Annotated in this window: 186 protein-coding genes, 6 tRNA genes and 1 pseudogene (2 of these 193 cut by a window edge); 58 read left to right on the forward strand and 135 right to left on the reverse strand. The window is 31.8% G+C overall.

Annotated features, from left to right (window positions below; translation table 11 throughout):
* The 3 genes in view from wecB to ACH5TX_RS10950 are tightly spaced (at most 3 nt apart) and all read right to left on the reverse strand, a layout consistent with a single transcriptional unit that may run on beyond the window.
* Positions 1-1,072, reverse strand: the 5' portion of a protein-coding gene (gene wecB / locus ACH5TX_RS10940) for a non-hydrolyzing UDP-N-acetylglucosamine 2-epimerase (RefSeq protein ID WP_439339544.1). 41 nt of this gene lie to the left of the window's left edge; 1,072 of the gene's 1,113 nt are visible here — the first part of the coding sequence; it begins with the start codon at positions 1,070-1,072; the stop codon falls past the left edge of the window.
* Positions 1,073-1,075: 3 nt separating this feature from the next.
* Positions 1,076-2,008, reverse strand: a complete 933-nt coding sequence (locus ACH5TX_RS10945; protein WP_439339545.1) for a glycosyltransferase family 2 protein — start codon at positions 2,006-2,008, stop codon at positions 1,076-1,078.
* The gene (locus tag ACH5TX_RS10950) at positions 2,005-2,847 is read right to left on the reverse strand and encodes a glycosyltransferase family 2 protein (protein ID WP_439339546.1); all 843 of its coding nucleotides are present in this window, start codon (positions 2,845-2,847) and stop codon (positions 2,005-2,007) included. The genes ACH5TX_RS10945 and ACH5TX_RS10950 overlap by 4 nt, the downstream gene beginning before the upstream one ends.
* A gap of 134 nt (positions 2,848-2,981) precedes the next feature.
* On the opposite strand from ACH5TX_RS10950, the gene ACH5TX_RS10955 reads away from it, so the two are divergent.
* Positions 2,982-3,929 (forward strand): beta-1,6-N-acetylglucosaminyltransferase, encoded by a 948-nt coding sequence (locus ACH5TX_RS10955; protein WP_439339547.1) that lies wholly within the window; start codon positions 2,982-2,984, stop codon positions 3,927-3,929.
* 1 nt (position 3,930) lies between these two features.
* Here ACH5TX_RS10955 and ACH5TX_RS10960 read toward each other — a convergent pair whose 3' ends face one another.
* The 8 genes from ACH5TX_RS10960 to ACH5TX_RS10995 are packed head-to-tail and all read right to left on the reverse strand — an operon-like array spanning position 3,931 to position 14,014.
* Positions 3,931-4,878: a glycosyltransferase family 2 protein gene (locus ACH5TX_RS10960; protein WP_439339548.1), complete on the reverse strand. Its 948-nt coding sequence runs from the start codon at positions 4,876-4,878 to the stop codon at positions 3,931-3,933.
* Positions 4,879-4,898: 20 nt separating this feature from the next.
* Positions 4,899-6,047, reverse strand: coding sequence for a glycosyltransferase (locus tag ACH5TX_RS10965; protein WP_439339549.1), 1,149 nt, complete (start codon positions 6,045-6,047; stop codon positions 4,899-4,901).
* Positions 6,044-7,012 carry a glycosyltransferase family 2 protein gene (locus ACH5TX_RS10970; RefSeq protein ID WP_439339550.1) on the reverse strand — a complete coding sequence of 323 codons (969 nt, stop codon included), beginning with the start codon at positions 7,010-7,012 and terminating at the stop codon, positions 6,044-6,046. Before ACH5TX_RS10970 ends, ACH5TX_RS10965 begins: the two co-directional genes overlap by 4 nt.
* Positions 7,013-7,016: 4 nt before the next feature.
* On the reverse strand, positions 7,017-8,543 hold the full coding sequence (locus ACH5TX_RS10975; RefSeq protein ID WP_439339551.1) for a glycosyltransferase: 1,527 nt from the start codon (positions 8,541-8,543) through the stop codon (positions 7,017-7,019).
* 10 nt (positions 8,544-8,553) lie between these two features.
* The gene (locus ACH5TX_RS10980; RefSeq protein ID WP_439339552.1) at positions 8,554-9,819 is read right to left on the reverse strand and encodes an ABC transporter ATP-binding protein; all 1,266 of its coding nucleotides are present in this window, start codon (positions 9,817-9,819) and stop codon (positions 8,554-8,556) included.
* Entirely contained in the window at positions 9,819-10,715 is an 897-nt protein-coding gene (locus ACH5TX_RS10985; protein ID WP_439339553.1) for an ABC transporter permease, read from the reverse strand. Before ACH5TX_RS10985 ends, ACH5TX_RS10980 begins: the two co-directional genes overlap by 1 nt.
* A 23-nt stretch (positions 10,716-10,738) precedes the next feature.
* Positions 10,739-13,204: an exopolysaccharide transport family protein gene (locus ACH5TX_RS10990; protein WP_439339554.1), complete on the reverse strand. Its 2,466-nt coding sequence runs from the start codon at positions 13,202-13,204 to the stop codon at positions 10,739-10,741.
* Between the two features lie 9 nt (positions 13,205-13,213).
* Positions 13,214-14,014: a polysaccharide biosynthesis/export family protein gene (locus ACH5TX_RS10995; protein ID WP_439339555.1), complete on the reverse strand. Its 801-nt coding sequence runs from the start codon at positions 14,012-14,014 to the stop codon at positions 13,214-13,216.
* Between the two features lie 102 nt (positions 14,015-14,116).
* Between ACH5TX_RS10995 and ACH5TX_RS11000 the strand changes: the two genes are divergently transcribed.
* From ACH5TX_RS11000 to secA, 5 genes are all read left to right on the forward strand, one after another.
* Positions 14,117-15,982, forward strand: coding sequence for an ABC-F family ATP-binding cassette domain-containing protein (locus ACH5TX_RS11000; RefSeq protein ID WP_439339556.1), 1,866 nt, complete (start codon positions 14,117-14,119; stop codon positions 15,980-15,982).
* Between the two features lie 80 nt (positions 15,983-16,062).
* Positions 16,063-16,836: an O-methyltransferase gene (locus ACH5TX_RS11005; protein ID WP_439339557.1), complete on the forward strand. Its 774-nt coding sequence runs from the start codon at positions 16,063-16,065 to the stop codon at positions 16,834-16,836.
* A gap of 135 nt (positions 16,837-16,971) precedes the next feature.
* The gene (locus ACH5TX_RS11010; RefSeq protein ID WP_439339558.1) at positions 16,972-17,544 is read left to right on the forward strand and encodes a cob(I)yrinic acid a,c-diamide adenosyltransferase; all 573 of its coding nucleotides are present in this window, start codon (positions 16,972-16,974) and stop codon (positions 17,542-17,544) included.
* 346 nt (positions 17,545-17,890) lie between these two features.
* Positions 17,891-18,112 carry a DUF2795 domain-containing protein gene (locus tag ACH5TX_RS11015; protein ID WP_019387375.1) on the forward strand — a complete coding sequence of 74 codons (222 nt, stop codon included), beginning with the start codon at positions 17,891-17,893 and terminating at the stop codon, positions 18,110-18,112.
* Positions 18,113-18,264: 152 nt separating this feature from the next.
* Positions 18,265-21,618: a preprotein translocase subunit SecA gene (secA, locus tag ACH5TX_RS11020; RefSeq protein ID WP_439339559.1), complete on the forward strand. Its 3,354-nt coding sequence runs from the start codon at positions 18,265-18,267 to the stop codon at positions 21,616-21,618.
* 257 nt (positions 21,619-21,875) lie between these two features.
* On the opposite strand, the gene ACH5TX_RS11025 is transcribed toward secA, so the two are convergent.
* Entirely contained in the window at positions 21,876-22,565 is a 690-nt protein-coding gene (locus ACH5TX_RS11025) for a hypothetical protein (RefSeq protein WP_439339560.1), read from the reverse strand.
* 138 nt (positions 22,566-22,703) lie between these two features.
* Between ACH5TX_RS11025 and ACH5TX_RS11030 the strand changes: the two genes are divergently transcribed.
* From ACH5TX_RS11030 to ACH5TX_RS11040, 3 genes are read left to right on the forward strand one after another with little or no spacing between them, the layout of a single operon-like run.
* The gene (locus ACH5TX_RS11030; RefSeq protein WP_439339561.1) at positions 22,704-23,924 is read left to right on the forward strand and encodes a sulfite oxidase; all 1,221 of its coding nucleotides are present in this window, start codon (positions 22,704-22,706) and stop codon (positions 23,922-23,924) included.
* Entirely contained in the window at positions 23,924-24,397 is a 474-nt protein-coding gene (locus tag ACH5TX_RS11035) for a monoheme cytochrome C (protein ID WP_439339562.1), read from the forward strand. The genes ACH5TX_RS11030 and ACH5TX_RS11035 overlap by 1 nt, the downstream gene beginning before the upstream one ends.
* Before the next feature lie 30 nt (positions 24,398-24,427).
* Positions 24,428-25,303 carry a sterol desaturase family protein gene (locus ACH5TX_RS11040; protein WP_439339563.1) on the forward strand — a complete coding sequence of 292 codons (876 nt, stop codon included), beginning with the start codon at positions 24,428-24,430 and terminating at the stop codon, positions 25,301-25,303.
* A gap of 57 nt (positions 25,304-25,360) precedes the next feature.
* Here ACH5TX_RS11040 and rimO read toward each other — a convergent pair whose 3' ends face one another.
* The gene (rimO, locus tag ACH5TX_RS11045) at positions 25,361-26,665 is read right to left on the reverse strand and encodes a 30S ribosomal protein S12 methylthiotransferase RimO (RefSeq protein ID WP_439339564.1); all 1,305 of its coding nucleotides are present in this window, start codon (positions 26,663-26,665) and stop codon (positions 25,361-25,363) included.
* A 228-nt stretch (positions 26,666-26,893) separates the two neighbouring features.
* On the opposite strand from rimO, the gene ACH5TX_RS11050 reads away from it, so the two are divergent.
* Positions 26,894-27,964: a serine hydrolase domain-containing protein gene (locus ACH5TX_RS11050; RefSeq protein ID WP_439339565.1), complete on the forward strand. Its 1,071-nt coding sequence runs from the start codon at positions 26,894-26,896 to the stop codon at positions 27,962-27,964.
* Between the two features lie 199 nt (positions 27,965-28,163).
* Here ACH5TX_RS11050 and ACH5TX_RS11055 read toward each other — a convergent pair whose 3' ends face one another.
* The 4 genes from ACH5TX_RS11055 to ACH5TX_RS11070 all read right to left on the reverse strand — a co-directional run bounded on the left by ACH5TX_RS11055 (position 28,164) and on the right by ACH5TX_RS11070 (position 34,552).
* Positions 28,164-29,615 carry a TolC family protein gene (locus tag ACH5TX_RS11055; protein ID WP_439339566.1) on the reverse strand — a complete coding sequence of 484 codons (1,452 nt, stop codon included), beginning with the start codon at positions 29,613-29,615 and terminating at the stop codon, positions 28,164-28,166.
* The gene (locus ACH5TX_RS11060; protein ID WP_439339567.1) at positions 29,608-32,862 is read right to left on the reverse strand and encodes an efflux RND transporter permease subunit; all 3,255 of its coding nucleotides are present in this window, start codon (positions 32,860-32,862) and stop codon (positions 29,608-29,610) included. The genes ACH5TX_RS11055 and ACH5TX_RS11060 overlap by 8 nt, the downstream gene beginning before the upstream one ends.
* A gap of 22 nt (positions 32,863-32,884) precedes the next feature.
* Positions 32,885-33,967 (reverse strand): efflux RND transporter periplasmic adaptor subunit, encoded by a 1,083-nt coding sequence (locus tag ACH5TX_RS11065; RefSeq protein WP_439339568.1) that lies wholly within the window; start codon positions 33,965-33,967, stop codon positions 32,885-32,887.
* 147 nt (positions 33,968-34,114) lie between these two features.
* The gene (locus ACH5TX_RS11070; RefSeq protein WP_439339569.1) at positions 34,115-34,552 is read right to left on the reverse strand and encodes a hypothetical protein; all 438 of its coding nucleotides are present in this window, start codon (positions 34,550-34,552) and stop codon (positions 34,115-34,117) included.
* 212 nt (positions 34,553-34,764) lie between these two features.
* Here ACH5TX_RS11070 and ACH5TX_RS11075 point away from each other — a divergent pair, with 212 nt between their 5' ends.
* Positions 34,765-36,090, forward strand: coding sequence for a M48 family metalloprotease (locus ACH5TX_RS11075; RefSeq protein WP_439339570.1), 1,326 nt, complete (start codon positions 34,765-34,767; stop codon positions 36,088-36,090).
* Here the strand turns inward: ACH5TX_RS11075 and ACH5TX_RS11080 are convergent.
* The 9 genes from ACH5TX_RS11080 to ACH5TX_RS11120 form a co-directional block, all read right to left on the reverse strand.
* On the reverse strand, positions 36,077-37,552 hold the full coding sequence (locus ACH5TX_RS11080) for a DUF6770 family protein (RefSeq protein ID WP_439339571.1): 1,476 nt from the start codon (positions 37,550-37,552) through the stop codon (positions 36,077-36,079). The genes ACH5TX_RS11075 and ACH5TX_RS11080 overlap by 14 nt on opposite strands.
* A gap of 28 nt (positions 37,553-37,580) precedes the next feature.
* Entirely contained in the window at positions 37,581-38,555 is a 975-nt protein-coding gene (ftsY, locus tag ACH5TX_RS11085) for a signal recognition particle-docking protein FtsY (protein WP_439339572.1), read from the reverse strand.
* Between the two features lie 254 nt (positions 38,556-38,809).
* Positions 38,810-38,962: a DUF4295 domain-containing protein gene (locus tag ACH5TX_RS11090; RefSeq protein WP_439339573.1), complete on the reverse strand. Its 153-nt coding sequence runs from the start codon at positions 38,960-38,962 to the stop codon at positions 38,810-38,812.
* 9 nt (positions 38,963-38,971) lie between these two features.
* Positions 38,972-39,154, reverse strand: a complete 183-nt coding sequence (rpmG, locus tag ACH5TX_RS11095) for a 50S ribosomal protein L33 (protein ID WP_033959164.1) — start codon at positions 39,152-39,154, stop codon at positions 38,972-38,974.
* Positions 39,155-39,179: 25 nt separating this feature from the next.
* Positions 39,180-39,416, reverse strand: a complete 237-nt coding sequence (gene rpmB, locus ACH5TX_RS11100) for a 50S ribosomal protein L28 (RefSeq protein ID WP_069829467.1) — start codon at positions 39,414-39,416, stop codon at positions 39,180-39,182.
* An 81-nt stretch (positions 39,417-39,497) separates the two neighbouring features.
* Positions 39,498-40,748 carry a competence/damage-inducible protein A gene (locus tag ACH5TX_RS11105; RefSeq protein ID WP_439339574.1) on the reverse strand — a complete coding sequence of 417 codons (1,251 nt, stop codon included), beginning with the start codon at positions 40,746-40,748 and terminating at the stop codon, positions 39,498-39,500.
* A complete protein-coding gene (locus ACH5TX_RS11110; RefSeq protein WP_439339575.1) occupies positions 40,749-41,090 on the reverse strand; it encodes an Hpt domain-containing protein in 342 nt (113 codons plus the stop codon). It abuts the gene before it with no gap.
* Positions 41,091-41,702: a fumarylacetoacetate hydrolase family protein gene (locus ACH5TX_RS11115; RefSeq protein ID WP_439339576.1), complete on the reverse strand. Its 612-nt coding sequence runs from the start codon at positions 41,700-41,702 to the stop codon at positions 41,091-41,093. It lies immediately after the preceding gene.
* Between the two features lie 175 nt (positions 41,703-41,877).
* A complete protein-coding gene (locus ACH5TX_RS11120; RefSeq protein ID WP_439339577.1) occupies positions 41,878-42,654 on the reverse strand; it encodes a 3'-5' exonuclease in 777 nt (258 codons plus the stop codon).
* Positions 42,655-42,731: 77 nt separating this feature from the next.
* Between ACH5TX_RS11120 and ACH5TX_RS11125 the strand changes: the two genes are divergently transcribed.
* The gene (locus tag ACH5TX_RS11125; RefSeq protein ID WP_439339578.1) at positions 42,732-43,361 is read left to right on the forward strand and encodes a glutaredoxin family protein; all 630 of its coding nucleotides are present in this window, start codon (positions 42,732-42,734) and stop codon (positions 43,359-43,361) included.
* Between the two features lie 10 nt (positions 43,362-43,371).
* On the opposite strand, the gene ACH5TX_RS11130 is transcribed toward ACH5TX_RS11125, so the two are convergent.
* The 3 genes from ACH5TX_RS11130 to recR all read right to left on the reverse strand — a co-directional run bounded on the left by ACH5TX_RS11130 (position 43,372) and on the right by recR (position 46,567).
* Positions 43,372-44,694: a dihydrolipoamide acetyltransferase family protein gene (locus ACH5TX_RS11130; RefSeq protein ID WP_439339579.1), complete on the reverse strand. Its 1,323-nt coding sequence runs from the start codon at positions 44,692-44,694 to the stop codon at positions 43,372-43,374.
* Between the two features lie 89 nt (positions 44,695-44,783).
* A complete protein-coding gene (locus tag ACH5TX_RS11135; protein WP_439339580.1) occupies positions 44,784-45,878 on the reverse strand; it encodes a glycosyltransferase family 2 protein in 1,095 nt (364 codons plus the stop codon).
* 71 nt (positions 45,879-45,949) lie between these two features.
* Positions 45,950-46,567, reverse strand: coding sequence for a recombination mediator RecR (recR, locus tag ACH5TX_RS11140; protein ID WP_439339581.1), 618 nt, complete (start codon positions 46,565-46,567; stop codon positions 45,950-45,952).
* A 124-nt stretch (positions 46,568-46,691) separates the two neighbouring features.
* On the opposite strand from recR, the gene ACH5TX_RS11145 reads away from it, so the two are divergent.
* Positions 46,692-48,146 (forward strand): sodium:solute symporter, encoded by a 1,455-nt coding sequence (locus ACH5TX_RS11145; RefSeq protein WP_439339582.1) that lies wholly within the window; start codon positions 46,692-46,694, stop codon positions 48,144-48,146.
* On the opposite strand, the gene ACH5TX_RS11150 is transcribed toward ACH5TX_RS11145, so the two are convergent.
* Positions 48,123-48,485: a CoA-binding protein gene (locus tag ACH5TX_RS11150; RefSeq protein ID WP_439339583.1), complete on the reverse strand. Its 363-nt coding sequence runs from the start codon at positions 48,483-48,485 to the stop codon at positions 48,123-48,125. The genes ACH5TX_RS11145 and ACH5TX_RS11150 overlap by 24 nt on opposite strands.
* A 101-nt stretch (positions 48,486-48,586) precedes the next feature.
* Between ACH5TX_RS11150 and ACH5TX_RS11155 the strand changes: the two genes are divergently transcribed.
* On the forward strand, positions 48,587-51,052 hold the full coding sequence (locus tag ACH5TX_RS11155; RefSeq protein WP_439339584.1) for a TonB-dependent receptor: 2,466 nt from the start codon (positions 48,587-48,589) through the stop codon (positions 51,050-51,052).
* Positions 51,053-51,690: 638 nt separating this feature from the next.
* Here ACH5TX_RS11155 and ACH5TX_RS11160 read toward each other — a convergent pair.
* Positions 51,691-52,704, reverse strand: coding sequence for a 3-oxoacyl-ACP synthase III family protein (locus ACH5TX_RS11160; RefSeq protein ID WP_439339585.1), 1,014 nt, complete (start codon positions 52,702-52,704; stop codon positions 51,691-51,693).
* 200 nt (positions 52,705-52,904) lie between these two features.
* Here ACH5TX_RS11160 and htpG point away from each other — a divergent pair, with 200 nt between their 5' ends.
* The 5 genes from htpG to ACH5TX_RS11185 all read left to right on the forward strand — a co-directional run bounded on the left by htpG (position 52,905) and on the right by ACH5TX_RS11185 (position 59,381).
* The gene (gene htpG, locus ACH5TX_RS11165; RefSeq protein WP_439339586.1) at positions 52,905-54,815 is read left to right on the forward strand and encodes a molecular chaperone HtpG; all 1,911 of its coding nucleotides are present in this window, start codon (positions 52,905-52,907) and stop codon (positions 54,813-54,815) included.
* Positions 54,816-54,898: 83 nt separating this feature from the next.
* Entirely contained in the window at positions 54,899-55,531 is a 633-nt protein-coding gene (locus tag ACH5TX_RS11170) for a nitroreductase family protein (protein ID WP_439339587.1), read from the forward strand.
* A 210-nt stretch (positions 55,532-55,741) separates the two neighbouring features.
* A complete protein-coding gene (locus ACH5TX_RS11175; RefSeq protein WP_439339588.1) occupies positions 55,742-56,896 on the forward strand; it encodes an iron-containing alcohol dehydrogenase in 1,155 nt (384 codons plus the stop codon).
* A gap of 45 nt (positions 56,897-56,941) precedes the next feature.
* Positions 56,942-57,097, forward strand: a complete 156-nt coding sequence (locus ACH5TX_RS11180; protein ID WP_439339589.1) for a helix-turn-helix domain-containing protein — start codon at positions 56,942-56,944, stop codon at positions 57,095-57,097.
* A gap of 88 nt (positions 57,098-57,185) precedes the next feature.
* Entirely contained in the window at positions 57,186-59,381 is a 2,196-nt protein-coding gene (locus ACH5TX_RS11185; protein WP_439339590.1) for a B12-binding domain-containing radical SAM protein, read from the forward strand.
* Between the two features lie 168 nt (positions 59,382-59,549).
* On the opposite strand, the gene ACH5TX_RS11190 is transcribed toward ACH5TX_RS11185, so the two are convergent.
* The 8 genes from ACH5TX_RS11190 to ACH5TX_RS11225 all read right to left on the reverse strand — a co-directional run bounded on the left by ACH5TX_RS11190 (position 59,550) and on the right by ACH5TX_RS11225 (position 74,700).
* Entirely contained in the window at positions 59,550-62,369 is a 2,820-nt protein-coding gene (locus ACH5TX_RS11190; protein ID WP_439339591.1) for a M16 family metallopeptidase, read from the reverse strand.
* Between the two features lie 5 nt (positions 62,370-62,374).
* On the reverse strand, positions 62,375-63,544 hold the full coding sequence (locus ACH5TX_RS11195) for a retropepsin-like aspartic protease (protein WP_439339592.1): 1,170 nt from the start codon (positions 63,542-63,544) through the stop codon (positions 62,375-62,377).
* Between the two features lie 246 nt (positions 63,545-63,790).
* Positions 63,791-65,017, reverse strand: a complete 1,227-nt coding sequence (locus tag ACH5TX_RS11200; RefSeq protein WP_439339593.1) for a thioredoxin family protein — start codon at positions 65,015-65,017, stop codon at positions 63,791-63,793.
* A 74-nt stretch (positions 65,018-65,091) separates the two neighbouring features.
* Positions 65,092-66,651: a DUF4998 domain-containing protein gene (locus ACH5TX_RS11205; protein ID WP_439339594.1), complete on the reverse strand. Its 1,560-nt coding sequence runs from the start codon at positions 66,649-66,651 to the stop codon at positions 65,092-65,094.
* Positions 66,652-66,653: 2 nt separating this feature from the next.
* Complete coding sequence (locus ACH5TX_RS11210) at positions 66,654-68,024, reverse strand: DUF4959 domain-containing protein (protein ID WP_439339595.1); 1,371 nt, start codon at positions 68,022-68,024, stop codon at positions 66,654-66,656.
* An 18-nt stretch (positions 68,025-68,042) separates the two neighbouring features.
* Positions 68,043-69,998: a RagB/SusD family nutrient uptake outer membrane protein gene (locus tag ACH5TX_RS11215; RefSeq protein ID WP_439339596.1), complete on the reverse strand. Its 1,956-nt coding sequence runs from the start codon at positions 69,996-69,998 to the stop codon at positions 68,043-68,045.
* Positions 69,999-70,011: 13 nt separating this feature from the next.
* Positions 70,012-73,233 (reverse strand): SusC/RagA family TonB-linked outer membrane protein, encoded by a 3,222-nt coding sequence (locus ACH5TX_RS11220; RefSeq protein WP_439339597.1) that lies wholly within the window; start codon positions 73,231-73,233, stop codon positions 70,012-70,014.
* Positions 73,234-73,533: 300 nt separating this feature from the next.
* Positions 73,534-74,700, reverse strand: coding sequence for a FecR family protein (locus ACH5TX_RS11225; RefSeq protein ID WP_439339598.1), 1,167 nt, complete (start codon positions 74,698-74,700; stop codon positions 73,534-73,536).
* Positions 74,701-75,142: 442 nt separating this feature from the next.
* Between ACH5TX_RS11225 and ACH5TX_RS11230 the strand changes: the two genes are divergently transcribed.
* The 8 genes from ACH5TX_RS11230 to ACH5TX_RS11265 all read left to right on the forward strand — a co-directional run bounded on the left by ACH5TX_RS11230 (position 75,143) and on the right by ACH5TX_RS11265 (position 81,706).
* Complete coding sequence (locus ACH5TX_RS11230) at positions 75,143-75,703, forward strand: RNA polymerase sigma-70 factor (RefSeq protein ID WP_439339599.1); 561 nt, start codon at positions 75,143-75,145, stop codon at positions 75,701-75,703.
* Between the two features lie 239 nt (positions 75,704-75,942).
* The gene (locus ACH5TX_RS11235) at positions 75,943-76,482 is read left to right on the forward strand and encodes a hypothetical protein (RefSeq protein WP_439339600.1); all 540 of its coding nucleotides are present in this window, start codon (positions 75,943-75,945) and stop codon (positions 76,480-76,482) included.
* Between the two features lie 34 nt (positions 76,483-76,516).
* On the forward strand, positions 76,517-77,488 hold the full coding sequence (locus ACH5TX_RS11240) for a tRNA dihydrouridine synthase (protein WP_439339601.1): 972 nt from the start codon (positions 76,517-76,519) through the stop codon (positions 77,486-77,488).
* Between the two features lie 168 nt (positions 77,489-77,656).
* Positions 77,657-78,034, forward strand: coding sequence for a VOC family protein (locus ACH5TX_RS11245; RefSeq protein ID WP_439339602.1), 378 nt, complete (start codon positions 77,657-77,659; stop codon positions 78,032-78,034).
* 69 nt (positions 78,035-78,103) lie between these two features.
* Positions 78,104-78,796 carry a helix-turn-helix transcriptional regulator gene (locus ACH5TX_RS11250; protein ID WP_439339603.1) on the forward strand — a complete coding sequence of 231 codons (693 nt, stop codon included), beginning with the start codon at positions 78,104-78,106 and terminating at the stop codon, positions 78,794-78,796.
* A gap of 40 nt (positions 78,797-78,836) precedes the next feature.
* Positions 78,837-79,670, forward strand: a complete 834-nt coding sequence (locus tag ACH5TX_RS11255) for an FKBP-type peptidyl-prolyl cis-trans isomerase (RefSeq protein ID WP_439339604.1) — start codon at positions 78,837-78,839, stop codon at positions 79,668-79,670.
* Between the two features lie 123 nt (positions 79,671-79,793).
* Positions 79,794-80,429, forward strand: a complete 636-nt coding sequence (locus ACH5TX_RS11260) for an MOSC domain-containing protein (protein WP_439339605.1) — start codon at positions 79,794-79,796, stop codon at positions 80,427-80,429.
* Positions 80,430-80,467: 38 nt separating this feature from the next.
* Entirely contained in the window at positions 80,468-81,706 is a 1,239-nt protein-coding gene (locus ACH5TX_RS11265; RefSeq protein WP_439339606.1) for a DEAD/DEAH box helicase, read from the forward strand.
* A gap of 42 nt (positions 81,707-81,748) precedes the next feature.
* Here the strand turns inward: ACH5TX_RS11265 and ACH5TX_RS11270 are convergent, their stop codons facing one another.
* Together ACH5TX_RS11270 and ACH5TX_RS11275 are read right to left on the reverse strand one after the other, a co-directional pair.
* Entirely contained in the window at positions 81,749-82,156 is a 408-nt protein-coding gene (locus ACH5TX_RS11270) for a hypothetical protein (protein ID WP_439339607.1), read from the reverse strand.
* Positions 82,140-82,724 carry an RNA polymerase sigma factor gene (locus ACH5TX_RS11275; RefSeq protein WP_439339608.1) on the reverse strand — a complete coding sequence of 195 codons (585 nt, stop codon included), beginning with the start codon at positions 82,722-82,724 and terminating at the stop codon, positions 82,140-82,142. Before ACH5TX_RS11275 ends, ACH5TX_RS11270 begins: the two co-directional genes overlap by 17 nt.
* A gap of 141 nt (positions 82,725-82,865) precedes the next feature.
* Between ACH5TX_RS11275 and ACH5TX_RS11280 the strand changes: the two genes are divergently transcribed.
* A complete protein-coding gene (locus tag ACH5TX_RS11280) occupies positions 82,866-83,210 on the forward strand; it encodes a DUF6249 domain-containing protein (RefSeq protein ID WP_439339609.1) in 345 nt (114 codons plus the stop codon).
* A gap of 52 nt (positions 83,211-83,262) precedes the next feature.
* On the opposite strand, the gene ACH5TX_RS11285 is transcribed toward ACH5TX_RS11280, so the two are convergent.
* Complete coding sequence (locus tag ACH5TX_RS11285) at positions 83,263-83,928, reverse strand: M15 family metallopeptidase (RefSeq protein ID WP_439339610.1); 666 nt, start codon at positions 83,926-83,928, stop codon at positions 83,263-83,265.
* Between the two features lie 588 nt (positions 83,929-84,516).
* Between ACH5TX_RS11285 and ACH5TX_RS11290 the strand changes: the two genes are divergently transcribed.
* Entirely contained in the window at positions 84,517-85,215 is a 699-nt protein-coding gene (locus ACH5TX_RS11290; RefSeq protein WP_439339611.1) for a DUF4369 domain-containing protein, read from the forward strand.
* Between the two features lie 154 nt (positions 85,216-85,369).
* Here ACH5TX_RS11290 and ACH5TX_RS11295 read toward each other — a convergent pair.
* The 10 genes from ACH5TX_RS11295 to ACH5TX_RS11340 form a co-directional block, all read right to left on the reverse strand.
* Positions 85,370-85,443: transfer RNA gene (locus ACH5TX_RS11295), tRNA-Thr, on the reverse strand.
* A 64-nt stretch (positions 85,444-85,507) separates the two neighbouring features.
* On the reverse strand, positions 85,508-85,774 hold the full coding sequence (locus tag ACH5TX_RS11300; RefSeq protein ID WP_439339612.1) for a hypothetical protein: 267 nt from the start codon (positions 85,772-85,774) through the stop codon (positions 85,508-85,510).
* 82 nt (positions 85,775-85,856) lie between these two features.
* Positions 85,857-86,828: a type I phosphomannose isomerase catalytic subunit gene (locus ACH5TX_RS11305; RefSeq protein WP_439339613.1), complete on the reverse strand. Its 972-nt coding sequence runs from the start codon at positions 86,826-86,828 to the stop codon at positions 85,857-85,859.
* 1 nt (position 86,829) lies between these two features.
* Positions 86,830-87,240, reverse strand: a complete 411-nt coding sequence (locus tag ACH5TX_RS11310) for a 6-pyruvoyl trahydropterin synthase family protein (protein ID WP_439339614.1) — start codon at positions 87,238-87,240, stop codon at positions 86,830-86,832.
* Positions 87,237-87,761: an isopentenyl-diphosphate Delta-isomerase gene (idi, locus tag ACH5TX_RS11315; protein WP_439339615.1), complete on the reverse strand. Its 525-nt coding sequence runs from the start codon at positions 87,759-87,761 to the stop codon at positions 87,237-87,239. The genes ACH5TX_RS11310 and idi overlap by 4 nt, the downstream gene beginning before the upstream one ends.
* Before the next feature lie 111 nt (positions 87,762-87,872).
* The gene (locus ACH5TX_RS11320) at positions 87,873-89,780 is read right to left on the reverse strand and encodes an OmpA family protein (protein ID WP_439339616.1); all 1,908 of its coding nucleotides are present in this window, start codon (positions 89,778-89,780) and stop codon (positions 87,873-87,875) included.
* 11 nt (positions 89,781-89,791) lie between these two features.
* The gene (locus tag ACH5TX_RS11325) at positions 89,792-90,730 is read right to left on the reverse strand and encodes a PorP/SprF family type IX secretion system membrane protein (protein ID WP_439339617.1); all 939 of its coding nucleotides are present in this window, start codon (positions 90,728-90,730) and stop codon (positions 89,792-89,794) included.
* Between the two features lie 32 nt (positions 90,731-90,762).
* Positions 90,763-94,461: a T9SS type B sorting domain-containing protein gene (locus ACH5TX_RS11330; protein ID WP_439339618.1), complete on the reverse strand. Its 3,699-nt coding sequence runs from the start codon at positions 94,459-94,461 to the stop codon at positions 90,763-90,765.
* A gap of 486 nt (positions 94,462-94,947) precedes the next feature.
* Positions 94,948-95,682: a LytR/AlgR family response regulator transcription factor gene (locus ACH5TX_RS11335; RefSeq protein WP_439339619.1), complete on the reverse strand. Its 735-nt coding sequence runs from the start codon at positions 95,680-95,682 to the stop codon at positions 94,948-94,950.
* Positions 95,683-95,694: 12 nt separating this feature from the next.
* Complete coding sequence (locus ACH5TX_RS11340) at positions 95,695-97,629, reverse strand: sensor histidine kinase (RefSeq protein WP_439339620.1); 1,935 nt, start codon at positions 97,627-97,629, stop codon at positions 95,695-95,697.
* 126 nt (positions 97,630-97,755) lie between these two features.
* Between ACH5TX_RS11340 and ACH5TX_RS11345 the strand changes: the two genes are divergently transcribed.
* Positions 97,756-99,345 (forward strand): peptide chain release factor 3, encoded by a 1,590-nt coding sequence (locus tag ACH5TX_RS11345; protein ID WP_439339621.1) that lies wholly within the window; start codon positions 97,756-97,758, stop codon positions 99,343-99,345.
* Between the two features lie 51 nt (positions 99,346-99,396).
* Here the strand turns inward: ACH5TX_RS11345 and ACH5TX_RS11350 are convergent, their stop codons facing one another.
* From ACH5TX_RS11350 to ACH5TX_RS11465, 24 genes are all read right to left on the reverse strand, one after another.
* Entirely contained in the window at positions 99,397-99,714 is a 318-nt protein-coding gene (locus ACH5TX_RS11350) for a DUF3467 domain-containing protein (protein ID WP_439339622.1), read from the reverse strand.
* A gap of 174 nt (positions 99,715-99,888) precedes the next feature.
* Entirely contained in the window at positions 99,889-104,190 is a 4,302-nt protein-coding gene (rpoC, locus tag ACH5TX_RS11355) for a DNA-directed RNA polymerase subunit beta' (protein WP_439339623.1), read from the reverse strand.
* 31 nt (positions 104,191-104,221) lie between these two features.
* Positions 104,222-108,034, reverse strand: coding sequence for a DNA-directed RNA polymerase subunit beta (gene rpoB / locus ACH5TX_RS11360; protein WP_439339624.1), 3,813 nt, complete (start codon positions 108,032-108,034; stop codon positions 104,222-104,224).
* A 124-nt stretch (positions 108,035-108,158) separates the two neighbouring features.
* Entirely contained in the window at positions 108,159-108,533 is a 375-nt protein-coding gene (gene rplL / locus ACH5TX_RS11365) for a 50S ribosomal protein L7/L12 (protein ID WP_300248778.1), read from the reverse strand.
* A gap of 62 nt (positions 108,534-108,595) precedes the next feature.
* Positions 108,596-109,117, reverse strand: a complete 522-nt coding sequence (gene rplJ, locus ACH5TX_RS11370; protein ID WP_439339625.1) for a 50S ribosomal protein L10 — start codon at positions 109,115-109,117, stop codon at positions 108,596-108,598.
* Between the two features lie 19 nt (positions 109,118-109,136).
* The gene (gene rplA, locus ACH5TX_RS11375) at positions 109,137-109,826 is read right to left on the reverse strand and encodes a 50S ribosomal protein L1 (protein ID WP_439339626.1); all 690 of its coding nucleotides are present in this window, start codon (positions 109,824-109,826) and stop codon (positions 109,137-109,139) included.
* Between the two features lie 19 nt (positions 109,827-109,845).
* Positions 109,846-110,283 carry a 50S ribosomal protein L11 gene (gene rplK, locus ACH5TX_RS11380; protein ID WP_439339627.1) on the reverse strand — a complete coding sequence of 146 codons (438 nt, stop codon included), beginning with the start codon at positions 110,281-110,283 and terminating at the stop codon, positions 109,846-109,848.
* A gap of 72 nt (positions 110,284-110,355) precedes the next feature.
* Positions 110,356-110,913 carry a transcription termination/antitermination protein NusG gene (nusG, locus tag ACH5TX_RS11385; protein WP_439339628.1) on the reverse strand — a complete coding sequence of 186 codons (558 nt, stop codon included), beginning with the start codon at positions 110,911-110,913 and terminating at the stop codon, positions 110,356-110,358.
* Positions 110,914-110,932: 19 nt separating this feature from the next.
* Positions 110,933-111,127 (reverse strand): preprotein translocase subunit SecE, encoded by a 195-nt coding sequence (secE, locus tag ACH5TX_RS11390; RefSeq protein WP_439339629.1) that lies wholly within the window; start codon positions 111,125-111,127, stop codon positions 110,933-110,935.
* A 108-nt stretch (positions 111,128-111,235) separates the two neighbouring features.
* Positions 111,236-111,308: transfer RNA gene (locus tag ACH5TX_RS11395), tRNA-Trp, on the reverse strand.
* Positions 111,309-111,371: 63 nt separating this feature from the next.
* Positions 111,372-112,559 carry an elongation factor Tu gene (tuf, locus tag ACH5TX_RS11400; protein WP_439337283.1) on the reverse strand — a complete coding sequence of 396 codons (1,188 nt, stop codon included), beginning with the start codon at positions 112,557-112,559 and terminating at the stop codon, positions 111,372-111,374.
* Between the two features lie 71 nt (positions 112,560-112,630).
* Positions 112,631-112,702 (reverse strand) — tRNA-Thr (locus ACH5TX_RS11405).
* An 89-nt stretch (positions 112,703-112,791) separates the two neighbouring features.
* Positions 112,792-112,864: transfer RNA gene (locus ACH5TX_RS11410), tRNA-Gly, on the reverse strand.
* A 62-nt stretch (positions 112,865-112,926) separates the two neighbouring features.
* Positions 112,927-113,008: transfer RNA gene (locus ACH5TX_RS11415), tRNA-Tyr, on the reverse strand.
* A gap of 32 nt (positions 113,009-113,040) precedes the next feature.
* Positions 113,041-113,114 (reverse strand) — tRNA-Thr (locus ACH5TX_RS11420).
* A 103-nt stretch (positions 113,115-113,217) separates the two neighbouring features.
* Complete coding sequence (hpf, locus tag ACH5TX_RS11425; RefSeq protein ID WP_439339630.1) at positions 113,218-113,520, reverse strand: ribosome hibernation-promoting factor, HPF/YfiA family; 303 nt, start codon at positions 113,518-113,520, stop codon at positions 113,218-113,220.
* A 38-nt stretch (positions 113,521-113,558) separates the two neighbouring features.
* The gene (locus tag ACH5TX_RS11430) at positions 113,559-114,449 is read right to left on the reverse strand and encodes a tyrosine-type recombinase/integrase (protein WP_439339631.1); all 891 of its coding nucleotides are present in this window, start codon (positions 114,447-114,449) and stop codon (positions 113,559-113,561) included.
* Between the two features lie 124 nt (positions 114,450-114,573).
* Positions 114,574-114,768 carry a 30S ribosomal protein S21 gene (gene rpsU, locus ACH5TX_RS11435; protein WP_439339632.1) on the reverse strand — a complete coding sequence of 65 codons (195 nt, stop codon included), beginning with the start codon at positions 114,766-114,768 and terminating at the stop codon, positions 114,574-114,576.
* Positions 114,769-114,852: 84 nt separating this feature from the next.
* Positions 114,853-116,019 carry an acyl-CoA dehydrogenase family protein gene (locus tag ACH5TX_RS11440; protein ID WP_439339633.1) on the reverse strand — a complete coding sequence of 389 codons (1,167 nt, stop codon included), beginning with the start codon at positions 116,017-116,019 and terminating at the stop codon, positions 114,853-114,855.
* Positions 116,020-116,032: 13 nt separating this feature from the next.
* A complete protein-coding gene (locus tag ACH5TX_RS11445) occupies positions 116,033-116,902 on the reverse strand; it encodes a ComEA family DNA-binding protein (RefSeq protein WP_439339634.1) in 870 nt (289 codons plus the stop codon).
* 19 nt (positions 116,903-116,921) lie between these two features.
* Complete coding sequence (locus ACH5TX_RS11450) at positions 116,922-118,544, reverse strand: alanine/glycine:cation symporter family protein (protein ID WP_439339635.1); 1,623 nt, start codon at positions 118,542-118,544, stop codon at positions 116,922-116,924.
* 115 nt (positions 118,545-118,659) lie between these two features.
* Positions 118,660-119,682 (reverse strand): potassium channel family protein, encoded by a 1,023-nt coding sequence (locus tag ACH5TX_RS11455; protein WP_439339636.1) that lies wholly within the window; start codon positions 119,680-119,682, stop codon positions 118,660-118,662.
* Between the two features lie 3 nt (positions 119,683-119,685).
* Positions 119,686-119,913 carry a PspC domain-containing protein gene (locus ACH5TX_RS11460; protein WP_439339637.1) on the reverse strand — a complete coding sequence of 76 codons (228 nt, stop codon included), beginning with the start codon at positions 119,911-119,913 and terminating at the stop codon, positions 119,686-119,688.
* 79 nt (positions 119,914-119,992) lie between these two features.
* Positions 119,993-121,270, reverse strand: a complete 1,278-nt coding sequence (locus ACH5TX_RS11465) for a DUF2851 family protein (protein ID WP_439339638.1) — start codon at positions 121,268-121,270, stop codon at positions 119,993-119,995.
* Between the two features lie 91 nt (positions 121,271-121,361).
* On the opposite strand from ACH5TX_RS11465, the gene ACH5TX_RS11470 reads away from it, so the two are divergent.
* From ACH5TX_RS11470 to ACH5TX_RS11480, 3 genes are all read left to right on the forward strand, one after another.
* Positions 121,362-121,757, forward strand: a complete 396-nt coding sequence (locus ACH5TX_RS11470) for a DUF2721 domain-containing protein (RefSeq protein WP_439339639.1) — start codon at positions 121,362-121,364, stop codon at positions 121,755-121,757.
* Positions 121,758-121,796: 39 nt separating this feature from the next.
* The gene (locus tag ACH5TX_RS11475; RefSeq protein WP_439339640.1) at positions 121,797-123,131 is read left to right on the forward strand and encodes a 3-keto-disaccharide hydrolase; all 1,335 of its coding nucleotides are present in this window, start codon (positions 121,797-121,799) and stop codon (positions 123,129-123,131) included.
* A 155-nt stretch (positions 123,132-123,286) separates the two neighbouring features.
* Positions 123,287-123,844 (forward strand): hypothetical protein, encoded by a 558-nt coding sequence (locus tag ACH5TX_RS11480; RefSeq protein ID WP_439339641.1) that lies wholly within the window; start codon positions 123,287-123,289, stop codon positions 123,842-123,844.
* Between the two features lie 207 nt (positions 123,845-124,051).
* Here the strand turns inward: ACH5TX_RS11480 and ACH5TX_RS11485 are convergent, their stop codons facing one another.
* From ACH5TX_RS11485 to ACH5TX_RS11515, 7 genes are all read right to left on the reverse strand, one after another.
* Positions 124,052-124,807 (reverse strand): LytR/AlgR family response regulator transcription factor, encoded by a 756-nt coding sequence (locus tag ACH5TX_RS11485; RefSeq protein WP_439339642.1) that lies wholly within the window; start codon positions 124,805-124,807, stop codon positions 124,052-124,054.
* A 225-nt stretch (positions 124,808-125,032) separates the two neighbouring features.
* On the reverse strand, positions 125,033-125,341 hold the full coding sequence (locus tag ACH5TX_RS11490; protein ID WP_439339643.1) for a 2TM domain-containing protein: 309 nt from the start codon (positions 125,339-125,341) through the stop codon (positions 125,033-125,035).
* Between the two features lie 4 nt (positions 125,342-125,345).
* Positions 125,346-125,687: a 2TM domain-containing protein gene (locus ACH5TX_RS11495; protein WP_439339644.1), complete on the reverse strand. Its 342-nt coding sequence runs from the start codon at positions 125,685-125,687 to the stop codon at positions 125,346-125,348.
* Positions 125,688-125,698: 11 nt separating this feature from the next.
* On the reverse strand, positions 125,699-126,004 hold the full coding sequence (locus tag ACH5TX_RS11500; RefSeq protein ID WP_439339645.1) for a 2TM domain-containing protein: 306 nt from the start codon (positions 126,002-126,004) through the stop codon (positions 125,699-125,701).
* Positions 126,005-126,017: 13 nt separating this feature from the next.
* A complete protein-coding gene (locus ACH5TX_RS11505; protein ID WP_439339646.1) occupies positions 126,018-127,358 on the reverse strand; it encodes a 2TM domain-containing protein in 1,341 nt (446 codons plus the stop codon).
* Between the two features lie 24 nt (positions 127,359-127,382).
* Positions 127,383-128,003 carry a tetratricopeptide repeat protein gene (locus tag ACH5TX_RS11510; protein ID WP_439339647.1) on the reverse strand — a complete coding sequence of 207 codons (621 nt, stop codon included), beginning with the start codon at positions 128,001-128,003 and terminating at the stop codon, positions 127,383-127,385.
* 197 nt (positions 128,004-128,200) lie between these two features.
* Positions 128,201-128,938: an energy transducer TonB gene (locus tag ACH5TX_RS11515; protein ID WP_439339648.1), complete on the reverse strand. Its 738-nt coding sequence runs from the start codon at positions 128,936-128,938 to the stop codon at positions 128,201-128,203.
* A 383-nt stretch (positions 128,939-129,321) separates the two neighbouring features.
* Between ACH5TX_RS11515 and ACH5TX_RS11520 the strand changes: the two genes are divergently transcribed.
* Together ACH5TX_RS11520 and ACH5TX_RS11525 are read left to right on the forward strand one after the other, a co-directional pair.
* Positions 129,322-130,935 (forward strand): MFS transporter, encoded by a 1,614-nt coding sequence (locus ACH5TX_RS11520; RefSeq protein ID WP_439339649.1) that lies wholly within the window; start codon positions 129,322-129,324, stop codon positions 130,933-130,935.
* Between the two features lie 32 nt (positions 130,936-130,967).
* A complete protein-coding gene (locus tag ACH5TX_RS11525; protein WP_439339650.1) occupies positions 130,968-132,350 on the forward strand; it encodes a GH1 family beta-glucosidase in 1,383 nt (460 codons plus the stop codon).
* Between the two features lie 69 nt (positions 132,351-132,419).
* Here ACH5TX_RS11525 and ACH5TX_RS11530 read toward each other — a convergent pair whose 3' ends face one another.
* Positions 132,420-133,424: a sugar kinase gene (locus ACH5TX_RS11530; protein ID WP_439339651.1), complete on the reverse strand. Its 1,005-nt coding sequence runs from the start codon at positions 133,422-133,424 to the stop codon at positions 132,420-132,422.
* A gap of 285 nt (positions 133,425-133,709) precedes the next feature.
* On the opposite strand from ACH5TX_RS11530, the gene ACH5TX_RS11535 reads away from it, so the two are divergent.
* The 3 genes from ACH5TX_RS11535 (at position 133,710) to ACH5TX_RS11545 (ending at position 136,571) form a co-directional block, all read left to right on the forward strand.
* A complete protein-coding gene (locus ACH5TX_RS11535; protein ID WP_439339652.1) occupies positions 133,710-134,372 on the forward strand; it encodes a M61 family metallopeptidase in 663 nt (220 codons plus the stop codon).
* A gap of 80 nt (positions 134,373-134,452) precedes the next feature.
* Positions 134,453-135,637, forward strand: a complete 1,185-nt coding sequence (locus ACH5TX_RS11540; RefSeq protein WP_439339653.1) for a M61 family metallopeptidase — start codon at positions 134,453-134,455, stop codon at positions 135,635-135,637.
* Positions 135,638-135,959: 322 nt separating this feature from the next.
* A complete protein-coding gene (locus tag ACH5TX_RS11545) occupies positions 135,960-136,571 on the forward strand; it encodes an amidohydrolase family protein (RefSeq protein ID WP_439339833.1) in 612 nt (203 codons plus the stop codon).
* A 99-nt stretch (positions 136,572-136,670) separates the two neighbouring features.
* Here the strand turns inward: ACH5TX_RS11545 and ACH5TX_RS11550 are convergent, their stop codons facing one another.
* Positions 136,671-138,821 (reverse strand): TonB-dependent receptor, encoded by a 2,151-nt coding sequence (locus ACH5TX_RS11550; RefSeq protein WP_439339654.1) that lies wholly within the window; start codon positions 138,819-138,821, stop codon positions 136,671-136,673.
* Between the two features lie 558 nt (positions 138,822-139,379).
* Here ACH5TX_RS11550 and ACH5TX_RS11555 point away from each other — a divergent pair.
* Entirely contained in the window at positions 139,380-139,874 is a 495-nt protein-coding gene (locus ACH5TX_RS11555) for an RNA polymerase sigma factor (RefSeq protein ID WP_439339655.1), read from the forward strand.
* 4 nt (positions 139,875-139,878) lie between these two features.
* Positions 139,879-140,514, forward strand: a complete 636-nt coding sequence (locus ACH5TX_RS11560) for a DUF8845 family protein (protein WP_439339656.1) — start codon at positions 139,879-139,881, stop codon at positions 140,512-140,514.
* An 81-nt stretch (positions 140,515-140,595) separates the two neighbouring features.
* Here ACH5TX_RS11560 and ACH5TX_RS11565 read toward each other — a convergent pair whose 3' ends face one another.
* Entirely contained in the window at positions 140,596-141,168 is a 573-nt protein-coding gene (locus ACH5TX_RS11565; RefSeq protein ID WP_439339834.1) for a pseudouridine synthase, read from the reverse strand.
* A 66-nt stretch (positions 141,169-141,234) separates the two neighbouring features.
* The gene (locus tag ACH5TX_RS11570) at positions 141,235-143,526 is read right to left on the reverse strand and encodes a type IA DNA topoisomerase (RefSeq protein WP_439339657.1); all 2,292 of its coding nucleotides are present in this window, start codon (positions 143,524-143,526) and stop codon (positions 141,235-141,237) included.
* Positions 143,527-143,704: 178 nt separating this feature from the next.
* On the opposite strand from ACH5TX_RS11570, the gene ACH5TX_RS11575 reads away from it, so the two are divergent.
* The gene (locus tag ACH5TX_RS11575) at positions 143,705-144,886 is read left to right on the forward strand and encodes a trans-sulfuration enzyme family protein (protein WP_439339658.1); all 1,182 of its coding nucleotides are present in this window, start codon (positions 143,705-143,707) and stop codon (positions 144,884-144,886) included.
* Positions 144,887-144,894: 8 nt separating this feature from the next.
* Here the strand turns inward: ACH5TX_RS11575 and ACH5TX_RS11580 are convergent, their stop codons facing one another.
* From ACH5TX_RS11580 to ACH5TX_RS11595, 4 genes and pseudogenes are all read right to left on the reverse strand, one after another.
* The gene (locus ACH5TX_RS11580) at positions 144,895-145,467 is read right to left on the reverse strand and encodes a pentapeptide repeat-containing protein (protein ID WP_439339659.1); all 573 of its coding nucleotides are present in this window, start codon (positions 145,465-145,467) and stop codon (positions 144,895-144,897) included.
* Between the two features lie 24 nt (positions 145,468-145,491).
* Positions 145,492-147,631: pseudogene (gene recQ / locus ACH5TX_RS11585) on the reverse strand (DNA helicase RecQ).
* Positions 147,632-147,672: 41 nt separating this feature from the next.
* Positions 147,673-148,470, reverse strand: coding sequence for a lysophospholipid acyltransferase family protein (locus ACH5TX_RS11590; protein ID WP_439339660.1), 798 nt, complete (start codon positions 148,468-148,470; stop codon positions 147,673-147,675).
* 51 nt (positions 148,471-148,521) lie between these two features.
* Positions 148,522-149,163, reverse strand: coding sequence for an NUDIX hydrolase (locus ACH5TX_RS11595; RefSeq protein ID WP_439339661.1), 642 nt, complete (start codon positions 149,161-149,163; stop codon positions 148,522-148,524).
* Between the two features lie 4 nt (positions 149,164-149,167).
* Between ACH5TX_RS11595 and ACH5TX_RS11600 the strand changes: the two genes are divergently transcribed.
* The gene (locus ACH5TX_RS11600) at positions 149,168-149,872 is read left to right on the forward strand and encodes a peptidylprolyl isomerase (RefSeq protein WP_439339662.1); all 705 of its coding nucleotides are present in this window, start codon (positions 149,168-149,170) and stop codon (positions 149,870-149,872) included.
* 38 nt (positions 149,873-149,910) lie between these two features.
* Here ACH5TX_RS11600 and ACH5TX_RS11605 read toward each other — a convergent pair whose 3' ends face one another.
* Positions 149,911-150,525 carry a trimeric intracellular cation channel family protein gene (locus tag ACH5TX_RS11605; protein WP_439339663.1) on the reverse strand — a complete coding sequence of 205 codons (615 nt, stop codon included), beginning with the start codon at positions 150,523-150,525 and terminating at the stop codon, positions 149,911-149,913.
* A 396-nt stretch (positions 150,526-150,921) separates the two neighbouring features.
* Positions 150,922-151,641: an RDD family protein gene (locus ACH5TX_RS11610; protein WP_439339664.1), complete on the reverse strand. Its 720-nt coding sequence runs from the start codon at positions 151,639-151,641 to the stop codon at positions 150,922-150,924.
* A gap of 24 nt (positions 151,642-151,665) precedes the next feature.
* Between ACH5TX_RS11610 and ACH5TX_RS11615 the strand changes: the two genes are divergently transcribed.
* The 7 genes from ACH5TX_RS11615 (at position 151,666) to ACH5TX_RS11645 (ending at position 157,996) form a co-directional block, all read left to right on the forward strand.
* Positions 151,666-152,655: a stage II sporulation protein M gene (locus ACH5TX_RS11615; RefSeq protein WP_439339665.1), complete on the forward strand. Its 990-nt coding sequence runs from the start codon at positions 151,666-151,668 to the stop codon at positions 152,653-152,655.
* Positions 152,652-153,377: a hypothetical protein gene (locus tag ACH5TX_RS11620; protein ID WP_439339666.1), complete on the forward strand. Its 726-nt coding sequence runs from the start codon at positions 152,652-152,654 to the stop codon at positions 153,375-153,377. The genes ACH5TX_RS11615 and ACH5TX_RS11620 overlap by 4 nt, the downstream gene beginning before the upstream one ends.
* On the forward strand, positions 153,377-154,582 hold the full coding sequence (locus ACH5TX_RS11625) for a DUF4350 domain-containing protein (RefSeq protein WP_439339667.1): 1,206 nt from the start codon (positions 153,377-153,379) through the stop codon (positions 154,580-154,582). The genes ACH5TX_RS11620 and ACH5TX_RS11625 overlap by 1 nt, the downstream gene beginning before the upstream one ends.
* A gap of 2 nt (positions 154,583-154,584) precedes the next feature.
* A complete protein-coding gene (locus ACH5TX_RS11630; RefSeq protein ID WP_439339668.1) occupies positions 154,585-155,652 on the forward strand; it encodes an AAA family ATPase in 1,068 nt (355 codons plus the stop codon).
* 71 nt (positions 155,653-155,723) lie between these two features.
* Complete coding sequence (locus ACH5TX_RS11635; protein WP_439339669.1) at positions 155,724-156,086, forward strand: DUF805 domain-containing protein; 363 nt, start codon at positions 155,724-155,726, stop codon at positions 156,084-156,086.
* 1 nt (position 156,087) lies between these two features.
* Entirely contained in the window at positions 156,088-156,624 is a 537-nt protein-coding gene (locus ACH5TX_RS11640) for a YcxB family protein (RefSeq protein ID WP_439339670.1), read from the forward strand.
* Positions 156,625-156,664: 40 nt separating this feature from the next.
* The gene (locus ACH5TX_RS11645) at positions 156,665-157,996 is read left to right on the forward strand and encodes a DUF58 domain-containing protein (RefSeq protein WP_439339671.1); all 1,332 of its coding nucleotides are present in this window, start codon (positions 156,665-156,667) and stop codon (positions 157,994-157,996) included.
* Positions 157,997-158,020: 24 nt separating this feature from the next.
* On the opposite strand, the gene ACH5TX_RS11650 is transcribed toward ACH5TX_RS11645, so the two are convergent.
* The 3 genes from ACH5TX_RS11650 to ACH5TX_RS11660 all read right to left on the reverse strand — a co-directional run bounded on the left by ACH5TX_RS11650 (position 158,021) and on the right by ACH5TX_RS11660 (position 162,708).
* A complete protein-coding gene (locus tag ACH5TX_RS11650) occupies positions 158,021-159,184 on the reverse strand; it encodes a PepSY-associated TM helix domain-containing protein (protein ID WP_439339672.1) in 1,164 nt (387 codons plus the stop codon).
* A gap of 15 nt (positions 159,185-159,199) precedes the next feature.
* Positions 159,200-160,246, reverse strand: a complete 1,047-nt coding sequence (locus tag ACH5TX_RS11655) for an alpha/beta hydrolase (protein WP_439339673.1) — start codon at positions 160,244-160,246, stop codon at positions 159,200-159,202.
* A gap of 80 nt (positions 160,247-160,326) precedes the next feature.
* The gene (locus ACH5TX_RS11660) at positions 160,327-162,708 is read right to left on the reverse strand and encodes a TonB-dependent receptor domain-containing protein (RefSeq protein WP_439339674.1); all 2,382 of its coding nucleotides are present in this window, start codon (positions 162,706-162,708) and stop codon (positions 160,327-160,329) included.
* A 113-nt stretch (positions 162,709-162,821) separates the two neighbouring features.
* Between ACH5TX_RS11660 and ACH5TX_RS11665 the strand changes: the two genes are divergently transcribed.
* Positions 162,822-163,802 (forward strand): helix-turn-helix domain-containing protein, encoded by a 981-nt coding sequence (locus ACH5TX_RS11665; protein ID WP_439339675.1) that lies wholly within the window; start codon positions 162,822-162,824, stop codon positions 163,800-163,802.
* Between the two features lie 85 nt (positions 163,803-163,887).
* Here ACH5TX_RS11665 and ACH5TX_RS11670 read toward each other — a convergent pair whose 3' ends face one another.
* Complete coding sequence (locus ACH5TX_RS11670; RefSeq protein WP_439339676.1) at positions 163,888-164,367, reverse strand: Dps family protein; 480 nt, start codon at positions 164,365-164,367, stop codon at positions 163,888-163,890.
* A 104-nt stretch (positions 164,368-164,471) separates the two neighbouring features.
* On the opposite strand from ACH5TX_RS11670, the gene ACH5TX_RS11675 reads away from it, so the two are divergent.
* Positions 164,472-165,413, forward strand: coding sequence for a LysR substrate-binding domain-containing protein (locus ACH5TX_RS11675; RefSeq protein WP_439339677.1), 942 nt, complete (start codon positions 164,472-164,474; stop codon positions 165,411-165,413).
* Positions 165,414-165,448: 35 nt separating this feature from the next.
* Here the strand turns inward: ACH5TX_RS11675 and ACH5TX_RS11680 are convergent, their stop codons facing one another.
* The 3 genes from ACH5TX_RS11680 to ACH5TX_RS11690 form a co-directional block, all read right to left on the reverse strand.
* Positions 165,449-165,646: a hypothetical protein gene (locus ACH5TX_RS11680; RefSeq protein ID WP_439339678.1), complete on the reverse strand. Its 198-nt coding sequence runs from the start codon at positions 165,644-165,646 to the stop codon at positions 165,449-165,451.
* 121 nt (positions 165,647-165,767) lie between these two features.
* Positions 165,768-166,568 carry a TIGR00266 family protein gene (locus tag ACH5TX_RS11685; RefSeq protein ID WP_439339679.1) on the reverse strand — a complete coding sequence of 267 codons (801 nt, stop codon included), beginning with the start codon at positions 166,566-166,568 and terminating at the stop codon, positions 165,768-165,770.
* Positions 166,569-166,940: 372 nt separating this feature from the next.
* The gene (locus tag ACH5TX_RS11690; RefSeq protein WP_439339680.1) at positions 166,941-167,402 is read right to left on the reverse strand and encodes a DUF4442 domain-containing protein; all 462 of its coding nucleotides are present in this window, start codon (positions 167,400-167,402) and stop codon (positions 166,941-166,943) included.
* Between the two features lie 143 nt (positions 167,403-167,545).
* Between ACH5TX_RS11690 and ACH5TX_RS11695 the strand changes: the two genes are divergently transcribed.
* From ACH5TX_RS11695 to ACH5TX_RS11720, 6 genes are all read left to right on the forward strand, one after another.
* Positions 167,546-167,935 (forward strand): hypothetical protein, encoded by a 390-nt coding sequence (locus tag ACH5TX_RS11695; protein WP_439339681.1) that lies wholly within the window; start codon positions 167,546-167,548, stop codon positions 167,933-167,935.
* Positions 167,936-167,940: 5 nt separating this feature from the next.
* A complete protein-coding gene (locus ACH5TX_RS11700; protein WP_439339682.1) occupies positions 167,941-168,387 on the forward strand; it encodes a DUF4870 domain-containing protein in 447 nt (148 codons plus the stop codon).
* Positions 168,388-168,594: 207 nt separating this feature from the next.
* Complete coding sequence (locus ACH5TX_RS11705; RefSeq protein WP_439337234.1) at positions 168,595-168,936, forward strand: PadR family transcriptional regulator; 342 nt, start codon at positions 168,595-168,597, stop codon at positions 168,934-168,936.
* Positions 168,933-170,768: a PspC domain-containing protein gene (locus ACH5TX_RS11710; RefSeq protein ID WP_439339683.1), complete on the forward strand. Its 1,836-nt coding sequence runs from the start codon at positions 168,933-168,935 to the stop codon at positions 170,766-170,768. Before ACH5TX_RS11705 ends, ACH5TX_RS11710 begins: the two co-directional genes overlap by 4 nt.
* 92 nt (positions 170,769-170,860) lie before the next feature.
* Complete coding sequence (locus ACH5TX_RS11715; protein ID WP_439339684.1) at positions 170,861-171,589, forward strand: head GIN domain-containing protein; 729 nt, start codon at positions 170,861-170,863, stop codon at positions 171,587-171,589.
* A 165-nt stretch (positions 171,590-171,754) separates the two neighbouring features.
* Complete coding sequence (locus tag ACH5TX_RS11720; protein WP_439339685.1) at positions 171,755-172,594, forward strand: GIN domain-containing protein; 840 nt, start codon at positions 171,755-171,757, stop codon at positions 172,592-172,594.
* Positions 172,595-172,646: 52 nt separating this feature from the next.
* Here the strand turns inward: ACH5TX_RS11720 and uxuA are convergent, their stop codons facing one another.
* Positions 172,647-173,825, reverse strand: a complete 1,179-nt coding sequence (gene uxuA / locus ACH5TX_RS11725) for a mannonate dehydratase (RefSeq protein WP_439339686.1) — start codon at positions 173,823-173,825, stop codon at positions 172,647-172,649.
* A 29-nt stretch (positions 173,826-173,854) separates the two neighbouring features.
* Entirely contained in the window at positions 173,855-174,682 is an 828-nt protein-coding gene (locus ACH5TX_RS11730; protein WP_439339687.1) for an SDR family oxidoreductase, read from the reverse strand.
* Positions 174,683-174,838: 156 nt separating this feature from the next.
* Between ACH5TX_RS11730 and ACH5TX_RS11735 the strand changes: the two genes are divergently transcribed.
* The gene (locus ACH5TX_RS11735; RefSeq protein WP_439339688.1) at positions 174,839-175,927 is read left to right on the forward strand and encodes a substrate-binding domain-containing protein; all 1,089 of its coding nucleotides are present in this window, start codon (positions 174,839-174,841) and stop codon (positions 175,925-175,927) included.
* Here ACH5TX_RS11735 and ACH5TX_RS11740 read toward each other — a convergent pair.
* From ACH5TX_RS11740 to ACH5TX_RS11900, 33 genes are all read right to left on the reverse strand, one after another.
* Positions 175,924-177,876 carry a sialate O-acetylesterase gene (locus ACH5TX_RS11740; RefSeq protein WP_439339689.1) on the reverse strand — a complete coding sequence of 651 codons (1,953 nt, stop codon included), beginning with the start codon at positions 177,874-177,876 and terminating at the stop codon, positions 175,924-175,926. The genes ACH5TX_RS11735 and ACH5TX_RS11740 overlap by 4 nt on opposite strands.
* Positions 177,877-177,888: 12 nt before the next feature.
* The gene (locus tag ACH5TX_RS11745; RefSeq protein WP_439339690.1) at positions 177,889-179,394 is read right to left on the reverse strand and encodes an alpha-L-fucosidase; all 1,506 of its coding nucleotides are present in this window, start codon (positions 179,392-179,394) and stop codon (positions 177,889-177,891) included.
* A gap of 8 nt (positions 179,395-179,402) precedes the next feature.
* A complete protein-coding gene (locus ACH5TX_RS11750) occupies positions 179,403-181,487 on the reverse strand; it encodes a beta-galactosidase (RefSeq protein ID WP_439339691.1) in 2,085 nt (694 codons plus the stop codon).
* Between the two features lie 130 nt (positions 181,488-181,617).
* Positions 181,618-183,132, reverse strand: coding sequence for a cellulase family glycosylhydrolase (locus tag ACH5TX_RS11755; protein WP_439339692.1), 1,515 nt, complete (start codon positions 183,130-183,132; stop codon positions 181,618-181,620).
* 63 nt (positions 183,133-183,195) lie between these two features.
* A complete protein-coding gene (locus tag ACH5TX_RS11760) occupies positions 183,196-184,029 on the reverse strand; it encodes a sialate O-acetylesterase (protein WP_439339693.1) in 834 nt (277 codons plus the stop codon).
* A 1-nt stretch (position 184,030) separates the two neighbouring features.
* Entirely contained in the window at positions 184,031-186,283 is a 2,253-nt protein-coding gene (locus tag ACH5TX_RS11765; protein ID WP_439339694.1) for a glycoside hydrolase family 3 C-terminal domain-containing protein, read from the reverse strand.
* A 9-nt stretch (positions 186,284-186,292) separates the two neighbouring features.
* Positions 186,293-188,290 (reverse strand): glycoside hydrolase family 97 protein, encoded by a 1,998-nt coding sequence (locus ACH5TX_RS11770; RefSeq protein ID WP_439339695.1) that lies wholly within the window; start codon positions 188,288-188,290, stop codon positions 186,293-186,295.
* A 32-nt stretch (positions 188,291-188,322) separates the two neighbouring features.
* Positions 188,323-191,187: a TIM-barrel domain-containing protein gene (locus ACH5TX_RS11775; protein ID WP_439339696.1), complete on the reverse strand. Its 2,865-nt coding sequence runs from the start codon at positions 191,185-191,187 to the stop codon at positions 188,323-188,325.
* Positions 191,188-191,869: 682 nt separating this feature from the next.
* On the reverse strand, positions 191,870-193,267 hold the full coding sequence (locus ACH5TX_RS11780) for a Gfo/Idh/MocA family oxidoreductase (protein WP_439339697.1): 1,398 nt from the start codon (positions 193,265-193,267) through the stop codon (positions 191,870-191,872).
* Between the two features lie 53 nt (positions 193,268-193,320).
* Positions 193,321-194,673 (reverse strand): glycoside hydrolase family 28 protein, encoded by a 1,353-nt coding sequence (locus ACH5TX_RS11785; protein WP_439339698.1) that lies wholly within the window; start codon positions 194,671-194,673, stop codon positions 193,321-193,323.
* A 323-nt stretch (positions 194,674-194,996) separates the two neighbouring features.
* On the reverse strand, positions 194,997-196,496 hold the full coding sequence (locus tag ACH5TX_RS11790; RefSeq protein ID WP_439339699.1) for an FGGY family carbohydrate kinase: 1,500 nt from the start codon (positions 196,494-196,496) through the stop codon (positions 194,997-194,999).
* Positions 196,497-196,523: 27 nt separating this feature from the next.
* Positions 196,524-197,495 carry an ABC transporter permease gene (locus tag ACH5TX_RS11795; RefSeq protein ID WP_439339700.1) on the reverse strand — a complete coding sequence of 324 codons (972 nt, stop codon included), beginning with the start codon at positions 197,493-197,495 and terminating at the stop codon, positions 196,524-196,526.
* Positions 197,496-197,547: 52 nt separating this feature from the next.
* Positions 197,548-199,068 carry a sugar ABC transporter ATP-binding protein gene (locus ACH5TX_RS11800; RefSeq protein ID WP_439339701.1) on the reverse strand — a complete coding sequence of 507 codons (1,521 nt, stop codon included), beginning with the start codon at positions 199,066-199,068 and terminating at the stop codon, positions 197,548-197,550.
* A 4-nt stretch (positions 199,069-199,072) separates the two neighbouring features.
* Positions 199,073-199,696: a DUF2291 family protein gene (locus tag ACH5TX_RS11805; RefSeq protein ID WP_439339702.1), complete on the reverse strand. Its 624-nt coding sequence runs from the start codon at positions 199,694-199,696 to the stop codon at positions 199,073-199,075.
* Between the two features lie 72 nt (positions 199,697-199,768).
* Complete coding sequence (locus ACH5TX_RS11810; protein ID WP_439339703.1) at positions 199,769-200,734, reverse strand: D-ribose ABC transporter substrate-binding protein; 966 nt, start codon at positions 200,732-200,734, stop codon at positions 199,769-199,771.
* Positions 200,735-200,747: 13 nt separating this feature from the next.
* Entirely contained in the window at positions 200,748-201,719 is a 972-nt protein-coding gene (locus ACH5TX_RS11815) for a transketolase family protein (protein WP_439339704.1), read from the reverse strand.
* 4 nt (positions 201,720-201,723) lie between these two features.
* Positions 201,724-202,548, reverse strand: a complete 825-nt coding sequence (locus tag ACH5TX_RS11820; protein ID WP_439339705.1) for a transketolase — start codon at positions 202,546-202,548, stop codon at positions 201,724-201,726.
* A gap of 29 nt (positions 202,549-202,577) precedes the next feature.
* The gene (locus ACH5TX_RS11825; protein ID WP_439339706.1) at positions 202,578-203,993 is read right to left on the reverse strand and encodes an L-fucose/L-arabinose isomerase family protein; all 1,416 of its coding nucleotides are present in this window, start codon (positions 203,991-203,993) and stop codon (positions 202,578-202,580) included.
* A gap of 31 nt (positions 203,994-204,024) precedes the next feature.
* Positions 204,025-204,792, reverse strand: a complete 768-nt coding sequence (locus ACH5TX_RS11830; protein WP_439339707.1) for a DeoR/GlpR family DNA-binding transcription regulator — start codon at positions 204,790-204,792, stop codon at positions 204,025-204,027.
* Positions 204,793-204,983: 191 nt separating this feature from the next.
* The gene (locus ACH5TX_RS11835) at positions 204,984-206,240 is read right to left on the reverse strand and encodes a bile acid:sodium symporter family protein (protein ID WP_439339708.1); all 1,257 of its coding nucleotides are present in this window, start codon (positions 206,238-206,240) and stop codon (positions 204,984-204,986) included.
* Between the two features lie 43 nt (positions 206,241-206,283).
* Complete coding sequence (locus tag ACH5TX_RS11840) at positions 206,284-206,946, reverse strand: aspartate/glutamate racemase family protein (RefSeq protein ID WP_439339709.1); 663 nt, start codon at positions 206,944-206,946, stop codon at positions 206,284-206,286.
* A complete protein-coding gene (locus ACH5TX_RS11845; RefSeq protein WP_439339710.1) occupies positions 206,943-208,325 on the reverse strand; it encodes a four-carbon acid sugar kinase family protein in 1,383 nt (460 codons plus the stop codon). Before ACH5TX_RS11845 ends, ACH5TX_RS11840 begins: the two co-directional genes overlap by 4 nt.
* Complete coding sequence (locus ACH5TX_RS11850) at positions 208,325-209,569, reverse strand: ribulose-bisphosphate carboxylase large subunit family protein (RefSeq protein WP_439339711.1); 1,245 nt, start codon at positions 209,567-209,569, stop codon at positions 208,325-208,327. Before ACH5TX_RS11850 ends, ACH5TX_RS11845 begins: the two co-directional genes overlap by 1 nt.
* Positions 209,570-210,031: 462 nt before the next feature.
* Positions 210,032-211,588, reverse strand: coding sequence for a RagB/SusD family nutrient uptake outer membrane protein (locus tag ACH5TX_RS11855; protein ID WP_439339712.1), 1,557 nt, complete (start codon positions 211,586-211,588; stop codon positions 210,032-210,034).
* Positions 211,589-211,603: 15 nt separating this feature from the next.
* The gene (locus tag ACH5TX_RS11860) at positions 211,604-215,041 is read right to left on the reverse strand and encodes a SusC/RagA family TonB-linked outer membrane protein (RefSeq protein WP_439339713.1); all 3,438 of its coding nucleotides are present in this window, start codon (positions 215,039-215,041) and stop codon (positions 211,604-211,606) included.
* Between the two features lie 234 nt (positions 215,042-215,275).
* A complete protein-coding gene (locus ACH5TX_RS11865) occupies positions 215,276-216,415 on the reverse strand; it encodes a FecR family protein (protein ID WP_439339714.1) in 1,140 nt (379 codons plus the stop codon).
* Positions 216,416-216,538: 123 nt separating this feature from the next.
* Positions 216,539-217,096, reverse strand: a complete 558-nt coding sequence (locus ACH5TX_RS11870) for an RNA polymerase sigma factor (protein WP_439339715.1) — start codon at positions 217,094-217,096, stop codon at positions 216,539-216,541.
* 92 nt (positions 217,097-217,188) lie between these two features.
* A complete protein-coding gene (locus ACH5TX_RS11875; protein ID WP_439339716.1) occupies positions 217,189-220,707 on the reverse strand; it encodes a malectin domain-containing carbohydrate-binding protein in 3,519 nt (1,172 codons plus the stop codon).
* A 37-nt stretch (positions 220,708-220,744) separates the two neighbouring features.
* A complete protein-coding gene (locus tag ACH5TX_RS11880; RefSeq protein WP_439339717.1) occupies positions 220,745-222,676 on the reverse strand; it encodes an exo-alpha-sialidase in 1,932 nt (643 codons plus the stop codon).
* 25 nt (positions 222,677-222,701) lie between these two features.
* Positions 222,702-225,449, reverse strand: coding sequence for a glycoside hydrolase family 78 protein (locus ACH5TX_RS11885; protein ID WP_439339718.1), 2,748 nt, complete (start codon positions 225,447-225,449; stop codon positions 222,702-222,704).
* A 58-nt stretch (positions 225,450-225,507) separates the two neighbouring features.
* Positions 225,508-227,052 (reverse strand): MGH1-like glycoside hydrolase domain-containing protein, encoded by a 1,545-nt coding sequence (locus ACH5TX_RS11890; protein WP_439339719.1) that lies wholly within the window; start codon positions 227,050-227,052, stop codon positions 225,508-225,510.
* Positions 227,053-227,071: 19 nt separating this feature from the next.
* A complete protein-coding gene (locus tag ACH5TX_RS11895; protein ID WP_439339720.1) occupies positions 227,072-229,534 on the reverse strand; it encodes a glycoside hydrolase family 95 protein in 2,463 nt (820 codons plus the stop codon).
* On the reverse strand, positions 229,521-230,686 hold the 3' portion of the coding sequence (locus tag ACH5TX_RS11900) for an alpha/beta hydrolase family protein (RefSeq protein ID WP_439339721.1). 250 nt of this gene lie beyond the right edge of the window; 1,166 of the gene's 1,416 nt are visible here — the last part of the coding sequence; its start codon lies off the right edge, out of view; the stop codon is at positions 229,521-229,523. Before ACH5TX_RS11900 ends, ACH5TX_RS11895 begins: the two co-directional genes overlap by 14 nt.

Genomic DNA, 230,686 nt, shown 5'->3' on the forward strand with positions numbered 1-230,686 from the left:
GACTTGCCTTACCATCTCCATAAGGATTTGAATTCACATTTTTAATCCTTTTTAAATATAATAAATCGTTTGCTTTATTTATGATTTTAGCTTTATTCGTCCCTACTAAACACAGAAAACCAGCTTTAACACCTTCTGTTCTTTCTGTTTTTTCTCGTGTTACCAGCACTGGAATATTAAATGATGGCGCTTCTTCTTGAATACCTCCCGAATCTGTTATTATAAGATTAGATTTCCCCATTAACCACACAAAATTCACATAATCTAATGGATCTATTAAATGGATATTTGTAATGTTAGAAAGCATTTCGTATACTATTTTCTTTACGTTAGGGTTAAAATGTACTGGATATATTATTTCGACTGCTTTGTTTTTTGATATTTCTAAAAGCGCTTCACACAAATTTTTAAACCCCTCTCCAAAACTCTCTCTTCTGTGTCCAGTAACTAAAATGATATCTTTTTTAAAATCTACTTTCTTACTTAATTCCTCTGAAAAAGATGGTTTATATCCATTTTCAATTTTATCTATTGTAAACAATAACGCATCTATTACCGTGTTTCCTGATAACACAACCTTCTCTTTATTTATACCTTCATCAACCAAATTATTAAAAGCCTTTTGAGTGGGTGCAAAATGAAAATCGGCAATTCTTGCTATAAGTTGTCTATTTAATTCTTCTGGGAAAGGTGATTTTTTATTATAAGTTCTCAATCCTGCTTCTACATGCCCCACTTTTATAGCACAATGAAATGCCGCTAATGCTGCCATTGATGATGTTGTTGTATCTCCATGAACTAAAACCAAATTTGGTTGAAATTCAAGTAATACCCTTTCTACTTTAGATAAAATTGAAGCACTTAAACTATTTAAAGTCTGATCATGTTTCATTATATCTAAATCAAAATCTGCTTGAATCTCAAAAAAACGAAGTACTTGATCTAACATCTCTCGATGTTGGGCTGTTATACACAACTTAACCTCTAAACCTATTTGTTTTTTTAGTTCATAATAAAGTGGCGCCATTTTTATGGCTTCTGGTCGTGTTCCTAAACAAATAAGTATTTTCAAACTTTATTTTTTTAAATTTTTCTTATAAAAAACCCACAGTGGATATAAACAGAATTTTATCCCATAAAACAACTTTACCTCCTTTTTGGGATTAGAAATTGTAAAAATACTTTGTAGCAATTTAAAATCTCTAAAAGAAATGGCTAAATTTAAGAGATAGCTATAGCTATTAGGGTATAGTAGGTTCTTTTTTTTTAAATTAAAAACCACCAATTCTATAGCTTTCTTTTTTGACGCTACCCGTTTTCCCGATTTACTCCAAAACTCTCCTGTATTAGATGCATCATGTTTTCTATTATAATACAGTATTTTATCGATGACTACCCCTTTAATTTCTTCACTTAAAATTCGAGAATAACATTCCCATTCTTCGGCATACATCAAACTTTCATTAAATCTATGTTTAACAAAACACTCTTTTTTCCACAAAACGGTACAAGAAGCAAAAGGTATTTCATTTGTAATTACTTTGTGTAAAAACGTTTTGTCTATTGTTTCTAATTTAAAGCTTAATTTATGATCGATTATATTGTAATTAAACTGTTTAGAGAACGATTTTTTCTGATAATTACAGAACGCTATTCTTTTTGTTTTTTTTAAAATGGACAAACAAATTTCTAAATTAAGAGGATGTACTACATCATCGTCATCAAAAAAAATAATATACGCTCCTTTGGCAGTATCTATACCATAATTTCTTGCTCCTGAAAGTCCTTTTTTATAGGTTTTGGGTCTTTTTAAAAAACAAAATCTATTATCCTTTTCTAAAATTGGAGTGATTACATTTTGAGTGTTATCCGTTCCACCATCATCAATTATTAAACACTCCCAGTTTGTAAAACTTTGATTTTGTATGGATTGCAGGGCTTCTAAAATATACTTATCCCTATTATATGTCGCCATTACAATACTAACTAAATTCATGGCAGTATTCATAAAAACAAGCGTTTAACAAATTTTAAAGGTTTTAGCACGAACGCCCCTATTCTATACTCTAAATGATTTTCTTTTTTTATTTTCTCTTGCTCCTCTCGCTCTATCTTACTTAATAAAAATGTAATGAACGACTCATAATTATCGACATATACATCTTTATGTTTTAAGTAAATATATTCTAATAAATTATATTTATTCTTATTAGCTCTAGATGTTGTAGACCCAAATCGTTGTCTATAATTAAAAAGTGGTTCTTTAATAACAAAAGCTTCACCTCCATTTTTTAAAAGTCTAATAAAATATTCCCAGTCTTCAAACCCGCTACGCATGGATTCGTCATAACCATTAACAGACTCCCAATCTTGTTTTTTAAACATTGAAGTTCCTAATACCTCATTTGATACCAAAAAATTCTTTAACTCACCTCCTTTGGGTTCAAATATTCGATTTTTAAGGTTGTTACCTATTAATTTCGCATAACAACTGACTACTTTTATATTTTCTTCGTTCTCAAAAATTTGTATTGCCTTTTCACTAAAAGTAGGTTCAAAAAAATCATCACTATCCAAAACTAAAATGTACTCGCCTTTTGCATGTGCTATTCCTAGATTTCTAGCTGAACTTTGACCTTTATTTTCTTGAGTTATCAATTTGGTTAGTTTTGGCTTTAATGTTTCCAAAACTAGTTTAGTTGCTTTGTTAGATCCATCATCTACAACAATTACTTCTTTATTCTGGTATTTTTGATTAAGAGCCGAGTGCACAGATTGTTCAATATATTCCGCATCATTATAACACGGTATTATAATCGATACCAATACCTTTTCTACTGCCTTCATTCTTTTTCTTTTAATCTAATAACCAACCTCTTAAAAACCAATAAAATAATTACTAAATCTATTGTACTTTTGTCTTGACTAATGCCTAACGGCTAAACTATAAAATTACGCCTCAAATTCAAAAGATTACATCAATGGAAATTAATTATATCATTCTTGCTCACAAAACACCATTACAAGTTCTAAGGCTTATTGATAGACTTGATTCTCCTAAATCAAATTTTTACATTCATATTGACAAAGGCTCCGATATAACACCTTTTTTAAATATTTTAATTAAGAATAATATTCATTTTTGCGAAGACAATAATAGAGAATATGGTACATGGGGAGATATTGGTATTGTTAAAGCTACTATCTATACTCTAAAAAAAATCATAAATGATGGAAGACATGGTTATTGTGTGTTACTAAGTGGGCAAGATTATCCATTACAATCAAATTCACGTATTAGTTCCTTTTTCGAATCAAATTATGGCACCTGCTTTATGGAAACATTCTCCATACCGTTTAAGGATTGGGCTAATAATGGTGGTCTAGATCGCTTAAATCAATACAAAATTAATCTTTCAAATAAAAAACAAGATTTTATTCAACTTCATTCTGTTTTTAATAGAGGATTTTATAAAAGACAATCTTTCGGAAAAATAAACAAACTACTGAAAACAAAGCGATATTCTGATTTAACAAAAATTTTACTTACTAGACAACCTCCTATTCCTATAAAACCATTTGGTGGAAGTCAATGGTGGGCACTTCCTATCGAAGTTATTTCATTAATCTTGAACTTTATTGACGCCAATCCCGAATATATAAGCTACCATGAAAACACACTCCTACCTGATGAAATATTTTTTCAAAGTATTCTAGGACATTTAAAGCAAACCAATAATCTTGTTATTAGACCTAATGCAACTTATATTAATTGGAAAAGAAAAAACACACCATTGCCAGTCACTTTTACCGAAAATGACTTTTTTGAGCTTAAAAACGTTTCTAAGAAAAAACTATTTGCTAGAAAATTTGACATCGATATTGACCATAAAATATTAGATAAAATTGATTTAGAACTATTACAGTAAATCACTTCTTTCCTTTAGATTTATTTAAAAAAAACTCTCCTTTTTTCATAAAAAACGCCGATAATAATGATACTAAAAACCAAAACACATTTTTAAAAGCCATTACCTTTTTTACTTCTTTGCCAATAAAAAAGGTATGAGATGAAATTCTTTTTTCTTTAGCTAAGTAAAAAGAAATATTCATTAATCCATTTAAATAATCTTTCCTTACATTTTCACTTATCTTATCAACAATATCTAAATAGGTATACACCTTATTTTCAAGTAACTCCAAATTAAAAGCCACTTTTGTTTTGTTCATACTCATTTGGATTGAATTTGAATGTAATCTTCTATGAGTTAATACCGTATCAATATATTTCCCATTAGTTGATATTAATAACATTTTACAGAAATAATTGTAATCTTGCCATGATTTAAGCCTCTCGTTGTAAATCACTTTTTCCGCAAGGGTTTTACTTAACATAACATCATAGGTATACCAATGTATTTTCCTTAAAATAAAATCTTCAGCTCTAATACCATATTCTGGTATCACATAGTTGTATGGTTTATGCAATTTGCTTCCTTTAAAATTAGCTGTTTTTGCAATAACAAAATCGACATTACTGATAATTATATTTTCAAGTTTTAACTCTATATGGTTAGCAACCATTAAATCATCACTATCAAACCATATTACGAAAGCTCCATTACTTTTTTCAAATCCAAAATTACGACTGGCATTCCCTCCTTTTAATCTATTACTAGGGCGTGCATAAGATTTAAAGCGCTGGTCTTTTTTACAATACACTTTTAATACCTCTGGGGTACTATCTGTACTACCATCATCAACTATAATACATTCCCAATTTGTATAGGTTTGTTTTAAAATAGAATTTAAAGTTTCCTTTATTAATTTATTTCGGTTATAAATCGGAATAATAATAGATACTAAAGGTAACGTCATTTTAGGGTTTGATTTAAAATTTAATTATCCTTGAACAATTCCATTAGGGTATTCAACTTCATTTCATTATTTAATCGAAGGACATAATCTTCCCTCATTTTTTTCAAGAACATTTCCTTATCATTAAAAGTCATATTTATAATAGCAAGTGCTGAAACACATAATTCTGTAAAATCTTTATTTATTAAATATTGAAAAGCTCCAAAACGTTCTCGCATTGCTCCAATATCATATCCTAAAACAAATCGTCCAGCTGCAACAGCTTCCAACGCTGTAATGGGTCCTCCTTCCCATAAAGATGTCACTAAAAAAACATCTATCTTTTCATAAAACTCATAAGTTTCCGATGGATCAATAAAATAATTATTAAAGGTCACAAAACTTGAAAGTTCAAGTTCTTCTACTTTTTTATATACTTGTTCTTTATAAACATGATCTGTTGCTTCTCCTTGAATAATTAGTTTACAAGCAAAGCCTTTTTTATTATTTAAGAAATCCAAAAGTAAAATCATATCTAATATATTCTTTTCACTTGCAACTCTTCCTAAAAACCCGAATACTAAATTCATGTCGTTCACACATGCTTTTGAAGGAATTTTAAGTAAATCGGATTCATTTGTCACCATAATATCCAAACTAACCATTTGCTTAAAGCCATAAGTCTTAATCCAAAAGTCTTTCTGTTTATTATTAAACACAATAAGGTGACTAAATTTTTTATAAAAATTCCGATAACTATTTGGCAAAATGGTAAATACCCCCATAGTTACCTTACCTATTACTTTTTTGGAAGAAAAAACAGATTTTAATATTGGAAAAAAATAGGAGCTTTTTGTATAAGTTAAAATTAAAAAATTTGAAATAGTAATACTTTTGTATTTCCAATACAAATAGTCAATAATATTATAACTAAACCCCATTTTAGAAAAAAAACGGTTTATAATTTTTACTAGTGAACTTGAAAAAAAAACTGGATATGTAAAAACTTTAATATCCCTATCTCCTAGCAATTTTTCAAAAGGTTGGATATTAATTTTTGAATCTGAAAATATTATTATTCTTTTAAAAAGCTTTTTATCGTAAAGGTAAATAGCATAAGATATTGCTTCAATTTCAGTGCCTCCCACACTTTTTAAATAAGGCGAACAAATTACCAACTTTTTTTTCAAATCACAAATATCTTATATGTTCTAAATCTTTTTTCTATTTGATAACTACCTCTTTTTAAAACTAAAAACATACATCCAAAAAAACACAATTCTGAACTGAGCTTTTTATTATGTGCATATAAAGTTAAAATTAATTTTCTTAAAATATACTTTGAATTTTTTAGGTGATTATTTTCAATCCCTCTAAAGAATAAGTTTATCAAAAGTTTATAATAAAAAGAGACCAATTCTAAATCACTTAGTGCTATACTTCTTTTTAAGTTCTCGACAGCAATAAAACTTTGAGATTCTTTATAATCATGATTATATTTTTTATTTTTAGCAGATTTTGTTTGGTCATGTTGTCGATATAAAAACAATGGTTTATCAACAATTTGATATGATTCTTCAGGTAATTTAAAAAAAATTCTAGAAAAAAATTCCGTCTCCTGCCCTCTTTTTATCTCATTAATAAAAAGTCTTTTCCCTTCTAAAAAGGACTTTTTTATTAATACGGAAGGCGTTAAAATTTGTAAATGCCACAACGCATAATCTTTAAATAAATAACCTTTATTATTTAGTACTATTTCTTTTCTATTCTCTAACCTGTTATTAACATAATACCCAGAACCAATTACCATATTTAAATTAGTGTTTAAAACAGACGTCTTTTCCTTTAAAAATCCCGGAAGCATAACATCGTCGTCATCAAACCAATTCACGTAAGCCCCATTACTCATTTCAAACCCATAGTTCCTGCAATTGTTAGCTCCTTTAAGCATATCCTTAGGACGTCTATAATATTGAAAACGAGAATCTTTTTTTATGTATTTTTCTAATACGTTAGGGGTATTATCTGTACTTCCATCATCTACCACAATACATTCCCAATTAGTATAACTCTGGGAAAGTAGACTATTTAAAGTATCCACAATTAAACCTGCTCTATTGTAGGTAGGAATAATTATTGATACTAAATCTTGCATTTTATTAAAATTTATTTCCAAAAGGGGCTGTATCAAAATCAAGATTATCACTCAAATAACAATACCTATTATAACCTTTTATATGCCCCCCTAAAATTAAATGCCAATCATTAGATATTTCTTTTTCTTCTGATCGATTAGCATCATCCAAAAATACAGCAAATGTTTTGGATATATTATTTTTAAGAAAAGGTATTGCTGAATATCTCGAATAAGGTGTCAAAAACCCTGGAGGTCCATCTACAACTACCAAATCATATTTAAAAGTATCGACCTTAGCTATAGATAAAGACTCTGTACTATACCACTGGTCTTGGCATTCCTTAGATATACCGGAATCTACATTTTTTAAAGGTGCTATTACAATTTTTACGTAATTATCTAAATTCATATTACCTAAAATATTATTTAGTTCTTCTGCCCATTCAGGATTACTCTCTACAGAAAAAAAAGTGGCATCCAAATTATTATTTTTTAATAATTGCGCTATGCAAACTGTTGAATATCCCGAACCAAATTCTATAATATTCTTTCTTTTATTAATAACAATATCATTACAAATATGCAACACTTCTTTTGGAGAAATAGACCAACCTGTAAGTGGGACGAAAACATTATTATCGAACATTTTAAGAAGTTGATTTAAAGCCATTTCATCTTCAATCAATTGATAATTTAAATCTGCTTTTTTATCTAAATTTTTAAATCTATCTTGAAACTCTCGTATTTTCCTTTTAATTCTACCTGTCATAAACCCATATATTTTTTGTTTATAAAATCTAAACTGTGATTTAAACTTTAAACTTTTATAATTAAACTTAAACTGCTTCCTTATAAGCCAAGGATTAATTTCTTTCCCTGCAGCACTATTCGATATATTCTTATCATGAATTACCTGAATCCATTGTGGTAAATTAGAAACTATTTCGTTTTTAACTCCTTTCCATTTATTATGTTCTTGATAATATACACTTTTAACTTGGCTCTTACTAGATACAGTTTCTACTAAACTTATAAAAGGATTTAAATAAGTCGTTACTTGTCTTAAAACAGACTTCTCCCCAATCTCCATAGTATAACCAACTGGTATTTCCAACAAACATGCTCCTTTGAAACTTATATGTTTCTGAATAACTTCTACCGTATTTTTTGCTAAAATATCATCATTGTCTAAACGTGTTGTAATAAGCCATTCTACATTACTTTTCAAAAGTTTTTTATGAAGTTCTTTTGGCATGTTAGTTTCAAAATAATTATACGATTTCTCATACTTTGGAATAAAATTAGCAAAGCTTGAATGCAGCGCTTCGTTCTTCTTTTTGTACTCTGGAGATAATTGCTCATCAAAGTAAACCCACCACTCAAAATTTAAACACGTTTGACTTTTTATAGATGGTAAACAATAATTTTCAAATAAATAAAATCTATCTTTTAACCAATTTTCATCAAGAACAGTATTACCAAGTTTATCACTTTGCCACCTTTTAGAAAGGTTGAATCTTGTAATAATAATATGCTTAAAATTTTCCAATATGATTTTTTTAAGAAAGACTACAATTAACGTTATAATCTGTTAATACCGTTGTATGATTAGAAGTTATCGTGATTGGTGAATTATAAAAAGCACCAGATTCTACTTCAAACCTTAAATATTCCTGAGCATTCTCTTGAACAATATTATTTACCAATAATACATAGGATATAATATACTCACCTGCGACTAATGGGAATTTATCAAAATGAAATGAAATTTTCCCAGAATTTTTAAAGGTCTCAAATCTTAATGAGGAATCTGCTGCAGAACTGCACCACGAAACTCTCTTTCCAAAAATATCATCTATTTTAAAATCCAATCTTAAGGTCTTAAATTCTAAATCATTAATTCTCTTCAATAAAAAATCAATTTGTAAAAATTTACCTGTCATGATATTGGGAGCATTAAATAAAACTTTATCGACAAGAACATTACCTTCACCTGTTTTTATACAAGATTCATTAAGTCCTATCCATTCATTATTTCTAAGATAAAAATCTATTGAAACATTCGTTTCTCCTTGAAAAACCATTTCTCCATTTTCCAATACCAATGATCTCGTACACAAACTCCTAACAGCAGCCATATTATGACTCACAAACAACACCGTCCTCCCTTCACTACGACTAATATCCTGCATTTTACCAATAGCCTTTTTTTGAAATTCGGCATCGCCAACAGCTAATACCTCATCAATTACCAATATTTCTGGTTCTAAAAAAGCGGCTACAGCAAAAGCTAAACGTACGGTCATTCCTGAAGAGTAACGTTTAACAGGTGTATCAATATAACGTTCACAACCAGAAAACTCAATAATTTCATCAATTTTTAAAACGATTTCTTTTTTGGTCATTCCTAAAATAGCACCGTTTAAAAAAATATTTTCACGCCCTGTCATTTCTCCATGAAATCCCGTACCAACTTCTAACAATGAAGCTATACGTCCTTTTGTTTTAATCTCACCGGTAGTAGGACTTGTTACTTTAGAAAGTATTTTCAATAAGGTAGATTTTCCAGCTCCATTCTTTCCAATAATACCAAGGACTTCACCACGTTCTACTTCAAAATTTATATCCTGTAAAGCCCAAACATAATCTGAGTTTCCTTTAGTACTTCTATCATTAGCCTCTCCTATTTTTAAATACGGATCTTCTTTTCCTCTTATTCTATACCACCAACGGTTTAAATCATGACTAATCGTCCCAGTACCAACCAAACCTAGACGGTATTGTTTACTAATATTTTCTGCCTTTAAAATAATGTCTTTCTTCATTAAACAGTATCAATAAATTGTTTTTCGGTTTTATTAAATACAATTAACCCTAATAAAAATACAACGATACTAATAATTGTAGCATAACTTAATTTACTTAAAGAAAAATAACCGACTCCTAATGTCATACTTCTAAATAATTCAACAATCGTCGTCATAGGGTTGTATTCTATAATTAGACCAACCCATTGAGGTAATTTACCATCTGTTACTTTTTCATGAATTAGTGACAAAGGATACATGACTGCAGATCCGTACATCAATAATTGCACACCAAATGCGACTAAAAAACTTAAATCTCTATATTTAGTAGTCATTGATGAAATTATCATACCAAAACCCAAGCCCAATAAAGCCATTACTAAAATAATTAAAGGAAGCCATAATATATTTATCGTTAGTGATGTATTAAAAGCTGTTTCTGTAAAAAAAATAAAGTAAATATAAAAACAAACAAATACCAGTAATTGAATTCCAAATTTAATTAGATTAGACAAAACTGTTGACATAGGCATAATCGCACGAGGAAAATAAACTTTTCCAAAAATACCCTGATTTTTCTTAAACGTATCACTAGTTCCATTTAAACAAGCACTAAAATAGTTCCAAGACGTAATACCTGCTAAATTGAACAAAAACGATGGAATGCCATTCCCTGTTTCAATATTAGCTATATTATTGAATACCAAAGTGAAAATTACAGACGTAAATAAAGGTTGAATAAAATACCATAGTGGCCCTAAAACAGTCTGTTTGTATAATGTAATTACATCACGTTTAACAAACAATAATAGTAAATCGCGATATCTCCAAATCTCCGAAAAGTTTAAATCAATGACACTCTTTTTTGAAGTAATGGTATACAACCAAACATCATTTGTTTCTTTCTTATCCAATAATTAATTATTTAAAACTACTTCTAACTATTCTTTTTAAAAAGAGACTTTACGCTTTTTAATAAACCTGTCTTTTGTTTTGTATCATCATGATACCCATTAGCATAATTACCATAACCATAGCCATAGCCATAACCGTAGCCATAACCATAGCCATATTTAGCCTTTTGATCATAGCCATTATAAATTAAACTAATATTTTTTATTTGTTTAGATTTATATTTTTCATTGATAAAGTTAAGCATTCCTTTCTTTGTATAATCTTGCCTTACAACATACAAAGAGGCATCAACATATTCTAATAATTCTAAAGCATCAGCCACTAAACCAACTGGTGGCGTATCTAGAATAATATAATCATACTTAGTTTTTAAAGTACTTATAAGCTCCCTAAGTTTATCATTTATAAGTAATTCTGAAGGATTAGGCGGAATAGGTCCTGATGTAATGACATCTAAATGTTCAATATCTGTTTTTTGAATCACAGATTCTAACGATTCTTGTCCTATTAAATAATTAACAACTCCTATATTGTTTTTAATTTTGAAATCACCAAAAATCTTTGGTTTTCTAAGGTCTAAACCTAACAAAATTGTTTTCTTACCACTCAAGGCGAAAACTGTTGCTACATTAATAGAACAAAATGTTTTTCCTTCACCACTTACAGAAGATGTTACTAATAATGTTTTTGCGCCTTTTAAATCTTGAGATTTATAAAAATATTGCAAATTAGATCGAATAGCACGAAATGCTTCAGCTACTGCCGACTTTGGTTTTCTATGAACTACTAGATTATTATCTAAAATATTTTTACCTACAACCCCTAAAATTGGAATAGAAGACAATTGCTCAACATCCATTGGGCTATGAATATTATTATCTAAAAAGGTTAAAACAAAAGCTATTAATAAAGGAATTATCAAAGCCACAAAAAAAGCAAAAACATAACGAACATTTAAATTCCTTCCCAAAACCTGAGCTCCTGTATTTTTTGCTGAATCAATTATAAGTATATCTGAAACATTAGACGCCTTTATTATTTCTGCTTCACCGCGTTTAGCCAAAAACACATTGTATGTTTGTTCACTTAGTGTATACTGACGCTCAATAGTTATAAGTTGTTGCTGGTCTTCTGGCAGTTTACTAAATTGATTTTCAACTTTACTTAAATTTCCATTTACAGTTTTAAGCTCTCTTTTTAAACCATTTGCAGCGGCACTTATATTTTCTAAAAGAACATTTTTAAGCCCCTCAATTTGTCTGTTTAAATCATTAAATACAGACGCATCACTTCTAACAGAATATTGCAGTTTTGATTTTTGTACAGACAACTCATTTATTTTAGAAACATTATTTAAAATATTAGCATCTGCTATTCCTGCAATTGAAGGCGCAGGTATATCTGTAAACGAACTACTAGACAACAAATAGTTTTTAAGATTAGAATAGTAATTTAATTGTCTGTTTATTTCATCTTTTTCAGCATCTAACTTAGTTAGTTTTTCATTTAACAAAACACTCTCTTCATCAAGACTGAATATTTTATTTTTCTTTCTATAATTATTTAATGCTTCTGCATTATCAGACAACTCCCCTTTAACCCTTGATATCTGTTCATCTATAAAATCAATAGCATTGGTAGCATATTGGTTTTTTCTATTTAGTTGATCTTCACTTAAAACAGTAACAAGCATGTTTAAATAATCGACAATTTTCTCCGTATTTTTATCTATAAGAGTAATATCTAAAATTGGAGAGCTTTTAGAATTAACTATTGAAGTTCTACCTTGGTAACTAGCCACGACACTATCAAAACTACCAAGTTGAACAAAATACGTTTCTCCCGAAATAACGTTTCTATTTTCTTGAAGTTTTATAACACCTTTTAAAAAGGGAAGGTTTATTGGTTCATCAAATTTAAATTGCTTTTTAAAAACCCCAACAGGGACATCAACTCTAGACAATACTTTGCTAATATAATTCTGTGTTGTAGCAACTGTACTTTGAAAATCTATTTCTAACTCAAAAGAATGCGCATCTAAAAAAGTAACTTTTATAGGAACATTTATTAATTGCGGAAAATTATAATCATGATTAAACCTAAAAGGCGCTGCTTTATAAATATCCTGTTTCCTAAAACGCCCCTGTTTTAAATAACTTTTATAAAACTCTGTTCTCTCAACAACTTTTTCATGATGCGAACGCGATTTAAGTGTCACAATCATGGTTTGTATTTTAGAGGTAACACCTCCCCAATTAAATGTTAAACTTGCATTTGATGTAAACAAAGGATTACTATCATCTTCAATAGAAATTTTAGTTCCCAAACGATATGAAAACTCTTCTCTAATATTTTTTTGATATACATAAAAAACGCCTAAAGCTAATAGTAACAAAAAAAACTTCCAATAGCTTAAAGCTCTAAATAAAAACTTCTTTATATCAAAACTACTAGCACTAGATTCAGAAACTTCAAATTCTTCAATCATAATTTAAATTTAAAGATTTCTAGTTAAAAAATAAGTAGACACTAACACCGAAAAAATAGAAGCAATTGTTGTTAATGTTTGCGTAGCAGTTTCTCCTGCACCAATAGCTTTACGTTTTAATGGTTTTACTAAAATCATATCATTAGGCTGAATATAATAAAACGGTGACTGCATAGCGACAATATCTGTTAAATCTATGTGGTGTATTTTTTGTCCTTGTGGGTATTGTCTAATTACCAACACATCGGTTCTATCTCCTGTTGTTTTTATATCACCTGCATTAGCCAAAGCTTCAATAATATTAACACGATCTTGAAACAATGTATAGACACCGGTTCCTCCTACTTCTCCTGTTACAGTGTAACGAAGACCTGCTAATTTTACTGTAACAAAAAGTTCTGCTGTATCTTTAAAGTATTGAGATAACAATTCACTTTTCACTTTATTTTCAATCTCTTCAATTGTAAATCCAAGTACATTAATACTTCCTAAAACGGGGAATTTTATATTACCATGCAAATCTACTGTAAACCCATTAAAATAAAGCTGTGCCTGACCTTGAGTTGTATTTGATCCAGTTGTTTCAATGGGATTAAATATAGCCGTTAATTCATTATCTAAAGCCTTAACATTAATACTTAAAATATCATTTACTTGAATTCTATATGGTTTTGATAATTCTTTTACAACTAATAAACTATCAGAAACAGTTCCTTTATCTTGTAAATAAACAACATCTTTATTAGTTATACATGATGAAAACAGAATACTAATTACCAAACAAATAACTAAGAAAAACTTTTTTAACATAGAGAGATTTGATTTATCACAAATATAAGTTTTCATCGTGAACAATAAAACTTATAGTCTGTTTTTTGGTTTTTTATCCGTTATTTGCAAAAAACATATCCATTGAATTACTTAACAGTAGAAAATATATCAAAATCTTACGGCGAGCTAACCCTTTTCGAAAACATTTCATTTAGTGTTCATAAAGATCAAAAAATTGCTTTTGTAGCCAAAAATGGCACAGGAAAAACATCCATTTTAAATATTCTTTCTGGTGACGATGAATCGGATTCTGGCAATGTAACCTACAGAAAAGGCATTGTTGTATCAGTCTTATCTCAAGACCCTAAATTTGATAGTAATCTAACTATTGAAGAAACCATTTTTGCTAGCGACAACCCTATTTTAAAAGTTATTTCGAACTACGAAAAAGCGCTTTTAAACCCTGATGATTCCGATGCCTACCAAGAAGCATTTGAAGCCATGGAACAACATCATGCCTGGGATTTTGAAACGCTTTACAAACAAATACTTTTTAAACTAAAACTCGAAGATTTAAGTCTAAAAGTAGGCGTGCTTTCGGGCGGACAAAAAAAACGTCTAGCGTTAGCAAACGCATTAATAAACAAACCCGATTTACTAATTCTTGATGAGCCAACAAACCATTTAGATTTAGAAATGATTGAATGGCTTGAAGCGTTTTTTGCGAAAGAAAACATGACACTTTTTATGGTAACGCATGATCGCTACTTTTTAGAACGTGTTTGTAACGAAATTATAGAATTAGACGCAGGACAACTATACAACTACAAAGGAAACTACTCCTACTACCTTGAAAAGCGAGAAGCCAGAATAGAATTAGAAGCAACTGAAGTAGGCAAAGCAAAACAACTTTTTAAGAAAGAACTAACCTGGATGCGTCGTCAACCAAAGGCTAGAACTACAAAATCTAAATCTAGAATTAATGATTTTGCCGATATAAAACACCGCGCACACCAACGTAGAAACGACCATGAAGTTCAGTTAGAATTAAACATGGAACGCTTAGGTAGCAAAATTTTAGAATTCCATAAAGTATCAAAAGCTTTTAAAGACAAAACGATTCTCGACAATTTTAACTACATGTTTCAAAGAGGAGAACGTGTTGGTATTATTGGAAAAAATGGCACAGGAAAAACCACCTTTTTAAATATATTAACCGAAACCTCTAAACCAGATTCAGGAAAAGTAATTAAGGGAGATACTGTAAAATATGGGTATTACACTCAAAACGGTATTACTATAAAGCCAGAGCAAAAAGTTATTGATGTTATAAAAGAATTTGGCGATTATATTCCACTAAAAAAAGGCAAGCAAATTAGTGCGCAACAACTTTTAGAACGCTTTTTATTCAGTAGAAAAAAGCAATACGATTTTGTTGAAAAACTAAGTGGTGGCGAACGCAAACGATTATACTTATGTACCGTTTTAATTCAGAATCCTAATTTTTTAATTTTAGATGAACCTACAAACGATTTAGATATTGTAACTCTAAATGTACTTGAAAGTTTCCTTTTAGATTTCCCTGGTTGTATTATAGTGGTATCTCACGACAGGTATTTTATGGATAAAGTAGTCGATCATCTATTGGTTTTTAAAGGCGATGGTGTTGTTGAAGATTTCCCTGGAAATTATACAGATTATAGAGTTTATGAAGATAGCCAGCCTGTAATTTCTAATACATCTACTGAAAACAAAAAAGATAAGAATGCTTGGAAAAAGAACAATGAAAACAAATTATCTTACAATGAAGAAAAGGAACTTAAAAATATTGAAAGTAAACTAAAGTCTTTAACTTTTGATAAAAAAGAATTAGAAAATAAATTCAATAATCCAGATTTATCTCAAGACGAGATAAACGAGTTATCTCAAGCATTACAAAAAATTATTGATACTATGGATGCTAAAGAAGAACGCTGGTTTGAGTTATCATCTAAACTTGAGGAATGAAACAGTATGCAGTCTCAGTTTTTAGTAAAAACATTATAAGTTCTAGTGAAATATTTTGTATCGAAAAATAATTTTGTAAAATGTTTTATCAAGCTACCCAATACATAAAGTTTCTTTTAAAATCTACCAATCAACATGGTGTACACTCTCCTTTTGTTTATGATTTGGTAACTAAATGTTTTTATAACAAGTTAAAATACACTGCTTACAAAAACATTTTAAACTACAAAAAAGAGCTCCTACAAAATAGTAGCAAAATAAAAGTAACCGATTTAGGAGCAGGATCACAAGTCATGAAACAACAAGAGCGTACTGTTTCAGCAATTGCAAAAAACGCTGGCACCACTAATAAACGAGCTAAGCTTTTATACAGGATTATTAATTACTTTAAACCAGAAAACACATTAGAACTAGGAACTTCTTTAGGTATTGCAACACATGCCATAAGTTTAGGTAACACAAAAAACAACATTACAACTATTGAAGGTTGCCCAAATACTTCTAAATTTTTAAAAGAAAATTTAAAAAAGTTTGAAGTAAAAAATGTTAATCAAATTACTGGAGATTTCACTTCTGAAATAGAAAAATTAACTTCTAATAAATACGACCTTATTTTCTTTGATGGCAATCATCAAAAAGAAGCAACTTTAAATTATTTTGAAGTCCTTTTAGAAACAGCTCACAACGATTCTGTTTTTATTTTTGATGATATTTATTGGAGTAAAGAGATGACTGAAGCTTGGGAAAGCATCAAAAAACACCCAAAAGTTACCGTTACTATTGATACTTTTTTCTGGGGATTTGTCTTTTTTAGAAAAGAACAGGTTAAGGAGGATTTTATTATTAGAGTTTAATTGTCATTCATGCGAAAACAGGACTCTATTCTTGGTTTCTATTATGAATTTCTGTTTCTATAAGAATAACAAAAGCAATCTGAAATTGAGTGCAAAAACTTTTAATTTTCAACTTATAACTTTTAACTTCGTAACATGAAAATCTATACCAAAACAGGAGATAAAGGTACCACTGCATTATTTGGTGGCACACGTGTACCAAAGCATCATATTCGTATTGATAGTTATGGAACCGTTGATGAGTTAAACTCGCATTTAGGCTTAATTCGCGATCAAGATATCAACCCACATTACAAAGACTTATTAATTCATATTCAAGACAGACTGTTTACTGTTGGCGCTATTCTGGCAACAGACCCTGAAAAAGCGGTCTTAAAAAACGGAAAAGAACGCTTAAACATTCCTACTATTTCTAATGAAAACATAGAACGCTTAGAGGAGGAAATGGATACTATGAACGAAGCTTTACCGCCTATGACTCATTTTGTGCTACCTGGAGGTCATCAAACGGTGTCATTCTGTCATATAGCACGTTGTGTATGCCGTAGAGCTGAACGTTTAACCTCTGCGCTTAGCGAGATTGAAACAATAGACCCGAATACTTTAAAGTATTTAAACCGTCTTTCTGACTACCTTTTTGTATTGGCACGAAAGTTGTCTTATGATTTACAAGCAAATGAAATTAAGTGGATTCCGGAGAAAGGATAAACTATTAAACTTTGACTTATAAATTGAACTTGTTTTGCGTTAGGGATTGCAACGGCATCCTTTTTAAAACTTGAATGAAACAAAAAATTGTAACTACTACTGATTTTGGCAGATTGCCATATCCTTCGTCATAACAATAACGTTTTAAAAAGATATAGTGGAAAGCCCGACCCGATAGGGAAACGCCCAAATAAATTAAGTTCTAAATTATTAACAAAGCAACTATAAATTTCAACTGTTTAGATAACAAAAGAGTACGTTCTTAAAATTAATGATTAAATAATTCATTTTTTTCTTGTGTGTTTAAACTAAAAATTTATTTTTGCAAAAAATTAAACACAAAGAAATGTATTGGACATTAGAATTAGCATCTTATTTAAGTGATGCACCTTGGCCGGCAACTAAAGACGAATTGATAGATTACGCAATTAGAACTGGCGCACCGTTAGAAGTGGTTGAAAACTTACAATCAATTGAAGATGAAGGTGATTCTTATGACTCTATTGAAGAAATCTGGTCTGATTACCCGACCGATGAAGATTATCTATGGAATGAAGATGAATATTAGTAAAGCATAAAGAATAGTTAAAAAGTCTCGAATTGAGGCTTTTTTTTTGTCCTAATCTTTAAACAAATGTATCTTTGGATGCATTGAAAAACAAAAAATTAAAAACGAACACAACTAGGTTAACCCCTAGCTTAATATAAATATAAACACACATGAGTTTTTTAAATTCTGTACTTAAAGTATTTGTTGGCGATAAATCGAAGCAAGATGTTAAAGCCATTACCCCAATTGTTGAAAAAATAAAGGCTTTAGAGTCTTCGGTTAGCAGTTTATCTCACGACGAACTTAGAGCAAAAACAACCGAATTTAAAGCAACTATTACAGAAGCTATTAAGCCTATAAACGACGAGATAGAAAAACTTCTTAATGAAGCTGAAAACACAGAAGACATTGATAAACGTGAGGATATCTATGAAGCTGTTGATAAGCTTAAAGACGATGCCTATAATAAAACAGAAGAGGTTTTAAATACTATTTTACCTGAAGCTTTTGCTGTTATTAAAGAAACGGCTAAACGTTTTGCAAATAACACCTCTATTACGGTTACAGCAAATAATTACGACAGAGAATTATCTGGTGATAAAGATTATGTAACACTTGATGGCGATAATGCTACTTGGGCAAACTCTTGGGATGCTGCTGGAAAGCCTATTACTTGGGATATGGTACATTACGATGTACAGCTTATTGGTGGTATTGCCATGCATCAAGGTAAAATTGCCGAAATGCAAACGGGTGAGGGTAAAACATTAGTAGCTACCTTACCTATGTATTTAAATGCATTATCTGGAAAAGGTGTGCATTTAGTAACTGTGAATGATTACTTAGCAAAACGTGATAGCGCGTGGATGGCACCTCTTTTTCAGTTTCATGGTTTAACTATAGATTGTATAGATTATCATAAACCTAATTCGCCTGAGCGTATTGCGGCTTACAATGCCGATATTACTTACGGAACCAATAACGAGTTTGGTTTTGATTACTTACGTGATAACATGTCGCATACTCCTGAAGAATTAGTACAACGTCCACACCATTTTGCCATTGTAGATGAGGTCGATTCTGTATTAGTTGATGATGCGCGTACGCCATTGATTATTTCGGGTCCAATTCCTCGTGGCGAACACCATGAGTTTACAGAATTAAAACCTAAGGTTGATGATATTGTATCGGTACAACGAAAATATTTAACAGGTGTTTTAGCCGAAGCTAAAAAGCTTATTGCTGCTGGAGATACTAAAGAAGGTGGTTTTCAACTACTACGTGCGTATCGTGGTATTCCTAAAAACAAAGCTTTAATTAAGTTTTTATCTGAAGAAGGTATCAAACAACTACTTCAAAAAACTGAAAACTTTTACATGCAAGACAACAACCGCGAAATGCCAAAGGTTGATGCTGAATTGTACTATGTAATTGAAGAAAAAAACAATCAAGTTGAATTAACCGATAAAGGTGTTGAATACATCTCTGGAAAGGACAACCCTGATTTTTTCATCTTACCAGAAATAGGTGTTGAAGTTGCTAAAATTGAAGAACAAGGACTTTCTTCTGAAGATGAAGCGAACCTTAAAGAAGAATTATTTAAAGAGTTTGGTGTAAAATCTGAACGTATACATACGCTTAACCAACTTTTAAAAGCATACGCTTTATTTGAAAAAGACACCCAATATGTGGTGATGGAAAATAAAGTAATGATTGTTGATGAGCAAACCGGTCGTATTATGGATGGTCGTCGTTATTCTGACGGATTACACCAAGCGATTGAAGCTAAAGAAAATGTAAAAATTGAAGATGCTACGCAAACTTTTGCAACGGTAACACTTCAAAATTACTTTAGAATGTACCGTAAACTATCTGGTATGACAGGTACTGCGGTTACAGAAGCTGGTGAGTTCTGGGAAATCTACAAATTAGATGTTGTTGAAATTCCAACCAACCGCCCAATTGCTAGAGACGATAAAGAAGATTTAGTTTATAAAACAAAACGTGAAAAGTACAACGCCGTTATTGATGATGTTACCAAACTATCGCAAGCGGGTCGCCCGGTTTTAATTGGAACAACATCGGTAGAAATAAGTGAGTTACTTGGTAAAATGCTTAGCATTCGTAAAATACCACACAATGTATTAAATGCGAAGCAACATAAAAAAGAAGCCGAAATTGTAGATCAAGCAGGTAAATCTGGACAAGTTACCATTGCAACCAATATGGCAGGTCGTGGTACCGATATTAAATTAAGCGACGAAGTTAAGGCTGCTGGTGGTTTAGCCATTGTAGGTACAGAGCGTCATGATTCGCGTCGTGTAGACAGACAGTTACGTGGTCGTGCTGGTCGTCAAGGAGATCCAGGAAGTTCTCAATTTTACGTATCGTTAGAAGATAACCTGATGCGTTTATTTGGTAGCGAGCGTATTGCTAAAATGATGGATAAAATGGGCTTACAAGAAGGCGAAGTTATCCAACACTCTATGATTTCAAAATCTATTGAGCGTGCACAGAAAAAAGTAGAAGAGAATAACTTTGGTGTTCGTAAGCGTTTATTAGAATATGATGATGTTATGAATGCCCAACGTGAGGTAGTTTACAAACGTCGTCGTCATGCATTACACGGAGAACGTTTACGTGTAGATTTAGCAAATATGATTTTTGATACTTCGGAAGGTATTTCTGAAACAAACAAAGGCGCTAGCGATTATAAAAACTTTGAGTTTGAGTTAATTCGTTATTTCTCTATGAGTTCACCAGTATCTGAAGCAGAATTTGGAAAACTTTCAGCACAAGATATTACATCAAAAATATACAACAATGCTTTCGATCATTATAAAGCAAAAATGGAGCGCAATGCCGAAATTGCTTTCCCTGTTATTAAAAATGTATACGAAACACAACGCGACAAGTTTAAACGCATTGTAGTGCCTTTTACAGACGGCATTAAATCATTAAATGTGGTTACCGATCTTGAAAAAGCATACGAAACAAACGGTAAACAATTAATTACCGATTTCGAAAAAAATATTACACTTGCTATTATTGATGATGCATGGAAAACCCATTTACGTAAAATGGACGAGTTGAAACAATCGGTACAATTGGCTGTACACGAACAAAAAGATCCTTTACTTATTTATAAGTTTGAAGCTTTCGAATTGTTTAAAGCCATGATAGACCAAGTAAATAAAGATGTTATTTCATTCTTATTTAAAGGTGAGTTACCACAAGAAACACAAAGCACCATACAAGAAGCTAAAGTACGTAAGCAAGAAAAACTGAATGTACAAAAAGACGAAATCCCTAATTTAGACGAACGCTCTGCTCAAAATAGAGCTGCTGGAAACACACAACGTCAACAAGAAGTGGTTGAAACTATTGTACGCGATAAACCAAAAATTGGTCGTAACGATCGTGTTACCATCAAACATGTTATGAATGGTGAAAACAAAACGGTTAAGTACAAACAAGCAGAACCTTTAATTGCCAAAGGCGAATGGGTTTTGGTTGAAGACTAACCTGTATTCCTGCGAAGGCAAGAATCTTATAATACATATTAAAAATCCTGATAGTTTCTATCGGGATTTTTTTGTGCTCAATATTTAAGAGTCAAACTTGAGTTTGTCAGAAATTTTAGCTAAATTCGTTTAGCGGTAAGAAATAAAATATTTATGCTGAACTTATTTCAGTATTGAAACAATTTCATTTCATGTCGTTAAACAAATCTTCTTAACTGAACTTTAAAAACTAATTAAACTAAATTCTTAAATTAGATTTAGACTTTAGTTTCTGGTAAACAAACACCTTTTTTAAGAATAACAATTCCCATTGCAAGTAACCAAATAACTTTTACATGAAATATAGGTTTGTAAATTTCGTAATTATCTGGAATGGCAAGAATAATCATCATAGCAGTGAGTCCTAATAGTGCCGTAAACCAACCTAACCATTTACTAACTATATGCCATTTAATAAAAGCAAACCCTAACAATACTAAACCTACACCCGAAAAAATACGTCCGAAACGAATAAAACAGGTTACATACTGATTAGTGAATAATATATTATCAACAAATTCTTTAATTTCTGCAGCCGATTTACCTGCCGTTTGCCCAACACCCCAAGCGCCATAATTATAAAAATAAGCCGATGCTATTGCCAAAGTAAAAGTCCCTACAACAAGCATACCTGCTCCTGGTAATATAACCACACGGTACGGTTTTCTAGCAGTTATAGAAACTAATGCAAATGTTGCAATAGCCATAGTAACCCAACCAAAAATATGAATTCTATACATCCAAATCCAATACCAAACATCTTCACCAATAGCTGCAAAATCTGAAGCTACAATATATTCCCCAATATGATGAGGAGATAATGCCCACCCTAACCACAATAAGGCAGCTGCAAAAACAAAAGCCCAACCAGTAAACTTAGTTTCAAAATCTTTTTTCAATAAACCCATAATTAACTACATTTTAATTAGTTACATCTAACAAGATATAAGTAATCTTGTTTTTTTAAAGTAACAAATGTTACATAAAAAGAGATTAGAGTTTGTAAATTGTTGTACTTGTTATATTAATTTCTAATTTTAAACACCTTGAAAAGAAGAGACTTTGTAAAAAGAGCGACACTAAGTTCATTTGCAACCCTTATAGGTGCAGAACTTGTTTTTGGTTCTAATATTCTTGATGGTTACATGCCTTTAGCATTACAAGATCCTGATCCTTTTAAAATGTTTAATAAAAACAAGGAAATGGTTGTGCTAAACGATAAACCATGGAATATTGAAGCACAAGCACATTTATTAGATGATAAAATTACACCTAATTCATGCATGTTTATTAGAAATAATGGACTCATTCCTGAGGATATTGATGCTAAAACATGGAAACTTACTATAGACGGAGAATCAGTTATAAATAAAACAACATACACACTTTCTGAATTAAAATCGAAATTTAAACATTACACCTATCAGTTAACTTTAGAATGTGGTGGTAATGGACGTAGTGAATTTAATCCACCAGCAAAAGGAAACCAATGGACCGTTGGTGCCATTCATTGCGCATCATGGACAGGTGTTCGATTACGAGATGTATTAGAAGATGCAGGTATTAAAAGTGATGCTGTTTATATTGGCTATCATGCTACAGATAAACATTTGAGTATGGATCCTAAAAAAGAACCTATTTCTAGAGGCTGCCCTATGCAGAAAGCATTACAAGATGAAACTATTTTAGCTTTTAAAATGAATGGTGAAGATATTCCTTTAGTACATGGGTATCCGTTGCGTTTGGTTGCAGGTGGTTGGCCAGCTTCTGTTTCTGGAAAATGGATTAATCGAATTAGTATTCGAAATAAAGTTCATGATGGTACAAAAATGACAGGAACAGCTTATAGAGTACCTTGCGAACCTGTAGCTCCTGGTGAAAAAGTAAAAGATGAACACATGTGCATTATTGAGTCGATGCCTGTAAAATCATTAATTACTTATCCTAAATCGGGTGCCATCATTAATAAAGGAAAATCATTAAATATAAGAGGACATGCTTGGGCAGGTGAACTTGAAGTTTCTAAAATGGAATATTCTATAGATTATGGATCTACTTGGACAGTATGCCCAGTTGAAAAACCAGCTAATCGTTTAGCATGGCAACATTTTTCGGCTAAAGTAAGTTTCCCTAAAGTAGGATATTATGAAGTTTGGGCACGAGCGACAGATAGTAATAACGTTGCTCAACCTATGTTATTACCAGGATGGAACCCGAAAGGCTATTTAAATAATGCATGCCATAGAATTGCTATAAAAGTTAAGTAATGACTAACGAAGAAGTATTCAGAGCTCAAATTAAAAAAGTGTCTCGCCTATTGACACTTCTTTTTACGTTATTTGTAATAACAGGTGGTGGTATACTTTATTATATGTCTAACCCATCGGGTTTTGATTTTAAATCGGAACCTGAAACTGTTGTAGCTGTTCCAATAGAAATTGACGAAGATCGCATTGAAAATGGTATTCATGTTAGAACAGGATTAGTTGATGCTGAAGGCTTAATGCTAGTTGTAAATAATTGTACTAATTGTCATTCGGCAAAATTAGTGACACAAAATAGAATGACAGCAGAACGATGGAATGCCACCATAAAATGGATGCAGGAAACACAAAATTTATGGGACTTAGGAAGAAACCAAGACATTATAGTTAATTATTTAGTAACTAATTATCCGCCAAAATCAATAGGTAGACGTGCGGTTTTAACAGATATAGATTGGTATCAACTTAACAACTAAAACAATATAGACTATTTAAATTCAATTAAAATGGAAAAATATTTAGATGCATTTATTAATACGTTTCAAGGTACAGTAAATTGGACATGGAAATCTATAATTTTTGAAGTGCCATGGTACACAAACTATTTTTGGGGACTTATAGCTATTTCCCTTTTTGTTTGGGTTTTAGAAATTGCTTTTCCGTGGCGAAAAAATCAATCTATTTTTAGACGCGACTTTTGGTTAGACGCGTTTTACATGTTCTTTAATTTCTTCATATTTTCTATAGTAATTAGTGGAGTTTATAAGATTTTAGGACTCGCTTTTGGAGAGATAAACATCACAGCTAAAAGCCTTGCTTTATTTGACATTTCTGAATGGGCGCCTTGGTTACAATTATTTGTATTCTTTATTATACTCGACTTTGTACAATGGTTTACACATGTATTATTACACAAATACCCTTTCTTATGGAAGTTTCACAAAGTGCATCATAGTGTGAAAGAAATGGGGTTCGCAGCGCATTTAAGATACCATTGGATGGAAAATATTTTTTACAAGCCTCTAAAAACGTTTGGAGTAATGATTATTGGTGGTTTTGAACCTAATCAAGCTTTTATTGTTCATTTTATTACCATAGCTATTGGCCACCTTAACCATTCAAATATTAAAATTACTTGGGGACCATTAAAGTACATTTTCAACAATCCTGTGATGCATTTATATCATCATGCATATGTATTACCTAAAGGAAAATATGGGGTGAATTATGGCATCAGTTTAAGCCTTTGGGATTATATTTTTAAAACAAATTATATCCCTGAAGATAGTGGTACTATAGAAATAGGTTTTAAAGGTGATGATACATTCCCAACAGATTTTATTGGTCAGAATACCTATGGTTTTAAAAAAGGGCAACGATAATATTTATGAAAAAGATTCTATCGAATAGATTCCTGCCTGCGCAGGAAGGACAAATAGTTAGCTTACAACTTCACCATAAAGGTCAAAGTCTTCTGCTTCAATAACTTTTATAGTCGCAAATTCGCCTGTTTTTAAATAAGTTTTAGAAGCATCAATAAGGACTTCGTTATCTACATCTGGAGAATCAAATTCGGTACGACCTACAAAATAGTTACCTTCTTTTCTGTCGATAACCACTTTAAAGATTTGTCCAATTTTTTGTTGATTCAATTCCCAAGAAATTTGCGATTGAATTTCCATGATCTGATTGGCTCTGTCCATTTTCACTTCTTCAGGTACATCATCTTCTAAACTATACGCATGCGTGTTTTCTTCATGAGAATAGGTAAAACATCCTAAACGCTCAAAACGCATGTCTGTAACCCATTGCTTTAATTCTTGAAAATTCTCTTCGGTTTCTCCTGGATAACCAACAATAAGTGTGGTTCTAATAGTCATATTAGGAACCGCTTCTCTAAACTGATGAAGTAATTTTGTGGTTTTCTCTTTATTAGTACCACGACGCATACTCTTTAAAACAGAGTCTGAAATATGCTGTAATGGAATATCTAAATAGTTACAAATTTTAGGTTCGCGGTTCATTACATCTAATACATCTAATGGAAACCCTGTTGGGAACGCATAATGCAAACGAATCCACTCGATACCTTCTACTTTTACTAAAGCTTCGAGTAATTCGGCTAGATTACGTTTTTTATATAAATCGAGACCGTAATAGGTTAAATCTTGCGCTATTAAAATAAGCTCTTTAACACCATTGGCGGCTAATTTCTCAGCTTCAGTTACCAAATTTTCAATAGGTGCACTTTTGTGTTTTCCTCGCATAATAGGAATAGCACAAAACGAACAAGGTCTATCACAACCTTCAGCAATTTTTAAATAGGCATAATTTTTTGGAGTAGTTGTTAAACGCTCACCTATTAACTCATGCTTATAATCGGCACCTAAAGCCTTTAATAAACCTGGTAATTCTGTGGTACCAAAATACTCATCTACATTTGGTATTTCTTTTACTAAATCTGGTTTATAACGTTCACTTAAACATCCGGTAACAAAAACTTTGTCAACATCACCATCTTGTTTTTTCTGAACATATTCTAGAATGGTATTAACGCTCTCTTCTTTGGCATTATTAATAAAACCACAGGTATTAATAACAACAATATTGCCTTCGTCTTCATGAACCACATCTTTTCCGCTGGCTTTTAACTGCCCCATTAACACTTCGCTATCGTAAACATTTTTACTACAACCCAGCGTTACTACATTAATCTTGTTTTTCTTAAGAGTTTTTGTGCGCATACTTTCTATAAATCAGGGCGCAAAGATACACAATGATTGTGAACTAATGAATGTGATTAACGATTAACAAATAGCTTCTTAAATTATTAACTAAACCTTTTCTATATTTGAGAGTCCAAGATTGTAAAAACCTACATTATGAAACATTCATAACTAAATTTTCGATACCCAAGAAAATGATTAAATGAATGCTACATGTGTCCGGTAAAAAACAATAATTATAAACACATGAAACCACTTTATTTTTCAATATTAGCCATCCTTTTTGTTTTAAGTTGCTCTTCTGATAATAATGATGAACTAGAAATTCCTGTTACAGATGCATTATATTTCCCTCCTATTAATTCTGATACTTGGGAAACAAAATCTATAACAGATTTGGGTTGGAATGAAAATGCAAAACAACCTCTTTTAGATTATTTAGAAGAAAAAAACACCAAGAGCTTTATAATTTTACATGAAGGCAAAATTGTTTTAGAAAGCTATTTAAATGGTCATGATAAATCAAAATCTTGGTATTGGGCTAGCGCAGGAAAAACACTAACATCAACCGTTTCTGGAATAGCACAAGATGCAGGCATCATAAATATAAACAATAAAGTGTCTGATTATTTAGGCACAGGTTGGACTAGTGCTCCAATAGCTAAAGAAAACCTAATTACTTGTAAAAATCTATTATCTATGAATTCAGGACTAGATGATAGTTTAGACGATGATGTATCTCCCAACGGATTACAATATGTAGCAGATGCAGGGACTAGATGGGCTTATCATAATGTATATGTAAAAATGCAAGATGTAATTGCTGCCGCTAGTAACCAAACATGGAATACCTATTTCAATACTAATTTAAAAGATAAAATTGGCATGTCTGGACTATGGACTCAATTAAACAACTTAAATGTTTATTGGAGTAATACACGTAGTATGGCACGTTTTGGCTTATTAATTTCTGCTAATGGAAAATGGGAAGACACTCAAATTATTTCTGAATTTTTTTTAAATGAAGCGACTAACACTTCTCAAAACATTAATAAATCGTATGGCTATTTATGGTGGTTAAATGGAAAGTCGAGTTATCATTTACCACAAAGTCAATTAGAATTCAATAGCGAACTCATACCAAATGCTCCTGATGACATGTATGCCGCTTTGGGTAAGAATGATCAAAAAATTTATATAGTGCCTAGTAAAAAATTAGTTGTTATTAGAATGGGAGAACCTGCCGATGCTGGCAATTTTGCTTTATCTAATTTTGATAATGATTTATGGGCTAAGATTAATGCCTTGGTTAATTAAGATTAAGCTGCATTTTACATTAATTAACTTTATATAGAATCCTAAAAATATCGTCTCGAAATAATTATCAAGATTCACAGGATTGACAAAGTATTTACTAAAAAACAAAAAACCATCCTGTAACATACAGAATGGTTTTCACACTTCAACTTCAAGTAATCTTATCTTTAATTTGAGAGAAATTAAATAAGACTACTCTTTAATTCCAACCACCACCTAAAGCTTGATAAATTTTAATATTAGCTAGCATTTGTTCTTTTTTTGTTTCAATAATTTCAATTTTAGAATCCAATGCTTCTCTTTGAGTTAATAATACCTCGGTATATTCTGCTCTGGCAGATTTAAAGAGACGAATAGAAAGATCGATTGACTCATCAAGTGCTTTTACTTGAGCTTCTCTTAACTCATAACTAGCTTTAAGGTTTTTAATATTAGAAAGCTCATTTTGTACTTCAACATAACCATTTAAAATGGCTCTTTCATATTCGTAAACCGCTTGTAATTGTTTGTCGTTCGCATTTTTATATTCAGCTTTTATAGCATTTCTATTAATTAACGGACCAACAACATCACCTACCAAAGAATATATTAATGATTCTGGGGTACTAGTAAGATACTTGGTTTTAAAAGCCTGTAAACCAATACCTGCTTTAATACCTATTGAAGGATAAAAATTTGCACGTGCTACTTTCGTATCTAATTTAGATGCTGCTAACTCATACTCTGCTTGTTTAATATCTGGGCGATTTTGTAATAACTGAGATGGTATTCCTGCATAAATTGTATCAATTTTTTTATTGATAAAGTTTTCAGAATCTCTTTTTACATGTTGCGGATATCTCCCTACTAAGAAATTAATTCTATTTTCAGTTTCTACGATTTTTTGCTGAATTTCAAATTTATTACTTTGATTTTTATAAACCTCAGCATCAAACCTACGAACAGCCAACTGTGTAGCTCTTCCTGCTTGTTTTTGAAGCTTAACCATGCGTTGTGCTTCTGTTTGAATCTTTAAGTTTTGCTCTATAATAGCCAATTGATTATCTAAAGTCATCAACTCATAATATGAGCTTGCAATTTCTGAAACCAATTGAGTTACCATAAAGTTCTTGCCTTCTACTGAAGACAAATATTCAAAAACAGCTGCTTTTTTGCTATTACGAAGTTTTTTCCAAACATCAAGTTCCCAGGACGCTGAAAGTCCAGCAGAAAAATTAGTTAGAGGTTCAGGAAACGCTTCCTCTTCTCTAACTTTAAGTTGCTTTTCTACAGCTCCATTTCTTGTAAATTCACCTACTTTTTCAACATCTGCTCCTGCATATGCATTTATAAATGGTAAATACTCTCCTTTTCGTGCTTTAATTTCATTTTTAGACATATCTACTTGCTGTAACATGATGTTAAGCTCCTGGTTATTAGCCAAACCTGTATCTATTAATGCAATTAAATTAGGATCTGAGAAAAAACCTTTCCATTTAACCGCCGCCGTATTTGTGGTGTCTGTTGACATACTTTGGTATTTATCTGGAACAGTTTTATTTTCTTCTCGTACTGTTTTTGAAGACACACAAGAACTTAAGGTTAATACGGTAACAACTCCTACCACATAAAACCTCCTCATTTTAAATATACTTGCTTTTATATTATTCATCTTTTTTTCTTTTAGTCAATTTTTTCAAAAGATTTCTTAACTCACTAATTTTACTAGCATTTACTTTGCTTAGACTTTCTCCTTCACTTTTTCTCATAAATTCTTCAGAAATTGGCTCATTAGATTCGTCTTTTATAAGTCCTTTACCATCTGCCATTTTCGCAAAAACGTAGTATAATCCTGGAATTAGTAAAACACCAAAAATAGTCCCTATAAGCATACCGCCCATTGCAGAACCTCCAATGGTTCTATTACCAATAGCACCAGCTCCTGTTGCTACTACTAATGGCACTAATCCTGCTACAAAGGCAAAGGATGTCATTAAAATAGGTCTAAACCTTGCTTTAGAACCTTCAATAGCAGCCTCTAAAATAGTAGCGCCTTGTCGACGCTTTTGGACAGCGAATTCGACAATTAATACGGCATTTTTACCAAGTAACCCAACAAGCATTATGACACCAATTTGCGCATAAACATCGTTGGCTAATCCCATCGCTTTTAATAGTAAAAACGAGCCAAAAACACCTACTGGAAGTGATAGTATTACAGCTAAAGGCAGTAAAAAACTTTCGTATTGAGCTGCAAGTACAAAATACACAAATATCAGTACGACGATAAAAATATATAAAGATTCGCTTCCTCTACTCGCTTCATCATAACTTAAACCTTCCCATCCAATATCATAACCTCTTGGAAGCTCTTGTTTAGCAACTTCTTTAATAGCATTAATAGCATCGCCACTGGTATAACCTGGTGCTGGAAGTCCGCGTATTGCTGCAGAATTATACAAGTTATATCTTGTAATTTCATTAGGACCTAAACTTTTTTCAATCGTCATAAATGCAGAATACGGTACCATTTCGCCTGCTTCATTCTTAACAAAAAGCTTTTCAAGATCTGACGGTAATCGTCTGTATTCTGGAGCTGCTTGCGTATAAACTTTAAAGAAACGTCCGAAACGGATAAACCCTTGCTCGTAAGTACTACCAATTAAAATATTTAAATTCTCCATAGCTTTTGCTATAGTAACCCCTTTTTGCATGGCTATTTTGTTGTTTATTTTTAATTTATACTGCGGATAATTTGCCGAATAAAAAGTAAATAAACCCGTGATTTCCTTACGCTTAGATAAGGCTTCCATAAAAGCGTTATTAATTTTCTCGAATTTATGGTAATCGGTAGAATTGGTTTTATCTAATAAACGCATAGAAAACCCTCCAGAAGACCCAAATCCAGGTACAGCAGGTGGCTCGAAATATTCTATCACAGCACCTAAATCTTTGGTTTCTTCTTCTAGTTCTTCCATGATTTGGTGTACAGAATGCTCGCGTTCTGACCAAGGTTTTAAGTTAATTAAACAGGTTCCTGCATTAGACCCACGACCTTCTGTCATAATCTCAAAACCTGCTAAAGATGATACAGATGCTACACCTTCTGTCTCTTCACAAATTTTTTGTAACTTTTTAGCAACTTCATTGGTACGTTCTAAAGTGGCTCCTGGAGGTGTTTGAATGATAGCATAAATCATTCCTTGATCTTCGTTAGGAATAAAACCTGCTGGTAGCACTTTATTAGTAAAAAAGATACCTGCACAGAATGCTAGTAAAACCCCGAAAGTAACAACACGTCTTGCTACAATTTTATTTAAGATCTTAACATACTTACCTGTTAGCCGTTCAAAACCTCTATTAAACCAGTCTATAAAACGATCTATTGGAGATGTTCTTTTCTTACCGTGATTGTTTTTTAATAACATGGCACATAAAACAGGTGTTAGTGTTAATGCCACTACTGCCGAAATAACTATAGAACCTGCCATAGTTATTGAAAACTGACGGTAAAAAACGCCCACAGGTCCTGTCATAAATGAAATAGGAATAAACACCGATACCATTACTAAAGTAATAGCCACAATAGCACCTCCAATTTCGCCTAATACCTCTGTTGATGCTTTATAAGGTGTGAGGTGTTCTTCTTCCATTTTAACATGTACAGCTTCTACAACTACAATAGCATTATCTACCACAATACCAATGGCAAGCACCAAAGCAAAGAGCGTAATTAAGTTAATGGAAAGCCCAAATAACTGCATAATAAAAAAGGCACCTACCAAAGACACGGGAACCGCTATAATTGGTATTAATGTAGAACGCCAATCTCCTAAAAATAAAAATACAACAATAGCAACCAGAATAAATGCATCACGAAGAGTATGTAATACTTGATCGATTGAAGCATCTAAGAAATTAGATACATCATAACTAATTTTAAAATCGACATTAGGTGGTAAATCAGCTCGTAATTCATCTAGTTTTGCTTTTACAGCTTCAATAACATCACTACCATTACTTCCAAACGTTTGCTTTAATACAATTGATGCCGATGGATCTCCATCTAAATTAGAGTAAATATCGAAAAATTCACTTCCTAACTTCACATCAGCAATGTCTCCTAACTTTATAAGTTCACCATCTTCATTGGCTCTTACTATAATGTCTTTGTATTGGTCTGGTTCATTATATCTATTTTCATAAACCAATACATATTCTAAAGATTGAGACGTCATACCAGAACTTCGTCCTAAACGTCCTGGTCTAGCAAGAATACTCTGATCCTCCATAGCTTCTAAGACTTCTTCTGCCGAAATGTTATAAGCACGCATTCTGTCTGGTTTTAACCAAACACGCATAGCATATTTTCTACTTCCTAATATCTTAGCACTTGCAATACCATTTATACGCTGAATGTCTGGTATAACTTTTGTGTAAGCATAATTATAAAGAAACTTTTCATCAATACTCTTGGTTGGATCTTTACTAAAAAGGTTTACATACATTAACATACTTGGTTGTACTGGCGTAATAATTACACCTTCACGCTGAACAAGTTCTGGAAGTAATGGCATTACTTGATCTACCCTAGTTTTAACCCTAATAACCGCTTGATTAGGATCTGTTCCTGGTTCAAAAATAACACGTAAAGTTCCTTCACCAGCACTTGTTGCATCAGAAGCTATATAACGCATGCCCTGTACACCATTTATAGCTGTTTCTAAAGGGATAAGTGTGGAATTAACCAATACATCGGCACTAGATCCTGGATATGCTATAAAGATATTTACAGTAGTAGGTGCTATTGAAGGGAATTGTGAAACGGGTAATTGCTTTATGGCAAGCCCGCCTATAAATACGATCATTACCGATATGACTATTGCCAGTACCGGTCTTTTTATAAATTTTTTAAACATCTTTTATTAGATTGGTTTATAATTACTCTGCCTGAATCGCTAAATGAGATAATACCGATTTAGGATTTTCAAATTTCGTTTCAATTTTTTCTTGGTCTTTAACCATTCTAATACCTTCAAGTAAAATTTGATCGTTTTGAGTTAAACCTTTATCAACTATAAATATGTTTGGTAACTCGCCTCCAACAGTAATTTCTCTTTGTCTTACAACATGATCTTTTCCTACTACAAACACATATTTTTTATTTAAAACCTCGAACGTAGCTTTCTGAGGTATGATGATAACATCTTTGTAAGGAATTTTCATAATCACACTTCCAGTTTCTCCATGTCTTAAAATCCCATCTGGATTAGGAAATGTTGCTCTAAAAGCAATATTTCCAGTTTCAGGATTAAATTCACCTTCTATAGTTTCAATAATACCTGTTTGATTAAACAGTTTATTATTAGCCATTAAAAGATCTACTTCTTTATTAGCCTGCTTATCTTTACTAATAATATAATCTAGATATTCGGCTTCTGGCACATTAAAATACACCCACATTTTACTATTATCTGATAATGTAGTTAGTAATTCACCTTCATCTAAAAGACTACCTTCTCTAGCTTCAAGATGATCCATAACACCATTAAACGGTGCTTTTACATTAGCAAAACTTAAATGTGTTTCTGCTAAAACAACTTCAGCCTTTGCTTTCTCGTAGTTTGCCTTTGATATTGCTAATTCGTTTGCAGAAACCACATTACCATCAGATAAAAGTTGAGTATTCTTTAATTCTATTTTAGCAACTTCTGCTTCCGCTTTAGCCTTTTGTAAATCTGCTTGATAAATATTAGGCATAATTTGAAACATATTTTGCCCCTTTTTTACATGTTGTCCTTCATCTACAAATACTTTCTGTAAATAGCCTTTTTCTAAAGCACGAAGTTCAATATGCCTAATAGAATGAATTTGACTTACATAATCTTTTGTAATAATGGTGTCTTTTTTTATTGGATTGGTTACTAAAAATTTAACTTCCTCCTTTTTTGTTTCCTTTTTAGTTTCACAACTTGCAAAAACTAACAATGCACTTAAGCCGATGAAAAAGAAATTTCTTTTCATAGTTTAACGTTTTAAAATTTATTTTAAATGAAATGATTGGTTTGGTAAGTCAAATCTTTATTAAAGATTGACAAGACCAACTTGTAATTGAAATTTTTGTAATAAAACAGTCCTTAGTTTAGAATTTAACGGACTGACAAAAAGGAATCAGATTATAAAAACCTGAAATTTAGCATGTAATCGAAGTGATGTATTACTAAAAAAATATTTAGTTCGAAGTCTAAATTCTTGAACTTTACAAGAAGCATCTTCAAATAATTGCACATAGAGAATAGCGAAACCAGGATTACTTAAAGATAAAAGCTTGCTAGGAACGACTAATTCTTCTTCAATATTCTCTTCTTGATTTTCACTTTCCTCTATAGGTTCAGCAAAAAATGTATGATCTTGATTAGGTAGAGCAGAATTAAAAACAGGAAAAATTTCTTTTTCTTCTTCTAAAGAATGAACTGTTAGTAACTCTTTATTATTCTGTATTAACGCGCTTTCTTTAATGCCATAAATTGAACTTGCATATAAATTTGCAAATGCATTTAGCATTAGAATTGCTACTAATAATAAATATGTTTTTAACGTCTTATTCATTACAAAGTCAAAACTATATTAATTTACCAATACAACCAAATAGTGATTATTTAAAATGAAGTGGTTTTTGAAGTTTTATGAAAAGCTTAACTTTTGGGATAAGAATATGAGTTAAACTCAATAACATCTATTTAAATTTCTTGAAGTCTTAAAAAATTGACATTATTAAAACAAATCATTATTCATTACTTTTGAAACTCTAAATCAAACCAATGAATCATATTTCACTTATAGTATTTTGTCTTTCTATAACCTGTTCTTTTAGTCAAAACCATCAACTCATTGACACTACAGATTACGAAAAACGGAAAACATTATCAAAACAGTTTGAAACAAAATATAAGATTTTTAATGACCAAGTAAAAGGTTCCTATAGAGGAAAAATGCGCAAAGAAGTATTATCCTTTTATAAAGAATCTCAAACTCATTTTTTAGAAATTATTAATAATAAGAAGCTTCTATTTGAAGATCGTTTTCAAAAGTATGTAGATAGCTTATCTTTTTCCTTAAAACAAAAAAATCCTATTTTAAAAGATGAAGATATTAATTTATATTTAACAAAAAACCCTTACCCTAATGCTTTTAGTATTGGTGATGGCACAATAATTTTAAACATTGGTTTATTTTCTTTTTTTGAAAATGAACATCAATTATTTTCGGTTATATCACACGAGGTCGCTCATCAAGTTTTAGAACATTCAAAGAAAAGTATTAACAAAAGAGCTCATATAAATTCGTCTGTTTTATCAAATCAATCAAATATCTCTAAATCTATTAAAGCCAACAAATACAATAGAGGTACTCGCTCCTTTTCTCTTCTTAAAAGCTTATTATATGCCGATGGCGAAGAAAGAAGACAACAAGAAATTGAGGCTGATTCTCTTGGATATGTTTTATTTAATAATGCCTCTTCTCAAAAAAACGATTTTATAGATGCTTTACTTTTATTAAAAAAATACGATTCTGTACCATCAATAGTTATAGATTCAACAGTTTATACTAAGGTATTTAATATCCCTGAGCAGGCATTTAAAAGTAAATGGCTAGAAAATGAAGATTTTAAAAAATACAATTACGATTTCTATAAATCTAAAATAAATCTAGATTCTTTAAAAGACCACCCAGAAATTGATGACCGAATTTCTAAATTAAAATTATCATTTTCAGAATTAAATTCTGATTTTAAAATAGACCATTCAAATAGCAAACGATTTAATAATTTAAAACAAATAGCTAAACAAGCAGCAATTGAAAATTTTTATTATTTGAATGAATACGGATTAAGTCTTTATTTAATTCTTAATAGGCTAGAAACAGAAAACAATAATAGTAATTATTACAAAAAATGGATTGGTATAAATTTTGAAGCATTATACGAAGCTAAAAAGAAATATCAACTTAACAGATATGTTGACAGATTATCACCTAATAATCAAAGTGAAAGCTATCAAAGGTTTTTAAATTTTATATGGAACCTAAATTTAGAAGAAATTAAAAAAATAGCAGATTACTATAATACTACAACTAATTTAAATTAAGACGCTCTAATCTTATTTTATCAAAATCGGAATTCTTATTATATTCTCTTAATAAAATATATCCTTCTTTTGCTATATATGGACTAATAAAGAAATCATCAGAAGACATTGGTATCTTTTCATGATTTATATCTCCATTTACAATAGATACAATTCCTAAAACCCAATTCTTTTCTTTTGTTTCTGTATCTTTTTGATAATCTTGATAAAAGAAAACAGCATCGTTTTCATCATTTAAATATTGTGCAAACAAAAAGTCAGAAGATGAAAACTTACTTAAATCTTTCTTTATTGTTTCTACTGCTTTTAGATTAAAATCGGCATCAAATTCTAATAAAACAAAATCTGTTGTTTTAACTATTCCTCCAACTAATATATTATTACCAATTTTGAATTTTTCTGAAAGAACAACAATTCGTTCATCTTTGAAAATAAAATAAGACTGTACAAAAAGCTTATAACCAGCTTCTAACTTTCCTTTTTTATTCATTTCTATAAACTCGCTAGCTTCCTCCCATAAAAAGTATTTTTTAAACAACTCGTTTCCATTTTCATCTAACACAATTTTAAACAAACCAACAGGATTATTATAATCATAGCCAGAAGCTACTCTATAAGGACTTATTTTTCCAGTTAAAATAGTTTTATTATCGATCCTCTTAACAGTATAGTTATAATTATACTTAGAATTAATATCTTCCAATAAATAACTATAATTTAATTTTCCTGTATTAGAATCAATTTGTAAAAATTTCACATTTGTATCTTTATATGCATCTGTAGCATAAGAAAAATATAAAACATTCTCATCAAATGAAACTAAACTATATTCTGACCTTTGACTATCATCTCCAAAATTATAATCCCAAACTTTATCATGATTTAAATTATAAAAAGAAACACTTGTTGGGTTTACTCTTATATTTTTCTTTTTAGCTTCAATAACCAAATACCCGTTATTAAAACCTATTGGCACATTTAAAAATTTTGTTTTACGCTGTGTTTTTTTTAGATCATCAATAGCCCTAGACCCTATTTTTAAATTGTTTTTTTGAAAATAAAATGGTTCTTGAATAATATTATTATTTAGCTCAAGAATTGTTGAAGAAGTAAATGCTATAGTGCCATTCATATTACCATAGCGTTTTGTTAAAATTAAGTTATCACCAACTTTATCTGGAGCATAATACCTAGAATAAATACCTTTATAAGAAGCATCAATAAATTCTCCATTAGCTACTTTGTTTAAATTTTTATCTAGAATTACATATTCATATTTTTCTTCATTCTCACTTAGTTTATCAAGCTTAAACAAAGTAAAATAGCCATAAACATTTTGGTCCTTTTCAAAAATTGGAGAGAAAACCTCCATTTTACCAGAAGCTAAATTAGTCAAACTAGATATCTGTGCATTTAGAGAAATAGATATCAATAAAACACTAAAAAGTAATAGCTTTTTCATATCATCAAAATAAATAGAAATAAAGTTTTTACTTAAAAAACGAATCTACAAATTCATATTTATTGAACACTTGTAAATCTTCAATGCCTTCACCTACTCCAATATATTTTACAGGAATTTTAAATTGATCTGAAATACCAATCACTACACCTCCTTTTGCTGTACCATCTAATTTTGTAACGGCTAATGATGTAACCTCTGTAGCCGCTGTAAACTGTTTTGCTTGCTCAAAAGCATTTTGACCTGTTGAGCCATCTAAAACCAATAATACATCGTGTGGCGCATCGCCAACTACTTTTTGCATGACACGTTTAACTTTAGTTAACTCGTTCATTAAGTTTATCTTATTGTGTAAACGGCCAGCTGTATCTATAATAATAACATCGGCATCTTGATTTACTCCAGATTGTAGTGCATCAAAAGCTACAGAAGCCGGATCGCTTCCCATATCTTGTCTTACCATTGGCACATCTACGCGATCTGCCCAAACTTGTAACTGATCTATAGCTGCTGCTCTAAAAGTATCGGCTGCACCAAGTACTACTTTTAATCCTTGTTTTTTAAACTGATAAGCTAATTTTCCTATAGTGGTTGTTTTTCCAACACCATTTACACCTACTACCATTAATACATACGGTGTTTTAGATCCGTCTGCTTGTTTTGGTAAGTTAGGAATGGTGTATTCTGTTTCTTCACCAGTATTGGTTTCACTCAACAAGCCAGCTATTTCTTCTCGAAGAATTTTATTTAATTCATCAGTACCCAAATATTTGTCTTTTGACACACGTTCTTCTATACGCTCAATAACTTTAAGTGTTGTGTTTACACCAACATCACTAGATACAAGCACTTCTTCTAAGCTATCTAAAACATCATCGTCTACTTTAGATTTTCCTGCTACTGCTTTACTTAATTTACCGAAGAAGCTAGATTTAGTTTTTTCTAAACCTTTATCTAATGTTTCTTTTTTTTCTGAAGAAAATATTTTTTTAAAAAAACTCATTCTTAATTATAGATTGATTGTTATATATAATCTAACTCTGCGTTAGGGATTGATGCGATATCCTTTTTTGTTTTTCTCAAAAAAGATTTAGCGGAAAGCCCGACCCTTGCGGTAACGCCTATATTATTATTGTCAATTTCCTTACCATATTTACAATACTGCTAATATGTCAGAGAAAACCATTCAAATATAAATATAAAAAAGCAGCTTTCTATACAGAAAGCTGCTTTTGAGTATCTTATAAAAACAAGTATTTACTTTTTAGCTATAAAGTCGTTTACTTGGTCTGGATTCATTATAGATTCAACAAACATGTAAGCTCCTGTTTTTGGAGACTTTACCATTTTTATTGCTTTTGTTAATCTTTTAGATCCTGTTTGTAATGATGCTACTGATTTCTTTGCCATGATCTATAATTATTTAATTTCTTTATGAACTGTCATACGTTTAAGAATTGGATTAAATTTTTTAATCTCCATTCTATCTGGCGTATTCTTTTTGTTTTTAGTAGTAATGTATCTTGAAGTTCCTGGTTGTCCAGACTCTTTATGCTCAGTACATTCTAATATTACTTGTATTCTGTTTCCTCTCTTTGCCATTTCTTTACTTATTTAAATGCAGATATTATTTTAAAAATCCTTTAGATTTTGCATCTTTAATCGCTGCAGAAATACCTATTTTGTTGATTGTTTTTAAAGCAGATGTAGAAACCTTTAAAGTTATCCAGCTGTCTTCTTCTGGAATATAAAAACGTTTCTTAACTAAATTCGCATTGAACTTGCGTTTAGTTCTGTTTAATGCATGAGACACGTTGTTTCCAACCATTGCCTTCTTTCCTGTAAGTTCACAAACTCTTGACATTATTTATAACTTTAAATTCTTGTTGCTTAAAATCGAGGTGCAAATATATAAAATCTTTATGTTATGACAATTTAATTTTTATCAATTTTTAAAAATTTCTTTTAATAACATTTCAAAGGCTTTATTTGCCCCTTTATTTATCACTTTTGTGCGATGATTACCTAGCATGAATTTCTCTGAGTAAACACCTGTTTTTGTTGCAATTGCAATAAAAGCTGTACCAACTTCGGCATCTGATTCGCCTTTTGTTGGACCTGCATTTCCTGTTGTTGCAATAGCGTAATCTGTTTTAAATAATTGCAAAACATGCTGCGCCATAGCCTCTGCAACTTCGCCACTAACGACAGAATGTTCGTTAATTGCATCTTTTGAAACGCCTAAAACGTCAATTTTCGAATCGGTTGCATAACTAACTACGCTTCCTTTAAAGTATGCCGATGCTCCAGAATTTATTGTAAATCGTTCGGCTATTTTTCCTCCAGTACAACTTTCTGCAGTTGCAACCGTTTCTCCTTTTTTAGTTAAAAGCTTTCCAATAATAGCTTCAATAGATCCGTCTTCATCTTCAAATCCTAAAAATTCATCCTTTATTAAAGGAATTACAGCATCAATTTGTTTTTGAACACCTTCTTTAATTGTTTTCTCATCAAAACCTTTTGCAGATAAGCGTAATCTCATATTACCCAAACTAGGCAAATATGCTAACTTTATATATTTGGGCAAGGCATCTTCCCATGCCTCTATTCGAGCAGCTAATGTGCTTTCTCCTAAGCCATGAATTAATAATGTTCTGTGTAATATATACGGACAATCAAATTTATCTGTTAATTTAGGAATAACAGCATCATCAATTAACCCCTTCATTTCAAAAGGCACTCCAGGAAGTGAAATAAAAACAGTATCATTCTTTTCTAACCACATACCAGGAGCAGTACCTAGCTTGTTCATTAAAACTGTAGCTTTAGAAGGCACTAAGGCTTGATCTTTATTTACTTGTAACAAGGTTTGCCTGACATACTGTTTCCAAATACTTTCTATATTATCTAATACAGAAGCATCTAGAACTAGAGTGTCATTAAAATATTCTGCTATTGTTTTTTTGGTAATATCGTCTTTAGTTGGGCCTAATCCTCCTGTAATTATAATAACATCAACTCTACTTTCTGCATCTTTAAATGCATTTAATATATGTTGTTTATCGTCTTGTATAGATGTTATTTGATAAACCGAAATACCAATTTTATTTAATTGTTTAGCTATATACGAAGAATTCGTATCAATAACCTGACCTATAAGAAGCTCGTCTCCTATGGTAATTATTTCAGCTAACATTTATAAATTAAAATCAGATTTCATTTCGGCTACAGCCTTATCTACTTTAGATATAAAAATTTCTAACTGGGGAGCTATATCTAAATCTGTTTTTGTAAACTTTCCCCAATCTTGAATTTCAATTAAAATATCAAGCACGCCTAATTCAAACAAATCGATTGTTGGCTTCATTTTATGTGCTGCTTGATATGCTTCTTGATAGTTTACCTCTGCAACTGCTTTTTTTAATCGTTCTGCATCTTCTGGCACTTCTTCTAAAAAAGCTTCAGCTAAAGTTGCTATAAAATCTTCGTCGTTATCTGCTAATTCGCGTACTCTAAATAACTTATAATGTTGTTCCATTTATTTTACTGTTATTGAAAACATTTCTTTGTCTTCTATAAAACCTTTTAATTTATCGTTTGCAATGACCCTGCCAACTCCTGCAGGTGTGCCTGTAAATATAATATCTCCAATCTTTAAAGTGAAATATTTTGACACATATTCTATTAATTCATCAATTTTCCATAACATATGGCTTGTATTTCCTTTTTGAACAATATTATCGTTCTTTTTTAAAGAAAACTCAACAGCATCAATACTTTCTATCTGGCTAACTGGTAGCCAATTACCAATTACAGCAGCACCATCAAAAGATTTCGCTTTTTCCCAAGGCAATCCTTTTGCTTTTAACTCACCTTGTAAATCGCGCGCCGTAAAGTCTATACCTAAACCAATTTCATTATAATATTTATGAGCAAATTTTCTATCAATATGCTTACCTACTCTATTTATTTTAACCAAAACCTCAACTTCATAATGCACATCATCAGAAAAATCTGGAATAAAAAAAGGTTGTTTTTTTAAAAGAATTGCTGTGTCTGGTTTTAAGAATACTACCGGATCATTTGGTTTTTCGTTTTCTAATTCTTTTATATGTTCGGTATAATTTCTACCAATGCAAATGAGTTTCATCTCTTATAAATTTTAATTTGGGCGTTACCTTTATCCTGAATTTAGTTCAGGATAAAGGTCGGGCTTTTCGTTACAAGTCCTCGCTCCCAAAAAAGGTCGCTGTGGGCTTTCCTCTGCAATCCCTAACGCAAGTTGTAGCATGCAGTCTTCTAACTTCGTACTTCCGTATTAATTTTTAACCCAATTTATTATTTAAACTCCTTAATTTAATAGCTGTAAGTACTTTTTTAGTGTATAACGGAAAATCGGCATTTAATAACCATCCAAAATAACCAGGTTCTTTTTCTAAAACTTCGGTCACTAATTTCCCTTTATGCTTACCGAAAGAAAAATATTCTTCACCTTTTTTATTATAAGCTATAAATCCAGCAAAATCTGCAAATTGGTTTCTAGCACTAAATTCTGCCAAAAACTTCGTATCGTTTTCTAAGTCGTCGTACTTTTCTATTTGAGCTTTTAACACCTCGTAAGTGGCATTTGTATCAGCTTCAGCTCCATGCGCACCTTCTAATTCTTTACCGCAATAAAATTTGTAAGCGGCACTTAAAGTGCGTTGTTCCATTTTATGAAAAATAGTTTGCACATCAACAGCCAAACATTTTTTCATATCAAAATCTATATCTGCTCTCAGCATTTCTTCTGCTAAAAGCGGAATATCAAATCTATTAGAATTAAAACCTCCTAAATCGGAATCTTTAATCATGTTATATATATCCTTTGCAAGTGCTTTAAACGTTGGTTCGTTTGCTACTTTTTCATTCGTTATTCCATGAATATCAATAACGTTTTGTGGAATCTCCATTTCCGGATTAACCAACCATGTTTTGCTTTCTTTATTTCCGTTAGGAAATACTTTAAGAATTGAAATTTCAACAACTCGGTCTTTGGATATATTTATTCCTGTTGTTTCTAAATCGAAGAAACATATAGGTTTAGAAAGATTTAAATTCATTTATTTTTGGTACAATTTATGCAAAGATACTTTTAATATTTCTAATTATTTTAGCAAAACTCTTATTCACTAAAAAAATGAAATCACTTTTTATTTGCCTTTTCATATTACTTTTTTCACTTAGTTCCTTTTCTCAACCAGATCATGAATTTGTTACATTAATAGAAAAAACAAACGGCAAACGTTTAGAGTTTTTTGCTAAAAATGAAGACTCTATAAGTTACTCTGTATTCTTGCGAATAGAAACAAACAACTATAGAAGGAGCAGTAACAGACCTGTGCTAACTACTATAGAACCTAATAGCGAAAAGCATTTGTTAACATTAATAAAACTAGCAAATAAGCCGTCTGAATACAACAAAATGTTTATTGTTAACGAAGTAAGCCAGGAATTAAGAATAAGAAAAGATTTTGATGATTTTGAAATTAATTTTGATGATGCCTTAAAAACAAAACAACTCACTCTTTACTTTTCTAAAGATTGTAACCTTTGTGAAGACACGAAAACACTTTTTGAAAAATATAAAATAGCCTACGAACAAAAAGATATTATTAAAAACCAAAACGAATTAATTGAAGCTTTAAAAGCAGCAAACAAACCTATAGGTAATATTGAAAATGACGTCTTAATTCTTCAAACAAAATCTAATGTTTACAGAGGTATAAAGTCTAAAAAAGAGTTAGTCGACATTCTAAATAATTTGTAGAATATGACTTTTAAACCTCTCTATTAATATCCCAAGCTTCTAAATAATCTTTTACAGCTTTAACAAACATACCTCCTAACGCTCCATTAACAACACGATGATCGTAAGAATGCGACAAAAACATTCTATAACGAATACCTATAAAATCGCCTTCAGGCGTTTCAATAACAGCTGGTACTTTTCTAATAGCTCCTAAAGCTAAAATACCCACCTGTGGCTGATTAATAATTGGAGTCCCCATAATACTACCAAATGTTCCTACATTAGTAACGGTATAAGTTCCTCCTTGTATATCATCTGGTTTTAATTGATTTAAACGTGCGCGATTAGCTAAATCATTTACCTGTTTTGTCATACCAACCAAATTAAGCTGATCGGCATTTTTTATTACAGGCACAATTAAATTACCATCAGGTAAAGCTGCCGCCATACCTAAATTAATATTTTTCTTTTTAACAATGGTATCGCCTTGAAGCGAAATATTCATCATAGGATAATCGCGAAGCGCTTTAGCAATAGCCTCCATAAATATAGGCGTAAAGGTTAAATTTTCACCTTCTCGCTTCATAAAAACATCTTTATTCTTCTTTCTCCAATTCCAAACATTAGTAACATCGGCTTCAATAAAGCTTTGCACGTGAGCAGATGTTTGAACAGAGTCAACCATATGATGTGCAACAAGTTTGCCCATTCTGGTCATTTCTATAATTTCATCTTCACCACTACTAACCACTACTGGTTTAGAAACCTCTTTTGGCTTTCCTACAACAGTTTTTTGAATTGCTTCTGGAGTTTCTACTTTTTGAATAACAGGCTTTTGATTCCCTCTATTTTTAATATAAGATAAAATATCATTTTTAGTAACACGTCCTTCTTTACCTGTTCCTTTTATCGCATCTAATTCTTGTTGAGAAACGCCTTCTTGCTTTGCTATATTTTTTACTAAAGGTGAGTAGAAACGATTCTCGCTAGAAACTACTGGAGTTACTGTTTCTTTTGCAATATTTATTGTTTGCTCTACAGCTTCAACAACTGCTTTATGCTTTTGTTCTTCATTAATCTCATTCTTATCATTAGAAACATCATCACCTCCTTCTGTTTCTATAATAGCCAAAACTTGACCAACCTGAACAACATCATCTACATTATAAAACTTTTCAACTAATACTCCATCAACTTCACTCGGTACTTCACTATCAACTTTATCTGTTGCTATTTCTAAGACCGCTTCATCCAATTCTATAATATCTCCTACTTCTTTTAACCAAGATGTAATCGTTGCTTCCGCAACACTTTCACCCATTTTTGGTAATTTAAGCTCGAATTTTGCCATATCAATAACGTAAAACTTGTTTTTTAATTTTCGCTTGCAAAATTAACAAAAAAAGAGTGGTTTACATTAATTATTTTTAATAAAACAAATCAAAACTGGATAATCTCTCCTCTTCTAAAACCATTATCGCTTCCTAAAATAAAATTAGAAGCATTAGGTAATATTTTAAAGGTAATATTATCATTGTTATTTTTCTCAATCAAAGTTATAATTTCCTTGTAACTTAAAACATTAGCATCAAAAATAACTTCAGTATCCTTTTTTACATTATCTAAATTAGATTTTAAAATAATATTTTTAGATAATTTATCCTTTAATTGCTCATTCATTTTATCAGAAATAAAAAGATAATTAAGTATATTTTTTTTCTTAACTTTAGGTAATCGTCTAAAAAAACACATAACTATTATTCCTGCCCATACAAAAAGATCAAAAAGCTTATTCTTTTTAAAATGCTTCTCATAAAATATTTGCATAGCGCCATAAAACCTTCGTGCATAAGATTTATCTTTTAAAGTGCTTTCGCCTTTAAAATGAATTACAGACGTTTCTCCATAATAATAATTTTGATAGCCCGCATTATGCACTTTATATGACAAATCAATATCTTCTCCATACATAAAGTAGTCTTCATCAAATCCTAAAACACTATTATAAACCTCACGCTTTATTAACATAAAGGCACCAACCAAAATATCTACTTCACCAATACTATTCTTATTTAAATGATTAGCATAATATTCCTCAGAGTTTCCGAAAAACTTTTTAAATGCAACATTTACATAGGGTATATTTCTTTTACTCTCGGGCAGAAAAACTCCAGATCCGTTTATAAGTTTACAACCAACAATACCTAATTTCTCTTTATTTTCAGCAAAACTTAAAAGCTTTACAAAAGTATCTTCTGCTACTACGGTGTCTGGATTTAAAATACACAAATACTCACCCTTTGCTTTAGAAACAGCTATATTATTACCTTTTGAAAACCCAGAGTTCTCATCGTTCTCTATAAGAGTAACTTCAGGAAACAATCTTTTTACCATTTCGCAACTACCATCGATTGAATTATTATCGATAACAATAATTTCTGAATTAATAGTTGAAGTAGCTTTTTCAACACTTTTTAAACAAAGTTCTAAAAAGTGACAAACGTTATAATTTAAAATAATGACAGAGAGCTTCAAGAATACTAATATAATTTAGGTTGGTGGTTTGGGTAGCTAAACGCTTTTTAAAATTAAATATTATATTCCTTCTAAAGTTTTAATGAAGATTCGAACGGAATTCTATTTAATATACTTCTTCCTAAAGTTATTTCATCGGCATATTCTAACTCATCGCCAACCGAAATTCCTCGAGCAATAGTTGATGTAAAGACTTTATAGTCTTGAATTTGTTTATAAATATAAAAATTGGTCGTATCTCCCTCCATAGTAGAACTTAATGCAAAAACCAACTCTTTAATTTTACCATCTCTAACTTTATTTATCAAAGATTCTATATTTAAATCATGTGGTCCTATTCCATCCATAGGCGAAATTTTACCACCTAATACATGATACAAACCTTTAAAAGAACTTGTATTTTCTATAGCCATTACGTCTCTAACATCTTCTACAACACAAATGATATCTTCTTTCCGATTTGGGCTTGAACAAATTTCACAAAGCTCGGTATCGCTAATATTATGGCAAGATTTACAAAACTTCACATCATTACGCATTGTTTGCAGCGCTTCAGCCAAAGCAAAAGTTTGCTCTTTGGGTTGCCTAAGCATATGCAACACCAAACGCAATGCCGTACGTTTACCAATACCTGGTAATTGAGACATTTCGTTTACGGCACGCTCTAGTAATTTTGACGAAAATTCCATGGGTGCGAAATTAATATTTAGACTTGAATTTAACTAATTTAACAAACTCTTTTAAATAACAGCTCATGCGTTTGGATTTTGAAATTTAATATTTGTAATTTGAAAACTTGAAAAAATTGGTTTTATGACTGCAACACAAATTCTATTATTAATAGCGGCCTATTTTGTCGTTTTAATTTTAATATCCTATTTCACAGGAAAAGAAGATTCTAACGACGCTTTTTTTAAAGCAAACAAATCGGCACCATGGTATTTAGTTGCTTTTGGAATGATAGGCGCCTCATTATCTGGAGTTACATTTATATCGGTTCCTGGTATGATTGGCGGACAACAATTTGCATACATGCAAGGTGTTTTTGGTTTTTTTGTTGGTTATTTGTTTATCCTTTTTATGTTACTCCCTATTTATTACAAGCTTAATGTAACTTCTATTTACCAATACTTAGAACAACGTTTCGGAAAAGTAAGTTATAAAACTGGCGCTTTTTTCTTTTTACTTTCTAGAGTAACAGGTGCTTCTTTCAGGCTCTTTTTGGTGGCTTTAGCAATGCAATATATTGTTTTTGAAAGTATTGGAATTCCTTTTTGGGCAACAGTAGTTATTTCCATTTTATTAATTTGGATTTACACCAATAGAGGTGGTATAAAAACTATTATTTGGACAGACACATTACAAACTTTAGCCATGTTAACGTCTGTTGGTGTTGCCATTTATTTAATTAATGAAAAGTTAGATTGGACTTATATTGAATTTTTAAATTCTAACGCCTTTTCTTCAAGAGGACAAATATTCTTTTTTGACGATCCAAACGCAGCAACTTATTTCTGGAAATATTTTATTGGAGGTATTTTTATTGCTATTGCCATGACAGGTTTAGACCAAGATATGATGCAAAAAAACCTAACTTGTAAAACACCACAAGAATCTAAAAAGAATATGTTTACAATGGCAACACTACTCATTTTTGTTAACTTTTTCTTTTTATCGCTAGGAGCCTTATTATTTATTTATGCAGAAAAGTTCGGCTTACAAATCCCTATTGTTGATGGCAAAACAAGAACCGATTTACTGTTTCCTGAAATTGCCATGAATCAAGGTTTAGGTTCAGGATTAGCTGTTACTTTTATTATTGGTTTAATTGCTGCGGCCTATTCAAGTGCCGACAGCGCTTTAACATCGTTAACAACATCATTTTCTGTAGATTTTTTAAACATTGAAAAACTTCCAATAGAAGCGCAAAAACCACTTAGAAAAAAAGTTCACATTGGAGTTTCTATTTTATTAATTATTGTTGTAATAATTTTTAACCAACTTGAAGGCAACGTAGTAAGCAACTTATTTAAGTTTGCCACATTTACTTACGGCCCATTATTAGGTTTATTTGCTTTTGGTATTCTAACAAAGCATCGTATTAAAGATAAGTATGCCTGGGTTATTGCACTTACTTCAATTATTATAACTTTTGCAATAACCTCGCTACCAGAAAGTATTATTGGTAATTATAAATTTCATTGGGAAATACTACCACTAAATGGTCTTATAACATTTCTAGGTTTAATATTGATTCGTACTAAGTAAAACTAAAGTACAAGCCACTTCAAAAGCAATATTATTTTCTTTTAAAATATTATAAAACTCAGGGTTTTCAGTTCCTGGATTAAAAATAACGCGCTTAGGTTTTAATGATACCACATAGTCATAATAATCTACTTGCCGCTTTGCATTAAGATACAAGGTAACAGTATCGATATTTTCATAAGGCACTAATTCAGTATCAATAGTTACACCTTCAACAGTTCCTTTTTTCATTCCAAAAGCAACAACTTCAAAATTATTAGCAACTAATCTTTGCACTGCATAATTAGAATATCTATTGGTTTTTAATGATGCTCCAAGCACCAATGTTTTTTTATTCATAATGTTAAAAAAATGTTAATGCAAAAATTTAAAGTAACATAATCAAATATTAAACGTCTATTCTATAATCATTCAATCAATCAAAAAAATAATCAATCAAAATGAAACAACTTATTATTATGTGTTGCATATTATTTGCAATATCTACAAATGCACACACAGATCCCGAAACAAATGCTGACAAAACCGGTTCTATTACAGGTAAAGTATTAGACGCCACATTAAAACAACCCTTACCTTACGTAAACGTTATTATTAAAAACGCTGCCGGAGATATTATTACTGGTGGCATCACTTTAGAAGATGGAACTTTTGAAATTGAAAAAATAGCTGAAGGAAATATAACTTTAAGCATTCAATATATTGGATACAAATCTGTTGATAAGAATATTACAATAGGCAAAGGTAATTACAAAGTAAGCCTTGGTAATATTTATCTAGAAGAAGAAGCTGAAGGTTTAGATGCTGTTACTGTAATTGCCGAAACCTCAACAATTCAACAGAAAGTAGACAGAAAAGTTATTACCATTGGAAAAGACCTAGCAGCTACAGGTACAGCCTCAGAATTAATGATAGGCATCCCTTCTGTTAGTGTTGATGCTCAAACAGGAGATATAAGCTTACGCGGAAACCAAAATGTTCGTGTTATGGTAGATGGTAAATTATCAAACATTCCTACTGCACAATTATTAAAACAAATTCCATCTACAGCTATAAAATCTATAGAATTAATTACAAATCCTTCTGCAAAATACAACCCAGAAGGTATGAGTGGCCTTATTAATATTGTACTTCACAAAAACACCATGGTTGGTTTTAATGGAACGGTTAATATTAGTTTAACTCATGAAATAGAAGCCAAATTCAACAGTTCTTTAGATATGAATTATCGTAATGGAAAATTTAATTTTTATGGAAGTTATAGTAATAACATTTCTAAAAACAGAAACCATGGAAATATTTTTAGATCTGAAAATAACTCGGAGCAGTTTTTAAAATTTTTAGATAAAAGAAATTCTAATCTATATAAAATTGGTGTAGACTATTATTTAAATGATAAAAACACCATTTCAGTTTTTACGACTCAAAATAATTCTGAAAATGGCACAACTGGTGTCACAGATGTTTTCTTTTATAACAATTTGTCTCTTAACCAAAATCAAATCTTTGCTGCAAAAAGCAAGAACAACTCATCTCAATATAATTTTGATTATAAACATGATTTCACAAAAGATGGTCATAACATAGAATTAGAAGTAGATTATAATGTTTTTGAAGATGACAGACCTGTTGATTTTACATATAAATTTAAACCTGAAGATAACTATAAAGATTTTAATAATACCGACAGAAAAAGCACCACTGTAAACTTAGATTATGTAAACCCATTATCTGAAAGCACTAAACTAGAATTAGGCTTACAAGCACGTTTATTTAATTCAGACATACTATATGCATCTACTGGAGAAACCTTAAATAACGAAAGTGTTTTAAGACCAACCCCAAGCACTAATTTTGATTACACGCGAGATATTTATTCTGCATACGCAACATATAGTAAAAAGTTTGACAAATGGACCACGCAAATAGGTGTGCGTGCTGAAAATGTAAAAGAAGATGCTTTAGCTTTATCATCTGAAGCGTCAAGTACTGAAAGTTTTAAAAATGATTATTTTGAAGTATATCCATCGGCATTTATAACATATTCTGCATCAGACAAAAATTCTTATCAATTAAGTTATAGTCGTCGTGTAGACCGCCCTGGTATTGGTCAAGTAAATCCTATTAAAGAATGGAGTACGCCTTTAATTTCTCAATACGGAAATATTAATTTAACACCTCAATTCACCAATTCAATTGAAGCAAATTATACACGAACACTTAATAATAGAAAAGGAACAGTAACAGGAGGTGTATTTTATAGAATTATAAGCGATGATATTAATAGAGCGCTCTTTATTGACAGAAACGATGTTAATTCTGGACGTGTTATTTTAACACATGACAATTTTGGTAGCACAGATGCTTATGGTTTTGAATTATCTTCAAATTACAGACCAACAAAGTGGTGGAGTATTAACTCTAGTTTCGATATATATTCTCAAGTTAACAAAGGTATTGCTGAAAACTTAACTGCTCCTATTGAAACTGCAACTATAAACGATATTGAAACAAAAATTAGCGAAGTAGATAATGTTGCTTGGAATTTTAGAATGTTTAATAACTTTAAATTAAACAAAACCGTTTCGCTTACAGCATTTGGTTTTTATAAAGGAAAAAACAGATCGTTACAATTAGATAGAGACCCTATGTATTTTGTTAATTTAGGTGCTAGAGTTGGATTTGCTAAGGGTAAAGGTACATTTAGCTTTAACTATAATGATATTTTCAACACTATGGAATTCGCTTTTAATGGCTCTAAACCATTCCCACAAACAGGTGCTTTTAATTGGGAAAGCAACACTTGGAATATTGGTTTAAATTATAGATTTGGAGGCGGAAAATACAGTGCTAAAAAACGTAAAAAACGAGATAATAACACAAAATCTGGAGGCGGATTTATGTAAACCATATTTTAATAACCAACATAATAGTTGATGGTTAGTGTTATTGTTAGGTTATTAAATAAAACCCCAAAAACAAATTGTTTTTGGGGTTTGTTTTTATGACCTTGCTTAAACTTTTTATATGTTAAAATTGTTAAATTTTAAACGTAACACAATAATTAACAATATTGTACGTTTAAGGAGCATACAATAACCAAAAACGATATAATTATTTAAGAGTTAGTCAGCTTCAAAGTTTAAATTCGTAAAATATGGTATGTATTATTTAAAAGAACTCGGGATATTATATTTCGAGTTCTTTGTTTTACAATGTTAAAATAAGTTAAATATTAAAATCTATGCAATATTATACAGATTTACACGTCTAATATACTAAGATTCATTGCGCTAGTAATAGTGTTATTTGAAGGGTTGGTTAATAGCTAGAAAAACCAGAAACTGTAAAGTTTCTGGTTTTTTGTTTGGCAACTCGTTAAAAAAATATATTTTACCTTAATTTAAACCTATTACTTTGGCTGATAATGCGTTAGGGATTGCAGTGAAAATCCTTTTGCTTTTCGCAAAAGATTGTAGCGGAAAGCCCGACCTTTATCCTGAACTACATTCAGGATAAAGGTAACGCCCAAAATATTAAATTTCTACCCCCACTTAATAATGACACTTCCCCAAGTAAAGCCACTACCAAAAGCAGCTAACACTACATTATCGCCTTCTTTTATTTTACCTTCCTCCCAAGCTTCGGTAAGTGCTATAGGAATAGATGCCGCCGTAGTATTACCATATTTTTGAATATTATTAAATACTTGACTATCTTCTAATTTAAATTTTCTTTGAATAAACTGTGCTATCCGTAAATTAGCTTGATGCGGAATTAACATATTAATGTCTTTTACATCAAGATTATTTTTCTGTAATCCTTCCATAATCACTTCACTAAAACGCACCACAGCATTTTTAAATACAAACTGCCCGTTCATATATGGAAAATAACTTTCATCATCTGGATTATTTTCAGCTAAAATATCATTTACCCAACGCTTACCCATTCCTGGGGCTACAAGTACAAGTTCTTCTGCATGTTCTCCTTGCGAATGTAAATGTGTAGACAAAAGACCTTTACTAGTATCTTCCTCTCGTGTTAAAACTACTGCTCCTGCTCCATCTCCAAAAATAACAGAAACACCGCGTCCACGTGTTGTTTTGTCTAAACCACGACTATGCAATTCACTGCCAATAACCAATATGTTTTTATACATACCTGTTTTAATAAAATTATCGGCTACAGAAAGCGCATAAACAAATCCAGAGCATTGGTTTCTAACATCTAATGCACCAACTGTTTTAATATCTAATGCATGCTGTACTTGTACACCTGGTCCTGGAAAATACATATCGGGACTTAAAGTGGCAAATACTATAAAATCTATATCGTCTTTATCTATCCCTGCTCGATCAATAGCTTGTTTAGCAGCTTTCACCCCCATAGTTGCTGTTGTATCGTCTGTCCCTTCTTTAATCCATCTACGTTCTTTTATTCCTGTACGTTCTTGAATCCATGCGTCATTAGTATCCATCATTTTAGACAAATCGTCATTTGTTACCACATTATCTGGAACATACTTTCCTAAACCTATTATTTTTGAATTATACATATCGCTACTATTATTTAAAAACAAAATACAAAATTAAAAATTGATTTCCCAAAATCTTTTAATCAATTCACTTTAAAATCGTGTCAGTTTGTCACATTTTACGAATTGGCATTTTTGTTGCCTTTCAACCTTTAAGTAAATGAAAATTAAAAATTAATCAGATTCCTGCCTTCGCAGGAATGACAAATAAATTATTTATTATGGCAAAAGGAAGTATTAATGTTTCGGTAGAAAATATTTTTCCACTCATTAAAAAATTCTTGTATAGCGATCACGAAATATTTTTACGTGAACTTATTAGCAACGGTACAGATGCAACTTTAAAATTAAAGCATCTTACTAGTATTGGAGAATCTAAAGCTGAATACGGTACTCCACAAATTGAGGTTAAAATTGATAAAGAAGGCAAAAAACTTCATATTATCGATCAAGGTTTAGGAATGACTGCAGACGAAGTTGAAAAATACATTAACCAAGTGGCGTTTTCTGGAGCTGAAGAGTTTTTAGATAAATATAAAGATTCTGCAAAAGATTCTGGTATTATTGGTCATTTTGGTTTAGGTTTCTATTCTGCATTTATGGTGGCGGAAAAAGTAGAACTTATCACCAAATCTCATAAAGACGAACCTGCGGCACATTGGACGTGCGACGGATCGCCAGAATTTACATTAGACGCTTCAGACAAAGCAGATAGAGGAACAGAAATTATTCTTCATATTGCTGAAGATTCAACTGAATTTTTAGAAGAATCTCGTATTGCTGAGTTACTTTCTAAGTATAACAAGTTTATGCCTGTGCCAATTAAATTTGGAACAAAGGAAATAAACGATCCAGAACACGAACCTGCAACTATTACTGATAAAGACGGTAAAGAAACAAAAGAACCTCAACGTAAAATTACAGTTGATAACATCATCAATAATCCGAATCCAGCTTGGACAAAACAACCAGCTGATTTAAAAGATGAAGATTATAGTGGTTTTTACCGCGAATTGTACCCAATGCAATTTGAAGAGCCTTTATTCAATATCCATTTAAATGTAGATTATCCTTTTAACCTTACAGGTATTTTATATTTCCCTAAAATGGGTCAGGATATGAACATGCAAAAGGATAAAATTCAACTGTATCAAAACCAAGTGTATGTAACTGATAATGTTGAAGGTATTGTTCCAGAATTTTTAACCATGCTTCGTGGTGTTATTGATTCGCCAGACATACCGTTAAACGTATCACGTTCTTATTTACAAGCAGATGGTGCTGTAAAAAAGATTTCATCTTACATTACTCGTAAAGTTGCCGATAAATTAAAATCGTTATTCAATGCAAATCGTGAAGATTTTGAAGCGAAGTGGAACGATATTAAAATCGTTATTGAATACGGGATGCTTTCTGAAGAAAAATTCTTTGATAAAGCTGATGCCTTTGCGTTATACCCAACAGTTGATGACACATACTTTACTTATGAAGAATTATTTAATAAAATAAAAGCAAACCAAACAGATAAAGATGGTAAGCTTGTTATTTTATATGCTTCAAACAAAGATGAACAACACAGTTATATTGAAACTGCAAAAGCAAAAGGTTACGAGGTTTTATTATTAGATTCTCCTATTGTTTCTCACTTAATTCAGAAATTAGAAAGCTCTAAAGAAAACATTACGTTTGCACGTGTAGATGGCGATCACATCAATAATTTAATTAAGAAAGACGAAACAACCATTTCTAAATTAGATGAAGATCAAACGAAAGCTTTAGACGAGTTATTGAAAGAAGTTATTCCTTCTGAAAAATTCACGGTACAATTAGAAGCTATGGATAGTAACGAGTCTCCTTTTACAATTACACAACCAGAATTTATGCGTCGTATGAAAGAAATGCAAGCAACTGGTGGTGGCGGTATGAATATGTTTGGTAATATGCCAGAAATGTTCAACCTAGTAGTAAACACAAACTCTACTTTAGTGAGCGATATTTTAGCTAAAGAAGCTAAGGAAGATAAAGAGCGTATAATTACTCAAAGTTTAGATTTAGCTCGTTTATCTCAAGGTTTATTAAAAGGTGAAGAATTAACAAACTTCATTAAACGTAGCTACGAAATGATTAAATAAATTTTCGCTTACGCGGAAATACAACATTCTAAAAACCACTTCTTTGTAGGAGTGGTTTTTTTTAATTAATACACACAAATATTATGGAATTATTAGACAAATTAAAATGGCGTTATGCTACCAAAGCCATGAATGGTAAAAAAGTAGCTCAAGAAAAAATAGATAATATTATTGAAGCCATCTCTTTAGCTCCAACTTCTAGTGGGTTACAACCTTTTGAGGTTATTGTTATCACTAATCAAGAGTTAAAAGAAAAAATTAGACCCGTTTCTTGGAATCAATCAGTAGTAACAGACTGTTCGCACTTATTCGTATTTGCTGCCTGGGATACTTATACAGCAGATCGTATTAATAAAATGTTCGATTTAACGAATACCGTTCGTGGATTTGAAAACGAAGGTTGGGAAAACTACCGCCAAATGTTACTAAACAGTTATCCTCAAAAAGATGCTGAAGTAAACTTTAACCACGCAGCAAAACAAGCGTACATTGCCTTTTCTCAAGCTATTGCTGCTGCTGCTTTTGAAGGTGTAGATTGCACTCCTTTAGAAGGTTTTGATCCAACTGCTTTAGACGAAATATTAGGTTTAAAAGCAAAAGGACTTAGAAGTTGTGTCATGCTACCTATTGGTTATAGAGATACTGAAAACGATTGGTTAGCAAACCTTCCTAAGGTAAGAAAACCTAAAGAAGATTTAGTGACTGTTATTGACTAAATACACCATAGTCTATATATTAAAACCACCTTGTGAGAACAAGGTGGTTTTTATTTACAAGTAATATCAAAAATGCAAAATCACATTAAAAACAAAAAAACATAAAAGCCCTATACTTTAAGTGATAAAAGTCATAAAAAAAACCCAATATAATGCAGTCATTTGTAGCTATAATTAAGTTTTTACCTTACTTTTAAAACACACTTACCCATGTTACAAAACAGAAGAATATATCTCCCGCCTTTAAGTCTAATAGGCCCAGGAGCATTAAATGATTTAGCTGAAGAATTAAAAAGTTTACCATACAAAAAAGCATTATTTGTTACCGACAAAATTTTAGTAAAATTAGGCGTTGCACAAGAAGTACTTGATGTTTTGAAAGCATCTAATATTGACATGACATTATTTGATGACGTAAAACCCAATCCAACCGTGAAAAATGTTAATAACGGTTTAAAACTACTTGAAGAAAACGGATGCGATTTTATTATAACACTTGGTGGAGGCTCTCCTCAAGATTGTGGTAAAGCAATTGGTATTCTTGCAACAAACAAAGGTAGTATAGAAGATTACGAAGGCATCAATATTTCAAAAAAGAAGTCTTTACCTATTATAGCCATAAATACTACTGCAGGTACTGCTAGCGAGGTTACAATTAATTACGTAATTACAGATGAGCAACGCCATATAAAAATGGTTATGGTAGACAAAAACTGTTTGGTATCTATAGCGGTAAACGACCCTAAACTAATGCTAGGAAAACCGGCCGCTTTAACTGCTGCAACAGGAATGGATGCATTAACACATGCTATAGAAACCTATGTAACAAAAGGCGCTTTTGGATGGTCTGATGCTTTAGCATTAGAAGCCATTAGACTAATCTCTGAAAGTCTAGAGAAAGCCGTAGTAGACGGGCAAGATCTAGAAGCAAGAAGCCAAATGGCTTGGGGACAATTTATAGCTGGTCAAGCATTCTCTAATGCAGGACTTGGCTTTGTACACTCTATGGCACATCAATTAGGCGGTATGTATGATTTACCACATGGTGTTGCAAATGCTATTTTACTACCTCACGTAGAAGCATTTAACATTCCTGCTTGTGCATACAAATTAAAAAATGTAGCTAAAGCTATGGGTATTGATGTTACAGACATGAATGATATAGAAGGCGCAAACATAGCTATTGAAGCTATTAAAGCGCTATCTAAATCGGTTGGAATACCTTCTGGATTAAAAGAATTTGGAATAAAAGAAGAAGATTTTAAAGAAATGGCTGAAAATGCACTTGCCGATGTTTGTACTGGAGGTAACCCAAGAGAAGTTAGCATACAAGACACCATTGCAATTTATAAAGCAGCTATGTAAACTATATCATAGTTCAATAGAATTTAAATCTCCAAGGAATTATACTTGGAGATTTTTTTATTCAGTAAAACTATCTCCCACCATGTATCGGTAGATGAAACTGCTTTCGAATTGGGTTTTAAACATTATCAATCGTTTAGTAAGTTATTTAAGTCGAAAACAAATACTTCACCATCAAAATTTCGAGCTTCTTTTAATTAACGAATCTTAAAACAATAGCAAACCCCATAAGATTAGCATAGGGCTTCTTCTTTTCAACTATATTTGTCATCTCTATTGATAATTAATTTTGAAGAAAGACCTTTTACTCATAACGCCACCGTTTACGCAGTTAAACACACCGTATCCTGCAACTACCTATTTAAAAGGTTTTTTAAACACCAAAAACATAGAATCGTTTCAAATGGATTTAGGTATTGAAGTGATTCTGAATTTATTTTCAAAAGAAACTTTTTCTGCACTTTTCGATTTAGCTTTTGATACCAATCAAATTAAAACGGAGAACGCACAAAGAATCTACACTTTAAAAGATAATTATTTACAACCTTTAGATGATATTATTGCCTTTTTACAAGGCGAAAAACCTAGTTTTGCTAGACAAATTTGTTCCGACAACTTTTTACCGCAAGCCTCACGTTTTGAACAATTAGACGATTTAGATTGGGCATTTGGCTCGATGGGTTTACAAGACAAAGCAAAACATTTAGCTACTTTATATCTTGAAGATTTATCTGATTTTATTATTGAATGTATCGACTCTAATTTTGGCTTTAGCCGTTATGCGGAACGTTTAGGAATGAGTGCCAATTCTTTTGATGAGTTATATGCTAATCTTCAAGAAGATACTACCTTTATAGACGATATCACCTTAAATATTTTAGACGACACACTAAAAACAGTACAACCTAAATTAGTTTGTTTATCCGTGCCGTTTCCCGGTAATCTATATAGTGCGTTTCGTTGTGCACAACACATAAAAGCCAACTACCCAGATATAAAAATTGCTATGGGTGGCGGGTTTCCGAATACAGAATTACGCTCGGTTTCTGATGTGCGTGTTTTTGAGTTTTTCGATTTCATAACACTCGATGATGGTGAATTACCTGTCGAATTACTATACAACCATGTGTGTCACACTGAGCACAGTCTAAGTAAAAACTTTGAATTAAAACGTACCTTTCTTTTAGAAAACGGTAAAGTCGCTTATAAAAACAACAGCACAAAACCAGATTACAAACAAGCTAATGTTGGCACACCTGATTATTCCGATTTATTATTAGACCAATACATTTCGGTTATAGAAATTGCCAACCCCATGCACAGCCTTTGGAGTGATGGTAGATGGAACAAACTCACCATGGCACACGGTTGCTACTGGGGAAAATGTACATTTTGCGATATTTCATTAGACTACATAAAAATTTACGAACCCATTGCTGCCAAACTTTTGGTAGACCGTATGGAGCAACTTATTGAACAAACCCAAGAAACGGGGTTTCATTTTGTAGACGAAGCGGCGCCACCATCGTTAATGAAAGCATTAGCACTTGAAATTATAAAACGTAAACTAACGGTAACTTGGTGGACGAACATTCGGTTTGAAAAAAACTTCACCCAAGATTTATGCTTACTACTAAAAGCATCGGGTTGTATTGCGGTTTCTGGCGGATTAGAAGTAGCATCAGATCGTTTATTAAAGTTGATAGATAAAGGTGTTACCGTAGAGCAAGTGGCGCAAGTAACACGCAATTTTACCGAAGCCAATATTATGGTACACGCCTATTTAATGTATGGCTACCCTACACAAACAGTTAAAGAAACAATTGATAGTTTAGAAATGGTACGTCAGCTTTTTGAAGTAGGTGTTTTACAATCGGGGTTTTGGCATCAGTTTGCATTAACGGCGCACAGCCCTATTGGGTTAAAACCTGAAGCTTATAATATAACACCAAATTACAAAGACATTAAATTTGCGAATAACGATATCGATTTTACCGACAGTACAGGCATCGACCACAGTAAATTTAGTTTCGGATTAAAAAAATCACTTTTTAACTATATGCACGGTATTGGTTTCGATTTACCGCTACAAGATTGGTTCGATTTTAAAATACCAGACACGAGTATTCATCAAGATTTTATTTACGATAGCTTAGAAACGCCTGTCTCTTTTAATATAAAATCAAATGCTAAAATAGTTTGGTTAGGCAACATCCCTTTGGTTAATGAATTTTCTAAAAAAAAGAAACAACTTTTAGAATTAACCTTTCATAATACTAACAACAGCTTTAGTATTGTTACCGATCAAAATAAAGGCAACTGGTTTTTAAATCATTTAGAAACATCCTTAAGCCCGTATAACGATACACTCCAATCGTTTTCACAATTAAAATCAGATTTTGAAACACAGTTTGATGATTTTGAATTGTTTTGGTTTTCTAAACCTATGCTTGTTTTGAGGGAGAATGGATTGTTGGTTTTGTAAAAATTTCGACAACATTAGTTTGACTTGCCTACCACAATGATATTGACTTTTATAAGCTTCCTTTCGTTAATTGCATTACTAAAAGAGGGCAGATTCTTTTCTAGAATCTGCCCTCTTATATAACATCTAATCCAAATGTTCTTTAATATTCAAAAAAATGTATCCATTTTATTTAACTGGATCCATAATAACCTTAACCACATTACCGTCATTTACTATTTTTTGTGCAAAATCACGAACACGCTCAGGAGTAATGCTATTAACCATAGTCTCATAATCTGTATTCCAATCTTCACCCCATGTTTCATAGTTTTCCATTAAAGTTAGCCATGGTTCATTACTTTTCATTGCATCAGGACGGGCTTTTAGCCAAAACGAAAGGTTCTTATCTACTTCAGCACGATCTGGTCCAAATTCAGCCATTTTAGCTAATTCCACGTCTACAATAGCAGCCAGTTCATCTACCATTTCTGGATTTGTTTGAAACGACACCGACATCGAATACGTTGGTATAGGTTGACGGTCTAAATAACCACTTACAGTAACACCATAAGTCCCTCCTTTATCTTCACGGATTTTTTCATGGTAACGCGTTTGCAAACATGCTGTTAGCATAGCTATAAGCAACGAATTTTCTTGATTATATACAATATCTCCAGTGTAATTATAAGATACGGTACTCTGAGGAATTTGCATTGGAACCTCAAAGCGAACTGATGATTCTCCTTTATGAGCTCTCACATGGTCGTCCTTCCAAGCTAATTTTTGCTTTCCAGTTGGTAACGAACCAAGATATTTTTCTACCAAAGGTTTAAGTTTATTCTGGTCTATATCTCCAAGAAAGTAAAATGTATAGTTTCCTGCAGCATCACAAAAGAACTTATTATAGATGCCCTCCATTTTATCAAAATCAATAGCATCAAGTGTATTTAAAGTTGGTGGTTGAGTTCTAACATTATTCTCTTCTCCATAAATGGCCACATTCATCTTTTCGTACATCATATATTCAGCAGAATTTTTTGAAGCTTCAATTGTTCTTCTGCTCGTTTGCATCATGCCATCAAATTTATCACGACTCAATTTTGGTTTGGTAAAATAAAGGTGTGTTAACTGTAGCATCGTTTCTAGATCCGATTTAGCTGCACTACCACTTATACCTGTTGAAAATCGAGAAATCGTTGGTGTAGCCATGGCAACCTTCGTTCCTATTACTTTTTTTAAGTCAATCGTGTTAAAATCTCCAAGACCAGACATATTAACCAATGGAATTAAATTTTGAGCAGTAAAATAATCAGCATCGTCTACCATAGAAATTCCACCATCAGCGTATGCGCTCATCGTCACCTGACTAGGACTATAATTGGTAGGTTTCACCAAAACTTTAATACCATTACTAAGAATCCATTCTGTTGAGCCATAAACCCCTTCTTTAGTTTCAACAACTTTACCGCTAGTAATGGCATCAACATCTGAAATAAGTGGTTTATTAATTACTTTAGGTTCGTATGGTTTTAATTCCATACCTCGAACGTTGTTCATAATTGCCCCCAACTGATCTGTTGTAGGAATAACGGCTCCAGCTTCCTCCGGAATAGTAGATACTATTACATTATTGGTTTGTGTTAATAAGGTTGATAAAAGCCCGTTTACTTCTTCAAGCGTCATTTGTGATACTAGCAGACTAACAACCGCCCATTCGTGCTTAGCTGAAAGAATAGGTGTGTTTTCTGTATAATTATTGATACAGTCCCAAACATAACTTTCATTATCACGTTGATTAGCATTTTCATATGCATATTTAACGCCTCGTAAAGTATTTGTTTTGAAATTTTCTAATTCTGAAGTTGTAAATCCATGACGGCGAATGCGTTCCAGCTCAGTGTATGCTGCTGCAAAAGCTAACAATACATTTCCTTTTGCAGACAAAACATCGAATCCAACGGCTTCGGTGCTGATGCTAACTTGACTATTATAAAATTGAGCACTTCTAAATGGAGCAACATTTTCGGCCATTTCTGCCAAACGTGAATTGGCCATTGAAAGCGCTGCACTCAATAGTAAATCCATTTTATAAATACCAACACGATTGTTATATTCAACAGGTAAAGCGTCACGTTTAATATAAAGACTAACACTTTCTTCTTCCAATTCAGGATCGGTAACAACCGTCATCAATGGCTCAGCATTACCTGGAATTGGAATTATTGTTTTAGGCTCTGGGTTTACCGGAGCTGGAATATCAGCCATTATGTTTTTAAGCTTCTCTTCTACCTGAGCTACATCAATATCGCCAACAATAATCACAGCCTGTAAATCTGGACGATACCAACGTTTATAATATTCGCGTAAACTTTCAGAAGGAAAAGTTTTCAAAAACTCTTCACTTCCTAACATATCACGATCTGCATAGCGAGTCCCATTATAGTATATAGGAGCAGCCTTTCTACTTGCACGGAATTTAGCATTATTTCGCTGGCGACGTTCTTCAATAATAACACCTCGCTCTTTGTCTATTTCTTCGTCCTTCAATGAAATAAAATGAGACCAATCATGTAATACCAACAAGGTAGAATCTAGAACAGTTTCACGCCTCAATGGCACTTGCGACAGCATATAATAGGTTTTCTCCATACCTGTTGCTGCATTTATATTTGTTCCAAACTGAAGACCAACACTTTCAAGCCAACTTATCATTGATTTTCCAGGGAAATTTTTGGTTCCGTTAAATGCCATATGCTCCAAAAAGTGAGCTAGTCCATCCTGAGAATCCTCTTCCTGAATAGATCCAACATTGTGAAGAATATAAAAATCTGCCAATCCTTTTTGGCTCTCATTGTGTTTTAAATAATAGGTTAATCCATTCTTTAATTTACCAACCTTCATTTCTGGATCAAACGGAAGTGTATCTGCCATGTTTAATTGTTGAGCATAAACAGATGTTAGTCCCAACAACAAGGATAGTACCCCTGTTATAATTCGTTTTTTCATTGCTTTTATTTTTTAATGTTAATAGGAAGAAATAATGATGCAGGTAATTGCTTTACTGTACCTATTTGATCCTTAACTGTTATCTTAGCATTTTGAGCTTCGTATTGCAGGATAAGCTCGTCAATATTTGGAGTACTATCGTTTACATTACTAATTTCATTGTTGCCAATAGACGTAATGATGTTCCCCGGTTTCAGTTTAGCACAAGCATCTTCACCCCAAACTGCAGCTACACGTAATTGTCCATTATCTGCACCAGTCATTACGGTACGATTATCGCCATCCCAAACAACAGAATCTTCATATGGCATAAAACTATATCGGTTATTCAGATAATCAATAGTAACTTTTCCTAGATCAGTAATTTTAAAGCATAATAACAGATAACCAACACCGCCTGTTATTACGGGAATATTTTCATAAATATGACCTCCAATGTGCAGATCATTCAGTTTACCTCGATAGAGTTTATCCATTCCTGTTAAACCACCTACCATAGAACCCGTTGCTCCTTGGCCATCAACAACATTGTTAATAATTCCAACACTAGTCCACTGCTCAAAACCTTCAACCGAAGGAAGACCAAGCGCACCAGTTCCATTACCACTATCAAACAATGCAGGGACATCATAAAGTTCATCCTTACCTTGTAATTTGATACTAAAAAGTGGTACGTTTTTCCACAATTTAAGAGTCTCCCAAGCTGTAATTGAAGGATCCGCCTGATTAGAAAACACCATTGTTTTCTTTTTTGAATTGAACGTAACTACATATTTTGAAAGAATATTGGCGCCAATAGTACCATCTGCATCCAATGCTGATAATATCACATTATCTGCACTCATGATTATTGCTTCTTGGTTTTCTAAACTCAAATCTCCAATTGTAATTTCTGGTATTTCTGCGATAAACAAGTTATTACCAAGTCCCATCATAGATTCCTGAGACTGTTCGTATTGAAGTTTCTCGGCATTTACTAATCGATCAGAAATACAAGTAATTCCTGCACCTGTATCTACTAAAAACCGATAAGTATTGCCGCCAATAACAACTTCAACTACAGGAACTCCATTTTCATCGGTGTATTTTAACTCGGTTGCTGAACTTGTTTGTGCTATTAATTGAACACAACCGATTAGCATTAACATGATGCTTATTAAATATCTTTTTTTCATTTTTAAAATCTGTAAATATTTTTTGAAGAATGAATGATTTTAACCATTCACTGATAACATAGAAGATATTCTCCTGCTTAATTTAAAAGTCAATCTAGTTCGTGTTTACTGATTGCATAAGAGGTACGCCAAAGCATCAACAACATATTATTTTAACGTGCTGCAGTGTATCTCATGTAAGCAAACTGTAAACTTTCTTAACAAGCTGAGTTTGACATAAAATTATGTATCAATGAGTTTGCTTCCTTATTGTTGATTGGCAGGTTGTATTTCCTGAATAAGTTTGATGTATTTTTCTAGTTCTTTTTTAGCCTTTTGAGCAGGTCCGTATTTTTTAGCTGTCTGATAAAGTTCAAATTTAGTTCCGTACATTGTCGCTCGAACCGAATACGATTGTATGTCTTCACCTGTGGCACTAGCAATTAGTTCATCTAACCAACTTACTCCTGCTGTTAAGGCTTCTTTATCTTTCATTTCAGCCAAAGACTTGATAAAAAACATAAAATACTGTCCATAAACCTGAGGTGGGAACAATTCCTGCTCATCCACAACATGCATAACTTCTAGCATTTGCTTCCAATCGCCTTTACGAGACAACATAGAGGTGTTCAACCAAATAGAAGCCATATCTTTACCCTGACCTTCTGCAGTCTGTAAATAATCAACAAAGGCATTATAATTTGTTGGATCATAAGCTGCCAAATTAGGGTTTGTAGCGAAATCAATAGCTTTACTTACCATAGCATTAGCCAAAGTCATATCTACCATCATTTTTTGATTCTCACCTGGAATAGCATAAAATTTTTCAATATTGTCGCGCACAACAAGCAAAGTCTTCGATAACGGATCATTTTCCCACTGCATTATTAGTGGCCACATATTGGCTGTTGCCAATTGTTCTAAAAGTAAACTGTTAAGGAAATCCTTAGTAACTACCCCTATTTCTTTTTCCATATTTGCTGCCATAAGCAATTCTACCAACTTAAGTATAAATACAGGGTCGCGGTCTCCTTTTTCATATCGTGACATCATTGCTTGTAACCCATTTTCCTTATCGGCAACAAGATTTGCTGCGTCTATCAACCAGTTAGCATCTCCAGAACCTACTAATTTATGTGCTGGTTGCTCGGTTTCTGGGTCTATAAAAAACAAAGTTGGCAAAGCTGTTACGCTTAATCTTTGAGCAAATGCTTTACCATCTTCGTCCTTTTCAACATTGAAACTGACATTGATAAAATTTTCATTAAATAATGTCCCTACTTTCTCCTGTGTAAAAACATCAGCAGCTAATTTTTTGCACGGGCCACACCAATCGGCATAACAGTCTACAAAAATTAGTTTATTTTCTTCTTTTGCCTTTTTAACAATCTTTTTCCACGATTTTGTTTCCTCAAAAACAATACCCAGATTTTGCGCAAAAGAATGGGCTCCTAAAGCTATTAGAAGTGTTAATATGAATAGATTTCTCTTCATCTTTACAATATATTGTTATAGTAATTATTGATATAGAGTACGGGATTTGATATACAAATCCCGTACAACTATTATTATTTAATCAACATAAAGTCAGCTAATGAAATCCCATAAGCACCGTAATAATCTTTATCGGTAAGATAGAATCGAATTCTACGAACTTTTTGCGTTTCTTGTGTTTTGTTGAGATATATAAGGGTTGTTTCGCCATTACTATCTCCCAAAGGAATCTCCTCTTTAGAAGCTACCAGTTGGTATTGTCCACCAGATTCTGCTATTTCTATTTTTATAGACGTTGGTAGTATCGAACTATCTGCAAATAATGATTGAACGACTGTAAAACCTCTAATATCCACTTCTTCTCCTAAGTCAATTTCAATTCGGTGCACTCTTAAATCATCACCAACCAACGGATTCCAATCTGAATAACTATCTCCATCAAACAAACTACTTGAGAATGAATCATAACCTACTTGATCAGCAGGAGTTACTACGTGACTCCACAATGCTGTTACTTCATAAAAATCTAGCATTGGTAATGTTGGATTCTCTAATCTTACAAACCATTCAGGAGCTTCGTAAAACTCAAAATAGTGATCATTATACTGTTGAACATCTAACTCTAGAACATCATGTGCTACGCTTAATGCTGCAAGACTAAGTTCCTTTTCTTTTAACGTAGATTGCGCTAAAAAGTCATATACATAATCTGGTGACAAGTACCTGTTTTTACCAAGATAAACAGTTTTCAAGTTTGGAAAATAAAGCAAATCTTCAAGTGACGTTAAATCCTGATCGAATTCTAAAGTCTCTACTTCAGATATAGTACTTGCATCCAGTTCTGATACATTCAGAAAGTTTTGTACCTGTGCTTGAAAATCGCTATTAAATGCCAATACATCAAGATTCAATGTAATTGTTGAAAACTCAATACTGAAATCAGGATCATTATCCTTAATCGATTCAATTGTTCCTGTTCGGTATACATTAACATCCTTAGTTAAATCAATTTCAGAGATTAGCAAGTACTTATTCCCATTAGGCCAGTATTTCGACTCTAAAAACTCTTTTGATAACTCAAGACGCGTTTCAGTTGTTTCGTTTGTCTTGTAATAACCTATCTCAACAGACAAAAGGTTATCCTTCCATGAATCAAAAAACAGTAATAAATTTTCGTTTCCTACTTTAAACTGTTTAACAACTACACGTGTAAATGCAGACAACTCTTCGTGTTCATAAGTGTATGGACGTTCATAGATTGTAGTCTTTAATGAACTTCCTGCTATAGTATTGTCTTCCTCATAACTTATTGATGAGATTGAAAAACTATATTCGTAATTTTCTAGACCTGGAATTACACAACTTGTTGCATTCTTGTCGATAATAGTATCCATGGTTACATTATCATCTTTCCATTCTATTAAAATAGCATCTCGTGCAACGTCTGTTTTATTTTCCCATTTCAAGGTCACTTCTTCCCATCCTGCAATGCCTTCTACATTATAGACTTTTGATAAATATCGGATTGGGCCATCTCCTGAATAGTCAGAATAAGTATCCTCTAATGATTCGCAGCTAAAAAACAAGCTAACTAAAAATAAAGGTAATATGGCATATATAAAAATTCTTCTCATAATCAATCTTTTTTAGCATATAATTCAATCTCATGAAAGCTCACATAATCATCATAGTTATTATGATAATCTGGAGCGAACAAGTTATCATAGGTATCTAATACCTCAATTTTAAAATAACGATATGCTGTGCTATCGAATTCCAATGGAATTGAAATATAAACTGGATCTGCAGCTTCCTGCTCAGCTAAACTTGTAATGTAATGCGTAAAACCTGTACTTTTTTCAACATACCAACGGTCCTCAATAGCCTGCTTCGGATCATTATTAAATGAACCTAGTTCTTTCCAACTTCCAGTTTCTGCAGTTGGATCTGAGCTTAGTACATAATCATTACAACCATAAACTTTCATTTTACAAGGAACCCTAGTATAATAATCGTAGTTGAAAAGCTCTAGTAGAGTCGTATTATCTTCTAACATTGCATAAAACCTCAGCTCACCTACCACATTGGCCTTTTTTATATCGAGTACAAAATACATTTGATCTCCATAAAAATCTTGAGTTGCTCCTGGGCCGGCATAGAAAGTATATTGAGCAGGTTCCCAACCTGGTTTAGCGTTCTGAAATCGCTGTGTTCCTTTAATATCACCATCAAATAAGTATTCTGCCCCAAAGCGTACTGGTGATGATGGAATCCAGTCATTCTTATCTTCATACGACAACCAAAAAGGATCAATCAGTTCAAAATCAGTGTTTGGAAGTTTTACACGAGTGTAAGATTCAACATCTTCCCAGGTTTTGCTTCTAGCAATTCTCTGTTTATAATCTTCTGTTGTAATAATAACCGTATTATAATCAGCTAACTGAGACTCATCCAATGAATAAACTCGTGTATCGCCACCTTTAGCAATAGGAAAAGTTTCCACTAAAATACTGTCTTGTAATTTGGTTGTAGGATTTGTTCCTAAGAAATAAACATTAGCAAAACCACTAACAACCTCAGGTGCTTTGTATGTAACAGCAAATCCATCCCAATAAGGAAGCACCTCTGCTTCATCAAAAAAGGAGTAAACAGCCGAAGCCAATGTACTGAATGTAAAATCCATAGGTGATGATTCATTATCATTTTTATCCAAATAGGATACGCTAACATTTACACTTGATTGAGGCTCATTAAAACCAGTTAATAACATGGATTCATTGCCAAAGCTTGCCAGTTTAACTACTGGCAAACCATATTGATCTTCGTACACCGCTTTAACGCGATATATTCGTGTATCATCTACTGTGAAACGCATAACAGCTCCACCCTCAACCGCTTCAAATGAGATTGTATCTCGATCGGTTTTGACGTCTAGATAAGCATCATCGTCTTTGTTACAGGAATAGATTCCTGCAACAACTAATATTATAAAGAGTATTTTTTTCATATTTTAAAAATTATAATTTTACCATTCAGGGTTTTGTACAACTCCTGAGATTATTACTTCCTCACTTTTTATAGGGAAAAAGTAATCACGTGGCGACTGAAACTCTGCTTTATCCCATACTACTAAAGGACCTTCGTAATTATTGAAATACTCACGAGCATCAGCACCTAGGACATTCCATCCTCTTGGTTTCTTATTTAATTCTGATTGAGCTGTTTTCCATCGGCGAAGATCCCAAAAACGGTGTCCTTCAAATGCTAGTTCAATCGTTCTTTCTTGACGAATAATATCACGCATGCCTTCCTTAGTAGTAATTTTAGACGGTGATTTCGAATATTTGGTCCAAGAATCTTGAACTGTTGGAATTCCTGCACGTTCACGAATCTTATTCAATGAACTGAAAATCTTCTCGCTATTAGAACCTTGAGGACCTTCATATTCATTCCATGCTTCAGATTGCATTAAATACAAATCGGCCAAACGAATCGCTGGTGTAGGAAGATTAAAACCTAATAATCCATTTAACTGTGTACCATAATTATTGGTAGGTACTTCAGAACGCGTTCCTTTCTTCACCCAATACCCAGTCAGGTTTTGTGGGTAATTAGGATCAATATTGTTTTGCTTTAACCCCATATCTTGACCTTTGTAAGTCTCCATCAACAAATTATTTTCGCTCCATGAATATGTTCCTCTTTGCCAGTATGTTCCAGAAGATGCAATGTTTGCATAAAAGCGAGGCTCTCGTTTTAAGTGAAGTAAAAGCACATCTTGAGACAAATCGACAACATTTTTATAGAAGGTGCTAGTTTCACGCCCCATTTTATAACGCCCTTCGTAATCCCAAGTATTATCCTGATCTATTGGTAAACCGTTTTTTGTATAAAACGATTCTACCATTTTAATACTAGTACCTATATCTCCAAATACATTTACATCGTAATGAAAATTTTCGGCACTGGTTCCTACGGCTGGTAGCGTGTTTGCAGACAATGTATTACTAGCCGAAACAAGCATAATCCCTTCTGTTGATGAGTAATTTGGTGCCCAGATAGACAATTCAATATCTCTCATATTATTAAGCAGAGAAGTTGATGTTTCCGTACTACCAGATATTAATTGGTAACCTACACCTTCACACAAAGTTATTGCTTCATCAACAGCTTCGGCAGCTATTTTCCATCTCTCGTTATTATATTCTTGATTAAATAATAGCTCTCCATCACGATTAGTAAAATTAGAGTAATTTGAATTGCCATTAAATAAAGGTGAAGCATGATATAACAAAACTTTTGCCTTGAGTGCTAGAGCGCCCTCTTTAGAAAAATACTGATAACGTTCAGGGTTTTTATCTGATATAAGTTTTAAATCTGGAATAGCAGCATCAAGTAAGCTTACAATTTCGGCAAAGCAAGAATCAACATGACTACGAGCTACTTGCATTTCTTCAAGAGGTGCCCATACGTCAATATTCTCAGGAACTAAAACTATAGGCCCGTAACGTTTTACCATTTCAAAGTAATAATAAGCTTTAACAGCCTTTACTTCTGCTGTCCAAGTCTCTAATTCACCATCGTAAAGGTTATAAACCTCATCAATATGATCTAGAAAAGTATTACAATAACGAATTGTATTGTATATACCATCATAGGTCCATAAATTTCCATAAGGCTCAACGGTCGATTGTAGTCCATCACCAATATAGAACATAGAATGGAACCTTGTAGCACGAGCATATTGTCCTGCTACATATTCGTCACCTCCCAATATACCTGGATCTGAAAATTCTCCTCCATATAAAAAAGGTACTGCTCTATATGCACTTTTCATCCATCGTTCGGCACCATCTCTTGTTTCAAATATTGCCGGAATATCTAAAATGTCGTCTTCTGGAGCTACATCCAGGTAGTCTGAACATGATGAGAATAATAAGATTATCCCCATACAACTAACTAATATATTTTTTAATTTCATAATTAATTTTTTGTTAGAAACTAATGTTTATACCAACAGAATTTGTTTGTTGGATAGGGTAGTTAAACCCGTTGCTCCCTAGTTCTGGATCCCATAATTTGAAATTACTTATGATAAACGGATTGTTTGCTCGAACAAACACCTTCAATCTTTTTAACTTCATTTTATTTGCTATACTTTCTGGTAGGTTGTAAGCCAACTGCAGCGAAGTACATCTTAAGAATTTTACAGAACGCATAAAGTAAGTTGAATATCGAACAACTTCTTGACCTGTTGTTCTATCTTCTTCTTTATTATGGTATGTGATATTATTGGTAGACAAACGAGGCCAAAAAGGGTTGGTCTGCATATTATCAGGTGTCCAATGATCATCATATATTTCTTTTAATAGAGCATGATCGTTTGTAAACGGACTAATGGCTTGCGAATTAATAAACATAGAGCGTTGGCCTGAACCTTGAAACGCAAAGCTGAACTCTAACGCTTTGTAATTTACAACTCCGTTAAATCCATAAATAATACGAGGTGTGGTTGGATAACCAATGTTTACCGCATCACTTACATCTATAACACCATCTTCATTTACATCACGATAACGAATATCTCCAGGCATCACATCTCCTGATTGAACTGGAGCTGCATTAATTTCTTCCTGATCCTGAAATAAACCTTCTGCTATATAACCAATTTGTTGTGATATATCGTGTCCAATACGCCCCTGCCATTCCGGTTTATCTATTGCTTCTTCAATTTCTTTGTAAACCGCCTTATTATAAGTTAGTGTTCCATTAAGAATAAACCATAAATCTGGCGTTATTGCTTTTTGAATTTTTCCTTCGAAATCAAAACCTCTAGATCTTACCTTACCAATATTATCTAAAGGAAACAATCCTAAACCTACATTAGCAGGTACTACTACTCTAGGAGAAAGTATATTGTGTCGAATTTCTTGATAAGCATCAAACTTAAAGTCTAACAACCCATTCAAGAAAGTTGTTTCAAGACCAAAGTTGGCTTGTTCAGCAATTTCCCAAGTTACTTGTGGGTTTTCAAAAGAGTTGATACTATATAAATCCTGTGAATTTATCGTCATATCTGGCAAATAAACAAATCGAGAAGAACCTCGTGTTCCTATTCCGTCGTTACCAACTTTTCCATAAGAAAGTCGCATTTTTAAGAATGATAGCCATTTAGATGTTGATTTCATAAATGGTTCTTTTGAAACAATCCAAGCTAAACCACCAGCTGGGAAAAATCCGAAACGATTTTTCTTAGCAAAACGTTCAGATCCATTGTACCCAAAACTTCCTTCTGCGTAATAACGTGATTTATAACCATAAGCCATACGCATTGACAGTCCCATATTTCTTGCAGGAAGCGCATCTAACAACGAACTTGGTTGAGAATTTGTAGACTCTTGTATATTAAACACACCTGTATAACTCGTGGTGTGGTCTTTCCAAGCTGCTGTGTGTAAAACTCTAACTTCTCCTGAAAATTGATTTTCTCCAGTCGAGTTACTCTGCCCATTACTTAATTCTAGAGTTCTACGACCTTCCTTAACTTGTTGTAAAGCGTGTACACCTGTCTGATGATTGTAATCTGAAAGACGGTACATGTATTCTTCTGTTGAGAATGTATTACTATAATAACCTTGGTGATACCAAGATCCGTTTACCCTAAGTTCTAAGCCTTTAACCAAGGCCGAAAGGTTTTGAATATATCCCAGACGGTTAACCGTTGAAAAACGACTTCTTTCACTGTAACCTTTCTGGATTCTTGCATACGGATTATAAGTGTTTGATGTTAAACCACCAAAAGGAATATGTGGCCAATCATGGAGTTCATCTGCTGGATAAACAGCTGCGTAATCAACAGGGGTAGCAGCAAAAGCCATTTGGTAAACCTCTCTTACATCGACTTGAGGTCCATGATATTTGTCTTGTGTAGTTGTAGAATTTAAGACCAATTTCGCACTTGGTGTCATATCTACATTCAAATTAACACGAAGTGAAGTTCTATTGTTTTTAATATTCACATCAAATTGATTCAAACGATCTGTTTTCAACATACCTTGATCGGAAGTGTGATTTAAAGATGCGTAATATTGAATAACCTTAGATCCGCCTCGAATATTCATACCCAAACGGTGGTTAATTGAATAATCTTTAAAAAGTAGATTATACCAATCGTTTGCAGGATACACATATGATGGGAATTTATCACTTCCTGTGTTGTTAATCTTATCAGAAGAATACAAAGGCGTCGCTAATGGATCACGACCTGTTAGAGCCTCATTATAAGCCTTCATATAGGTAACTGGATCCACTACATCAATTTCTCGCGTAGGCATTGAAATAACCGGTTCGTATCTCACAGTGGTATATACCTGTCCTTCTTTTCCTTTTTTGGTTGTAACCAGAATAACTCCGTTTGCTCCACGTGCACCATACATTGCTGTGGCTGAAGCATCCTTCATTACACTAAAACTTGCAATATCATCTGGATCAACACGTGCCAGATCAAGTTTAGAAACCTCCACATTATCTAATAGAATCAATGGATCTATATTTGCGTTTTCATTAAATGAAGTAATACCTCTAATGTAGAACCTAGAATTCATTTCTCCTTCAGTAAGTGCTCCAGGTGCTCCGCCAGTTTGCCAAGCTATAAGACCAGGAATACGACCTGCAAAACTTGAAGTTAAATCGCTGTTTGATGTTTTTAAACTTTCAGCCTTTACAGTTGTTATAGACGAAACAATACTCTCTGTTTTCTGCGAACCAAAAGCCACAACTGTTACTTCATCTAAATTCTCTTGAGTTGGTTTCAGTCCTATGTTCAGCTTGGGTTTTCCATCTGCTAAAACTGTTTCTGGTTTATACCCGATAAAAGAAAACTCTAAAACATCATTCTTTTTAACCATTATGGTATACAAGCCATCAAAATCTGTAGAAGCTCCTTGACGAGTATTAGTAACTAAAACATTTACACCAGGAAGCGGGTTCCCTTTATCGTCAGTTACACGACCTTTTAACTTATATCTTTTATTCTGAAACTGTTCGTCCGAAACCTCTGCTGCCTTAGCTATTAAAACAACATTATCCTTGATTTGATAACTGTAACCATTTTTTACAAGTACATTATCAAGAATATTATTAATTGTCGCATCTTTAAGTGTAACACTTATTTTTTTAGATTCAGGTATCAGTCCTTGCATATAAGTAACTTTCATACCTGTGCGACTTTTAAGGTCGTTTAAGATTGATACTATTGATTTATTCTCGTAATTGAGATTTAATTTTTGTTGAGAATACGCCGATGTGGCAACAAAAAATCCTAAACAAAATAGTAGTACAAATCGCAGCATTTTCGGTTTTTTTAGCCATAAATTCCCGTCCCGTCTCTGCTCGGGAGGATGACCATAATGATAATTTTTTTTCATACATTTGTAATTCGAGTTAATTAATATTGACTGTTGCAACAGTTTTTATTTAAAATCTAGCGGTTAGTTTTACCAGAACTTTCCGCTTTTTTATTTCTTAATTTTTACTTCAATTTCATCCTTTTTATATACAAACTCAACATCACTAATAGCTTGTAACATTTCTAAAACACTTATTAAGTTATCGTATCTAGGTACACTTCCTTTAAATGCCAATTCTCTCGCACTATTATCGTTAAACACAAATTTTACATCATACCAACGTGACAATCTGTTTAAGAATTCTTCCATAGTGACATTTTCTAAAGAAAAGAATCCTTCTTTCCATGCTATAATCTCAGAAACATCAACAGAGTTAACTTTTAATGTTTGAGATTCTTTATTTACAATAGCTTGTTGACCAGGAATTAACAACACTTTTTTATCAGAGTTTTCAATGTTAATTTTTACACTTCCTGATACCAATGTTGATTGTACAGTACTTACTCCCGAGTAAGCTGTAATATTAAACTTTGTTCCTAAAACCGTAAGTTCCTGACCTTGCGTTTCTACAATAAAGGGCATATTACTGTTATGAGCCACTTCAAAATATGCTTCTCCTTCTAGAAAAACTCTTCGCTCATTACCTTTAAATTTCTGTGGATATCTAAGCTTTGTTTCTGAATTTAACCAGATTGATGAACCATCGCTAAGCACAATTTTATATTCTCCCTTACGTGGAATAACAATTGTATTATATATAATAGAATCATCAACTATAGGACTGTCATCATTTTTTGTTTCTTCATACGCAACCATGCCTTTGCCTATATTAATCACAGCTTCTTTTTCCTTTACAACATCTTTATTCTGTGACGACAATTCGATTTTACTACCATCTGCTAGTTCAAGAGTGGCTTGATGACTACCTGGGTCAGTATTTCCTAAATAGTTATTCGGGTGAGAATTTTGGTATATAAATAGTGCCGAAGTAATAACTAAAGCTATAAACACAGAAGCTGCTGACATACGATACCAAAGCGCACGCTTCACTTTAGATTTACGATATTCTAACTTCTTTCTTGTTAAAAAATACGTGTCGCCTAATTCTTTACTAAGTCTTTCTTTTAGTTTACTATCTTTTTTTAAGGATTGTAGGTTTTGTAAAAAAGCATCATTTTCTGGACTTTTATTTTTCCAGTTATTAAAAGCCAAAAGTTCTTCATCTGATAAAGACTCGTTGCTTAAGTATTTGTTTATTATATCGTCAATTTCCATTGTGGATCATAATTTAAAAACAAAGGCATTTTAAAATTCAATCTCAAACAAAACACCCCCATTATACTACTAAGACAATTTAAAAAGTGTTTTTCAGTGACAGTATGCATGTTTTTTTTAAAACTTATAAAAACAAGCCATATTCCAATAAGTCAAACACACTAAAACAAAACCACTGATAATCAGAGTCTTACAAACAAAAATACAAATACCTTTAATTTTTTATAAAAGAAACGAACGACTTCTGAATACGAATTTAAAAAAATAACAAGCAAAAAACAATCGATAATTATTGAATTAAACTCATAAACGCTTTTTTATTGATATATTCATAAAAATATAACAAATTCGCCTTGAATATTTCAAGGTTTCAGTACAACCTTGTAATTATTCTTTTTATATTTGCACTAACTCCGACATAGTAGAAACTCATTTTTCACTTTTGAATAACCAAATTAAGTACCAAAAAAAAACAAACGAAATACTAGAATTGTATAAAAAGAATGAGAAATTAGCTTTTAAACTTCTTTTTGATACATACTATATTCCGTTGGTACTATTTGCAAATAAAATTATTAAGAATGAACACTCTTCAGAAGATATTGTACAGGAAACATTAATAAGTTTCTGGCAAAAGAAAAGTCTTTCTAGCGTTAAAACAAATCTTGATTCTTTCCTGTTTAGGTCGGTAAAAAACAAAACATTAAACTACCTTAACTCGAAAGATAGACGGCAAGAAGTATTTATGTCAATTACTGAAGAGCATATCAAAACAAAAGCTTTAATTAGTGAAGAGGCAGAAGAACACATAAAGCTTTACAAAACCATTGAACTTTTACCACAAGAACGTCGTAGAGTTTTTGAACTCGTATATATTGAAGGCCATAAATACAAAGAAGCAGCTGATATACTTGGAATAAGCATCAACACTGTTCAAACACAACTTCGTCGTTCTCTTCAGTTTCTTAGAGAAAAACTTACTGGGTTAGACAATTTGGAATAAAAAGACATTAGAAGTTTTTTTGACAAGTTAAATCGAAAATTACCAAAGTAAATATACCACGCTTTTTGTGTATTAATATTTTGGTTACTCATATTATTATATTCCTCCTTTAAGTTGAAATTACAAATACCTCGAAAAATATTCACTGCTAGCCTTAAAAACAAATAAAACTTAAATGATTAAAACAAAAACAGAAATACTATTTTTGTCTTAACAGAAAACTTAACATAGAAAATATAATGATTAACTCTACAAAAACATTAATTCAGTCTCTTTTAGTTTTAATAGTATTGACTTTATTTTCATGCTCTAATCATGAAAAGAAATCAGAAAAATTAAACACAAAAAAACCATACAAAATTTTAATTGAAGCTGAAGATATGATGTTATCTGACGCTAAAATATATAGTGAAGAAGGAAAAAGTGGAGATAAAGTAATAAAACTTTTATCGGAAGAGGCTATGGCTACCACCGAAATTACACTACCAAAGGGAAAATATGTAATGAATGCTTTTATGAAAACACAGGATGAAATGTCTGATGGTTTTTTCCTTATAGCCAATGGCAAAGTAAAAAGAATCAATAATTACCGTTTCAACCAATGGTTGCATGGTATGAAATTTATAATTTTTGATAGCGATGGAGTAAACCCAATAAAAATAGAAATCGCTTCTTCATATGAAGGACAAATATCAAAAGAATTTGGAATGTTTATTGACTACCTAGAAATTGTAGATTTCTATAATTCAGCTGAAGCATTAGAACTTTGGACAAAGTAAAAGCATTAAAAAAAATCACATTTTTTTATAATACATGGGTTTCACATTACTTTCTTCACCATTACAAGGGTTCACAGATTTTAGATTTCGTAATGCGTTCCATCATTATTTTGGAGGTATTGATACATTTTATTCGCCATATATTAGACTCAATGGCAAGTTCAAAATTAAAGCGTCGTATCAAAACGATTTACTTCCAGAAAACAACACCACATTAGAGGTTATTCCACAAATTATAACCAACAATGCCGAGGAGTTTTTGTTTGTCGCCAAGTATGTGCAAAGCCTGGGGTACAAAGAATTAAATTGGAATTTAGGTTGCCCATACCCTATGGTTGCTAAATCTGGCATGGGTTCGGGGTTAATTTGTAATCCTAAACAAATTAATACTATTTTAGATCGCGCACACAAGGAAACCGATATTTTGGTGTCTATGAAAATGCGTATGGGTTATGAGCATGCTGAAGAAATTTTGGAGGTCTTCCCTATTTTAGATACATATCCGTTAAAAAACATTGCCATTCATGCTCGAATAGGAAAGCAATTGTACAAAGGCCCTGTAGATTTAGATGCTTTTGAACGTTGTATTACCAGCACGAAACACAAATTATATTATAACGGAGACATTACAAGTGTGGAGGCTTTTAAAAGCATGCAGGCACGTTTCCCGAGTTTGGATCATTTTATGATTGGTCGCGGATTAATTACCGACCCGTTCTTACCTCAAATGATAAAAAACAATACCACCGAATACCCTAAAAACCGTTGGGATATTTTTGAGGAATTCCACAATACCATTTACACACAATACGACGAGTATCTTTCTGGCCCTACACCTATTAAAATGAAAATGTTGGGCTTTTGGGAATTCTTTTCACAATCGTGTTCTAATCCTCAAAAGACTTATAAAGCTATAAAAAAGGCAACAAATCCGTTTAAATATAAACAGGCTGTTAGTACTATTCTGAATAATGAACGGAAATTGAATAACATGAGTTCAAAGTAAAAAAAATTTACCTCTTTGAGCACATTCGAAAGTCTCAACCTCATATCTAAATAAACCTTTCTTCATTAAAGATTAAAAAAAATTCAAACTAAAAAACACCCCTGACATATTTCGTCACAAAGGCGAATAAATTTGCATTCAAGTTTAACAATTAAATCAATTTAAAAAATGAAAAATGCAATCAACTGGTTTGAAATTCCTGTAAAAAATTACGAAAGAGCAAAAGGGTTTTACAGTACTATTTTAGATATTGAAATTACCGATCATCATATGCCAGATCAAAACACAAAATACGGCGTATTCCCTTATGACAAAGACAATAACGGTGTAGGCGGTGGTCTTATCGAAGCCGAAGATCAAATACCTACAACCAACGGACCAACTATTTATTTAAACGGAGGCGAAAATTTAAACGTATCATTAAACAAAGTTGAAGCTGCTGGTGGCAAAATACTAATGCCAAAAACAGATATTGGAGAAAATGGTTTTATAGCTCAGTTTACAGATACCGAAGGCAATAGAATAGCGTTACATTCTTGGATGTAAAAATCAACTAATCAACAATCAAAAAACGAATAGATAGCGAATTCAATGCGGTTCGCTATCTTTGTTATTATGTCACAATTATCGAGACTCATATCCATACTTACCTTGTTAAAATCTAAACGACTTTTAACAGCTACAGAGCTTTCTGAAAAGTTTAACGTAAGCATCAGAACGATATATAGAGACATTAGAAAATTAGAAGAAGCCGGTGTACCGGTTACTACTATTGAAGGCAGAGGATATTCGCTTATGGAAGGTTACCAAGTAGCTCCTGTTCAATTTACCGAAAAACAAGCTAATGCCTTAATTACTGCACAACATTTAGTTAATCAAACGCAAGACGCATCTTTTGTTGAAGATTTCAAGGACGCTATAACTAAAATAAAGTCAGTATTTAGAACCTCTATCCAAGAGAAAAGTGAATTGCTGGATAGTAAGATTCATGTATTCAATAATAATTATGAAAATATTTCTAGTAATGCGCTTTCAGAAATACAGCTAGCCATTACAAACTTTAATTATATAGAAATAAATTATCGTAAAGCAGACGACCCAAATATTTCCTTTAGAAAAATAGAACCCTATGCCTTCTACTCCACCAATTACAAATGGATTCTTATGGCTTGGTGTCATTTAAGAAACGAGTATCGCGCGTTTAGAATAGATAGAATACAGCATTATAAAATTTTAGCAGATACATTTGAAGACAGAAAATTTAATCTGCAAACCTATTTTCAATCCTGCCCTTACGAAGGCAAATAATGTCTTATAATTTCTATTATATTTGCTAGAAAAAAGATTTATGAAAAACATTTTAATAGCATTTACACTAATTTTATTTACTGCTTGTAATAAAGACGACGCTCCTAAAGATTATTCAGCAGAAAACGACGAAGAAATTCAAGCTTATATAGCTTCTAATAATTTAGCTGCACAAAAAAGTAGTTCGGGCTTATATTATATAATTGATGAACAAGGCACAGGAGATAAACCTACACTATTATCAGATAGAGTAAAAGTTGCTTTAAAAGGATACTTAACTAACGGAACTGTATTTAGCGAAAATACAAATGGTATATCTTTTCCTGTTCTACAAGAACTTATCCCAGGTCTAGTAGAAGGGCTTAGCTATTTTAATGAAGGCGGCAAAGGAAAACTTATAATTCCGGCTCATTTAGCTTATGGCGATAATAAAACTGAAGAAATACCTCCAGGCTCTGTAATTATTTTTGATATTGAACTTATATATGTGAATTACAAAACTGAAAATGATGAAGAAATTCAAACATATTTAAATGATAATGATTTGATAGCTGAAAAAAGCAGTACCGGATTATATTATATAATTGATGAACTTGGTTCTGAAAATCAACCAACACAAACCGATAACGTAACTGTTGCTTATAAAGGTTATTTTCTTGACGGAACTGTTTTTGATCAAAGCAATGCAGCAGGAGTTTCTTTTAATTTACAAAATGTCATTTCTGGTTGGACAGAAGGCATCACTTATTTTAAAGAAGGAGGTAATGGCAAACTATTAATTCCTGCTCATCTAGCCTATGGTAATAGTGACTATAATGGCATTCCTGGAGGCTCGGTTCTTATTTTTGATGTAAACCTTATTTCTGTAAACTAAAATATTATTATTAAAATTATAAATTAAGCCACTTTGTGAAAACAAGGTGGTTTTTTGTTTAAAGAAAATTAAATTAGTAAAAATTAACGATATTCGTTTAACAAACTTTAATTTTAAAATACTATGAAAATCACTTCTACCAACATAGCAAAACCAACTACTATTATTTGGAATGGTAAAGAAGTAACCACAGGTATTTATAAAACTCCAACATCAAACCCTATATTTCTAGGAAAGAGTGATGTTAAAAACGATGAAGTTACTGATAGAAAACATCATGGAGGCGAGTTTAAAGCCTGTTATCTGTTTTCAGAAAACCAATATAATTATTGGAAAAACTTGTATCCTAATTTAGATTGGAATTGGGGTATGTTTGGAGAAAACTTAACCGTTGATGGTTTAGATGAAACGAAACTATATATTGGTGACATTTATAAAGTTGGTGATGCATTAGTACAAATTACACAACCACGGGAGCCTTGTTTTAAATTTGGTGTAAAGTTTGGCAATCAAAATGTGCTTAAGCAATTTATTGATCATAGTTTTTCAGGAACTTACGTTCGAGTTTTAGAGGAAGGTTTTGTAAAAACTGGCGACACCTTTAAACTCATAGAACAAGCAAAAAATAGCATTACAACGTATCAGTTTTTCAATTTACTCTTTTCAAAAGAAAAAAGCTCAGAATTAATTCTTTCAATTTTAAACAATGACGCATTACCACAAAGTAAAAGAGATAAATTAAAGTCTTTTATAAAGTAGCTTGGGTTTGTTATATCTTTGCTGCAAATACCTTATAAATGTCATTTAAAGACTTACAATTAAACAGACCTATTTTAAGAGCCATTGCTGAAGCTGGATATGATAACCCAACTTTGGTTCAAGAAAAAACAATTCCTTCGGTATTACATAAAAAAGATGTAATTGTTTCTGCTCAAACAGGCACAGGAAAAACAGCTGCTTTTGCACTTCCTATTTTGCAGTTATTGTTCGACAAACAAGACGCGTCTAAAAAAGGAAAAAAAATAAAAGCTTTAATTGTTAGTCCTACGCGCGAGTTAGCGGTTCAAATAAATGAAAATTTCATAAAATATAGTACGTATACCAATTTAAGAACTACTGTTATTTTTGGAGGAACCGCAATAGAACCTCAAATAGATGTTTTAAAAAAAGGCGTTGATATTTTGATTGCAACCCCTGGACGTTTACTTGATTTACACAAACAAGACATTATCAATCTTGATTATATAGAAACCTTAGTTTTAGATGAAGCCGATTTAATGCTAGACATGGGATTTATAGACGATGTAAAAAAAATTGAACGTTTATGCTCCAACGAGAAGCAGATATTATTGTTTTCGGCAACCATTCCTTATAAAGTAGAACAATTAGCCAATACTATTTTAAAAGATCCAGAACGTGTTGAAGTTGCACAAAACTCTTCTACAGCAAAAAACATTAATCAGGTATTGTATTACGTTCCTAAACAGAACAAAATTGAACTATGCTTACACCTATTACGAAATACTATAAAAGGCAGTATTCTTATTTTTAGACGCACAAAATATGGTGTTGAAAAACTAGAACAAACACTTTTAAAAAACAGTTACAAAGTAGAAAGTTTACATGGTGATAAAAGCCAAAACTTAAGACAAGAAGCTTTAAAAAACTTCAAAGCCAAAAATGTAAATATTTTAATAGCTACCGATGTTGCTGCACGTGGTATTGATATAAATGAATTAGATGCTGTTATTAATTTCGATTTACCAAATGTACCAGAAACCTATGTACACAGAATAGGTAGAACAGGTCGCGCAGGAAGCTACGGAAACTCTTATTCATTCTGTTCTGCAGATGAAAAAGCGTATGTAACAAGCATACAACAACTCATTCAAATTCAACTAGATGTTATTGAAGATCATCCCTACCCTTTAGATCCAAAAGCGAAAAAGGAAATTCATAAAACACCAGGAAAAAGCAAACACAGAAAAGGTCGTAAAAGTGAAGCTTCTAAGAAGAAAAAGAAACGTTGGTATTAGTTTAGATTATTAGAATGTTAGACCATATAGCTTTTACAAGCTTTATGATTCATAGCGTTTATTAAAATGATTTTTAAGTAAAGGTATTTGTATAGAAAACATCACTCCAAAAAGAACAATACCATACATAACTGTTTTAGGCATTGTATAACTTGTTAATGCATTTGTTATTTTATTATTAGAAAACACACTAAAATCTATAGCACTAAATATACTTGATGATTCAGTTTCTACTCCAAATATCAAATATAATGTAAGAGCTAAAATCAATGTTATAATAAAAATCCAACCTGTTTTTGAAATTAAAGGTTTATATACTGTAGTACTGCTCTTTAAAGCTTCTACTTGAGACATAACAGATGTAGTAAAATCAAAAGACGGTTTTTCTAACCCCGTATTCTTCATTACTTTTTTAGTTAAATTTTCTAAATGCTTATCTACCTCTTTCATAATGTTCAATTATTTCTGGTTCTAACCGTTGTTTTAAAATAGACGCTAACTTTTTTCTACTTCTAAACAATTTCACTTTAATATTATTAGATGTAAGCCCCATAGTTATAGAAATCTCTTCTAAAGATTGGTCTTCAAAATAATATAAAGTTAACAAAAAACTATCATCACTTGGTAATAAATCAATACAATCTTGAATAGCCTGCTCTCGCTCCTTATGCTCTAAATTATCTAAAGCATTATCGATGGTTTTTAATTGATTCTCAGTAAATTCATCAATAGCAACATCATTTAAATACTTTTTATTTTTCTTTATTCTATCTAAACTAGTACGATAGGCAATTTTATAAACCCATGTAGAAAATTTAGAATCGCCTTTAAACTTATGTAATGATTTATAAACCTTAATAAATGTATCTTGAGACACTTCTTCTGCTTCCTCCCTATTCTTCAACATTCTTAAGGTTAATGTAAACACCAAGTCCTTATAACGTTCAACCAACACATTAAATGCATTAGTCTCTCCGCTAATAATTAAATTGATATAATGTTGGTCGTTAGTGGTCATTTTAAAAGTAAGACGACTTTATTATATTTAAGGTTACATAATTTTGAAAAAAAATAAATAAAAAAAAGTGTAACCAAAAGAAAAGACCTATCGTCATAAGCTATGAACATATTAAAAATAATCAATTAAAAACAAATAATTATGGAAGCAGTAATTTTTGGTATTATATTTGGCTCAATTTTCGGAGTATTTTATTTATACTATTCTACACGTAACAAAGAACGATTAGCTCTTATAGAAAAAGGAGCTGATGCTAATATTTTTGTAAAAGAAAAAAAAGAGCATACAGCTCCTATTTGGAAAGTAATAATTCTAAATCTTGCCTTATTATTAATGGGAATTGGAGCAGGTATCGTAATTGGAGGGATATTATGGAAAAACTTTAACATTGCTTCTGATATAGCTATGCCTGGGTCAATTTTCTTTATGGCAGGAACAGGTTTGCTAATTGGTTTCTTTTTAACAAAAAAAATAGACAAAGAATAAATTTACAAATTAAAAACAACAAAACCTGTTTTCTAATGGAGAACAGGTTTTGCTATTTTACAGGAAAATCAAAATAAGTATTAGGAAATGGTTCGTTTTTCAAAGTAAAATGCCACCATTCTTTTGGATAGTTTCTAAATCCATATTTCGACATGATTTTTTGTAACAATTGCCTATTCGCCTTCTGATCATCTGTAATGTTATTATAATTAACCCAAGATGCTTCTCCAAAAAAATCATAAGCACTACCCATATCTATCGGTTCGCCTGTATTACCATCAATAATAGTTAAATCTACCGTACTACCTTTACTATGCCCAGACCTACTAGCTATATATTCTTCTTTAAAAAGATTCTCCTTTGCAACGTCTGGATAAAAAAGAGACTTATTAATAGTATCATTTAAATCTTTTGCCCAACGTATAAAATGATTAACAGCTTGTTGCGGTCTATAACCATCATAAACTTTTAAACATAAATTATTATCCTGTAACTCTTCATGAACTTCCCTTAAGGCCATAGCCGTTTGCTTGGTTAAGATGAGTTTATTAGATTGATACCCCTCAATAATCTTACCTACAAAGTTATTTGAAGTATTATACCTTAGATCTACTTTCAAATCTGGTATAACATCTTCTACATAAACAAACCCATCTGGCAGTTGCCCAAACGAAACAAAGCAATAAAAAAACAATAAGGATGTAAAAAAGTAGCGCATGATGCTTATTAGTTTATAAGCTAATTTAAATAAAATAATTTTACGCTAAAATAAAGCATAAAAAAACCGAGTTCCCTCAAACTCGGTTTTCTTTCAATTTGCTTTTTTTATTATGATTGTAGATTTAGGGTCTCTATACCAACAACATAATGCAAATATTAATTAATTAATCCATTGAACTAAAAAGTGTGTTATTTAGTACACTCCAAAGATATAACTATTAAAGATTACAAAACGCCAAAAAGCATTAAAAATCGATGAAATACATATAATTTTAACATTTATCGACAAAAAACATCGTTTAAACGACAAAACACACAAAAACTTATTTGTAAAAACAAAAAAAGCACCCTGAAAAGAGTGCTTTTTTACTAACTAACCAACCAAAAATATGGATTACAATTCTTAAGTTTTAAAGTAACCACACAATAAACTTTTTTGTAGAATGTAATTAATAATAATGTATCAATTTTTGTGCCAAAATGAAATTACACCTGTTTATTTAACAATAAATAATTTAATTATTAGCTACTAGTATTTAAAATATAAATGTGAGATATTTGCCTTAATTAAAAATAAAAGTTAGAAATGAAAAACGCTCTATTATTATTTATTGCTTGTATACTAATTTCATGTGGAGAAAAACAACATGACCTAACAGTAAAAGGACAAATAAAAGGATTAAAGAAAGGTACTATTTATCTAAAAAAAGCAAATGATACAACACTAACAAATGTTGACTCATTAGTAATTAATGGTCAGTCTGAATTTGAATTACATAGTGATTTGGAATCTCCTGAAGTATTCTTTTTATATCTTGATAAAAATAGCTCTGAAGATGATAGAATATCCTTTTTTGCAGACAAAGGTGTAACAGAAATAAATACCACATTAAAAAACTTTGTTTATGATGCAGAAATTAATGGATCTACACAACAAAAAACACTTGAAGAATACGAAAAAATGATGTCTAGATTTAGAGATCAAAATTTAAATTTAATAAAAGAAGGTTTTGATGCTAAAAAAGACGATAATAAACCTAAACTAGATAGCTTACAAAATATTCAAAAGAGTATGCTTAAAAGAAGATACTTATTTACTGTAAACTTTGCACTAAACCATAAAAATAGCGAAGTAGCACCTTATTTAGCGCTAACAGAAATATATGATGCTAAAGTAAATTTGTTAGACACTATCAATAATTCTTTATCAAAGAAAGTGAAAGAGTCTAAATATGGAAAAGAATTACAAGTGTTTATTGATAAAATAAAAGCTTCAGAAAAATAATAGCATATTCCTCTTAACAACTTATTACACAAAAAGACCTTATTTAAAGGTCTTTTTGTGTTTATAGAGTATTTCCTAGAAATACTTAATTAAAATAAATTACTAACGTTAAATATTTTGCATAAAAAAACCTCACAAAAGTGAGGTTTTTTTGAGCCGATGGAGGGACTCGAACCCACGACCTGCTGATTACAAATCAGCTGCTCTAGCCAGCTGAGCTACATCGGCAATTTATTAACGGGTGCAAATATAATATCTAAAATGATATCTACAAGCATTCCGTTAAAAAATATTATCCAAGTTTATTAATTTTTTCAATTAATGCGGTTCCTTTAGCTTCTAATTCTTGGTTAATAGCTTTAAAGTGCGCCTTTGCATTATCTGTTTTTGCATTTACTTTAGCAATTAATTCATCAAAAGTCACAATTGCTTCATCAATAATTCCTTCACTTTCTTTTGTGTCCTTATCTGTATTTGCATATTCCCAAATATAAACTGCTTCTATAATATCGCCTAAAACGTAATTTATGTCTTTTTTTAGATCTCTAACATTTGCCATTTTTACTATTTTTAAATTTTTACAAAAGTACTTAATTAAATTATATGTTCTCTAGTATAGAGAGAATTAAAATAAGTTTGAATTACACATAAACTTCTAATAAAGTTGCATTTTCAGAATTAAGATTATAATTCTCAATAGCAGCAGGAAGTAAAATAGTTTCTCCTTTTTTTATTGTTTCTTTAAATCCGTTAGCTGAAATTTCAGCATCACCTTCTACACACATATAAATAATAAAAGAATCGTGATTATTTTCTTTTTGAAGCGACCTATCAATTTTCAAATAATTAGTTGTAAAATAAGGACAACTTACCATTTCATTAGATTGATTTTCAGTTTTATCATAAGCAACCCTAAAGTTATCTGGCATATTAAAATCGAAAGCATCAATAGCTAAATCGTTATGTAACTCACGTTCATTTCCATTATCATCTACTCTATCCCAATCATAAACCCTATATGTTATATCGCTTGTTTGTTGTATTTCAGCTACCATAACACCTGCTCCAATAGCATGTACACGTCCTACTTCAATAAAATAAGTGTCACCTGTTTTTACTGTATCGAAATTTAGAATTTGAGTTAGTGTTTTATCTTCCAGATGTTTTAAATATAATTCTGGTGTCATATCTTGATTAAAGCCAACTATCAAATTAGCGTCTTCATCGGCTTGTAGTGTATACCACATCTCTGTTTTACCAAACGAATTGTGCCTTTTAGCAGCTAACTCATCATTAGGATGTAATTGTATAGATAAATCTTCTTTAGCATCAATAAACTTAATAAGAAGCGGGAACTTATCTTTAAATATTCTATAATTTTGAAGTCCAATTAAATCGGCTCCATAAGTTTTTAAAAGTTGTTTTAACGATTGTCCTTTTAAACTCCCATTAGAAACTACAGAAGTATCTCCTTCAACATCACTAATTTCCCAACTTTCACCAATGTTAGGTAAATCGCTATTTTTATTAAGTAATGTTTTTAATTTTTGTCCTCCCCAAATTTTATCTTTTAAAATGGGTGTAAATTTAATTGGATACAATGTGTTTGACATATTATTTTCCTGAATAGGTTACAAAATTTCTTGGCGTTTCATAAAGCGTTATTTCTAATTCTAAATGAGGCGCTAATTTAGGTTTAAGTTTATTATATATAACAACTGCTATATTTTCGGCTGTTGGGTTTAAATCTTTAAATTCCAGAACATCTAAGTTTAAGTTTTTATGATCGAAAGCATCTTCAATTTCTGCTTTTATTAATTCTCTTAAAATCTTAATATCTATAACATAACCTGTTTCTTGGTCAATTTCTCCAGTAACACTTGCTATTAATTCGTAATTATGACCGTGATAGTTAGGATTATTACACACTCCAAAGATTTCTTCGTTCTTTTCAAAACTCCAATCTTTTCTATGCAATCTATGTGCTGCATTAAAATGTGCTTTTCTACTAACTGTTACTATCATTTTGAAATATTTATATGTTCGTAGAATTTATCGAAAATAATTTTAAACCATTCCGTATATATTTCAGGCTGATTTAAAATATCTTTTTTTACCGTTTCAATAGACATCCATTTCCAACTAGCAACTTCGTCTACATTTATTACAGGCTCCTCGGTATAGTATCCTAATAATACGTGATCGTATTCATGCTCGGTTAAACCATTATCAAATGGTGCTTTATAAATAAAGGATATAGATTCTTTTAAATCTACCACAAAGCCCATTTCTTCTTGTAAACGGCGTTTACCAGCCTCTATATTGCTTTCTCCATCTCTTTGATGGCTGCAACAGGTATTGGTCCATAACAACGGAGAATGATACTTATGTGATGCACGTTGTTGTAGCATTAATTCATTCTTGTTATTAAAAACAAAAACTGAGAAAGCACGGTGAAGTAACGCTTTTTCATGCGCTTCCATCTTTGGCATTAAGCCTATTTGTTCATTATTCTCATTAACTAGAATTACTTTTTCTTCTTCCATAGCAAAGCAAAAATACCAACTAATTTTATAAAAACTGTTTATGTTTTCATAAAATTAAAAAGAGCATTCATAAATATGAATGCTCTTTTTAAAATATAATTATGGGAACTATTAATTAGCCACCACTATAAATTCACTTCTTCTATTAGCTTGATGTTCTTCTTTTGAGCATTTAACACCGTTTGAACATTTGTTGGTTAGTTGAGTTTCACCATAACCTTTACCTGTTATTCTATTGGCTTCAATACCTCCTTTATTAATTACATATGCTTTAGTTGATTTATTTCTTCTACTAGATAAAGTAAGATTATAAGCATCTCTACCTCTTGAATCTGTATGTGAACGCACATCTACTTTTACATTAGGAAACTGTTTCAGGTAATCAATAATTTTTTGTAATTCTATTTCAGCATCTGGTCTTATATCAGATTTATCATAATCAAAATAAATAGGATTTAAATTCAGTAACTTAAACAAATCTGTACCAACAACTGCTGCTTCTGGCTTCTTTTTCAATTCAAGCTTCAAAGCAATGGCTTCTCGTGTATTTATAGAAAAGTCTATGAAATCATCTTTATAACCTTCTTTCTTAGCTTCAATTAAATATGTATCGTCATTACACTTTAATTTAAACTTAAATTTTCCAGAATCATCAGTCTTTAAAGTCTCTATTATTTTATTATCTGAATCATTAACAAAAATATTAGCGTTTGAAATAACCTCTTGAGTATCTTTATCTATTACAACTCCTGAAATATTCTTAGAATCTTCTGGCAAAACAAAACTGTAAATATCATCATCTCCTTTTCCTCCTGCCCTATTAGAAGAAATGTAACCTTGACGAGATACTTCATTTACGATGAATCCAAAATCGTCATTTGAACTATTAATTGGGCTTCCTAAGTTTTGAATAGTTTCTGATTTACCAATTTTGTTAATTTCTATTTTAAAAACATCTAAACCACCTAAACCTAAATGGCCATTTGATGAAAAGTAAAGTATTCCTTTATCGCTTACAAAAGGAAAATTCTCTTTCCCTTCAGTATTTATTTTATCACCTAAATTTACTGGCTCCCCATAAGTACCAGCTTCATTAATTTCTACAACAAAAATATCAGAACCTCCAATTGTTCCTGGCATATCTGATGCAAAATAGAGTTTATCACCATCAACACTTAATGCTGGGTGTGCAACATTATATTCATCACTATTAAAAGATAATGCCTCAATATTCTTCCATTCTCCATTAATCAATGATGCTTTATAAATTTTTAAAGTGTGAAAACCATCACTATTTTTTTCAAACTTACCGTTTAAATAATTATTTCTTGTAAAATAAACAGTATTACCATCTTTTGTAAAAGCGGTAGATGATTCGTGGTACTTTGTATTAATATCTCCTCCAATTTCGGTGATATTCCCAATAGAATCTTTCTCAAATAAATTTAAAAATGGTTGCCCGTTCCATTTATAAATTTTCCCTTTTTTATCTCTTGAAGATGCAAAAATTAATTTTTCATTAAATACTGAAGTTCCAAAATCTGATAATGCTGTATTAATATCTAAATTATTCAATTCGAAGTCTTGAGACAATTCGTTTAACTTATTAAGATAGTCTGTATTGCTTAAAAATTCTTTAGCTCTATAATCATTTGAATTAATTGCAGAAAATCTTTGTAAAACCTTATCTGCCTCTTCATATTTCTTCTCAGCTTTTAATGCATGAGCATATCTAAAATAATTTTCGGATGCTGTTTCTGGATTTAGCTTTAGTAACTTTTTATACCACTTTGAAGCATCTTTCATTTCATTATTATAATAATATGAATTTGCTAAATTTTCTAAAATCTCAAATGATACATTCTCTTGATTTGCTAAACCTAAAAGTTCTTCTTTAGAATTAGCATATGATAACTTTTCATATTGCTTTACTGCGTTTTTAATTTTTGCCTTTTGCGAAAAGGCAGTATTAAAAATTAAAAGGCTTAATATAAATACTATGTATATTCTTTTTTTCATATCTGCTTTCTTTAGAAAAATCTTGGTGATAAAATCTTACCTATTTGTTGTAACTCAAATCGTAGCATAATTTCGTGTGTGCCACTATTGTAATTATTCAATCCTGTAGTCGTTGCATCATAAGCATAACCTATAAATAGTCCTGGATTAATTTGAAATCCAGCTAAACCACTTACAGAATCATCCCATCTGTATGCTAAGCCTAAAGTGAATTTATCATTAAATAATGCATTAGCTGAAAGATCTGCTATTACTGGCGCTCCTGAAACTCCTTTTACTAAAAAGGCTGGCTTTAATTTTGTGTTATCACTTAAATTAAACACATAACCACCTATTAAAAAGTAGTGTAAACTTTCAGTAGCAATAGATTCTTTAAAATCGTCATAATGCTCTGAGGTTAGCATATTTGGAACTGAAGCTCCTAAATACCATTTCTCTGAATGTAAATACAAACCAAGTCCAATGGTTGGAGATATTAAATTCACATTGTTTCCATTATTAAATAAACCATCATTTTCATTAAAACGACCTTTACTCCAATCAGTATCTAAAAGGTGAAATCCTCCTTTAACACCAAAAGATAGTTTCAAATCACCCGATTCACTAATAGGTAAAGAGTAAGATACATTAGCGTCTACACTAGTTTCTTCTGCAGGCCCTAATTGATCGCTAACAATATTTAAACCTAAACCAATTCTTTCATTTCTTAATGGAGAATGAATACCAAACGTTATCGTTTTTGGAGCTCCATCCATACCCACCCATTGGGTTCTATATAATACCGAAGCACTTAACACATCTCTTTGTCCAGCGTAAGCCGCATTTACACTCATGGTATTATACATGTATTGTGTGTACTGCGGATCTTGTTGAGCTTCTACATTTAAACTTAATAGTGCAGTAAACACTACTAAAATTAAACCTTTTATTAATGATGTTTTTTGTATCATTTTTTTAATCTTTTTTAGTTGTTTACTTTATATTATTTATTTATGTATAACCAGCCTACCTTAGGTTTAGAGCCGTCTCCATAATCTAAAACGTAGTAATATGTTCCTACTGGTAAGACTTCTGAGCTATTAACTGTTGCTCTTCCATTAGACCTTCCATCCCACTCATCACTACTGTTATAACCTCTCTTTTCGTAAACTTTATTACCCCAACGGTTATAAACTTCAAATTTATTATTTGGATAATTGTCTATACAATTGATAATTAAAGTATCTCCGTATCCATCTCCATTTGGTGAGAACTCGTTAATTACTGTTAAACAGTCTTCTTCTTTTAGTTCAGTTACTGTTGCGTCATCTTCTGTGTTACCGTCAAAATCATCACCGTTATCACTTGTATCGCTAACTGTACCTAATAATCTAGTTGACGCTGTTACTACAACACTATTACTTACTCCTCCTGCATTTATTGCTTGCTGAGTTATTATAAAGCTAGCCGAATAAATTGCTGTTTCTCCTATAAGAAGTGTTCCTTCAAGACTTCCTTGATCTGCACTATCAAAAGTTGGTTCATCAGTTAAAGAAAGAGTATTACCAATATTATCTATGAATGTATCTACTAAAACAATATCTGTTAAAACAACATCTCCTGTATTCATTACTTCAATAGTATAATATATTCTATCTCCTAAATCTGTTTCCGAGAATTCAGCTCTCTTAGTTACTTTTATTGTCGCTTGACAATCTGTTGTTATTGGATCACAAGCATCATCAGGATCGGTTGTTCCGGTTGGTACTGGTGTCGTTGATGAATCATCAATTCCTGTCGTTTCTTCACAATCGGTTAATCCATCACCATCACTATCGGTCGTATTAACTCCTGTTGGTAAACAAGCATCATTAGCATCAAATGGTCCTGGATAATCTCCTGGTACTTTTGGTGTACTCGGATCGTCTATTCCTGTTGTTTCTTCACAATCGGTTAATCCATCACCATCACTATCTACAAGAGAACTACAAGCAACAGTTACTGTTACTGTCGCGGTTGAACAACTTGCTGTTGGTGTATCGTCATCACAGATTGTATAATCAAATGTATCTGTCCCTACAAAACCTGTTGCTGGGGTATAATCAAATGTGCCATCGTTATTGCTCGTTACTGTCCCGCCATTGGTACTTGACGATTCAAAACTTGTAATGGTTGCGCCATCAATTACAGTATCATTCGTTAGTACATTTACTGTTGTTACTAATGTATCTTCTGTGGTACTAGCTGTATTATCAACTGCTGTTGGATTCCCTTCATCTGTTACTGTAATAGTTACTGTCGCGGTTGATGTTTGTCCATCTAAATCTGTGATTGTGTAATTAAAAGTATCATTACCAACAAAGCTTGAAGCTGGTGTATAATTAATTGTATCATCAGTTGGATTATTAGGCGTACTATTATTATTTACTGTTACAGTACCTCCTTGTCCTGTTGTACCGCTTGGTAAACTTATTGCCCCATTATTAGGCCCGTCATTACCAAAACTATCCACACCATTACCATTATTTGCTAATACATCAATAGAATTATTAGTACTATCTTCATTTATGCCAGTAATTGTATCATCTTGAGCGGATGGTGTATCATTTATTGTCAATAAAGCAGAAGACGATGTATTATCACCATCACAAACATAAGAAGGTGTTGTTAGAATAACTCTATATGAATTTCCTTCAACACTTACACTAACTCCTGTTAGTGTAAGTGTAGCTGTAGTAGCTCCACTATAAATACCTCCGTTAGTAATATTAGAGAACCCAGAACCCGAATTTTCTTGCCATTGATAATTAATTGGGGTTCCTGTGCCAGTAGTATTAGCTAATACCGTATATGTTTGCGTAGATGCATCAGCAACTAACAAGTTATTACTTGGTTGAGTTGTAATTCCTAATAACGCAATACTAGGTTGTAAAAAATCATCAACACTATTGTTATCTAAATCAACTGGTAAATTATTATAAGCAGAACCTGTAACTCCTGCTGCTATTACTAATCCATTTCCATCAACGGTTTGTAAACCAGAACCATATTTTCCATTACCATCAGTATCTGTTCCTGAACCATAAACTTCATCTACATCTGAACAACCATCACCATCTGAGTCTGTATCAAACTGATTTAAAATACCATCTTGATCTAAATCATATCTATCATCAAAACCATCTCCATTAGTATCAACAAAACCAGGAGCATCCGGATCAAAATAATTAGGTGTATTATCTCCATCTAAATCGCCTAAAGGATCAGGCAAACCTGAAGCATACTCTACTGTATCTAGAATACCATCATTATCATCATCCAAATCACAATCTATATCAACTCCATCATCATCTATATTCCCATCATAATTAGGATTCTCAATTGCAACATATAATGAAACAGCACCACCATTTCCTCCATCTTGTGATCCATTGCGCTCTGCTGTAGTATGTTCTCCTCCAATACCGCCAGAATTAATAAGTGTTAAATTAGCTGGTAATGAAGCTTTAGAGTAAAGCAACACACCACCTCCACCACCTCCACCTGGGCCATGTATACTTGCTGTGTTTAAATCTTGTCCGTCTCCCCCTTTAACATTTACAGTTAAATTACTAGTATATGTCTTTACTTTTAATACTACAGAGCCACCTGCTCCTCCTCCACCTCCACCATCTGGTGCACCAACTGGAATTACAGCTGAAGGAGAAAACCCTTCAGCATTAATGAAATGCCCATTTCCTGTAATTTCTTCGGCAAAGATAATAACGATACCACCTCCATCGGCTGCAGAAGACGGATTACCTGTTGTAACAAATCCAGGACCTCCGGCACCTCCTAAAAAGGCTTTATCCTGACTAAGATAAGGTGTCATTGAATAACCTCCAATACCACCAGCATTAGCTCCATTTGTATCGCACCAACGCTTTCCTCCTTCGCCTCCAGCCCCATAGTTGGAACCTCCTCCACCTCCAGAATCTCCAGAAACACCAGATCCTCCGCCATTTGCTCTTGGAGCTCTACCTCTATCTGTTGCTATATCATACAAAGCAATACCTTCTCCTCTTACATAAGATGAATTATTACCATTTGGCAATACAAACTGAGCATTTGGATTAACAGAACAATTATCTGGCGTCCCATTATTGGGCATACCAACACCTACAAATCCTTTTCCATTAACATCTATATCTGCATTAAAAATTACTTTATTAGCTGTTAAAGCCAAAACCCCTCCTGTTCCTGTTGCATCATCCCATTCTGCCGCTGTTAAAGTTCCAACAATATTGGCAGTATCATAATTAGGTATTCTAACTATTTGTATTTTTCCAGAAGCTGTATAAGATCTAACTAAAGGATACAATGGTGTTACTACATTCCCAACAACACTACCTATTTCGAAAAATTCATAATTACCAGCATTATTTATTGACGTTATACTACCTCCAGATGCTGAATTACTAATATCAATAGAAGCACCTTTCATTTGTATAATAAGAGCTTTATCTCCTGGTAAAAAATTAGTAGCATCAACCACTGTTATATCTGGTGCGCAATCTAATTGACAAGGTCCACAAATAGGCGAACTAATACTTGTTACAGCAGTATACGAATTTACAACTCCTGAAATATCAGTTTGAGCATAAGTATTAATACTGAAAAACAGTAATAAAAAGACTAACAAAGAAAAAATAGTTTTTTTCATAAATAATAATTTGTAATTTGTGTAAATAGAGAGTGAAAAATGTATTAAAGTTTTCATAATACTTTAAGTAAAGTAATTTATTGATTTAGGTTATTGATTAGTTAAAATTATAAATAACTAAATCATGGTTCTTTTTTAATAAAAATTATCGAGTAAGTTTTATTCATTTTTGAGAGTTGTTTATAATAGCAATTAAACTTATTTATTACTTAATAATGCAATTTACAGTTGACTTCTTCAATCAAAAAAAGTCTGAGGCAAACCTAGTAATTATTATGAATTATTGTGATTAACATACAAAGCAACACCTTATCATAACATCATACTAAAAATGTATTTTATCGAAATAAAACGAATTTCATCATTCGTTTTTTGTATTTCGTCGATAAAAATAAATATTTAAACACAAATTAAGACGTAATTGTTCTGAACGCTTATAAAAATGTTCTGAAACAAATAAATGAAGATTTTAAATTAACTTTTAGGCTACTTTGAAGAAGTAATCACATTTATATTTTGATAAACAGACTCCTTATACTTTTTACTTAGAGGGATAATTACATCATAAATAACTAATGAGTTATTATCTACTTTTTGTAGAAAATCAATATTGACTATATAACTACGGTGTACTTGAATAAATTTATCATTAAGCTTATTAATAATTTCATTTAAACTACCTCGTACCAAATGTGTTCTTTTATTTTTTAGAACAATTTCTATATACACGTGAGAACTTTTTAAATAAAGAATCTCATCAAACGATAATTTTACCATAGCACCTCGTTCTTTAATAAACAATGCATTTTCTACAACTTGTTTATTACTTTTAGTTTTCTCATTCTTCATTAAAAAATTATTATATACAATCTCAACGGTAGTATATAGCTCTTCTTTAGAAAAAGGTTTTATTAAATAAGCAGGAGGCATTACTTTTTTTGCTTCATTTAAAGTAACTTTATCTGCATTTGAAGTTAAAAATATAAATGGTAAATTAAAATCGTTGTTCATTTTTTCGGCTAGATCAATACCCGTCTTTTTACCTGAAAGTTGTATGTCTAAAATAGCTATATCAGGCTTCTCTATTTCAATTAAAGTAATAGCTTCAGTATAACTCATTGCTGGTTCTAAAGCTTCAAAACCTAAATCGTTAAGTGTATCGCAAATATTATCTGCAATTATAATCTCGTCTTCTACTACTAATACTTTAATTTCACTCATGATTCTTTATTATTAATCAATAACTTTTCTTGCTTGTACGTCTTTAAAAATAATTTCGAAATTAGCACCATCATTGTTGTTAAAGAACAACTTTCCTCTAAGTTGTTTTACCAAACGGGTTACTAAATTAAGCCCAAAACTTTTAGCTTCATTAATATTAAAATCATCTGGAATACCTGAACCATTATCTGATACTATAAGCTTGTAGTTTTCTTTATCAACTCTTTTTATAGAAATATCTAATCGACCTTTTAAACCATCTATAAAAGCGTACTTATAAGCGTTAGTAATTAATTCGTTAACAATTAAACCCAATGGAATAGCTGTATCAATATCAAAAAACACATTATTTACAAAAATATGAGTATCGACATTCTTATTTAATACATATACTGAAGAAATTTCTTTTACTAACATTTTAATATACTTTTCAAAATTTATTAAACCATCTTCACCATGATAAAGTTTTTTGTGAATTAACGCCATCGATTTTAATCTACTCTTACTTTCATTTGCAAAAGCTAAAGCTTTTTCATCTTCAAGACCTTTTGCCTGAAGTTCTAATAAACTTGCTATAATTTGAAAATTATTTTTAACACGATGGTGTACTTCTTTAACAAGTAACTCTTTCTCTTTTATTGCCTTATTAATTTGATTGTTTTTTAATTCTAAAACTTTAGACTGCTTTTGCTTCCTTAATAAGAAAACAAATACAATTAATAATAATGAAACTATTAAGGATATAATAATAACATAGAGTTTTGATAGTTTATTTGCTTGTTCAATCTCTAATTCTTTTTCTTTTATGGCTTGTTTTGTTTCAAAACTTGATAATGATTGAGATAAATCTTGTGAATATATTTTACGTGTTAATGTAACACACTCATTTTTATATTTTAATGCTTCATCGTAAAACCCATATAAAGCCAATGCCTTTGAAGATTCATTTAAGACATGAAAAAAATCATTAGGGTTTAACACTTCCTTGGCTTCTCGCTTAATTTTTTCACAAAACTCTAATACATTAGATACTTCAAACTGATTAAAAATCAACTTAACTTTCGGCGAATCGATGTTTAAAACACTTATATATTTTGCGTAATAACAATAGCTATCTACTTTTGTTTCTGGATTTCCATAAAGTAAATTCAATAATTCATCAACTCTATTTTCATAACCTCCTTTATAAATATAAGCATCTACTAAATGCATAATAGTCCCAATATAATAATCACTTTTATTTATTAACTGTTTCTCAATACCTAAGCTCTGTTCGCTAGCATCAATATATTCATCAAGCTTTCTTTCCAAAATATAAAAATCGCATAAATGATATAAAAAAATGATTCTTAATCTACCATCTCCAAGCTCTTTTGCCTTTTCTAAATTTTTAAGACATAACTTTTTCCCCTTTTCAACATTCTCCTCAATTTGATACATCACCATTTGATGTGTACTTACTAATAATTGAGCTTTAATAGTATTAGTATCGTTTTTATCGAATTGAGAAATATAAGCCTCTAATTTCTCTTGTTCATTACTTGCTTCTCCTATAGAAGCTTCATCTCTTAGCTTTGAAACTTGTAGCCATTTAATATTTACATAATCTAAATCAATATAATCTTTATCTTCAGGTGGATTTATATTAGAATTTATATAATTTGAAACATCAATATAATCAACTTCATGCCTATTCCCTAAACTTGAAATAAACTCATAATAATCTATATATGAAGGATTTTCATTTTTATAAATTCTATTTAAACTTTCTATATAAGGAGTTTTCTTTTGTTGAGAAATTACATTTAAAACTGAATCTAACTGATTATTTAAAATAAAGATTTCAATTTTATTTATAATTGAATCTTGAGTCGAAAAATTTTCTTGTGATTGTATTTTATTAAAAAAAAAGAAAAGGATAATTAGAGAGACTAAAGCTTTCTTCATATAAAAATTAATTTTAAGCTATAAATATATTGATGTTTCTTTAATAATATTCAATAAAACCATTTAATCATATATTTTTATTGAACTTATAAATAGTATCTTTGCAACCCATTTGCACAAATATTTATGAGTTTTTTAAAAGAAATAGAACGTAGACGAACCTTTGGTATTATATCGCATCCGGATGCTGGTAAAACAACTTTAACTGAAAAATTACTGCTGTTTGGAGGTGCTATTCAAGAAGCGGGTGCTGTAAAAAGTAATAAAATAAAAAAGGGAGCTACCAGTGACTTTATGGAAATTGAACGTCAGCGTGGAATTTCGGTTGCTACTTCTGTTTTAGCATTTGAATATAATGGCATCAAAATCAATATTCTTGATACGCCCGGACATAAAGATTTTGCGGAAGATACCTTTAGAACACTTACCGCTGTAGATAGTGTTATTGTAGTTATTGATGTTGCAAAAGGGGTTGAGGAACAAACTGAAAAATTAGTTGAAGTTTGTCGTATGCGAAATATTCCTATGATTGTATTCATTAATAAAATGGATAGAGAAGGTAAAGATGCGTTTGATTTATTAGATGAAGTAGAACAAAAATTAGGATTAAAAGTAACTCCTTTAAGTTTCCCAATAGGAATGGGATACGATTTTAAAGGTATTTATAATATTTGGGAAAAGAACGTTAATCTATTTAGTGGAGATAGTAGAAAAGATATTGAAGAAACTATTGAAATTTCAGATTTATCATCTCCAGAACTGGATACCTTAATTGGTAATGAAGCTGCAAATACCTTAAGGGAAGAAATAGAACTTGTTGATGGTATTTACCCTCAATTTGATAAAGAAGATTATTTAAACGGAAATTTACAACCTGTATTTTTTGGTTCTGCTTTAAATAATTTTGGAGTTAGAGAACTATTAGATTGCTTTGTTGATATTGCTCCAAAACCAAGACCGAAACAAAGTGAAGAACGTTTAGTACAACCTGATGAATCTAAATTTAGTGGATTTGTATTTAAGATTCATGCCAATATGGATCCTAATCACAGAAACCGATTAGCTTTTGTTAAAATTGTTTCAGGTGAATTTAAACGTAATGCACCTTATTTACATGTAAGAAATAATAAAAAAGTAAAATTTTCTAGTCCGAATGCCTTTTTTGCTGAAAAGAAAGAGATTGTAGATATCTCCTACCCTGGTGATATTGTTGGTTTACAAGACACAGGAACTTTTAAAATTGGAGACACCTTAACCGAAGGAGAGGTATTAAATTATAAAGGTGTTCCTAGTTTTTCTCCAGAGCATTTTAGATATATTAATAATGCAGATCCTTTAAAATCTAAACAACTTTTTAAAGGCATAGATCAATTAATGGATGAAGGAGTTGCTCAATTATTCACATTAGAACTTAACGGTAGAAAGGTTATTGGAACCGTTGGCGCGCTTCAATATGAAGTTATTCAATACCGATTAGAACATGAATACGGCGCTAAGTGTACGTATGAAAATTTAAATGTATTTAAAGCTTGTTGGGTAGATCCTGAAGATCCTAAAAATGATGAATACAAAGAATTTGTAAGAGTAAAACAACGTTTTTTAGCTAAGGATAAACAAAACCAGTTAGTATTTTTAGCAGACTCATCTTTCTCTTTACAAATGACACAACAAAAATATCCGAGTATAAAATTCCATTATGTTTCTGAGTTTGATTGATAATAATTAGTTTATAAAAAAAGCCTTTGAAATTAATTTCAAAGGCTTTTTTTATGCTTGACCAGTTGGCCCAAAATTTAATGGAATTGGTGGTTGCTCATAATCTTTTATCTCGCCGTGAGCATTTTCAAATCTATTAACATTATCGGCCAAAGCCTTTAACAAGCGTTTAGCATGCTGAGGCGTTAATATAATTCTAGACTTCACTTTGCTTTTAGGAACTCCAGGCATAATGTTTACAAAATCAACTACAAATTCTGAAACAGAATGATTAATAATCGCTAAGTTAGAATAAGTACCTTCTGCTACTTTTTCATCTAACTCAATATTTATTTGCCTTTGTTTTTGGTTTTCTTTTTGGTCTGCCATAATTTATTTTTCACTTCCACGAAAGAGGAAGTCTTATTTATTTGATTAATAAAAAAGCCTTCAAACAACTTAATGCGTGAAGGCTTTATTTTTATGAGATGCTTCGACTACGCTCAGCATAAATTCGACTTACAAATTTCACTTCCCCTTCGGCTCGTGAAACTTGAGTCTCATTTAATTATAATTTAACTCTTGCTTAACTTGCATCATTTCGTCAAACTCTTCTTTAGAGCCAACAATAATGTCTTTGTAAGTTCGCATACCTGTACCTGCTGGAATTCTGTGTCCAACAATTACATTTTCTTTCAAGCCTTCTAAAGAATCTACTTTACCAGCTACAGCAGCTTCATTAAGAACTTTAGTTGTCTCTTGGAACGATGCCGCAGAAATAAACGATTTAGTTTGAAGCGATGCTCTTGTAATACCTTGTAATATTGGTGTAGCAGTTGCAGGTTGTGCTTCTCTAGCTACCACAAGTTGCTTATCTTCTCTTCTTAAAAGTGAATTTTCATCACGTAATTCTCGAGGAGAGATAATTTGACCTGCTTTAATATTTGCAGAATCACCAGCATCTTCAACAACTTTCATTCCGAAAATAGCATCATTTTCTAGTATAAAATCTGCTTTATGAGCTAATTGATCTTCTAAGAAAATAGTATCACCAGAATCAATAATACGTACTTTACGCATCATTTGTCTAACAACAACTTCAAAGTGCTTATCGTTAATTTTCACACCTTGTAAACGGTATACTTCTTGTACTTCGTTTACTAAGTATTGTTGTACTGCTGATGGCCCTTTAATATTCAAGATATCGTTTGGAGTTATAGAACCATCTGATAAAGGCATACCTGCTTTTACAAAATCATTTTCTTGTACAAGAATTTGACTTGATAATTTTACTAAGTATTTCTTAATATCACCAGTTTTAGATTCTATAATAATCTCACGGTTACCTCTTTTAATTTTTCCGAAAGATACAACACCATCAATAGCACTTACTACAGCTGGGTTAGAAGGATTACGAGCTTCAAACAACTCAGTTACACGAGGTAAACCACCTGTAATATCGCCTGCTTTAGAAGACTTACGAGGTATTTTTACTAAAACTTTACCGATATTAACTTTCTCTCCATCATCAATCATTATGTGAGCTCCAACTGGTAAGTTGTATGAACGAATTGTTTCTCCTTTACCATCTTCAATATGAAGTGTTGGTATTAACTTTTTGTTCCTAGATTCAGAAATAACCTTTTCTTGGAAACCAGTTTGTTCATCAATCTCAACTTGGTATGTTATACCTTGTTCGATGTTTTCATATTTTACTTTACCAGCAAATTCTGAAATAATAACACCGTTATATGGATCCCAAGAACAAACAACATCTCCTTTAACTAAATTATCACCGTTCTTAATAAGAATCGTTGACCCGTAAGGAATGTTATTAGTACTTAATGTAATACCTGTTTTCTTATCTATCAATTTAAGTTCAGATGTTCTAGAAATAACGATATCAACCTCATTACCTTCTCCATCTTCACCTTTAACTGTTTTTAAATCTTCAATTTCAGCTTTACCATCAAACTTAACAGCTAAATTATTTTCTTCTGAAATGTTACCTGCAATACCACCTACGTGGAAAGTACGAAGTGTTAACTGTGTTCCTGGTTCTCCAATAGATTGCGCAGCAACAACACCTACAGCTTCACCTCGTTGTACCATTTTATCGGTAGCAAGGTTACGTCCGTAACATTTAGCACAAATACCTTTTAAAGCTTCACAAGTTAATGCAGAACGTACTTCTAAACTATCTATTGGTGATGCTTCAATAGCTTTTGCTGTATCGTCTTCTATTAACTGACCAGCCGAAACTAACAACTCATCTGTTAATGGATCATATACATCATTTAAAGATACACGACCAACAATTCTTTCTTCAAGTGTTTCAACAACTTCATCGTTTTTCTTTAATGGCTCTACTTCTACACCTCTTAAAGTTCCACAATCTTCAGTATTAATAATAACATCTTGAGAAACATCTACTAAACGACGTGTTAAGTAACCTGCATCGGCAGTTTTAAGAGCCGTATCTGCAAGACCTTTACGCGCACCGTGAGTAGAAATAAAGTATTCTAAAATTGAAAGACCTTCTTTAAAGTTAGAAAGAATTGGATTTTCAATAATTGATCCTCCACCTGCAGTAGATTTTTTAGGTTTTGCCATTAATCCACGCATACCTGTAAGCTGACGAATCTGTTCTTTAGATCCACGAGCTCCAGAATCAAGCATCATAAACACCGAGTTAAATCCTTGTTGATCTTCACGAATACGTTTCATTGACAATTCAGTCAATTCAGCATTTGTAGAAGTCCAAATATCAATAACTTGGTTATAACGTTCGTTGTTTGTAATAAGTCCCATATTATAGTTACCCATAATACCATCAACTAATCCATTGGCTTTATCAATCATTCCTTGCTTTTCTGGAGGAATGATAATATCTCCTAAACTGAATGATAATCCACCTTGGAATGCAAATTTAAATCCTAATGTTCTAATGGCATCAAGGAAATCTGCTGTTTCAGGAACAGATGTTACTTTTAGAATATTACCAATAATATCTCTTAAAGATTTTTTAGTAAGTACTTGATTGATATATCCTGCTGCTTGAGGTACGTGTTGATTAAATAACACTCTACCAACAGTAGTTTCAACAATCATTCTGTCTAACTTCCCTTCTTCATTAATATCAATAGTTCTTACTTTAATACCAGCATTTAAGTCTACTTTCTTCTCATTAAAAGCTATTTCAACTTCTTCAGGAGAGTAAAAAGTTAAACCTTCTCCTAAAATTGGCACTTCTGGAGTAGACGTACGTAACTTAGTCATATAATAAAGACCAAGTACCATATCTTGAGAAGGTACCGTTACTGGAGAACCATTTGCAGGATTTAAGATATTGTGAGATGCCAACATTAATAATTGACATTCTAGAATAGCTTCTGGTCCTAATGGTAAGTGTACCGCCATTTGATCTCCATCAAAATCGGCGTTAAATGCTGTACATACTAATGGGTGTAAACGAATTGCTTTCCCCTCGATTAATTGAGGTTGGAATGCTTGTATACCCAAACGGTGTAAAGTAGGCGCACGGTTTAGCAATACTGGATGTCCTTTAAGAACATTTTCCAAGATATCCCAAACCACTGGCTCTCTTTTATCTATAATTTTCTTTGCAGATTTTACAGTTTTTACAATACCTCTTTCAATTAGTTTTCTAATTACGAAAGGTTTGTAAAGTTCTGCTGCCATATTTTTAGGCAATCCACATTCATGTAATCTTAATTCTGGTCCAACAACAATTACCGAACGTGCAGAATAATCAACACGCTTACCAAGTAAGTTTTGACGAAAACGTCCTTGCTTACCTTTAAGTGAATCTGATAATGATTTTAATGGTCTGTTAGAATCTGTTTTTACAGCAGATGATTTACGCGTGTTATCTAATAATGAATCAACAGATTCTTGTAACATACGTTTTTCATTACGTAAAATTACCTCAGGTGCTTTTATCTCAACTAATCTTTTAAGACGGTTGTTACGGATAATTACACGACGATATAAATCATTTAAATCTGAAGTTGCAAAACGTCCACCATCTAAAGGCACTAATGGCCTTAATTCTGGCGGAATAATTGGCACAACTTTCAAGATCATCCATTCAGGACGATTTTCTCTGTTTTCGTTAGATTCACGTAAAGCTTCAACAACTTGTAAACGCTTTAAAGCTTCTGTTTTACGTTGTTTAGATGTTTCTGTATTAGCTTTATGACGTAATTCATACGACAAAGATTCTAAATCTATTCTAGCTAATAAATCAATTAAACACTCAGCCCCCATTTTAGCTAAAAACTTGTTAGGGTCTGTGTCATCTAAATATTGATTATCCTGAGGAAGCGTTTCAAGAATATTTAAGTATTCTTCTTCCGTAAGGAAATCCATTTTTTGTACTGGCTCGCCTTCTTCATTTTTAGCATTACCTGGTTGAATTACTACATAACGCTCGTAGTAAATAATCATATCTAATTTCTTAGATGGTAATCCTAATAAATAACCAATTTTATTTGGTAAAGAACGGAAATACCAAATGTGAGCAACAGGAACCACTAAATTAATGTGCCCTACACGATCACGACGTACTTTCTTTTCGGTTACTTCTACACCACAACGGTCACAAACAATACCTTTGTAGCGAATTCTTTTATATTTACCACAAGCACATTCGTAATCCTTAACAGGACCAAAAATACGCTCACAGAACAAACCATCACGTTCTGGTTTGTGAGTTCGATAATTGATAGTTTCTGGTTTTAAAACCTCACCTCTAGACTCTGCTAAAATAGATTCTGGTGATGCTAAACCAATTGAGATTTTATTAAATCTCTTTACTGTATATTTATCTTGTTTTCTTGCCATAATATATGGATGAAATGATTTTTTTAATTAACTACTCCTCTAATCTGATATCCAACGCTAAACCTTTCAATTCGTGCATAAGTACGTTGAAAGATTCTGGTAATCCTGGATCTGGCATTGGTTCACCTTTTACGATTGCTTCGTAAGTTTTAGCTCTACCAATAACATCATCAGATTTTACAGTTAAAATCTCACGTAAGGTACTTGATGCTCCATAAGCTTCAAGTGCCCAAACTTCCATCTCACCAAAACGTTGACCACCAAACTGTGCTTTACCACCTAATGGTTGTTGCGTAATTAATGAGTAAGGTCCTATAGAACGTGCGTGCATTTTATCATCTACCATGTGTCCTAGTTTCAACATATAAATCACACCAACTGTTGCTGGTTGATCGAAACGCTCTCCTGTTCCACCATCGTATAAATAACTATGTCCGTATCTTGGGACTCCAGCTTCATCTGTAAATCCATTAATTTGTTCTATTGTAGCTCCATCAAAAATTGGTGTTGCATAAGTACGACCTAATTTTTGACCTGCCCATCCAAGAACAGTTTCATAAATTTGACCAATATTCATACGAGACGGTACACCAAGTGGGTTTAATACAATATCAACAGGCGTTCCATCTTCTAAGAATGGCATATCTTCTTGACGAACAATACGAGCAACAATACCTTTGTTACCGTGACGTCCTGCCATTTTATCACCAACTTTAAGTTTACGTTTTTTAGCGATATAAACTTTAGCAAGTTTTATAATACCTGCTGGTAACTCATCACCTACAGAAATTGTAAACTTCTCACGACGTAAAGAACCTTGTAAATCGTTTTCTTTAATCTTGTAGTTGTGAATTAAATCAGCTACTAATTGATTTGTATGTTCATCTGTTGTCCATTTACCTGACACTAAATGCGCATAATCATCAACAGCGTTTAACATTTTAAGTGTGAATTTTTTACCTTTTGGTAACACTTCTTCACCTAAATCATTAAAGATACCTTGAGCTGTTTTTCCGTTTACAATATTGAAAAGCTTTTCGATTAAAACATCTTTTAAATCATCAAACTTTCTATCGTATTGTGTTTCTAAAGCTAAAATATCATCTTTATCTTGAGCTCTCTTACGTTTATCTTTTACTGCTCTAGCAAATAACTTCTTTTCTATAACAACACCATGTAAAGAAGGAGATGCTTTTAAAGATGCATCTTTTACATCACCTGCTTTATCTCCAAAGATAGCACGTAATAATTTTTCTTCTGGAGTTGGATCTGATTCTCCTTTTGGTGTAATTTTACCAATTAGGATATCGCCAGGTTTTACCTCGGCTCCAATACGAATCATTCCATTTTCATCTAAATCTTTAGTAGCTTCTTCAGAAACGTTAGGAATATCATTAGTTAACTCTTCGTTACCTAATTTAGTATCTCTTACGTCTAAAGAATACTCATCAATATGAATAGATGTGAATATATCTTCACGAACAACTTTTTCAGAAATTACAATCGCATCCTCAAAGTTATACCCTTTCCAAGGCATAAAGGCTACTTTCATATTTCTTCCAAGTGCTAACTCTCCTTTTTGAGTTGCATACCCTTCACATAAAACTTGACCTTTAGAAACTTTATCACCTTTAACCACAATTGGTTTTAAGTTGATAGAAGTACCTTGATTCGTTTTTCTGAATTTTACTAATTGATATGTTTTGATATCAGAATCAAAACTTACTTTAGCTTCATCTTCAGAGCGTTCGTATTTAATTTTAATTTCATTAGCATCAACATAAAGTACTTCTCCTGTTCCCTCTGCATTAATTAAAACACGAGAATCTGATGCTACTTGACGTTCTAAACCTGTACCTACAATTGGTGCATCTACTCTTAATAAAGGCACTGCTTGACGCATCATGTTAGATCCCATCAAGGCTCTATTCGCATCATCATGCTCTAAGAAAGGAATTAAAGATGCTGATATAGATGATATTTGATTTGGTGCAACATCAGTATAATGAAGTGCACTTGGTTCAATTACAGGAAAGTCTCCTTCCATTCTAGCAATTACCTTATCATGTAAAATTTTACCATCCTCATCAACTTTAACTGTTGCTTGAGCAATTAATTTATCTTCTTCCTCTTCAGCACTTAAATATGTTGGTTTATTTTCAATATCAACCACACCATCAGTTACTTTTCTATAAGGCGTTTCAATGAATCCCATAGAATTCACTTTCGCGTATACAGATAGTGACGATATTAAACCAATATTTGGTCCCTCAGGAGTTTCAATAGGACATAAACGTCCGTAGTGCGTATAGTGAACATCACGAACCTCGAAACCTGCTCTTTCTCTAGAAAGACCTCCAGGTCCAAGAGCCGATAAACGACGCTTATGAGTAATCTCTGCTAATGGATTGGTTTGATCCATAAATTGAGATAATTGGTTTGTTCCAAAGAATGAATTAATTACAGACGATAAGGTCTTAGCATTAATCAAATCTATTGGTGTAAACACCTCATTATCACGAACGTTCATGCGTTCACGAATAGTACGCGCCATACGAGCTAAACCAACACCAAACTGAGAAGATAATTGTTCACCAACTGTACGTACACGACGGTTAGATAAGTGATCAATATCATCAATCTCTGCTTTAGAGTTTATTAACTCAATTAAATATTTTATAATAGTTATGATATCTTCTTTAGTAAGCACTTGCTTATCCATTCCAATATCTAACTGTAATTTTTTATTCATTCTATAACGACCTACTTCTCCTAAAGAGTAACGTTGGTCACTAAAGAATAATTTATCTATAATACCACGTGCTGTTTCCTCATCTGGCGGCTCAGCATTACGTAATTGTCTGTAAATATGTTCAACAGCCTCTTTTTCAGAGTTAGTTGGATCTTTTTGAAGTGTGTTATGAATAATAGCATAATCACCTTGTTCTGCAGTTTCTTTATGTAAAAGAATTGTTTTTACATCTGCTTCAAGAATTTCTTCAATGTTTTCTTTATCTATGATAGTATCACGATCAAGCACAATCTCGTTACGCTCGATTGATACTACTTCACCTGTATCTTCATCAACAAAATCCTCATGCCATGTATTTAAAACACGTGCAGCTAATTTTCTTCCTAAATATTTTTTTAATCCAGATTTTGATACTTTAACTTCTTCAGCTAAATCAAAAATCTCTAATATATCTTTATCACGCTCAAATCCAATTGCACGGAAAAGCGTTGTAACAGGTAACTTTTTCTTTCTATCAATGTAAGCATACATTACCTGGTTGATATCTGTAGCAAACTCAATCCACGATCCTTTGAATGGTATAACTCTTGCTGAATATAATTTTGTTCCATTTGCATGGAAAGATTGACCAAAGAATACCCCTGGTGAACGGTGTAATTGAGATACAACTACACGCTCTGCTCCATTGATACAAAAAGTACCAGATGGTGTCATATAAGGTATAGTTCCTAAATACACATCTTGAACAATGGTTTCGAAATCCTCATGTTCAGGGTCTGTACAATATAACTTTAACCTTGCTTTTAGCGGAACGCTGTAAGTAAGACCTCTTTCAATACACTCATCAATAGCGTATCTTGGTGGATCTACAAAGTAATCTAAAAATTCTAAAACGAATTGATTACGTGAATCTGTAATAGGGAAGTTCTCCATGAAGGTATTATATAAACCTTCATCTCCTCTTTCTTCAGACTTCGTTTCTAATTGGAAAAAATCCTGAAAGGATTTAATCTGAATATCCAAGAAATCTGGATATTCTGTTCTATTTACAATAGAGGAGAAATTTAATCTTTCAGCTTGTGTTGATAACATCAATAGACGGAATTTTGATTAAAAAATAGTGATAACGCGTATGTAACCATTATATACGCAAAATGGTTTAGGTCTTGGAGAACCTTCTCCAGACCTAAACCTTTATGTTTTTTAGATGGTAAGCTTACTTTAGCTCAACCTCAGCTCCAGCTTCTTCTAAAGATGCTTTTAAAGCCTCAGCTTCATCTTTAGTTACAGCTTCTTTGATAGCACTTGGTGCATCATCAACTAAACCTTTAGCTTCTTTTAAACCTAAACCAGTTAATTCTTTAACTAATTTTACAACAGCTAATTTAGAACCACCTGCTGCTTTTAAAATAACATCAAATTCAGTTTGAGCTTCTTCAGCTTCTCCACCTCCAGCAGGACCAGCAACAGCAACTGCAGCAGCAGCAGCAGGCTCGATACCATACTCATCTTTTAATATAGTTGCTAACTCATTTACTTCTTTTACAGTAAGGTTAACTAATTGTTCTGCGAAATCTTTTAAATCTGCCATTTTTCTATCGTTTTAATAATTTTGTAATAATATATTTGTAATAAAGTGCGTACTATTTAATACTATTCTGATTTTTCAGAAAGTGTTTTAATAAGTCCAGCAATTGTTCCTCCACCTGATTTAAGTGCAGAAATAACGTTTTTAGCAGGCGATTGTAATAATCCAACAATCTCTCCTATTAACTCTTCTTTAGACTTGATATCTACTAACATGTCTAATTGATCGTCGCCAATATAAACCGATTCCTCAATAAACGCTCCTTTTAATAAAGGCTTGTCTGATTTTTTACGGAAGGTTTTAATTAACTTTGCTGGTACGTTACCTGTTTCAGAATACATCACAGATGTATTTCCTTTTAAAACAGAAGGAAGATCTCCGAACTCTCTGTCTGAAGCTTCCATTGCTTTTTCAAGTAATGTATTTTTTACAACTGCTAACGTTACGTTTGCTTTAAAACAAGCACGACGTAAGTTTGAGGTTGTTACTGCGTTTAATCCTGAAATATCTGCTAAATAGATATTTGCATTATTAGCTAATTCTGCAGTTAACTCCTCAATTACTAATGATTTTTCTTCTCTTGTCATAATAAAAGTTTTAACTTAATTAACCAATTTTAGGATCAACAGCAATACTTGGGCTCATTGTAGAAGACATAAATATGCTTTTTACATAAGTTCCTTTTGCAGTTGTCGGTTTTAGTTTCATTAATGTTGTTAATAATTCATTTGCATTACCTGCAATTTTATCAGCACTAAATGATGCTTTTCCTATAGCAGCATGTACAATACCAGTTTTATCAACTTTAAAGTCAATTTTACCAGCTTTTACTTCTGTTACAGCTTTAGCAACATCCATAGTTACTGTACCTGTTTTTGGGTTAGGCATTAAACCACGAGGACCTAATACACGTCCTAAAGGACCTAATTTACCCATTACACTTGGCATAGTAATAATAACATCAACGTCTGTCCATCCGCTCTTGATTTTATCAAGGTATTCGTCTAAACCTACATAATCAGCTCCAGCTTCTTTTGCTTCGGCTTCTTTATCTGGTGTTACTAATGCTAATACTTTCATGTCTTTACCAGTACCATGAGGTAATGATACCACACCTCTTACCATTTGATTTGCCTTACGAGGATCTACTCCTAAACGTACAGCTAAATCAACTGAAGAGTCAAATTTAGTATTGGTAATTTCTTTTATTAATGCTGATGCTTCTTCAACAGAATAAATTCTTCCTTTTTCTATTTTCGCTGCAGCTTCTTTTTGCTTTTTTGTTAATCTTGCCATTTTAAATGTCTATTATAGATTAATTAGGGAATTGCCCTGTTACGGTTATACCCATTGATCTTGCAGTACCAGCTACCATTTTCATTGCAGATTCGATAGTAAATGCATTTAAATCTACCATTTTGTCTTCTGCGATGGTTTTAACCTGATCCCACGAAACTTTAGCTACTTTTTTTCGGTTTGGCTCTCCAGATCCTTTCTTCACCTTTGCTGCTTCCATTAACTGAACTGCTGCTGGTGGAGTCTTGATTACAAAGTCAAATGATTTGTCTTTGTAAACAGAGATAACAACTGGTAATACTTTACCTGCTTTATCTTGGGTTCTGGCATTGAATTGCTTACAGAACTCCATGATGTTAACACCTGCAGCTCCTAAAGCGGGTCCAACCGGTGGCGATGGATTCGCAGCACCTCCCCGAACTTGTAACTTAACTACTTTACCTAATTCTTTTGCCATTTTTAATAATTTAATTTTTTGATGTTATCTTTCATTTGGAAGCGAAAGACTCATCTATCTATTGTAACACTATTATACTACTTTTTCTACTTGCATATAACTTAATTCTAATGGTGTTTTTCTTCCGAAAATCTTAACCATTACTTCAAGCTTACGCTTTTCTTCATTTATTTTCTCAATAGTACCATCAAATCCATTGAATGGACCATCAATAACTTTTACAGTTTCTCCTTTTGTAAAAGGAATTGCAACATTTGCACTTTCTTCAACCGCCAATTCATCAACTTTACCTAACATTCTGTTTACTTCAGATTGTCTTAACGGTACAGGATCTCCTCCTTTTGTTTCACCTAAAAAACCAATAACATTAGTTACTGATCTTATAATATGAGGTACCTCACCAGTTAAATTAGCTTGTACCATAATGTAACCTGGGAAAAACGTTTTCTCTTTATGGATTTTTTTCCCGTTACGAATTTGTATTACTCGTTCTGTTGGAACTAATACTTGATCTACATAATCTTGAAGACCTAAACGAGCAATTTCATTCTCGATATACGTCTTGATTTTGTTTTCCTGACCACTTACAGCTCTAACAACATACCATTTTTTTTCACTTACTTCAGACATAAAAATTGTTTTTTTACCGTTAGTTAATCCATTCAAAGTAAGATGCAATAACCTTGCTAAACACAGTATCTACACCCCAAATTGCTAAGGAAAATACAATTGAAAATACAGCAACTAAAACAGTTAAACTTTGTGCTTCTGCCCATGATGGCCAAGTCACATTATTTTTAAGTTCACTAAATGATTCTTTTACGTAATTTACAAATCCAGCCATTTATTATTATTTTGAATGAATTAAAACCTTGTCTTTCAATATTTGAATTAAGCAAAATTTTAATCTTTATATTATTGAAAGTAATTTTAAAATTACTAACTACTTAAGCACGGGTTGAGAGACTCGAACTCCCGACACCTGGTTTTGGAGACCAGTGCTCTACCAACTGAGCTAAACCCGTAAATATAAGTCAAGGTATTCCGAAAAACGAAATACCTTAACTCTATATTAATTAAACTATAATTTAGTCTAAAATTTCAGTTACTTGACCTGCACCTACTGTTCTACCACCTTCACGGATAGCGAAACGTAAACCTACGTTCATTGCAATAGTGTTAATTAACTCAACAGTAATAGTTAAGTTATCTCCAGGCATTACCATTTCTACTCCATCAGGAAGCGCAATGTTTCCAGTTACGTCAGTTGTACGTACGTAAAACTGTGGACGGTAGTTATTATGGAATGGAGTGTGACGTCCACCTTCTTCTTTTTTAAGGATATAAACCTCAGCTTTAAATTTAGCATGTGGAGTTACAGAACCTGGCTTACAGATTACCATACCTCTTGAGATTTGAGATTTTTCAATACCTCTTAATAAGATACCTGCATTATCTCCAGCTTCACCTCTATCTAATATTTGACGGAACATTTCAATACCTGTAATAGTAGATGTTAATTTCTCAGCACCCATACCAATAATTTCTACAGGATCTCCAGTGTTAGCGATACCAGTTTCTATACGACCAGTTGCAACCGTACCACGACCAGTAATAGAGAATACATCTTCGATAGGCATTAAGAAATCTTTATCAACTTCTCTTAATGGTTCTTCAATCCACTCATCACAAGCAGCCATTAATTCCATTACTGTATCAACCCATTTTTGTTCACCGTTAAGTGCACCTAAAGCAGAACCAGAAATTACAGGACCATTATCACCATCATACTCATAGAATGATAATAAATCTCTAACTTCCATATCTACTAATTCTAAAAGCTCTTCATCATCAACCATATCAACTTTGTTCAAGAAAACAACGATACGAGGAATACCTACTTGACGACCTAATAAGATATGCTCACGAGTTTGTGGCATAGGACCATCAGTAGCAGCTACCACTAAAATAGCACCATCCATTTGTGCAGCACCAGTTACCATGTTCTTTACGTAATCGGCGTGACCTGGACAATCTACGTGTGCATAGTGACGATTTGCTGTTTGATATTCTACGTGTGAAGTATTAATTGTAATACCTCTTTCTTTTTCCTCTGGAGCATTATCGATAGTATCGAAATCTCTAGCTTCTGATAAACCTGCATCAGCTAATACTTTAGTAATAGCAGCAGTTAAAGTTGTTTTACCGTGATCTACGTGTCCAATTGTACCAATATTTAAGTGTGGTTTTGAACGATCGAAAGTTGCCTTTGCCATGTTTTTAAATAATTTTAATCTTAGTTATATAATAATATTAGTGTATTCTATTTTTTTCTCTAAATAAATAGAGCCAATGACGAGAATTGAACTCGTGACCTCTTCCTTACCAAGGAAACGCTCTACCCCTGAGCTACACCGGCGTAAAGTTTTTATTTCCTATTCTCTCAAAACAACTATTTCTAACTGCATTAATATGAAAGAAGAGATTCCTGCCTTCGCAGGAATTTAGAGCGAGAGACCGGGTTCGAACCGGCGACATTCAGCTTGGAAGGCTGACGCTCTACCAACTGAGCTACTCTCGCAATTTTAACAAGCTTTCGCTTGTAAGGTTTTCAATATTTCAACAAAAACTGAAAAAAGTTTGTGGGGAGAGCAGGATTCGAACCTGCGAAGACGTAGTCAGCAGATTTACAGTCTGCCCTCGTTGGCCGCTTGAGTATCTCCCCAATTAACTTATTTCAATATTTTAAAGAACTTGAGCCGATGGAGGGACTCGAACCCACGACCTGCTGATTACAAATCAGCTGCTCTAGCCAGCTGAGCTACATCGGCTTTTTTTCTTATGTTTTTAACGCATAAAAAAGTCCGCTATTTCTAACGGACTGCAAATGTATAGATTTATTTATTTATTCAAAACATTTTTTAATAAATTTTATCATAAATGTGCTCTTAATTTTTCTTTTCGTTTTTTTAACTGCCTTTCTAGCGATGAAACTGCCATATCTGCGCCCTCTTCAAAAGTTTTACATTGCTTTTTTACAACAAAACTATCACCAGGTACACTAACTCTTGCTTCAAAAATTTTATTTTCTTTATCACTGGTGTTCTCTACTTTTAAATAAACATCTGATTTTATGACTTTATCATAAAACAAATCTAACTTATCCATACGTTTTTGGATAAAATCTATTAATTTTTGATCTGCATTGAAATTAACTGATTGTGTGTTTACTTTCATACTACTTCATTTTTGGTTAGACAATAATTTTTACGCTTCTATTTTTTGCTTCTAGGATGCGTATTTACATGCACCTTTTTTAATTCTGATATACTATTATGTGTATATACTTGTGTTGATGCTAGACTAGAATGTCCTAAAAGCTCTTTAACTGCATTCAAGTCAGCACCTTGATTCAACAAATGTGTTGCAAAAGAATGCCTTAATATATGTGGACTCTTTTTAACTTTTGAAGATGCTAAACTAAAATACTCATTTATTATTCTGTAAACAAGTGTTTCATATATTTTAACGCCCTTTTTTGTTAAAAATAAATAATCAGTATCTAAAACACATTCTAATTCATTCCTTAATTTTATATACTTACTCAATGTTTGTGATACTGTTTCTAATAACGGAACGATGCGTTCTTTATTTCTTTTACCTAATACTTTTAACGTTTTATTATCAAAGCTAAAACTTGTTAATTTTAATTCTACAAGCTCAATTCTTCTAATACCAGTAGAATAGAATAATTCTATTATTAATTTGTCTCGTACACCTTCAAAATCTTTTTCAAAATGCAAGTCATCTAAAACTGTAGCTATTTCTTTTTCTGAAAATGGGACTTGAATCTTTTTACTTGTTTTTAATGCTTTATGTTTTGCTAAAGGATTAATATCTATATCTCCTATTTTTAAAAGAAACTTATAATAGGTATTTAAGGCTGATACTTTTCTATTAATACTTCTATTTGTTAAACCACTTTCTACTAAAGAAACTATCCAACTTCGTATTTGAGAATAATTAACATTATTAATGGAATTTGTTTCATAATAATTTTTAATAAAATCTAAAAAACTCTCTAAATCTTTTTGATATGCATTTACCGTTAATGCTGAATAGTTTTTTTCTAGCAATAAATAATCTGTAAATGATTTAAAAGTCATATTAATAGTTTAAAATAAACATTATTGATTGTTTGAAGTTAAATCTACAACCTTTTATTTAATTATTAAGCAAAAAAAATCCCGCAAAATGCGGGATTTAAATATTTACTTTACTAAGAACAGATTAAATATTTTCTGCATCTTTTAAGCCTTGTACATATTGTGCTTTTTGTATTAGCGCTCTACGTTTTACTGAAGGCTTTATAAATTGTTTACGAGTTTGAAGCTGACGTTTAGTTTGAGTTCTATCGAACTTTCTTTTAAAACGCTTTAACGCTCTATCTATATTTTCTCCTTCTTTAATTGGTATTACTAACATAGTGTCATAACCTCCTCTCTTTTAAATTTTCAGGCTGCAAATATATAAATATTTTTGAATTTCAAATTCTGATTGTAAAAATATTTAAGTTGCTGGCTTATACTCTTTTTTATCGATTATCATTTTTGATAATATTTCTCGTAATATTTCTGATGTTCCGCCACCTATAGGCCCTAACCTACTATCTCTTAACAATCTTGCCATAGGATATTCTTCCATATAACCATAACCTCCTAAAAACTGCATACATTCATATATAACCTCATCTGCCATTTTAGTCGACTTCAACTTAGATATAGTAGCTTCTTTAACGACGTATTCACCTTTGTTCAATTTATTAGTAACAGAATAATTATACTCTTTACAAATTTCCATATCTGCATACAAATCAACAAACTTATGTCTTAATGCTTGATATTTATTTAATTCTTTACCAAAAGCTGTACGTTCTGACATATAATTTAAAGCATACTCTAAAGCATATTCGGCTCTAGCATGTGCATTAACCCCCATAACTAATCGTTCTAAAGAAAAATGCTGCATGATATAAGCAAATCCATGATTTTCCTCTCCTAACAAATTACTAGCTGGAATCTTTACATTATCAAAAGCAATTTCGGCAGTATCTGAAGCTCTCCATCCTAACTTATCTAATTTTGTTGCCGAAATACCTTCTGTATCTCTATCTACAACAAAAATACTCATACCTTTATTACCAAGTTCAGGGCTTGTTTTAGCAGCAACTACTAAATAATCGCTATAAACACCATTTGTTATAAATGTTTTAGAACCATTTACAACATAATAATCACCTTCTTTAACTGCTCTTGTTCTCATACCAGCTACATCACTTCCTCCAGACGGCTCACTTATACACAAACAGCCTATTTTATCTCCTGCAATACTAGGTACTAAATATTTTTGCTTAATAGCTTCATCACCTTCAGCTTTAAGATGCGTCATTGCTAAATACACATGTGCCCATATTGCAGCAGCAAAACCTCCAGAATTTATTTTCTGAAGTTCTTCTTGCAAAATAATAGTATAAAACAAATCTAAGTTTGAACCTCCATAAGTTTCAGGATAGTTGATTCCGAAAAACCCCATATCTCCAAACTTCTTCCAAATAAAACGATCTATAGTTCCTGTTTTTTCCCAAGCATCAATATTTGGAACCACTTCCTTTTTTAAAAAATCTTGAAGACTTTTTCTAAAAAGGTTATGTTCTTCTGTGAAGTACATACTATTCATTTGCATCTTTTTTTTAATCGAGCGACAAATATAATTTAATTATCTCGATTTTATTTACAGGGAAGTCTTTAACTTTTATTAATTCATCTAAGGATTTATATCCTTCCTTTAATTGACGTTGTTCTATGATTTTGTATGCTACATCATAATCTATATGCTGAATTGTTACCAATTGATCTACAGTTGCCGTATTAAGCGTTATTTTTTGAATTTGCCGTGGTGTTTTTACCGTAAACAATTTTGTGAGGTGTTCTAATACTTCTGGAGTCAATCCGTATACATCATTCAATTGCACATCATCTATAAAACCTCCAACAAATTTATTTCTAAATTTTACAATACGATTAGAAAGTACTTTTCCAATACCATTTACTTTTTGAAGTTGTTGTGCAGTAGCTGTATTTAAATCTTGTTTTTGCTCGAAAGTTTTCTGTTTATTATCAAAACTAGAAATTGAAGCTTTTCTTGGTTTAAAACTTGTAACCCATTCTGGAAATTTAAAAAATGAAGCTATTGTATTTAAAAGCGAATCTGATACTTTAGTTACTTCTTGAAATTGTTTAGCTGAGTTTATCCATTTGTTTTGCTTTCTATATACTAATAATCTATCAATCTCCTCATTGCTCATTCCTAAATTTACACCTTTATAATCTGTTATATAATTTGGATTAAAAGAATATATTTTAGGCTTCGATTTTTCAATTTCAATTAATTTAAGAGAATCGATTTCTTTGACGTATACTGCTAATTCATCTTTATTTACTTGAACATCTTCTGATGAAAAGTCGACATAAAAATAAACACATTGTAATGAAACAATGATGAGTATTAATAAAAAAATCCCATTTCGCTGTTCTTTAGAAAACGTGAAATGGGATTTCATATATTTTTATTTTAATTATTTATGCTTTCGCTTCTTTTATAGCATCTAAATATCTAGTTAATTGCTTTTTAACTACCGGGAATAATAAAAACAATCCTACCATATTTGGAAATATCATAGCAAAAATCATAGCATCAGAGAACTTCCAGATTGATCCCATACTAGCTGCAGCACCAATAACAATAAATGTTAAGAATAATATTTTATAAATTAAATCAGCAGTCTTTCCTCTTCCGAATAAAAACTTCCAAGATTGTAAGCCATAATAAGACCATGAAATCATAGTAGACACAGCAAACAATACCACTGCAATTGTTAAAAACACATTAGAATAAGGAATATATTGAGCAAAAGCTTGAGAAGTAATACCTGCGCCTTCATACGCTACACCATCAATAAATATTGCTCCAGAACCATCTCCTCCATATTCAAATGCTCCAGAAAAGTTAAAAATTACAATTACTAAAGCAGTCATTGTACAAATAACAACAGTATCAATAAATGGCTCTAATAAAGCAACTAAACCTTCAGATGCAGAATATTTAGTTTTTACTGCTGAATGCGCAATAGAAGCAGATCCCGCTCCAGCTTCATTAGAGAATGCTGCACGTTTAAAACCTACTAATAACACACCAATTATAGAACCTACACCAAAAGCTGTTGGATTAAAGGCTTCTTTTAAAATTAAACCCAAAGCATCATCTATTAAACTGAAGTTACTAAAGATAATATATAAACAAGCAGCCACATACATTACAGCCATAAATGGTACTACTTTTTCTGTTACTTGCGCAATACGTTTAATACCTCCAATAATAATAATTCCCACTAGAACAGCTAAAATCAACCCAATAATTGCACCTGCACTAGAACTTTCCAATCCTAATAATTCTTTTAAAACAATTGTTGCTTGATTTGATTGAGCAGCATTACCTCCACCAAAAGATCCTCCAATACAGAAAACAGCAAAAAGAACAGCTGCTATTTTTCCAACTAAAGCAAACCCTTTTTCTTTTAGTCCTTTACTAATATAATACATTGGACCACCATAAACAGTACCATCTTCTCCTACATCTCTATATTGAACACCTAATGTACATTCTACAAATTTTGTTGACATTGCTAATAAACCACAAATAATCATCCAAAAAGTTGCTCCTGGTCCACCAAGTGCAATAGCTAAAGCAACACCCGCAATATTTCCATTACCAACAGTTCCAGAAACTGCTGTTGCTAAAGCTTGAAAGTGACTTACTTCACCTTCTTTACTTTCGTCTCTAATTGTCTCGATAGCATCACCTCCAGGTGTAGAATCCCCATACATTTCTTCTGAAACTGCATGATCGACATCATCATATTTACCTCTTACAACATTAACCGCTTTTCCAAAAAATCTAATATTTGGAAAACCAAAATAAATGGTAAAAAACAATGCACTACCTACTAATAATACTAATACAAAAGGAATTGTTATAGTTTCTCCTTGATAAACAGGAAAGAAAATAATACTTTCAAAAAAATCTGCTATTGGCGAAAATGCCTGATCTATTTTTTGATCTAGCCCAACTTCTTCTGTTGCTTGTTGAGCAAATATTAATACTGGTGAAATTAATGTGAATATCGAAAAAAGATATTTCTTCATAAATGAAAGTTTTAGTTAGATTAGTTAATTCTATTGAAAGATTCTTATTAAAAGTCGGCAAGATGCTAAAAAAAAATCGTTTTTTAAAACTTCTATTGTTAAAAATACATAATCTCTACTCAATATTGTATTCGGAATTAAGAGCATCAATTTGTTCGGGTCTACCTAAAACAATAATTTTAGAATTAGGAGCTAACTCTAATTCTGCTTCTGGATTTACAATATATTCACCATTTTCATCTTTATAACCTATTACAGTACAGCCTGTTTTCTTCCGAAGATCTAAATCTTTAATAGTTTTTAATGATTGTTTGCTGTATAATTTTTCAACAGCAACTTCCTCTATATTAATATTTGATTTCCCTACAATTGATAAATTATCAATAAACTCCATTAAACCTGGAACAACTACTAAAGAAGCCATATGATCGCCACCAATATTATCTGGTAAAATCACATTATTAGCTCCTGCAAATTTTAACTTATCATAAGAAGATTCATTTGATGCTCTACTAATAATATTTATGTCTTTATTAATTTGTCTAGTAGAAAGTACTACGAATAAATTATCAGCATCATTAGGTAACGCCGAAATAAAATTAGATGCCCTATCTACTCCAGCTTGAATTAAGACTTCATCTTCATTTGCATTTCCTATTACATAAGGCACATCATCAAACTGCAAACGTTCTTCCATATCCTTATTCTTTTCTATAACAACAAAGGATTGATTATGCGCTAATAGTTTTCTTACTGTTTGTTTTCCATTTCTACCATAACCGCAAACAACGACATGATTTTTAAAACTATCTATCTTTTTTTGCATCTTTTTATGTTTTAATTCTTCAATATGATCTTTACTTAAAATGTACTCAGTAATTGTAGAAAGCGCATAACCTACTATAACAACGCTGGCTAGTATTAAAAAAACTGTGAAAATCTTAGATTGATCGTCAAGCGGAACAACTTCTCCAAACCCAACTGTAGTAACCGTTATAACGGTCATATAAACCGCATCAACCCAAGAATAATCAGATATCATTTTATAACCAGTAACCCCAATCAACAAAATAACAACCAATAAGAATATGGCTGTATATATTTTTGTTCTAAAAAATTTTATTACCGTGTTAGTCATATATTACAAATCGAAAACTGATGATCGTTTAGTATATATTAAATCTTTTATACGCATCCAAAAAGCTAAAAATAAATACAAGGCAAAACCAAAACCTACTGTTACAAAGGTTAAGTACATAAAAGAAGTTCTAACAACTTTAGCTCTAATGCCTAATCTATCTGCAATACGCTGGCAAACATAATAGCCATGCTTTTGAAAAAACAATAATGGTTTATAAATACTGTTCATGTTGCAATTTAACTATAAAATTTGATATGACTAAGTGTTTAACCATTTCTGTTAGTTTGATAATTTTTAAACCTTAATTTTAGATATTTCTTGAAATAAAAGCATTACCAATAGCACATTTTAAACATTTGTTTTTATTACAATATTCGTTTTTAAGTTGAATAAGTGCTTGTGATTCTAAAGATGATTTTGATACTTTCTTCAAATTATTAAAAGCCTCTATAATACTATTCTTTTCTGAAGTAATAAGTGATGCTAAATTTAGAATATCTTCATCTACGTCTTCTCCTTTTTGTTTAGCATAACAAAACTTTACAGGAAGTATGGTGTTAATTAATAATAAATCTACAAACGATTTTGAAAGTGTCTTTTTTGATGCTTTTGATTCTTTTTGAAAGGTATAATGTGTTTCCCAAAACGCTGAAGTTGTAACTTTAAACAACCCATAAAAATCATCTATTTTATTTGTCTCAATAATTTTTGAAAATAGGTTTTGATGTTTATTATACAACCCTGATAATTGAGACAATCTAATAGTTGGAAAATTTGATGGTCGCAATCTAAAGAAATGTAAAGGCAATACTTGAGTGTTATCTAAAGTGAATTTCTGTTTCAAAAATTCATACTCCTTAACTAAATTTTGATAATATCCATTTTGAATATCTTTTTCCAACAATCCAGCTTGTCCAAACATTAAAGCTTCCAAACTTTCTTGTTTAGATTGTATTTTTCTAATAATTGAAAAATCTATAGATTGCGACAAACTAAAAAACGATTCTCCGTTTACTTTAAGTCCGAAATTTTTAGTTAGCATTTTAAATAATACTGCTTCCCAATCGTTTTTAGAATCTTTTAAAAGAACTTCTATTGTTTTTGCTTTTCGCTCTAAACGTTCAAAATATAGGCGCTCCATCCAATTATTTAAAACAAAACTATCTATGGTAGCAAAATCATTTTCACAATTAATCCATTTATCATGCTTACTAAATAGATTTTCATAATTATGTAAAACTTCTACATCTACTAAATACTTTAATTCTAAAGTTGGCATTACTGTATTATCTTTTCTAAAAACCTCGGTATCATGCTCCCAAACCACATGTAAAATCACATTATCATAAGCTTTGTCTTGCTCATGATTATGTAAAAACCAATCGGATGATTTTATATGAATTTCTACATTACCTGCCCAAAGTTGGTTTCCTATTTTTAATTGAGCATTAAAAAAATCGGGACCTGCATTTAAATTATGTTGCCCTACTGAAGTTAACAAAACAGATTCTCCTGCTTCCGTTTTTAAATTGGTAGTTTGAAATTTTTTATGCCTCCATATATAATGTAAGAAATCTTCTTGCATGGTTTAAATATAAGGTATAAAATCATCAAATTCCAAATTGTTATTCTTCAATTATTATCTAACTTAGTGGTTTTGTGTAAAACTAAATTTCATGGAACAACTTACCCTTACTACTCCTGCCCTTTTATTTTCTGCCATCTCTTTAATTATGCTTGCTTATACCAACAGGTTTTTAGCCTATGCTGCTGTTATTAGAGATCTCCACAGTAAATACAAAAAAAACAAAGAGAAAGTATTAATAGCCCAAATACAAAACATTAAACAAAGGCTATACTTAACAAGGTCTATGCAAATTTTCGGAATTACAAGTTTACTACTTTGTGTACTAACCATGTTTTTAATTTATATTGAACAGAATACTATAGCTGTTTGGGCCTTTGGTTTAGCACTTATCTTATTAATTATTTCGCTAGCCTTATTAATACGAGAAATACAAATTTCTGTAAAAGCATTAGAGCATCATATTAGCGATATCGAGAATAGCTAGAAACAAATCTAGAACTTCGCTTAACTAAACTAAACCAAAATGAAACATATTATATTACCTCTTATCACCCTATGCTTATTTACTTGGAATAGTGTTTATTCTCAACTCGACCCAAAACTTACAGAAACTTGGTCACCTGCACCTAAAACTGTTACACCAGGAGACAATCAAAAAGCGCCATCTGATGCTATCATTCTTTTTGATGGTTCAAATCTTGACGAATGGACAAGTGAAACAGGAGAGAAACCAGCATGGAATATTGAAAATAACATACTAACCATATTACCAGGAAGCGACTCTATTAAAACCAAAAGAAAATTTGCCGATTGCCAATTACATTTAGAATGGCGAACTCCTACAGAAATTAAAGGCAAAGGACAAAACAGAGGAAACAGTGGCGTCTATTTTCAAGAGAAATACGAAGTTCAAATATTAGATAGTTACGATAACACGACTTATTCTAACGGGCAAGCAGGAGCAATTTACAAACAGCATATTCCAAAGGTGAATGCTTCAAAGAAACCTGGGACATGGCAAACTTACGATATCATTTATACAGCTCCTAGATTTAATATGGACAGTACGTTAAAAACGCCTGCTTACATTACAGTTTTACATAATGGTATTATTATACAAAATCATGTTGAGATAAAAGGAGACGCAGTATATACAGGACAGCCTACCTATAAAAAACACAATTTTCAATTACCACTTTTATTACAAGACCATGGATGCCCTGTCTCTTTTAGAAATATTTGGATTCGAGAAACGAATGTTATAAAACTTTTTAATCAGGAAAATTTAGAAGGCTGGTATACGTATTTAGATTCTATTGGAATAAACAAAGACCCAGAACATAATTTTAGTGTTAAAAATAATTTACTTCGTATAGAAGGCAAACAACTTGGGTATATAGGCACAGAAAAATCGTATTCAAATTATTATCTAAAAGCTGTTTTTAAATGGGGAGACAAAAGATACCCACCACGCGAAAACATGAAACGTGATAATGGTATTCTTTATCATTTTGCTAAAGGAGAGAAAGATAAAATATGGCCAAAATCTATTGAGTGCCAGATACAAGAAGGCGATTGTGGCGATTATTGGTGTGTTGATGGCACAACAGCAGACTCTCCAAACAAATCTGAAATAAGCTGGAATATGAAACATATTATTAGAACTGAAAATTTCGAAAACCCAAAAGGCGAATGGAATACCATTGAAGTTATTTGTAACGGGAACGAATCTGAACATTATGTAAACGGACATCTTGTAAATTGGGCTACGAGTCTTTCGGAATCAGAAGGAAAAATTCTTTTACAATCTGAATATGCTGAAACTTATTATAAATCGATTGAACTGATTCCTTATTAAAATTGAAGTTTTATTAGACACAAATGTTATAAAGAAACTAAACACACTTAACTTTGTCAGAAAAAAATAGCTAACTTCGTTTAACGTATGATATAAATCATTAAAACGATTTCATATCTACGTCATTACCTAACACTAAAAAACTAGACGATAATTTGAAAATAAAGATTGAAAAAGGAAGTCTAATAATGCATTTAGTTGTGTTTTTAATACTTGTTGGAATTTTATCATTTGGGATAGGGAAAGTCAATATATATACTATAGTATTCCCATTACTTTTTACTCTTATAAACATCTATTTTGAAGAAGTATATTATCATAAAGTAACATCTAAAAGAAGGAAAAAAATTTATGAACTAATATCTGAAAAGTATGGTAATGGAAAAATTACTGAAAATGAACATTTTAAGAGTCTGATTGAAAACAGGAACATTCTTTTCTACTATCATAGTTCAATCTATAGATTTAGAATAAATAATTTTTTATCAATATACATTGATATATCAGATTTAAATGAAAACATTAAACAATTTTGTCGAATTCATTTCCATTGTAAAAAATTAGAAGACCGAGACTATATTTGTTCTAATGTGAGTTATTCTTTATTCAGTAATTCGTTGAAAACATTAACTAAAAATTCTGAAAAATCAATCAAGGATATTATTAAGAAAAGTGAAAAATATATTGCTGAAAAGGAACAACAAATACAATAATAAAAGTTAGGAATCAGATAAGATTTATATCTTAGGAAAACAGTTTTGAAATACAATATATTAAAAGTTAACATTTCCTACGTTCTGAATAAAGCATTAGGTAACAAAGTATAAAATTAATGGCTAGTTCTAGCTTACTAAATTAGTACTTAAACGCTCCACTAATATCATACATAAACGTTAAACAAACCTCATCAAAAAAACACTCTACTCCAACCAAACTTTAAAATCTTTTACACGTTCGCGAGCTACAATAACGTCTTGATCGTTATATGTTTTTAGTTTTATTTGTAAACGCGAATTGGTATAACTTACCATATCTTTTATAGCATTTATATTTACAAAGAATTTTCGGTTAATACGGAAAAAGGTTTGTGGCTCTAATTCGTTTTCTAATAACTCGAGCGTGGTATCTAACAAATAGTTCCTAGCTTCTGATGTATACAAATAAGTACCTTTGTTTTCGCTATAAAAACACTCGATATCATCTATATTTATAAGTTTTAGGTGCTGTCCTACTTTTACAGAAAAACGTTTTTTATAAGCACGATCTATTGGGTTTACTAGTAGCTTTTTTATGTCGTTAAAATCTAGAGTAACGGCTTGTTTTTGAGGTGTGCGTGCTTTGTATTTTTCTACAGCGGTTGCTAAATCGTCTTCATCAATTGGTTTTAATAAATAATCGATGCTATTTAATTTGAAGGCTTGAAGCGCATATTCATCGTAAGCTGTGGTGAAAATAATAGCGGATTTAATATCTATGGTTTCAAAAATTTCGAACGATAAACCATCGCTTAATTGAATGTCTAGAAATATTAAATCGGGGTGTTCGTTATTTTGAAACCAATTAATAGATTCTTCAACGGAATGCAACATGACTTCTGCTTTTAAATCTAAACTTTGAAGCATACGCTGTAACCGGCGTGCTGATGGTTTTTCGTCTTCTATAATTATGACCTTCATTGGTTGATTTGTTTTTTTATGATTTACTTTTACTTGGCTGATAGCGCGTTAGGGATTGATGCGGCATCCTTTTGTTTTCTTTTTAAATAAAACGAACTTTAAAAACAAGTTCCTAACTTTATTATAGATTCCTGCCTTCGCAGGAATGACAAAACAAAAGATATAGCGGAAAGCCCGACCTTTATCCTGAACTTAATTCAGGATAAAGGTAACGCCCAAATTATATTATTTATTTTTTTGTTGCTTTTCTATATGTTCTTTAATTTTTCGTTCTTCCCAACTTTTATTAAAAATTCTTTTTCCTTTAAAAACGTTACGACCATGTAATATTATAAAGACTGTCCACGCTACTATAACCCAAATATCGAACCACACAAAAAAGTTTCTGTACGGGCCAGCTGCGATATATATATTAAACAAAAGGAGCATTACTATAATGATATAACCCACTAAGTGAATATAAAAAATTTGAATACTTTTTACTTTTTCTTTAGCTTTTATATAGCTTTCGTTTTTTTCGTTTGAAGTTTTCATAAGACTATTCAAATTTATGTTTTTCGCTTTCTTTTTCGTTTTCCATGAATTCTTGAATCTTTCTATTTTCCCACGATTTACTAAAAAATAGGCTTTTACCAAATACCATTATAGCATGAAAACCCAAACCTATTCCCCAAAAAATGGGTGTTGCAAAGACACCAAAATTCCAGATATCCCCTCCAGAATTCTTTACAATCATTACAATAATGAAAATATTTACGACTACATACCAGAAGGCATGCCAATAGAATCCTTTAATATCTTTAAGCCGTTGTTGGGCTCTTAAATAAGCGCTTTCTTTATGATACTGACTTGATTTATTATTATAATCTGAATTTTTCATGATGTGTCAATTTAATTCCAACGCTCTTTTTCTTCTTGATTCATAAACTCTCGCAACTTGCGCTCTTCCCATTTACGTCCTAAAACACCATTGTTTACAAATATGTGGTAGGCATGAATGCTTAATCCTAACCCCCAACCGGCTAACGGAAACCAAAACCACTGAAAGCCCCATGAGGTTTTGTAATTAATAAATATTAAAAAAGGAATAACTAAGCAATAGGATGCTAGATTAGAATAAAACCCTTTTAAATCGTCTAACCTCTTTCTAGCTCTTAGGTATTTAGTATCTGTTTCTTTATTTGGTAATCTTTCCATAATTTCTAATTCTTTAGTTCCAACGATCTTCTTCCTCGTCCTGCATGAACTCTTTTATCTTTTTTTCTTCCCAACGTCTTCCAAATGCTTTATCGTTAACAAACACTCTAAAGCCTTGAATGATTAACCCCAATCCCCAACCTGCCATAGGAAACCAAAACCAATGAAAGTCCCATGAGGTTTTATAATTAATGAATATTAAAAAAGGAATAACTAAACAATACGATATTAAACTGTAATAAAATCCTTTTAGTTCGTCTACATGATTACGTGCACGCAAATAACTATCGTCTATTATTGATTCTGATTCTGGTCTTATAACTGATATTTGTTTGGTTAGCATGGGTATGGCTACTGCAAACCTTTTTGCTTCTTTATTTATATCTATTTTTCTATTGGTTAACAAATTATAACGTTGCATAATATTACTTAAACCTACACCGCTACTCTTTTTTACTATTTGTTTGGGTTGCAAATTATTTTCTACAACTAAGCTACCATCATCTTCGTAAATCTTAATATGCAAAGGACTATTGGCTGTTACTATATTATGTTTTACAGCATTCTCTAAAAGTAATTGCAATGATAATGGCACCACTTTACTTTCTGGGTTTGATGCTTTTTCGGGCATGGTAAACACAATACTATCTTCAAACCGCATTTTTAGTAAAGACATATAAGTTTTTGCAAATTTAAGCTCCTCGTCTACCGTAACTAATTCTTTATTTTTTTGTTCTAAAACATAACGATACACTTTAGACAATGACGTTGTAAACCGTTGAGCATTATCTGGATTTTCTTCAATTAAGCTGGTTAGTACGTTTAAACTATTGAATAAAAAATGTGGATCTAACTGATTTTTTAAAGCATCAAACTTGGCATTTGCTGTTCCTGCTATTACCTTTTGTTCTTTTATTTTATTTTGCTGATACTTATTATAAAAATAAACAAAATGAAAAATAATTACAATTGTTAAGGTTATCCATAATCCGAATTGATAATTTGAGATTTTTTCATTAGCTATAAAATCTACAAATGTTTTACCATTCATTAAAATCTCTGTTAACATTCTTAGGAAAAACAAACCAATTAATGTGATAACCGTTGAACTAACAATTCCAATAACTGTACGCTTTATAGTATCTTCTTTTTTCCATTTACGCTTATTCATGAAGTCGAAAAAAGTCATATTTGAATACCCTAACACAAAAGCATATAGCTGATAAAACATAAAATTAACCACAGCTTCATTTATACTATTGAAATTAAACCCTTCATAAAATAAATTACCAATAACAAATACAGCACAACCAATTATAAAAGTAATGATGATATTTTTAGCTGATTTTGTCATAATATATTTTTAATGTTTTTTGTTTTATTTTCCACAAGATTCCAAAACTTGCACAGCACGTTCTTTTCCCCAATTTGGATGAAATGGTGTTTCTGGTTTAAAGTTAGCAAAAAGTTCTATGGCACGTTCTAAATCTTTACAAAATGGTGTGGTGTCTTGTCCAAAATATTTTGCTCCTCCCATATCCCACTCTGCTTTACAATAAACCACTCTTGGGTTTTCTGGAGCTATTTGTGCTGCTTTAGTGTAAAGTTCAACAACTTTTCCTGATAATGTCATACCATAAGTAGCGCCATCATAAGCTACCCATGCAGTATGCAATAAGGCTTGCATTACCATAATCTCTGGGTTATCTTTTGAAATTGCTGTGGCATCGTTAATTAAATCTTGTGCTTTTTTAAGCTTTTCAGATAGTCTTTTTTCGTCTTTTTCTCCAAAACTACTCACAATATTAACCTGCGCCGCATAATACGGTGGTAACCAATCATCTGGTTCTGCTTTAGCAATACGTTCAAATAAATTTGCTGCTTCAATTGGATTGCTTCCCCATAATTCGAAAGCTTTTTGCATTCCTTTTTCATAATTAGTTTGAGCAGTTGTTAATACTGACACTAATAATGTTGCAATAATAATTACATGTTTCATTTTATTTCTGTTTTAATTATGAAACAAATATCTAACGTAACTACATGTTTATAAAAAGTGAATGACCCAACTGTTATTTTTTTAGGATGAAATGTAACAACTTTGAAACATCTAATTTTAAAGCATAAAAAAAATCAAGAAGCAGTGGGAGGCTCCTTGATTTTTTCGGTTTAAAACTAATTACTAATTACAAAATATTATCCTTCTTGATATTTAAAAAATATAGGTACTGCGTAAGCTACTTTTACAGCTCTACCACGCTGTTTCCCTGGTTTCATTTTTGGTAATAACTTTATTATACGCTCTGCTTCTTTTTCTAAAATTCTATCTGGCCCTCTAGAACGCACATTGGTTGTAACACCATCTGAACCTATGACAAAAACAACTGACACGCGTCCTTGTATACCTAAATCTAGAGCAGATTGTGGGTAATTAAAATGTTTTACAACATGCTCTTGTACCTTTTTCTGAAAACAATCTTTTGTTGCTTGCCTAGACAATCCTTCGCAACCAGGATAAACTGGTACATTTTCAATAATAGCAAAAGCAACTTCTACATCTTCATATACTTCTTCTACATTAACATCACCAACACCAACAATATCAACATCTTGAATAGCATCATTTTGATCTGTTTCAGTGCTTTCAAAAACAGTTTCTACTACCTCTTCTTCATCTTCAACAATCTGTATTGACTCTTGAATTATTGCAGGAGGTGGCGGCGGTGGAGGTGGCGGCGTATTTATATTTACTATTGGTATTTCTTCTTCTACTTCTGCTTCTACATTTAGAATTTCCAAAGCAATATTATCTTTCTCATATGTTTTGTATTCTAAAGATCTCCATGTTAATAATAGCATTAAATTGAGACCAATAGCAAAATACAAACCGCTATTGCGACCTATTTCCAATTGTGGATTCTTTTTAGCTTCCATGACAATCAAAATTTAATACTATAAAAATATTTGAATTATCAATAAATAAGTATGATAATTATCATATTCTTAAAAAAAATGATTTTTACTTTTTATTCAATAAGCATTTATTACAAGTCTTTAATTTGCACAAATAAAACATTCGAAGCAATTACTATAACTATTGTTGCATAAGAACTAAGTTATAACCTTTAGTAATATTTTTAATTTATATTAGATTTTAAAACTAAAAAGCGTTGTAAAACAATCATAAAATAAGACTTTAAAAAACAATCAAAACTGCTTTAAAAAGAATATAATCATTGGAAGAATTCCATGAAAAAACAAAACAAAAACTCAATATCAAATTTGTTTACATTTGAGTTTTTAGAAAACAACTATTGATGGATATTAATGAAAAGATTTCGTTAAAAGAAAAAATAGGTTACGCATTAGGTGATGGCGCTGCTAATATTGCATGGAGAGGGGTAGCAACCTTTTTGTTCATATTTTATACAGATGTATTTGGCTTAAGCCCTGTTACAGTTGGTGTTTTAATGCTAGTTGCCAGATCGAGTGATGGTATTAGTGATGTATTAATGGGTATTATTGGAGACCGCACAAAATCTAAATACGGGAAATTTAGACCTTGGATTTTATGGACAGCCATTCCTCTTGGAGTTATTCTTTCCTTATTATTTACAAGTCCAGAACTTGGCGCTAACGGAAAAATAGTTTACGCATACATAACATATATATTTTTCACATTAATATATACCGCAAACAACATTCCTTATGGCGCCCTTATGGCAGTAATGACTGGTAATGACAAAGAACGAACCAGTATAGGCTCTTTTAGAATGGTTGGTGCTTTTGGAGGTGGCATGCTAGTACAAGGCGCTTTACTTTTTTTAGTAGCATATTTTGGAAATGTAAATCCAACAATTGATGTTACAAAATTAGAAGACGAAAAATTCAAAATCGAAGTATCATCGGCAAAAGATGTTGAACATGTTAACATTAAAACCGAAAATGGTATAGCTTTATTTACTTGGGATGATGCAAATATCAAAATAGATGATGACACATCTACACCTGGTAAAAGCTTTGAAATGATTGAGAATGAAAAATATACTTTCTTAGTTACCGGCGAAAAAAATATAACAGCTAGTAATATTTCAATTATAGACCAAAAACAAGGTTATAGCAAGTCTATGTATATCATGTCGGCTATACTTGCTTTACTAATACTAGTCACTTTTTCTTCAACTAAAGAAAGAGTACAACCGCCTAAAAATCAAAAAACTAATTTAGGTCAAGATTTCAAAGATTTATTTCGTAATAAACCTTGGTTAGTATTACTTGCCATCGGCCTCTTATTTAATATATACAACTCCATAAAACAAGGAATTGTAATTATATACTTTACCCATTATTTAAACGACCAATTACTATCAGCATCTTATTTGGTTGGTTTAATGATAGCCTCTATTGCTGGTGCTTTTTTTACTGCACCTCTAAGCATAAAATTCGGAAAACGTAATTTGTTTATTTATGCTTTAATTTTTTCTGGAGCCGTAAATGCCTTATTAATGTTTTGTAATGCTGAGGATATTGGAGCCATTTTCACTATTGGTATTATTTCCGAGTTTGCAGCAGCAATTTTTCCAACACTTTTCTTTGTTATGTTAGGTGATGCGGCAGATTTCTCTGAATGGAAAAACGGACGACGCGCTACAGGACTTATATACTCAGCAGGGTCATTTGCCACAAAATTTGGAGGCGGTATTGCTGGTGCTATTATTGGGTTAACATTAGGCGCTTTTAATTACAACGGACAAGATACATTAGCGATTCAAGGTGCTATACCAGGCATGATTATGTTAATGAGTTGGATTCCTTCTATTATTGCTATTCTTGCAGCAGGCCTTATGTTGCTTTACCCTTTAAACAGTAAAAAGATGAATGAGATTTCTACCGAATTAAATAACAGACGAATTCAACTAGAAGATAATTAGCATATTTACAAGAACAAGATAGATTCAAAAAAATGAAAACATTTCCAAAGGATTTTATATGGGGTACAGCCACCTCATCTTACCAAATAGAAGGCGCTGCATCAACAAACGGTAAAGGACCATCAATTTGGGATGCTTTTTCTAGTATTCCAGGAAAAACACATAACGGGGAAACAGGAGAAATTGCTTGCGACCATTATCATAAATTTAAAGAAGATATTCAATTAATGAAAAATATGGGCGTTAAAGCCTATCGTTTTTCTATTGCTTGGGCAAGAGTTATGCCTACAGGAAAAGGAGACATTAATGAAGCTGGTATTCAATTTTATTCAGATTTAATTGACGAATTAATAAAAGCAGATATTGTACCATGGGTAACTTTATACCACTGGGATTTACCACTTGCTCTACAACTAGAAGATGATGGTTGGTTAGGAAACACCATCCCAGATTATTTTGCAGCTTATGCCGATTTATGCTTTGAACGTTTTGGAGACCGTGTTAAAAACTGGATTACTTTAAACGAACCTTGGGTCGTTTCAATTTTAGGCTACGGACAAGGTGTTTTTGCTCCTGGTAGAGTGTCTGATTCTGAACCTTATTTAGCAGCGCATCAATTAATATTAGCACATGCTAAAGCATATCATATTTATAAAAACAAATACAGTCATCAAAACGGACAAATAGGTATTACTAATAATTGTGATTGGAGAGAACCGCTTACCAATAGCGATGCTGATAAAGAAGCGGCAGAAAGAGCACTTCAATTTTTCTTAGCATGGTTTGCAGATCCTGTTTACAAAGGCGACTACCCAGAAGTGATGAAAGCACGCTTAGGAGATAGACTCCCTAAGTTTTCTGATGATGAAAAGAAAATGATTATTGGAACCTCTGATTTTTTTGGTTTAAATCATTACACAACCATGTATGCTGCACAAGATGATGGCTCTATTAAAGAACGAAGTGTTTATGGTAACGGGGGTATTTCTGAAGATCAAGCTGTCGATTTATCTCTAGATAAAAACTGGGATCTTACATTCATGAATTGGGCTGTAGTGCCTTGGGGTTGTAAAAAAATGTTAGAATGGATAGATGCCCGATATAACAGTCCAGAAATATATATTACTGAAAACGGTTGTGCTTATGACGACCAAATAGTTGATGGAGAAGTAAACGACCAAGACCGTTTAAATTTTTATAAAGGCTACCTACAAGCTTGTCAAGAAGCTATAGAAAACGGTGTTAACCTTAAAGGTTATTTCGCATGGTCTTTTATGGACAATTTTGAATGGGCTTCTGGTTACGACAAAAGATTTGGATTACATTATGTAGATTTTAAAACCCTAAAACGAACTCCAAAAAACTCAGCGATATGGTTTAAAGAAGCCATAAAAAACAATAGTGCTGATGTTTAAAAACTATTTATTTCTATGTTCTTGAATACTAGAACATAGAAATAAATAATATTAAATATACATGGTGGATTATCTAACTAAACGCCCAGAAGTATTACCATCTAATATACTGGTTACTTCTCGTACGGTTGCATAATTGACATCACCCTCATAAGTATGTTTTAAAGCACAAGCAGCACTAGCAAACTCCATGGCTTTATAATCATCAAATTGTTGTAAACCATAAATAAGTCCTGCGGCAAAAGCATCTCCAGTACCAATTCTATCTACCACATGAGTAATATCTAAATCTTGTGTTTCTCTAAACTCTTTACCATTCCACATTCTAGCTCTAATTTTGTGCCATGAAGAATTTAATGAGGTTCTAATCTTATCGAATACTTTTTCAATGGTAGGAAAGGTTTCTATAAGTTGTTTACTCGCTTCAAGAAAATCCTCGTTAGAATAACCAAAGTCAGTACCAAGAACTTCATTTATCTCATTAATACCACCAATAAAAATGGTAGAATAATTTAGTAATTCTATTAAAGCTTCTTTAGGATCTTGACCATATTGCCACAAACCACTTCTATACGTTGGATCTGCAGATATAGTCATTCCTTTTTCATGAGCTAAAGCCAAACCTTCCTTAAGTGTATCAAAAGCACCTTTAGATAAGGCAGGTGTAATACCAGTCCAATGCATCCATACTCCTTTTTTTAAAGCTTTTCCCCAATCAACCATTGATGGTTTGATTTCAGAAAATGAAGAGTGCGATCTATTATACGAAATTGCGCTAGGACGCATTACAGCGCCTACCTCCAGAAAATAGACTCCTAACGGGCGTTTTGAGTAAACAACAGAAGACGTGCTTACACCAAATTTATTAATATAAGAAATAGCAGCTTCGCCAATAAAATCATCAGAGACACAACTAATATGCTTTACATTTCCTCCAAAATTAGCAATTGATATACCTACATTTAATTCGGTACCACCAAAATAAAACTCAACCATATTAGATTGAATAAACTTTTTATTGCCACGAGGTGAAATACGCATTAAAACCTCTCCGAATGTTATAATCTGACCCATTATTTTAAAATTTTTAATTTAACAAATTTAACATTTGTATTTGTAATGGCTTATAACAATTAATAAGTTTGTTTTAAGTAATTAACATTTTTACAGAATAATCGATATAATTTAGAAGAAAAGCACCTAATATTAAATAAAAATGATTTCAAAATAAGTAATCTCCTTCAAGCTAAAAAAAAAAAAAAATCGAGCTCAAATTACAACCTAGGCAACCATTTATAAATATTTTTCGTCTTTGTAATTAAAGACATTCAATTTAGAGTTAATAAAATCTTAATAATTATGTTAGAAAACGAAATAAATCAATATCATATAAATTATAATCATGGAATCTTATTGCTCTTCATTCTATTTTATGGTTCAATATTTGCCAACAATTCAACTTCAATTTCAAGTACAATAGATTTAACTAATATTATTGAAGACAAAGTGCCTGTCACTATAAATTTAAACAATATTGAAGCAAGATCATTAGTTTATCGATTTCCAAAAGTAATTCAAGGAACATATGCTATTAGTGATTTTGGAAGATTTGTAGAAAACCTACAAGCATTTGATATAAAAGGAAACAAACTACCTATTTTAAGGGTAGACATTAATTCATGGAAAATAAAACATGCTAAAAGATTAAGCAAGATCACATATTTAATTAATGACACGTATGATCTTGACAAAAAAACATACAACAACATTACTCAATTCCCTGCTGGAACTAATATTGATCCTGAAAATTACGTATTAAACCTCCATGGATTTATTGGTTATTTTGAAGAATTAAATGATAAAAAACATACTCTAAACATAAAAGCTCCAAGTCATTTTTCATATACAACAGGTTTAGAGTTAGAAAATTATAAAACAAATAACGATAACACTAAACACTATACTTTTACTGCACCTAGATACTTTGATTTAATTACAATCCCGTATTATTTGGAAGATTAGACATTGAAGAATTTACCATTAATGACGTTAAAATTGTGCTAAGTGTATATTCTCCTAACAAGATCTATAATGCCAAAGAAATGAAAGATGTTGTTTTTAAGATGTTAAAGTCTCAACTAACTTCTTTAAAAAACTTCAAAACCACTTCTAGATATGATATTCAGATATATTTTGCAGATGGAAAAGAAATAAAACCTAATGATTATGGAGCTCTAGAACATCACTCATCAACAGTAATGGTATTACCAGAATCTATGAAAAAAGACGAACTTTTTTATCACTTTAAGAATTTAGTTGCTCATGAGTTTTTTCATATTGTAACACCATTAAATATCCATTCAGAACACATCCATAATTTTAATTATAATTCACCTAATTTCTCAAAGCATCTATGGTTATACGAAGGCGTTACAGAATATTTTTCTAAGTTATTTCAAATAGATCAAAACTTAATTACAGAAAAGGAATTTTACAATGAAGTATTTAACAAACTAAAAACCTCTAAAAACTATAATGATTCTTTAAGTTTCACTTTAATGAGTGAACACATTCTACAAAAAGAATATCATAAAAATTATGCTAACGTATATCAAAAAGGAGCTTTAATAGCAATGTGTTTAGATATCCTTTTAAGAGAAGAAAGCAATGGTAACAAAGGGTTACTTTCTTTAATGAAGGTACTCTCGCTTAAATATGGCAAAAACACACCTTTTATTGATAACAATCTAATAGATGAAATTTCTTTAATAACATATCCTTCAATTGACAATTTTTTCAAAAAACATGTTATTGGAGAAACACCAATAAATTACCAAGATTTCTTTAGAAAATTAGGGTTAAATTTAACTGACACAAGTTTAACCGCCGTTAAAAACCCATCACCCAAACAAGAAAAACTGAAATCATCTTGGTTAAACTTAAATACTTTTGCTTTTGATAATGTAAATGTTATTCCAATGGATAGAGATACTATCTTAAAGGACCACCGTGTTATTGTTTCTAATGGTAAAATTATTAGTGTTGAACCAAACACTAACAAATCTATCTATAACATTCAAAAAACAATTGATGGTACTGGCAAATATTTAATTCCAGGTCTTTCAGAAATGCATTATCATTGGCGAAATGGGAAAGAAACACCAGAAGATGATTTTAAACTTTTAATTGCTAACGGTGTTACTACAGTTAGAAATATGGCTGAAGAACCAAACCAAAAACAAAAGCAAACAGAAATAAGACATAAAGTTAAAACGGGGAATATTTAGGCCCTAATTATTACACAACAGGCTCTTATCTTAAATTTGAACACCTTAAAACAAAAGAATTAATATTAAATGAGATAAAAAAACATACCCAAAATGGGTATGACTTTTTAAAATTAGCAGATAATTTACCAAAAGATTTATTTTTACTTGAAGAAGCTAATAAAAACAACATTCAAGTAATTGGTCATGCACAACGTAAATTACCTTTAGAATTTTCGTTACGCATGAAATCTATTGAACATCTAGAAGAATTTATATATATATATTTAATGGAGAAGAAAATTTTACATACTTAAATGATAATATAAATGAACTGAATTCTATAGCTCAAGAAATTAAAAACAGTGGAATTTACGTAACACCTACCCTCGTTGTGTTTGAAAAAATTCCTCAGTATTTAGATGATAACATGTTTGAAAACATGAAAAAGAGTCATTTAGTTAAATATTTATCACAAAAAGAAAGAGATAAATATTTAACAGATAAAAATAATTCTAGAACCAATTTTAAAGATTTAGTTATTGATGGCATAACAGCTAAAGATTTATTTCAAAGATATATTACCTGGATGCGAAAGTTTACCAAGATATTGAATGATAACGACGTTAAACTATTAACAGGTAGCGATACATTTGGTATGGCGATTGTTGGTTTTTCAATTCATAGAGAAATGGAAATTCTGCAAGAATTAGGAATGAAACCTTTTGATATTTTAAATGCTAGTACTGTTAATGCTTCTCGTTACCTAGATTCATATCCGGTTGATGGAAGTATTACAGAAGGTAAAAACGCAAACTTGGTATTACTAGACAAAAACCCATTTGCTGATATAAAAAACACGCAAAGTATAAATGGAGTTATGCTTCATGGTAAATGGTTTGACAGAAATGAACTCGACAAAATGTTAGTTGAAGTAGAAAACGCTTTTAAATAATACTTTTAAGAACAAAACTCTTCCATAAAGCTTATTAATAAAAACATTCTTTTTTTTAAGACATTAAAATCGTTATAAAAAGTTTAAATGAACCTCGTCCTACAAATTATCCAATTGATTACTCTTTTTATCGTCGCTAATAGTCCAAAAGAACCCAACAAAAAAGAACTGATCTGCAGCAGGTTGTAATGCACGTCTGTCAAAATGACCATTCATATCTGGAGTATTTGCATATTGATACCCATTAATATTTTTAAAACCTAAAACATTATTAACCGAAGCATATAATATTTTTTGTGGGCTTATTAAATACGCCCAGTTCAAGCTTAAATTATTATAAGGTTTTGTTTTATTATTTAAAAACCCAGGTTGGTTAGGATTGGTAAACGTTCTACCAGAAGCCAAGGCATAACTAAATCCAACTTGACTACGCCAATCGTTAATCCAATACTTCCCAACTACCGATAGGTTATGTGTATTAGCAAAATTAGGTTGCGCTTTGGTTTCGTAATTTTTATAATCGCGTTCGGTATCTAAAAACGAGTAACTTATCCAATAATCAAAACTCTTGATACTTTTACTATCTCTCCAAAAGAAATCGATACCTTTTGCAAATCCAGAACCATTATTATTAAAATTACTTTCGAACGTGGTAAATTCAGAATCATACTTTACTAAATCATCATAGGTTTTATAATAAGCTTCGGCTCTAAAAATTTTTCTATCGGCGTTATACTGATAGTTAAAAATGTAATGCGACGTATTTTGAGCTTTTAAATCCTGATTAAACTTTAAAATATTACTAGATGGATTCTGATAAAAGCTACCATAAGCTAACGACAACTGACTTTTACTGGATGTTTTATACGCCAAAGACATTCTTGGAGCAACGGTAGCATCTTTAAATAATTCGCTATACTCACCACGAACACCAGTTTTAAACGCTAACTTTTTAGATATAAAAATATCGACCTCAGCAAAAGCCGCTGCAATGTTATTATTGTAACCATACGTAGCATCAGCAATAGTTTCATCATTATAATTTTCATTAAAATTGGTAGCAAAATATTCAGCTCCAAAATAAAGCTTCAAACGATTACTAATGCGGTTTTTAAATTTCAACTTTGTATGAAATGAATTTTCTGTATCATCAACAGCACTTTCATTAATGTTTAAGTTATTTATAGCATTCGTATAACTAAATCCACCTTGCATGCTCCAAGTATCGCTTAAAACACTTTGATACGAACCATTAAGATATAAGTTTTTATTATTCAGCTTAAAATGCACACCTTCAGGATCATTTATATCTTCTTGAATTAACTCAAAATTTGTAACATCAAAAGCGCCATAAAGTTTAAACAACCCAGAATTAGTTTTCTTTCTATAAACCGCTTCTCCAGAGAGTGTTTCAAAAGGTTTTATCCAATCGTTTCTACTAGAAAAAATAGCATTATACGGTTCTAAATTAATATACGATGCATTCACACTCAGTGCGCTTTTATCCCATTTTTGAGTATTCCCTATACTTGCACCAATACTCATAATACCAATATCTGTTTTTTCTTGGTCGGGTTCATCAATTGTATTTAATAACAACACACTAGATAAGGCCTGCCCAAACTCTGCAGAATAGCCTCCTGTAGAAAACGTAATACCATCAAACAAAAACGGAGAATAACGTCCGCGGGTTGGCGCATTATTAGTTGTAGGTGTGTAAGGTGTGAACACACGAATACCATCAATAAAAATTTGAGTTTCTTCGGCATCACCACCACGCACAAACAAACGACCATCTTCGGCAACAGTGGTAGTTCCTGGTAAGGTTTGAAAAGCACCAACAAAATCACCCAAAGCACTCGCTGTTGTAACCACATCTAATGGTTTTAAAACATTTACTTTGCTATTATCTCCTGCTTGAAATGTTCCAGCCGAAAGCACTACAGCATCCAATGCATTTACATCTTCACGAAGTTTAACAGTTAAATCTTTCATATAAGATACATCACCATACATGGTATATGTTTCATAAGACACATATGAAACCACTAAATTCTGATTTCCAGTTTCTGAAGTTGTAAATAAAAAGGCTCCATTTTCATCCGTTGTACTTCCATCATAAGTGCCTTCTAAATAAATATTCGCTCCCATTATAGGTTTATTTTTCGAATTAAACACAGTGCCTGAAATAGTTGTTTGAGCAGATAATTGCATACTGATTAATGTAATAATGATAATTATTCTTTTCATAATTTAAAATATTCTACAGTTCGTTTTCTAATTGATGAAGCAAATTTGCAACAGAAGATTCACTGTAAAAATTCTAAATAACCGAACTGTAAAATATAGATGATGAATTGAATATTTTGTGTCAAAAAAGAAAATAACCGAACAAAAAAAGAGTTTCATTTTTCAGATAAACAATATATTCCAAACAAAAAACACAAAACAAAAACAGATTCTTCACACTAATTTTTAGTCGTAAATTTCATCTAATTATTTTTATATATATTAGTATCTCCTAACACATAAAAAAAGCTGTTTTCAAGTAAAAAACAACTCATAGATTTTATCTATACCACACACTTAAAACACTTAAAATCAGTTTTAAAAAAGAATCACCTAAACCAGTTATTTAAAACAATAAAAAACACCAAATAATTGCTAATATTTTCAATTAATAAGTAGAAACCCCTATTGTGAAATCATAAAAAACAACTCACACCTCTATGTTTTTTAAAATTATTTTTCACACATTTGTAACGTTTTAAATAATTAAGCTACTTATAAAGTACCTAACCCATCAACTTGAAAGAAGAACTAAAACATAGTTTTGTAGAATTACTAGAAAAGCATCAGAATATTGTGCACAAAGTTTGTCGCTTGTACACTAATAACTATGATGCGCATAACGATTTATTTCAAGAAATAACCATTCAACTTTGGAAAGCCTATCCTAAATTTAGAGGCGATGCAAAGTTTAGTACTTGGATGTATCGTGTAGGTTTAAATACCGCGATTACACTTTACAGAAAATCTAAAAGAACGATTAATACTCAAGATTTTGAAGGCGTTGCTTTTAAAATGAAAGCAGAGGATTATGATGACACAGAAGAAGAACAATTAAAAGTGTTATACAAAGCCATCCATCAATTAAACGACATAGAAAAGGCTTTGGTGTTTTTATATTTAGAAGATAAAAACTATAAAGAAATAAGTGAAACTATGGGAATTAGTGAAGTGAATGCCCGTGTGAAGATGAATAGAATTAAAACGAAACTTAAAACCATACTAAATCCGTAACACTATGGATGAATTAGATATCTTAAAGAAGGATTGGAATAAATCCAATGCGAACCATAAAAAACTATCGGCAAATGATATTTACCCGATGCTGTTAAAAAAATCATCTTCCATAGTAAAGATGCTTTTTTACATTAGTGTTGCCGAATTTATTTTTTGGATATTAGTAAACGCAATCCCTTATTTCTCCTCAGACAGCTACAGACAAGCATTAGATAAAGTTTATATAAACGATGCTGTATTTAACGGACTCACCATATTTAGTTTTGCAGTCATTCTTCTTTTTGTTTACCTACTCTATAAGTCGTACAAATCAATATCTGTAACAGATAGCGCAAAAAAACTTATGGAGAGCATTTTAAAAACACGTAAAATAATTAAATACTACGTGCTTTATAATTTAATAATGATAGTTGTTTCAACAATTATAGGCTTATATATTAGCGTGCACAACGACCCTGAAATGGCACAAAACATTGAGAAACTTGGCGAACATGGCTCTATGATTTTCTTAGGAATATCGGCACTTTTCTTAGCCATTGCAACACTAATTATCTGGTTGTTTTATAAACTTATTTATGGCATTCTATTAAAACGCTTGAACAAAAATTATAAAGAACTCGAAAAATTAGATTTATAATTAATTGGGCGTTACCCAAGGGTCGGGCTTTACGTTACAAGTCCTCGCTCGTACCTCGCTGCGGGCTTTTCACTGCAATCCCTAACGCAAAAAGCCAGCGACCTCAACCACTTCACCTATTTTCATAGGTTTTAAATGAATATCTCCTACCCTTACACGCACTAATCGTAAGGTTGGAAACCCCACTGCCGAAGTCATTTTACGTACCTGTCTAAACTTACCTTCATTTAAGGTCATAGACACCCACGATGTTGGGCCATGCCTATCATCACGTATTTTTCGCGAACGCTCCTGAAAACCTGGATTAACATCCAACTTATAAGCTTTACAAGGTTTTGTTTGATACTTTTTACCATCAAAACCAATTTCTACACCCAATTTTAATTGCTCAATAGCTTCTGCCGAAATAGCTCCATCAACTTGCGCATAATACTCTTTTTCAACCTTTTTACTATTAACAAAAGCACTCGTTTGTCCATCGGTAGTTAGCAACAATAAACCTTCTGATTTTTCATCTAAACGACCAACAGCCATAATGCCTTCAGGAAAATCATGAAGCTCACCCAAAAACTTTTTAGATTGTTGCTTCGAGGCATTACTCATAAACTGACTTAAATAGCCGTATGGTTTGTAAATTATAAAATGACGATGTATTATCTCTTCCAAAAGAATCCTAATTAATTACTTCTTTATGCGATTTCTATCTGCGTTTAAAATGACTCACACCTTACCACTCAAAATATCGTGAACCAATTCTTTGGTGGGTGTTTGTCCGTTTATTTTAGCTCTAACGGCTTCAAAAGTCATTTTAAAATCACAACCCGATTTGTATTCCGTACATCCATAAGCTGTTTTGCCTTTTATAACTGTACCTTTTTTGCATTTCGGACATGTTAATTCGTTAGGTTTCGCTTTCGTGGAAGTTTTCTTTGGCTCTAATTTGAGCTTAAACCCTTCATCAAAACGTAATAAACCTTCAACAGTACCTGCATCGGTCTTAAAACCTTTTAAATTAACTGTAGAACCTTTTTGAAGCAACCTAACAAACTGTTTTTCTGATATTTTTTTACCTGAGAAACTAAAAGGCAACACAAAATCGCATCCCGATTTAAAAGCAGAACATCCATAAGCACTTTTCCCTTTCAAAAGCTGTCCTTTTTTACATTTCGGACAAATCTCTGATGAGATTCCTGCTTTCTTTTTCACTGTAGACTTAGCTTCTCTACTTTTAATAACATTTTCTTGCGAAATATTAGCGCGTTTAGTTTCACTACGAACTTCATAAACCAAAGCATCTACCATCCGTTTCATATTTTTAATAAACGCACCGGCACTAAACTCACCTTTTTCAATATCTTTTAATTGCTTTTCCCAAGACCCCGTTAATTCAGCCGATTTTAATAAATCATTTTGAATGGTATCAATTAATTGAATACCGGTAACCGTTGGTAATACTTGCTTTTTATTACGTTTAATATATTTTCTTCTAAAAAGAGTCTCTATAATATTTGCACGTGTAGATGGTCGTCCAATACCATTTTCCTTCATTAAATCTCGCAATTCTTCATCATCAACTTGCTTACCTGCCGTTTCCATAGCACGTAACAAAGTTGCTTCGGTAAATTGATTAGGCGGTTTTGTTTCCTTTTCTAAAAACGACGGTTCGTGAGGTCCTTTTTCTCCTTTTTCAAAAGTTGGTAAAATTCCCGACTCTCTTTCTTTAGCATTTCGGTTTTCAAAAACAACACGCCATCCCTTTTCTAAAATCTCTTTTCCAGTAGTTTTAAACGACACCTCTGCTGCCGTACCAATAACCGTTGTATTTGCCACGGCACAATCATCATAAAAAACAGCAATAAAACGTTTTACAATAATATCATACACCTGCTGCTGGTTGTATTGTAAGTTAATTTGAATCCCCGTTGGAATAATCGCGTGGTGATCGGTAACTTTTTTATCGTTAAAAACCCTAGTCGATTTTTTTATTTTCTTTCCTAAAAGCGGTTGTGTTAAAGCTCCATAGTTTGTTAACTTTTGAAGAATTCCTGCAACTTTTGGATATACATCGTTTGGTAAAAACGTAGTATCAACTCTAGGATAGGTTACTACTTTTTGCTCATACAACTTCTGAACAATCTTCAAAGTTTCATCTGCCGAAAATCCAAACTTCGTATTACAATACACCTGCAACCCTGTTAAATCGAATAACTTTGGCGCATATTCTTTCCCTTTCTTTTTGGTAATAGATACTATTTCAAAATCGCTTTCTTTTACTTTATTCGCTAAAGCCTCACCATCTTCCTTCTTTAAAAAGCGTCCTTCTTCATAACTAAAAAGCGTCTCTCGATACAGCGTTTGTAATTCCCAATACGGTTGTGGTTTAAAATTTTCAATATCTTTAAAACGATTCACAACCATGGCCAAAGTAGGCGTTTGCACACGACCAACAGATAATACTTGCTTATAACCACCATGTTTTACGGTGTATAAGCGTGTCGCATTCATACCTAATAACCAATCGCCAATAGCTCTTGAAAACCCTGCGTAGTATAAATTATCGTAATCTTCAGCAGGTTTTAATTTTTCAAAACCTTCTTTAATAGCTTCTGTGGTTAATGATGAAATCCATAAACGTTCTACCTTGCCTTTATAATTGGCTTCATTCATCACCCAACGCTGAATGAGTTCTCCTTCTTGACCCGCATCCCCACAGTTTATAACAAGCTCTGCTTTATCAAATAAACTTTTTACAATGTTAAATTGCTTTTGTATCCCCGAATTCGATACCACTTTGGTTTCAAATTTCTCAGGCAACATAGGAAGATTATTTAAATCCCAGCTTTTCCAATGGGGTTTATAATCGTTGGGTTCTTTTAAAGTGCATAAATGCCCAAACGTATAAGTTACCGCATAACCATTACCTTCATAATAACCATCGCGCTTAGAATTCGCTCCTAAAACAGACGCAATTTCTCGGGCAACACTTGGCTTTTCGGCTATACAGACTTTCACTCGTTCTTATTTAATTTAGAACTTGCAAAATAGGAATTTTGATATAGCTTTTAAAAGGGAATTGTTAGGAGTTATTAACGAAATCATCTTTAATTTTAAATACAACTATTTCTAAGATTATATAACACAGATTTAAATATTTTGTATTTTTCAATCCTTCTTAAAACATAATAAAACCATGAGTAAACATATAGAAACTATTTTAAATCATGATAAAAGTGAAAACAATGATTCATACGGAGCCGTTGTTCCTCCAATCTATCAAAATTCGCTCTTTACCTTTAAAAACTGGGATGCTATTAATGATGCTTTTGACGACAAATTAAATTCTTTCATTTACTCAAGAGGAAAAAACCCAACAGTTAAAATAGTTGAAGAAAAACTAGCAGCCATTTCCGGGGCTGAAAAAGCTCAACTATTCCCTTCTGGTATGGCAGCAATTACAGCTGCTTTTTTGCACTTTTTAGACTTTGGAGACCATGTTATTTCTATTAAAAACATGTATGGTCCAGCCAATAATTTAATTAGCGACTACTTAACAAAAAAAATGAAAATTGAAATATCTTATGTTACAGGTAATTCTGTTGATGATTTTAAAAATGCCATACAAAACAACACAAAACTGATTTATCTTGAAAGCCCTTCATCGGCAATCTTTTCTCTACAAGACATTCCTGCTATAACAGCACTAGCAAAAGCAAATAATATTAAAACAATAATTGACAATACTTGGGCAACACCATATTTCCAAAATACTATAGATATGGGGATTGATATAGAAATCCAATCAAGCACAAAATACCTTGGAGGGCATAGCGACCTTTTAGGAGGTGTACTCTGTGGAAAACAAATTGATATTGATTCTATTTCTAAAAATGAATACGAATTATTAGGTTCTAAAGTCGCACCTATGGAAGCTTGGTTATTACTTCGTAGTTTAAGAACCTTACCTATCAGATTAAAACAACATCAAGAAAACGCTTTATTAGTCGCTAACTTTTTAGAAGAAAACGATAAAATTGAAGTTGTAAATTACCCTGGACTACCTAGTTTCCCCCAATATAATCTCGGTAAAAAATTAATGAAAGGCTATAGTGGACTCATGTCTTTTAAACTTAAAACTAACAATTTAAATGAAATTAAAAGCTTTATCAATGCCTTAACTAAATTTAAAATTGGTGTTAGCTGGGGTGGTCATGAAAGCCTTGTATATGCGCCAGCCATTTCGTATTTAAAAGAATTAAAACCAAGTCAATTTAAAAATTTAGGCATTTCATTAGGAGATATAAGAATTTCTGTTGGACTAGAACATGTAGAAGATTTAATTGAAGATTTAAAACAAGCTTTAGAACATATTTAATTTAGAGACTACTCAATTTCTACCCCATAACCTCCTAATAACCCAACAACACCGCCTAAAGAAAATTTAGCCCCCTTTAACCTATTTCGGTCTGGATGTATATTATAATTAATCGCTTTTCGAAAATCGGCTTTTTCTAAATTTGTATTATCAAAAGTAGCGCCTTGAAAATCGCAGCCATCAAAAACACAACGACTTAAATCGGCTTCTGTAAATTCTACATTTTGAAGCTTCGAATTAATAATTCTTGTATTAGATAAAACTACCTGATAAAATGAAGCATGATTTAATTGGCAATCTTCAATATGTAAAGCAAAACCAAAAGGGTTGCAGTTTTCGAAATGCACACCTAAAATTTTACACCCTATAAATTTCACATCTTGAAAAGAAGCGCCTGTAATGTTTGCTGAACTTAAATTACAATCTATAAACTCACACTCTAAGAATCGAATTTTAGATAAAAAGCCTTCAGAAAAGTTACAATTTTTAAAGGTGCAATATTCGTAATCTGCGTTTGGAAGTCGGTTTATAGAGAAATCTTTTTTATCGAAAATTTCATCTTCAATTAAGAGTATTGACATATTTTTTTAAACTTAAAAACGAAGTTAGTCTTTTTCAATAATACTCAGTGCCAAACGGATTTTAAAATAATCTATACTTTCGTTAAAATATTCAAAATAGGGTCTTAATGCTTTTGGAGTTCCTAAAGCTTCTTTTGCTTTTCGCACCGCTTCCACATCGCTTTTAGAAACAAAATCGTATAAGTTTATTTTTTTCCGGTGCTATATAATTTGGCAATATGCGAATATATTGTTGTGGTATTTAATTTGCGTTCAAGCGCTATTTCTTCAATTGATAATCCTGATTTATAAAGCTTGTATGTAACGGTATAAGTATCTTCTTTTTTAGGCTTCTTAACTTTAGAACCCATAAAATTCATAATTTCAGCCATAAATTCATCACCATACACTTCTAATTTACGTTGCCCTACACCACTAATACTTAAAAAATCGTCATCACTTAGGGGCGTTCGCGTTCAATTTCTTTTAAAGTCGCATCACTAAAAACTAAATATGCTGGAATACCTTCTTCTAAAGCAATTTTATAGCGCAACTGACGGAGGCGTTCAAATAAATTATCGGTAACTGGTTTTGTTTTAGCTTTCGTTTTTGTGCGTTTTAATCTAGTCTTTCGTTCTTTAACAACAGGCTTAACTTCGGTAACAGCTACAGGTTTTGTTAATGCTACTTTTGCACCTTTAAACAATACATTACTAGAAAACTCAGTAAGTTGTAGTGCATTATGTTTATTAAATGCGATTTCACAAAAGCCTTGATTTATAAGCTGAATAACAAAATGCTGCCAATGTTGCCATGAAATATCTTTACCAATACCAAACGTTGAAACCTCTTGATAGTCTTTTGATACAATAGTTGCATTTTGAGAACCTCGAAGCACATCAATAATAGTTCCCATGGCTTCTTGCTGCTTTAAATGATATACCGTCGATAAGATTTTTTGAGCAATAATAGTCCCATCGAAAAACTGAGGCGGGTTTTTACAAACATCACAGTTCCCACAATTTGAACCTAACAACTCACCAAAATAGCTTAACAAAATTTTTCGGCGGCAGGTTGTAGATTCTGCAAACTGTTTCATTCTGTCTAATTTCGCTATTTGAACTGCTTCATTAGAAGCGCCACTTGCAAAATTTTGTAGCTGAATAACATCGGCATAACTATGAAACAATAAAGCGTGCGACTTTAAGCCGTCTCGTCCCGCACGACCAATTTCTTGATAATAACCTTCAATATTTTTTGGCATATTATAATGCACCACCCAACGTACATTCGACTTATCTATCCCCATACCAAAGGCGACGGTTGCACAAACAATTTGGGTTTTATCATGTATAAACGATTCTTGAACTTTAGAGCGTTTATCAAAATTTAAACCTGCATGATACGCTTCGGCCGGAATACTATTAGCTTTTAATTTACTAGATAATTGCTCTGTGGTTTTTCGGCTTAAACAATAAATAATACCCGATTGATTTGGTCTTGCTTTTATAAACTTAACAACTTGAGAAATCCTGTTATTTGCTGGACGTACTTCTAAGCCTATATTTTCTCTATCAAACGATGATATGAATATTTCAGCTCGCTCAATACGTAGTTGCTTTACAATATCCTGTCGGGTAGCCTTATCAGCTGTTGCCGTTAAAGCAATAAATGGAATGTTTGGAAGTGTGTTTTTTAAAAATCCTAGTTGTTGATAAGATGGTCTGAAATCATGCCCCCAAGACGAAATACAATGTGCTTCATCTATCGCTACACAACTTATATATTTTTCGGTTAAAATATTTTGTAGTGCTGCTAAACTTTCAGGAGCAACGTAAAGTAATTTTATTTCTGCTCGAATAACATTTTCTATAATAGCAAATTGCTCTTCGCTACTTTGACTACTGTTAAAATAAGATGCAGGAATTCCATTAGCATTTAAGCCATCTACCTGATCTTTCATCAAGGCAATTAATGGTGAAATTACAATAGTTACACCTTTAAATGATAATGCTGGAAGCTGAAAGCAAATAGATTTACCTCCACCCGTTGGCATAATAACCAAACAGTCTTTTTTGTTTAGAACAGCCTCAACAATATCTTGTTGATTCGTTCTAAAACTATCGTAACCAAAATAGTTTTTTAAGTTTAAAAACACTTGGTTTTTAACTGCTTTTTCTGGCATTTATGGAAGTCTAAATAGTAAACATTAAAAAACAGTCTGTTTTACCATTTACGCTTTTTATTCAATTCTTCAAGTGCAGCTAGTTCTTTTTGAGGAATCACTTTTAAGAATGAAGGATGTTGTTCGATGGCATACTCTATTTTTTTTACGATATCATCAGTAGATTCATTTTCGTAATCAATTTCTAAAGGAGCTTTTATTTCAAAAGATTGTAAAATATTTTTCTTCTTTATTCGTAAACCTTTTTTATCAAACGATCTTCTAAAACCATCAATAACAATAGGAACTACAACTGGCTTATAGCGTTTTATAATATGAGATGTCCCTTTTCTAATGGGTTTAAATGGTGTCGTGGTTCCTTGAGGAAATGTAATAACCCAACCATCGTCTAAAGCTTTTCCTATACTAGAAATATCGCTCATCTTTACTTGTCTTTTAACATCTTGACCTTCTGATCTCCAAGTACGTTCGATACTAACAGATCCCATATAAGCCATGATTTTAGGTAACAAACCTGCTTTCATGGTTTCTTTGGCTGCAACGTAATATATATTTAGTTTCGGATTCCAGATATAACCTATATTTTTTATAGAATCTGTACGACCACTTAAACTTGCATTAAATACATGAAACATAGATACCACATCGGCAAAATAGGTTTGATGATTTGATATAAAAAGCACGTTGGTATCTGGTAAATCTTTAATTATTTCAGAACCCTCTATTTGTAATTCATTAAAGCCTCTAAAACGCCTATGAGTTAGCACTCCAAAAATTCTAATGAGCCATTTTTTTAAAAATAATATATGCCCAAACGGATTTCGTTTAAATAATCCCATAAATCAAACGTCAAATTGGTTAGTTGCTGCAAATGTAACAAATCTTGTAAACTAGAGTAATTGTTTTAACAAGTCTTTAATTTCGCTTAACATCATAGCTGTTGCACCCCAAACGATGTGTTCGTTCAATTTAAAAGCAGGTACCTCTGTTTCAACACTATAAGAGGTTTTCATTTTTTTAGAAACCACATTATTATCATCTAAAAAATGATTTAAAGGAACTTCTATAATAGCCTCAACTTCATCTTCTTGCTTAATAAATAGCGGTTTTACCTTACATGATGCTATAAAAGGGTACACATAAAAATTACTTGACGGAATATAAACTTGAGATAATTGTCGTACTACATCTATAGATTCAATAGGAACACCAACCTCTTCATAGGTTTCTCTAACTGCAGCTGCTTCCATAGAGACATCTTCATCTTCTAACTTACCGCCAGGAAAAGCAACTTGGGCAGAATGCACACCTTTATATGACTTCCTTAAAATTAAAACAAAATGTGTTTTATTCCTTTCATCTGGATAAAACAAAGCCAAAACACCTGCTTTTTTCGCATCTTTTATAGCTTCTTTTTGTTGCTTTAAAAGCGTCTGACGAAACGGAGGCACCATTTTAAAGTGAGATACTTCGGCTGGAAGCTGTATATTTTCTATTTTTGATAACGATTTTAAAAATTCATCAAAATTCATTTATATGCGTATTGTATTGCTTTTGTGTTGTTTCTTTTTATTTCTGAATTGTGAAGATAAACATTCTAAGACTAAAAAAACGATTGAAACTACAGTAACAAAATCTGACAAAAAAGAAATCGTTAAAGATTCTACAAAAACCGAAGAAGAAACTTTCACTAAGTTGAATTCTAAAAGTGCTATGTTTTTTTTCCAAGAATACGACAAGCATCACAAAGAAAATAAGGTACGTATTACAACTGATTTTGGGTCTATTGATATTTTACTTTATAATGAAACAAAGTACCACCGTGCTAATTTTATTTTTCTAACAAAGCAAAAGTATTTTAATGATACCCAGTTTTACAGAGTTATTGACAACTTTATGGTACAAGCTGGAAATAGTGATGATAAAAAAACAGCTAGAAAACGTGGCAAAATTGGAAAATACTTATTACCAACGGATACAAAACGAGGTTTTAAACACGATAGAGGTGTGATATCGATGCCTAGTGGCGAAATTGACAATCCGCATAAATTGGCATCGCCTTTTGAGTTTTTTATTGTGCAACAAAAAGGAGGTTCGCACTTTTTAGATGGTGATTATACCATTTTTGGACGTGTTATTAAAGGCATGGATGTAATTGATAAAATTGCTGCTGTTAAAACCGATGAAGCTGATTGGCCTTTACAAAATATTTATATACGAAATGTTGAGATTATTGATTAGAAGTTAGAAAAAATAGAATTTCAACTTAACGTTACTCTTTATTTTTGTTTTTCTTCTTTATAAATATTTGGTAAAGCTATTTTAAACTTAACGGCTAATAAACGGGTTACCACCACTACAATACCAGAAATAACAAAAACGTAATTACTTTCTATGGGAAACTTAATCAGCACAAAATATGTAACCCCTCCCAAAATACAGGCAGTAGCATAAATTTCTTTTCTAAAAATTACGGGTATTTCGTTACATAAAACATCTCTAATTACACCTCCAAAACTTGCCGTTATAGTCCCTAAAATAATACAAATAATAGGATCTAAATCGGCACTTATTCCTTTTTGAATACCAATTAAAGTGTAAAGCCCTATACCAATGGTATCAAACAAAAAAAGTGAGGTTCTTAAATAATTAATTTTACTTCTAAAAATAATAGCAAAAACTGCCGAAGTAATAATAACATAGGTAAAGGTAATGTCTTTCATCCAACTTACTGGTGTATCTCCAATAAGTAAATCGCGTAAAGTGCCGCCTCCTACTGCTGTAACAAAGGCAATTATTAAAACACCAAATAAATCCATTCTTTTATTGAAGGCTACTAAAACACCTGAAATGGCAAAGGCTATGGTTCCTAAAATATCTATTGTATAGAACATAGTTTTAAATACTCTTTTTAGTTACTTTTATTCTTAATAGTTACGCTTTGCGTTCGAGATTGAAGCATTTGTTGAAGCTCTTTTTGTGTTGTTGCACATATGCAACACAAAAAAGCGACTGCTGAAATATTTATATTCATGAGTTCATTAATTTAAAATAATAAACTACGAATAAAGCCCGACCTTTAGGTAACGCCCTAATTTAAACGGTATAATTATTATACTTTATATTGAGATCCTTCGCTACGCTCTGGATAAACTTCTTTTGACCTACTATAAATTCCTGCCTACGCAGGAATGACAAAAAGCAAAAAACGAACTAATAAAAAAATCCTTCGCTGCGCTCAGGATAAGCGATTCGCACAATTTTTGTAAAAACAAAAATTGGCTCTCTGCTTACATGTCTTGGGTGTAATAATTATAATCTTTTAAAATAACATCGATAAATTCCATATCGGTTTTTTGTTTTACTTCTTTAATTTGAACAACTTCTATGAGCTTTTTTCTTAATTTTATTAATGTTTGAAAATCTCTAGATGCTCTTGCAACAGTAAAGGTATCTTTTATTATTCGGGCATCATTATCGGATAACTTAATAACATTGGGATACGTTGGTTTATAATCGCTTTTTAGATTTTCTAAAATAGTATGATTAATAGTTACTTTGTCTTTTAATGCAATAACGGCTGTTCCTGCAGCCATATCGCCCAATCGCTGTTGTTTTTTATTGAATAAAATCACGAAAAAACCCAATCCGAAAATATAGATATCTGCAATTCTAAAAAACCAACGTACCACATAATCTGAAAACGATGCTTGATAGCCATCAATTTTAACAACTCTTATGTTTAGCGCTTTTTTACCAATGGTTTGCCCTTCTAATAACGACTCTAAAACCAACGTATAAAACATAACAGGGAAACTTAGCACGGTATTTATAGCCATTTGCGACCATTCGTCCATATTATCGAACACGTCAAAAGTCCAGTTTAAAACCAGCATATAGCCTATTTTTATTGCCATATCAATGATAAACGCCAATAATCTTTCTCCAGCTCCAACGGCTGAGAATTTTATTTTTACATTTTGGGTCGTGTTAATTTGTAACTCTGACATTTTATATTTTATTTTATCAAATATATGAGGGAAGTTTCATTCATCAAACAAAATAAGGAAAAATGGTTAAGTTTTGAAAGAGCTGTCTTTAATAATGACTTTAAAGATCCTGACGAACTAGCCTCACAATACATCCATTTAATAAACGATTTGGCTTATGCACAAACCTATTACCCTAAAAGTAAAGTTATTGTATATTTAAATCAGTTAGCAGCTAAAGCGTTTCAAAAAATTTACAAAACAAAACGCGAAGACACCAATAGAATTATTGGTTTTTGGAAAACCGAAGTGCCTTTAATTTGTTATGAATACCGAAAATTTATTTACATAGCTTTTATCATCTTTTTTGCTTTCACTTTTATTGGAGCTATTTCTGCTGCTAACGATGGTGAGTTTGTGCGTTCTATTTTAGGAGACAATTATGTAAACATGTCGTTAGAAAACATTGAAGCTGGCGATCCTGTTGCGGTCTACAAAAGCGGCAGTAATTGGGGAAGCTTTATTGGCATTACCATAAACAACTTAAAAGTTGGTATTATTGCTTTTGTTCTGGGGGTCTTTCTAGGGATAGGTACGCTTTATATTATGTTTAAGAACTGTATTATGCTTGGCTCTTTTCAATATTTCTTTTATGATAAAAGTGTGTTTTGGGAAAGTGTTCGTGGTATTTGGATTCATGGTTCTATGGAAATATTCGCCATTGTTATTGAAGCTGCTGCAGGTTTAATTCTTGGTGCTAGTATTTTATTTCCTGCCACACATTCTAGATACACCTCCTTTAAACAGGGTGCTAAAACAGGAATTAAAGTTTTAATAAGCACTTTTCCGTTTACGTTTTCGGCAGGTTTTTTAGAAGGTTTTATTACTAGATATTCTAATATTATGCCACATTGGCTATCGGTAAGTATTATTTTAATTACTCTAGGTATTATAAGCTATTACTACTTAATATATCCTTTTAAAATTCAAAAAGAAATTACCCAAAATACTACTTTTAACCTAGAATCTATTTGAAGCTAAAACAATTACATATTATACTCTTTTTATTTTTGGTAATCGTAAATTACCACACAGCTTCTTGTACTACTAGTTTTCAAGAACCTGAACAAATAAGGCATTTTGATGAGAATTTTAAAGACCACTACTCTAGTAATAAATACAATTATGAAGGCAAAAAAGTAGTTAATGAAACACCTAGTGGTTCTGGCAAGTATGAAGATTATAAAAACAAAAAACCTCGTATAAAAGATGATAATGATTCTGATAGTTTTAGCATAAATCTGGGCCCGCTAAGTTGGCTGTTTTATGCTGCTTTGGCTATTGCTGTTGTTTACTTGGTTTATTTTCTGTTTAATGAAGGCGGCTCTGGATTGTTTTCATCAAAACAACATCAAAAAATTAATAATTACGAAGACATAACGGCAGAAAACATTGAAAATGCCGATATAAATTCATTAATTAAAAATGCTGAAAACAGTGATGATTACAGGTTAGCTATCAGATATTATTACCTACTTGTATTAAAAAATTTAAGCTTAAAAAATTATATAAAATTTGAAGATGACAAAACCAATGCCGAGTATTTAAACGAAATTAGCAACAAACCTTTTAGTAATAAATTTTCATACACATCGTATTTGTACAACTATATTTGGTATGGCGAATTTCCGTTAGATATTGATCAGTATAACAATGCTAAAAGTAATTTTGCAACCCTTTTAAAGCAAATTAAATAATGAAAAAAGCTCTTCCTATTGTTTTCGTTATTGCCGCTTTAATTGTTACAGCTGCCATTGCTATTGGTATTAAAAACACCAAAACCGTAGATTGGGAAGAATCTTTTAACGAAAAAAGCAACAAACCATATGGCGTAAGTGTTTTTTACAAAGAATTGCCAAAGCTTTTTAAAGACCATAAAATTAGAACTGTTTATCATCAACCTTCTAGTTATTTAAGAGCAAATTCTGAAGATGGTTATGGCGAACATGTTGCAATAGGTAGCTTTATTATTATTGGAAATTCTGATTATTTAACTGATGAATCTGTTGATGAGCTTCTCAACTTTGTTGATGCGGGAAATACACTTTTTATTTCAGATTATTATTTCCCACAAAAATTTCATGACACTCTAGATGTTAGTGTTGATTATATTGAAAATGAAAAAGATAGTATTTCTTATGAATCTTTAAAACAGATAAATATTGATGCTATTAAAATTGATAAAAATGCTAGCGATCAATATTTTTCAGATTATGATTCTATACATCATATTGTATTAGGACATTCAAAAATTGATTATAAACACGTTAATTTTTTACAAGTTCCTTTTGGTAAGGGTACCGTTTTTTTACACCTAGAGCCTAAAGCCTTTACTAACTACAACCTTTTAAAAGAGGATAGATATAAATATATAGAAGGCGTTATATCATATTTACCTGAAAATAATGTCTATTTTGATTCGTACACAAAAATACAAACAGGTTATGATGGCGATGTTGAAAAAGAATCAAACCTAGGTTGGTTTTTAGAACAACTGTCATTTAAATGGGCTTGGTACACAGCGCTTATTTTTGGTATTCTTTTCATGATTTTTAATGCAAAACGCAGACAACGCATTATTAAAATTATAAAACCATTACAAAACACTACGCTTGCTTTTGTTAAAACCATATCTAATTTATATTTTGAAACTCAAGATCATAAGAACTTAATAGATAAAAAAATAACGTACTTTTTAGAAAAAATAAGAAGCGATTTTAATTTAGATACCACAACTTTAAATGAAGATTTCATTCAGAAGTTAGCATCAAAAACAGGAAAGAAAAAAGAAGAGGTAAAAAAACTCATCGATTTTATAAATTGGTTACGAACCAAAAATGAGTTTTTTGAAGACAACTTAATAAAATTGAACCGACACATAGAAGCATTTTATTCAAAATAATTATGGACGAAAATAAAGAACCACAAAACCAACCTGATGCAACACCAAAAGCCAATGTTGTAGACTCTATTGATAGTAGCGCATTAGAAGACACTAATAATTTACAATTTGAAAACCGGTTGGATTTATCTGAACTTCAACAAAGTGTTCAAAAAATAAAAGACGAAGTTGGTAAAGTTATCGTAGGTCAGAAAGACATGGTAGACATGCTAATTGCATCGCTTTTAGCAAAAGGACATGCCTTAATTGAAGGTGTTCCTGGAGTTGCAAAAACTGTGACGGCAAAATTATTGGCCAAGTCTTTAAGTGTAGGGTTTAGTCGTATTCAATTTACACCAGATTTAATGCCGAGTGATATTTTAGGAACCTCTGTTTTTAACTTAAAAGACTCTGAATTCGAATTTAAAAAAGGGCCTATTTTCTCTAATATGATTCTTATTGATGAAATTAACCGAGCGCCTGCCAAAACACAAGCAGCCTTGTTTGAAGTTATGGAAGAACAGCAAATAACTATTGATGGGCACCAATATAAACTTAATGCGCCTTTTATAGTATTAGCAACCCAAAACCCCATAGAACAAGAAGGCACTTACCGTTTACCAGAAGCTCAATTAGACAGGTTCCTGTTTAAAATAGATGTAGATTATCCTAATTTAGAAGAAGAAATTGAAATCATTTCTAGAGAACATGCTCTAAAAGAAAAAGTAAAAACAGACGAAATCACTTCCTTTTTAACAGGAGAACAAGTTGTTAATTATCAAAATTTAGTAAATCAGATTTTAGTAGAACAGCATTTACTTAAATACATTGCAGAACTTATTGTAGCGACTCGTAATAATCAGTTTTTATATTTAGGAGCATCGCCAAGAGCCTCTATTGCCATACTAAAATCTAGTAAAGCTTTTGCAGCCATGAGCGGACGCGATTTTGTAACACCTGAAGATATAAAACGTGCCGCTATTCCTGTATTACACCATAGAGTTATTGTAACGCCAGAACGTGAAATGGAAGGTGTTACGAGTAAACAAATTATCAAACAAATTATTGAAACGGTAGAGATACCAAGGTAAGTTTCAGTTGGCTGTATGCTATCGTAGTTTACAATAAATCATTATATATCATTTTAACAAATAAAAAAAACATGTTTAAAAACCCATTTTCATTTAAAGGAAGAATTAGAAGAACCGAATACGGACTAAGTTATTTAATATACGCAATATTTACTTCAATAATTAATGGCATAGCAGAATCAATAGAAAACGGCTTTGGAATTGTTATTATATTAATCCTTTTAATACCAATGTTATGGTTTTTATGGGCTCAAGGAGCAAAACGCTGCCATGACAGAGGAAATAGTGGTTGGTATCAAATCATTCCTTTTTATGCCCTTTGGATGCTTTTTGCTAATAGTGAAGTAGGACCTAATGAATATGGAGACAATCCTAAAGGTATTGGTAATGGTAGTGAAATTGATGACATAGGAAAAGCTATTGAAAACGAGTAGTATGAAATTAGAATATTCTTTAACAAACGATGATTTTTTAGAGCATCAACTTTACGAAGCTTCTAAATCAAAACGTATCAAAAGGAAAAGGTTTAAAATGAGAATAATAAATCCTGTTCTTTTTTTAACCTTTGGAATATTTTCATATTTATCAGACAATAGACTTCTGTTTCCTTTAATAATGTTAGTGTTTGCCGTTTTATGGTTTTTTTTCTACCCTATTAGAGCAAAAAAAACACATATAAAGCATTATAAAAATCACATTAAAGATCATTATAAAAACAGAATAAATAAGTTAGTAAAATTAGAATTCAATGAAAATTACATTCACATGTATGATGATACAAGTGAAAGTAAAATTAAGACTTCAGAAATAAAATCATTAATAGAATTAAAAAATCATTTCTTTTTAAAACTCAACACAGATATATCTTTAATTATCCCTAAAAAAATTATCGAAAATATAAATGATTTTAAAGAAGAAATATCTGAACTAAAAACCCCTATAATTGACGAATTAAATTGGACTTTTAAATAAACAAATCAACACCTAAACAAAAAACTAATAAACAGCAATAATGAAATTCTTTAAACCATTCTACATACAACCTCGTTTTTTCTATGCTGGTATTGGCATTGTGGTTTTGTTTGCTTTAAGTTATTTCATTCCTATATTATTTAATGTTGCACAACTTTCTATTTTAGTTTTAATTCTACTTTTTGTTTTAGATTTTCTAATGATATTCATAGGAAAAAATAAAATTGAGGCCTCTAGAATTTTACCTGATAAATTTTCTAATGGCGATAAAAATCAAATAGAATTAAACATTAGAAACAACTACCCTATTTTAATTCATGTAGAAGTTATTGATGAAGTACCCGAGCAATTTCAAATTCGTGACTTTAAAATTAAAGAATCTATTGTTCCTCGTAAAACACGGTCTATTAAATACGATTTAAAACCTAGCGAACGTGGCGAATATCACTTTGGAAACTTAAATATTTACGCTTGTTCTATTTTAAATTTAGTTGCTAAACGCTTTACATTTAACCATGGAGCTATGGTGCCAACATACCCAAGTTTTAAACAGTTAAAAAAGTTTGAACTTTTAAATATTAATCAGAATTCCTTAGAATACGGACTTAAAAAAGTACGCCGTTTAGGGCATTCTATGGAATTTGAGCAAATAAAAGATTATGTTTTAGGCGACGACTTACGTACCATAAACTGGAAAGCTACGGCAAAGCGCAACCAATTAATGGTGAATCAATTTCAAGATGAAAAATCGCAACCTGTTTATTCTATTATAGACAAAGGGCGTATAATGAAAATGCCTTTTGATGGATTAAGCCTTTTAGATTACGCTATTAATGCCACATTAGTAATTAGTAATATTGTATTAAAAAAGCACGATAAAGCAGGCATGTTTTCTTTTTCTAAACGTATTGATAATATTGTTGTAGCCGAAAGAAGAAGCTCGCAAATGCAATTGATTCTAGAATCACTATATAATGTGAAAACCGATTTTTTTGAAAGTGATTTTAGTCGGTTATATGCTAGTATAAAAAGGCATATCACACACAGAAGTCTTATTTTAATGTACACTAATTTTGAAACATTAGACGGGTTAAACAGGCAACTTCCCTTTTTAAAAGCTATTTCTAAGAGTCATTTATTAGTTGTTATATTCTTTAAAAACACCGAATTAGATATACTAATTAAAAACAAAGCTGAAACTGTACAGCAGGTTTACGACAAAGTGATTGCCGAAAAATTTGATTTTGAAAAACGACTAATAGTCAACGAACTTAAAAAATATGGCATCTATTCTATACTAACTACTCCTGAAAACCTTACGGTAGATACCATTAATAAATATCTAGAAATTAAGGCTAGAGGTTTATTATAAACTATTGTCTGTTTGTTTTTAGGCTTATTTTTGCTTGTTTTTCTTCATCTTATTAATCCAAATAAGCGTACCTGTAACAGGCAAGGACGTTGCAATTAAACAACAAATAAAATAGATGATTTTTGTTATTAATCCTGCAAAATTACCAACATGAATACCTCTAATTAATCCTGCTATTTTAGATCCAAATTTTTCGTCTTGAAATAACGTCTTAGAAATTAATGCATTGGTGTACGGATTAAACTGAAGTTTATCTGCCGCATTATAAGCTAAAAGCGAACCATCGATTTTACGAATCATTACACTTTTATTCGATGATAAAGGTAATGTTACTCGAGTCGCAAAATTTGGATAATCCAATATACTATCTGTTTTTTGTAACAGTCTTGATAAATTTAATATTGCTTTATCTGAAACACTGCTAGGAACTGGTTTTACCATAACTGTTTTATCAAACCTTGATTTCCCTAACTTATCGCCCAATATTTTTTCTAGTCCATCATAATACCAAGTAAACGACCACAACAAACCAGTTAAACTCATTAAAAGCAATGGGAATAGCGCATAAAAACCTAAAGTATTATGAATATCATAGTTTACTCGTTTCCAACTAGCTTTGGTTTTAATACTAAAACCTTGTTTCCAAACCTTCCATTTTTTAAATTGTTTTAGCTTTTTAGGAAACCATAAAATAAGACCAGAAAGACATAGAAACACAAAAATGATTGTGCATACACCTACAATGGGCCTACCTATCTTTTTATCTAGTAATAGAAAACGATGCAATTGTTCTATGCTATGAAGAAAATCATTTGTCTTCCCTTTGGAGCTAACTTCCTTTCCTGTATATGGATTTACATAAACGAAGCGACCACGTGTACGTTTTTTACTTTCTAATTCTGCTTTAGTTACTACAGTAAACCTAGGGTTTTTATTTTCTTCACCATAAAAAATAAACTCTTTAACAATAACATTATTACTTTCAATAGAATTTATGATGGTTTCAAAAGACTTGACGCTTCCTTCTTTTTCAGAATAATACAAATCTTTATTACTCCATGAAGAAATTTCTGTTTCAAAAGCTAAAATAGTCCCTGTTAAACACACAATAAATAACACGATACCGCTACCTATTCCTAACCAAAGATGTAAATCGTTTATTAGTTTTCTGAAAGTGTACTTTTTCATATTATAAATGGAAGTTTATTTTAATTTATTCTCTAAATACACATTATTAGGATATAATGTTTTATTGAAGTTATGAAGTATTTCTGCGTTTTCTTTTTGTCCTCGTTTTAAAGATAGATCTACTACTTTATCAAGGTATGCACATTGTGGCTTAAAGTCATAACCCAAACTATTCGATAGGTTTTCATATTGTTTTTGTAACAATGAAGGGTTTTTAATAAGCGCTTTTACATCAATTCTAAAACCACTAAAAACAGAACGAAATGCATCTATTAAAGAAGGTAAAACAACACTACCATGATCTTCGTTTTCATAAGATTCTACATGATAATTCAAATTCTTAGGAGCTGTTATCTCCATCAATTTTAAAGCTTCTTTTTTAGCTTCAAAATGCACATAATGCTGCTTACTTGGGTTCTTTTGGTTTTTTATTGAATTAGCGCTTGCCAAAAACAAGGTATTCCCTTTAAAATTAGTTGTTTTTATAACACCATCTAGCTCTTTAACAAGTACTTTATTATCCCACCATAAACTAGGATCTATAGCTACATAAGCATTAAAAGATTTTGGTTTTTTAAATAACGTATTTAAAGCAAAGAGCCCTCCAAAGGAATGACCTACAAGAATTTTATAATCTAATACTCTGTAGTTACTATTAATTTCAGGAATTAATTCTTGACTTATAAAAGCTTGAAAAGTATCTGCTCCACCAGATTTGTACGGCAAACTGCTAACATGTGTAGGTGTTAAATCTCTAGACCTTTCTGTATTTTTAATAGCTATAAGAATACATTCTGGCATTTGTGGATAATATCCATTAGATAGATTCTTTAATATACCAGATGTGACATGAAAATATTTTTCTCCATCTAATAAATATATTACTGGGTAATGCTGATCTTTATATTTTTCATCAGAATAATGTTCTGGTAAATACACCAAATATTCTCTTTCTTCTTTTAAAGCTTTAGATTGAATCGTTTTTACCTCTCCAATTTCAATTTTTTGTGCTTGAGAAGTCAAAGCAAACAAGCATAGTATATAAATAATTATATTTCGCATAACTGCTAAAAGTTTAAAACAGAAAAGAGAACGTATTATATTATTAACGTTCTCCTTTCTTATTATTTTTATAATAAAAGCTAAAAGATGCTATAAGCTAAACCTACTCTAAAACTTAAAGGTTTTTGAGGAATTCCGTAACCATTATAATATTCTTTATCAAAAATATTATCGGCCTTGAAACTAATTTTATACTTGTCTTTTTTATAAAAAACAGTTCCGTCTATTGTTGTAAAAGCATCAGAACCAAAGTTATTTGCTGTACTATTATAAATTTCACTAATATGATTGGCACCAATACCAAAACCTAATCCACTTGCTTCTCCTTTTAAAACTTGATAACTCAACCAAAAATTCCAAACAGTTTCTGGAGTATATGCTAAACTATTACCAACAGTATTTTCGCTTCCTACACTAACTTTTTCTAAGGTTGCATTGTTTTTTGTGTAACCTGCAACAATATTTAATCCAGGTAAAGGGTTGGCTATAATATCTAGTTCAAAACCTTTACTTAGCGTTTCTCCTTCTTGAACATTAATTCCATTTTCATTTGTAATAATATCATTATCTATAGTAATGTTGTAGTAGCTAATGGTACTTTTAAGTTTCCCGTTAAAAAAGTTTAATTTTGTTCCTACTTCCCATTGTTTAGCACGTTCTGCATCCCATTTAATAATCTCTCCATTACCATTATCTGAAGGCGCATTATTTGATAATCCATCCATGTAATTAACAAATAATGATGCTTTATCATTAAAAGGATTATAAGAAAGCCCTAATTTAGTACTTAATGCATTTTGATTATATCCGTTACTTAATTCTGCTCCATTACTTATAGTATTTTTATTCATGAAACGATCAAACCTAAGTCCAGCTGCTAGTGTAATTTTATCATTTAAAGTAATAGCATCAAAAGCGTAAAATCCTAAAGATTCAGATTTAGATATTGTCTTATTTTTTGGATTACCTGCTATATTTGCTTCAAACTGTTCGTTTGTTAAGCCTAATATTACTGGATTATTTACATCAACATCATCTATTACATTCCAAACACCTGTACGTTGTGTATCATCGTAATAATTTAAATAACTAACACCAGTAACTAATTTATTATCAATTTTATCACCTTCAACTATATTTAAAAAATCTTGCTGTAAATGTGTGTTTCCAGATTCTCTTGGATCTAATTGAAGATATCGTCTCCCTACAGTATTTTCATCAACTATTAATACACGTAAATAATTAGCATCGGTAAACAAATTTGCTGAAGTAAAAGTAGTTTTAGATTCCCATGTATTAGATATTTTGTAATCTAAAACAGTTTGTAAAACAGTAGAAGAAAAATAGCCTGCCATTTCATTAGTACCATAATTAGTGTTAAAATCCCAATTAAGGTCATCCCAACTATTAACATCATCTGATATTAATGAACCTGATACGCCTCTAGCAAAATTTAAATTACGCTTACTTTGATTGTATTCTAAATTAGCTTTTACCGTTAATTTATCTGATAAATTAATAGTTAACGATGGTGCAACCATAAACTCTCTAATAATGCCTTGATCTTGGAAACTATTTTCAGAATTGTATGCGCCATTTAATCTAAAGAAGACATTCTCATTTTCATTAACCACGGTATTATAATCTAAAGTTGTTCTATTTTGTTCCCAACTTCCTGTTATAAATTCTACATCTAATTTTTCTCCATTAAATGCCTGTTTAGTAACTTTATTTACAATGCCTCCAAAATTTGCAACGTTATTAACATTGGCGCCATAATATAAAGAACCAGGGCCTTTTATAACTTCTATACTTTCTATATTTTGAGGATCGACAGGGCCTTTTACCCATGCAATACCACCATTTCTAATATGTACATCTGATCTAAAGCCTCTTAAATACACACTAACATTTCCATCGTTAGTTTGTACATAACCACCTCCAGTTATACTTTTAAATGCAGATGGTAAATCTGTAGTAATTTGTTCACTCAGCAATGCACTTGTAACAACAGAATACGATTGTGGATTATTTATATTCTTTAAAGGCATTCTTGCTACATAATTTGATTCTTTTTGAGCAAATTGATTTAAACGCTGTGCTACAATAACTGTTTCTTGTAATTCTTCTGCGCTTACATTTAAAATAACATTAGCCATTTTAGTAACAACATCTTTTTCTACTAAAATTTTAACCGATTTTGTTTCTAAACCTAGAAGAGAAAATGTTAATATTTGATTTCCTTCACTAATATTATTTATTTGATAATAACCATTTTCATCTGTAATGGTTCCTGTATTAGTGTTTTCTACACGCACATTAACATAAGCGGCAACTCCATTATCATTTGTAAAAACTTTACCTTCTACACGCCCTTTATTTTGAGAAAACGTATACTGAAATGTAAAAATCACTAATAATAAAAGTATATTTTTACTATTAAAAAAATGGGATGATTTCATTTTATTCTTATTTAGACTAATTATTAATAATATTGTATTTTTGTGCAAATATAGTTAAGCATATACAGTAATTTATACCGTAAAAAGTTTTTTAAACAACGCAAAAGGAAGAAATGAGAACTATACTTAAAAGTGATATTTTTGAGAACAATATTTTAGTTAAAACACACACAAAAGATTTTGAAACTAAAGTATTTGAAGAAAACAAGATTAGTGTTGACAAAGAATTTGCAAAAGGCACTATAACAGAAATAAAATTAAATGGTGTTCGAATTAATATTAAGGATATTAAAACTAAAAAACATACAATTTCTGTACAACATGATTTTCCTTTTTTTAAACTACAATTTGAAATTGAAGGTTCAAGCCAATATAAACCATTAAACAAATTATCAAAAGAAGTCTATATTCCTAACAAGCATTATAATCTATTCTATCTGCCCGAAGTTAATGGTATTTTAAATTATGAAACCAAATACAGAAAAACACTAGAAATACTTTTTACAGAAAACTACATAAAAAAAATAATAGGAAGTAGCTATAAAAATATATTTCACAAATTTGGTGATGCTATTACAAACAAGAAACCTTTTTTAATGTGGAAAAATAGTAAACCCATATCGCAAGTTTTACAAAATCATATTAATGACATTATTAATTGTAAATATACTAACGGCTTAAAAGGGCCTTACTTAGAAGCTAAAATAAATGAATTGTTGATTATTTTATTGGAAAAAACAAATGATATTAATCTTACTAAAACCAATCATAATTTATCAGATTACGATTATAACAACATATTAAAGATTGAAACCTATATAAAAGACAACTTAGAAAGTACGTTAACAATACCAAAATTAGCTTTAATTGCGGGAATGAACACATCCAAACTTAAACATGATTTTAAAACAGTTTATAATACAACCATTTTTAAATACATCACACAACTTAGAATGGAAAAAGCAAAACATTTAATTACAAATGAAAACTATACTATTGCTGAAGCTTCATACAAAGTAGGCTATAAACATTCACAACATTTTACTGCTGCTTTTAAAAAACTATATGGTTTTTTACCAAGTACATTAACCTAATACATTTACTTCTTTAAAGTTTACGTAACAAAAAAGGCTCTCAAAAAATAATTGAAAGCCTTCTTCATTCTTAATGTCTATATTTTTACACAGTTTCACTTAACCATGCTTTCATCATCCAAACCGTTTTTTCTTGCTCAACAATAAAATCGCCCATCATAGAATTGGTTCCTTCATCATTAGCATCACCCGATTTTTCTAAAATAATACGCTCAATTTTTAATAATGCTGTTAAAGAATCAACAATTAAACTAATTGCTTTTTCATCTTGAGAAATATTTTTTCCAATAGGTACTTGCGCATTTGCTGTATAATCTTCAAACGTATGTAAAGGTGTTTCTCCCAAAGTTAAAATACGCTCTGCTATTAAATCTACTTTCATATTCGCATCGGTATATAACTCTTCAAATTTTACATGTAAATCAAAAAAACGCTTGCCTTTAATGTTCCAATGTATCCCTCTTAAGTTTTGATAATATATTTGAAAATTAGCTAATAAATTATTCAAATCTCCAGCTAGTTCTTTGGTTTTTAAGGTATCTAAACCTATACTATTTAATGTCATAATGATCTCTTTTTTATCTAAAACAAAATTAATTTATAATTAACAGTTTAAACTATAAGTTTTATTGATAGTTTTTATATTTTTATAGTCTAAATTGATAACCCATGACAATTACACAACTATATTATGTTTTAGCTGTTGCTGAAAATCAAAATTTCACTAAAGCTGCCGAAAAATGTTTTGTTACACAACCAACATTAAGTATGCAAATTCAAAAATTAGAAGACGAATTAAGCATTCTTATTTTTGACAGAAGTAAGAAACCTATAGAATTGACTGATGTTGGTAAAAAAATTGTAACTCAGGCAAGAAACATTGTAAATGAATCCTATAGAATACAAGACATTGTAGATCAGCAAAAAGGATTTATTGGAGGTGAATTTAAACTAGGCATTATACCTACAATTATGCCTACGTTGCTTCCTATGTTTTTAAAGGCTTTTATAAAGAAACATCCTAAGGTGAAACTTAAAATTGAAGAGTTAACAACCGAAGAAATAATTACCAGAATTAAAGATGGGCATTTAGATGCTGCTATAGCTGCAACACCTTTAGAGGATGAAAACATTAAAGAACGTGTGCTTTTCTTTGAACCTTTTGTTAGTTATATTCCTAAAGGACATAGACTTCACACCAACCAAAAAATTGATGTATCAGACTTAGATATTAGCGATATGCTTCTTCTTGAAGATGGACACTGTTTTAGAGATGGTGTTATAAACTTATGTAAGGCATTCAAAAATCATGAAGACGACAAATTTCAACTTGAAAGTGGTAGTATTGAAACACTTATAAAACTTTCAAATGAAGGTTTGGGTATGACGCTGCTTCCTTATTTACATACATTAGATATAAACGATAAAGAAAAAGAGAACTTACATTATTTTAATGAACCTTCTCCCGCAAGAGAAGTTAGTATTCTTTATCATAAAAGTGAATTAAAAATGCAAATTGTAGAAGCGTTACAAGATGTTATTGCAGGTATTGTAAGAGGTGCCATTGCATTTCAGAATGTAAAAATTATTAGTCCGCTTCCCAAAAAATAGATTAAAAATAAAAAGCGACCTATTGGTCGCTTTTTTTATGGTTTCAAATAAATTAAACATTGGTTTAATTCTGGGTTTTGCAGTACTATAGATTGAATAAAAATTTTAAGCTCTTCAACCTCATAAGGTAGTAAACGTTCTACTGCCTTTTGTACTTCTTTGCAAAACAACGTAGCATCAAAACTAACTTTATTAAGTATAGTTTTAGTATACTCTAGCATTGCTCTTGCCATATTATTAAATAGATTTTGGTTAAAATTAAAAGTAGATGTTTTTTATAGGCCTTATTTTTTATTAACATCTAAATTTAGTGAAAAATTAGATTAATTCTAGATTTTAAATAAACTTTAACAGTTAAAATCGATTATCGCCATCTAACAAATCGCCTAAACCGCCTAAAACACTACCCTCTCCTTTACTGCTTCCGCCGCTTCTTGGTGCAGAAGCTAATACTCTACCAGCTAATCTGCTAAATGGTAACGATTGTATATAAACAGTACCAGGCCCTTGAAGTTTGGCGAAAAATAAACCTTCACCTCCAAATACGGTGTTTTTTATACCTCCTATAAATTCAATATCATAATCTACGGTTTGGTCGAAACCAACAATACAACCCGTATCAACTCTTAAGGTTTCTCCTGCCTGTAATTCTTTTTTTGCCATGGTGCCACCTGCATGAACAAATGCCATACCATCACCTTCCAGTTTTTGCATAATAAAGCCTTCGCCTCCAAAAAGTCCGCGTCCTAGTTTTTTAGAAAACTCGATACCAACACTTACTCCTTTTGCTGCACAAAGAAAAGCATCTTTTTGGCAGATAAACTTCCCTCCAAATTGCGCTAAATCGATAGGAATTATTTTTCCAGGATATGGAGATGCGAATGATACATTTCGTTTACCTACTAAATCATTATAAAAAGCGGTCATAAATAGACTCTCTCCTGTTAGAATTCGTTTTCCTGCTCCTAATATCTTTCCTAAAAAACCAGAATCTTTTTGAGAACCATCTCCAAAAATGGTTTCCATTTTAATGCCATCGTCCATCATCATAAAACTTCCTGCCTCGGCTACAACGCCTTCTTGCGGATCTAGTTCTATTTCTACATACTGCATTTCTTCGCCGTAAATTCTATAATCTATTTCGTGTGCTATCATTTTCTAATGTTTTTCTTGTGCTGAATTTATTTCAGCATCTTGATTCGTTTATTAGTTGACTTACTTCTAGTTTTGTTACAAATTTTTAAAAACTTTAATGAATTAATAAAATGATTTTCGCGCAAAGGCGCTAAGACTCAAAGCATAAATGTATCTCATTTTTCTGATCACTGAATACTGGTTACTGGCTACTGGTTACTGACTACTTATATCCTTTACATTATTACTCAGAGTTTTGCAGAGTTTACGCAGAGATGCACGGAGACATCATTATTTTTAATTTACACTCTGTGAATCTCTGTGAATTCTCAGTGTAACTTTGTGTTATTCATCCTTTATAATAATTAATACTTATTGCTTACTGAATACTGCCTACTGGTTACTTCTAAGCTTAACACTCCACTCGAAACTAAAAGTTGAAACAACAACACCTTCTTCATTAACGCCTACAGATTCCATCCAGATGGTTTGTCCCTCGCCTGTTTCAATTGTTTTTTTTAATGCATCATTTATTAAGTTTCCATCTTTGCAGGTAAATGTTATTCTTCCGGTTGCCTTTTTTGTGAATACCGATTTATTTGAAGTGACTAACATAGAAATTGGTTTCCCAGATTCTTGAATTTTAGCTATCATTAAAGCGCCTGTTGTAAGTTCGGCAGCCATACCTTGTACTGCCCAAAACATAGATTTGAATGGATTTTGATTTATCCATCTGTGCTTAACAGTTACTACACAAGTCTCATTATCTATAGATTTTACTCGAACACCTGTAAAATATGCTGCAGGTAACTTAATGATATTGAATGTATTGATTTTACTGGGTGTCATCTTCATGTTAGATATATTTTTATAAAAATATTGAAAATAGTTCAGACTAAATAATGTTAAAATTTTGTTAATTTTTAGTACTATGCGAAACAAAGTACCTGTTTTTAGACATATATTTGCATAGGATATTATTATATACTTTTAAAATCATGAAGAAAACCACCTTTATATTTACACTATTTGCTTTTATAATAGTTATAAATTGTTCTAAAGCAAGAGAAAATATTTCTTACATGTATAACTTAAAAGAAGCGATATCTGATAATTATGATACAGACGATATAAAAATTAATATTACTAATAAAAACGAGATTGAAGAATTAAATATATCAATAAGCGACTCAAAATTTAATAGCTACTCATCTAAAAAGAAACAGATAATAGCTAATGAAATAGGAAAGATAGCATCAAAACTTAGAGAAAATAAAATAATAACTGGAAAACTCATATTTATAGACGAATCTAATTATGGCATAGTAAAAACTAGTAAAACAGATTCTTATAAAATTAATTGTAAAAAGAGACTAATCATCAATTAAAAATCATGTTAGATAATCATCAAAAAAACATCGCCACATTTATTCATTTATCGACCTTTAGTAGGTTTATTATTCCGTTTGGAAATTTTATTGGCCCTATAATTTTGTGGACTGCTAATAAAGAAAAATCGGAATTTATAGATAACCATGGTAAACAAGCCATCAATTTTCAAATGAGTGTTTTATTGTACGCTATTATTATAGGAACACTTACTATTCCGTTTTTTATTTTTAAAATATTTAGTGGTTTGGATTTTATAGATTTTAATGGCTTTCATGATTTTCATATTAATGTTGGCAAACCGTCGCCATTACTTTATATAGGTGGTGGTTTAGGAGTTTTAGCTGTTATAGGCTTTATTTTAGAACTTGTTTTTATTGTATTAGCAAGTTTAAAAGCTAGAGATGGTGAGTATTATAAGTATCCGTTTACCATTAACTTTTTAAAGTAAGCTATGACTTTTAAAGAAAACATAAATAGCAAATGGGAGCGCGTTAGGGATTGCAGAGAAAAGCCCACAGCGAGGTACGAGCGAGGACTTGTAACGTAAAGCCCGACCCGATAGGGTAACGCTAAAAAAAGCATAAAATAAAAATTTCATCAATAATTAAATCAATCAAAAAATGAACAGTTTCACAATATTAAATCGCTTACGAACATGAAGATAGAAAACACAAAAGCGCAAATGCGAAAAGGGGTTTTAGAATTCTGCATACTCTCGGTCTTAAAAGACGATGATGCTTACGTTGCAGAAATTTTAAACACCTTAAAAGATGCCAAGTTACTTGTGGTAGAAGGTACTATTTACCCGCTACTTACAAGACTTAAAAACGCAGGACTTCTTAATTATAGATGGGAAGAATCGACCTCTGGACCACCAAGAAAATATTACGGTTTAACCGAAACGGGAAAACTATTTTTAGCAGAATTAAACACCACTTGGAGCGAATTACACAACGCAGTAACCATAGTAACAAGCCAAAAAACAACAAAGAAATGAATAAAACAGTCAACATAAATTTAGCAGGTATATTTTTTCATATAGATGAAGATGCGTACTTAAAACTACAACGCTATCTTGAGGCTATAAAACGTTCATTTACAGACTCTCAAGGGAGATCTGAAATTATAGCCGATATTGAAGCGCGTATTTCTGAACTTTTTAATGAGCGTGTAAAAAACGACAAACAAGTTATTGGAATTAAAGAGGTAGACGAAGTAATTTCTATTATGGGGCAACCAGAAGATTATTTGGTTGATGATGAGATTTTTGAAGATGAGCCACAGGCTACTTACAAAAGAAAAACATCGACGTCACCTTCTAGAAAGTTATATAGAGATACCGACAACTCTTATATTGGTGGTGTATCGGCTGGTTTAGCACATTACTTTGGTATTGACACAATTTGGATTCGTTTAGCATGGATACTTTTAATTTTTGGTGCTGGTACTGGTGTTTTACTTTATATTTTACTTTGGATTTTAGTTCCTGAAGCTAAAACAACTGCCGAAAAAATAATGATGACGGGAGATCCTGTTAACATTAGTAACATTGAAAAAAAAATTAAAGACGGATTTGAAACCGTTACTGAAACGGTAAGCGATGTTGCAAAAAATGTTACTGATTCTGTATCGGGAGCTGCAAAAAACGTTTCAGATTCGGCTAAGAATATTGATTTTACCAAGCAAGGAAATAACATAAAATCGTCTTCAAAAACATTTTTTGATACCATTGCAGATATTATTATGTTTTTCTTTAAAATGTTTGCAAAGTTTATTGGTGTATTACTTATTTTTATTGGTGCTGTTACTTTAATTGCTTTAATAATTAGCTTGTTTTCTTTAGGCGCTGTAAATGTTATACATATACCTGGAACAGATTTAGTTGATATATTTAATGCTAGCGGCACCCCTGTTTGGTTAGCGTCATTATTGCTCTTTTTTGCGGTAGGAATTCCGTTCTTTTTCTTGTTTTATTTGGGGTTGAAAATCCTTATTAACAACCTGAAGTCTATTGGAAATATTGCAAAATTTACATTATTAGGTCTGTGGCTTATGTCTATTATAGGGTTAATTGTTATAGGTATTAGAGAAGCTAGCGAGCATGCTTTTAACGAAATATATACAGAAAAAAGTGTATTACCTACCAATGTTAATGATACATTAAGGGTTAAAATGGTAAACCCTGAAAATTTAAATTTCCGTAGATACCACAATAGTTTTAAACTTGCGACTGATGAAAATGGTAATAAAACACTTTACACCGGAAATGTTGAGGTTTTTCTGAAATCGACTACAGATTCTATAGCAACTATAATGATTGAGAGAAAAGCTGATGGCAGCAATTATGAAAAAGCTATACAGCGTGCCAAAGCCATTGATTACAACTTTGAGTTAAAGAATAATGTGCTATACTTAAGTAACTTTTTAACAACAAATCCTGAAAATAAATTTAGTGATCAAGAAGTTGATATTACCTTAATATTACCAGAAAACTCCTTTGTAAATTTCGATAATAACACCGAACATAGTATTTTTTACAGAACGTATTCAGAGAATATAATGTCAAGACAACATGTAAATCATAATCTAAAAATTCTTGATAACACCATTGAATGCTTAGACTGCCCAGTTGAAAAAGAGGAAGATTTTGTAATTGAAGTAAATACACCTGAAGTAAAAATTAATGAAAATGGTATAGAAATTAATACAGACGAGAATATTTTAAAAATAAATGAAGATGGTGTTAAAGCCTCTACCGAAGAAGTTGAAGTAAATATAGGTTCTAACGGCATAAAAATAAAATCAGAGAAATTAACAACTCATCACTAAAAAACAACAATTCAGATATTTAAGTTATTAATCAAAACTTATTTAAAAGATATTTGAACCAACAAAAACCATCAATCAAAAAACGAACAATCATGACAACACTAATCAAAATTATAGTAGCTACTATATTAAGTTTAACCCTTTTTTCTTGTAATTTCGATATTCATATGAACTCTGGAGTTCGAGGAAATGGTAATGTACAAACTGAAGAACGTGCTATAGATGGTGCTTTTTCTACCATAAAAGCAACTGAAGGTTTAGATGTTTACTTAACTCAAAGTAATAATGAAAGCATCTTAGTTGAAGCCGATGAAAATTTACACGAGCTTATTATTACTGAGGTTAAAGATGGTGTTTTAAAAATTCACACTAAAGAAAATATTGGTAGAGCCACTGCAAAAAAAATCATTGTAAACTTTAAAGATATTTCTAGTATTATTTCTACCAGTGGTAGCGATGTGTATTCAACAAACACCATAGAAGTAGAAGAACTAGAACTTAAAACTACCAGCGGAAGTGATATGACTTTAGAGGTAAACACCGCGGTTTTAAACTGTAAATCTACCAGTGGAAGTGATTTAAGATTATCTGGGAAAACAGAAAGATTAATTGCTGAAGCTACCAGTGGTAGCGATATTAAAGCAGAAAACTTAGTTGCCAAATCTAGCCAAGTAAAAGCAACTAGTGGTGCCGATATTACAGTAAATACCTTAAAAGAATTAATAGCCAAAGCTACTAGCGGAGGTGATATAAAATATTACGGAAACCCTGAAAAAGTTGATAAAAACAACAGTACTTCTGGCAGTATTAAAAAGAAATAAAACCAACCTTACAATCAACCAATTTGATAAACCATTCTAAACGAAATTTTAAGTTTAGGATGGTTTTTATTTATATTTGAACATACGCCAAAAATAAATAATGTCTTATGAGTGACATTTTATACTAAAACAGTGTCTAAAAAGCGTATAATCAATCTATAAAACATGAAAAATAAACAGTTCCTAGCATTAATATTTTCTATAAGTTTTGTTTTTTTTAATTATGCACAAAAAATTGAAAAGGTAAAAGGCAATAGAAATCTAACTATAGAGCAATCTTACATTAATTCTTTTCACACTATAATTGTTGATGAAGATTTTGAAATTGATCTGATTTATAATAACGAACCTTCTGTTGAAATTGAAGCTGATGAAAACCTTCATGAATTTATAGTCTTTGAAGTTAGAGATAGTATTCTTTCTTTTAACAAAACAAGACGAATTACTTCAAAAAAGAAACTGCATATTAAAGTGTTTTATGATGATTATCTGTCAACTATTGAAACCCGTGAAGATGCTGAAATTTACAGCATATCAACTATAAATTTAGCAAACGTAAACTTAATAACATCAGGAAGTTCTAAAGCCGAATTAACCATTAAAACTCTTAATTTTAATTTTGAAGGCTTAGATAAATCTAAAACTAGACTTAATTTAACTGCCGATAGTACGAAAGTTGTTTTAAATAGTAATAGTAAATTAGAAGCCTTAATTAATTCTCCTATTGTAAAAACCGATTTATACCAAAGAGCACAGGCTACAATTGAAGGTGATTGTGATGATTTATTACTAAGAACAGATAATACTTCTAAGTTTACTGGTAAGAACTTCACAACAAAAACTTGTAATCTTATTTGCGAAATGGATAGTGACGCTATTTTAGAAATTACAGATGCAATTACGTTAGAAGCTTCAGGGTCTAGTGCTGTTTACTTATATAACAATCCGAAAATTATTGTAAATAGATTAACCGAAAATTCTAAAATTCAGAAAAAAGAAAAATAAAAAAAGTCGCATTTAAAATGCGACTTTTTTTATATCCAATAATATTGATTAGTTATACCAAGCTTTTAGAAATTCCGTATTCTAAACCTCTTAACTCTGCTAACCCACGTAATCTTCCAATACCAGAATAGCCTGGGTTGGTTTTTTTATGTAAATCATCTAACATTTGATGACCATGATCTGGACGCATAGGAATGGCAGTATCTTTTCTTCCTGCTTCTACTCGTCTTTTTTGCTCTACTAAAACTTCTTTAACAATGCTGTACATATCTACATCTCCTTCTAAATGATTGGCTTCATAGAAATTACCTGCTTCGTCACGTTGTGTACTTCTTAAATGTAAAAAATGAACACGATCTGCAAAATGTTTAAAAATTTGTACCAAATCATTATCAGCTCTCACACCTAAAGACCCTGTACAAAATGTAATTCCGTTAGAAATAGATGGTACTTTTTCAAATAAATAAGCATAATCTGCTTCTGTACTTACCACTCTTGGTAAGCCTAAAATAGGATATGGTGGATCATCAGGGTGAATACACATTAACACCTCATTATCTGCCGCAATAGGAATTATTTCTTGTAAAAAGGACACTAAATTGTCTCTTAACACATCTGCTGTAATATCTTTATAAGTATCTAAAATAGTTTGAAACTGTTCTAAGGTATACCCTTCTTCAGCACCTGGTAATCCAGCAATTATATTCTTTACTAGTATCGTTTTTTCTTCTTCGCTAATAGCATCAATATATGCCTTAGCTTGCTTTTGTTGTGCTTCAGAATAACTATTTTCAGCACCCGGTCGTTTTAATAAAAACAACTCGAAAGCAGCAAAAGCAATCACATCAAATCGTAAAGCTTTTGAACCATCTTCAACTTTAAAACCTAAATCGGTACGCGTCCAATCAAGTACAGGCATAAAATTATAGCAAACTATGTTGATGCCACAACTCGCTAAGTTTAGGATGCTCAATTTATAGTTTTCAATATAGGTTTCAAAATTTCCTGAACGTGTTTTTATATTTTCATGTACCGGAATACTTTCAACAACACTCCAAGTAAGTCCTGCTGCTTCAATAACCGCTTTACGCTTATTAATTTCTTCAATCGTCCAAACCTCTCCGTTTGAAATATGATGTAATGCCGAAACAATACCTGTTGCTCCTGCTTGTTTTATATCTAATAATGATACGGGATCATTTGGTCCGTACCAACGCCATGTTTGTTCCATTTTCATGTTTTTTTGATTCTAGTTTTTTATTAAACCCCACTAAATGCACTAAATCCGCCATCAATAGGAATAACAACACCTGTTACAAATGATGATCCTTCACCACATAACCATAAAGTAGTTCCTACTAAGTCTTCTGGTTCACCAAATTTACCCATAGGGGTTTGTTCTATTATGGTATTGCCTCTAGGTGTTAACTCTCCTGTTTCAGTTGTTAAAAGGGTTCTATTTTGATCTGTTAAGAAAAAACCTGGTGCTAGAGCATTTACACGAATTCCTACTTTTGAAAAATGTACCGCTAACCATTGTGTAAAATTAGACACTGCTGCCTTAGCGCCACTATACGCAGGTATTTTTGTTAAAGGCGTAAACGCATTCATTGATGAAATATTTAAAATACTACATCCTTGTCTACCAACCATATCCTTTGCAAAAACCTGTGTTGGAAGCAAGGTTCCTATAAAATTTAAATCAAATACAAACTTGATTCCATTAGGATCTAAATCGAAAAACGTTTTGAATCCATCTGTATCATTTGTAAGATCGTCTTCTAACAAATGTGGATTTGAAGTCGTTCCTAAAGGATGATTCCCTCCTGCCCCATTTATTAATATATCGCAAGCTCCTAATGCATCGTTAACCACTTTTTTTGCAGCTATCAGAGATTCTTTTTCTAATACATTCGCTTCTACTCCTATGGCTACTCCTCCACTAGCAGTGATTTCATTAGCTACAGTATCGGCAGCTTCTTTTCGTAAATCTAAAACTGCTATTTTATGGCCTTCCTTGGCTAGTGCTTTGGCTAAAGTGCTACATAAAACACCTCCAGCTCCTGTTAAAACAATTACTTTACTCATTATTATTACTTATTTATTAGTTGAAAACTTAATATACATGTGTATATATAACAAATATAATTAAAAAATAGTGTGCGCACACGAAGATTTAAATATTATAACTAACTTGCCTAAAATTTAATTACAAAAAGAAAGGTTTTATTTTCTAATAATTTTATGATTACAATAAAAGACATCGCTAAAGAAGCAAATGTATCAGAAGGTACTGTAGACAGAGTTTTACATAATCGTGGTGGTGTTTCAAAAAAAACAGAAGCTAAAATTAGAGAGATCATAGAAAAAAGAAACTTTAGTGTAAACCCTGTAGCTAGTGCGCTTGCATTAAAAAACAAATATAAAATTGCTGCATTAATTCCTGATTATAATGACACCGATTTATTTTGGAAATCGCCGTATTTAGGTATATTAAAAGCAAGTGAAGATGTTAAAAACATAGGTACTCAAGTCAATTGTTTTACATTTAATCAATACGATGCAAATTCTTATTTAAAAACCTATAAAACTTTAATAAAAACTAGTCCCTCTGCTGTTTTAATAGTGCCGATTTTTATAGAAGAAACAAAACTAATTGTAAATGAATTAGAAAAACTTAGAATCCCATATATGTTTTTAAACATTGATATAAAAGGATTTAAGAATGAAGCTTTTATTGGTCAAGATTCTTATACAGCGGGTTATATTGCTGGAAAATTAATGCATTTAAGTTTACCAGAACAGTCTAATTTTTTAATTATTCAATCCAGATATAAAACAACTAAAAACAATGCTATTTCTAAAAGAATTGAAGGTTTCAATGATTATTTTTCTAAAAACAATATAAAAGAAGAAACATCCATATTAACCATAGACAACATAAACAACACTATTGAAACCAAAGAAAAAATACATTCATTTTTAAAACAAAATGAAGCTATAAAAGGCATTTTTATTCCCTCAAGTAGAATTCATGCTTTTGTTGATTATATAGAAAAAGAAGCTTTAAAAAACCTTAAACTCATTGGGTTTGACAATACACCACAAAATATTGCTTGTTTAAAAGATGATACAGTTTCTTTTTTAATATCTCAAAAGCCTTTCGATCAAGGTTATGAATCTATTCGGCTTATGGTTAATTATTTAAATAAAAAGACCATCACTAATAATAAAATATACCTTCCTATTGACATTCTCACAAAAGAAAATGTTGTTTATAATGAAAGAAGTGAATTTATGTTTGAAAATGAAAACATAAATAATATTGGTTAATTTAATGTGTACTTCGCTTCTTTAGTAAGTGTTTCCCATGTATCTGTTCTAAAAGGTGACGCTGGAAATTGTTCTTTATTGAATAAATTACAATCGCCTGCATCATCTGCCCAACCATAACGAATCGTTACTGGGTTTGATACATTTTCATTATAAATAATAACCTTGTTATCTTTTATGTAAGCCTTTGCAAAATGAAAAACTTTATCTGCTTCAGCAATTTCAAAACCTTTTATGTAACCATATTTATCAGGAGTCATTAATCCGCTACCTATATTATCAAAAGTTATAATAATTTCATTTTCTTTTACTTCCATAGACTTAAAAGTGGGACCACTAAAAACGACATCCTTATCATAAACATTATTTAAAGCAATAGCAGCAAGTCGTTTTCCAACATCCTGTTTATTTATTGGATGAATATCCTTGGCATTACCAATATCTGTCGTTACACACATCCCTGTGTTAGAAACCGTTTGTAAAGTATAAGATTGTGCTTCTCTAAGTTCTGCCCATTTACTGCCTTTATTACTATTATCTCCTCCAAATTCATCATAACTAGATAATTGTACAAAATAAAAAGGAAAATCGCCTTGACTCCATTTTGTTCTCCAATCTTCAATCATTAAAGGAAATGCTTTTTTGTATTGCTCTGCTCTATTAACATTCGCCTCGCCTTGATACCATAATACACCTTCAAAAGCATAAGGGATTAATGGATATATCATTGCATTATAAAGTAATGATGGGTAACTGTTTGGAGACACTTGACTTCTTATATCTACGACTTTAAATTTCCATTGACCAACTAAAGAAATTACATCATTCTGCGTTGATAGTTTTAGATCTGAAGCGTCTCCCCAAATACCGCCTCCTCCTGCATAATCAAAAATTCTAATAGCAATAACGTTTTTTCCTTCCTTTAAAACATTTTCAGGAATATTATAAGCTCTTTTTTCGTCATATCTTCTGGTAGTTCCAACAAAAGTACCATTTACGTACGTTGAATCTTGGTCGTCAATTTTTGCTAATTCCAGATACCCTTCTTTATTGGCGTCTTCTTTAGAAATGGTAATGGTTTTACGCATCCAAACCGTACCATCTAAATTGGTTAATTGTTGACTTTCCCAATATTCTGGCGCGTGCATTTCTGGCCAATTAGCATCCCTATAATCAACATTTTTATAAGACGATTCATTTTCAAATGACACTTTCGATCCTTGAATTTCTTCAACTTTATTAGTAATCAATTGCATTTGTTCTTCTAAAAGCAAATCAATATCAATATTTGGCATTTTAGCAATCATGTCTTTAAATTCATCACTTCCTTCAAAAGCTTCTCTACTAGTCCATGTTTCAACATTAGTGCCACCCCAAGACGAATGAATAATACCAACAGGAATCTTAAGTTGCTTATGTATCTTTTTTGCGAAATAATATCCCACAGCCGTGAAATCACCCACAGTCGTTTTATCGCAAATTTTCCAGTTTCCAGATTTCAACTTTAATTGCGGCTTAGAAGCCATATCTTTTTCAACTAAAAAATGGCGAATCATAGGATAATTAGCATCCTTTAATTCTTCTTTAAAGTTCATAGCGCGTTTAACAGGAAACTCCATATTAGACTGTCCGCTACAAATCCAAACCTCTCCAACTAAAACATTATTTAAGACTATGGTGTTTTTGCCTTTAACAGATAAAATGTAAGGCCCTCCAGCTGTTTCGGGCTTTAAATTCACTTTCCATTTACCTGATTTATTAGCCTTTGTTTTTACAATTTGATTATTAAAATGAATGACTATTTTCTCGTTAGCACTTGCCCATCCCCAAACTGAAATAGGTTTATTACGTTGTAAGACCATACCATCGGAAAACAATAATGGTAATTCTACATTAGCATAAGAGCAAAGTGTAGAAACAAAAAGTAAGAAAGAAAAAAACAATTTCATAGGTGTCTATTTTTACGATTCTATTTCAATTTTAATAACAAAGGCTTTATCATCAATTTCTTGATTAGGCGTTTTTAAATGTAAGCCTTTATCATCAATTGAAAAAGGAACGTCATTTTTATATCCCAAAATAGAAACGGTTTCAATTTCCGGAATTTGATTTCTTATAACAGCTTTTGTAAATGTCGATAAAGTTAAAGGTTTATTATTTCCAGGCCAACCTAAAACAATAGCATAAATAGTATTTCCTTTTCTGGTATAACGAATATCTTGGGGCGTATAAGTAATCTTATCTAAAAACATACCCGACTTTTCTTGTTTGGTAGGACCTTCTCCAAAAACTTTCCATGGTCGAGAACCATAAATAGCTTCTCCATTAATTTTTAACCAATCTCCTATTTCTAATAAAATGTCTTGTTGATTTTGAGGAATCATGCCATTTGCCTTAGGAGATACATTAAGCATTAAAGCCCCATTTTTACTTACCACATCGGCTAAAACATGAATAATTTCATTCGTTTTTTTCAAGTCTAAAGTATTCGTATAACTCCAACTCCCTACAGATACGGTTTCGTCGGTTAACCAAAAATCTTTAGTGATTTTATTCATACGGCCTTTTTCAAAATCTTCAAGACTTACCGTTTTTGGAAATTCGCCTTCTTTATGCGTAAAAACAACTTGCTTATTCTCGTCTACAGCATTGTTGAAATAATAGGCTGCAAATTCTTGTTTAATAGACTCAGGAATTTTTTGAGTTTGACTATCGAAATAAATCAAATCTGGACTGTAATTATTTATCACTTCTTTTAACTGACCAATCCAGTCACTATTAAATTTTTCTTTTGAAATATTGCCATACATTTTCGCTAAAAGCAGATCTTCAGAAGATGTTGGTAATTTAGGGTTATATGGAAAATACGATGTATCATTCAACCATTTTTCTGGTTGTTCTTTAAATATTTGAAAGTTTCTAGCCATGTGAAAAGACGCCACTAACTTCATGTTTTTTTTCTTAATAGCTTCACTTAGTTCGCCATAGACATCTCGTTTTGGCCCCATATCAAGGGCATTCCATGGGTTAATTTTACTTGCCCAGTTAGACCATCCATCGTGGTGTTCGGCTACCAAACCTGCAAATTTAGCACCCGATTTCTCAAAAAGATCTGCCCAAGCATTGGCATCAAATTTTTCTGCTTTAAACATAGGCACATAATCATGATATCCAAATTTTGAATGTTCACCATAGGTTTCTACATGGTGTTTAAATTCATCTGAGCCTTCTATATGCATATTTCTTGCATACCAATCGTTAGCAAATGCTGGAACCGACATCACGCCCCAGTGTGCATAAATTCCAAATTTGGCATCTTTAAACCATTCGGCAGCTTCGTCGTATTTTGCTAAAGATTCCCAGTTGGCCTCATATTTAGGTTTTACGGGTTCTTGTTGTTTCTTTTTGTTTTTTGCACAGCTAAGAACACTAAGTGCTATGTATAAAATATAAACCGATTTTCTCATATTCGTAATTATTCTGTCCAAACCGTTACACCACCAGACTCCACTATTTTTGTTCCAATTAATATGTTTGCTTTGTTTGGTAATTCTAACGGATAAGCTTTTGATGAATAATTTACTGCTACCCAAAAGCCATCTCGCCATTGCACATAAACACCTTCTGGATAATTTTCAGTAGAAATATTAGCGTTATTATATACGCTTCTTAATACATCTTTTTCAAGTTGTGCATCATCTGTATCTACTCCAATATAGGTTACAGTGCCTTCACCTATTTTATTGGTTACCACGGCCGATTTTCCTGCATAGAATTGATTCGTATAAGTTGCTAATACATTTTCTGGTTTGTTAGCATTTACTAAATCTGCCCAATTATTCCAGTAATATTCGGTATTGTCATCAGAAATAGTGCCTTTCATATTTGGTAATAAATGATCGAAATAATCAATTTTAGCATCAATGAGTGGATATATTTTTTCTCCGTAAGCCGATTGAAATAAATGTCCGTTTTTATCTTTAACACCTGTTCTAACCGTTAAAACAAGATTTCCACCTTGCTTCACATAATCAGTCCATTTTGTAATAGTAGCATCATCAACCAACTCAAAAGCTGGAATAATAACCACCTTGTAATCATTTAAATTATCATCGTCATAAATAATATCTGAAGGCGCTCCAAACGATTTACTTATTTCTAAATATTTCTGAAAAAATGATAAGGTATTCCATTGGCTTGTTTGTCCTTGCCTACTCATACTCCATAGGTTATCGTAATTCCAAAGTAAAGCTGTTTTTCGTTTTTTTAATTCTGAAGGCATTTTAGATTTGGGATTATAGGCATCTCTTAAAATTTTCATTTCTTGAATAGCTTGCTTATAATCTTTTCCGCCTTGCGATAAGGATACTCCGTCTAAAGTTGTAATACCACTATGGTATTGTTCTGCACTGTAATTTATTTGACGATACCTATACGAACATGCAAACGATAAATCGCCTCCAAAACAATGGTAAAGCCACATGCGTAATGCTCCTGGTTGTAATAACGGATTTATGTTTCCCCAATTCACAAAACCAGGTTGTAATTCCATAACGCCAGACACTTCATTTTCTGGTTTAAAGAAACTCAATGCAAACGAAATTTCTTTAGAATCTCCTAGTCTGAATCCGTTTTCACCAATATTAGCTTGCCCTTTGTTTGGGTAACTTGTAAAAGCGTTAAAATCTAGTTTATTGGTACGCCTTGGGTCTGCTCCATAAGTTGTTGCTGTATAATTAGTAGTGATGTATTGGTTTTCAGATATTAACGGACGTAATATATCGGCTTGAAAATCTAAAAAATTGGCTTGCATATCTGCCGAATAGCGTTTAAAATCTAATAAAGCATGCGGGTTTGCTCCCCACCACCCTACATGATTGGCATTGTGGATTTTTATTTGATTAAAATCGACATAGGTTTGATTCCAAAAAGCTGCTCCCCAAGCATGATTTAAAGCATCAATGGTTTTGTATTTATCTTCTAACCATATTTTAAAAGCTTCTTGCGACGATGGACTATAATCTCCTTTAGCTTCAGGTTCGTTATCTAATTGCCAACCAATAACAACTGAATTATTTCCATAGCGTTCACCTAGTTTTGTGATTATTTTTTTTGAAAAATCTCTCCAAACAGGATTGCTTAACGATTGCTGCGCTCTTGTACCATGTTCTGCTCTTAAATAATTAGAACCCATGGCGTAAATTTCAGGATATTTAATACCCATCCAAACGGGAGAAATGGCTGTTGGTGTTCCTAAAATGACTTTTAAATTGTATTTAGTAGCAAGATTTATAACCTCATCTAACCATTCAAAATCGTAAACACCTTCTTGTGGTTCCATGTTTATCCAAGCAAATTCTGCTAGGTGGATAAATTCAAAACCTAATTCTGATATATTTTTAATATCACGTTCCCAATCACTTTTATCCCAATGTTCTGGATAATAGTATATGCCCATAGACATTAAATCTTCTTTTGGGAAGAATCTTGATGCCTTTTGCGCATTAATATTTAATGTTATAATGAAGAATAAAAATAAATTAAAAAGTATATTTTTCATCGTCTATAATAATTTCTTTTTTAATAATCTTATATGCTAAAACAATAGTAATTTTAAAACAAAAAGATTCTTGTTTAATACTCCAAACAAGAATCTTTTAAAACTAACTCAAACTAATTAATACTATGTTTTAATTCAATCCTTCTAAAAGAGCATCTAATGCTTGTTGATCATATACGGAATTGTTACTTCTATCAAAAATACCAAATCCTTTATCTCCTATACTTCCTTCATCCCAATAAAAAGGTAATAAGCCATTTGCTTTTGCCTGTTTTACGACATATTTTAAATAATAAGCTCTTGAATTTAAATGCAATGTTAAATCATCACCTGTTAAAGTCATTCTTCTAATAGCACCAAATTCGCCTAATATTACAGGGATACCTTTATCAACAAATTGTGCCTTCATTAAAGCAAAATTAGTATCTACCGAACTTTCTTCTCCCCAAGTTGCATTACGTTCTGTATCTGTAGTAGAGTGGTAATCTGCTCCCCAGTAATAAGACATCTTTCCCCAAGAAGCATCTTCGGTAAGTCCTGCAAATTGCCATGGTGTGTAATAATGAATCTCAGCCATCAAACGATCTGTTGCTGTATCTGTTGGTAATGTATTCATTAAATTATTTGTTAATTCTATATCTGTTTTAGGACCTTGAACGACTAACGTTCTATAGGCATTTTTACCTCCTGTTGCTCTAACAGCATCTATAAATGTTTGATGAAAATAATTTAAAACACTCATTGCTGCTGTATCTTCTGCCTCTGGTTCATTAGCACTAGCAAATAATAAATGTTCGTCAAAGTCTCTAAGATGCGTCGCTATTTGTTGCCAAAATGCTTTTTGCTTCGCATTAATAGTTACTTTATTAACTTCTGTAATGTTATTTTCTAACCAGCCACCATCCCAGTGGATGTTTAATATTGCATGCATATCATTGTCAATACAATACTGAACAACGTCTTTAACTCTATCAAGCCAATCTGCTTTTATTTCAGCTGTAGCTTCATTAGCAAGATATTGATTCCAAGAACAAGGAATTCTAACCGCATTAAATCCGTTTGCTTTAACAGCATCTATTAAGGCTTTAGTAGCTTTAGGGTTTCCCCAAGCTGTTTCTCCTCCTGAGGCTTCTAAAGTATTTCCTAAATTCCATCCAAGATTGATTTTTGCTGCAATTTCTGCAGCACTACTACTCATACCTGTTGCATCTGCCGCAATAGGATTTGTATTATAATCTGGATAAATGTTACTAGTTGAAGGTGTTCCTGCTTGAGTAACTATTATTTTTACATCTGAAATATTATTAGCCTTTATAGTAACTGTAGCAGTACGTTCCGTAACTTCCGTATTTTCTGTAACTGTTATACCAACAGTAGTCGTTCCTTTTGTTCCAGATGCCTTGTTTAATGAAATCCAACTGGTTCCAGAAGTGTTAATTTCCCAAGTGTCTACATTAGTGGTAATTGTTAAATTGAAACTATTAGCTTCTTTTTCAAAATCGATACTACTTGTATTTGTTGTTAGAGTATAGACTACAGAATCTATTGGACCTTCTTCAGGTGTATTATCTGAGCTACAAGCAAAGAACATCGTTATTACTAAGCTAATAATACTATTTATTATTTTACAATTCAATACTTTCATATAACTTAATTGTTATTTTATTTTTTTCTAGAAAACCTTTTACATTTAGTTTTCTAATGCTAACTAATCATTAACTAAATGAACTCCCATTAATGACAGCATTTGTAGTGCATAACGTTTTCCTAGCTTCCTGTATCCTTCTGAATCAAAGTGTGCATTATCTTTAGCTGTACAATCGCTTGATGAAATAACAGATGCCGTTGGTATAGTACCTGGAAGCCTGTTAATTATTGAATTCATACTTGAACAACAATTGTCCTCTGCAGATAAAACTTCTCCGGCAAGCAAGGGAATTGAATCTGCTTCAAGTGACAAATCAGTCAATATATCAGTATAAATCTTTTTTACATAGGATAGCCATTCTTCTTGCCCTGTGTTTGTTTCCCCTTGATGCAATAGAATTCCTTTTATCACACCATCTTGCTGTGCTAATTTTGCAAGCTCAATAAGATGATTATAAGGATTCCCTTCATAACCTGAAATTATATTTTTAAACCACTCTTCTTTTATTGTAGCGTCATAGTCTTTATAAATATCCTTATCGAACAACCTGATATCACACCCACCAATAGCAACATTAATAACTCCTACTTTTATGCTATCTGGAAGTTTTTCTACCATAGTTCTACCAAAATAGTCTGCAGGAGAAAGACCTGATGAGCATAAACATAAAGGTGGTTCTGCTGTTCTCCATTTGTTTATTGGTTTCCCTTCGCATTCAAGTGATTGTAAAACCTGAAAGCGGCTATCAACCGTTTTATCTTGTTCTTCAATTAATCCTTGCCCTTCCATATTTGACTGTCCAAAACATAGATATATATGGAAATTAGGGTTTTGTGCAAAAATATTTGCAGATAATAAAAGTACACCAAGTAGCATTAAAACTTTCTCTTTCATACTATTCAATAGTTATTTGAATTTCTTTTTTAATACTCCTTGAAGAGTTTCCTATTTTAATATTATAAGTACCAGATTCTACAAGCCATTCCTTTTTCACTTCATTATAGTAAGCTAGTTCTTTTACAGGCACTTGAATGCTTACATGTTCTGAAGTACCACTTTTTACAAATACTTTTTTGAAACCCTTTAATTCTTGAGCTGCTTTTTCAACATAAGACTTTGGATCTGAAATGTATAATTGAGCGACTTCTTTTCCATCAACATCGCCTGCATTTTTGATAGTAAATGTTACTTCTATAATTTCATTTTCAGTATAACTTCCTTTATCTGTTTTTAAATCTGAAAACTCAAAATTTGTATATGATAATCCGTATCCAAAAGGATATAAAGGTTCTACATTTTTAGTATCGAACCAACGGTATCCTACTAAAAGTCCTTCGGTGTAAGTCACCGATTCGACACCAGGAAAACTATGTGTAGCATGTGCTGGTGAATCTTCAAGTTTTTTAGGCATGGTCCAAGGTAATTTACCTGAAGGATTAACGGTTCCTAAAATCACATCGGCTAAAGCATTTCCACCTTCAGAACCATTAAACCAACTCCAAATTAAAGCAGAAGCTTGTTCTTTTACTTTTCCTAAATCGAAAGGCGCTCCTCCAATCATTACAACTATAGTATTCGGATTAACCTCTAATACTTTTTCTATAAGAGCTTCTTGTCCGAATGGTAAAAACAAATTAGCTCTATCTGAAGCTTCTGTTTCGTAATCTCTATTAGAGCCTGCAAAAATGATTGCTAAATCAGAGTTTTTGGCAGCATCTATAGCTTCATTTAATTTTGCTTCATCTAATTCATTTACAGTAATTGGACCATTATGCGAAACATCTTCTTTTTGATCATTATTGTTTTCACTATATCTTTCTAAATAACCTTCAGCATAATTAATAGTGATATCTTTTGGCAATCTGTTTTGAAGACCTTCTAAAGGTGTTACTTCTCGTTTTGTTTTAACACCTGCTCCAAATCCGCCTAAAGCATTTTTCTTTGTAGCATTATTTCCTATAACTGCAATAGACTTTACTCCCTCTAATTTTAAAGGCAAACTGTTTTTTTCGTTTTTTAACAATATTATAGATTCTGCTGCAACATTATAAGCATCTTTATAATGAGCTTCTGTTGCAATGCTTCCTTCTTCTCTATCTTTTCCATCAATGGCTTTAACTTGATATAATACAGTTAAAATTCGTTTTACGTGTTTATCTATTTCTTCTTTAGAAATCTCACCAGCCTTTGCTGCTGCAATTAATTTATCTGCTAAAAAATATTCATTAAAAGGTTTTGGAGTTCCCATTTCAATATCCAAACCATTCACTAAAGATTTTACTGTAGTATGCACCGCTGCCCAATCTGAAACCACAACACCTTTAAAACCCCACTCGTCTCTTAATATTTTATTTAGCATATAATCATTTTCACATAAATAATCGCCTCTAAATCTATTATACGCTCCCATTAAACTATAAGCATTAGCCTCTGTAACAGCGGCTTTATATGCAGGAAGATAAATTTCGCGTAGTGTACGTTCATCTACTAAAACATCTACAGAACCACGATTGGTTTCTTGGTTATTTACAGCAAAATGTTTTACACAAGTCATGACATCATTATCCTGTACACCAACAATAAAAGGAACCGATAATTTTTTATTTAAAAATGGATCTTCTGTAAAATACTCGTAGGTACGGCCTCCAAGAGGTGATCTAATAATATTAATTGCAGGTGAAAGCAACATATCTTTTCCACGCGCACGGGCTTCTTGCCCAACACTATTTCCAAAAATATAGGATAACTCTGGATCCCAAGTTGCAGCTACTGCTCCTGCTGCCGGATAATAGGTTGCAAAATCGTTATCCCAACCTGCTGAAGCCCAAGAATCTCTAGAGATTTCTTCTCTAATTCCTAGAGGGCCATCAACCATTTTTAATTCTGGTATTCCTAATCGCTCAACACCTCCCGTAGCAAACATACTTTTACCATGTAACATACCTATTTTTTCTTCTAAAGTCATTTGAGACACTAAAGAATCAATTTTTACTTCAAATTTTGAAGCATCAAATGCTTTTGGTATATATATTTTCTCTGAAGAATTTGTTGTTTCAGCTACTACTGAATCCTTTTTTGTTTCTTGCTTACAAGATTGTAAAGAAAAGAACAAACCTATTGTTGTTACTATTAATATATTTTTCTTCATTTTTTTAAATTATATTTTTTTAAATCGAATAGCTGTACCGCCTCCTGAAGGTAATTTTAAAACCATTTTATCTGATGCTAGTACTTCTTTAGTTGAAATAGCAATACTTGCTGGATTATTCTCTAAATCTGTTCCTTCTGCATCAGCATAAATTTGCGCTTCAAACTTACCATCTCCTAAAAATGATAAATCAATTTCTAAATCACGTGCTTCTTCGTTGGTCATACTTCCTAAATACCAATCGTCAGATTTTAAATCTTTACGAACCGTTGTAATATACTCGCCAATTTCAGCATTTAACACTTTTGTATCTTCCCAATCTGTTGGTATATCTGATAAAAATTGAAACTCTGGCTTGCCTATATAATTTTCAGATAAATCTGCCAACATTTGAATAGGCGAATACATGGTTACATATAATGCTAATTGTTTTGCTGCAGTGGTGTGGACTCTACGATTATTAAAACCTTTTGTTTCTAAAACATCTATAACACCTGGTGTAAAATCCATAGGACCTGCCAACATTCTAGTAAATGGTAGTGTTACCGTATGATTTGGTGGATTCCCGTCACTCCAAGCATTATATTCTTGTCCGCGTGCACCTTCTCTAGCCATCATGTTTGGATACGTTCTACGTTCACCAGTAGCTTTAATGGGTTCATGAAAATTTACTGTTAGCTTATATTTAGCAGCTTTCTTTAAAACCTCTCTGTAATATTCTACTCCAAATTGACTCCCATGCCATTCTTTCATGTTTAGCATATCACCAACTTGCCCTATTTTTACATCATTAATCCCCATATCTTGATACAATTTCATACCAGCATCAATCTGCTTTCTGTAATTGATGATATTTGAACCTGTTTCATGATATCCAATAATTTTTACATCATTTTCTTTGGCATAATCTGTTACTTCTTTTAAGTCAAAATCGTCTGTAGATTCTGTAAAACTGAATTCATGCATTTTATTTTCATACCAAGCTGGTGTCCAACCTTTATTCCAACCTTCTATCAATAAATGATGAATACCTAATGTTTTACAGTCATCAATATATTCTTTTGAAATTTTAGTACTTGCACCATGTTTTGGACCTTCCCAAAAGGTGTATTTTGAAATATGCATACCCCACCAAACTCCAAGATATTTGTAGGTTTCAATCCAACTAGTATCTTCTAATTTATTAGGTTCGTTTAAATTTAAAACGATGTAAGATTCTATTAAATCTCCTGGTTTTTCTCCAATTTGAAGAGTTCTCCAAGGGGTTTTAAATGAACCATTCGTACGTACTTTATCGCCATTGCACCAAGGCATTAAATCGAGATCAAAATGAGTTCCGCTTTTGTGAGCCACTGTATAGCTTGCAAAATCCTTCAGGTCTGCTTCGTGAAAACTTAAATACAAACCATTATTACTCTTGATTGTTAGCGGTGTATGAATGGTGTCTAATGTGCTTACTGCCGATTTTGTAAACAAATGCTCATAACGGTTTGTTTTATAAGCTGGAATCCACCACGTATCACCATCATTTGCTAAATTGAAAGAGGTGAGTTCATCCATGATAACAATACTCTCTTTTCCTTGTTCTGGATACACATATCTAAAAGCAATACCATCATCAAAAGCACGAAATTGAATTTCTAATTGTCTTTTTGTTTCTGATATTTCCTGAAGTGTTACCGATAATTGATTGTAATGATTACGGATATTGTGCTTTTCTCCCCATACTTGTTCCCAAGTTTCATCAAAAGTTGTTTCTTCTGTATGAAGTATTTCAAAATTGTTGCTTAGAGAATCGTTGTCTTTAAATATGAAACCTAAATCGGATGTATTTAATACATTTTTGTCTCCATGAGACACACTGTATGTTGGTACACCACTTTGCAATTCAAACTTTATATTATTTTTTGAATTAGGAGATGCTACTTGATATATAGCATCTTTTTCTTGCTTTGCACAAGAAATACTGAGCATAACTACTAAAGCTATAGATAGCTGTTTAATCATTCTTCTTTTTTTAGTTGATTTAATTGATTAACCTATAATTTAACTGTTTGTTTAGTGCCGTTGTATTTGATAGTAATTCCAGTTGCATCATATTCAAATGCTTCAGGATTATCTTTATTAACAGCAACAACTATAAATTTTCTATTAGAAAGCATGCCTTTAAATTGACCTTGTCGCTCTCCAATTGTTAAGGTTTTATCTGCTTCACTATAATGAAATGGAATTTTAGCAAAACTGCCTTTTTCATAATTATAGTTTACATTCTCATCTTCATATAATTCAAATGTACCATCTTGCCCTTGATACACATATAAAACGATTGTATCGGCAGGTTTCTCATCGGTATACTGAAGTGCAGGACCTACAGGAATGATAGCACCCTCTTTTATAAACAAAGGTATTCTTTCATAAGGCGCTTCAACACTTAACTTTTGACCTCCGTTTATTTTTTTACCTGTATAGAAATCGTACCAATTAGATCCAGAAGGGAAATATACCTCTCTATTTTTTGCTCCGTAAGCATATACAGGATTTACCATGATTGATGGTCCAAACATAAATTGATCGCTTACATTTTCTACTGTTTTATCACTAGAAAAATCCATTACCAATGGACGCATAATAGTATAATCGTCAAAATATGTTTTACCCGCCAAAGTATATATGTATGGCATTAAACGGTATCTTAAATTGGTATAATATAAAATAGACTCGTATGCAGGATGTCCTTTAGGAGCAATATTCCACGCTTCTCTAAAAGGGAACTGTCCGTGCGATCTAAATAATGGAGCAAAGGCACCAAACTGATACCAACGTGCATTTAATTCTCTCCATTCTTTATAATCGGCAGATTCTTTTCCATTTTTATCAAATTGATTTTGTGCTGCTACATATCTATCTTCAACACAAAAACCACCAATATCCATAGTCCAATAAGGAATACCACTTACGGCAAAATTTAATCCAGCCGAAATTTGAGCCTTCATATCTTCCCAACGCGTTGCTATATCTCCACTCCAAGTTGCTGTAGAATACCGTTGTAAACCTGCAAAACCTGATCTTGTTAATAAAAACACACGTTTATTAGGAGCCACATCACGCTGACCGTTATAAATTGCTTCGGCATTCATTAAGGCATAAGTGTTAAAATATTCTGCTGCCGGCCCTAAGGCTGTTGGCCCTTGTAAAGATTTACGATATTCCATGTCTGTACAATCCAATACATTTGGTTCACTAGCATCCATCCACCATGCATCAATATTTAACGGATAATAATGTTCATGTATTTGATTCCAAAATAATTTCCTAGCATCTTTTGAATAGGCATCATAAAAAGACCCTATATATCCTGGACCTACCCAGTCTCTAATACTATCTTTAATGGCTTGTTGGTACATCCATCCTTTTTCATCAAACTCTTTAAAATGTTCTGTATTTTGGTAAAATTTTGGCCAAACAGAAATCATCATTTTTCCGTTCATAGCATGTATAGAATCAATCATACCTTTGGGATCAGGAAAACGACTTTTGTCAAATTCGTGACTTCCCCATTGGTCTTCTTCCCAGTGATTCCAATCTAAAACAATATTATCGATAGGAATATTACGATCTCTAAATCCTTTTAATGCTCCTAAAATTTCATCTGATGTTTTATAACGCTCTCTACTTTGCCAGTAACCCATAGCCCATTTTGGCATGATTGGAGATTTACCTGTTAATGTTCTGTATCCTTTAATAACGTTATCCATGTTATTACCAGCTACAAAATAATAATTCAGGTTTTTATTCATTTCACTCCACCATACTTGCTGCCCTTTTTCCTCTTCTAATTCTGGAGTTCTAACACGCAAACCACAGTAAGATTTCCCTCCGTTTGGTTTCCATTCTATTCGAATAGGCACACGTTTTCCTGCTTCTAAGTTCACAAGAAACTTGTAGGCATTAGGATTCCATGCTGTTCGCCATCTTTCTTTTATAACTAATTTATTATCAACATAGACTTTTATGTATCCTGCATAGTACAAGATGAATTTGTGTAATCCTGTTTCAGATGCTTCTATATCACCTTCATATAAAATTTCGGCATTTTTAAGCGGAAAGTTTTTAGGTAAATTTAAAATGCTTTTTTGATTTTCGAAGTAAACAGAAGGTTCTTTGCGAACCAGTTTTTTACCGCCTTCTTCTGGGGCTTCATAAGTACCTGTTAAGTTACCAAGAGCACCATTTTTGTCGTATAATTTAAATACGTTATTTAATTGTTGATATGGTCTACTATCTCCAAATCGACTTAAAGAATAACTATCCCATAATAAACCGTAGTTTTTATTTGAAACTATAAAAGGTACAGACACCTTGGTATTATATTGAAATAACTCTTCACTTTTACCTTTATAGTTAAATTCATCTGCTTGATGTTGACCTAATCCGAAGAAAGACTCATCATCAGGTGAGTTAAATATTTGACGAATGGAATATGCTTCTGTATCATCTGCCTTGAATGATGTAAACGTTTTACCTCCACCGTCTTTCTCTGCTAAAATTGTTTTACCATCACTATCTTTAAATTTAATGCCTCCATTTAATTTAGAAACAAAAACATTCAATTTTGACGTTGCTAAAACAATAGAATCATTTTGTTCATTTACCGTAAAAGGAACGGATCCTATTTTAGGCATGATAATTAAACTTGAATCTTTAGCGAATTCATTTTCTGGAGTCGCTGAAACATGAATAATTTCTTCTCCTAAAACTTCTAAACGGAGTTTTTTTACTTTACTAGTTTCACTAGATTTTAAAGATATAATAATGCCGTTATCAACTTTTTTAAATTGTTTTACAGAACAAGAAGCAAGTAGAATTCCTAAAAATAAACTTAGATAAGTTTTAGTTGTTTTCATTTAGTAGTTTAGTTGTTTTAAGTGTTTTTAGGGTCTTAGTTTATGACTTTTTTTTACAACACTTTTTAGTTTTAAAATCTAATATAAATTAAAAATCTTGCTAAAAACTATAACATAGTACTTATGCAACAATAGTTATAGCAATTGCTTCGAATGTTTTATTTATGCAAATTCAACACTAGCAAAAAACACCTTTTCAATAAAACACAAAAACCGATTGTAGACGTTTTTTTTTTAATCTGTTTAAATATTATTTACTTAAAAACATATAAGATATTAATGAGGACAAGTTAATATTTAGCATAATAAAACTCCTAGTACTATTTTGGCGATTCAATAAATAAAAAGAACATAAAAACATTATTTTATAATATAAAAATGACTTTAAAACTCTATTAAAATTATATATTAATTATTAATTACAAAAAGACACAGTAGCACTTTTAGAGCAGCTTAGATATCTGCAATAGAACCCAACTACCCCCTCTAGCTTAACAATTATTGTAGATTCGTTGCGTTTTGCAAATAACATCTATTAGGAGTATATTCATTTCTAAATACAACATTTTATAATTGATATTATATAATTTAAAATACATATTTATCTCATAAACAAAAATGATTCTAAATTAAATTAATAGTAATCTAGAATCATTTAATACTTAAAAAGACATTTAAAATCTTACTTATTTCTATTAGGCATAGGTTTTAAATCTGTTAAATCTTGAATTTTAATAGGCTCACCAGATTCTATACTTTTTCTAGCAGCAATTCCAATTATAGCAGACATAACACCATCTCTAATCCCTGCAGCTCTTTCGTAAGGATCTTCTGTATTAGGTGTTTTAAAAATTTTATCATGTAAACGTTTGTCGCCACCGCCATGTCCTCCTTTTTCATAAGGAACTTTTACGGCATCAAATTCATTCCAAAGTTTATGTACAATTATGGATTCAAAATTTGTTTCCTCCAAAGTATTTTGCTCCATTTCTTTAGCATGCATTTCTGCTTGATTAATTTTTGTTTTTTTATCATAAGGAATATCTAAAGAAGCTTCAATTCTTCCTTCTGTACCATTAAAAGCTATACGCCAACCTTCAAAAGGCGAATAGGTTGTTAAGGAATAATTAACCGTTACGTTATTAGCATATTTTATTTGAGCCGACATTTTATCATAAATATCAATTTCTTTTCTAAACAGACAATTATCTCTTATGTATCCATCGTGCTTTTCATTATCAACATAAAGATTCATAAGACGTTTATTTTTTGTGATATCATAAAAATAATCACAATCTGTTTTATGCTCGCAAGATCTACAGCTATCTCCTCTAAAAGGTCCGTTAGCTCCATAATGCTCTAAACTACCATAAGCAAAAACTTGTTCTGGATCTGAATCTAACCACCAATTTAAGAGATCAAAATGATGTGTTGCTTTATGAACCCATAAAGAGCCTCCTTTATCTTTTATACCATGCCATCGTCTAAAATAAGACGCACCATGATAGGTATTTAAATACCAATTAAAGTCTACCGATGTGATTTTACCAATGACACCACTTGCTAATATTTCTTTAATTTTTGTACTGTAAGGACTCCATCTGTAATTAAAACCGACAATAAGATTTTTATCAGATTTTCTTTCTGCTTCTAAAATTGCTTGCGCTTTATTTTCATCTGTAGTCAATGGTTTTTCGGTAAGCACATCGCAACCAAATTCTAAACCTTTAACAATAAACTCATGATGGGTAGAATCCATTGTAGTAACAATTACTAAATCGGGTTTTGTTTCTACCAACATCTTATCAAAATCAATAAATGTTGGACAATTAGTTCCTATATATTCTTTTGCATATTTTAATCTTCCTGGATTAATATCACTAAGTCCCACAAATTCTAATATATCAGAATACTCATCAACTAACCTTTTCCCCCAAAAGCTAGTCCCTCTAATACCTGTTCCAACAAGTACAATTCTAAGTTTTTTTGATGATCCAAAATTGAAAGCATTAATTGGAAAAGCACTATAAGCTGCTAACATACTTATTGATGCTAAAAAAGTTCGTCTTGAATTTTCCATATTTTATAGTTTAATGTTATAAATATTATGTGGGTTAGTTGGTGATTTTTTTTCTAATAGTTTATATTTTTAACGTTTTCATTTACAAGCCAAGGGCGTGAATCATTTAATTGAGTTGTTATTTTACAATTTTCAAATAAAACCTGATCTGTATGTCTTATAAAAAAACCATAAGCATTTGTATTTCCAAACTTACTACCTTCTGGGTATTTACCATCATACTCCATAACCGTTTGGTTGGTTGTATTTATACCTCCCTTTAGTTCAAAATCTAAACTTTCAAAAGTTATATTTTGAATATTATGCCCTTCAATACCAGTAATGATTGAAGGATATTGCTGTGTAAAATTAGTTCCTGTTATATTTTTAAAATGAATATTAGCAATAGCGCCTATTCTTGGTTTTCTATTAGGGACAGTACGTTTTCTATCTGCTAACAATACAAAAATAGCTTGACCACAATTTGTAATATTAGAATCTCTAATGTTTATATTATCAATAACAGCACCATCCATAGACTCTATTACCAAAGCTGAATTTTGATGTGCATTTTTCATGGTTAATTCTGAAATATCAAAATTCATAAAACTCCCTAATCCATCGGTTCCTAGCTTAAAACAATTTCCTGCATTTACATTTAACTTATCTAAAACGCACCTTCTAACCACAATATCTTTACAACCATATTCACTACCGCTTTTAAAACAAATGCCATCATCTTCAGATTGAATAAAACTATCTTCTATTAAAACATTATGGCAATCTACAATATCAATACCATCACGATTTGGTGTTAAATTCCCTGTATTTACTTTTATATTCTTAATAGTTATGTCATCAGACTCAATATACACCTGTGTCCAACAGGCAGGTTTAACAAGTTGAATATTTGAAACGGTTATATTTTTAGACCCGACAAAAGCAAGAATTGAAGGACGGTCTTTTTCGGTTCCAATTTCTTTTACATGCATCCACGGCTCATAATCTCCTTGACCGTTAATGGTACCTCCTCCTGTAATAGTAACATTACTTACTTTGTTCCCGTAAATCAATCTTCTTTGGCAGTCTTGCAACATTCTGTTAGGAAATTTTGTTTCAATAAGATGATGTGGGTAATGCGTTTCATCATCAGACTTAATACCTAAAACAGTTGCTGTTGAATCTATATTAAGGATTAAATCACTTACTAAAAGAAGTTGTCCTGTTAAAAAAACACCATCTTTTAATACAACCGTTCCGCCTTTATCTGCACAAACTGCAATCGCTTTTTGTATAGCTTCTTGATCGTTTGTAACTCCATCTCCTTTAGCTCCAAAATCATAAACATTATAAACAGTACTTTCTACTTTAGATGTACAACTTTGTGATATAATTACTAATAATACTATTAAAAAATATTTATGCATTTCTAATTTATTTTAAAGATATACTTATAAAAATAAGATAAAAAAAAAGGGAATACGCAAAATATTATTTTGTATCCCCTATTCTACTAAATGAAAAAAGAATCATAAAACAATTCAAATCTCACTATATACTAAAACTAATTAACTATAAAAGAATAAACTTCAATACAATTAGGTAACTAAGCTAATTACTCATTTATTCTCTTATTCAATTTTAATAAAATTTATCGTTTTAACCATCCTGTACTGTCCTGAAATTCGTAAAAAATAGAAATAAAAAGAAAAAATTCGAAGTTTTTTTAAAAAAAACTTTAAAAAAAATCTTATTGTTTTTTATTTTGAGTAATTTCCAACCAATTCTCATAGCCTTCCTGAGTAACACTACTATCTGAACTAGGACTATACTTTTTTATCATCTCTGAAGGTAACTTAGGAAAATCTTCAATTTGTTCCCATAACTTAACTCCTAAACCAGAAACAAGTGCTGCTCCCCATCCAGATACATCTGTAATCCCCATATTTACAATAGGTGTTTTTAGTAAATCTGCAATAAACTGCATTAAAAAGCCATTAGCTGTAATGCCTCCATTAACTTTTAATTCTTTTAAAGCCGTATTCGTTTCTTGTTCTATAGAATGAATAACATCTTTTAACTGAAATGCTATAGATTCTAAAGCTGCTCTTACAAGGTGCTCTTTTGTTGTACCAAAAGTAAGACCATGAATTGAGGCTTTCCAATCTTTTTGCCAATAAGGCGCGCCCATACCACTAAAAGCAGGAATAAGATAAACACCTTCATTCGTTTTTAAAGACGTTGCCATAGACTCTATTTCATTATGAGATGTAATAATATCTAATTGATTTTTCAACCACTCTAAAGTAGATCCACAACTAACAATTACACCCTCAATAGCATAATTTACTTGTCCTTCAATGCTCCAACCAATAGTGGTCAACATACCATTATTGGCTTGCTTATCTATATTTTCAGCATTCCACAAAATGGAAGAACCAGTTCCTAAAGTTGCTTTTGCCATACCATTAACAAAACACTCTTCACCAAAAAAAGCTGCTTGCGAATCTCCTATCATACCTGTTATAGGAAGCGGTTTATTAAAAACGCCTTCAAAAGTAGAATCTCCAAAATTATCTGAAGAAAAAGTAACTTCAGGCAGGTTTAAATTTTCAATTTTAAATGCTTTTAAAAGAGACGCATCCCATTCTAAATCATAAATATTATAAAACAACGTACGAGAAGCATTTGTGTAATCTGTTTTATAACTTTTTCCACCAGTAAGTTTATAAAGCAACCAAGTATCAACAGTTCCGAAAAACGCATTACCAGTATCTATTGCTTCTTTAACAACATCGTTGTTTTCGTATAACCAAGTTACCTTTGTAGCTGAAAAATAAGGATCTATTGTTAACCCTGTACTAGTATTTATCTCCCTTTCTAAGTTATTTTCTTTTAAACGCTCACACACTTCCACAGAACGTTTGCATTGCCAAACCACAGCATTATGAATAGGTTTTCCGTTATTATCCCATAACACAAACGTTTCCCTTTGATTAGAAATACCACAAGACACAATATTATTTTCTTCTCCTGGAAATTCCGCATTAAATTGATTGATACAATTTTTAACAGCATTTATAACCGATTGATAAATTTCTTGTGGATCTTGTTCTACAAAACTAGATTCAGGGTAATAAGACTTTAAAGGCTCGGTTGTTTTAATAACCACCTTTCCAAACGCATCAAAAATAATAGCTTTTGTTCCGCTAGTTCCTTGATCAATTGATAAAATATATGATTTTGACATGTATACTTTTTACTTAAAATAATTATTTTAATCTTCGCTCGGGTGATTCAATCTATCCATAATAACAGCTACTAAAATCACTAAACCTTTTATTATTTGTTGCCAAAAAGGCGATACGTTAAGCAATACTAAACCACTATTTAACACACCAATAATAAGCGCTCCTTGAACAGTTCCCATAATTGAACCTCTACCTCCGGATAATGATGTTCCACCAATAACAACTGCCGCAATAGAATCTAACTCATAACTCATACCCGCATTAGGTTGTGCAGAATCTAAACGAGATGTTAGAATAATACCACCAACCGCAGCTAAAATACCTGCTATGGCATACACCCATATTTTTACTTTATTAATGTTTATACCAGATAATCTTGCTGCACTTTCATTGCCTCCAATAGCATAAATATGTCTCCCAAACTTTGTTTTCTTAGTCAATATAACAGCTACAATAACCACTACCACAGTAATCCAAACAGGCATTGGTATTCCTAGAAACCAACCAGTTCCTATAAAAGCAAAATTATCTCCTAAGCCTGTTATTGGAAATCCACCTGTCCACAACATCGTTGCACCACGCGCAATGGTTAACATAGCCAATGTAGCTACAAATGGTGGCACTTTAAACTTAGTTATCATCCAACCGTTAAAAACACCTAGTATTCCACCAATAATAACACCTGCTAAAATAGCTCCAAAAACAGTAAATCCTATATAAGTATCGGTGGCAGGAAATTCTAAACCATATTTTAAAAGTCCTGCAGTTACCGCTCCACTAAAAGCTAACATAGAACCTACTGAAAGATCGATACCTTTAGTAAGTATAATTAGAGTCATACCTACCGAAATACAAACATTAATAGATATTTGCCTCGCAATATTCCACCCGTTTTCTAAAGTGAAAAACTTATCAGATAAGACAGTTAAAACAATACACAACGCTAATAGCGCTATGATTGATTGAAATTTTACTAAAGTAGATTTTACATCTGTCATTTTATGATCGTCTTATTTAGTTATTGTTTATATATTTTTTTTTACAAAAAAGCTATGAAGTAGCTGCTTTCATAATAACCTGTTCGTTTGCATTTTCTTGATTAAATTCTCCTGAAATTCTTGAATTACTCAAAACTAATATTCTATCTGAAATAGCCATGATTTCTGGAAGTTCAGAAGACACAACTATAATTCCCAATCCGTCCTTTGCTAAATTATTTATGAGGTGATAAATTTCATTCTTAGCATTTACATCAATACCACGTGTTGGTTCATCTAAAAATAAAACTTTAGGTGTAGTAGCAAGCCATTTAGATAAAACAACCTTTTGCTGATTCCCGCCACTCAAATTTTTAGAAAGCTGTTTTTCTGAAGGCGTTTTAATTTTAAGAGATTCTATATATTTTTTAGAAAGAAGTGCCTCTAATCTAGTATTTAAAAATCCATTTTTTACAACCTCATCAATGTTAGCCATACTAACATTTTTACTAATCTCCATCTGTAAAACCAAGCCATCTTCTTTTCTATCTTCAGGAACCAGTCCTAAACCATTTTCAATGGCATCCATTACCGATTTTATTTTCACAGCTTTATTATCAATAAAAACAGATCCAGACATAACTTTTGAGTGTAACCCAAACAACGTTTCAAGTAACTCTGTTCTTCCAGCTCCCATTAATCCAAAAACTCCTAAAACCTCTCCTTTTTTAACACTGAAATTGATATCTTTTATTAAAAAATTAGATTTATTATTTGGGTTTGGAAGTGAAATATTTTCTACCCTAAGAATTTCATCTCCAAACGGAACATCATCTTTCTTATATAGGTTTTTTATATCTCTACCAACCATTAAACGAATAAGATCGTCTTTATTTGCATCTTTTGCATTTTCAATAGTTCCAACCGTTTTACCATCTCTTAAACCAATAAATCTATCGGCAATAACAAAAAGCTCATCCAGTTTATGTGAAATGTATAAAATGGAAACATTGTCTTTTTTAAGCGATGCTATAATTTTAAAAAGAGACTCCACTTCGGTATCTGAAATCGCCGAAGTAGGCTCATCCATAATAACTATTTTAGCTTCCTCTAAAAGTGCTTTAGCAATTTCTATAAGTTGTTGCTCCCCTACTCGTAACTCGGAAACTAAGGTTTTCGGATTTAAGTTACAGTCTAAACGCATTAACAGTTCTTTGGTTTTCTGATTCATTTGTTTAGAATCAATAATACCAAACGCATTTTGTATTTCTCTTCCTAAAAAAATATTTTCAGCAATGCTTAAATAAGGAATTAAATTTAATTCTTGATGAATTATAGCTATCCCTTTTTGCATAGCTTCTTTTGGATTATTAAAGTTAACCTGCTCATTATTTAAAAGCAGTTTCCCTTCATAATCAGGATATACACCAGATAAAATTTTCATCAAGGTCGATTTTCCTGCACCATTTTCACCAACTATAACATTTACTTTTCCTGTATGCACATCAAGATTTACATCGTTTAACGCAACAACGCCTCCAAATTTTTTAGTAATACTTTTGGCTTGCAATAATATGTTAGGTTGATTTTCCAAAGTCTTAATTATTAATTTTTAAAATAAGTGGAATCACTCTTAACTCTTTTAAATCAGGCTTTTTTATATTGATTTTAGTTGCGCCTTTAAAATATATGGCATCACCTTCTTTTACTGTTTTTACAAAAGAAGGCACAATGGTTTCTCTCACAATATTGTTTAATTCAACTGAAATATTATTAAAATCCATCGTGTTTTGAAAAGTCCCAATATCGGCTAAAGCACTTCCATCTCTAATGGCATTACCAAAAATAAAATCGGTAGCAATCTTTATATTTTGTTCGTTATTCTCATTAAGTTGAACAATAACATTTTCTTCTTCAATAGAAAGAACTGTAGCATTTCCGTCCAAAATAAAATTATAATCATTACTAATCCCAAGCTTTTTCCCATTTTGCTCAGCATAACTTTTAACATCTTTTACTGCGTCTAACAAAAATTCACTTGTATTTATAGCTGGCAAAGCTTCTTTTTTATTAGCCATGAAATCACTTGCATATTCTTCGGCATTAAATACTAATGCCTCTTGCCCTTTTTTAACTTTATCTAATGATTCGAAATAAACAGAATTATAAAGAGACACAATTACAATAACTGCTAGAATAATGTATTTAATAATTTTCTTCATTTATATGTAAATTATATAAATTAATGCTTTATTTATGAAGGTTTAAAATCTTACTGAATATCCTATTTCAGATTAATTCTTTGAACCGTAAGCACCAAAATCGTTAATATTTTCTTGTGTAACTACTTCTACCTGAAGCGGTGTTTTTGCGCTAAAATCTCTTTTACCTTTTATGTATTCATCAGCTAGTTCTGCAGCAGTTCTAGCCATATTTTTAGGAGATTGCATAACAGTAGCCATAATTCTTTTATCGGCAATAGCATTCATAACATCATCTTCTCCATCAAAGCCAAAAATCATAACTTCTTTTTCTTTTCCAGCTGCTACTAATGCTTGATAAGCTCCCATAGCCATAGCATCATTTCCGCAAAAAACGGCATTGATATCTGGATTGGATTGCATCACCGATTCCAATTTATCCATAGCTATACTTCTATCAAAATCGGCACTTTGTTGCGACACCATTTCCAACTCAGGAAAATGATCTACTACACTATGAAACCCTTTTGATCGGTTCCAAGTATTATTATCGCCTACTAATCCTAATAATTCAACATACTTACCTTTCTTATTCAGTTTTCGAACAAAATACGCTCCCAACTCAACACAGCCTGAAAAACTATCTGAAATAATTTGAGATGTAGCCGCGTCTAAAGAATTAACTTCTCTATCCATACAAAAAACAGGAACACCCGCTGTTTTTGCTCGTTTTACGTTAGAAACCGACCCTTCTGAATCGGTAGGATTAAACAAAACCGCACTGTAGCCAGCTGCTATTAAATTTTCGAAATGTTCTGCTTCTTTAGATGTATTATTTTGAGAATCGAAGATTGTGGCTTCATAGCCTAATTCTCTGGCGCGTTCTGCAGCAGATTCTCCCAACACAACAAACCATGGGTTGTTTAAGGTTGAAATAACTACTGCTACTTTTTTAGGTCCATCATTTTTTTTATTATTACAACTAGATAATGTAAATAATGTGAGTAATAATATGATTAGATTTTGTGGTGTAAATAGTTTAGTTGGTATGTTGGTCATAAAAATCTAATTTTTAAATAACTAATAGTCCTTTGCAGGTATTATATAGTCCTTCTTGTGAAATACCATAGTGATTAAAAATTTCTACTTGAGAGCCTGTAACCGTATACTCGTCTGGTATTCCTACTATTTTAAACTTATTTTTGAATCCGCTTTGAAATAAATAAGATGCACAAGCCTCACCTAAACCACCATTAACCATATGTTCTTCAACAGTAATAATTGGTCTACCATTAGAAGCTAACTCTTTTAATAAACTAACATCTAAAGGTTTAATGGTATGCATACTTACAACCGTTGCTTTTACACCGTGTTTATCTTCAAGCATTTTAGCTGCTAACCAAGCTGGATAAACAGTTTCTCCTGTTGCTATAATTGCTATATCATCACCTTCTTTAACAACACGACCTTTTCCAAATTCGAACGTTTTATTGTCTTCATTTAAAAATGGCATGGCTTTTTTTCCATAACGCATGTAAATAGGTTTATCTGATTCTGCTGCTAAACGAACAGCTTGTTCTGTTTCAAAATTATCTGCAGGCGCTACAATAATTAAGTTATTTATAGCACGAAGTACTGCATAATCATGCAAACTATGGTGGGTTGTTCCTAAAGCACCATAACTAACTCCAGAACTAATACCGACTAATGTTACAGGGTTATCTGAATAACACACATCGTTCTTAATTTGTTCTAGCGCACGTGCACTCAAAAAACAAGCTGGAGATATTGCAAATGTTTTTTTACCTGCCGAAGCTAATCCTGCTGCAACACCTACTAAGTTTTGCTCTGCAATACCTACTTCAACTATTTGATTAGGGTATTTTTGTCCGAAAGGCACTAATTTCCCTGATCCACGAGAATCACTAGTTACGGTAATAATATTTTTATCATTTTCAGCTAAAGCTTGCATGGTTTCAGAAAAAACCACCTGATTAGCTTTACCCATTTTCAAATCTTTCTCTTCTATTTTATCTAACTCCATAACTTTAGATTAATGCTTCCGCTTCATTTAATTCTGACAAGGCTAATTCGTATTCTTCTGGTGTTGGTACACCATGATGCCATTTTAAATTGCCTTCCATATAACTAACTCCTTTTCCTTTAATAGTATGCGCTATAATAAAACTTGGTTTCCCTGGCTCTAAAGGCCCGCTATTTAAAGCTTCCTCTATTTCTTCAAGATTATGACCATCAACTTCTTTAACTGCCCAACCAAAAGCTTCTAGCTTTTCGTGAACCGAATCGGTATTCATCACTTCGGTATTACTGCCTGTTATTTGTTGTTTATTGTAATCTAGAATGGCATATAAATTATCTAATTTATAATGTGCTGCCGATAAAAAAGCTTCCCAGTTAGAACCTTCTGGTAATTCACCATCGCCTAACAAAGTAAATACACGATGTGTTTTATTATCTAATTTTGCTGCAATAGCTTCACCAACACATATTGGTAATCCATGACCAAGTGCTCCTGTGTTTTGTTCAACACCATTCACTTTTTTTGTTGGATGACCTATGTAATGTGATTGATATTTACAAAGCGTATCTAAATCGGACTCTGGAAAAAATCCTCTATCTGCCATTGTTACAAAAAGCGCTTCTACGCAATGTCCTTTACTTTGAATATATCGATCTCTATTTGGATTTTTAGAATCTGCTGGATCTACATTTAAAACTCTATTATACAAAACATTTAGCGTGTCTACACATGATAAACTTCCGCCAGTGTGTCCTGCCTTAGCTTTATAAATGTATTTAAGAAGATTTCTTCTTAAGAATACAGATTTTAATTTTAGTTCTTTATTCGTCATTCTTTCTAATTTATCAGAAATTTAATCGATTACCCTTTATGATTATAAATATCCCAACCCATATAATTTCCTAGAGCTTCTTCTAAAATTTTTCCTGTTTTTGAAGCATTCATTACAACATGGTGTTCAAAACCATTAGTACATACATGATTCATTAAACCTTGTAAGTCTCCTATTTTTGCAACAGCTCTATTTCCAAAAGTTTTTAAAGGATCATCTGTTAATTCACCTTCACCTATATATGCTTTTATAATTCCTTTAGGATCATCTGTACTAATTCTACCATAAGTAAGTGGCATTGCAGGCGCACGACCATCTAAAGCACCATAGGTGTTTTCAACACCAACACTAGTTCCTAAAATAGGCGCATTACTTATTTCAATATCTGGTAAAAATGATTTTGCCCAGTTTCCACAATGGAATAGCACACATTTTTCTGGATCGTCTGCATAATTATTATTCCAATCTACTAAAGCACTTGGAGACCCCGATGCTAATTGCATAGCATACATACTTAGAGTTCCTGTAACATCTACTTCACAAGCCGATGGCATCATATTTTCTGACATGATACTCATACTTGTACACACGTTACAACCAAAATTTTGTTGTAAAGATGTCCAACACTGAATAGCTGTAGCGTCTAACTCATATTCCTCTACATATTCATTTAAAACCACATCTAACTTTGCTATTTGCAACATCGCTTCATTAGGCGTTTTTCCTTTTGAAGCATATGCATTAATACTTTCTAAATGTCTTTTTACAGAAGCATCATCTTTAGTTAATTTATTTGCTTTTCCTAGTATTTCTGATAAATCTACCGTAGTAACAGTAATACCATTTCTTTGTAATATTTTTTCTGAATAGCGCACCGTATTAAAAGCACCTGGTCTTGCTCCAACAGCACCAATTCTAACATTTCTTAAACCTTTTACAACACGACAAACAGCAACAAAATCGCTTAAATCTTTTTGAAAAACAGGATCTGTTGGATGACAAACGTGTTGGCTAGTTAATGAATATTTTATACCATATTGATATAAGTTATTACATACCGATATTTTACCACACCAAGAATCGCGGCGATTAACCACATTCATTTTAGATAATTCATCTGGATAAGCTTGCACTAATACTGGCACGTTTAGGTTTGCTAATTTTAAAGTATCTGCAACACCTCTTTCATCTCCAAAATTTGGCAAAAGCACTAAAACCCCTGCTAACTCAGCACTATGCTTTTTAAACAGATTCGCGCATTTTTGAGAATCTTTATAAGTTTCAACACCACCTAGTTTGGTATCTGTTGTTTCTAATAAAACTGGTTTAATGTTTAATTTTGAAAATACTTCAAGAATTTCTGTTCTTGCTTTCTCAACTAAACTATCAGGAAAAAAATCACGATTTCCTATTATTATCCCTATACTTAATGCTGACTTTGACATTTTATTTTTATAAATTTTAATATTCTTTTTATTAAGCTACTATAACTTCAATTTCATGACGCTTAAATACTTCCATATCTTTTTCTTCTATTCCAGAATCCGTAATGATATAATCAATTAATGAAAGTGCTCCTAAACTAGCTAAAGCACTTTTACCAAACTTAGTATTATCAGCCACCAAATAGGTAATATCAGCGGCATCAATCATAGCCTTTTTAACGACCAAATCACTAATACTAGGATAGGTTAAACCTGATTTAAGAGAAACTCCAGCTGTAGCTAAAAATAACTTTTGCACATTTAATCCTTTAAAAAAGTCTGCTGCTTTTTGCCCTGTTAAAGACAATGTAGGCGGCTTAAATTCACCTCCCGTCATTATAACTTCAATCCCAGGCTCTGTACCTAACATTAATGCTATATTTAAAGCATTCGTTATAACCGTTAAATTTTTAAACCCAATTAGTTTCTTTGCTATTTCTGTAGTTGTACTACCAGAATCTAAAATAATAGTATCTCCTACTTCAATATATTCAAGACATTTAAGAGCTATCGTTTCTTTTAATTCTAAGTTTTCTTGATGAACTAAAGAACAGTTTTTAACATTATCTTCAATATTCTTTAAAAAGGCACCTCCGTGCTCTCTAACAATTAAGCCTCGTTTTTCTAATTTTTCTAAATCCTGCCTTACTGTTACCTCTGTAACTTTAAATAATTTAGCCAAGTCTACAACTTTTGCAGACCCATCTTCTTGGAGAAATTCAATAATTTTTTCTCGACGCTTGTTTGGTAATATTGCCATTATACAAATAAAAGAAAATTATCATAAATAAACGAAAATTTAAAAGGAAAAATTCAAAAAAGAGGAAACAACAAAGTCACCTTTTTTCACATTTATTTATGATGATTAATAAAATTTTGGAGAAAAGTTACAATAAATTATTTAGTCTTCTTTTAAATAAACACCTGTTAACATAAAACATTTACTTTCTATTAAGATTCTCGCCTTTTACGCCAAAAGTTAGCTAATAAAGAACCTGAAATGTTCATCCATGGACTAAACACAGCAGCGGCTAGACCTAAAGTTGCTAATTTACCCATAGAACCTGCTAAACCAGAAGCCATACCTCCATTTTGCAACCCAACTTCAAAAGCTATGGTTTGACTTTTCACTTTGTCCAAGCCCCCTAATCTACTCAACCAATACCCCAAAAAGTAACCTGCGCTATTATGAAGTATGGCTGCTACAAAAAGTAAAACACCAATTTGAATTAAATTATCTCTACCAGCAGCCGTAGTAACTAAAGTAAAATAAACGATACCAAACATAGAAAAATAGGGCATAAATTTATCTACATTGGAATACGCTTTATATAATAAATGATATAAACTCCCAACAACAAAAGCAGCTGCTAAAAAGTTTACAATTTCCAATGCATTACTTGTTGAGCTGGCTCCTGATAATTCTAAAGAATTTCTGAATAAAAAGACTCCAACCAACCAAATACCAGATAGTATAGATAGGTAGTTGATTTTTTTTCTTATTCCTGATCCATATATTTTTAAAGCATCATGAATCATAGCTGCTAAAAGAGGCACTAATACTATTTTCACAATACTCATCATCATACTAAAAAAATCAATTTCTATGAATGTTCCAGCAAATGTTTTCATAAGCAAGGTTGTCATTATTGGTGCTGTTAAAGTTGAAATAGCTGTTACAGTAACCGATAAAACCAAATCGCCTTTAGCTATATATGTCATTACATTTGAAGCCAATCCACTACTACAAGAGCCTATTAAAACAATACCTGCGGCTATTTCTGGTTCAAAACCAAAGGTTTTTGCTATGGTAAAACCAATAATTGGCATGATGGTAAACTGTGCTAATAAACCAATAAGCACTGCTTTACCAAATTTTCTAATACTTGTAAAGTCTTTTATACTCATTTGAGTACCCATACCAAACATAACCAACTGTATAATTATTAGAATAAGCCATTTATTACGTAAATCGAAACCTCCAATATTTAAGAAAAAATCTGGAAACAATAAACCAGCAAATACAGCGGCAATTATCCAAAATGTATATTGATAATCTTTTAAAGCTTTCAATGATCCAGCCCCAATAGCAAAACTTGAAATCATTGAGAGTAGTCCAACTTTCCATACCAATTCATTGTCTTGAATAAATCCGAAAAGAAAAACGACTAATAATAGAGGGGCTAACCAAAGAAAATATTTACGCATTGTGGTGGTGGTTTTAAATTAGTTTAGTTATTGGTACTTTTTTTTAAAAGTATACCTCAGCCAATTTCTTCATAGCAATAGCTGGACTTGCTAAAATAGGCACTAACTTTTCATCTGCACTTAAACCATCTACCACACGCGCCATAGATGCTTGAGCTAAAACAATAACATCAACCTCTTTCATTAATTCTTTTAATCCGCTAGCAACCATTTCGTCATGCTTTGCGCCATCACCACTCATTAATGCTTCAAATGCACCTTCACATAATTTTGAAGTAATAGTTACATCCTTACCTGCAACCTCAGCTCTTCTTTTAACCAAATCGCTTGTTGGTTCTAAAGTTGTTGGTAACGTAGCAATAACACCAATTTTGTTACTAATTTGAACTGCTTCATCAGCCATAGCTTGATCGACTCTAATTACAGGAACATTACATAAAGTTGCTGCGGTTTCAATAGCAGATCCTATTGATGAACAAGTTGCTAAAATAACATCGGCTCCAGCAGCTTCTGCTGCTTGAATATGACTTACAACTCTTGCCGCTGTATTTGGTGTTAATTCATTCTTATTTATTACATCTTTAATCACACTATCATCAACAATATTAAAAGTATCAGCACCTGATATAAACTCATTTGTTAATTGCTGAAATATTGGTACTAATGTTGCCGATGTGTGTACAAAACCTAATATTTTTCTCTTCATAACTTTTCTCCTTTTAAAACTTTTATAAAATAATTATCGGTTCCTACTTGACCGCCTTTAAAATTTAATTCTAATCCGTTTACAAATTCATCATCTGAAATTGCTTTACACAATGGAGCTCCTGGAGCTAATGGCGCAATCATTTCAAGCGCAGAAATATTTAATTCTGAAGCTGCATAACTTGAGGTATCGCCTCCTGCCAAAACTATGCGTTTTATGTCAATTTCTGAAACGATCTTTTTAGTAATTTGACCAATAAGACCTCCATAAATTTTACTACACTGTTTTTGAATGGCTTCTTCTGCTAAGCCTTGAGTTTTAAAATACTGCTCTGTTTCATCAATACGAGGATCATTTGGCCCTATACTCGTATGCATGATGGTGCTTTTTCCTTTATTGAAATTGGCAACAACTATGGCGACTGCATTTTTGATTATTTCTGAATGAAATTGAGCATCAACCGCTTTACTTTCTAGAGCAATTTGTTCAAATCCGTTATCGATAGCGTATTCAATTTGTTTTGCTGAAACAGGCGAACAACTGCCTGACAACACCAATATTGGACCAACTTCGCCTAAAGATTTAAACACTTTAGATTCACCAATAATATTTAGTTGTTTCCATGCAAGTCCCAATGCCATTTCTATACCAGACGACCCTACCGAAAACACTGTTTTATCGTTAGCTAATTGGTGAAATACCATCCCAATAGTTTTTAAATGTTCTTTATTGAAACTATCAAAAAATAAAATATCTTTTGAATTTTCTTCTACTTCTTCCAAGACAGAAGCTACCCCGTTTTCTATCGTATTTAAATTTACAAGTCCGATAGATTTAGATGTTTGTTTTGCTAAATGAACGGTTAAATTGGCTTCCGTTGCAGGTGTTACAGGATGCTTACTCATCGATGGATGTTTATCAATTCTATAAATTTCACCATTTCCAAAGGTTCCCATTTTAGCAAATAAATTACCAAACACACAATACCTTCCTAAATGTGGTGCTGAAGGAGAGACCATCACTGTTTTTTGATTAAAAACCTCGCTCCCAATTTCTATGGCTTTACCAATATTACCAACATGTGGTGCTGAATCAAAAGTTGAACATACTTTATAATGAAAATGCGCAGGTTTAAAACTATTTAAATTTTTAAACACAGGTATTAACTCTTGTTCCATTTCATCAGGTGATAGCGATCTGCTTATACCTGCCAACCCAATTGCTTGAATACCTTCAAACTTACCTAAGTCCTTTTGCTCTGGCATTTTTAGGAATAAAACTGTTTTCACACCTGCTAATGTTAAAAACTCTAAAGCATCTGTAGAACCCGTGAAATCATCACCGTAAAATGCTAATAGTATTTTATTTTCCTGACTCATTATTTAGAAAATTTCTTAACCGATGCGGCAAATTCTTTATGTTGACTTGCTGTTTCTTCAATAGACAAGCCATTTACTGCGCCTTCCCATGCTTGTTGTAATGCATTCACACCAGCTTTTGGTCCCATTGGATGTGCCAAAATGCCGCCTCCTGCCATATACAATAAATCTGTTGTTTGTGTTCTTCTATAAGTTTCCATGGCTTGTCCACCCCATTGCCCTGAAGATACTACTGGTAAAATTTCGTGTCCGCCTAAAAAAGGTTTTAAACAAGCGTTTATTGATGTTACAACAGAATCATCAGATTCCCAAAATTTATTTTGAATGCCATTTACATGCAATTGATCGACACCTGCTAAACGTTGTATTTTTTGATAAGCTGGAAACTCTATACCCAACATAGGGTGTCTGTTTAACATGCCCCAACCATTTCTATGCCCATGAATAACTAACTGTCCTTTATCACAAAGTTTCTTCGTACCTGCCAAACCAACACTATTTATGCTAATCATGGCACAACTACCACCTTCGTTAACTATGAGGTCATATTTGCGTTGCATAGCGTCAATTTCATCAGAAATATTGAATGCATACATCACCTTTTTTCCTGTTTTCTGCTCATTATTTTTAATCACTTTCATAATCGCTTTAACTCGCTCATCAAAAGGAGAATTTGCAGCAGAACCCATTAACTCATCATCTTTAATAAAATCGATACCCGCATCAATTAATGTTTGTACCAATGTTGCCGTTTCTTCAACCGACATGCCAATACTTGGTTTTATGATGGTTCCAATCATAGGGCGTTCACTACCTACACCACAAGATGCTTTTGATCCTTTTATGCCAAACTGCGGCCCTTTATAATGATTTTTAAACGTATCTGGCAATTCTAAATCCATTAACTTTAAGCCCGTAAACTGGGTAATTTCATAAAGATTCCCCTGTAAAGTACTAATTAAGACAGGCAAGTTATAGCCAAAATTCTCAATGGACCAACTTACTTTTACTTTTGCTTTTTGATATTTTTTACCAGGAATCGTACCACCTGGAATAGAAGGCGCATCAACCACATCCAACAATTCAATATCTTCCACTCGAGCTGCAAAACGCTGTTTTAACGCTTCTGTTTCACCTGGCACAGAAACAAAGGTACCTGAAGATTGTTCGCCTGCTAATACTGCAGCTGCTTGTTCTACAGTATACGGTGTTTCTATAAGATATTCAGCAAAAATTCTTTCCATTATATTTTGTTATTCTGTTTTTAAACTATTTCTATTAGCAATAACTAGTGTGCTTTTTTTATTAACTTAACAATTAACTATTTTAAGTTTAAATATATGCAATATTGCTAGTTTAATAATTTTTAAGTGCTAGTTTTGAGCGTCGTCCAATTTCATAAACCTTTATTCTTTTAACAAGTATGATGTCAAAAATGCTATTTAAAGCAGCAAATCACTTATGCTTCTATTAAACTAACTAGTTTAAATAATTAAGTTTAATTTATTTTTTTATTAATTAATAAGCAAGCTTGTCACAATTAAAAATATTATAAATCACTAATCTTAAAAAAAGAATCGTCCGGATTCTAACTTTTTAAGTTTCCGGACGATTTTATAAAATTAAACAATTAAACTAACTCTAAAAAACTAGCATAAATAATCAGAGTTGTACTCTATAAATACTGTTTTGGTATAAATTTATAGTTAATTACTACCTGTTAAATACCCTTCATTTTGATCAAGCTCAGGATTAGCATCTAATTCAGACTGTGAGAATGGAAACTTGTAATTGTAATCTTTAAAAACCATGACATTTCCATTTGTAGTTGGCATACCATCTAATTTAGATTTAGCAATTTTCCAACGCTTAAGATCGAAATAACGATGACCTTCCAAAGCAAGTTCAACCCTTCTTTCATTTCTTATAAATTCTCTCAGAGAACTTTGATCAGAATAAATTCCTTGATCTACAGCTGGCATATTCACACCTGTTCGACCACGCACATCATCTAAAGCTTTATAAACAGACTCATCAGGACCACTAACCTCATTTTTAGCTTCAGAATACATTAAAAGCACATCTGCATATCTTAAATATACTAAGTCATTATATGATTCAAAAGCATCGTCTGGAGTTAATGGTAATAAATTAAGATCCACGTACTTTTCCATTACAAAACCTGTAAAAGAAGAAAAAAGAGGAACATCATTAGGCCAAGACTCTCCTGGCAATTTTACAGTCATATCTAACCTAGGATCTCTATTAGCATAATTAGCAGAAGGCAAAGAAGTTGAGCTTGGATCTTCCCCATTACTCATTTGATAGGCATCTGCTAAATCAGCAAAGGGTTGTATGTAATATTGCTGGCCCAATTCTAGATATAAACCTGCTTGAACCGGGCTTATTCTATGCACATCAATAGCACTATATTTAGTTGAAAACAATATCTCACGGTTTACACCAGGATCTGATTGACCACCTCTAAGAAAAATATCTTTATAACTATTAGCTAATTGAAATTTTCCGTCGTCAATCAAAGTTTTCAATACATCTGCCGCATCAGCCCATTTTTCTTGGGTTAGTAATACCTTTCCTAATAATCCTTGAGCACTTCCTTTTACAGCGTGACCGGAATATGTAATGTCTGGTAAATTTGAAATAGCAAAATTCAAATCATCCTCAATCACTTGATAAATTTCCGAAGCATTACTTTTAGGTACTTGTATGTCTTTAAGGCTTTTAGGAAACGTGGTGTATAGAGGTGCATCACCCCATAATTGCACAATATCAAAATAAGCCAAAGCCCTTAAAAACCTAACTTCAGCCTTATATATATTTAGTTCACTTTCAGTTAAAAGAGGATCCGCAAGTGCATTATCTGCATTATCAAGAAAATAATTAGATGCAGTTATAACCTTATACGGTTGCTTATACATATTTTCTAGCGCTTCTCCAGAACCTGCATTAAGCGCTCCAATAGTCATTTCATAAAGATTTTGCTGTTCAAAATTTGTTATTGCATTAGAGGCATTATCAGAAAGACATTCAAAATAAACCCTCTCATATCCTAAAAAATTTTCTGTTAAATTCGCATATACTCCAGCTAAACCTGTTATAACTTGCTCTTCAGTTTGCCAGAAAGTCTCACTTGACAAACTATCTAACGGATTCTTTTCTAAAAAATCTTCATTACAAGAAAATGTTATTATTACTAAAATAACATTAATAATCCCTTTCGATATTTTATTATTTATTTTCATAATCATCATTTCAATTTAAAATTTAACATTCAAACCAACATTAAACATTCTAGCTTGAGGCCAACTCAAGAAAACAGTTGAAAAACTAGAAAGGTGTCTTTCTGGGTCTTGATTTTTAAAATCAGTCCATGTAATAAGATTATCACCAGAGACATACACTGTTAAGTCCTGAGCTCCAATCTTTTTAGAAATTGACTCGGGCACATTATAAGAAAGCATTACATTTTTCAACCTCAAATATGATGTATCATGTAAAAAATAAGTAGAATTTGCATAAGCAGAAACACCTGAATAACCATCTATATGCAATGCCGGCATACTGTTAGTAGGATTATCTGGAGTCCATGCATTTCGCCAATCTTTGATTGGAGGTATACCAGAACCAAAAGGAGAATTTGGAGTCCAATATGGTAAATGTGCTTTTCTTCCTTCAACGCCTTGAAAGAACATATTAAGTCCAAAGTTCTTATATTTAAAATTAAACCCAAAAGAATAATTAAAATCAGGATATCTTCCGCTTATTGGAACCCTATCATCTCCATCAACATCTCCATCACCATCGACATCTTTCATTTTCAAATCACCTGCTCTTGGATTGACGTTTCTTTCATGTGTTGGATAGTTTCCACTTGTAATATCTGACTCTTGAAAAACACCGTCCCAAACCCACAAATTAAATTGGTCATAAGGAAGACCTACATCTCTAATTGTCGCCCCTATTCTAGGAGAATAAATAGAAATAACTTCATTCTTATACTTGGTAAGCATAAAGTTTACATCATAGAAAAACTCATCTCCTATATTGTTGACATGAGTTAATTCTAATTCGAAACCTTTATTATTCATTTTTCCATTATTAACAGTTGGACTACCAAGTCCTGAACTACTAGGAATTTGAACCGAAGCAAGGATATCGTATGTGTTTTTGTTAAAATAATCAAAAGAAACCCCAAACAAAGAATTTTTTATTTTGATATCAATACCAATATCTGTCATTTCTGTTGTTTCCCATTGTAAACTTTGGTCTCTAAAACTTGTAAGTTGAGCTCCTTGCGCATATCCTTCATCAAAAGAATAACCTGAGCTAATCGATAAGTTATTTTGATATAAATATGAACCAATGTTTTGATTTCCTAACTTACCGTAAGAAGCTCTAATTTTAAAATGATCAAGCCAATCAATTTTATCTTTGATAAATTTTTCTTTTGATACTACCCAACCAGCAGATGCTGAAGGGAATAACCCCCATCTGTAATCTGGAGATACTTTTGAGGTTCCGTCATATCTCAAGTTAGCCTCAAAGAGATATTTTTCTTGGTAATTATATGCTACACGACCAAAAAATGATCGAATACCCCATTCTTCAGGTCTCTCTAAAGCGGCCAATCTAAAATGTGTATTATACAATTTTTCACCTTCAGTCGAATACCCTTGTAAATCAGTAAGATGTGGAGCTACAGAACTTGGCCTGTTAGCTCTCAATATTCTACGTCTAAAACTTACCTGCTCAAAACCAGCCATAGCCGATATATTATGATCATCATCTAATGTAGTATCATATGATAAAGTTGAAAAAACAGTAGGTGTAAATTCTGTCATATGTTCATCAGTCACACCAGGAACTTCTGCTCCTTTAGCATCAAAATTTTGATTATTGGGAAGAACGTCTATACCATCATCTGGGAAAATATCTATATTATGCCAAAAATATGTTTTATAATCTTTCTGATGCATTTTAAAATATCTATACTGATAGTTAATAGCAAATTTTGTATTCCAAGTCAATCCTTTTAAGGGCTTAACTACAAAATTCATATGTGCATTTAAATTATTGGTATTAAAAAACTGGCTTCCTATTAAATCAAAAACCTCCTGAGGAGACTGTCTGTATTGAACCGCTTGCTCACCTACATAAGCTTCTCCAGCAACACGACCATCTGGAAGATATGGTGGACTGAGCGGGGAAGTAGCATATATATACATTGGCACAAATAAGTTCATCATTGGTGGTCGAGTATCTTCAGTACTTGTTAAATTAAAAGAAGTACTCATAGTAAACCAATCATTAACATCAATAGAATAATTAAATAATCCATTATAACGGTTATACTTATAGCCAGGTGCCATAGCATCTTGAGTTAAAGCTGATAGTGAAAAATTATAAACACTCTTTTCTCCTCCTCCTGATAAAGAGACATTATGATTTTGTACAGTAGCATTCTTAAACCAATAATCTACTGAGTTAAAGTTCCATGGATAGGTTCCATTTCGGTACTTCTCAATTTCCGATTCCGGATAATAAATCTGCCCTGGATTCGAGCGATCATAAGCAGTATTGAACATTGTCATATACTCAGCCGAATTATCAACAAAATTAGGAAGTGCTGTTGGTGTCTGCACAGAAAAATTTCCTCTATAACTAACAACAGGCTTTCCTTTTTTCCCTTTTTTAGTAGTAACTAAAATAACTCCGTTTGCAGCTCTAGCTCCATAAATTGCTGAAGAAGCCGCGTCTTTCAAAACTGTTACGTTTTCAATCATGTCTGGCGACAAATTAGAAAGAGAACCAGCAGCTCCGTCAATTAAAATCAATGGGTCATTACTTCCTCCAAAAGAACCTAAACCTCTAATTTGTATTGTAGGATTATTTTGCCCTGGTTCAGCACTAGGCTGAATAACATCTACACCAGAAATACGTCCTTGTAATAAGTTTGCTGAATTAGTGGCTGGTCTTTGAATAAGTATGTTTCCGGAAACCTCATCCACAGCACCAGTTAAGTTTATTTTTTTCTGAGTACCATATCCAACGATAAGAACTTCATCTAAACTTGCGGTATCTTCGTCTAAAACAATTGATAAATCTGTTAAATTATCAACTAAAACTTCTTTTGATTTATAGCCTACGTAAGAAATAATTAAAACAGCATTTTTGCTAGTAACTTCTATAGTAAATTCTCCATCAAAATTAGTTTGAGTTCCATTTGTCGTACCTTTTTCAAGAATATTAGCTCCTAGTAATGGCTGACCAGCATTATCTGTAACAGTACCAGATATTCGAACACCTTGTACCTTATTTATTGTCGTTTTCATTTCTTCAACAAGAATGGTGTTATCTGAAGAAAGCACTACATTGAAATTACCACTTGACAAACTTTTATTCAATAGTTTATTCGCAGATATAACTCCTTTTTTCACCTTTATCTTTGGTAAATCCTTAAAAACACCTTCTTGATAAATAAACTTATAGTCTGTTTGCTCCATAATAAGATCAAATACCTCATCGACGGTTAAGCTATTGCTAATCTCAATTTTTACTTTAGAATTTTGTGATAATACATTATCTGGTGTAAAACCGAAAACCGTTAAACAACATAAGAAAACCAATGTTCTCATAATAAATAAAAGTATTCTCTTTCTAAATAAAGAAAGAACGTTTTTAAATTTAATTTCCATAAATTTGTTCTGTTATTAGTTAGTTAAATAATTAATAATTACAAAGGGGATGAAGTCTATTACTTTCCACGGTGTAAACTCTGTTCCCTTTCCTTTTTTCTTAAATAGTTTTGTTTGTTTTTTTTACATATATTTCTGTGTTTAGTTATACTTTAGTTTAGTTGTATTTATTGATTATTTTGATGGTTAATTATATTAAAACAGCCATATTTAATTTATAAAACAACCACCATACTACTTTAAAATTATTCTCTTGTTATTTATTTCATAATCTTCTAGAATACTTAAAGTTTTTATAGTCATTAAAATTTCTTCAAATTTTTGATTTTTTCCAAGTACGCCTTTAAATGTTATATTTTCAAGCTCTTTATTTTCAAAAATCACATCTACATCATACCATCTCGATACTGTTTTCATAATTTCTTTTAGAGGTTTCCCTTTAAAACTAAAAACACCATTTTTCCAAGATATTTCATTATAAACATCAACGGTTTTAGTAAATACTTGATTGTTTTCTGTATTAATATTTGATTGCTGATTTGGCAACAGGCTTAGTTTCTTATCTTCATAACTCAAGGTTACTTTACCCTCTACCAATGTTGTATATATGTTAGCTTCGTCTTTATAAGCTTTTAAATTAAACTCAGTACCCAATACGTGTATCTCTTGTTTATTATTATAAACTTTAAAACCATCTCCTTTATGATTTGAACTTGGCGATACATCAAAATAGGCTTCTCCATAAACTAGCTCTACTTTTCTTGCTTTACCTTTTTTAAAATTTACCGGAAACTTTAACTGAGATTCAGAATTTAACCATACTTGAGTTCCATCAGAAAGTTTTACAAAGAATTGGCCTCCTCTTGGAATTGTTAAATAATTATAAACGATTTTTGAATCTTCATTTTCCTCATTTTTATTATAAATTAAGCGTTCTCCATTACTATTTATGTTTTTGTTTTGAAAAGAAGCTCCTTTTTCTAAAGCAATTTGTGAACCATCATCTAATGTTAGTACAGCTTTATCTGTACCTGGTAGAATAATATTCTCTTTTACAATAGTTGGACTATTATCTGTTGTATTAGTTGATATAGTGTTTTTGAAAAAATAACCTAATGTTAATGACACTGTTATAACTGAAGCCACTCCAACCTTCCAATATATTTTACGTGGTTTTGAATTATCTATTCTATTAGCTATCTTATTCCAAGCTTTTTCAATATCAATAGAAAGAGTATCTTTATTATAATTAGCCTTTACTTTATCAAAGAATTGTTTATGCTCTTTTTTTTCTTCATACCAAGCTTTAAAAACCAATTCTTCATTTGGAGAAATTGTTTTGTTAAGTTTTTTTATAATTAATTTAAACTCCATTTTACTTGATTCTATTTAAATCTTTTATAGTAAAGACAAAAAGAATAGAATTTGGGTGACAAAAACAGAAAAAAAATATTAAAATAACAAACAATTGAGTTAAAATAGCAAACAAAATAGTTTCTATTGATACAATTCTAAGAGTATTAATATTGAAGTTACAAGTTCGGTAATCTTCAATTTAGCACGCTTTAATTGTGTCTTAACGGTATTAACAGACACGCCTAATTCTTGAGCTATTTCATTATATTTATAATTATGTAGAAATTTTAATTTCACCACCTGCTGCATTCTATGTGGTAGTGTATCAACTATTTTGAGTATTTGATGATATACTATTTTTTTATTTTCTTCTGAAGCTGAATCAAAAACATGCTCGGTAATTAAATTAACATTAAATTCTAGTGCATTAAAATTATCTGTAATTTTTAAAGATTTCAAAAAGTTTAAACATCGGTTTCTTACCATAGTATACATATAACCATGCAAAGAAGACTCTATTTCAATTTTATGAGATTTCTCCCAAATATAAATAAACACCTCTTGAACCACATCTTCACTAGCTGGCTTATCAAAAAGATAACCATTAGCATAAATTACCAAATCCTCATAATTTTTATTGAAAAAATTTCGATAAACTTGACGATTTCCTTTTTTTATTTCTTCAAAAATAAGGTTCATTAAACTATATTAAAATGTTTAAATTTTATTCTTTTTATAAAGCCATAGATTTTAAAACTAATAAAAATAGTTAAAATTATTCATTAATATCTTTATTGAAACTCAAAGGATTCTAATCGTAATCCTTTCATATTGTTAGACTCTAATGTAATTTTATACGTCCCTGCATTAATAAATCCGCCAGAAGTGGTATTTAAAACTTTCCATTTTTTATTCTTTATAGGAAATTCTATATCATCATTTCTCAATAATATACCGTTCGCATCTTCAATTTTTAGACGCACTTTTACGGGGTTATCATTCATATTCATAAATCGATAACGCATCAAATAAATGTTAGCGACTCCTGGATTTACGGTAAATGTGATACTGTTTTCTGTGTTTTCGGTAAACTCAACATAATCACTTTTCTTAAAAAACGCTTTTTTAATGCCTTTTCCTGTGGTTTTTGCATCTTCAGCTTCTAGTTTAAGAATGGTTCGATTATCTTGTTCTTCCATGGAATATGTTGGAACAACTGCTATGGAATACATAGCATTATCATGCTTTCCAAAGGCTACTTTTTCACCTTTTTCAACTTCTTTTTTAAACACATTAAATTTTAAACCTGCCGAATTAACAACCGTATCATTTATTTTTTCGAAATCATTATACCATAAAGATATGTTCTTTGTTTTTGAATCTATCATTGCATAAACATTGGCATTTTCTTTAGAAGTAAAGGCTCCTGAAACATCATTTTTATCTGAATTTGAAAACCGAATATAATCAGCTCCATGCAATTCTGAAGGTAATTTTGTGAAGCTAATATTTAAATCTTGATATTGTTTTTGGTTTTCACTTAACCATGAACCAATTTCAAACGGCACATTAGCATCTACTTCTAAAATATTTTTTGATGATGCTTTTGCTGGCTTTTTGTCTTTATCTTTTGTAGCAATGGCAATTGCCGAAATAACCGCTTGCCCAGACCCTATATTTGGAAATGAAATTGTTATTTTTCCGTTTTTACTCTTTGCTTTAAAGGTCTTTTTTATTGCTGAATCATGCCCTACTTCTTCCCAAACATCAAAATCTTTTAAAACCACTTCGTCATTTATAGCAACATCAAAAACGCGCCAATCTTTGCAATTCATACCGCCACCAGCTCCATACCAAGGTTCTATAAAATAGAGTTCGACTTGATAATCGCCTTCCGCTGCTGGAAATTCATATTTCAGTTTATCTGCACCATATCTGAAGCTTTGAAACAATTCCCAATCTTTAGTATTTTTTATAGGATCGTAAGTTTGACGCTGGCTTGCATAAAAGGCAGGTAAATCATTAAAATCATCTGTCCATGATAAAGATCCCCAAGTTTTAGCATCTGTTTTATGTACATCAGCTAACCATGTATTTCCATAAGAATCTTTATAATCATCACCGCCACTATTAACACGATACAGGTAATTTAAATTTTCTTCTGACTTTAAAACATCATCAGATTCTTCTATTAAATCATTAAAATGAGGGGCTTTTGGCAAGTTGTTTAAAACAATATAATCTTTAGCAACTGCTTCCCCTTTAACATAACCAACAGCATACAATACATTGTATTTTATATCGACATTATTCCATTGAAAATGATGACCTAAACCTGGATTTTTAAGTTTACCTAACGATTGATGATTCACATCGTTAAACAACTCAACTTCATCACAATTAGAATACACATCGATACCACTTTTTACACCAATAGAATTCCAACGATTTGGCCACGAATGCGAAACCACATACACCATAGGACTTTCTTCCTTTGACACATAATTTGCTCTGTACATATAAAAAGCATCCAAAGGTTCTCCCCAAATAGTAAAAACACCTTTATAGTTTACAGGACCTACTTTATCAATATCTCTACAACCTTCACCATTTTGTGTGCGCCCTGGGTTTTCATGAGAATATAATAACCAATGGTATTGCCCAACAACACTATCTTTAACCGATTCGGCTTCACGTACTTTTATCTCCATAAGCTGTGAAAATCGATTTTCACTTAATGCGCCTTTTTGATTAAATTCACCTTCGGTATGTAAATCTGCCGAACGCCATGCGCCGTATTCGCCGTTTAATAGTTTTTCCGAAAGTTCAACATCATAATTAAAAGGATCGCCTCCATAGGTTCCTGACCAATTTTGTATCACATTCCAATCGGTGCCTTCTCCTCCATTACAAGTGGTTACCGGACGTTGTTTTACTGATGTTGGATCGAGTTCACGAATAATTTGCGTGCATTCTTCTGCAAAGGCTATTGGAATGGTACTTTCGTTTTGTAAACCCCACATTATAACCGATGGATTATTTCGGCGTTCTTTAATCCATTCTCGCAATAAAGTTTTAAAATTGGCTTTAAATTCGGACGTATCATACCAAATATGAGCAGAAAACTGACTCCAGAATAAAATACCTGCTTCATCTAAGTGCTCTTGATATTTTAAATTATGTGGCTGATGTCCTTCTCTAAACGCATTATAACCAGCTGATTTAACTTGTGCTACTCGTGTTTTTATTTCGGTATCTGAAAATGAATGGCTCTTTCCTATAAGATGTTCGTATTCGCAAGTACCATTGATAAATACAGGTTTGTCATTTATAAAAAAGCGTTTATCATTTCCTGTTCTGTTAATTGGCCAACTTACCCAACGGATGCCGTAAGGGGTTGTCAATTCGTCAATAAGGTTTCCGTTTTCGTAAATCTTAGTTGAAAGTTGGTATAAATATGGTTGTTCTGGCGACCATAATTTCGGATTCAAAACCTCTGGTAATGTTTGTTTTATTTCATTTAAATTTAAAACATTTTGAATCTCTGTTTTTACTGAAACAACTTCTGTACCTGCTTCATCTAATAAAGCATTTTCAACCGTGATGTTTTTAGGTGATTGGCTATAATTTTTTACTTCGGTAGTAATATTAAGAATGGCTTTTTCTTTGTTTGTTGTATCATCGTTCCAAATATGAACACCAAAGGGTTCTATTCTCAATTGATCTGTAACAACTAAGGATACAGGTCTAAAAATGCCCATAGGTTGTGAGCCTTCAGAAAAGCCCCATTCTCCAGAACAGCCACCACAAACCCAAGGTAAATCGGCAATAAAAGCAGGATGATACGCTTTAACAACAATACTATTTTCAGTATTAAAACTTATAGCTTCAGTGATATCTAAAGTAAAAGTTGTTCTTCCGCCTTTATGCTCCCCTACTTGCTTGCCATTAACCCAAACCGTTGCATAGGAACCAACACCTTCAAAAAACAGAAAGTGTTGTTTTTCTGTATCTACTTTATCTAATTTTAAAGTTTTATAATACCATGCTGTACCGTGTAAATTACCATGTTTCATTCGGCGAAAGCCATAATATTGATCCCAATTATGTGGTACCGAAACTGGTTTCCAATCTTTATCTGTTTTTAGATTCTTAACAAAATCACTTTCAGATTGATTTAAACTATCCAACATAATAGTTTGCCAATCTGTATTTAAAGATATTGTTTTACGTACCGCGTATTCACTTTCACTTCCGCATGAAAGCAAAGTAACAAACACTAGAACAACTATGTAATTTATGTACTTCATTAGTTATAAATAACCTAAAACAAATTTTATTCTTTTTCTACTCGCCTTTAAACACTTTTTTAAGATACGCCACATTAGCACTGTAATTTGCTTTTACATTGTGCACTTGTGTGGTATCTCTAGAACGCTCAACAATAAGCCAGCCTTTCCAATGCATTTTATCTAAGGTTTCTTTAATTTTTGGTAAATCGATGGCTTTATCATTTTCAATCCAAACGCCATCGGTATTTGTGGCATGAATTTCTCCAATATTATCACGCCCTAATGTTTTTAATTCTTTAGAAATATCGCGACCATTTTTAATTGCATTGGCGAAATTGAATGAAATTTTTATATTCTTATTTCTAATTTCTTCTAACAACTTTTTCTCTTCGGCTGCCGATAAGGATGTCTCAATAGCTATGACACCATTCACTTTTTCGACTTCTTTAGCTGCCCAACGTAAACGCTCTACAATAGCAGGTCTTAATTCAGGATTTTTAACCAAGTCTCCCTGCGTTCCTAAAGGTAAATAAGCCACTTGCACATTGAATGTTTTCATAACTTCAATACAATCTGAAACCATTTTTTTATAGGTTTCACGTTTAGCAAAAGACTGCGCATAAAACCCAGACATGGCAATAGAACTAATACCAACACCTGTTTTGGCTGATTTTTGTTTAAAAACTCTTACGCTTGCTGTATCGCCATTTACAAATTTACTATCGAATGTTTCACGATTCCCTAAACCGCCCATATCCATTTCAATACCATCGGCACCAACTTCTTTGGCACGTTCAAAAGATCCTAATTTCTGACGTTTTAAAATCATCCAATCGCAAACCGCCACTTTATAACGTTCTTTAGTTGGTCCTGGCCAAACGCCATCTTTTATTGGAAAAGACACCAATTTAGATGGGTCTATTTTTACATACTTAATCTTTTGTCTACGCCACGTATACACACAATGTAACATACCATCTGATCCTTGAATAATTGCTGGATATGAGTATTGACTAATTTTTGAATCTTCTAACACTAATGACGCCTCCCAATTAACACCATCGTTTGATATGGCAATATTCAACGGACTTCTATAACTTTTTGTAGTGCCTTCTGCAGGCCAAACATGATTATAAATTAATACGTGCTGTCCGTTTTTCATAGTAACAGCATCTGTTCCTGAACTGTTATTTGGCATGTTTAGTAATTCTAAATCTGACCATGTTTTACCATGATCTTCAGACCAAGTACTAAACAATTTTCTATTTCTAGTCCTTCCTATTTGTTGTAATTTTCCGTTTTCATGAAAAAGAATGCTTGGTTGAATGGCATTTATTTTATTTTCCCCTTTAGGAATTGTATCTGCTACATGCCAAGTTTTTCCAAAATCTGGAGTAGATTCTAAACGTAAGTTCCAACCATTACCTTCTACACTCGATGGTAATAAAAGGGTTTCATCTTCTAATAAAACAGGTTTGTTTTTTATAGGTCCTAAATAACCTTCTGGTAATTTTTCTGGTGCAGACCATGTTTCTCCATCATCAGACGATCGCATTAACATACCCCACCAAGTAGATGGATGTGGTCCTACTTTATAAAACAATAATAAATCGCCATGCGGAATTTGATACAACACAGGATTCCAAGTTGGGTATCTCAATGTATCATTTTGTACGCCATTTACAACTTCTTTTGCTTCTGTCCATTTTCCATTTTTAAGTTTACTTACCCAAATACCAACATCTGGATTACGTTCTTTTGTGCCTCCAAACCATGATGCTACTAATTCGCCATTAGTTGTTTCAACTATTGTAGCGGCATGACACGATGGATATGGTGCATTATTATTAATAAACTCATCAACCAAAACACCTTCTCTCCATGTTTTGTCTTGTAATGCTATTTTCTTTTCCTCAGGTTGTTTACAGCTTCCTAAAAGGACACTCGTAAAAAGTATTAATACAACTTGAATGGTTCTCAATTTCATATGTTTTATAATTAATTTTATAAATTTAGTTTACGTTTATGGTATAATTTCCTGATTTTAACTCAACAACTAATTTACCATCTTCTATTTTTATTGTTTTAGAAGTGTTCTCTAACTTTTCGTTATTCACTTTTACTTTTGAAGCAACTTCGGTTGGTAAATAAACAAGCGCACTGGTATTTGCAGGAACCGTGATTTCCCACTCTAATCTGTTTTTCTTTTTCTTCCAATGACTTTTTATTAATCCGTGACTAGATTTATACGACGCATTTACATAGGTTAAACCTGCTTCAAAATCTGGTTTCATTATAATTTGTTTAAATCCAGGATATTTAGAGCTGCTTTTTATTCCAGCCATATTCTCGTAATACCAAATCATTAAATCACCTAAAAGCATCACATGATTTTGAGAGTTCATTTTTGGATTTGCTGTATTACCATTCCATAACTCCCAAATAGTAGTAGCTCCATTTTCAACCATATACCCCCAACTTGGATAGGTTTTATTTGATGCTAGTTTGTATGCTAAATCACCTCTACCAAAATCCGTCAACGTTCGCATTAAAAACTGAATTCCAACAACACCTGTACTTACATGACCTTGTTTAACAACCTCAACTTGATGCACCATGTTTTGAAACACTTTATCCTGAAGATTATCTGGCACCATATCAAACGCTAAAGGCAGCACATTAGCCGTTACTGTATTGTTTGCATAACTATAAGTTTCTGGATGAAAATATTTAGCATTAAATGCTTTTTTAACACGATTAGCTAAATCATTATAGTAAATAGCATCTGATTTATCTGCTCCTGAGATCGTTGAAAATTTTTTCATGATTTGCAATAAATGATAATAAAACGCACTTGATAATACTTCGCCATCCGTTAAACGGTTTGGATCTTTAGAACGAATAATTTCTAATGATTCTGGTGGCACACACCAATCGCCATATTTGTCCTTAGTCATTAAATCATTCTTCAAATAGCTTTTCTCCATGTACAAGACCCATTTTTTCATAAACGGATAATGATCTTTTATAACTTTTTCATCACCAAATTGTTGATATAACATTTCAGCAACTTTAATGTAAGCCCCTTGCCAAGTTACACCATCACCATAATAACGCCAAAAAGCTGGCGCTACATCTGGAATACCACCATCTAAAGTTTGAGAAAACTTAATATCGTCTAACCATTTTGCATACAACGTTTGGTTATCGAATAGAAAACTTTCGCCATAAGCACCAGTTGTTCTATCTCCTAACCATGGCTGACGCTCATTACGTTGCGGACAATCAATTGGCATGCCCTTATAATTTCCTCGAATACCCCAATAGGCATTCTTAAAAATTTGATTCATTGTAGGGTTTGAACATTCAAATGAACCCGTCGTTTTTATATTATCGTAAACTACTTTTCCTAAAAAATTATCTAATGTCGGTTTATAGTTAAAACCTGATATTTCAACAAATCGGAACCCATGATATATAAATTTAGGTTCCCAAATTTCTTCACCTTCACCTTTTAAAATATAAGTATCTGTAACGCGAGCATCTCTTAAATTAGCAATATAAAGCGATCCGTCCTCTTTTAAAGATTCGGCAAATTTCATAGTAATTTTGTCGCCTCTATTTCCTTTAACCTTAAGCTGTAACCATCCAACCATATTCTGACCCATATCTAAAATATAAGTCCCGTTTTTGGTTGGAGTTATAGATATAGGTTTTACCTCATCCATCACCTTAATATTAGGTGTCATTTGGGCTTCTGGAAACCCTCCTGGTTCTTGTACCCAAATTAAGTTCTTCCAATCGCTATCATCAAAACCAACCTTATTCCAATTTGGTATTTCTTTACGCGCATCGTATGTTTCGCCATCGTATTCATTATTAGCTCTAATAGGACCATTTGGAGAAAACTTCCACGATTGGTCTGTTTTTATGGTTTGTTTGGTGCCATCTTCATATTCAACAACTAATTGCATTGCCATTTTTGGCAAGCCGAAACTTTTAATTTTATAAGGCTTATATTCTTGTCGCATGGCAAAAAAGCGTCCGTTTCCTAAAATAGTTCCTATAACATTTTCACCTTGTTGTAATTGAGAGGTAACGTCAAATACATTGTACTTTACATTTTTTGTATAATCGGTAGGAACTGGTGCTAAAACTTGATTACCAATTTTTTCGCCATTGATATATAGTTCATACAAGCCCATGCCCATAATATATACTTTGGCTTTTTTTACTTTCTTTTCTAAATCAATTTGCTTTCTAATATATCGTGCCGATAATTTTGAAAACTGACTTATACTGTCTCCAGGAAAAAGTTCGTTATACCCAATCCATCTTGTAGATTTCCATTCTGAATAGGTTAAAATACCCATACTCCAATGTGCCGATTCACTCCAATTCGTTTCCCCTTTATTGGTCCAAATTTTCACCTTCCAGTATGCTTCATCTCTACTACCTAATGCTTCTCCTGAATACATAATATTGATAGACGCTTCACTTTGCACCTTTCCACTATCCCATAAATCAGCATCATTGTTTTCTAACTTTTCAGATGTTGATGCTACTAAAATTTGATATGCTATTTGTTCAACCTCAGTATTATTTGTTTGAAACTGCCAACTCAATCTGGGTTGTAAAACATCTATCCCTAAAGGATTGGTTAACATTTCACATTGAAGATCATGCAACTTCATGTCATTTTGAGCTATTGCAGAAAATGAAAAAAGAAGTATAACTAAATATTGTAACGTTGTTTTCATTGAATTTTACACCTACAAGGTTTCAAAACCTTGCAGGATTTTTATTCATTTTTATAGTTTATTCTGAAATTAATTTTTCAAGTTTTTCCGAAGCAGCTATTTCTTGACCATTTCTAAAAACCTTAAAACCTTTTCCTTTATTATATTTTTCACCTGTTTTATCCCAAATAATAGTCACTATATCTCCGTGATACAAGACATTATCTAAACAAAACCAATCCCATTTATCTTGAGGAATTAACGGATTTACTTCTATTTTATCATCTGCTCTAGGACGTAAACCCACCAAGCCAGTTATCATTAAATCGTTGAATGTAGAATGATTGTAATAACGACTTCGCTCTCTATCTCCCATAAGCCAATAGCCTGTAGTTTCATCTAAATATTCACCTATATATGGACGTCCGCGATAATATTGAGACTCTACATACAAATTCATTTGTTTAAAATAATCATCTTCTGAAACGACATGCTGTTTATAATTATTCAACACATTAGCCATAGCTGTTAAGGTTTGTGATGTAGCAAATGGCCAAACAGCTCCATCCCATTCACAAGTTCCTGTACCGTGACTTCTAAAGCGCGGACTTCTACGCTCTGCTGTTGTTAAACCAAAAGGAGCTGCAAAACCTTTTTCATCTTTTACTTGTCCCCAAGCTTTTTCAAAACCTTTATTTTCTGTTGGTAAATTAAAACACCACGGAATAAAACCAATAGCTTCTCTAACGTTAGATGAGGTATCTTTCTCAGTTAAGGTTTCAAAAAACTCAGCATCTTTATTCCATAATTTTGCCTCAACTAAACGTTTAAGTGTATCGGCTTTTGCTTCAAAATAAGTTGATTTATCAGTATCATTTTGCATATTAGCCATAGTTGCTAAGGCTTTTGCGTTGGCATACATATAACTATTAATGGTTGGTCGCACGTTTTGTACATGACGCCCGCCACTTAAGGATTCTTCCATACCATCTTTAACATCAATTTGCCAAAACAATCCATCAGGTCTTTGTCTTTCATCTTCCCAAAGCGCATAATCGCTTACTAAATCTGGATACATGTCTAACAAATAAGAAGCGTCTTTATTTACTAAATAACGATTGTATAAAGCATCGGCTGTCCAACTACTAAACTTATGCAACCGTTCCATTGGTTTTCCATCATTTCCTCGATACCATAAATGCACGTTTTGCTCAATATATTCTGGATTATGCACCCATCTAAATTCATTTATATGGTGTCCTAAAGCACAGGCTATTAAATTGTATTTATCGGCATAGGAGCGATCTACCAAAAACTCCGTTATTGCGAATCCTTGTGGTGTATTGGTAATATGTTTGCGTAAACTCCACCATCTGAAATAATACATTTCTTCAAAGTTTTGTTGCGGACAATCAAACAACGGGATGTTTGTTTTTATCCAAGACCAAGCACTATCATTAGGTACAGCCTTAGCAATATTCTCATCTTCCATTGTGTTGAAATAATCAACATAATGCTTATAATTTTCAACATCTAAAACATAACCTGCTTTTTCTGATGATGATTTTTCACAACCTGTAAAACTTGCTATAATAATTGCAACTAATACTATTCTAAATTTCATTTAGTCTACTTTTATATATTTAACACCCGTAAAAAACATATGTTTTTCCAGCTTTCATTTTCACATCGTATTCATAATACTTTGGAAGTTTCAGTTTTTCAATTTTTGCTTTATCAGAAATAATTGGTGCTTTTACTTCAACATCAAAAAACAAAGCATTTGAATTTTTACCTTTCGCTTTTTTAATATTACTTCCTTTTATTTTGCTTGCTAAACGCAATCTGCAATTACCATCTCTTTTTGCTGTTATTTTAAGCTCAGACACTTTATTGTTTTTCCATGTCATATCAATTTGAAAACCACCTCTAGAAACCAAACCATTAATAGCACCCTCTTTCCAAAAACTTGGTAAGGCGGGTAATAAATGGATCGCACCTTCCTGACTTTGCATTAACATTTCTGCAATTCCCGCCGTACAACCAAAATTACCATCTATTTGAAATGGTTGATGTGCATCTAACATATTTGGGTAAGTTCCACCACCTTTTCGCTGCTTTGCAGTTACTAAATGTAATTGATCTTGCAATAATTTATATGCATGATCGCCATCTAACAATCTAGCCCATAAATTAACTTTCCAACCCATAGACCAACCTGTAGATTCGTCGCCTCTAAACTTTAAAGACGTTTTTGCTGCTTCAAATAATTTTGGTGTTTTAAATGCTGAAATTTGATTACTAGGAAACAAGCCATATAAATGTGATACATGTCTGTGATGATCTTCTGGATCGTCCCAATCTTTCATCCATTCTTGAAGCTGACCGTGTTTACCAATACGCATTGGCGACATTTTAGAAAGTGCCGTATTTAATTCTTCCACGAAAGCGTTATCTGTACTTAATATTTTTGAAGCGTTCATGACATTGGTAAACAAATCGAAAACCAATTGATTATCCATAGTCGTACCTGCTGTAATAGTTGATTTCCCATCTTCACCAGCATGTGTGTTTTCAGGTGAATTTGAAGGCACTACGACTAAGTAACCTGTTTCTGGTTCTGGAATCATGAAATCTAAAAAGAAGGTCGCTGCGCCTTTCATGATAGGGTAAATTTCTTTTAAATATGTCTCATCACCTGTATACAAATAACGTTCCCATAAATCTTGACATACCCATGCGCCTCCTGTTGGCCACATTCCTGACGCTGCCATATCTATTGGGCCAGTAATACGCCAAATATCCGTATTATGATGCATTACCCAACCTCTGGCATTGTACATAATCTTAGCCGTTTCTTTTCCTGTTTCAGCCACCTCTTTTGCTAATTGAATAAAAGGTTCGTGCATTTCAGAAAGATTGGTTAACTCTGCTGGCCAATAATTCATTTCGGCATTAATATTCATCGTGTATTTACTTTCCCATGGCGGAAATAACATATCGTTCCATATACCTTGAAGATTTGCTGGTTGCCCTCCTGGTTGCGAACAAGAAATAAGTAAATAGCGTCCAAATTGAAAATACAAAGCCGCTAACTGTGGATCGAATTGTTTTGAATATTTTAAAATCCGTTGATCTGTAGTTTCTTTTGAAGCTTCTGTAGTTCCTAAATCTAAAGACATACGTTTAAAGAAGTTTTGATAATATGCCACGTGATTTTTCTTTATCGTATCAAAATCCTTCGTTATGGCATTATCTAAAAAGGCTTTACTTTTCGCTACGTAATCTTCGGTAATGTCTTTATAATTTTTGAAGTTTGTTGCTATTGAAATATAAAGCGTGACTTCATCTGCTTTATTGATGCTTATAATACCGTTACGTACTGAAAGATCTCCGCCTCTGTTTTTAGCAGCTAAACGTCCTTGAAACTTCACGCGTCCTTTTTGACCTTCAATAGTACTTGTAACTCCAGAAAGCGTTACTTGGTTTTCTTCCGTAGTCGTCTTTGTTTTATCGAAAGGGCTATTCATAAATACATTACAAGTAATACTTCCCGGTTTACTTGCTGTTAATTTTACAGCAATAACTTGATCTGAAAATGCAGTTAAAATTTCACGGGTATATTCAACACCATCAACTGCATATTTTACTTTTGCTGTAGCATTTTCAATATTTAAGTCTCTGTAATAGTTACTGTAATTTTGATGCCCTGGAAATGATAGGTACACACTTCCAAAGGTTTGATACGGCATGCCATTATTGGTTTGCGAACGAATATCGGACGTTGCTAAATCTTGTGCTTCTTTATATTTGCCGTCAAAAATAAGCTGACGCACCTTTGGCAACGCTATTAATGCTTTTGTATGCGCGTTACTATTAGGCGAACCTGCCCAAATAGTTTCTTCATTTAATTGTAAACGCTCCACTGCAGGATCTCCAAAAACCATAGCGCCTAAACGCCCGTTTCCTAATGGCAATGCTTCGTTCCAAATCTCTGCTGGTTCATCGTACCACAATTTTAATTCTGATGAAGACTGTGCTACTACACTTTGTAATCCAAAGAATAAAAAAATAAAACTATAATATATGTTATTATTTAACTTCATATTCTTTATAATTTTGCTCTCCAAATAATTCATATAATTTATCAATATCTTTTAATGCGTTTTTAGGCAAATTTTCTTCGTTATTACCAAAAACATATAACTTTTCATAAGGTTCAATAGTACACGTAGATTCGTCTATGGCTCCTTTTTTATTTTTCACTTTGTTTAAATCTAAGTTTAAATATTTCGCCATAAATGGATACATCGCCATACGTTTTGACACACCATAATTATGGCCTTCTTCTGCAAGATGCTTATTTTCAGCTAAACTCTTTTCATCATAAAACCCATAGGTTCTTTGAATAAAAGGGAATTCTAATTCTGGAACTTCATGTGTCCAATCTTTACCATCGGAAATAATTAACTGTGGCTTTGGTGCTGCCATTGCTGAGACCTCTGCATTATTAGTTCCGTTTCCACACAAATGAATACCACGGCCACTTTCGCACGGACAACCGCCAGAATGATTAGCCGATACCATAACAACAGGCACAGATACTTTAAATCTATCGTCTAAAGCCGCTAAAAACATAGTATGCGAACCGCCACCTGAACCACCAGTAACACCTATTCTAGTAGCATCGGCACGTTTAAGTGTTAGTACATAATCTAGCAAACGCATGCCGCTTAAAAGTTGCATGGTTGATGCTATACTATTTCTATGCGTGGTTGATGGAAATTGAAGACGAGATTCTCCCCATGCAAACAAATCATAATTCACCACAATAGCGCCCATTTTAGCTAACATAGCACAGCGTATTTGTTCATTTTCGCGATAACGACCATCACCAAAATGACCATTAGGCGACACAATTACAGCTGCTTTTTTTCTTAATGGATACGGTTTGTAAATAGAACCCGTGGTATAAACACCCGGTAAAATTTCTAACGCAATATTTTCAACACTATAGCCTTTATACCTTCTTTTTTTTGTTATAATAGGTTTTGAATTTGGTGCTTTGGGTGCTTTATCAATTCCAAAAGCAGAAATCATACAAGACTTCAATTCGGCTTTTCTAGCCTCCCATGTAGCTTTATCTTGATATAAATCTGACAAATAAGCCAATCGTTTTTCTGCCTTAGATTCAGAAACTTTATGGTATTTAAACCTTCTAATTTTATACGATCCGTCTTCTTGTTTAAAGGTTCTTA

The sequence above is a fragment of the Thalassobellus citreus genome, from assembly GCF_044385915.1.
Lineage (GTDB): Bacteria > Bacteroidota > Bacteroidia > Flavobacteriales > Flavobacteriaceae > Thalassobellus > Thalassobellus citreus.

What these genes read in the sequence shown, in the direction of transcription:
- ACH5TX_RS10945 (WP_439339545.1), bottom strand. Translation starts at nt 2,008, where the DNA reads ATGAATACTGCCATGAATTTAGTTAGTATTGTAATGGCGACATATAAT.
- ACH5TX_RS10950 (WP_439339546.1), bottom strand. Translation starts at nt 2,847, where the DNA reads ATGAAGGCAGTAGAAAAGGTATTGGTATCGATTATAATACCGTGTTAT.
- ACH5TX_RS10955 (WP_439339547.1), top strand. Translation starts at nt 2,982, where the DNA reads ATGGAAATTAATTATATCATTCTTGCTCACAAAACACCATTACAAGTT.
- ACH5TX_RS10960 (WP_439339548.1), bottom strand. Translation starts at nt 4,878, where the DNA reads ATGACGTTACCTTTAGTATCTATTATTATTCCGATTTATAACCGAAAT.
- ACH5TX_RS10970 (WP_439339550.1), bottom strand. Translation starts at nt 7,012, where the DNA reads ATGCAAGATTTAGTATCAATAATTATTCCTACCTACAATAGAGCAGGT.
- ACH5TX_RS10980 (WP_439339552.1), bottom strand. Translation starts at nt 9,819, where the DNA reads ATGAAGAAAGACATTATTTTAAAGGCAGAAAATATTAGTAAACAATAC.
- ACH5TX_RS10990 (WP_439339554.1), bottom strand. Translation starts at nt 13,204, where the DNA reads ATGATTGAAGAATTTGAAGTTTCTGAATCTAGTGCTAGTAGTTTTGAT.
- ACH5TX_RS10995 (WP_439339555.1), bottom strand. Translation starts at nt 14,014, where the DNA reads ATGTTAAAAAAGTTTTTCTTAGTTATTTGTTTGGTAATTAGTATTCTG.
- ACH5TX_RS11005 (WP_439339557.1), top strand. Translation starts at nt 16,063, where the DNA reads ATGTTTTATCAAGCTACCCAATACATAAAGTTTCTTTTAAAATCTACC.
- ACH5TX_RS11010 (WP_439339558.1), top strand. Translation starts at nt 16,972, where the DNA reads ATGAAAATCTATACCAAAACAGGAGATAAAGGTACCACTGCATTATTT.
- ACH5TX_RS11015 (WP_019387375.1), top strand. Translation starts at nt 17,891, where the DNA reads ATGTATTGGACATTAGAATTAGCATCTTATTTAAGTGATGCACCTTGG.
- secA (WP_439339559.1), top strand. Translation starts at nt 18,265, where the DNA reads ATGAGTTTTTTAAATTCTGTACTTAAAGTATTTGTTGGCGATAAATCG.
- ACH5TX_RS11025 (WP_439339560.1), bottom strand. Translation starts at nt 22,565, where the DNA reads ATGGGTTTATTGAAAAAAGATTTTGAAACTAAGTTTACTGGTTGGGCT.
- ACH5TX_RS11035 (WP_439339562.1), top strand. Translation starts at nt 23,924, where the DNA reads ATGACTAACGAAGAAGTATTCAGAGCTCAAATTAAAAAAGTGTCTCGC.
- ACH5TX_RS11040 (WP_439339563.1), top strand. Translation starts at nt 24,428, where the DNA reads ATGGAAAAATATTTAGATGCATTTATTAATACGTTTCAAGGTACAGTA.
- rimO (WP_439339564.1), bottom strand. Translation starts at nt 26,665, where the DNA reads ATGCGCACAAAAACTCTTAAGAAAAACAAGATTAATGTAGTAACGCTG.
- ACH5TX_RS11050 (WP_439339565.1), top strand. Translation starts at nt 26,894, where the DNA reads ATGAAACCACTTTATTTTTCAATATTAGCCATCCTTTTTGTTTTAAGT.
- ACH5TX_RS11055 (WP_439339566.1), bottom strand. Translation starts at nt 29,615, where the DNA reads ATGAATAATATAAAAGCAAGTATATTTAAAATGAGGAGGTTTTATGTG.
- ACH5TX_RS11060 (WP_439339567.1), bottom strand. Translation starts at nt 32,862, where the DNA reads ATGTTTAAAAAATTTATAAAAAGACCGGTACTGGCAATAGTCATATCG.
- ACH5TX_RS11065 (WP_439339568.1), bottom strand. Translation starts at nt 33,967, where the DNA reads ATGAAAAGAAATTTCTTTTTCATCGGCTTAAGTGCATTGTTAGTTTTT.
- ACH5TX_RS11070 (WP_439339569.1), bottom strand. Translation starts at nt 34,552, where the DNA reads ATGAATAAGACGTTAAAAACATATTTATTATTAGTAGCAATTCTAATG.
- ACH5TX_RS11075 (WP_439339570.1), top strand. Translation starts at nt 34,765, where the DNA reads ATGAATCATATTTCACTTATAGTATTTTGTCTTTCTATAACCTGTTCT.
- ACH5TX_RS11080 (WP_439339571.1), bottom strand. Translation starts at nt 37,552, where the DNA reads ATGAAAAAGCTATTACTTTTTAGTGTTTTATTGATATCTATTTCTCTA.
- ftsY (WP_439339572.1), bottom strand. Translation starts at nt 38,555, where the DNA reads ATGAGTTTTTTTAAAAAAATATTTTCTTCAGAAAAAAAAGAAACATTA.
- ACH5TX_RS11090 (WP_439339573.1), bottom strand. Translation starts at nt 38,962, where the DNA reads ATGGCAAAGAAATCAGTAGCATCATTACAAACAGGATCTAAAAGATTA.
- rpmG (WP_033959164.1), bottom strand. Translation starts at nt 39,154, where the DNA reads ATGGCAAAGAGAGGAAACAGAATACAAGTAATATTAGAATGTACTGAG.
- rpmB (WP_069829467.1), bottom strand. Translation starts at nt 39,416, where the DNA reads ATGTCAAGAGTTTGTGAACTTACAGGAAAGAAGGCAATGGTTGGAAAC.
- ACH5TX_RS11105 (WP_439339574.1), bottom strand. Translation starts at nt 40,748, where the DNA reads ATGTTAGCTGAAATAATTACCATAGGAGACGAGCTTCTTATAGGTCAG.
- ACH5TX_RS11110 (WP_439339575.1), bottom strand. Translation starts at nt 41,090, where the DNA reads ATGGAACAACATTATAAGTTATTTAGAGTACGCGAATTAGCAGATAAC.
- ACH5TX_RS11115 (WP_439339576.1), bottom strand. Translation starts at nt 41,702, where the DNA reads ATGAAACTCATTTGCATTGGTAGAAATTATACCGAACATATAAAAGAA.
- ACH5TX_RS11120 (WP_439339577.1), bottom strand. Translation starts at nt 42,654, where the DNA reads ATGAATTTAAATCTTTCTAAACCTATATGTTTCTTCGATTTAGAAACA.
- ACH5TX_RS11125 (WP_439339578.1), top strand. Translation starts at nt 42,732, where the DNA reads ATGAAATCACTTTTTATTTGCCTTTTCATATTACTTTTTTCACTTAGT.
- ACH5TX_RS11130 (WP_439339579.1), bottom strand. Translation starts at nt 44,694, where the DNA reads ATGGCAAAATTCGAGCTTAAATTACCAAAAATGGGTGAAAGTGTTGCG.
- recR (WP_439339581.1), bottom strand. Translation starts at nt 46,567, where the DNA reads ATGGAATTTTCGTCAAAATTACTAGAGCGTGCCGTAAACGAAATGTCT.
- ACH5TX_RS11145 (WP_439339582.1), top strand. Translation starts at nt 46,692, where the DNA reads ATGACTGCAACACAAATTCTATTATTAATAGCGGCCTATTTTGTCGTT.
- ACH5TX_RS11150 (WP_439339583.1), bottom strand. Translation starts at nt 48,485, where the DNA reads ATGAATAAAAAAACATTGGTGCTTGGAGCATCATTAAAAACCAATAGA.
- ACH5TX_RS11155 (WP_439339584.1), top strand. Translation starts at nt 48,587, where the DNA reads ATGAAACAACTTATTATTATGTGTTGCATATTATTTGCAATATCTACA.
- ACH5TX_RS11160 (WP_439339585.1), bottom strand. Translation starts at nt 52,704, where the DNA reads ATGTATAATTCAAAAATAATAGGTTTAGGAAAGTATGTTCCAGATAAT.
- htpG (WP_439339586.1), top strand. Translation starts at nt 52,905, where the DNA reads ATGGCAAAAGGAAGTATTAATGTTTCGGTAGAAAATATTTTTCCACTC.
- ACH5TX_RS11170 (WP_439339587.1), top strand. Translation starts at nt 54,899, where the DNA reads ATGGAATTATTAGACAAATTAAAATGGCGTTATGCTACCAAAGCCATG.
- ACH5TX_RS11175 (WP_439339588.1), top strand. Translation starts at nt 55,742, where the DNA reads ATGTTACAAAACAGAAGAATATATCTCCCGCCTTTAAGTCTAATAGGC.
- ACH5TX_RS11190 (WP_439339591.1), bottom strand. Translation starts at nt 62,369, where the DNA reads ATGAAAAAACGAATTATAACAGGGGTACTATCCTTGTTGTTGGGACTA.
- ACH5TX_RS11195 (WP_439339592.1), bottom strand. Translation starts at nt 63,544, where the DNA reads ATGAAAAAAAGATATTTAATAAGCATCATGTTAATGCTAATCGGTTGT.
- ACH5TX_RS11200 (WP_439339593.1), bottom strand. Translation starts at nt 65,017, where the DNA reads ATGAAGAGAAATCTATTCATATTAACACTTCTAATAGCTTTAGGAGCC.
- ACH5TX_RS11205 (WP_439339594.1), bottom strand. Translation starts at nt 66,651, where the DNA reads ATGAGAAGAATTTTTATATATGCCATATTACCTTTATTTTTAGTTAGC.
- ACH5TX_RS11210 (WP_439339595.1), bottom strand. Translation starts at nt 68,024, where the DNA reads ATGAAAAAAATACTCTTTATAATATTAGTTGTTGCAGGAATCTATTCC.
- ACH5TX_RS11215 (WP_439339596.1), bottom strand. Translation starts at nt 69,998, where the DNA reads ATGAAATTAAAAAATATATTAGTTAGTTGTATGGGGATAATCTTATTA.
- ACH5TX_RS11220 (WP_439339597.1), bottom strand. Translation starts at nt 73,233, where the DNA reads ATGAAAGTTACTTATATGCAAGGACTGATACCTGAATCTAAAAAAATA.
- ACH5TX_RS11225 (WP_439339598.1), bottom strand. Translation starts at nt 74,700, where the DNA reads ATGGAAATTGACGATATAATAAACAAATACTTAAGCAACGAGTCTTTA.
- ACH5TX_RS11235 (WP_439339600.1), top strand. Translation starts at nt 75,943, where the DNA reads ATGATTAACTCTACAAAAACATTAATTCAGTCTCTTTTAGTTTTAATA.
- ACH5TX_RS11240 (WP_439339601.1), top strand. Translation starts at nt 76,517, where the DNA reads ATGGGTTTCACATTACTTTCTTCACCATTACAAGGGTTCACAGATTTT.
- ACH5TX_RS11245 (WP_439339602.1), top strand. Translation starts at nt 77,657, where the DNA reads ATGAAAAATGCAATCAACTGGTTTGAAATTCCTGTAAAAAATTACGAA.
- ACH5TX_RS11250 (WP_439339603.1), top strand. Translation starts at nt 78,104, where the DNA reads ATGTCACAATTATCGAGACTCATATCCATACTTACCTTGTTAAAATCT.
- ACH5TX_RS11255 (WP_439339604.1), top strand. Translation starts at nt 78,837, where the DNA reads ATGAAAAACATTTTAATAGCATTTACACTAATTTTATTTACTGCTTGT.
- ACH5TX_RS11260 (WP_439339605.1), top strand. Translation starts at nt 79,794, where the DNA reads ATGAAAATCACTTCTACCAACATAGCAAAACCAACTACTATTATTTGG.
- ACH5TX_RS11265 (WP_439339606.1), top strand. Translation starts at nt 80,468, where the DNA reads ATGTCATTTAAAGACTTACAATTAAACAGACCTATTTTAAGAGCCATT.
- ACH5TX_RS11270 (WP_439339607.1), bottom strand. Translation starts at nt 82,156, where the DNA reads ATGAAAGAGGTAGATAAGCATTTAGAAAATTTAACTAAAAAAGTAATG.
- ACH5TX_RS11275 (WP_439339608.1), bottom strand. Translation starts at nt 82,724, where the DNA reads ATGACCACTAACGACCAACATTATATCAATTTAATTATTAGCGGAGAG.
- ACH5TX_RS11280 (WP_439339609.1), top strand. Translation starts at nt 82,866, where the DNA reads ATGGAAGCAGTAATTTTTGGTATTATATTTGGCTCAATTTTCGGAGTA.
- ACH5TX_RS11285 (WP_439339610.1), bottom strand. Translation starts at nt 83,928, where the DNA reads ATGCGCTACTTTTTTACATCCTTATTGTTTTTTTATTGCTTTGTTTCG.
- ACH5TX_RS11290 (WP_439339611.1), top strand. Translation starts at nt 84,517, where the DNA reads ATGAAAAACGCTCTATTATTATTTATTGCTTGTATACTAATTTCATGT.
- ACH5TX_RS11300 (WP_439339612.1), bottom strand. Translation starts at nt 85,774, where the DNA reads ATGGCAAATGTTAGAGATCTAAAAAAAGACATAAATTACGTTTTAGGC.
- ACH5TX_RS11305 (WP_439339613.1), bottom strand. Translation starts at nt 86,828, where the DNA reads ATGTCAAACACATTGTATCCAATTAAATTTACACCCATTTTAAAAGAT.
- ACH5TX_RS11310 (WP_439339614.1), bottom strand. Translation starts at nt 87,240, where the DNA reads ATGATAGTAACAGTTAGTAGAAAAGCACATTTTAATGCAGCACATAGA.
- idi (WP_439339615.1), bottom strand. Translation starts at nt 87,761, where the DNA reads ATGGAAGAAGAAAAAGTAATTCTAGTTAATGAGAATAATGAACAAATA.
- ACH5TX_RS11320 (WP_439339616.1), bottom strand. Translation starts at nt 89,780, where the DNA reads ATGAAAAAAAGAATATACATAGTATTTATATTAAGCCTTTTAATTTTT.
- ACH5TX_RS11325 (WP_439339617.1), bottom strand. Translation starts at nt 90,730, where the DNA reads ATGATACAAAAAACATCATTAATAAAAGGTTTAATTTTAGTAGTGTTT.
- ACH5TX_RS11330 (WP_439339618.1), bottom strand. Translation starts at nt 94,461, where the DNA reads ATGAAAAAAACTATTTTTTCTTTGTTAGTCTTTTTATTACTGTTTTTC.
- ACH5TX_RS11335 (WP_439339619.1), bottom strand. Translation starts at nt 95,682, where the DNA reads ATGAGTGAAATTAAAGTATTAGTAGTAGAAGACGAGATTATAATTGCA.
- ACH5TX_RS11340 (WP_439339620.1), bottom strand. Translation starts at nt 97,629, where the DNA reads ATGAAGAAAGCTTTAGTCTCTCTAATTATCCTTTTCTTTTTTTTTAAT.
- ACH5TX_RS11345 (WP_439339621.1), top strand. Translation starts at nt 97,756, where the DNA reads ATGAGTTTTTTAAAAGAAATAGAACGTAGACGAACCTTTGGTATTATA.
- ACH5TX_RS11350 (WP_439339622.1), bottom strand. Translation starts at nt 99,714, where the DNA reads ATGGCAGACCAAAAAGAAAACCAAAAACAAAGGCAAATAAATATTGAG.
- rpoC (WP_439339623.1), bottom strand. Translation starts at nt 104,190, where the DNA reads ATGGCAAGAAAACAAGATAAATATACAGTAAAGAGATTTAATAAAATC.
- rpoB (WP_439339624.1), bottom strand. Translation starts at nt 108,034, where the DNA reads ATGTTATCAACACAAGCTGAAAGATTAAATTTCTCCTCTATTGTAAAT.
- rplL (WP_300248778.1), bottom strand. Translation starts at nt 108,533, where the DNA reads ATGGCAGATTTAAAAGATTTCGCAGAACAATTAGTTAACCTTACTGTA.
- rplJ (WP_439339625.1), bottom strand. Translation starts at nt 109,117, where the DNA reads ATGACAAGAGAAGAAAAATCATTAGTAATTGAGGAGTTAACTGCAGAA.
- rplA (WP_439339626.1), bottom strand. Translation starts at nt 109,826, where the DNA reads ATGGCAAGATTAACAAAAAAGCAAAAAGAAGCTGCAGCGAAAATAGAA.
- rplK (WP_439339627.1), bottom strand. Translation starts at nt 110,283, where the DNA reads ATGGCAAAAGAATTAGGTAAAGTAGTTAAGTTACAAGTTCGGGGAGGT.
- nusG (WP_439339628.1), bottom strand. Translation starts at nt 110,913, where the DNA reads ATGTCTGAAGTAAGTGAAAAAAAATGGTATGTTGTTAGAGCTGTAAGT.
- secE (WP_439339629.1), bottom strand. Translation starts at nt 111,127, where the DNA reads ATGGCTGGATTTGTAAATTACGTAAAAGAATCATTTAGTGAACTTAAA.
- tuf (WP_439337283.1), bottom strand. Translation starts at nt 112,559, where the DNA reads ATGGCAAAGGCAACTTTCGATCGTTCAAAACCACACTTAAATATTGGT.
- hpf (WP_439339630.1), bottom strand. Translation starts at nt 113,520, where the DNA reads ATGAAAGTAAACACACAATCAGTTAATTTCAATGCAGATCAAAAATTA.
- ACH5TX_RS11430 (WP_439339631.1), bottom strand. Translation starts at nt 114,449, where the DNA reads ATGACTTTTAAATCATTTACAGATTATTTATTGCTAGAAAAAAACTAT.
- rpsU (WP_439339632.1), bottom strand. Translation starts at nt 114,768, where the DNA reads ATGTTAGTAATACCAATTAAAGAAGGAGAAAATATAGATAGAGCGTTA.
- ACH5TX_RS11440 (WP_439339633.1), bottom strand. Translation starts at nt 116,019, where the DNA reads ATGAATAGTATGTACTTCACAGAAGAACATAACCTTTTTAGAAAAAGT.
- ACH5TX_RS11445 (WP_439339634.1), bottom strand. Translation starts at nt 116,902, where the DNA reads ATGAAATCCCATTTCACGTTTTCTAAAGAACAGCGAAATGGGATTTTT.
- ACH5TX_RS11450 (WP_439339635.1), bottom strand. Translation starts at nt 118,544, where the DNA reads ATGAAGAAATATCTTTTTTCGATATTCACATTAATTTCACCAGTATTA.
- ACH5TX_RS11455 (WP_439339636.1), bottom strand. Translation starts at nt 119,682, where the DNA reads ATGACTAACACGGTAATAAAATTTTTTAGAACAAAAATATATACAGCC.
- ACH5TX_RS11460 (WP_439339637.1), bottom strand. Translation starts at nt 119,913, where the DNA reads ATGAACAGTATTTATAAACCATTATTGTTTTTTCAAAAGCATGGCTAT.
- ACH5TX_RS11465 (WP_439339638.1), bottom strand. Translation starts at nt 121,270, where the DNA reads ATGCAAGAAGATTTCTTACATTATATATGGAGGCATAAAAAATTTCAA.
- ACH5TX_RS11470 (WP_439339639.1), top strand. Translation starts at nt 121,362, where the DNA reads ATGGAACAACTTACCCTTACTACTCCTGCCCTTTTATTTTCTGCCATC.
- ACH5TX_RS11475 (WP_439339640.1), top strand. Translation starts at nt 121,797, where the DNA reads ATGAAACATATTATATTACCTCTTATCACCCTATGCTTATTTACTTGG.
- ACH5TX_RS11485 (WP_439339642.1), bottom strand. Translation starts at nt 124,807, where the DNA reads ATGAAGGTCATAATTATAGAAGACGAAAAACCATCAGCACGCCGGTTA.
- ACH5TX_RS11490 (WP_439339643.1), bottom strand. Translation starts at nt 125,341, where the DNA reads ATGAAAACTTCAAACGAAAAAAACGAAAGCTATATAAAAGCTAAAGAA.
- ACH5TX_RS11495 (WP_439339644.1), bottom strand. Translation starts at nt 125,687, where the DNA reads ATGAAAAATTCAGATTATAATAATAAATCAAGTCAGTATCATAAAGAA.
- ACH5TX_RS11500 (WP_439339645.1), bottom strand. Translation starts at nt 126,004, where the DNA reads ATGGAAAGATTACCAAATAAAGAAACAGATACTAAATACCTAAGAGCT.
- ACH5TX_RS11505 (WP_439339646.1), bottom strand. Translation starts at nt 127,358, where the DNA reads ATGACAAAATCAGCTAAAAATATCATCATTACTTTTATAATTGGTTGT.
- ACH5TX_RS11510 (WP_439339647.1), bottom strand. Translation starts at nt 128,003, where the DNA reads ATGAAACATGTAATTATTATTGCAACATTATTAGTGTCAGTATTAACA.
- ACH5TX_RS11515 (WP_439339648.1), bottom strand. Translation starts at nt 128,938, where the DNA reads ATGGAAGCTAAAAAGAATCCACAATTGGAAATAGGTCGCAATAGCGGT.
- ACH5TX_RS11520 (WP_439339649.1), top strand. Translation starts at nt 129,322, where the DNA reads ATGGATATTAATGAAAAGATTTCGTTAAAAGAAAAAATAGGTTACGCA.
- ACH5TX_RS11525 (WP_439339650.1), top strand. Translation starts at nt 130,968, where the DNA reads ATGAAAACATTTCCAAAGGATTTTATATGGGGTACAGCCACCTCATCT.
- ACH5TX_RS11530 (WP_439339651.1), bottom strand. Translation starts at nt 133,424, where the DNA reads ATGGGTCAGATTATAACATTCGGAGAGGTTTTAATGCGTATTTCACCT.
- ACH5TX_RS11535 (WP_439339652.1), top strand. Translation starts at nt 133,710, where the DNA reads ATGTTAGAAAACGAAATAAATCAATATCATATAAATTATAATCATGGA.
- ACH5TX_RS11540 (WP_439339653.1), top strand. Translation starts at nt 134,453, where the DNA reads ATGAAAGATGTTGTTTTTAAGATGTTAAAGTCTCAACTAACTTCTTTA.
- ACH5TX_RS11550 (WP_439339654.1), bottom strand. Translation starts at nt 138,821, where the DNA reads ATGAAAAGAATAATTATCATTATTACATTAATCAGTATGCAATTATCT.
- ACH5TX_RS11560 (WP_439339656.1), top strand. Translation starts at nt 139,879, where the DNA reads ATGGATGAATTAGATATCTTAAAGAAGGATTGGAATAAATCCAATGCG.
- ACH5TX_RS11575 (WP_439339658.1), top strand. Translation starts at nt 143,705, where the DNA reads ATGAGTAAACATATAGAAACTATTTTAAATCATGATAAAAGTGAAAAC.
- ACH5TX_RS11580 (WP_439339659.1), bottom strand. Translation starts at nt 145,467, where the DNA reads ATGTCAATACTCTTAATTGAAGATGAAATTTTCGATAAAAAAGATTTC.
- ACH5TX_RS11590 (WP_439339660.1), bottom strand. Translation starts at nt 148,470, where the DNA reads ATGGGATTATTTAAACGAAATCCGTTTGGGCATATATTATTTTTAAAA.
- ACH5TX_RS11595 (WP_439339661.1), bottom strand. Translation starts at nt 149,163, where the DNA reads ATGAATTTTGATGAATTTTTAAAATCGTTATCAAAAATAGAAAATATA.
- ACH5TX_RS11600 (WP_439339662.1), top strand. Translation starts at nt 149,168, where the DNA reads ATGCGTATTGTATTGCTTTTGTGTTGTTTCTTTTTATTTCTGAATTGT.
- ACH5TX_RS11605 (WP_439339663.1), bottom strand. Translation starts at nt 150,525, where the DNA reads ATGTTCTATACAATAGATATTTTAGGAACCATAGCCTTTGCCATTTCA.
- ACH5TX_RS11610 (WP_439339664.1), bottom strand. Translation starts at nt 151,641, where the DNA reads ATGTCAGAGTTACAAATTAACACGACCCAAAATGTAAAAATAAAATTC.
- ACH5TX_RS11615 (WP_439339665.1), top strand. Translation starts at nt 151,666, where the DNA reads ATGAGGGAAGTTTCATTCATCAAACAAAATAAGGAAAAATGGTTAAGT.
- ACH5TX_RS11625 (WP_439339667.1), top strand. Translation starts at nt 153,377, where the DNA reads ATGAAAAAAGCTCTTCCTATTGTTTTCGTTATTGCCGCTTTAATTGTT.
- ACH5TX_RS11630 (WP_439339668.1), top strand. Translation starts at nt 154,585, where the DNA reads ATGGACGAAAATAAAGAACCACAAAACCAACCTGATGCAACACCAAAA.
- ACH5TX_RS11635 (WP_439339669.1), top strand. Translation starts at nt 155,724, where the DNA reads ATGTTTAAAAACCCATTTTCATTTAAAGGAAGAATTAGAAGAACCGAA.
- ACH5TX_RS11640 (WP_439339670.1), top strand. Translation starts at nt 156,088, where the DNA reads ATGAAATTAGAATATTCTTTAACAAACGATGATTTTTTAGAGCATCAA.
- ACH5TX_RS11645 (WP_439339671.1), top strand. Translation starts at nt 156,665, where the DNA reads ATGAAATTCTTTAAACCATTCTACATACAACCTCGTTTTTTCTATGCT.
- ACH5TX_RS11650 (WP_439339672.1), bottom strand. Translation starts at nt 159,184, where the DNA reads ATGAAAAAGTACACTTTCAGAAAACTAATAAACGATTTACATCTTTGG.
- ACH5TX_RS11655 (WP_439339673.1), bottom strand. Translation starts at nt 160,246, where the DNA reads ATGCGAAATATAATTATTTATATACTATGCTTGTTTGCTTTGACTTCT.
- ACH5TX_RS11660 (WP_439339674.1), bottom strand. Translation starts at nt 162,708, where the DNA reads ATGAAATCATCCCATTTTTTTAATAGTAAAAATATACTTTTATTATTA.
- ACH5TX_RS11665 (WP_439339675.1), top strand. Translation starts at nt 162,822, where the DNA reads ATGAGAACTATACTTAAAAGTGATATTTTTGAGAACAATATTTTAGTT.
- ACH5TX_RS11670 (WP_439339676.1), bottom strand. Translation starts at nt 164,367, where the DNA reads ATGACATTAAATAGTATAGGTTTAGATACCTTAAAAACCAAAGAACTA.
- ACH5TX_RS11675 (WP_439339677.1), top strand. Translation starts at nt 164,472, where the DNA reads ATGACAATTACACAACTATATTATGTTTTAGCTGTTGCTGAAAATCAA.
- ACH5TX_RS11680 (WP_439339678.1), bottom strand. Translation starts at nt 165,646, where the DNA reads ATGGCAAGAGCAATGCTAGAGTATACTAAAACTATACTTAATAAAGTT.
- ACH5TX_RS11685 (WP_439339679.1), bottom strand. Translation starts at nt 166,568, where the DNA reads ATGATAGCACACGAAATAGATTATAGAATTTACGGCGAAGAAATGCAG.
- ACH5TX_RS11690 (WP_439339680.1), bottom strand. Translation starts at nt 167,402, where the DNA reads ATGAAGATGACACCCAGTAAAATCAATACATTCAATATCATTAAGTTA.
- ACH5TX_RS11695 (WP_439339681.1), top strand. Translation starts at nt 167,546, where the DNA reads ATGAAGAAAACCACCTTTATATTTACACTATTTGCTTTTATAATAGTT.
- ACH5TX_RS11700 (WP_439339682.1), top strand. Translation starts at nt 167,941, where the DNA reads ATGTTAGATAATCATCAAAAAAACATCGCCACATTTATTCATTTATCG.
- ACH5TX_RS11705 (WP_439337234.1), top strand. Translation starts at nt 168,595, where the DNA reads ATGAAGATAGAAAACACAAAAGCGCAAATGCGAAAAGGGGTTTTAGAA.
- ACH5TX_RS11710 (WP_439339683.1), top strand. Translation starts at nt 168,933, where the DNA reads ATGAATAAAACAGTCAACATAAATTTAGCAGGTATATTTTTTCATATA.
- ACH5TX_RS11715 (WP_439339684.1), top strand. Translation starts at nt 170,861, where the DNA reads ATGACAACACTAATCAAAATTATAGTAGCTACTATATTAAGTTTAACC.
- ACH5TX_RS11720 (WP_439339685.1), top strand. Translation starts at nt 171,755, where the DNA reads ATGAAAAATAAACAGTTCCTAGCATTAATATTTTCTATAAGTTTTGTT.
- uxuA (WP_439339686.1), bottom strand. Translation starts at nt 173,825, where the DNA reads ATGGAACAAACATGGCGTTGGTACGGACCAAATGATCCCGTATCATTA.
- ACH5TX_RS11730 (WP_439339687.1), bottom strand. Translation starts at nt 174,682, where the DNA reads ATGAGTAAAGTAATTGTTTTAACAGGAGCTGGAGGTGTTTTATGTAGC.
- ACH5TX_RS11735 (WP_439339688.1), top strand. Translation starts at nt 174,839, where the DNA reads ATGATTACAATAAAAGACATCGCTAAAGAAGCAAATGTATCAGAAGGT.
- ACH5TX_RS11740 (WP_439339689.1), bottom strand. Translation starts at nt 177,876, where the DNA reads ATGAAATTGTTTTTTTCTTTCTTACTTTTTGTTTCTACACTTTGCTCT.
- ACH5TX_RS11745 (WP_439339690.1), bottom strand. Translation starts at nt 179,394, where the DNA reads ATGAGAAAATCGGTTTATATTTTATACATAGCACTTAGTGTTCTTAGC.
- ACH5TX_RS11750 (WP_439339691.1), bottom strand. Translation starts at nt 181,487, where the DNA reads ATGAAAAATATACTTTTTAATTTATTTTTATTCTTCATTATAACATTA.
- ACH5TX_RS11755 (WP_439339692.1), bottom strand. Translation starts at nt 183,132, where the DNA reads ATGAAAGTATTGAATTGTAAAATAATAAATAGTATTATTAGCTTAGTA.
- ACH5TX_RS11760 (WP_439339693.1), bottom strand. Translation starts at nt 184,029, where the DNA reads ATGAAAGAGAAAGTTTTAATGCTACTTGGTGTACTTTTATTATCTGCA.
- ACH5TX_RS11765 (WP_439339694.1), bottom strand. Translation starts at nt 186,283, where the DNA reads ATGAAGAAAAATATATTAATAGTAACAACAATAGGTTTGTTCTTTTCT.
- ACH5TX_RS11770 (WP_439339695.1), bottom strand. Translation starts at nt 188,290, where the DNA reads ATGATTAAACAGCTATCTATAGCTTTAGTAGTTATGCTCAGTATTTCT.
- ACH5TX_RS11775 (WP_439339696.1), bottom strand. Translation starts at nt 191,187, where the DNA reads ATGAAAACAACTAAAACTTATCTAAGTTTATTTTTAGGAATTCTACTT.
- ACH5TX_RS11780 (WP_439339697.1), bottom strand. Translation starts at nt 193,267, where the DNA reads ATGGAAAATTCAAGACGAACTTTTTTAGCATCAATAAGTATGTTAGCA.
- ACH5TX_RS11785 (WP_439339698.1), bottom strand. Translation starts at nt 194,673, where the DNA reads ATGCATAAATATTTTTTAATAGTATTATTAGTAATTATATCACAAAGT.
- ACH5TX_RS11790 (WP_439339699.1), bottom strand. Translation starts at nt 196,496, where the DNA reads ATGTCAAAATCATATATTTTATCAATTGATCAAGGAACTAGCGGAACA.
- ACH5TX_RS11795 (WP_439339700.1), bottom strand. Translation starts at nt 197,495, where the DNA reads ATGACAGATGTAAAATCTACTTTAGTAAAATTTCAATCAATCATAGCG.
- ACH5TX_RS11805 (WP_439339702.1), bottom strand. Translation starts at nt 199,696, where the DNA reads ATGAAGAAAATTATTAAATACATTATTCTAGCAGTTATTGTAATTGTG.
- ACH5TX_RS11810 (WP_439339703.1), bottom strand. Translation starts at nt 200,734, where the DNA reads ATGACCAACATACCAACTAAACTATTTACACCACAAAATCTAATCATA.
- ACH5TX_RS11815 (WP_439339704.1), bottom strand. Translation starts at nt 201,719, where the DNA reads ATGGAGTTAGATAAAATAGAAGAGAAAGATTTGAAAATGGGTAAAGCT.
- ACH5TX_RS11820 (WP_439339705.1), bottom strand. Translation starts at nt 202,548, where the DNA reads ATGACGAATAAAGAACTAAAATTAAAATCTGTATTCTTAAGAAGAAAT.
- ACH5TX_RS11825 (WP_439339706.1), bottom strand. Translation starts at nt 203,993, where the DNA reads ATGTCAAAGTCAGCATTAAGTATAGGGATAATAATAGGAAATCGTGAT.
- ACH5TX_RS11830 (WP_439339707.1), bottom strand. Translation starts at nt 204,792, where the DNA reads ATGGCAATATTACCAAACAAGCGTCGAGAAAAAATTATTGAATTTCTC.
- ACH5TX_RS11835 (WP_439339708.1), bottom strand. Translation starts at nt 206,240, where the DNA reads ATGCGTAAATATTTTCTTTGGTTAGCCCCTCTATTATTAGTCGTTTTT.
- ACH5TX_RS11840 (WP_439339709.1), bottom strand. Translation starts at nt 206,946, where the DNA reads ATGAAGAGAAAAATATTAGGTTTTGTACACACATCGGCAACATTAGTA.
- ACH5TX_RS11845 (WP_439339710.1), bottom strand. Translation starts at nt 208,325, where the DNA reads ATGAGTCAGGAAAATAAAATACTATTAGCATTTTACGGTGATGATTTC.
- ACH5TX_RS11850 (WP_439339711.1), bottom strand. Translation starts at nt 209,569, where the DNA reads ATGGAAAGAATTTTTGCTGAATATCTTATAGAAACACCGTATACTGTA.
- ACH5TX_RS11855 (WP_439339712.1), bottom strand. Translation starts at nt 211,588, where the DNA reads ATGAAAATAAATAATAAAATATCGAAAGGGATTATTAATGTTATTTTA.
- ACH5TX_RS11860 (WP_439339713.1), bottom strand. Translation starts at nt 215,041, where the DNA reads ATGGAAATTAAATTTAAAAACGTTCTTTCTTTATTTAGAAAGAGAATA.
- ACH5TX_RS11865 (WP_439339714.1), bottom strand. Translation starts at nt 216,415, where the DNA reads ATGGAGTTTAAATTAATTATAAAAAAACTTAACAAAACAATTTCTCCA.
- ACH5TX_RS11870 (WP_439339715.1), bottom strand. Translation starts at nt 217,096, where the DNA reads ATGAACCTTATTTTTGAAGAAATAAAAAAAGGAAATCGTCAAGTTTAT.
- ACH5TX_RS11875 (WP_439339716.1), bottom strand. Translation starts at nt 220,707, where the DNA reads ATGAAGTACATAAATTACATAGTTGTTCTAGTGTTTGTTACTTTGCTT.
- ACH5TX_RS11880 (WP_439339717.1), bottom strand. Translation starts at nt 222,676, where the DNA reads ATGAAATTGAGAACCATTCAAGTTGTATTAATACTTTTTACGAGTGTC.
- ACH5TX_RS11885 (WP_439339718.1), bottom strand. Translation starts at nt 225,449, where the DNA reads ATGAAAACAACGTTACAATATTTAGTTATACTTCTTTTTTCATTTTCT.
- ACH5TX_RS11890 (WP_439339719.1), bottom strand. Translation starts at nt 227,052, where the DNA reads ATGAAATTTAGAATAGTATTAGTTGCAATTATTATAGCAAGTTTTACA.
- ACH5TX_RS11895 (WP_439339720.1), bottom strand. Translation starts at nt 229,534, where the DNA reads ATGAAGTTAAATAATAACATATATTATAGTTTTATTTTTTTATTCTTT.